General features: G+C 34.4%; 189 protein-coding genes, 4 tRNA genes, 1 other RNA gene and 2 pseudogenes (1 of these 196 cut by a window edge). 115 read left to right on the plus strand and 81 right to left on the minus strand.

What is annotated here, in order from left to right; translation table 11 throughout:
- Both BUA03_RS03695 and BUA03_RS03700 read right to left on the minus strand, forming a co-directional pair.
- Window positions 1–580: pseudogene (locus tag BUA03_RS03695) on the minus strand (IS91 family transposase); the annotation flags it as partial.
- The gene (locus tag BUA03_RS03700) at window positions 531–965 is read right to left on the minus strand and encodes a transposase (protein WP_072675707.1); all 435 of its coding nucleotides are present in this window, start codon (window positions 963–965) and stop codon (window positions 531–533) included. The gene BUA03_RS03700 and the pseudogene BUA03_RS03695, both read right to left, overlap by 50 nt.
- A gap of 170 nt (window positions 966–1,135) precedes the next feature.
- Here BUA03_RS03700 and BUA03_RS03705 point away from each other — a divergent pair, with 170 nt between their 5' ends.
- Both BUA03_RS03705 and BUA03_RS03710 read left to right on the plus strand, forming a co-directional pair.
- Entirely contained in the window at window positions 1,136–1,366 is a 231-nt protein-coding gene (locus tag BUA03_RS03705) for a hypothetical protein (RefSeq protein ID WP_066082045.1), read from the plus strand.
- The gene (locus tag BUA03_RS03710) at window positions 1,356–1,703 is read left to right on the plus strand and encodes a type II toxin-antitoxin system PemK/MazF family toxin (RefSeq protein ID WP_066082043.1); all 348 of its coding nucleotides are present in this window, start codon (window positions 1,356–1,358) and stop codon (window positions 1,701–1,703) included. Before BUA03_RS03705 ends, BUA03_RS03710 begins: the two co-directional genes overlap by 11 nt.
- A 162-nt stretch (window positions 1,704–1,865) precedes the next feature.
- Here BUA03_RS03710 and BUA03_RS16840 read toward each other — a convergent pair whose 3' ends face one another.
- Window positions 1,866–2,201, minus strand: coding sequence for a transposase (locus BUA03_RS16840; RefSeq protein ID WP_317041091.1), 336 nt, complete (start codon window positions 2,199–2,201; stop codon window positions 1,866–1,868).
- 32 nt (window positions 2,202–2,233) lie between these two features.
- Window positions 2,234–2,617 carry a transposase gene (locus BUA03_RS16845; RefSeq protein WP_072675709.1) on the minus strand — a complete coding sequence of 128 codons (384 nt, stop codon included), beginning with the start codon at window positions 2,615–2,617 and terminating at the stop codon, window positions 2,234–2,236.
- A gap of 126 nt (window positions 2,618–2,743) precedes the next feature.
- Here BUA03_RS16845 and BUA03_RS03725 point away from each other — a divergent pair, with 126 nt between their 5' ends.
- Window positions 2,744–3,409: a tetratricopeptide repeat protein gene (locus tag BUA03_RS03725; RefSeq protein ID WP_066078842.1), complete on the plus strand. Its 666-nt coding sequence runs from the start codon at window positions 2,744–2,746 to the stop codon at window positions 3,407–3,409.
- Window positions 3,410–3,590: 181 nt separating this feature from the next.
- A complete protein-coding gene (locus BUA03_RS03730) occupies window positions 3,591–4,100 on the plus strand; it encodes an Imm63 family immunity protein (protein WP_066078838.1) in 510 nt (169 codons plus the stop codon).
- 191 nt (window positions 4,101–4,291) lie between these two features.
- Here BUA03_RS03730 and BUA03_RS16850 read toward each other — a convergent pair whose 3' ends face one another.
- Entirely contained in the window at window positions 4,292–4,603 is a 312-nt protein-coding gene (locus BUA03_RS16850; protein WP_082854304.1) for a transposase, read from the minus strand.
- A gap of 32 nt (window positions 4,604–4,635) precedes the next feature.
- Window positions 4,636–5,019 carry a transposase gene (locus tag BUA03_RS16855; protein ID WP_072675712.1) on the minus strand — a complete coding sequence of 128 codons (384 nt, stop codon included), beginning with the start codon at window positions 5,017–5,019 and terminating at the stop codon, window positions 4,636–4,638.
- A 136-nt stretch (window positions 5,020–5,155) separates the two neighbouring features.
- On the opposite strand from BUA03_RS16855, the gene BUA03_RS03750 reads away from it, so the two are divergent.
- From BUA03_RS03750 to BUA03_RS03775, 6 genes are all read left to right on the plus strand, one after another.
- Window positions 5,156–6,673, plus strand: coding sequence for an ArnT family glycosyltransferase (locus tag BUA03_RS03750; protein WP_082854303.1), 1,518 nt, complete (start codon window positions 5,156–5,158; stop codon window positions 6,671–6,673).
- Between the two features lie 368 nt (window positions 6,674–7,041).
- On the plus strand, window positions 7,042–7,890 hold the full coding sequence (locus tag BUA03_RS03755) for a helix-turn-helix transcriptional regulator (RefSeq protein WP_066078830.1): 849 nt from the start codon (window positions 7,042–7,044) through the stop codon (window positions 7,888–7,890).
- A gap of 59 nt (window positions 7,891–7,949) precedes the next feature.
- Window positions 7,950–9,527, plus strand: a complete 1,578-nt coding sequence (locus BUA03_RS03760) for a S41 family peptidase (protein ID WP_066078827.1) — start codon at window positions 7,950–7,952, stop codon at window positions 9,525–9,527.
- 164 nt (window positions 9,528–9,691) lie between these two features.
- On the plus strand, window positions 9,692–10,615 hold the full coding sequence (locus tag BUA03_RS03765) for a pepsin/retropepsin-like aspartic protease family protein (protein ID WP_066078826.1): 924 nt from the start codon (window positions 9,692–9,694) through the stop codon (window positions 10,613–10,615).
- 230 nt (window positions 10,616–10,845) lie between these two features.
- Window positions 10,846–11,430: a fasciclin domain-containing protein gene (locus BUA03_RS03770; protein WP_066078823.1), complete on the plus strand. Its 585-nt coding sequence runs from the start codon at window positions 10,846–10,848 to the stop codon at window positions 11,428–11,430.
- Between the two features lie 353 nt (window positions 11,431–11,783).
- Complete coding sequence (locus BUA03_RS03775) at window positions 11,784–12,455, plus strand: hypothetical protein (RefSeq protein ID WP_066078820.1); 672 nt, start codon at window positions 11,784–11,786, stop codon at window positions 12,453–12,455.
- 652 nt (window positions 12,456–13,107) lie between these two features.
- Here the strand turns inward: BUA03_RS03775 and BUA03_RS03780 are convergent.
- The 4 genes from BUA03_RS03780 to BUA03_RS03795 all read right to left on the minus strand — a co-directional run bounded on the left by BUA03_RS03780 (window position 13,108) and on the right by BUA03_RS03795 (window position 18,097).
- Window positions 13,108–14,691 (minus strand): MFS transporter, encoded by a 1,584-nt coding sequence (locus BUA03_RS03780; RefSeq protein WP_066078817.1) that lies wholly within the window; start codon window positions 14,689–14,691, stop codon window positions 13,108–13,110.
- Between the two features lie 3 nt (window positions 14,692–14,694).
- Window positions 14,695–15,747 (minus strand): HlyD family secretion protein, encoded by a 1,053-nt coding sequence (locus BUA03_RS03785; RefSeq protein WP_066078814.1) that lies wholly within the window; start codon window positions 15,745–15,747, stop codon window positions 14,695–14,697.
- A 35-nt stretch (window positions 15,748–15,782) separates the two neighbouring features.
- Entirely contained in the window at window positions 15,783–17,153 is a 1,371-nt protein-coding gene (locus BUA03_RS03790) for a TolC family protein (protein ID WP_082854302.1), read from the minus strand.
- A 122-nt stretch (window positions 17,154–17,275) separates the two neighbouring features.
- Complete coding sequence (locus BUA03_RS03795) at window positions 17,276–18,097, minus strand: helix-turn-helix domain-containing protein (RefSeq protein WP_066078811.1); 822 nt, start codon at window positions 18,095–18,097, stop codon at window positions 17,276–17,278.
- Window positions 18,098–18,253: 156 nt separating this feature from the next.
- Between BUA03_RS03795 and BUA03_RS03800 the strand changes: the two genes are divergently transcribed.
- The 7 genes from BUA03_RS03800 to tamL all read left to right on the plus strand — a co-directional run bounded on the left by BUA03_RS03800 (window position 18,254) and on the right by tamL (window position 31,714).
- On the plus strand, window positions 18,254–19,753 hold the full coding sequence (locus BUA03_RS03800) for a succinate CoA transferase (protein ID WP_066078809.1): 1,500 nt from the start codon (window positions 18,254–18,256) through the stop codon (window positions 19,751–19,753).
- Between the two features lie 350 nt (window positions 19,754–20,103).
- Window positions 20,104–20,541 (plus strand): acyl-CoA thioesterase, encoded by a 438-nt coding sequence (locus BUA03_RS03805; RefSeq protein WP_066078806.1) that lies wholly within the window; start codon window positions 20,104–20,106, stop codon window positions 20,539–20,541.
- A gap of 86 nt (window positions 20,542–20,627) precedes the next feature.
- The gene (locus BUA03_RS03810; RefSeq protein ID WP_066078801.1) at window positions 20,628–21,206 is read left to right on the plus strand and encodes a cytochrome b/b6 domain-containing protein; all 579 of its coding nucleotides are present in this window, start codon (window positions 20,628–20,630) and stop codon (window positions 21,204–21,206) included.
- Between the two features lie 103 nt (window positions 21,207–21,309).
- Entirely contained in the window at window positions 21,310–22,119 is an 810-nt protein-coding gene (locus BUA03_RS03815; protein ID WP_066078798.1) for an NIPSNAP family protein, read from the plus strand.
- Window positions 22,120–22,574: 455 nt separating this feature from the next.
- Window positions 22,575–24,257: a Na/Pi cotransporter family protein gene (locus BUA03_RS03820; RefSeq protein WP_066078795.1), complete on the plus strand. Its 1,683-nt coding sequence runs from the start codon at window positions 22,575–22,577 to the stop codon at window positions 24,255–24,257.
- A gap of 166 nt (window positions 24,258–24,423) precedes the next feature.
- Window positions 24,424–29,427 carry a translocation/assembly module TamB domain-containing protein gene (locus BUA03_RS03825; protein ID WP_066078938.1) on the plus strand — a complete coding sequence of 1,668 codons (5,004 nt, stop codon included), beginning with the start codon at window positions 24,424–24,426 and terminating at the stop codon, window positions 29,425–29,427.
- Window positions 29,420–31,714 carry a translocation and assembly module lipoprotein TamL gene (tamL, locus tag BUA03_RS03830; RefSeq protein ID WP_066078792.1) on the plus strand — a complete coding sequence of 765 codons (2,295 nt, stop codon included), beginning with the start codon at window positions 29,420–29,422 and terminating at the stop codon, window positions 31,712–31,714. The genes BUA03_RS03825 and tamL overlap by 8 nt, the downstream gene beginning before the upstream one ends.
- Before the next feature lie 177 nt (window positions 31,715–31,891).
- Here the strand turns inward: tamL and BUA03_RS03835 are convergent, their stop codons facing one another.
- The 3 genes from BUA03_RS03835 to nagB form a co-directional block, all read right to left on the minus strand.
- On the minus strand, window positions 31,892–33,511 hold the full coding sequence (locus BUA03_RS03835) for an ABC-F family ATP-binding cassette domain-containing protein (RefSeq protein WP_066078789.1): 1,620 nt from the start codon (window positions 33,509–33,511) through the stop codon (window positions 31,892–31,894).
- 177 nt (window positions 33,512–33,688) lie between these two features.
- Window positions 33,689–35,725: a beta-N-acetylhexosaminidase gene (locus BUA03_RS03840; protein WP_066078786.1), complete on the minus strand. Its 2,037-nt coding sequence runs from the start codon at window positions 35,723–35,725 to the stop codon at window positions 33,689–33,691.
- A gap of 24 nt (window positions 35,726–35,749) precedes the next feature.
- A complete protein-coding gene (gene nagB, locus BUA03_RS03845) occupies window positions 35,750–37,687 on the minus strand; it encodes a glucosamine-6-phosphate deaminase (RefSeq protein ID WP_066078783.1) in 1,938 nt (645 codons plus the stop codon).
- A gap of 355 nt (window positions 37,688–38,042) precedes the next feature.
- Between nagB and BUA03_RS03855 the strand changes: the two genes are divergently transcribed.
- Window positions 38,043–39,704: an MFS transporter gene (locus BUA03_RS03855; protein WP_066078776.1), complete on the plus strand. Its 1,662-nt coding sequence runs from the start codon at window positions 38,043–38,045 to the stop codon at window positions 39,702–39,704.
- Window positions 39,705–39,855: 151 nt separating this feature from the next.
- Here the strand turns inward: BUA03_RS03855 and fsa are convergent, their stop codons facing one another.
- The 3 genes from fsa to ffs form a co-directional block, all read right to left on the minus strand.
- Window positions 39,856–40,512 (minus strand): fructose-6-phosphate aldolase, encoded by a 657-nt coding sequence (gene fsa, locus BUA03_RS03860; protein WP_066078774.1) that lies wholly within the window; start codon window positions 40,510–40,512, stop codon window positions 39,856–39,858.
- A gap of 139 nt (window positions 40,513–40,651) precedes the next feature.
- Window positions 40,652–41,455: an SDR family oxidoreductase gene (locus tag BUA03_RS03865; protein WP_066078771.1), complete on the minus strand. Its 804-nt coding sequence runs from the start codon at window positions 41,453–41,455 to the stop codon at window positions 40,652–40,654.
- Window positions 41,456–41,567: 112 nt separating this feature from the next.
- An RNA gene (gene ffs, locus BUA03_RS03870) (signal recognition particle sRNA small type) lies at window positions 41,568–41,665 on the minus strand.
- Window positions 41,666–41,752: 87 nt separating this feature from the next.
- On the opposite strand from ffs, the gene BUA03_RS03875 reads away from it, so the two are divergent.
- Together BUA03_RS03875 and hutI are read left to right on the plus strand one after the other, a co-directional pair.
- Window positions 41,753–42,826 (plus strand): glutaminyl-peptide cyclotransferase, encoded by a 1,074-nt coding sequence (locus BUA03_RS03875; protein ID WP_066078769.1) that lies wholly within the window; start codon window positions 41,753–41,755, stop codon window positions 42,824–42,826.
- A gap of 11 nt (window positions 42,827–42,837) precedes the next feature.
- Window positions 42,838–44,076, plus strand: a complete 1,239-nt coding sequence (hutI, locus tag BUA03_RS03880) for an imidazolonepropionase (RefSeq protein ID WP_066078767.1) — start codon at window positions 42,838–42,840, stop codon at window positions 44,074–44,076.
- Window positions 44,077–44,125: 49 nt separating this feature from the next.
- Here hutI and BUA03_RS03885 read toward each other — a convergent pair whose 3' ends face one another.
- Window positions 44,126–45,010 carry a hypothetical protein gene (locus BUA03_RS03885; RefSeq protein WP_066078764.1) on the minus strand — a complete coding sequence of 295 codons (885 nt, stop codon included), beginning with the start codon at window positions 45,008–45,010 and terminating at the stop codon, window positions 44,126–44,128.
- Window positions 45,011–45,114: 104 nt separating this feature from the next.
- On the opposite strand from BUA03_RS03885, the gene BUA03_RS03890 reads away from it, so the two are divergent.
- On the plus strand, window positions 45,115–46,185 hold the full coding sequence (locus tag BUA03_RS03890) for a formimidoylglutamase (protein WP_066078761.1): 1,071 nt from the start codon (window positions 45,115–45,117) through the stop codon (window positions 46,183–46,185).
- A 99-nt stretch (window positions 46,186–46,284) separates the two neighbouring features.
- The gene (locus BUA03_RS03895; RefSeq protein WP_066078758.1) at window positions 46,285–47,538 is read left to right on the plus strand and encodes a DEAD/DEAH box helicase; all 1,254 of its coding nucleotides are present in this window, start codon (window positions 46,285–46,287) and stop codon (window positions 47,536–47,538) included.
- Between the two features lie 360 nt (window positions 47,539–47,898).
- Here BUA03_RS03895 and BUA03_RS03900 read toward each other — a convergent pair whose 3' ends face one another.
- Window positions 47,899–49,182, minus strand: a complete 1,284-nt coding sequence (locus BUA03_RS03900) for a dicarboxylate/amino acid:cation symporter (protein WP_066078755.1) — start codon at window positions 49,180–49,182, stop codon at window positions 47,899–47,901.
- Window positions 49,183–49,289: 107 nt separating this feature from the next.
- Complete coding sequence (gene aroC / locus BUA03_RS03905; protein WP_066078753.1) at window positions 49,290–50,348, minus strand: chorismate synthase; 1,059 nt, start codon at window positions 50,346–50,348, stop codon at window positions 49,290–49,292.
- Window positions 50,349–50,531: 183 nt separating this feature from the next.
- Here aroC and BUA03_RS03910 point away from each other — a divergent pair, with 183 nt between their 5' ends.
- Complete coding sequence (locus BUA03_RS03910; protein ID WP_082854301.1) at window positions 50,532–51,419, plus strand: UDP-2,3-diacylglucosamine diphosphatase; 888 nt, start codon at window positions 50,532–50,534, stop codon at window positions 51,417–51,419.
- Window positions 51,420–51,489: 70 nt separating this feature from the next.
- Complete coding sequence (locus tag BUA03_RS03915; protein ID WP_066078750.1) at window positions 51,490–52,002, plus strand: hypothetical protein; 513 nt, start codon at window positions 51,490–51,492, stop codon at window positions 52,000–52,002.
- 54 nt (window positions 52,003–52,056) lie between these two features.
- Here the strand turns inward: BUA03_RS03915 and BUA03_RS03920 are convergent, their stop codons facing one another.
- The 12 genes and pseudogenes from BUA03_RS03920 to BUA03_RS03975 all read right to left on the minus strand — a co-directional run bounded on the left by BUA03_RS03920 (window position 52,057) and on the right by BUA03_RS03975 (window position 66,427).
- Window positions 52,057–52,485 (minus strand): protease complex subunit PrcB family protein, encoded by a 429-nt coding sequence (locus BUA03_RS03920; protein ID WP_066078747.1) that lies wholly within the window; start codon window positions 52,483–52,485, stop codon window positions 52,057–52,059.
- 74 nt (window positions 52,486–52,559) lie between these two features.
- Window positions 52,560–53,693: an N-acetyl-alpha-D-glucosaminyl L-malate synthase BshA gene (gene bshA, locus BUA03_RS03925; RefSeq protein ID WP_066078745.1), complete on the minus strand. Its 1,134-nt coding sequence runs from the start codon at window positions 53,691–53,693 to the stop codon at window positions 52,560–52,562.
- A gap of 77 nt (window positions 53,694–53,770) precedes the next feature.
- Window positions 53,771–55,063, minus strand: a pseudogene (locus BUA03_RS03930) (HAD-IC family P-type ATPase); the annotation flags it as partial.
- 244 nt (window positions 55,064–55,307) lie between these two features.
- The gene (locus BUA03_RS03935; RefSeq protein ID WP_245792557.1) at window positions 55,308–56,507 is read right to left on the minus strand and encodes an MFS transporter; all 1,200 of its coding nucleotides are present in this window, start codon (window positions 56,505–56,507) and stop codon (window positions 55,308–55,310) included.
- A 207-nt stretch (window positions 56,508–56,714) separates the two neighbouring features.
- A complete protein-coding gene (locus BUA03_RS03940) occupies window positions 56,715–59,711 on the minus strand; it encodes a serine hydrolase domain-containing protein (protein ID WP_066078742.1) in 2,997 nt (998 codons plus the stop codon).
- Between the two features lie 13 nt (window positions 59,712–59,724).
- Entirely contained in the window at window positions 59,725–60,207 is a 483-nt protein-coding gene (locus tag BUA03_RS03945; protein WP_066078738.1) for an ABC transporter ATPase, read from the minus strand.
- Window positions 60,208–60,246: 39 nt separating this feature from the next.
- A complete protein-coding gene (locus tag BUA03_RS03950; RefSeq protein WP_066078735.1) occupies window positions 60,247–60,855 on the minus strand; it encodes a hypothetical protein in 609 nt (202 codons plus the stop codon).
- 2 nt (window positions 60,856–60,857) lie between these two features.
- Window positions 60,858–61,649, minus strand: coding sequence for a (Fe-S)-binding protein (locus tag BUA03_RS03955; protein ID WP_066078732.1), 792 nt, complete (start codon window positions 61,647–61,649; stop codon window positions 60,858–60,860).
- Window positions 61,650–61,721: 72 nt separating this feature from the next.
- Window positions 61,722–63,056 (minus strand): 4Fe-4S dicluster domain-containing protein, encoded by a 1,335-nt coding sequence (locus tag BUA03_RS03960; protein WP_066078729.1) that lies wholly within the window; start codon window positions 63,054–63,056, stop codon window positions 61,722–61,724.
- 5 nt (window positions 63,057–63,061) lie between these two features.
- Window positions 63,062–64,027 (minus strand): MlaD family protein, encoded by a 966-nt coding sequence (locus tag BUA03_RS03965; RefSeq protein ID WP_066078725.1) that lies wholly within the window; start codon window positions 64,025–64,027, stop codon window positions 63,062–63,064.
- 50 nt (window positions 64,028–64,077) lie between these two features.
- The gene (locus tag BUA03_RS03970) at window positions 64,078–65,208 is read right to left on the minus strand and encodes an N-acetylmuramoyl-L-alanine amidase family protein (protein ID WP_066078722.1); all 1,131 of its coding nucleotides are present in this window, start codon (window positions 65,206–65,208) and stop codon (window positions 64,078–64,080) included.
- A gap of 52 nt (window positions 65,209–65,260) precedes the next feature.
- Entirely contained in the window at window positions 65,261–66,427 is a 1,167-nt protein-coding gene (locus BUA03_RS03975; RefSeq protein ID WP_066078719.1) for an N-acetylmuramoyl-L-alanine amidase family protein, read from the minus strand.
- 83 nt (window positions 66,428–66,510) lie between these two features.
- Between BUA03_RS03975 and BUA03_RS03980 the strand changes: the two genes are divergently transcribed.
- Together BUA03_RS03980 and BUA03_RS03985 are read left to right on the plus strand one after the other, a co-directional pair.
- Window positions 66,511–69,261, plus strand: coding sequence for a putative LPS assembly protein LptD (locus BUA03_RS03980; protein ID WP_066078716.1), 2,751 nt, complete (start codon window positions 66,511–66,513; stop codon window positions 69,259–69,261).
- A 55-nt stretch (window positions 69,262–69,316) separates the two neighbouring features.
- Complete coding sequence (locus tag BUA03_RS03985) at window positions 69,317–69,697, plus strand: RidA family protein (protein ID WP_066078713.1); 381 nt, start codon at window positions 69,317–69,319, stop codon at window positions 69,695–69,697.
- A 131-nt stretch (window positions 69,698–69,828) separates the two neighbouring features.
- Here the strand turns inward: BUA03_RS03985 and BUA03_RS03990 are convergent, their stop codons facing one another.
- The 6 genes from BUA03_RS03990 to BUA03_RS04015 all read right to left on the minus strand — a co-directional run bounded on the left by BUA03_RS03990 (window position 69,829) and on the right by BUA03_RS04015 (window position 81,373).
- Window positions 69,829–70,680 carry an N-acetylglucosamine kinase gene (locus tag BUA03_RS03990; protein WP_066078709.1) on the minus strand — a complete coding sequence of 284 codons (852 nt, stop codon included), beginning with the start codon at window positions 70,678–70,680 and terminating at the stop codon, window positions 69,829–69,831.
- 133 nt (window positions 70,681–70,813) lie between these two features.
- Complete coding sequence (gene gap, locus BUA03_RS03995) at window positions 70,814–71,818, minus strand: type I glyceraldehyde-3-phosphate dehydrogenase (RefSeq protein ID WP_066078704.1); 1,005 nt, start codon at window positions 71,816–71,818, stop codon at window positions 70,814–70,816.
- Between the two features lie 74 nt (window positions 71,819–71,892).
- Window positions 71,893–72,879, minus strand: a complete 987-nt coding sequence (pfkA, locus tag BUA03_RS04000) for a 6-phosphofructokinase (RefSeq protein ID WP_066078701.1) — start codon at window positions 72,877–72,879, stop codon at window positions 71,893–71,895.
- 500 nt (window positions 72,880–73,379) lie between these two features.
- Window positions 73,380–74,795: an MBL fold metallo-hydrolase gene (locus BUA03_RS04005; RefSeq protein ID WP_066078699.1), complete on the minus strand. Its 1,416-nt coding sequence runs from the start codon at window positions 74,793–74,795 to the stop codon at window positions 73,380–73,382.
- Window positions 74,796–75,080: 285 nt separating this feature from the next.
- Entirely contained in the window at window positions 75,081–76,361 is a 1,281-nt protein-coding gene (locus tag BUA03_RS04010; RefSeq protein WP_066078697.1) for an NAD(P)/FAD-dependent oxidoreductase, read from the minus strand.
- Between the two features lie 578 nt (window positions 76,362–76,939).
- Window positions 76,940–81,373, minus strand: a complete 4,434-nt coding sequence (locus BUA03_RS04015) for a translocation/assembly module TamB domain-containing protein (RefSeq protein ID WP_066078694.1) — start codon at window positions 81,371–81,373, stop codon at window positions 76,940–76,942.
- 199 nt (window positions 81,374–81,572) lie between these two features.
- On the opposite strand from BUA03_RS04015, the gene tsaD reads away from it, so the two are divergent.
- From tsaD to BUA03_RS04055, 8 genes are all read left to right on the plus strand, one after another.
- On the plus strand, window positions 81,573–82,595 hold the full coding sequence (tsaD, locus tag BUA03_RS04020; protein WP_066078692.1) for a tRNA (adenosine(37)-N6)-threonylcarbamoyltransferase complex transferase subunit TsaD: 1,023 nt from the start codon (window positions 81,573–81,575) through the stop codon (window positions 82,593–82,595).
- A gap of 2 nt (window positions 82,596–82,597) precedes the next feature.
- A complete protein-coding gene (locus BUA03_RS04025) occupies window positions 82,598–83,305 on the plus strand; it encodes a 16S rRNA (uracil(1498)-N(3))-methyltransferase (protein ID WP_066078690.1) in 708 nt (235 codons plus the stop codon).
- 14 nt (window positions 83,306–83,319) lie between these two features.
- Complete coding sequence (locus BUA03_RS04030; protein WP_066078687.1) at window positions 83,320–83,958, plus strand: DUF4159 domain-containing protein; 639 nt, start codon at window positions 83,320–83,322, stop codon at window positions 83,956–83,958.
- A gap of 536 nt (window positions 83,959–84,494) precedes the next feature.
- The gene (locus BUA03_RS04035) at window positions 84,495–85,439 is read left to right on the plus strand and encodes a zinc metalloprotease (protein WP_066078685.1); all 945 of its coding nucleotides are present in this window, start codon (window positions 84,495–84,497) and stop codon (window positions 85,437–85,439) included.
- 253 nt (window positions 85,440–85,692) lie between these two features.
- Complete coding sequence (locus tag BUA03_RS04040; RefSeq protein WP_066078682.1) at window positions 85,693–86,640, plus strand: zinc metalloprotease; 948 nt, start codon at window positions 85,693–85,695, stop codon at window positions 86,638–86,640.
- A gap of 79 nt (window positions 86,641–86,719) precedes the next feature.
- On the plus strand, window positions 86,720–87,811 hold the full coding sequence (locus BUA03_RS04045; protein ID WP_066078679.1) for an AI-2E family transporter: 1,092 nt from the start codon (window positions 86,720–86,722) through the stop codon (window positions 87,809–87,811).
- Between the two features lie 2 nt (window positions 87,812–87,813).
- The gene (locus BUA03_RS04050) at window positions 87,814–88,995 is read left to right on the plus strand and encodes a class I SAM-dependent methyltransferase (protein ID WP_066078677.1); all 1,182 of its coding nucleotides are present in this window, start codon (window positions 87,814–87,816) and stop codon (window positions 88,993–88,995) included.
- Between the two features lies 1 nt (window position 88,996).
- Entirely contained in the window at window positions 88,997–89,563 is a 567-nt protein-coding gene (locus tag BUA03_RS04055) for a hypothetical protein (protein ID WP_066078675.1), read from the plus strand.
- A gap of 4 nt (window positions 89,564–89,567) precedes the next feature.
- Here the strand turns inward: BUA03_RS04055 and BUA03_RS04060 are convergent, their stop codons facing one another.
- From BUA03_RS04060 to BUA03_RS04090, 7 genes are all read right to left on the minus strand, one after another.
- On the minus strand, window positions 89,568–90,227 hold the full coding sequence (locus tag BUA03_RS04060; protein WP_066078672.1) for a M15 family metallopeptidase: 660 nt from the start codon (window positions 90,225–90,227) through the stop codon (window positions 89,568–89,570).
- A gap of 158 nt (window positions 90,228–90,385) precedes the next feature.
- On the minus strand, window positions 90,386–90,640 hold the full coding sequence (locus BUA03_RS04065) for a GIY-YIG nuclease family protein (RefSeq protein ID WP_066078664.1): 255 nt from the start codon (window positions 90,638–90,640) through the stop codon (window positions 90,386–90,388).
- Window positions 90,641–90,899: 259 nt separating this feature from the next.
- Window positions 90,900–91,154: a GIY-YIG nuclease family protein gene (locus tag BUA03_RS04070; protein ID WP_066078661.1), complete on the minus strand. Its 255-nt coding sequence runs from the start codon at window positions 91,152–91,154 to the stop codon at window positions 90,900–90,902.
- A gap of 121 nt (window positions 91,155–91,275) precedes the next feature.
- Window positions 91,276–91,530 (minus strand): GIY-YIG nuclease family protein, encoded by a 255-nt coding sequence (locus tag BUA03_RS04075; protein WP_066078658.1) that lies wholly within the window; start codon window positions 91,528–91,530, stop codon window positions 91,276–91,278.
- Window positions 91,531–91,584: 54 nt separating this feature from the next.
- Window positions 91,585–91,658 (minus strand) — tRNA-Arg (locus BUA03_RS04080).
- A gap of 19 nt (window positions 91,659–91,677) precedes the next feature.
- Window positions 91,678–91,752: transfer RNA gene (locus BUA03_RS04085), tRNA-Pro, on the minus strand.
- 16 nt (window positions 91,753–91,768) lie between these two features.
- Window positions 91,769–91,852 (minus strand) — tRNA-Ser (locus tag BUA03_RS04090).
- A gap of 228 nt (window positions 91,853–92,080) precedes the next feature.
- Here BUA03_RS04090 and BUA03_RS04095 point away from each other — a divergent pair.
- Window positions 92,081–93,259, plus strand: a complete 1,179-nt coding sequence (locus BUA03_RS04095; RefSeq protein WP_066078931.1) for an acetyl-CoA C-acyltransferase — start codon at window positions 92,081–92,083, stop codon at window positions 93,257–93,259.
- A gap of 71 nt (window positions 93,260–93,330) precedes the next feature.
- Window positions 93,331–94,092 carry a C40 family peptidase gene (locus tag BUA03_RS04100; RefSeq protein ID WP_066078655.1) on the plus strand — a complete coding sequence of 254 codons (762 nt, stop codon included), beginning with the start codon at window positions 93,331–93,333 and terminating at the stop codon, window positions 94,090–94,092.
- A 52-nt stretch (window positions 94,093–94,144) separates the two neighbouring features.
- Here the strand turns inward: BUA03_RS04100 and BUA03_RS04105 are convergent, their stop codons facing one another.
- Both BUA03_RS04105 and gyrA read right to left on the minus strand, forming a co-directional pair.
- On the minus strand, window positions 94,145–95,416 hold the full coding sequence (locus BUA03_RS04105; RefSeq protein ID WP_066078652.1) for a tetratricopeptide repeat protein: 1,272 nt from the start codon (window positions 95,414–95,416) through the stop codon (window positions 94,145–94,147).
- A 46-nt stretch (window positions 95,417–95,462) separates the two neighbouring features.
- Complete coding sequence (gyrA, locus tag BUA03_RS04110) at window positions 95,463–98,087, minus strand: DNA gyrase subunit A (RefSeq protein WP_066078649.1); 2,625 nt, start codon at window positions 98,085–98,087, stop codon at window positions 95,463–95,465.
- Between the two features lie 256 nt (window positions 98,088–98,343).
- Between gyrA and BUA03_RS04115 the strand changes: the two genes are divergently transcribed.
- The 4 genes from BUA03_RS04115 (at window position 98,344) to BUA03_RS04130 (ending at window position 103,688) form a co-directional block, all read left to right on the plus strand.
- Window positions 98,344–100,890 carry an ATP-dependent Clp protease ATP-binding subunit gene (locus BUA03_RS04115; RefSeq protein ID WP_066078646.1) on the plus strand — a complete coding sequence of 849 codons (2,547 nt, stop codon included), beginning with the start codon at window positions 98,344–98,346 and terminating at the stop codon, window positions 100,888–100,890.
- A gap of 137 nt (window positions 100,891–101,027) precedes the next feature.
- Window positions 101,028–102,410 carry a 30S ribosomal protein S6--L-glutamate ligase gene (rimK, locus tag BUA03_RS04120; protein WP_066078643.1) on the plus strand — a complete coding sequence of 461 codons (1,383 nt, stop codon included), beginning with the start codon at window positions 101,028–101,030 and terminating at the stop codon, window positions 102,408–102,410.
- An 80-nt stretch (window positions 102,411–102,490) separates the two neighbouring features.
- Complete coding sequence (locus BUA03_RS04125) at window positions 102,491–102,997, plus strand: DUF421 domain-containing protein (RefSeq protein ID WP_066078639.1); 507 nt, start codon at window positions 102,491–102,493, stop codon at window positions 102,995–102,997.
- A gap of 298 nt (window positions 102,998–103,295) precedes the next feature.
- Window positions 103,296–103,688 (plus strand): OsmC family protein, encoded by a 393-nt coding sequence (locus BUA03_RS04130; protein WP_066078636.1) that lies wholly within the window; start codon window positions 103,296–103,298, stop codon window positions 103,686–103,688.
- Window positions 103,689–103,795: 107 nt separating this feature from the next.
- Here the strand turns inward: BUA03_RS04130 and BUA03_RS04135 are convergent, their stop codons facing one another.
- The 3 genes from BUA03_RS04135 to hutH are packed head-to-tail and all read right to left on the minus strand — an operon-like array spanning window position 103,796 to window position 107,318.
- The gene (locus BUA03_RS04135; RefSeq protein WP_066078633.1) at window positions 103,796–105,079 is read right to left on the minus strand and encodes an inorganic phosphate transporter; all 1,284 of its coding nucleotides are present in this window, start codon (window positions 105,077–105,079) and stop codon (window positions 103,796–103,798) included.
- Between the two features lie 30 nt (window positions 105,080–105,109).
- A complete protein-coding gene (locus tag BUA03_RS04140; RefSeq protein ID WP_066078630.1) occupies window positions 105,110–105,754 on the minus strand; it encodes a DUF47 domain-containing protein in 645 nt (214 codons plus the stop codon).
- Window positions 105,755–105,803: 49 nt separating this feature from the next.
- Window positions 105,804–107,318, minus strand: a complete 1,515-nt coding sequence (gene hutH, locus BUA03_RS04145; RefSeq protein ID WP_066078627.1) for a histidine ammonia-lyase — start codon at window positions 107,316–107,318, stop codon at window positions 105,804–105,806.
- 726 nt (window positions 107,319–108,044) lie between these two features.
- On the opposite strand from hutH, the gene thrA reads away from it, so the two are divergent.
- The 5 genes from thrA (at window position 108,045) to BUA03_RS04165 (ending at window position 115,116) form a co-directional block, all read left to right on the plus strand.
- Entirely contained in the window at window positions 108,045–110,492 is a 2,448-nt protein-coding gene (gene thrA / locus BUA03_RS04150; protein ID WP_066078624.1) for a bifunctional aspartate kinase/homoserine dehydrogenase I, read from the plus strand.
- A gap of 107 nt (window positions 110,493–110,599) precedes the next feature.
- Window positions 110,600–111,547: a homoserine kinase gene (locus tag BUA03_RS04155; RefSeq protein WP_066078621.1), complete on the plus strand. Its 948-nt coding sequence runs from the start codon at window positions 110,600–110,602 to the stop codon at window positions 111,545–111,547.
- Window positions 111,548–111,630: 83 nt separating this feature from the next.
- Window positions 111,631–112,923 carry a threonine synthase gene (gene thrC, locus BUA03_RS04160; RefSeq protein ID WP_066078928.1) on the plus strand — a complete coding sequence of 431 codons (1,293 nt, stop codon included), beginning with the start codon at window positions 111,631–111,633 and terminating at the stop codon, window positions 112,921–112,923.
- A gap of 275 nt (window positions 112,924–113,198) precedes the next feature.
- Window positions 113,199–113,321, plus strand: a complete 123-nt coding sequence (locus BUA03_RS17040) for a hypothetical protein (RefSeq protein ID WP_262489196.1) — start codon at window positions 113,199–113,201, stop codon at window positions 113,319–113,321.
- Window positions 113,322–113,691: 370 nt separating this feature from the next.
- Complete coding sequence (locus BUA03_RS04165; protein WP_066078618.1) at window positions 113,692–115,116, plus strand: hypothetical protein; 1,425 nt, start codon at window positions 113,692–113,694, stop codon at window positions 115,114–115,116.
- A gap of 93 nt (window positions 115,117–115,209) precedes the next feature.
- Here BUA03_RS04165 and BUA03_RS04170 read toward each other — a convergent pair whose 3' ends face one another.
- The 3 genes from BUA03_RS04170 to BUA03_RS04180 form a co-directional block, all read right to left on the minus strand.
- Window positions 115,210–116,118, minus strand: coding sequence for an SH3 domain-containing protein (locus BUA03_RS04170; protein ID WP_082854300.1), 909 nt, complete (start codon window positions 116,116–116,118; stop codon window positions 115,210–115,212).
- Window positions 116,119–116,616: 498 nt separating this feature from the next.
- Window positions 116,617–117,183, minus strand: coding sequence for a DNA polymerase ligase N-terminal domain-containing protein (locus BUA03_RS04175; RefSeq protein ID WP_066078613.1), 567 nt, complete (start codon window positions 117,181–117,183; stop codon window positions 116,617–116,619).
- Window positions 117,184–117,218: 35 nt separating this feature from the next.
- Window positions 117,219–117,584 (minus strand): hypothetical protein, encoded by a 366-nt coding sequence (locus BUA03_RS04180; RefSeq protein WP_066078611.1) that lies wholly within the window; start codon window positions 117,582–117,584, stop codon window positions 117,219–117,221.
- Between the two features lie 423 nt (window positions 117,585–118,007).
- Between BUA03_RS04180 and BUA03_RS04185 the strand changes: the two genes are divergently transcribed.
- From BUA03_RS04185 to BUA03_RS04210, 6 genes are all read left to right on the plus strand, one after another.
- Complete coding sequence (locus tag BUA03_RS04185; RefSeq protein WP_245792558.1) at window positions 118,008–119,066, plus strand: zinc-dependent alcohol dehydrogenase family protein; 1,059 nt, start codon at window positions 118,008–118,010, stop codon at window positions 119,064–119,066.
- A gap of 265 nt (window positions 119,067–119,331) precedes the next feature.
- Window positions 119,332–119,664: an ArsR/SmtB family transcription factor gene (locus BUA03_RS04190; protein WP_066078608.1), complete on the plus strand. Its 333-nt coding sequence runs from the start codon at window positions 119,332–119,334 to the stop codon at window positions 119,662–119,664.
- An 18-nt stretch (window positions 119,665–119,682) separates the two neighbouring features.
- On the plus strand, window positions 119,683–120,153 hold the full coding sequence (locus tag BUA03_RS04195) for a DUF6428 family protein (protein ID WP_066078604.1): 471 nt from the start codon (window positions 119,683–119,685) through the stop codon (window positions 120,151–120,153).
- A gap of 16 nt (window positions 120,154–120,169) precedes the next feature.
- Window positions 120,170–120,802, plus strand: coding sequence for an arsenate-mycothiol transferase ArsC (locus BUA03_RS04200; RefSeq protein ID WP_175542097.1), 633 nt, complete (start codon window positions 120,170–120,172; stop codon window positions 120,800–120,802).
- Window position 120,803: 1 nt separating this feature from the next.
- The gene (arsB, locus tag BUA03_RS04205) at window positions 120,804–121,877 is read left to right on the plus strand and encodes an ACR3 family arsenite efflux transporter (protein WP_066078599.1); all 1,074 of its coding nucleotides are present in this window, start codon (window positions 120,804–120,806) and stop codon (window positions 121,875–121,877) included.
- A gap of 130 nt (window positions 121,878–122,007) precedes the next feature.
- A complete protein-coding gene (locus tag BUA03_RS04210) occupies window positions 122,008–123,066 on the plus strand; it encodes an ArsO family NAD(P)H-dependent flavin-containing monooxygenase (protein ID WP_066078597.1) in 1,059 nt (352 codons plus the stop codon).
- A 46-nt stretch (window positions 123,067–123,112) separates the two neighbouring features.
- Here BUA03_RS04210 and BUA03_RS04215 read toward each other — a convergent pair whose 3' ends face one another.
- Window positions 123,113–124,408, minus strand: a complete 1,296-nt coding sequence (locus BUA03_RS04215; RefSeq protein ID WP_066078591.1) for a TIGR00341 family protein — start codon at window positions 124,406–124,408, stop codon at window positions 123,113–123,115.
- Between the two features lie 444 nt (window positions 124,409–124,852).
- Between BUA03_RS04215 and BUA03_RS04220 the strand changes: the two genes are divergently transcribed.
- Both BUA03_RS04220 and BUA03_RS04225 read left to right on the plus strand, forming a co-directional pair.
- Window positions 124,853–127,840, plus strand: a complete 2,988-nt coding sequence (locus BUA03_RS04220) for a SusC/RagA family TonB-linked outer membrane protein (protein ID WP_066078587.1) — start codon at window positions 124,853–124,855, stop codon at window positions 127,838–127,840.
- Window positions 127,841–127,850: 10 nt separating this feature from the next.
- The gene (locus tag BUA03_RS04225) at window positions 127,851–129,242 is read left to right on the plus strand and encodes a RagB/SusD family nutrient uptake outer membrane protein (protein WP_066078583.1); all 1,392 of its coding nucleotides are present in this window, start codon (window positions 127,851–127,853) and stop codon (window positions 129,240–129,242) included.
- A gap of 123 nt (window positions 129,243–129,365) precedes the next feature.
- Here the strand turns inward: BUA03_RS04225 and BUA03_RS04230 are convergent, their stop codons facing one another.
- A complete protein-coding gene (locus BUA03_RS04230) occupies window positions 129,366–130,328 on the minus strand; it encodes an arginase (RefSeq protein WP_066078581.1) in 963 nt (320 codons plus the stop codon).
- Window positions 130,329–130,338: 10 nt separating this feature from the next.
- Window positions 130,339–131,622: an ornithine--oxo-acid transaminase gene (gene rocD / locus BUA03_RS04235; RefSeq protein ID WP_066078579.1), complete on the minus strand. Its 1,284-nt coding sequence runs from the start codon at window positions 131,620–131,622 to the stop codon at window positions 130,339–130,341.
- A 233-nt stretch (window positions 131,623–131,855) separates the two neighbouring features.
- Between rocD and BUA03_RS04240 the strand changes: the two genes are divergently transcribed.
- The 6 genes from BUA03_RS04240 to BUA03_RS04265 all read left to right on the plus strand — a co-directional run bounded on the left by BUA03_RS04240 (window position 131,856) and on the right by BUA03_RS04265 (window position 138,441).
- A complete protein-coding gene (locus BUA03_RS04240) occupies window positions 131,856–132,308 on the plus strand; it encodes an Lrp/AsnC family transcriptional regulator (RefSeq protein WP_066078574.1) in 453 nt (150 codons plus the stop codon).
- A gap of 49 nt (window positions 132,309–132,357) precedes the next feature.
- Window positions 132,358–133,221, plus strand: a complete 864-nt coding sequence (locus BUA03_RS04245) for a cyanophycinase (protein ID WP_066078571.1) — start codon at window positions 132,358–132,360, stop codon at window positions 133,219–133,221.
- Window position 133,222: 1 nt separating this feature from the next.
- Window positions 133,223–135,424 carry a penicillin acylase family protein gene (locus tag BUA03_RS04250; RefSeq protein ID WP_066078569.1) on the plus strand — a complete coding sequence of 734 codons (2,202 nt, stop codon included), beginning with the start codon at window positions 133,223–133,225 and terminating at the stop codon, window positions 135,422–135,424.
- A 112-nt stretch (window positions 135,425–135,536) separates the two neighbouring features.
- On the plus strand, window positions 135,537–136,307 hold the full coding sequence (locus BUA03_RS04255) for a dienelactone hydrolase family protein (protein WP_066078566.1): 771 nt from the start codon (window positions 135,537–135,539) through the stop codon (window positions 136,305–136,307).
- 102 nt (window positions 136,308–136,409) lie between these two features.
- Complete coding sequence (locus tag BUA03_RS04260; RefSeq protein WP_066078563.1) at window positions 136,410–137,423, plus strand: DUF3667 domain-containing protein; 1,014 nt, start codon at window positions 136,410–136,412, stop codon at window positions 137,421–137,423.
- A 4-nt stretch (window positions 137,424–137,427) separates the two neighbouring features.
- Entirely contained in the window at window positions 137,428–138,441 is a 1,014-nt protein-coding gene (locus BUA03_RS04265) for a M28 family metallopeptidase (RefSeq protein ID WP_066078561.1), read from the plus strand.
- 187 nt (window positions 138,442–138,628) lie between these two features.
- Here BUA03_RS04265 and BUA03_RS04270 read toward each other — a convergent pair whose 3' ends face one another.
- Window positions 138,629–139,825: a PAS domain-containing sensor histidine kinase gene (locus tag BUA03_RS04270; protein ID WP_066078559.1), complete on the minus strand. Its 1,197-nt coding sequence runs from the start codon at window positions 139,823–139,825 to the stop codon at window positions 138,629–138,631.
- An 882-nt stretch (window positions 139,826–140,707) separates the two neighbouring features.
- Between BUA03_RS04270 and BUA03_RS04275 the strand changes: the two genes are divergently transcribed.
- Complete coding sequence (locus BUA03_RS04275) at window positions 140,708–141,451, plus strand: ferritin-like domain-containing protein (protein WP_066078556.1); 744 nt, start codon at window positions 140,708–140,710, stop codon at window positions 141,449–141,451.
- Window positions 141,452–141,472: 21 nt separating this feature from the next.
- Window positions 141,473–142,303 (plus strand): ferritin-like domain-containing protein, encoded by an 831-nt coding sequence (locus BUA03_RS04280; RefSeq protein WP_066078554.1) that lies wholly within the window; start codon window positions 141,473–141,475, stop codon window positions 142,301–142,303.
- A gap of 104 nt (window positions 142,304–142,407) precedes the next feature.
- Here the strand turns inward: BUA03_RS04280 and BUA03_RS04285 are convergent.
- The 4 genes from BUA03_RS04285 to BUA03_RS04300 form a co-directional block, all read right to left on the minus strand.
- Window positions 142,408–142,483, minus strand: a tRNA-His gene (locus BUA03_RS04285).
- 75 nt (window positions 142,484–142,558) lie between these two features.
- Window positions 142,559–143,275, minus strand: a complete 717-nt coding sequence (gene bshB1, locus BUA03_RS04290; protein WP_066078551.1) for a bacillithiol biosynthesis deacetylase BshB1 — start codon at window positions 143,273–143,275, stop codon at window positions 142,559–142,561.
- Between the two features lie 68 nt (window positions 143,276–143,343).
- Entirely contained in the window at window positions 143,344–144,402 is a 1,059-nt protein-coding gene (locus BUA03_RS04295) for a chorismate-binding protein (protein ID WP_066078549.1), read from the minus strand.
- The gene (locus BUA03_RS04300; protein ID WP_066078546.1) at window positions 144,402–144,839 is read right to left on the minus strand and encodes a PaaI family thioesterase; all 438 of its coding nucleotides are present in this window, start codon (window positions 144,837–144,839) and stop codon (window positions 144,402–144,404) included. Before BUA03_RS04300 ends, BUA03_RS04295 begins: the two co-directional genes overlap by 1 nt.
- A 116-nt stretch (window positions 144,840–144,955) precedes the next feature.
- Between BUA03_RS04300 and BUA03_RS04305 the strand changes: the two genes are divergently transcribed.
- The 4 genes from BUA03_RS04305 (at window position 144,956) to purL (ending at window position 154,343) form a co-directional block, all read left to right on the plus strand.
- Window positions 144,956–146,482, plus strand: a complete 1,527-nt coding sequence (locus BUA03_RS04305) for a right-handed parallel beta-helix repeat-containing protein (RefSeq protein WP_066078543.1) — start codon at window positions 144,956–144,958, stop codon at window positions 146,480–146,482.
- A gap of 143 nt (window positions 146,483–146,625) precedes the next feature.
- Complete coding sequence (locus BUA03_RS04310) at window positions 146,626–148,401, plus strand: endonuclease (protein ID WP_066078540.1); 1,776 nt, start codon at window positions 146,626–146,628, stop codon at window positions 148,399–148,401.
- Window positions 148,402–148,710: 309 nt separating this feature from the next.
- Complete coding sequence (locus tag BUA03_RS04315) at window positions 148,711–150,540, plus strand: endonuclease (protein WP_066078538.1); 1,830 nt, start codon at window positions 148,711–148,713, stop codon at window positions 150,538–150,540.
- Between the two features lie 92 nt (window positions 150,541–150,632).
- A complete protein-coding gene (gene purL, locus BUA03_RS04320) occupies window positions 150,633–154,343 on the plus strand; it encodes a phosphoribosylformylglycinamidine synthase (RefSeq protein ID WP_066078535.1) in 3,711 nt (1,236 codons plus the stop codon).
- A 254-nt stretch (window positions 154,344–154,597) separates the two neighbouring features.
- Here the strand turns inward: purL and BUA03_RS04325 are convergent, their stop codons facing one another.
- Window positions 154,598–155,548 carry an NAD(P)H-dependent flavin oxidoreductase gene (locus tag BUA03_RS04325; protein ID WP_066078532.1) on the minus strand — a complete coding sequence of 317 codons (951 nt, stop codon included), beginning with the start codon at window positions 155,546–155,548 and terminating at the stop codon, window positions 154,598–154,600.
- A 221-nt stretch (window positions 155,549–155,769) separates the two neighbouring features.
- Window positions 155,770–156,693: a LysR family transcriptional regulator gene (locus BUA03_RS04330; RefSeq protein WP_066078528.1), complete on the minus strand. Its 924-nt coding sequence runs from the start codon at window positions 156,691–156,693 to the stop codon at window positions 155,770–155,772.
- 432 nt (window positions 156,694–157,125) lie between these two features.
- Here BUA03_RS04330 and BUA03_RS17045 point away from each other — a divergent pair, with 432 nt between their 5' ends.
- From BUA03_RS17045 to BUA03_RS04365, 8 genes are all read left to right on the plus strand, one after another.
- The gene (locus BUA03_RS17045) at window positions 157,126–157,260 is read left to right on the plus strand and encodes a hypothetical protein (RefSeq protein WP_262489197.1); all 135 of its coding nucleotides are present in this window, start codon (window positions 157,126–157,128) and stop codon (window positions 157,258–157,260) included.
- Window positions 157,261–157,494: 234 nt separating this feature from the next.
- Window positions 157,495–157,770 carry a hypothetical protein gene (locus BUA03_RS04335; RefSeq protein WP_066078525.1) on the plus strand — a complete coding sequence of 92 codons (276 nt, stop codon included), beginning with the start codon at window positions 157,495–157,497 and terminating at the stop codon, window positions 157,768–157,770.
- 3 nt (window positions 157,771–157,773) lie between these two features.
- Window positions 157,774–158,610, plus strand: coding sequence for a DUF6671 family protein (locus tag BUA03_RS04340; protein WP_066078521.1), 837 nt, complete (start codon window positions 157,774–157,776; stop codon window positions 158,608–158,610).
- Window positions 158,611–158,616: 6 nt separating this feature from the next.
- Window positions 158,617–159,573, plus strand: coding sequence for an L-threonylcarbamoyladenylate synthase (locus tag BUA03_RS04345; RefSeq protein ID WP_066078519.1), 957 nt, complete (start codon window positions 158,617–158,619; stop codon window positions 159,571–159,573).
- Window positions 159,574–159,576: 3 nt separating this feature from the next.
- Complete coding sequence (locus tag BUA03_RS04350) at window positions 159,577–160,920, plus strand: dihydroorotase (protein ID WP_066078514.1); 1,344 nt, start codon at window positions 159,577–159,579, stop codon at window positions 160,918–160,920.
- A gap of 74 nt (window positions 160,921–160,994) precedes the next feature.
- A complete protein-coding gene (locus tag BUA03_RS04355) occupies window positions 160,995–161,957 on the plus strand; it encodes a sodium-dependent bicarbonate transport family permease (RefSeq protein WP_066078511.1) in 963 nt (320 codons plus the stop codon).
- A 217-nt stretch (window positions 161,958–162,174) separates the two neighbouring features.
- Entirely contained in the window at window positions 162,175–163,950 is a 1,776-nt protein-coding gene (locus BUA03_RS04360; RefSeq protein ID WP_066078509.1) for an AMP-dependent synthetase/ligase, read from the plus strand.
- A 20-nt stretch (window positions 163,951–163,970) separates the two neighbouring features.
- Window positions 163,971–165,026, plus strand: a complete 1,056-nt coding sequence (locus BUA03_RS04365; RefSeq protein WP_066078507.1) for a proline iminopeptidase-family hydrolase — start codon at window positions 163,971–163,973, stop codon at window positions 165,024–165,026.
- A 14-nt stretch (window positions 165,027–165,040) separates the two neighbouring features.
- Here BUA03_RS04365 and BUA03_RS04370 read toward each other — a convergent pair whose 3' ends face one another.
- Genes BUA03_RS04370 through BUA03_RS16620 form a run of 3 tightly spaced genes read right to left on the minus strand, consistent with a single transcriptional unit; the run spans window position 165,041 to window position 169,348 of the window.
- Window positions 165,041–167,071: a UvrD-helicase domain-containing protein gene (locus BUA03_RS04370; protein ID WP_066078504.1), complete on the minus strand. Its 2,031-nt coding sequence runs from the start codon at window positions 167,069–167,071 to the stop codon at window positions 165,041–165,043.
- Complete coding sequence (locus BUA03_RS04375; RefSeq protein ID WP_066078499.1) at window positions 167,056–169,056, minus strand: ATP-dependent nuclease; 2,001 nt, start codon at window positions 169,054–169,056, stop codon at window positions 167,056–167,058. The genes BUA03_RS04370 and BUA03_RS04375 overlap by 16 nt, the downstream gene beginning before the upstream one ends.
- Before the next feature lie 49 nt (window positions 169,057–169,105).
- Window positions 169,106–169,348, minus strand: a complete 243-nt coding sequence (locus BUA03_RS16620; protein ID WP_157492195.1) for a hypothetical protein — start codon at window positions 169,346–169,348, stop codon at window positions 169,106–169,108.
- A gap of 67 nt (window positions 169,349–169,415) precedes the next feature.
- Here BUA03_RS16620 and BUA03_RS04385 point away from each other — a divergent pair, with 67 nt between their 5' ends.
- The 8 genes from BUA03_RS04385 (at window position 169,416) to BUA03_RS04420 (ending at window position 179,926) form a co-directional block, all read left to right on the plus strand.
- Window positions 169,416–169,925: a MarR family winged helix-turn-helix transcriptional regulator gene (locus BUA03_RS04385; protein WP_066078491.1), complete on the plus strand. Its 510-nt coding sequence runs from the start codon at window positions 169,416–169,418 to the stop codon at window positions 169,923–169,925.
- 46 nt (window positions 169,926–169,971) lie between these two features.
- Window positions 169,972–172,362 (plus strand): 3-hydroxyacyl-CoA dehydrogenase/enoyl-CoA hydratase family protein, encoded by a 2,391-nt coding sequence (locus BUA03_RS04390; protein ID WP_066078489.1) that lies wholly within the window; start codon window positions 169,972–169,974, stop codon window positions 172,360–172,362.
- 63 nt (window positions 172,363–172,425) lie between these two features.
- A complete protein-coding gene (locus BUA03_RS04395; protein ID WP_066078486.1) occupies window positions 172,426–172,782 on the plus strand; it encodes a four helix bundle protein in 357 nt (118 codons plus the stop codon).
- 56 nt (window positions 172,783–172,838) lie between these two features.
- Window positions 172,839–174,020 (plus strand): acetyl-CoA C-acyltransferase, encoded by a 1,182-nt coding sequence (locus BUA03_RS04400; protein ID WP_066078483.1) that lies wholly within the window; start codon window positions 172,839–172,841, stop codon window positions 174,018–174,020.
- Window positions 174,021–174,087: 67 nt separating this feature from the next.
- The gene (locus tag BUA03_RS04405) at window positions 174,088–175,893 is read left to right on the plus strand and encodes an acyl-CoA dehydrogenase family protein (RefSeq protein ID WP_066078481.1); all 1,806 of its coding nucleotides are present in this window, start codon (window positions 174,088–174,090) and stop codon (window positions 175,891–175,893) included.
- Between the two features lie 515 nt (window positions 175,894–176,408).
- Window positions 176,409–178,151, plus strand: a complete 1,743-nt coding sequence (locus BUA03_RS04410) for an APC family permease (protein WP_066078479.1) — start codon at window positions 176,409–176,411, stop codon at window positions 178,149–178,151.
- Between the two features lie 62 nt (window positions 178,152–178,213).
- Window positions 178,214–179,026, plus strand: coding sequence for a mechanosensitive ion channel family protein (locus tag BUA03_RS04415; RefSeq protein ID WP_066078476.1), 813 nt, complete (start codon window positions 178,214–178,216; stop codon window positions 179,024–179,026).
- Window positions 179,027–179,926, plus strand: a complete 900-nt coding sequence (locus BUA03_RS04420) for a mechanosensitive ion channel family protein (protein ID WP_066078473.1) — start codon at window positions 179,027–179,029, stop codon at window positions 179,924–179,926.
- 143 nt (window positions 179,927–180,069) lie between these two features.
- Here BUA03_RS04420 and BUA03_RS04425 read toward each other — a convergent pair whose 3' ends face one another.
- Window positions 180,070–180,984 (minus strand): YihY/virulence factor BrkB family protein, encoded by a 915-nt coding sequence (locus BUA03_RS04425; RefSeq protein WP_066078470.1) that lies wholly within the window; start codon window positions 180,982–180,984, stop codon window positions 180,070–180,072.
- Between the two features lie 241 nt (window positions 180,985–181,225).
- Between BUA03_RS04425 and BUA03_RS04430 the strand changes: the two genes are divergently transcribed.
- From BUA03_RS04430 to BUA03_RS04445, 4 genes are all read left to right on the plus strand, one after another.
- Window positions 181,226–181,753 (plus strand): superoxide dismutase family protein, encoded by a 528-nt coding sequence (locus BUA03_RS04430; protein WP_066078467.1) that lies wholly within the window; start codon window positions 181,226–181,228, stop codon window positions 181,751–181,753.
- A gap of 113 nt (window positions 181,754–181,866) precedes the next feature.
- Window positions 181,867–183,066 carry an LETM1-related biofilm-associated protein gene (locus BUA03_RS04435; protein ID WP_066078464.1) on the plus strand — a complete coding sequence of 400 codons (1,200 nt, stop codon included), beginning with the start codon at window positions 181,867–181,869 and terminating at the stop codon, window positions 183,064–183,066.
- A gap of 695 nt (window positions 183,067–183,761) precedes the next feature.
- The gene (locus BUA03_RS04440; protein ID WP_066078461.1) at window positions 183,762–185,198 is read left to right on the plus strand and encodes an NADP-dependent isocitrate dehydrogenase; all 1,437 of its coding nucleotides are present in this window, start codon (window positions 183,762–183,764) and stop codon (window positions 185,196–185,198) included.
- Window positions 185,199–185,216: 18 nt separating this feature from the next.
- Window positions 185,217–185,459 carry a hypothetical protein gene (locus tag BUA03_RS04445; RefSeq protein ID WP_066078458.1) on the plus strand — a complete coding sequence of 81 codons (243 nt, stop codon included), beginning with the start codon at window positions 185,217–185,219 and terminating at the stop codon, window positions 185,457–185,459.
- A gap of 92 nt (window positions 185,460–185,551) precedes the next feature.
- On the opposite strand, the gene can is transcribed toward BUA03_RS04445, so the two are convergent.
- From can to BUA03_RS04465, 4 genes are all read right to left on the minus strand, one after another.
- Window positions 185,552–186,187 (minus strand): carbonate dehydratase, encoded by a 636-nt coding sequence (gene can / locus BUA03_RS04450; RefSeq protein WP_066078455.1) that lies wholly within the window; start codon window positions 186,185–186,187, stop codon window positions 185,552–185,554.
- A gap of 74 nt (window positions 186,188–186,261) precedes the next feature.
- Window positions 186,262–187,935 (minus strand): SulP family inorganic anion transporter, encoded by a 1,674-nt coding sequence (locus BUA03_RS04455; protein ID WP_066078452.1) that lies wholly within the window; start codon window positions 187,933–187,935, stop codon window positions 186,262–186,264.
- Between the two features lie 83 nt (window positions 187,936–188,018).
- Window positions 188,019–188,300 (minus strand): hypothetical protein, encoded by a 282-nt coding sequence (locus BUA03_RS04460; RefSeq protein ID WP_066078448.1) that lies wholly within the window; start codon window positions 188,298–188,300, stop codon window positions 188,019–188,021.
- Window positions 188,301–188,428: 128 nt separating this feature from the next.
- The gene (locus tag BUA03_RS04465) at window positions 188,429–188,908 is read right to left on the minus strand and encodes a Dps family protein (RefSeq protein ID WP_066078912.1); all 480 of its coding nucleotides are present in this window, start codon (window positions 188,906–188,908) and stop codon (window positions 188,429–188,431) included.
- 115 nt (window positions 188,909–189,023) lie between these two features.
- Here BUA03_RS04465 and BUA03_RS04470 point away from each other — a divergent pair, with 115 nt between their 5' ends.
- Window positions 189,024–189,965: a hydrogen peroxide-inducible genes activator gene (locus tag BUA03_RS04470; protein ID WP_066078914.1), complete on the plus strand. Its 942-nt coding sequence runs from the start codon at window positions 189,024–189,026 to the stop codon at window positions 189,963–189,965.
- Between the two features lie 33 nt (window positions 189,966–189,998).
- Here the strand turns inward: BUA03_RS04470 and BUA03_RS04475 are convergent, their stop codons facing one another.
- Window positions 189,999–190,196: a hypothetical protein gene (locus BUA03_RS04475; RefSeq protein ID WP_066078440.1), complete on the minus strand. Its 198-nt coding sequence runs from the start codon at window positions 190,194–190,196 to the stop codon at window positions 189,999–190,001.
- Between the two features lie 142 nt (window positions 190,197–190,338).
- On the minus strand, window positions 190,339–191,001 hold the full coding sequence (mnmD, locus tag BUA03_RS04480; RefSeq protein ID WP_066078436.1) for a tRNA (5-methylaminomethyl-2-thiouridine)(34)-methyltransferase MnmC2: 663 nt from the start codon (window positions 190,999–191,001) through the stop codon (window positions 190,339–190,341).
- Window positions 191,002–191,303: 302 nt separating this feature from the next.
- On the opposite strand from mnmD, the gene BUA03_RS04485 reads away from it, so the two are divergent.
- Window positions 191,304–192,371 carry a branched-chain amino acid aminotransferase gene (locus BUA03_RS04485; protein WP_066078432.1) on the plus strand — a complete coding sequence of 356 codons (1,068 nt, stop codon included), beginning with the start codon at window positions 191,304–191,306 and terminating at the stop codon, window positions 192,369–192,371.
- Window positions 192,372–192,468: 97 nt separating this feature from the next.
- On the opposite strand, the gene BUA03_RS04490 is transcribed toward BUA03_RS04485, so the two are convergent.
- Window positions 192,469–192,852: a pyrophosphohydrolase domain-containing protein gene (locus BUA03_RS04490; RefSeq protein ID WP_066078429.1), complete on the minus strand. Its 384-nt coding sequence runs from the start codon at window positions 192,850–192,852 to the stop codon at window positions 192,469–192,471.
- Window positions 192,853–193,465: 613 nt separating this feature from the next.
- On the opposite strand from BUA03_RS04490, the gene BUA03_RS04500 reads away from it, so the two are divergent.
- From BUA03_RS04500 to BUA03_RS04515, 4 genes are all read left to right on the plus strand, one after another.
- On the plus strand, window positions 193,466–194,587 hold the full coding sequence (locus tag BUA03_RS04500; protein ID WP_066078424.1) for an SRPBCC family protein: 1,122 nt from the start codon (window positions 193,466–193,468) through the stop codon (window positions 194,585–194,587).
- A gap of 61 nt (window positions 194,588–194,648) precedes the next feature.
- The gene (locus BUA03_RS04505) at window positions 194,649–195,191 is read left to right on the plus strand and encodes an RNA polymerase sigma factor (RefSeq protein ID WP_066078422.1); all 543 of its coding nucleotides are present in this window, start codon (window positions 194,649–194,651) and stop codon (window positions 195,189–195,191) included.
- Window positions 195,192–195,223: 32 nt separating this feature from the next.
- Window positions 195,224–195,640 carry a hypothetical protein gene (locus BUA03_RS04510; RefSeq protein WP_066078419.1) on the plus strand — a complete coding sequence of 139 codons (417 nt, stop codon included), beginning with the start codon at window positions 195,224–195,226 and terminating at the stop codon, window positions 195,638–195,640.
- Window positions 195,641–195,689: 49 nt separating this feature from the next.
- Window positions 195,690–196,148: a sensor of ECF-type sigma factor gene (locus BUA03_RS04515; RefSeq protein WP_066078416.1), complete on the plus strand. Its 459-nt coding sequence runs from the start codon at window positions 195,690–195,692 to the stop codon at window positions 196,146–196,148.
- Window positions 196,149–196,220: 72 nt separating this feature from the next.
- Here BUA03_RS04515 and BUA03_RS04520 read toward each other — a convergent pair whose 3' ends face one another.
- Window positions 196,221–197,282, minus strand: coding sequence for a WD40/YVTN/BNR-like repeat-containing protein (locus BUA03_RS04520; RefSeq protein ID WP_066078413.1), 1,062 nt, complete (start codon window positions 197,280–197,282; stop codon window positions 196,221–196,223).
- A gap of 116 nt (window positions 197,283–197,398) precedes the next feature.
- Here BUA03_RS04520 and BUA03_RS04525 point away from each other — a divergent pair, with 116 nt between their 5' ends.
- The 3 genes from BUA03_RS04525 (at window position 197,399) to BUA03_RS04535 (ending at window position 202,277) form a co-directional block, all read left to right on the plus strand.
- Window positions 197,399–198,808 (plus strand): hypothetical protein, encoded by a 1,410-nt coding sequence (locus BUA03_RS04525; RefSeq protein ID WP_066078908.1) that lies wholly within the window; start codon window positions 197,399–197,401, stop codon window positions 198,806–198,808.
- Between the two features lie 113 nt (window positions 198,809–198,921).
- On the plus strand, window positions 198,922–200,883 hold the full coding sequence (locus BUA03_RS04530) for a KUP/HAK/KT family potassium transporter (RefSeq protein WP_066078410.1): 1,962 nt from the start codon (window positions 198,922–198,924) through the stop codon (window positions 200,881–200,883).
- A gap of 137 nt (window positions 200,884–201,020) precedes the next feature.
- Window positions 201,021–202,277 carry an RsmB/NOP family class I SAM-dependent RNA methyltransferase gene (locus BUA03_RS04535; protein WP_066078406.1) on the plus strand — a complete coding sequence of 419 codons (1,257 nt, stop codon included), beginning with the start codon at window positions 201,021–201,023 and terminating at the stop codon, window positions 202,275–202,277.
- A 103-nt stretch (window positions 202,278–202,380) separates the two neighbouring features.
- Here the strand turns inward: BUA03_RS04535 and rho are convergent, their stop codons facing one another.
- Entirely contained in the window at window positions 202,381–204,132 is a 1,752-nt protein-coding gene (rho, locus tag BUA03_RS04540; protein ID WP_066078404.1) for a transcription termination factor Rho, read from the minus strand.
- Window positions 204,133–204,313: 181 nt separating this feature from the next.
- Here rho and BUA03_RS04545 point away from each other — a divergent pair, with 181 nt between their 5' ends.
- From BUA03_RS04545 to BUA03_RS04555, 3 genes are all read left to right on the plus strand, one after another.
- Complete coding sequence (locus tag BUA03_RS04545; RefSeq protein WP_066078401.1) at window positions 204,314–204,727, plus strand: DUF4293 domain-containing protein; 414 nt, start codon at window positions 204,314–204,316, stop codon at window positions 204,725–204,727.
- Window positions 204,728–204,889: 162 nt separating this feature from the next.
- Window positions 204,890–205,552, plus strand: a complete 663-nt coding sequence (locus tag BUA03_RS04550; protein WP_066078398.1) for a response regulator — start codon at window positions 204,890–204,892, stop codon at window positions 205,550–205,552.
- A 176-nt stretch (window positions 205,553–205,728) separates the two neighbouring features.
- Complete coding sequence (locus BUA03_RS04555; protein ID WP_066078395.1) at window positions 205,729–207,456, plus strand: tetratricopeptide repeat-containing sensor histidine kinase; 1,728 nt, start codon at window positions 205,729–205,731, stop codon at window positions 207,454–207,456.
- Here the strand turns inward: BUA03_RS04555 and BUA03_RS04560 are convergent.
- The gene (locus BUA03_RS04560; protein ID WP_066078393.1) at window positions 207,431–207,928 is read right to left on the minus strand and encodes a metallophosphoesterase family protein; all 498 of its coding nucleotides are present in this window, start codon (window positions 207,926–207,928) and stop codon (window positions 207,431–207,433) included. The genes BUA03_RS04555 and BUA03_RS04560 overlap by 26 nt on opposite strands.
- A gap of 225 nt (window positions 207,929–208,153) precedes the next feature.
- Here BUA03_RS04560 and truA point away from each other — a divergent pair, with 225 nt between their 5' ends.
- The 6 genes from truA to cysK all read left to right on the plus strand — a co-directional run bounded on the left by truA (window position 208,154) and on the right by cysK (window position 215,562).
- Window positions 208,154–208,894, plus strand: a complete 741-nt coding sequence (truA, locus tag BUA03_RS04565; RefSeq protein WP_066078389.1) for a tRNA pseudouridine(38-40) synthase TruA — start codon at window positions 208,154–208,156, stop codon at window positions 208,892–208,894.
- A gap of 86 nt (window positions 208,895–208,980) precedes the next feature.
- A complete protein-coding gene (locus BUA03_RS04570) occupies window positions 208,981–210,735 on the plus strand; it encodes an ABC transporter ATP-binding protein (RefSeq protein WP_066078905.1) in 1,755 nt (584 codons plus the stop codon).
- Between the two features lie 285 nt (window positions 210,736–211,020).
- Window positions 211,021–212,409: a dihydrolipoyl dehydrogenase gene (gene lpdA / locus BUA03_RS04575; RefSeq protein WP_066078386.1), complete on the plus strand. Its 1,389-nt coding sequence runs from the start codon at window positions 211,021–211,023 to the stop codon at window positions 212,407–212,409.
- A 330-nt stretch (window positions 212,410–212,739) separates the two neighbouring features.
- A complete protein-coding gene (locus tag BUA03_RS04580; RefSeq protein ID WP_066078382.1) occupies window positions 212,740–213,525 on the plus strand; it encodes a hypothetical protein in 786 nt (261 codons plus the stop codon).
- A gap of 280 nt (window positions 213,526–213,805) precedes the next feature.
- Entirely contained in the window at window positions 213,806–214,642 is an 837-nt protein-coding gene (locus tag BUA03_RS04585) for a serine O-acetyltransferase (protein ID WP_066078379.1), read from the plus strand.
- Between the two features lie 5 nt (window positions 214,643–214,647).
- Window positions 214,648–215,562, plus strand: coding sequence for a cysteine synthase A (cysK, locus tag BUA03_RS04590; RefSeq protein ID WP_066078374.1), 915 nt, complete (start codon window positions 214,648–214,650; stop codon window positions 215,560–215,562).
- A gap of 140 nt (window positions 215,563–215,702) precedes the next feature.
- On the opposite strand, the gene BUA03_RS04595 is transcribed toward cysK, so the two are convergent.
- Both BUA03_RS04595 and BUA03_RS04600 read right to left on the minus strand, forming a co-directional pair.
- Entirely contained in the window at window positions 215,703–216,743 is a 1,041-nt protein-coding gene (locus BUA03_RS04595) for an RluA family pseudouridine synthase (RefSeq protein WP_066078369.1), read from the minus strand.
- Window positions 216,733–217,356 (minus strand): PASTA domain-containing protein, encoded by a 624-nt coding sequence (locus BUA03_RS04600; RefSeq protein WP_066078364.1) that lies wholly within the window; start codon window positions 217,354–217,356, stop codon window positions 216,733–216,735. Before BUA03_RS04600 ends, BUA03_RS04595 begins: the two co-directional genes overlap by 11 nt.
- 263 nt (window positions 217,357–217,619) lie before the next feature.
- On the opposite strand from BUA03_RS04600, the gene BUA03_RS04605 reads away from it, so the two are divergent.
- The 4 genes from BUA03_RS04605 (at window position 217,620) to BUA03_RS04620 (ending at window position 220,521) form a co-directional block, all read left to right on the plus strand.
- Window positions 217,620–218,594 (plus strand): D-alanine--D-alanine ligase, encoded by a 975-nt coding sequence (locus BUA03_RS04605; protein WP_066078362.1) that lies wholly within the window; start codon window positions 217,620–217,622, stop codon window positions 218,592–218,594.
- Window positions 218,595–218,603: 9 nt separating this feature from the next.
- Window positions 218,604–219,296: a DUF421 domain-containing protein gene (locus BUA03_RS04610; RefSeq protein WP_066078359.1), complete on the plus strand. Its 693-nt coding sequence runs from the start codon at window positions 218,604–218,606 to the stop codon at window positions 219,294–219,296.
- A 40-nt stretch (window positions 219,297–219,336) separates the two neighbouring features.
- Window positions 219,337–219,792 (plus strand): pantetheine-phosphate adenylyltransferase, encoded by a 456-nt coding sequence (coaD, locus tag BUA03_RS04615; protein ID WP_066078356.1) that lies wholly within the window; start codon window positions 219,337–219,339, stop codon window positions 219,790–219,792.
- Window positions 219,793–219,942: 150 nt separating this feature from the next.
- Window positions 219,943–220,521, plus strand: a complete 579-nt coding sequence (locus tag BUA03_RS04620) for a PhnA domain-containing protein (RefSeq protein WP_066078354.1) — start codon at window positions 219,943–219,945, stop codon at window positions 220,519–220,521.
- A gap of 197 nt (window positions 220,522–220,718) precedes the next feature.
- Here the strand turns inward: BUA03_RS04620 and BUA03_RS04625 are convergent, their stop codons facing one another.
- A complete protein-coding gene (locus BUA03_RS04625; protein WP_066078351.1) occupies window positions 220,719–222,068 on the minus strand; it encodes a DEAD/DEAH box helicase in 1,350 nt (449 codons plus the stop codon).
- A gap of 133 nt (window positions 222,069–222,201) precedes the next feature.
- Between BUA03_RS04625 and BUA03_RS04630 the strand changes: the two genes are divergently transcribed.
- Window positions 222,202–223,932, plus strand: coding sequence for a M14 family metallopeptidase (locus BUA03_RS04630; RefSeq protein ID WP_066078348.1), 1,731 nt, complete (start codon window positions 222,202–222,204; stop codon window positions 223,930–223,932).
- A gap of 188 nt (window positions 223,933–224,120) precedes the next feature.
- On the opposite strand, the gene BUA03_RS04635 is transcribed toward BUA03_RS04630, so the two are convergent.
- Window positions 224,121–224,723 carry an NUDIX hydrolase gene (locus BUA03_RS04635; RefSeq protein ID WP_066078345.1) on the minus strand — a complete coding sequence of 201 codons (603 nt, stop codon included), beginning with the start codon at window positions 224,721–224,723 and terminating at the stop codon, window positions 224,121–224,123.
- Window positions 224,724–224,730: 7 nt separating this feature from the next.
- Between BUA03_RS04635 and pyrE the strand changes: the two genes are divergently transcribed.
- From pyrE to BUA03_RS04650, 3 genes are all read left to right on the plus strand, one after another.
- Window positions 224,731–225,378 carry an orotate phosphoribosyltransferase gene (gene pyrE, locus BUA03_RS04640; RefSeq protein WP_066078342.1) on the plus strand — a complete coding sequence of 216 codons (648 nt, stop codon included), beginning with the start codon at window positions 224,731–224,733 and terminating at the stop codon, window positions 225,376–225,378.
- 25 nt (window positions 225,379–225,403) lie between these two features.
- Entirely contained in the window at window positions 225,404–225,796 is a 393-nt protein-coding gene (locus BUA03_RS04645; protein ID WP_066078339.1) for an SRPBCC family protein, read from the plus strand.
- Window positions 225,797–225,976: 180 nt separating this feature from the next.
- Window positions 225,977–226,657: a hypothetical protein gene (locus BUA03_RS04650; protein WP_066078336.1), complete on the plus strand. Its 681-nt coding sequence runs from the start codon at window positions 225,977–225,979 to the stop codon at window positions 226,655–226,657.
- Between the two features lie 30 nt (window positions 226,658–226,687).
- Here the strand turns inward: BUA03_RS04650 and BUA03_RS04655 are convergent, their stop codons facing one another.
- Window positions 226,688–227,416 carry a biotin--[acetyl-CoA-carboxylase] ligase gene (locus BUA03_RS04655; RefSeq protein ID WP_066078333.1) on the minus strand — a complete coding sequence of 243 codons (729 nt, stop codon included), beginning with the start codon at window positions 227,414–227,416 and terminating at the stop codon, window positions 226,688–226,690.
- Window positions 227,417–227,512: 96 nt separating this feature from the next.
- Here BUA03_RS04655 and rsfS point away from each other — a divergent pair, with 96 nt between their 5' ends.
- From rsfS to BUA03_RS04675, 4 genes are all read left to right on the plus strand, one after another.
- Window positions 227,513–227,884, plus strand: coding sequence for a ribosome silencing factor (rsfS, locus tag BUA03_RS04660; RefSeq protein WP_066078331.1), 372 nt, complete (start codon window positions 227,513–227,515; stop codon window positions 227,882–227,884).
- A 19-nt stretch (window positions 227,885–227,903) separates the two neighbouring features.
- A complete protein-coding gene (gene ftsH, locus BUA03_RS04665; protein WP_066078327.1) occupies window positions 227,904–229,829 on the plus strand; it encodes an ATP-dependent zinc metalloprotease FtsH in 1,926 nt (641 codons plus the stop codon).
- A gap of 114 nt (window positions 229,830–229,943) precedes the next feature.
- Window positions 229,944–230,546: an LUD domain-containing protein gene (locus BUA03_RS04670; RefSeq protein WP_066078324.1), complete on the plus strand. Its 603-nt coding sequence runs from the start codon at window positions 229,944–229,946 to the stop codon at window positions 230,544–230,546.
- A gap of 1 nt (window position 230,547) precedes the next feature.
- Window positions 230,548–230,686, plus strand: the 5' portion of a protein-coding gene (locus BUA03_RS04675) for a phosphatidate cytidylyltransferase (RefSeq protein WP_066078321.1). 752 nt of this gene lie beyond the right edge of the window; only the first 139 of its 891 coding nucleotides appear in the window; it begins with the start codon at window positions 230,548–230,550; its stop codon lies beyond the right edge, outside the window.

Consider the following 230,686-nt stretch of genomic DNA (forward strand, 5'->3'; position numbering starts at 1 on the left):
AAGGGCATTTGGGGAGAAAAGGCTTCTTCTCTACTTTTTCTAATACTTTTACTTGTAGCTTTTCTTGTAAAACCTTTAATTTTCCCCTTTTCCAAAGCCTGTCCCGTTTTTGCGGGATGCTACTCAAAAAGCCATAATGGCGTATTTTTACAAAACGTTTGGGCAAAATATGCAACGCAAACCTTCGGATAAATTCCTCGTGCGTGAGCGTCATTTGTTTCTTGAACCCGTTTTGACGGTAATCTTTGTAGGTAAAAGTTACGTTTTGATTGTCGATGCTTTGAATGCGGTTGTTGCTAATGGCTATTTTATGGGTATATCTACCCAAATATTCAAGTACTGATTTCGGACTCCCAAAAGGCTTTTTAGCAAACACTACCCACTGTTTCTCCCACAATTGTTTCTTGACTTTAGTGTAATTGTCAGAACTTCTCTCTTTTAGTTTCTCGCACTATTTTGCCCTGAAAACTTTAGACAACGCCTTGACTGGAAACAAAAATTTGCCATCGCCTCGTATGTTTTGCCAATTGTTATTTTTGTCCACGCCGCCGCCAGGCACAATACAATGCAAGTGTGGATGCCTCTTTTAAAAAAGAAACAAAGAGTTTGAATAGTTTTCTTAGCCCTGCGGGGTTTTGCTTTCTAAAATCAGAAATGCTATGATAATTGGGGCAAATAGCCTCTAAGAGCCATCGTAATTCAATATTGCGAATGCACTCTTTTTCTAACTTTCTTGAGCTTCTAAGGCCATTTAGGTACCCATATAAATAGATTTTAAGAAACAGCTTAGTATCAAAACTGGGACGCCCTTCGGATTTTATAGTTTGTACCGTAAAACCAAGTGCTTCGAGGGAGATGTGCTCTACAAAGGCTTCAATAAAACGCACGGGATTATCTGAGGCGATTTTATCTTCTAAACTGCTTATTTGTAACTGTTGACGCGATATTCCAGATATATGTTGCATCTTTAAATGTACAAATTTTCTCGCTTATATCCAAAATAAAATATTATATTTGATACCAATAAAACGGTAGTTTTTTCACAGACTGGCGTTGTGCGACATGCAAAAAAAAATCATACTAAATAACTTTATATTAAAAAAAGATATACCTTTGTGATATCAAATTAAAACATATGAAAACAGTATCACTTAAAATAGATGATTCAATATTCGGAGAAACTGAAAAAATTCTTTCAAGAATCAGTATTCCTAGAAATAGATATATCAACGAAGCAATTGAATATTATAATAAAGTACAGAAAAGACAAATTTTAGAAAAAAGACTTAAAGCCGAATCCGAATTAGTCAAAAAAGATTCAATGAACATTTTAAAAGAATTTGAAAAAATTGACTATGCAGATTAATCAATACGAAATTTGGATTGCTGACTTGAATCCACAAATAGGAACTGAGGCAGGTAAATCTAGGCCTGTTCTAATTGTTCAAACAAATTTGCTGAATAAAATATCGCATCCCTCAACAATCGTTTGTCCAATAACTACAAACGTTGAAGATGATTCTGATATTTTAAGAGTTCATATTAAAAAGGGAATGGCAAATTTACACGAAGATTGCGACATAATGATTGATCAAATTCGAGCAATCGACAACAAAAGATTATTTAAAAAAGTTGGAAAATTGCCAACCGATTTAATTGAAAAAATAAAAGAAAATATTGCGATTATCATGGACCTAGATTAAGCACGATCGCACAACAGCGGTTTGCAAAAATGGCGAAGTATGTGGTAAATTCACGTTTACGTTTCGCAAGAAATTTTATTTTTTACGGAAAATAATCGGTTACGAAGTTCGCAACCTCGCCAAGCGACAAGACGTCAGGCTGTGAATTTACCCCACTTTCTCTCAAATTAACTCAATAACTTCTTTCCTATTCGCACAAAACTCGCTTGTAAGCGAGTCGGTTTTTAGAGATAGAAATAAATGTCTGATATTTTTGAACTCGCATAAGAGCTTAAAAAAGATCGCTTTGATTACGGCACACCCTCTTGGTGGGTAGTTGTAATTCCATTTCTGGATTTTATCAATTATATCGGGAATTCCCAGAATATTCATTGTGCGTTTGATGTTGTACACTAACATGATCAAACTGTGTTCGCCATTTACTTTTTCGAGTCCCGTTAAATTCGTGTGATTGTAGCCCCGTTGGCGTTTAATAGTTCCAAAGATGTGTTCGTTAATTTATTCAGTCTTTTTTATTGTTTTTTTTGTCTTCATGATTTCCGCTTCGCTCCAATTCTTGTCGTTTTCGGTATAACTGCGGGGTTTTGCTTTCTAAAATCGGAAATGCTATGATAATTTGGGCAAATAGCCTCTAAGAGCCATTGTAATTCAATATTGCGAATGCACTCTTTTTCTAACTTTCTTGAGCTTCTAAGGCCATTTAGGTACCCATATAAATAGATTTTAAGAAACAGCTTAGTGTCAAAACTGGAATGCCCTTCGGATTTTATAGTTTGTACCGTAAAACCAAGTGCTTCGAGGGAGATGTGCTCTACAAAGGCTTCAATAAAACGCACGGGATTATCTGAGGCGATTTTATCTTCTAAACTACTTATTTGTAACTGTTTACGCGATATTCCAGATATATGTTGCATCTTTAAATGTACAAATTTTCTCGCTTATATCCAAAATAAAATATTATATTTGACGCCAATAAAACGGACGTTTTTTCACAGACTGACGTTATAATCCATTTTTGAAAATCGTATAAATAAAAAACAATGATTAAAAATCTAATAAAGAATACAATTTTATTTTCGGCAATTATGTTACTTAATTGTTCATCTAAACAAGATTGTCCCGAAGGTATTAATTTGCTTCCGATGTATGGCGAGGTAGAAAAATGTGCTGAACAAATCAAAAGTGATAATGAATTTATTTCTGATTGCGATAAACAATTTAAAAGCAGAACAGAAGCCGCAGAAAAATACGTTGAAAAGGCTTGGGGATATTTTTATAATAATGAACCTGAAACGTCAATGAAAAGATTTAATCAAGCTTGGTTATTAGATAAAGACAATGCTGAAATTTATTGGGGATTTGGAAATCTTGTGGGAATGAAACACGAATTAAAGCAGTCAATTTCTCTATTTGAAAAATCAATAAAGATAAATCCTAATAATCCAAAAGTTTATGAAAGTGTAGCTACAAGTTATGGACAATTATTTTTCGAAACCAAAAAAATTGAATACCTAGATCTAACAATCAAAAATTTAAAAAAATCACTAAAATTAGATCCGAAGAACGCTAAAAATTATGGTTCATTAACAAGCGCATATGCGTATTTGACTCAAAAAGATAGTCTGAAAAAATATCTCGAAATTACTGACAAATTAGACCCGAATATGATAAGTCCAGAAGTAAGAAAAATTGCAGCACAAAAGTAAAACGGCTTATAACCGTCGTTTGGCAATATGGCGGGATTAGGCTTAATTTGAAGATTGTTTTGTATTTGGAAAATTAGTTATTAACCGAAATATTTCGCTTCCTCAATCCGCCACATCTCCAAGCGACCAAACGTTATAGGGCATTTTAAAGACGAGACAACAAACAAACGAGACAACTGAAATGATAAAATATTCACTTGACGACATAAAGAAAATAGTTGTGGAATTGGCTTTAAAAATTGATGCACCGCCAAATTTACTACCGAGTTACGGACAGCAAACTTGGGACGCACATCCTTACATTGAAGTCGACAACTTGGGATTTATGTTTTATATAATCTCAGAGCGTGGACAAGAATATCAAAGGAAAATAACGGAAAAAATTGACGACTTACTTTATTGGATTTTTGCGAATGTGACTTTTTCAATGGCTTCCGACTTTGAATTAAAAAACAGAATTGAAGACAGGGATTGTAGGAGAATAATGTTTGACAAGCAAGAAGAATTACTTGGACTACTTAGCGACAATTGGAGACAAAAAGAAAATGCCGAACATAAGAGTATTTTAAAGAATCATCCGTTTGACGACTTCGCAGGCATTAGAGCAACCTACTTCGGACAACTTAGACAGCAAGGACTTTCAGAAACTGAAATTAGTAAATTGGCTTATGAAAAATATCCTGAATACTGAAAGAAAAACGCCCTATAACAGCACCTACAAAAAATTGGCAGTTCAGTGGTTAAATGAAGTTTTGTGCTTCGTATCAAGCTTTGTGCTGGTAGACAGTTCAGTGCTTCGAAACCTTCAACTTCTTGTAGCAGCAAAACGTCAGGCTGTGAATTTACCCCACTTTTGCTCAAATTAACTCAATAACTCCTTTCCTATTCGCACAAAACTCGCTTGTAAGCGACTCGGTTTTTTGAAGATAGAAATAATTGTTTGATATTTTTGAACTCGCATGAGAGCTTAAAAAAGGTCGCTTTGATTACGGCACACCCTTTTGGTAGGTAGTTGTAATTCCATTTCTGGATTTTATCAATTACATCGGGAATTCCCAGAATATTCATTGTGCGTTTGATGTTGTACACTAACATGATCAAACTGTGTTCGCCATTTACTTTTTCGAGTCCTGTTAAATTGGTATGATTATAACCCCATTGCCTCTTGATGGTACCAAAAATGTGTTCGTTAATTTATTCAGTCTTTTTTATTGTTTTTTTTGTCTTCATGATTTCCGCTTCGCTCCAGTTCTTGCCGTGCGCGGTATAACTGCAGGGTTTTGCTTTCTAAAATCAGAAATGCTATGATAATTTGGGCAAATAGCCTCTAAGAGCCATTGTAATTCAATATTGTGAATGCACTCTTTTTCTAACTTTCTTGAGCTTCTAAGGCCGTTTAAGTATCCGTATAAATAGATTTTAAGAAACAGCTTAGTGTCAAAACTGGGACGCCCTTCGGATTTTATAGTTTGTACCGTAAAACCATGTGTTTCGAGGGAGATGTGCTCTACAAAGGCTTCAATAAAACGCACAAGATTATCTGAGGCGATTTTATCTTCTAAACTGCTTATTTGTAACTGTTGACGCAATGTTCCGGAGCTATGATGCACATTTAAATGTACAAATTTTCTCGCTTATATCCAAAATAAATATTATATTTGATACCAATAAAACGGTAGTTTTTTCACAGACTGACGTTAGCGATAATGCCCAGGCTGACACAACAGCAGCAGATAAAAAAACAAAATGAGTAAACAGACCAAACTAATAATTCTTTTTTTTTGCATTGTGAAATTGACACTTCACTTAATTGCAGACAGTCATTCGGGTTTTCAGGGAGATGAATTATTACATATAGAAACAGGTAAACATTTGGCATTCGGATATATGGAATTCCCACCGTTAATTGCGCTTTTTGCCTTTATTCAAAACCTTTTTGGGAGTAATTCAGTTTATATTCATCATCTCTTTCCACATATTGCAAGTATTATAATCATAATTTATGTAGCAAAAACAATAATAGAATTAGGCGGAAAAAATAAAGCAATCTTTTTAGCTCTTTTTTGTATCATTATCGCACCAAGTTTTGGTCGTTCTCAACAACTTTTCCAACCCGTAGTATTTAGTCAGTTGTTTTGGGTATTGAGTTTTTATCAACTAACAAAGTTTGTAAAATATCTTGACAAAAGAAGCTTATGGTACTTAACCGCATTTGTTGTTTTAGGCTGTACTGCAAAATATGACGCATTGTTTTTTATATCCGGCTTATTTGCATTACTGCTTTATAAACGAACACGTCAAGCACTACTGCAACAACAGTTTTGGAAAAATATAATCGTTGTTATTCTGCTATTACTTCCGAATTTGATATGGCAATACGCAAACAACTTTCCTGTGTTGCAAATGTTTAACCGTCTTTACGAAACACAATTAGACAAGATTTCACGTATAGAATCTTTAGGTCAATTGTTGATGGGGATAAATCCTCTGGTATCATTACTAATTATTCTACCAGCATTCATCTATCTTTTAAAAAACAATAAATCAATCAACAGACCATTAGCAGTTTCTATACTTTTGTCTGTTCTTTTTCTTTCTTTTAAAAATGGAAAATCGTATTATTTCTACCCAATAGTTTTGACAATTATACCTTTTGGAGCACTATTTTGGGAACAAATTGTCTTAGAAAAAAAAAAGTGGGTAATTTATCCAATTACTACATTATTATTATTGGGTGCGGTTTTAATCCCTTTTGGAATGCCTGTTTATTCTTTCAATCGCTATCTCACAAAAATTTATCCATTTGAAAAGAAAGAAATTGAAGGTGGAAAATATGCCATAAAGTACGATGAATATTATACAAAACAAAAATGGCAAACAACGATGCAGGAATTGAAATTAGTTTACGACAGTTTACCATTAGAGGAGAGAAACATTTGTATGATTTGGGGTAAACATTATGGACAAGCAGGAGCAGTAAATTTGTTAGGTGTTAAATATAATTTACCAAAAGCATTTTCTTATCACGGCAGTTTCTACAGTTGGACACCAAAAGGACAAATGCCGAATACAATTATTGCCTTGAGCTATCGTGTTGGCGACTTTTTTAGTGCTTATTTTGACGAAGTGAAATTAGTAAGAATAATTTACAACCCTTATGCTAACAATGAAGAGGAACTCTACCAAAGAATTTATATTTGCAAAAAGCCAAAACAAGACTTTGATAAAATGAAAGAACTATTTAAGATAAGAATATTTGAGTAAACAATGGCACTACCGCTAACAGATAATGGTTCGTTGGGCTTGAAAAGCCAACAATGAACCCGCGGTTGAACTGCCTGTCCCGCTTTTACGGGAGAACCGGTTGAGACTTCGCTAACACTATGGAGTTTTCGAAAAATTATCAGAAGGATTGTCAAAAGGCAAGAACGCCTCTTTTTTTTGTAATGCAATGAAAGTGGTTTGGGTCGTAATTTCCTTCACTATTACGTATTCGATAAAGCGACTCTATTTACCAAATCCTTACTGCGTTTTGAAAACTTTGGCAGTTTTTAGTCTCATCGCTATTAAATTAACTTTAGTGATCCATAAATTTTGCGCAGGGCGACACATTTAACAACTTAAAGCAACAAATGAAATCCATAATTATCAAGCCTGAAAATGATTTACTAAAAAAATATGTGCAATATTTTCTGTTTTTTAAAAAGATGGATAGTACCCCTTTGAATTACACTACTTTTCCTAACAATAATTTGTGCCTTACCATTTACAAGCAAAACACTATTGATTACGTAAACCATTCAAAAGCAAATAATTGCAGTATCAATCAAGGAGATAAAAACTTTGTCAGTCGACTTTATGCATTCCATAAAATGCCTTTTCAGGTTGATATTAATTCTTGTCTTGACCAGGTTTGCATTGTATTTTATCCCGCTGCTTTACGAACATTCACTAATGAATCGTATAGTGATTTAATGAATTCTGATTCTGTTTTTGAAGCCATTTTTTCCACCAAAAAAGCTTTTCTGTTAGAACAAATTTTTGAGGAAGATAATTTTGTAAAAAGAAGTAAAAAGCTAGAATTATTGCTTTTAAACAATTTAAAAAATCAAATACCCGATAAACTGAAAGAAGGATTGCATTTTATTACAAACCATAACAAAGAAAATTTAAGCGTTGAAACACTTGCTGAAAAGCTTAAAATAAGTGATAGTTCATTATTCCGTTTGTTTAAAAATAATTTAGGGCAAAACCCAAAATCATACCTAAAAACAATCCGATTTAGAACGATTCTGGATGAAATTATGAATGGACAGTATTCTAATACTGAAGTAGATTACCTCAATCAATATTATGACCAAGCACACTTCATTCATGATTTCAAAACACATACAGGCTATTCTCCAAAAAGTTTAATCGACAAAGTTTCTGTGCAACAAAATGATTTGACTTGGATTTATAATAAAATGACTTGTGAATGATTTTTACAATTTTGGTCGCTAACTATTGATTTCATTTGTACTCTAAAAATTAAAGTAAAATGAAACAGTTTTTTGCCATTAGTCTAATTTGTCTATTAATTGCTTGCTCTAGTTCTAAGCAATCTATTTCTCCTTCAGAAAGCTTACCACAACTATCCTACCAACAGATGTTAGAAGATCACGATACGTTAGTCTCTAACATTAAGCAAACAAGCCCCATCATCTATTTCAATAAAGAAGTTAGAGGAATAGACTTTAATGAACATGCAACAAGCCTCAGAAAGCGAATCAACTCCAAGACCACCACACAACAATTCCTTCAAATAGTAAACAAAACACTGTTTGCGGGACAAGATGGACATACCAATATGTTAGATCCTTCTGGACTTGATGCCTTGAAAAAATATGCAATTCCATTAGGAGTTACAAGAGGCATAGATAGTACAGATGTAGAAAACAGTTATAAATATTACGATTATTTAAAAAAAGAAGTGTACACAAAATTAGATTTGAATCTGATTTATACCAATGGGGAGTATTACAACTTATTGCCATTCTCTTATAAAGGAAAAAACTATCCTACCGCTATGAAACTGATCCGTTGTAACGGAGTTGAAATCCATCAATTTGTAAAGAGTCTTACCGAATCAGCTTCTCCGCTGCGTTGGGATCGATTAAACAACAAAACGTATAAAGAAGATTTTTACCGTTATACTGAAATCTATAAAAACAATACACTAAAACTTGTATTTCAAGATAAGGGTTTCGAAAATTACAAATTGAATATCGTAAAGAATGATACCGTACATTTTTTACAAAAAAAGAATTGGAAATACGGTTACAATGGACCAAAGGATACAGTGACAACACACTATTTTGAAAAACTAGGAATTTTTTATGCTAAACTGCCAAGGATGGAAGTACAATTAGGCGATACTATAAATCAACGTTTAGGAGCTGTCATAAACAAACACAAAGTAAATGCAGTTGTACTGGATATTCGAGGAAATGGCGGAGGATATGACCAAACGTATAATAACGCTTTAAAGTCGATCGTTAAGGATACATTGCGACAAAAATTGGTGTTGGGAATAAATTGGAGTCCGTACACGCGGATGTACTATGAATACAATCGTGATTCAATACAGAAAGAACCGCTATTTACCTTCAAAGTGGATGTTCCTATTTTAAGAGAACCTGAAATGTTTTTTATAAAAATAACGCAAGCTGCTATAATTCCTGACAGCACTAAATATCCTTTTGAAGGTAAAGTGTATATTTTACAAGATAAGTATATTTATTCGACCTCTAGTAATCTGTCCAATCTAGCAAAAAATAGTGAACAGCTAATTAGTATAGGAGAAACACCTGACTTAATAAGTGGTATGCAAAGAAGCCCATTTTTTATGATGTTACCCAATAGTAAAGCTATTTTTAGAGTTGAGCCGCAAATTGATTTTACAAACAACAAAACAGTAGAAGACACCTTTAAAAACAATGTAGAATACCCAATTCAATATTCTATTGATAATTTACATTTACGTACTACTACAAAAGAAAATGTATTTGGAAAAGAGTTTCTTTTAAAAAATGACCCCATGTTTAAAAAAGTATTAGAGTTAGAAAATTCAAAGTAAAGAAGTAGGAAATTAACAAATCCTAAAAAAGATTTAGCGAACGTGGATTGATCAATAAATTTCAGAACTAATGAATTACATTTAAAACTGGTACTTTTACTTGGATTTTTCCATTTTTAAAAAGTCATTTTTCCATTAAAATCATTTTATTAAACTCACTCAAAATGAAACAGTTAGTAATACTATTTGCTTGTATACTCTTCTCTATCTCTATTTTTGCTCAAAAATTAGAATTGAGTGACACTATTTCATTGACTATTAACGAGCATAATACCATTTTTATAAAAGCTATTTTCAACGAAAAAGATACTTTAAACTTAAATTTTGACACCGGAACAACCGAATTGATTTTAATAAATGATATTTTAAAGAATAAACTTAAATCTACAACGGAACTTTACAGCACATCCTACAATCTAAAAATTGGAAAAACAAATTACAAAACTAAAGTTTATGACGCCGAATTAGCAGGACACGGAACAGATGGGCGATTTGGCTGGGACTTTTTCAAAGGAAAAGTAGTCGAACTCAATTATGACAAGCATGCTATGATTATTCATTCTGAGTTGCCTAAATATGTACTATTAGATAACAAATTCACTAACCTAAAAATAGAGTTTTTTAAAGACTTGTTTTTAGTTTCTACTGAAATTAAGGAAAATGGAATTGCGAACAAGGCTCTTTTCCTCTTTGATACGGGTTTTGAAAGAACTGCAATGTTAGATACTAATTTATTAAAAGAAGGTAACTTTCCAACGAACAAGATGAAGGTTATAAAAAAGGTAATGATGAGAGGTGCACAAGGAAACGAAATTCCTGTTATTACTTCTAATTTAGAAATCTTAAAAATTGGAAAGTATAAACTTAAAAATATTCCAGTTCAAATAACAACTACCCAAAAGCCATTAAAAGATAAAAACGTCCATATTTTAGGTAACGAAATTTTGAAAAGATTTAATATATTCCTCGATTTTCAAAATAATGTCGTGTACATGAAACCAAATAAATTTTATAAAGACTACTACATCGACCAAAATAAAAAAGGAATTAAAAAATACCTTATTAGTTTTTTTGAATTAAAACAGTAAAGACAGCGCGTAATGTCCGGTTTATATCTCTGTCCAAATCGGTTATTATTCTACAGCAAATTATATCCATCAAGCCAGTTAGCCTCCAATCGCGTGAGCATATTAGAAAAGCGTAGTCAGCAAATCATTATTTTTATAATTCGTTTAAAATATTGTTAAAAATATTAAACAAATCATATTATTGTTTATCTTTGATTATCTTAATTTAATTTAAACTTAAAATATTGACTATGAAATTAGTAAAAACAATTAGTGCATTTGTGTTATTAGGAGTAATCACTACTTCTTGTGGAGAGAAAAAACAAACAGAATCAACAGACATGACTGATTCAACAGCAGTAGCAATGGATAGTACAGTTGTAGTTGAAACTTCAAATATTGTTGAAGTAGCCTCTGGAAATGCAGATTTCTCAACACTTGTAGCAGCAGTAAAGGCAGCAGGATTAGTTGAAACGTTAAGTGGAGAAGGTCCTTTCACTGTTTTTGCACCAAACAACGCTGCATTTGATAAACTTCCTGCGGGAACTGTAGATGGTTTATTGAAACCAGAAAGTGTTGATAAACTGAAAGCAGTTTTGACGTACCACGTAGTTTCAGGTAAATTTGATGCTGCAACAGTAATTGATGCAATAAACAAAAACAACGGAAAATACACTGTTACCACTGTTCAAGGAGGTACCATCGTTTTAAGTTTGAAAGACGGTAATGTAATGTTAACGGATGCAAACGGCGGAACAGCAACAGTTGTTCTAGCTGATGTAGCTGCTTCTAATGGAGTAATTCATGCCATCGATACTGTAGTAATGCCTAAATAAGGTTTTAAACATTTAATTTAGAAACCGTTGTAGCAATACAACGGTTTTTTTTTGCAAAATCACTACCAGCCCCCTTCGCTGTTTCTACAAGAGACGGCTTCTTATACTATCTTTGGCATTCCATCTCCTGACATTTAAAAAAATATATTCAAATGCGAGGGTAATAATCGGCAAAAAGATCATTCTCTATTTGGCGCTAGTACCTGCGCTATTTTTGAAAACATTTCGTTTTTAATTAAAGAAAACTGGGACCTTCTATTTCTAATTAATAAATTGAAAAAAAATAACGTAGATACTCTTCAGTAAAAATATTATTTTGATGACTTAATACATTTGATTTAAAAACACCTGTTATGAAATTCCCTCCTTTTCTACTTCTTATTTCGGTATTGCTTTTGAATTGTGAAAACAAAGACAACCAAGCGCCAAAAAGACCAGTTGCAAAAAAGACGGACACTTTGCACAATATAGAAGAAAGCAATCAAAAGAAAACCGATAGTGTGAACACCATACAAACACAACAGCCGCACCAACTCATTCTTACGTCCAATGCTTTACAAGCAATAAATAAAACGACGGGTTCCACTTCGGAAATACCATTTGGAAAACCCTTTGATGAAATGAATAAAATTGTAACTACTATATTACAATCAAAACCAATGGTTGTTGGCATTAATGCAGAGTGTGGCGCTGGACCGCTAAAAATGGCATCATGGAATAATGGATTGACGCTGGTGTTTCAGAAAAAAGAAGTACAATCAGTGGAAACAGAAAGCCGCTGGGAATTTGCGGGTTGGTACGTAAGCCTCAACTCAGGAAATACAACAAAGATTACTACAATGGCTGGAATCGGTATTGGATCAACAAGAGGCGAAATGGAAAGCGCTTATGTGATCATCGTAAAGAAATCCAGCTTGGGGTATGAATTCTCAACGACATCTGGCTTATTCGGAATTTTTGACGGAATGGGGAAACAGGCAAAAATCACAAATATTTGGAGCGGTGTTAGTTGTAATTTTAGATAAGTTAAAAAAAGTCGTTAAACGTTTTTGCTACAGAAATAAAATTCAGAAAAAATAGCGCAACCAATAGGCTTAAATTGAAAGCTATTCTTTTTTTGTCGATTTATTTTAACGCTTTTAAGAGCGATCACATTGATTGATACAGCAGCTAAAATCGTTTTTTTTTACTAAACTATGAGCAGGCAAAGCCAGAGTTTTGGCATAATTTGGAAAAAAAATGTAGGCAATACATTAAAATCAACTCTTTATTTCGATTGTTAAAATTGAGAATGATGTTTAGAAATGATTAGCAAAATAAATCAATACAAACCGAAAGTCCATTGTTTTGGTTCAGTACATTAAAAATGTAAGTATCTGGAGAGAAAGTTTTTAGCACAGATTAATCAAATTTAATACTTAGGAGCTCCAACCTAAGGGCAAAACTCGAACAAACGATTTAATCTGAGGTAAGACGCAGACCTATGGAACCTACTGCGAAAGATACTGCAGGGCAAAATTCGAAAGCTATTTGAAACCAATGTAGATTTTTTATTGTATCTAGGTCAAATAATTACATTTCAAACCACAGATCGTAGAGAAATACAGCTTTCCTTTTGTTTTTGTTCCGCTTGTTTTTTTTTCTCTTTCCAAAGTAAAAAAAATAAAAAAAATAATTTTAATTTCCCCATATCCTATTTTTGAAAATATCAACTGTTTGTTTAATGTGCTGGTTTGTAACCAATAGGATAACGATAACAAACATGGCATACCCTACGATGGTAAAGATTTCCATATTAGACAATAAAACCGATTGTTTGGCCACGGAACTTGCGATTTTTTTTAGCGCTAATTGAGCAGCATTATCCTCCGTATACCCTTTGGCAATAAAACTTTCAGTTGCTTGTGCAATACGCACTTGAGTTTCCGCACTTTCAGGTGTTACGGATTGTATTAACTTTGAATAATGAGTGTGTTGCAGATAAACACCTGCATTTTGAATAAACGCAAAACCCATCATACTTCCCCAAAAACGTCCCGCTACGCCTACAATTCCAGCAAACGGAGCAAAATGAGTGGGCACCGCCGAGACAGTAAATAAGACTAACGGCACAAAAATAACTCCAACAGCCACTCCTTGTAAAACATAAGGAATTGCGATATCAGACAAGGTAGCATCGGGGACAAAAAGGAACGTAAACCACAAATGGAAAACAGCAAAAAGTAAAAATCCTATTATAAATATAAAACGTATGCTCAGTGCCTTTGCCAAAAACAGTCCCGCTAAAACCATTCCTATTACATTCCCTAATACATTTAAATAGTGCACATGCGCCACTCTCGAAGGTTCCCAATTCCAAATTACAAACATTGTACTGTGACAAATATTCAAAGTCGATCGGGCGATATAAAAAAATACCGAAAGGACTAATCCGGTCCGTAAATTAGCATAGCGAAATACATTCAGATCAAAAGTAGGTCGCTTGAGCATCATTTGTCGAAAAATAAACAAACCTCCCGTGACTAATGAAAAAAGTAATGCTGAAATAATTTGGTGGGAATCAAACCAATATTTCTTTTCTCCATAAACAAAGAAAAATGCTCCTGATAAAATGGCCGTGAGTAAAAGAATAGAACTTGCCCAATCTACTTGATATAAAGGGATTTTTCTATGAAAACGATGTCCTTCAAAAGTTATCATAATTAAAGCCACACACAGCACTTGAAATAAAGCCGAACCATACGCCATATATTTCCAATCATAATTTTCCAGCAACCACACCGCAATATTCATGATGAAAGGTGAGGCAAGCATCAACGCACCATAATTAACGGTAAAGCCAATAATCACTGCATTTTTAGATTTAAACCTTGAAATTAAGAAATGTCGCAGCGGCACAACAGGCAATCCCATCAAAATACCTTCGGCTACTCTTAAGATGATAAACAGTGCGTAATTTTCAATATAAGCTGTCAAAATAAAGGTTAATGCTGCCAAACTGTAAATGGCTATAAAATACTTTTTAGTTGGGAAAAATTGAAATAGTCGGGTTTCAATTAGAATCGTAGTCAAAAAAGTTCCATAAGTCACACACATCGAAAATTGTAAATCTTCAATTTCCACATCTAGAAAACTAGCTGAATACGTCAAATTAGAAGTGTAAACGCCTAGTAAAACCATCGAGTGTGTCAAACAGATAAACAAAATCGCGATACTGGCCCAGTTGGGTACCCAGGATTTAAAAATGCTTTTATTTGACATTGGTTATTGGTGTTCTGCTACAACTATAACATTCATTCCTGCTCGAAGGAAAGCCGTTTGATCGGCTGGTCCTTGTAGTCTGATTCTAACAGGAATCCGTTGTTCAATTTTAATAAAATTTCCAGTGGCATTGTCCGGTGGTAACAGCGAGAAACGAGCGCCACTAGCGGGTGATATTGATTCAATAGTACCGATAAATTTTCGTCCGCTAATCGCGTCAGCTTTTAGCGTTACCTCTTGACCCATAGACAAGTATTGTATTTGGGTTTCCTTAAAATTAGCTGTAATCCATTTTTCCTTACTCACAATGGAGACTAAAACTTGTCCTTCTTTTAATAGTTGTCCGGGCTGAATCATTTTCTTTCCCACCCAGCCATCATAAGGAGCCGTAATCACCGTATAAGAAAGAAACAATGCAGCGTTATCCGCAGTGGCTTGTTTGGCTGTAATTACAGTTTGGGCCGTTGGGATTTTAGCAGATGCTTCGGTAGTATTTAACGTTGCCGATTGAATGGTATTGCTAATTTCTTGGTACTGGGCTTGAGCCGATTGATAGTCGGCTTTAACTTTTTCGACTTGTTGATTCGTAGTTGCTTCCTGTTTTAATAAAGATTGATAGCGGTTGTATTCTAGTTTTGTTTGCCACACTTTACTTTTTGCAGCCTCGAGCTGCGATCGTCTTACTAGAATAGCATTAGAAGTGGTCGCTACATTTTTTTCTATCACATTGACATTGGCTTTAGCATTTTCGACCTCAGCCAAAGCACTATTTAAATGCGATTTATATTCCCTATTATCTAGTACAATTAGCGTGTCTCCCTGGTATACAAACTGATTTTCATTGTACCGAACTTCCTGAACATAACCCGTTATTCGAGTCAAAATAGGTGTCACATATTGATCTACCTGAGCATCATTCGTTTCTTCGTGATTTCGATTAAAAAAATAAAACCAAATCCCTAAAACAATTCCCATGACCACTAAAACAGTTGCAATCACTGTTATCAATTTACTAAATGATTTATGGGCTCTTGATGAATTTTCTATTTTTATCATATTCGCTTAGAACTAAAAATTATATTAATCTTAAATTAATTTTTGGAAAGAATTCCCGCAGTATGAAGCAATTCGTATTGTTTCATGAGCGCATCGATTCTGGTAGCTATTCTATTAAACTTGGCATGAAGTAAAGCGTTATCAGCATCCACCATTTCAGTAATTAAAACAAGTTGGTTGAGGTATTTTACTTTTACAATGCGATAATTCTCTTGGGCTAAATCCAATGCTTTCTTGGTCACCAGCAATTGCTCGCTTATTTCCTGATATTGGGTGTGCTGCTTAAATACTTTATCAGTCATCTCATTTTTAACCATTTCCGATTCATTTTGCTGCAATTCTAATTTTAGGTTAGCCACTTGAACGTGCACCTTATTTTTGTACAAACCTGACAAATCATACGTAGCTTCCACCCCTATTTGGCCTATGGTATATAAAAAAGGCATATCCAATCGAAACGCCATGTAATTAGGGTACCGTAAATTGTAATTTCCAAAAAATCCAATTTTAGGCAGATACTTTGCCTTGACCATTTTTAGCTCCGTCTTTTTGACCGCTACTTCCCCGCTCGCCATTTTCATTTCCTCATTTTGCATGGTCTTCTTAAAATAGAAATCATAATCCTTCATCGCATCTCTATCAAATAGGCCTGTTGTATCTATTGTAATATTGGATTCCTCCGGCAATTGCAATACGGTTTTCAGCTCTTGAAGTGCAATCGTGCTATTTTTTTTGTTCGTCAAAGCACTCAGTTCCCGATCTGAAAGTTGTAATTCCGCACGCAAGACTTCATTTTTAGTCACTGTTCCAAACGCCTTAAATGCTTTTACCTCTTTTAATCGCTCTACTTCTTCTTTAATGCTTTCTTCAATAATTTTTTGAAGTTCCATCATTTTGTAAATACCCAAAAAAGTAGCCGCAACCTCTAGACGCACATCATTCTCCGCCTTCTCTACGTTGATTTCTGCAATTTCACTTTGTTGTCTTGATTTTTTTATCGCATTGTTGATGCCATTTGCCTCGTAAATAGGCATGCGGAAGTTTGAAACGGCATCGTAGATCAAATTACCTGGCAGTGGCGCAATCGTTTCTTTTTGGCTAAAAAAACCACCACGATACTGTGTTAAATCTGATAATTGCGAATACATGGCATTAAAATGAACTTCGGGTAAACGAAGATTTTTAGCAGTTCTAATTTCTGTCTCCGTAATCTTTCTTTGGATTTGGGCTTTTCGAATGGTCCTGTTATTTTCGTTGGCAATTCGCATCGCTTCAGGTAAAGTGAGTGAAACGGACTGTTGGGCTTGTACTGCCATTGCGTATGGAAACAAGAGTAAGGTTAACCATACACTTTTTAAAAAATTAATCTTAGGTTGTTCTGGTAAAACCTGTTTTTTAAGAAACATAATAAAGATAAAATAATAGTACACAAAGGTCTTTAATTTTATTCATGTTGTAAAAACATCAAAAGTCAAATATGTATTCATATCGGACAAAATTAAAAATGAATGTGATTCGGATTATGGGCTTATCCTTTTTTCAGTATTTCGACACCATTTAGATAATCAGAAGGGCGCTGTCCTAATATTTTGAAAAAGGTATTACTGAACGTGGGAACACTGTTGTATCCAACAGTCCGCGCCACCTCGCTGATGGAAAGTTTTTTTTCAAGTAACAATTCTATTGCTTTCAAAATTCTTCGAATCGTAAAATATTGAATAAAAGACATGCCTAAATCTTTTTGAAATAAACGGTACAGCGATCGCTCACTAAAACCAAAGCGACTGGCCAGGTCCGAAAACAAAATCGTATCTCCCCAGTTTTTTTCTAAATAGTCAATAATCTTAAGCAACCGCCTGTCTTTAGGAGATGGTACGGACAAAGGCAATTTAGTCAGGCAAATTTCTGGTAAAATGGCTTTTATAGCATTGGCAATAATAAAATTTCGACTCCCTTTTTTCAGGTTTCCGTTCCATCGATTCGTGAAAAGCATCATTTGCAACAAAAGATCGTTAATAGGATAAATCCCTTCTGTTTCATAAAAAGATTCTTCATCCTTTTCAATAGGAAAATACAAATTTCGCATCATCACTTTTTCAGAACTAGGATGAATGCTGTGTGCTACACCGCCAGGAATCCATATAAAATGCCGAGCTGGGAGGAAATATGTCCTTGTTTCGGTGGTGACATAAACAATACCACCTTCGGAATAAAGCATTTGAGCTTTATCATGCTTGTGAGTTGGAATCAATAATTCCCCCATTAAATCATGATGACAATAAATACTTTTTTTATCGGCATCTACTTCTTTAATGTAATATTTCTCTCTGGAAACTGCTACTAAATCCATTGTGGCTTATCTGAATATATTTATGGCGTATTAGGATACAAAACCAATGCGTAATTGTATTAAAATTGTATAGCAAATAAATCAAATTAAAAATAATTGATTTAATCTTTATTAAAACATCAAATTTCCGTTAATTTTATTAGTAAAAAACCAATTATGCAATCGGATAGAATCAAATTTCAAAGTTACAAAGACAAAGTTATTACAGCGCAGGAAGCAGCTTTTTTTTTCAAGGACAAAATGACCGTTGGGACCAGTGGTTTTACAAAAGCTGGCGATAGTAAAGCAGTTTTACCTGCTTTTGCAGAAAGAGCAAAATTTGAAAATATTGCAATTACTTTGATTACCGGTGCCTCTTTAGGACAAACCACCGACACTGATTTAGCTAATAATAATGCTTTGTATAAAAGAATGCCTTTCCAGTCCGATGCTGCACTGAGAAAAAAAATAAACGATGGCGAAATACTTTATATTGACCAACATTTAAGTGAAACGGCTGAAATGTTAGAAAATAAGCACCTGCCAAAAATTGATATTGCGGTAATTGAAGCCACCTATATTGATGAAAATGGAAATATTATTCCCACGACTTCTGTAGGGAACTCGCCTACATTTGCTCATTTAGCGGATAAAATTATAATTGAAATAAACACTTCTATTCCACTGGAATTCAAAGGCATTCATGATGTTTATATTTCTGAAAATTATCCAAACCGACAAATTCTCAATGTGACGGCTTCAAACGATAGAATTGGTCAGGATTATATTACCATTGATTCTAAAAAAGTGGTGGGAATTGTTTTTACAGAAATTCTAGACAGTCCAGCTCAGCCTACAGAAATAGATGTAAAAACTGCCGCTATTGCCGAGCATCTTTTAGGCTTTTTAGAAAATGAAATTACAGCAGGGCGCTTAACAAATTCGTTGATGCCACTTCAAGCTGGAATTGGAAAAGTTGCCAATGCAGTTATGTCTGGATTTGTGAAAAGTAGTTTTGAGAATTTAGTGATGTATTCCGAAGTTTTGCAAGACAGCACATTTGAACTTGTAGATAGCGGAAAAATGAATTTCGCTTCGGCTTCTTCCATTACAGTATCAGAAAATTGTTATAAAAAAATACTAGCTAATTTCGATTTTTATAAAGATAAGATGCTGCTTCGTCCGCAAACCATAAGTAATTCGGCTGAGGTCATCAGAAGATTAGGCGTTATTGCAATCAATACGGCGATAGAATTTGACATTTACGGCAATGTAAATTCAACGCATATTGCCGGAACCAAGATGATGAACGGAATTGGCGGGTCAGGTGATTTTGCTCGAAATGCCTATCTGAGTATTTTTGTAACGCAATCCTCCTCTAAAGAAGGAAATGCTGTCTCTCATGTTTTGCCTATGGTTTCCCATGTAGATCATACGGAACACGATGTCGATGTTTTGATCACGGAGCAAGGAGTCGCTGATTTAAGAGGACTGGCGCCAAGAGAACGCGCCAAAGTAATTATCGAAAATTGTGTTCATCCCGAGTACAAAGAAGAACTATCCGATTATTTTAATCGCTCCAAACTTCGCGGTGGTCACACACCACATCTTCTGGAAGAAGCTTTTAAATTTCATTTGCGTTTCTTGCAAACCAGTTCCATGAAAAAAATGCTTTAAACGATTTATCCTTAATCCAATCGAACCTTTCAGGATAATACTGGATGCAGTTCAGAAAAGTACCCATCGTTTTCCCTTATCGAAATTTCTTAAAAAAGACAAAGTTCACTATTCGCTATCTAACCTTGCTGATTGCAATCCAAAAGACAGTCCATAATTATAATTAATTTAGAAAAAAGAACAGTTTTCTAGACTCCGTTTGGTTTTAACTTACTACTAAAGGGTAAAGAATTGATTTAGTTGGTTTTCGTTTCACTAATATTGCGTAGTTTTGACCGTAGCACTTTGTCTTTCTGCTGCTCTATTTCAATGGAAAACAGACATTATAAAAAAATTTAAAAAAAACAATAATGACATCTTTTAGCAAAGAATTATCCTTTCGTTGGTCTGACTTAGACCCTAATTTTCATGTACGCCACAGTGCTTATTATGACTTTGGTGCGCAGCATCGTATTGAAATTTTAGAAGGTTTAGGCCTAACAATGAAAGTTTTACAGGCGCAGCATTTTGGTCCAATTCTTTTTAGAGAAGAATGTATTTTTAGAAAAGAAATAAAACTTTCTGATAAAATCATAATGCGTACAAAAATTTCTAAAATGAAACCCGATGCTTCACGATGGTCTATTGTGCATGAGTTTTTGAATGAAGAAGATAAACTTTGCGCCATAATAACTGTTGATGGGGCATGGATGGATACAAAATTGCGCAAAATTGCTCACCCTACACCTGAAATCGCTGTTGAAGCCATCAGTCTTTTTCCTAAAAGTGAAGATTTTGTAAGTCTTTAATAAATTAAAGAATCCAATCCTATTTGCTGTATCATTTCTACTTAATTAAGGTTTAAAAAAGAGTAATCAACTAATTCTAAAAAATCATGAGAACAAGAAGCTACTCCGTCACTTATAGAATTATGCATTGGTCCATTGCAATTTGTTTCATGGCAATGCTTTTTACTATATTTTTAAGACTTACGTGGATGAACAAAAACAATGTCGCTCAAATCATTCAAGATTATTTAGCGACTACAAATCAAACGTTATCACAAGACCAGCTCCTTACACTTGCCAAAAAAATAAGAAAACCCATGTGGGATTGGCATATTTATATTGGATATGCTTTGGTAGGTTTGTACAGCATCCGCATTTTGCTTCCGTTTTTTGGACAGATGAAGTTCTCTAGTCCTTTTAGTCGTGGCCTCACGGTCCAGGAAAAATTCCAATATTACATTTATGCTATTTTTTACGTCTGTGTAGCCATTTCTCTAACGACAGGTTTAATTATCGTTTTAGGTCCAAAAAATTTAAAAGAAGCCATGGAGCAAATACACGTACTTTCTATTTACTATTTGTTGGCCTTTATCGTTCTTCACTTAGGAGGTGTTTTTTTATCAGAATTTACGAATCAGAATGGTTTGATTTCGAGAATTATCAGTGGGTCAAAAAAGGAAAAGTAAATCAGGATGGAGTAAAAATATTTGCTTCCCGCATGTAACCCTGTCTATTTATACTTTTATAATTATGTTTTAATTTAGCTACTAATCCATAAAAACATCAATAATGAAATTATCAAAACTAGTCCTGGTATTGCTATTAATTTTGACATTTAGCAGTTTTAAATCATTCTATAAGGATTATAAAAGAGTACCGTCTAAAGCGTCAACTGAGGAATATTACCAAATTAAAACGTATATTCTTAAAACCGTACAACAAGAACAAACTACTGATCTGTATTTAAAAGAGGCTTATTTACCCGGTTTAAAAAAACTGGGAATCAAAAATATAGGTGTTTTTAAACCTTTAACTAACAATAAGGATACGCTCAAAAAAATCATCGTGATCATCCCTTTTTCTTCTTTAGAAGAATTTCTTAAACTAGACAAAAAACTAGCAAAAGACAAAAGTTACATGATTGCAGGTGCTCCCTACTTAAATGCAACGCAAAAGCAGCCACCTTACCTGAGAATAGAATCCGTTTTACTAAAAGCTTTTTCAGATCATCCGTTACTAAAAAAACCAGTATTGAATAGCATAAGAAAGAATCGTGTTTATGAGTTAAGAAGCTATGAATCAGCAACTGAAACAATTTATGCCAACAAAGTAGATATGTTTAATGATGGAGGAGAAATAAAACTGTTTGATAAACTCGGATTTAACGCCGTCTTTTATGGTGAAGTCATCTCCGGTGGAAAAATGCCAAACCTAATGTACCTGACCACTTTTGCTGATAAGGCCAGTCGAGAAGCACATTGGAACTCTTTTTCAGAAGCTCCAGAATGGAAAGAAATGTCATCCCTGCCAAAATATCAAAATAATGTATCACACATGGATATCACTTTTATGTTTCCTACTGACTATTCTGATTATTAATTTTAAAATATAAGTACAACCTTTACTACCGATTGTAAGTTCATTGTAATCTGACGAACACCTCTAGGAGACTCTACTTCTAGTACAGCAGCATAGTATCAGATCACAGGAAACGAACCCATAAATTCGTTTGGTAAATTGAACAACCATTGAACAACACCGTTGTACTTTTTTATATCAACACCATCATAAAAGTCATCTTAAGTGCCAATTTACAGAGAATAGTAGTTGTTGCATAACACTATTTGAATACCTATTTACCCTAACCGTTGTCTGTTGCCAAGTATTCCTTTATAGCACTCATTAGTGAAAATTAATACTATCATTTACATTCCGTTTTTTACAAATTCAAAGTTAAAACGTTTTCATTACCCTTCTTAATTGTTAAAAATAAGGATTAGGTTGGTTCGTGTACCATCTTATAAATTTCAGTATCTTTAGTACCAAATTAAGCTATGGAAACTTTCAATACAATACTAAAACTAGGTGCTGGCGTGGGTTTATTCCTTTTCGCTATTTACCTAGTTGAGGAATCCCTAAAAAATCTCTCTGGAAGAAGTTTCAAACTATTTCTGCAACGGATTACAAAAAACAACATTGGCGCTGTAGTGGGTGGTACCATTGTTACTGGTATTCTCCAGAGCAGTTCTATGGTGTCTTTAATGGTTTTAGCATTTGTTGGCGCTGGTGTTTTTACAATGAAAAATGCAATGGCCATTATCCTTGGTGCAAATTTGGGAACAACAATTGCCAGTTGGTTAGTGGCTACACTCGGATTTAAAACGAATATTGAAGCAATTGCTTATCCAGCCGTTTGCTTAGGCGGTTTTCTGCTGATCCTATTTGGAAACCGAAAAAACATAAAATACGTTTCTTATTTTCTTTTGGGATTTGGTTTGATGTTCATCGGGCTTTCCTTTATGAAATCAGCGATGGAATCACAAGTTCAGCACTTTGACTTTGCGCATTATGCTTCAATGCCATTACTTGTTTTTCTGATTATTGGTTTTTTAATCACGCTAATTGTACAGTCCAGCTCCGTAACCATGGCATTAACACTAAGCGCATTAAACGCTGGAGCAATTGGATTTCCTATGGCAGCTGCTATAGTTCTAGGCGGAGAAACCGGGACTATTATTAAAATTTTAGTAAGTGCCATAGGTGGTAATGCCTCAAAAAAAAGAGTAGCCCTGGGCAATTTATTTTTCAATGTTTTCATTACTGCCATTGCCTTTGTATTGTTAAAGCCCATTCTATTCCTAATTACTGATGTCATCAAAATTAAAGATCCATTGATTGGTTTGGTTACTTTTTCTAGTCTAATCAATTTATTAGCCATCGTGCTATTTCTTCCAGTATTAGATTCATTTACTAAATTTTTAGAGCGTTTTTTCAAAAATACGGATAGCAATACTGCGGCTTTTATAGGCCATGCTTCCATCGAAGAACCGGAATCGGCATTGGATTTATTTCGTATAGAGGCCAACTACTTTATACACAACTCGATACTTTTCAATCTGGAATTGTTTAAAATCAACAACTTCGATTTTCACAAACAAAGTGATTTTACAGCAATTAATGAAAAACGGAACTATAATTCGAAAACAAGTGAAGAAAAATATGAGTTTCTGAAACAGCTCCAAGGCGAGTTACAGGCGTTCCATCTAAAATTACGAGCAAAGTTGAACAGTAAACAAAGTTCAGAACTCAACCAATTAATATCTGCCGTCCGAAGTTCTATGCATGCTGTAAAAAGTGTAAAAGACATTGGTAGTAATATTACAAATCTGAGCCACTCTTCAAAAGATATCAAATACCAATTTTTTATGCACCATAAAAAAGAAACTGAAAGCCTCTATTTAAAATTAAATGAACTGTTAATCAGCGAAAAACAGTCTAGTTTTGAAGAACTTGTGTCTCTATTTGACAGCATTCAAAAAAACTATACCTCGGCGCTTAATACCTTTTACACAGAAGTGCAACTTACTACAATTGAAAGTATCGATATAACGACGGTCATCAATTTTAATAGGGAACTTTTTACCGCCAACAAAGCGATTTTAATGGCTGTGAAAGACCTATTATTAGAGGAGAAAGTAGCGGGACATTTTAATGAAATTCCCATTTATAAGACCTAAAGGACACTTGTTTCAATCGTAATAGACTCGAAAATTTTACAACTTTATTCTTAAATTATATAAGCTTTTTAACAATCAATTTTTAACCTTTACAGGCTATTGTGTTTGGGATTGAAATTGCAATTCTGATTTAAATTTGCTATTTTTAGCCAAAAATTTACCTCGTTTGAAAAAATATTTAAAGAAAAGTTTAAAAATTTTCCTTTGGATCATAGGATCTGTAATTCTATTATTCTTAGCAGTGGTTATTGCCATTCAAATTCCCTCTGTTCAAAATTATGCTAAAAACAAAGCGGTAGCCTATCTGGAAGGAAAAATCAAAACCAAAGTAACCATTAACCGCCTAGAAATAGGACTTCCTAAAAAAGTGATTTTGGAAGGCGTTTATTTTCAAGATCAAAAAAAAGACACTCTTTTTGCTGGAGAAAAACTGGCTGTTGACATTAGTTTATTTCAATTAATGAACAATAAAGTCGAAATTAATTCTGTCCACCTAGTAGGTATTTCCGCTAATTTAAACAGAGATTCGAAGGCCATTTTTAATTTTGCATATATCATAAAAGCATTTGCTTCACCAGAGAAACAAAAAAGCGATTCGCCACCAATGCAATTTTCTGTCGAAGAAATCAAGCTGGATCGTGTTCAGTTTAAGTACAAAGATGTGGTCACAAACAATACGATTTATGCTAATCTAAATCATTTTGAAACAAGGATCAAAACCTTCGATCTTAACAAAATGAGCTTTGAAATTCCAAAAGCAAAAATCAATGGTTTGAAATTTAAACTAAAACAAGGCATAGCGCAACCATCTATTTCCACCCTAGAAGCTGCGATAAAAAATGAGCCAGAATCCATTTTAAATTTAAAACTTGGAGAAATTGATTTAGCCAAAATAGATTTTGATTATGAAAATGAAGTCACAAAAGTAGCAACTACTTTTTATTTGAAAAAACTGCTTGCTAAAATTGACAAAATGGATCTCAATAATAAATTCGCCATTATTGAAAGTCTCAATCTAACCGGTGTGGAAGGTGCACTAACTCTTGGAAAATCAGATAAAGTAAATACTACTCAAGAATCTAATGACACACAATCTACGAATTGGCAAGTCAAAGTAAATACAACGGAGTTCAAACGTGTTAATTTTCGCTACGATAATAATAATGTCGCAGCAGCACAAAAAGGGATCGATTACAACCATTTAAATCTTACCAATTTAAACTTGCAAGTAGATGCGTTGAATTACAATCCAGAAAACATTTCTGGAACGGCTAATTCCCTTTCCATTAAGGACAAAAGTGGCTTAAACATTCAATCTTTTAATGCTGATTTTTTCTACGGAAAAAAGAATGCTTTTCTTAAAAAGTTATATCTGAAAACCCCGCAAACAGAATTGAAAGATGAAATCCGAATTGGGTATCCCTCTCTTGCATCTTTAGCCAAAAATCCAGGGGAATTAGGATTAATTGCTAATTTTAAGAAAAGTAAAGTTAGTGTAAAAGACATTTTACTTTTTGCCCCTACTTTAAACAATACGAATCCATTTAGGAGTAATCCCAATGCTATTTTGCTAATCAATGGAACCGTAAAAGGGAAACTCAAAAACATGCAATTTCCATCCATTGTTATTAGTGGCATTGGAACTACAAAAGTAGCAGCAAGCGGAAGCATTATAGGTTTGCCAGATGTGAATAAGGCGTATTTTGATCTGAACATAAAAGATTTACAATCAGGTGCAAAAGATGTTGTTGGCTTTCTGCCTGTAGGAACGATTCCAAATTCGATTCAGCTCCCATCACAATTCAGCGCCAAAGGAACTTTTAAAGGAACGATTGCCGATTTTAATACCAACATGAATTTGATGAGTAGCTTCGGGAATGCAAAAATCAACGGAACATTCGATCAAACTAGGAAAAATTATGAGAAATATAATGTCCAAGCTGAACTGACTAATTTTGATTTAGGTAAATTTATCAAAAATGATTCCATTGGAAAAGTAACTTTAAAGACCAACATTAAGGGAACCGGTTTTGATCCCAAAACAGCAGTAGCTTCCTTGAACGGAAGTATTCAAAAAGCATACTACAATAAATATACCTATAAAAATTTAAATATAAAAGGCGCTATTGCCAAAGGAAACTTTAATGCAATTGCTTCCGCTAAAGATCCTAATCTGACTTTTGATTTAGTGGGTAGCGGTAGTTTTAGAGACAAATATCCTTCGGGAAAATTAAAATTAAATGTGGATATTGCGGATTTAGAAAAACTGAATTTACACGCAGGACCATTAAAAATACGAGGTGTTGTTGATGCTGACATTCAATCGGCAAACTTAGACTACTTAAATGGAACCGTGAATGCACACAGCATAATGGTTACCAATGCCAAAGATCAATTTGTAATAGATTCTGTTACCGTAGTAGCCACATCAACAACTCAAAAAAATACGTTATCCATCAAAGCTCCTTTTTTAGATGCAGAAGTTAATGGAAAATATAAGGGTTCTAAAATTGTTGATGCCGTATCCAATTCTGTCGCTAAATATTATGACAGCAATCCTAATTCAAAAAAAATAGCAGTTGAAAACCAACAATTTGCTTTTGTAATTAATATAAAAGACAGCCCGATTATACTAAAAATGATTCCTGATTTAAAAAGTCTAGAACCTATTACTGTAACCGGAAAATACAATTCTGTAAATGATTCTATTGTTTTGAATGGTAGTATACCAAAACTAATTTATGCAGAAAATACCATTACAAATGCCGTTTTCAAAATCGACACACAAGACAAAGCACTGGTTTACAATTTTGTAATAGACGACATTCAAAACAAACAAATTCAGTTGCCACACACCAGTATTACCGGTAAAGTGGAAAACAATCGCGTGGATTACACCTTGCAATTAAAAGATGCTAAAGACGTGGAACGGTATTTAATTTCGGGAACATTAAAGAGCATAAATGGTAATAACGAGATAAATCTGGATCCAACTAATTTGTTGCTGAACTATGAATCATGGAATATAGCGCAAGACAATCTGGTGCGTTTTGGCAAAAAAGGAATTTATGTGGGTGAATTTGAGTTGAGTAAAGAGGAAAGTAAGCTTCGGATTCAATCCGAATCGACTACTCAAAATGCTCCAATAGCAATTGCTTTTGAGGATTTTGACATTAAAACCATCACGAGTTTTGTTGAGAAAAAAGATTTACAACTTAGCGGTAAGATCAATGGAAACGCATTGGTGAAAAATATAAATACTACACCACTTTTTACCTCAGACTTAAATATTGATAATTTTACTATCAAAAAAGATACTGTTGGTAATATTAGCATCAAAGTCAATAATAGCATTGCAAACCAATATGATGCCCTAATCGCGATTACAGGCCAAGGAAATCAAGTTACGTTAAAAGGATTTTACAAAACGAATCAGAGCAGTTTTGATATGAATCTGGATATTGATAAATTAAATTTGAAAAGTATTCAAGGCTTCACCTTGGATAACATAACCGAAAGCACGGGATTTTTGAACGGAAATTTCAAAATAACGGGGAATACCTCCCAACCAAAAGTTATTGGGGAGTTACAATTTAATGCTATTGGTTTCAAAGCGACGCAACTTAATGCGAAATTCAAATCTATAAATGATAAAATTAACTTTACCAACGATGCTGTTATTTTTGATAATTTTATTATTAAAGATGAGCTAGAGAATGACTTAGCCATCAACGGTAAAATTAATAGCAGCAATTTTAGAAATTTTGGTTTTGATTTAACCGTTGATGCAAATAATTTCAAAGCCGTTAATTCGCAAGCTAAGGACAATGATTTGTACTATGGTGAATTGTATTTGGACAATCACTTAGAAATAACAGGAAATTTTGACAATCCAATTGTAGAAGGAAATATCAAAATCAATAAAGACACTAAATTTACTGTTGTTCTGCCGCAATCAGATCCATCAATAGCCGATAGAGAAGGTATTGTAGAATTTATAGACCAGGATAAACCTCAACTAGTTGAAACCATTGCTTTAGATGAACTGAACAGTGAAATGGATATAAAGGGAATCAACGCCTCAGTGAACATTGAAATAGATAAAGATGCTGAATTATCGCTGGTTATCGACAAAGCCAATGGGGATTTCCTTAAATTAAAAGGAGAAGCACAGTTGAACGGTGGAATTGATCCCTCTGGAAAAACAACATTAACCGGCAGATACGAATTATCTGAGGGAAGTTACGAAATGAATTTTAACGCGATCAAAAGAAAATTCGACATAAAAAAAGGAAGCTATATCCTTTGGACTGGAGAACCAACGATGGCCGATATAAATATCACGGCCATTTATAAAACAGAAGCGGCTCCAATTGATTTAGTAAATGACCAACTAGGAACGGTTACTGCCGAGATAAGAAATACGTATAAGCAAAAAATTCCTTTTGAAACTAATCTAAAAATGACAGGGGAATTAATGAAACCAACTATTTCCTTTGACATTATTCTGCCGGAAGGGAATAACAGCGTTTCAACAGAAATTATTAATACGACACAGGCTAAATTGACGCAATTACGTCAGCAACCTGATGAAATGAACAAACAGGTCTTTGCCTTGCTCCTGCTGAATCGCTTTATAGGTGAAAATCCATTTGCAAGTGAAACTGGAGGAACCAATGTTTCAACCATAGCCAGAGAAAGTGCCAGTAAAATTTTGTCACAGCAACTCAATAACTTGGCGAGTAATCTAATTGAAGGCGTCGAACTTAATTTTGATTTAAATACTTCGAATGATTATACCACTGGGCAGCAGCAAAACAAGACTGATTTGAATGTTGGAATATCTAAGAAATTATTAAATGACCGTTTAAAAGTAACTGTTGGAAGCAGTTTTGGCATTGAAGGACCGCAACAAGTCAACCAGAATGCAAATAATATTGCAGGAGATGTTTCGCTAGATTATCAACTCTCAAAAGATGGAAGGTATAAAATAAGAGTGTACCGTGTGAACAAGTATCAAGTAGCACTTCAAGGTGAAGTAGTTGAAACTGGCATCGCCTTTGTTATCACTTTGGACTATAATAAATTTAAAGAGTTATTTGCAAAAAGTGAAGCAAAAAAAGCGACTATAAAAGCAAAACAAGAATCAAAAAATAAGTCAGATGAATAAGAGCTCTTTAGTATATTTTCTATTATTAGCTGTACTCACTTCATCGTGCAGCAACACTCGGTTTTTACCTAAAGGAGAATTGTTGTACACCGGCGCAAAAGTAAAAGTGGAAGGAAAGCAAACTACTAAAAAGGAAAACAAAGCATTAAAAAGCCAGTTAAAAGCTATTGTTAGGCCCAAACCCAACAGTGTTTTTTTAGGATTGCGACCTAAATTGTACCTGTACAATTTGGCTGGAAAGCCAAAGAAAGAAAAAGGATGGCGCTATTGGTTGAGGAACAAAGTGGGTGAAGCTCCTGTTTTATACAGCCAAGTAGATTTAGAATACAACAAAAGTGTTTTGCAAAATTTCTCGGAAAACAGTGGGTATTTCAATGCTAAAACAGTTGCAGATTCCACACGAAAAGGCAAAAAAGTAAGTGCAGAATATCTTGTAAACCCTGCAAAACAATACAAAATCAAAGAAGTAAAATTTCCGCTAGATTCTTCAGTAATCGCAAAAGAAATAAGAAATACCAAACGCAGAAGCCTATTAAAAAAAGAGGAAGGATACAGCCTTGAGCGTATAAAAGAAGAAAGAGTTCGCATTGACGCCCGACTAAAAGAAAAAGGTTATTTTTACTTCAATCCCGATTATCTCAAAGTTCAAGTTGATAGCACTGTTGCAGACCATCAGGTTGATCTTATTGTAAAAATCAAGGACGAAGCACCTAAACTGGCAGAAACTCCATACAGAATTAATAGAATCATAGTTTATCCAAACTACACGATTGGTGCTGATAGTATAAAAACAACTATAGATTCCATCAAAAAATACAATGATCTAACCATAATAGATGCTGAAAATTTATTCAAACCCCGAATTTTTGATCGGGCTTTGTATTTCAAAAAAAATGATTTGTACAACCGAACCGATCATAATTTATCGTTGAATCGCTTAGTAAATTTGGGTACATTCAAATTTGTAAAGAACCAGTTCAGAGTTTCAGACACAGTAGGTAATTACTTAGATGCATACTATTATCTCACTCCATTACCCAAGAAATCCTTACGATTAGAGTTATTGGCCAAAACCAATTCAGCAAATTACACGGGAACGGAACTAAATTTAAACTGGAGCAACAGAAACACCTTTAGAGGTGCTGAATTGTTGACTATTTCTGCTTTTGGCGGGGTTGAAGTACAAGTTTCCGGACAAAATAATGGGTTTAATGTTTACCGTTTTGGAACGGAGGCGAATTTGGTTTGGCCAAGATTAGTGGCTCCTTTTAAGCTAAATTCTCCCAGTGGTTTTGTCCCAAAAACGAAAGCAACATTAGGGTATGAATTCCAAAATCGAACCAAACTGTATTCTTTACAAACCTTCAAAGGATCTTTCGGCTATTTATGGAAAGAAAATGAACGAAAAGAACATTTATTTAATGTTACGGAGATTACGTACGCCAGTCCGCAAAACGTTACTCCGTTGTACCAAGAGCAAATTTTGGCAAATGAATCGTTAGGAAAAGTGATTGAAAAACAATTAATCTTTGGACCAACCTACTCGTATACGTACACCAACACCTTGCAAAAAAGGAAGAAAAGCACCTTCTACTACAAGGGCACAATCGATTTAGCTGGAAATGTAGCTGGATTAGTTACAGGAGCAAATAGTAAAAAAGGCGATACAATTAAAATTTTTGATGTTCCATTTAGCCAGTTTGTAAAAATAGAAAATGATTTTAGACATTATTATAAACTAGGACCTGATTCCCAATTGGCCAGCCGAATCATTGCAGGTGCCGGATTTGCCTATGGAAATTCAGGCGAAATGCCCTTTATAAAACAATTTTTTATAGGAGGAACTAATAGTTTGCGCGCTTTTAGAGCCCGTTCCATAGGACCTGGAAGTTTTGATGGTGCCTCGGCAAACACCAGTACTTTTTTACCCGATCAATCCGGTGATTTAAAATTGGAATTTAATACAGAATACCGAGCCAAAATATACGGATTAGTAAAAGGAGCTTTATTTTTAGATGCGGGAAACATTTGGTTATTGAATGAAAATTCAGAGAAACCAGGAGCGAAATTTTCAAAAAAATTCATGAATGAAATAGCCGTTGGAGCTGGAGCTGGTTTGCGTTTTGATTTTTCATTTCTAATTCTAAGAACAGATCTTGCCTTCCCATTACGAAAACCATATTTAGCTGACGGTGACCGTTGGGTTTTGGATAAAATTGATTTTGGAAGTGGTCCATGGCGCAGAGAAAATTTAGTTTTTAATTTGGCTATTGGATATCCATTTTAGTATTAATACAAAGGAATTAGTTGGTACTATTTATTAGAATTAATAGTTTTTTTTCCCCTTTTAAACGGTAGCAACTGCAAAATTTAGCACACATCACTAAGAGTATATAGCTTTAGTATTAAAAAAAAATCTCCCATAATTGTGGGAGATTTTGATTTTTCATAAATTTAACTGCTTTTAAACTGTATACATCTTAACTCTTAATTCCTGTACTTTTTCATCATCTAAGTAATCATCAAAAGTCATATAACGATCAATTGCTCCATTAGGCGTTAATTCAATCACTCTATTCGCGACCGTTTGAGAAAATTCATGATCATGAGTGGTGAAGATAACGGATCCTTTAAAGTTTTTTAATGAATTATTAAAAGCCGTAATCGATTCTAGATCCAGGTGATTCGTAGGCTCATCCAGCATCAATACGTTAGCACGTTCCATCATCATTCGAGACAACATACAACGTACTTTTTCTCCTCCAGATAAAACACGACACGTTTTCAAAGCTTCTTCTCCTGAGAAAATCATTTTCCCAAGGAAACTGCGAATGTTTACTTCATCGCGTTCTTCTTCTGTTTTTACCCATTGACGCAACCAATCTACAAGAGAATAATCACTTTCAAAAAAGGAATGGTTTTCCACTGGTAAATACGCCTGGTTTGTCGTAACTCCCCAATCATACGTTCCCGAATCTGCTTTTTGGTTTCCATTTAAAATTTCATAGAAAGCGGTTGTAGCGCGAGAATCTTTAGAGAAAAGAACGATTTTATCGCCTTTTGCCATATTCAAATCTACTCCTTTGAACAAAATATCTCCTTCGATAGAAGCGCTCAAATTTTGTACATTTAAGATTTGATCTCCTGCCTCACGCTCCTGATCAAAAATAATTGCGGGATAACGGCGACTTGATGGCTTTATCTCAGAAATATTTAACTTACTGATCATTTTTTTACGAGAGGTAGCTTGTTTGGATTTGGCTACATTCGCACTAAAACGACGAATAAATTCTTCTAACTCTTGTTTCTTTTCTTCGGCTTTCTTGTTTTGCTGAGCGCGTTGTTTAGCGGCTAATTGACTGGATTCATACCAAAACGTATAATTTCCTGAATAATGATTTATTTTACTGAAATCAATATCCGAAATATGCGTACAAACAGAATCTAAAAAGTGCCTGTCGTGCGAAACGACGATAACTGTATTCTCATAGTTTGCTAAGAAATTCTCTAACCAAGCAATGGTTTCAAAATCCAAATCATTGGTAGGCTCATCCATAATAAGCAAATCTGGATTTCCAAATAAGGCTTGCGCCAAAAGGACACGAACTTTTATTTTACCTTCTAGATCTCCCATTAAAGTATAATGATGCTCCTCAGTGATTCCAAGATTCGACAACATGGACGCAGCGTCAGAATCAGCATTCCAACCATTCATTTCTTCAAATTGTACTTGCAACTCGCCTATTCTGTCTGCATTTGAATCGTTGTAATCTAAATACAAAGCATCCATTTCTTTTTTAATCGCATATAGGGTTTTATTCCCCATCATAACGGTCTCCAGAACGGTGCTCTCGTCAAACATATTGTGGTTTTGATTTAAAACCGACATTCGTTTTCCGGGTTCCAAATGAATATGGCCCGAAGTTGGATCCATTTCACCTGCAATTATTTTAAGAAAAGTAGATTTTCCAGCGCCATTGGCTCCGATAACTCCATAAATATTGCCGTGTGTGAAGGTCGTATTTACTTCGTCAAACAAAATTCGTTTGCCAAACTGAACTGATAAATTATTTACTGTTAACATGAATATTTATTTTATAAAATTTTTGCAAAAATACGAAAAAAATACCGATATACTGAATTCCAAAAATACATTTTGAGCAGTGAAATTTACTCTTTATCACAGTGATTGAAAAAAGATTTCTGTTCGCCGCGACGAAAAGGAATTCAAAGGTCTTACTTAGGAAAGCCTGCGTTGTCTTTAATTTATTTCTACTAATTTTTTAAGACTGGTATAAACAGCCAATTCTACATCCGCAGGACTTCTGGTATTGCATTTTTCTAATAAATCCTCCATTAAAGTGGAATTTACTGTCTGTTTTTTATTCATTACAAGTAAAAGCTGCTCTGATAAATCACTCAAACTTTGAGACAAAGGCAAAAGTGGTTGTATCAGAGGAGCATTGGCACTTAAAGCAATTAAATCATTATTCATTACAACCCATTTCTTAAAAAAATTAGTCACAGCTCTTTTATTATCAACGGTTTTGTTGTCTAAATAGGTACTGACTGCTTCACTAAAATCCAAAGCCTGAGCCGCATCAGCATTGCAAGCATCAGCAAATAGCGTTAATGGGGAATGCATGCGGTATTTTTTTCCGCCACCGTTGCGTTTGTAGTTTTTCAATGGTTCACAAAGGTTTGAGAAATTATTCAAGGACTGTGTATCTTGATTGTTGCTGATGTTTCTCAAAATTACTTCTTTGTTTCTAAGGTGAGTAATTCCAAGTTCCTCTAATCGAAACGAAATTGTTTTCAACCTTTTGCGTAAGCTTTTCATATCCGTTACCTCTTGACTGGACCATAATCGCTCCGCAATAGCCGCCGTTCTTGGCCAAATTCTGGAATCTATATTTAATGGCGTTACCAGCTCACTCCACATGGCAGCTTCCCCTCCTAAAACTCTGGCTTTTTCTTCGGGACTAAGTATAATTTTTTTGGGAATAGGATCATTTAGGTAATGAGTTTCTAATCCTAACAGTAAGTCAATATAATAGCCATTAGATAAAACGGTATTGTATCCACTTTTTGCGGCTTTGACTAATGCGCCTCCGGCTTCTTGCCCTTCATTTGTCCCTCTCCAAGCATGTATTATCGCATCTTTAGACATGTTTTCAGTCATTATTTCTTCCCAGCCCATTAATTTCTTGTTGTGTTTCTTCAACATTGGAATCAGCTTCATGTTGAAATACGTTTGCAAATCGTGGTTGTTCATTAAATTATTATCCTGCTTGAATTTTTGAATAGTGGGGTTGGCGTTCCATTCTTTTCCATTGTTTTCATCGCCTCCAATATGAAAATAACTACCCGAAAACAGGAGGCTTACTTCATCAAAAATCGAGCTTAAAATTTCATACGTTTTTGGATTGGTAGGATCTAAAGTAGCATTAAATATACCCGAATTCCTTTGTACTTCATAAGTGACTTTCCCATTGGCTATTGCACTCCCAATTTCTGGATATGCCGTCAACAAGGCCGAGGCATGTCCTGGAACATCAATTTCAGGAATAACCAAAATTCCTCTATCATCAGCATATTTTACTATATTTTTAATCTCTTCTTGACTATAAAAATATCCGTCAGAAGCTAATTCAGTGAGTTTTGGATGATTTTTTAGTTCAATTCTCCACCCTTGATCATCTGCTAAATGCCAGTGAAAAACATTCATTTTCATGGAAGCCATCGCATCTAAATTTCTTTTAATAACAGCTACTGGCTGAAAATGCCGTGCTGCATCAATCATCAATCCTCTCCAAGTAAATCTTGGAAAATCAGAAACAGTACTTACAGGAAAATAGTAGGAAGTACTGCTATTTTGCAACAATTGTAATAGCGTTTCTAAACCATGCAGCGCTCCTAAATCAGTTGTCGCATTAATGGTTATTTTATTGGAGGTAACGACCAACTGATAACTTTCATCTTCGTTAATTTCAATTTTTCCATTTCGAACACAATTGATTTGCAATTCGGCTTCCGGTTTTTCGTTGATTTTAGTTAAAAAGGCTTGCTCTAAAAACAATCCCGTTCTGCCATCCAATCTTCGCAGGAAATTAGTTGCGCCAATGAAAATCCGTGGATTAGGATTTCCCGTAATATTTACCTTAAAATTTTTGCTTAAAGCAAAAGTACCAGCGCCCAAATTTATTTTTTGAGGCCAAGGCATCAGATCCAATTGTCCTTCTTTTATCTGAGCATTCGAGATAAAATGTGCCAATAACACGATTAAAAAGTACTTCATAATTAATAGGTATTCAAAATATTTTTAATAGTCAAAACGTTTAAAAGCTTCGATAGCTTCATATTCAGCCAAGCCTAAATCATCGTAAAGCTTTGCTGTCTGCTTGTTGCGTTCTTCGGCACGCACCCAAAATTCTCTGGAATCATTGCCTTGAAACATCACCCGGTCTTTTTGTGATTGATGGTACAAAATGGCATGTCTTTTTAGCATTACCTCCTTTGGACTTAAAGGCACGGCCATGTCTATTTCATGAATTTCCCATTCATGCCAAGCGCCCCGATACAACCAAAGCCAGCAATCATTCAGGAACGGTTGTGGTTTTAAAGCGGCCATTGCTGCAAAAATAGCATTCAAACAAACCTCATGTGTTCCATGCGGATCGGCAAGATCACCAGCAGCAAAAAACTGATGAGGCTTAATTTTTTCAATAATTGCTTTCACAATTGTGATATCTTCAATGCTTATTGGACTCTTTTTAATTAATCCTGTCTCATAAAAAGGCATATCTAGAAAATGAATATTTGACTCTTTTAATCCAATGTATCGAACTGCCGCATGCGATTCTCGGCGTCTAATTAATCCTTTTAATTTGCGAACTTCAAGAGAATCCATTTGGTTTTCAGACTTGTTATTTAAAAATTCAATTACTGATTCAAAATTAATTTTAGAATTATTAGTACCCGCAAAATCATTACCTACTTCCGCATACTTTAATGCTTCTTCATCTGTAACTGCAATATTCCCTGAAGTTTGATAGACTACATGAATATCATGTCCTTGCTTTATGAGTTTTGAAAAAGTACCTCCCATGGAAATCACATCATCGTCAGGATGTGGACTGAATAGGATGATTCGTTTCTTGGTTGGATTGGCTCTTTCGGGTCTGTTTGCATCATCCGTATTGGGCTTTCCTCCAGGCCATCCGGTTATGGTATGCTGCAATACATTGAACATGTTTATATTTAGATCATAGGCGGACCCTTCTAAAGCAAGCAAATCAGACATGCCGTTATTGTTGTAATCTCTATCAGTCAATTTTAATATGGATCGATTGGTTTTTATACACAACCAAACAATCGCTTTACATTTAAGTTCTAAGGTCCAATTGCAATCTTGAACGAGCCACGGCGTTTTAAAACGGGTTAGCTCTGAAGCCGCAAATTGATCCAAAACAAAAGTAGTATTGGTATGGTTTTGCAAAAAAGTCGCTGGAATTTCTGAACTTATCTCCCCTTGCGTTGTTCTTTTTATAATATCGGCTTTATTTTGGCCCCAAGCCATCAACACAATTCTTTTAGATTTAAGAATAGTTGAAACACCCATGGTAATGGCTCTTTTTGGGACGTTTTCGATTCCATTAAAATCAGATGAAGCATCCACTTTTGTAATATGATCCAAAGTTATTATTCGGGTTCCCGAATTTATATGAGAACCAGGTTCGTTAAAGCCCACATGTCCTGTGCGACCAATTCCTAACAATTGAAAATCAAGTCCACCAGTATTTTTTATTTTATTTTCGTAGGCGATACAATAGTCTTTGAGTTGATCAATAGGCACTGTACCATCTGGAATATTTATATTTTCAGGTTTAATGTCGATGTGATTGAACAAATGCTCGTGCATAAAATAATGATAACTATGATGATTCTCCTTCTTCATTGCATAGTATTCATCCAAATTAAAAGTAACTACATTGCTAAAACTAAGGTTCTCTTCGCGATGCATACGAACCAATTCTTCGTACACCTTAACTGGAGAAGAACCTGTAGCCAAGCCAAGAACACAAATTTTATTCTGAGACCGTTTAGATACAATCAATTGAGCGATTTCCTGAGCGACTAGTAGCGATGCTTCTGAAGCAGTATTGAAAATTTCATTATGAATTTTTTCAAATCGTGTTTCCTCAAATTTTCCGGCACTTTCATAACTAATATCTCTTTTTTTTACTGGAGCACTTTTCATATCCTGTTATTTTAAAAACTGATTTATAAAGATAGCTTTTTTTAAAATAGCCAGTAAAAATCAATTCAATACAAATGAATAACGAACTTGTAGGCCCTACAATTTATCAAATAACAAAAATCATACTCTTTTTTTACCGATTAAAAATAGATCGAACTTCTTATCCAAATCCTCCTTGTTTCAGAATTAGCAAAATGTTTGAAAAAAAAGCAAGTATACCCAATATAAATTGGTTATTCAATAATTATAATAATATTTAGCCTAAATTATTTTTTTTTAATTTACTTAACAAATATATTTACGGTGTTACAGCCATAAAAGCATTTTTAAAATAATAATTAACCACTTTATACTTATGAATTCAGAACAAACAAAGTCTAATAATTCTGCGCTTTATACGCTCATAACCGTATTTTTCTTTTGGGGTTTTATTGGAGCATCAAATGGGATTTTCATTCCCTTTTGCAAAGCTAAATTTGGGTTAGACCAATTTCAAAGTCAACTCATCGATTTTGCTTTCTATGGTGCTTACTATATTGGTGCTTTATTCCTTTTCATTTTTAGTAGTATTGCTAAAAAGGACATTCTAAACGGGTGGGGATTCAAAAAAGGAATTATTTATGGATTGTTGGTCAGTACCTTTGGGGCTGTTTTAATGATAGCAGCGGTAACACAAGGAAGTTATTTATTTATTCTTGGGGCTTTATTTATTGTTGCACTTGGTTTTTCACTACAACAAACATCGGCACAGCCATTTGCAGCGTCACTGGGTGAACCACATTCTGCTTCTAGCCGACTAAATCTTGCTGGAGGTATCAACTCGTTAGGAACCACAATAGGCCCGATAGTAGTTTCCATCGCTTTATTTGGTGTTATTGCGGGTGTAAATATTGAAGAATATGCTCGAAAACCAGATTCATTGGATTCTATGAGAATTCTTTATGTTTTTGTAGGAGGACTATTTTTATTGGCGGCTGCCTTATTTCAATTTTCTAAAAAATTACCGTCAGGGAAAAGCGATCCTACTTTTGAAACGGCAAATAAAGCAATGAAAACTTTGATTGCAATTACTGTAATTTTAGTAGCCATTTTTGCGTACATCTTTTCTCGCTACGAAGAACCAGAATTCATCACTCGTTTTATAGAAAATAAAGAAAAAGATTACTTAGGATTAGCATTAACGGTTTCTACACTTTTAGTCGTAGTGATTGGTTTGTTGTTTGCCAATACAACTGCTCAAAAAAATCCTGAAGGTTGGGGAGCTATGAAATACCCACAATTAGTTTTGGGAATGCTAGCCCTTTTTGCTTATGTTGGTGTCGAAGTTACGATAGGAAGTAATCTAGGGGAATTGCTAGTTACTGCTGATTTTGGTTCGATTTCAGGCCCAGCGTTAGCACCGTATATGTCTATGTATTGGGGAAGTTTAATGATTGGGCGTTGGGCAGGAGCAATTACTGTTTTCAACCCATCATCACAAGTAAAGAAAATTTTACTTATTGTAGTCCCTTATGTCGCTTTTGGAGTTGTTTTAGCGGCTAATGCAATTTCAGGACAAGATGTAACCCCTTTATATGCTTACGCATTTGTGATTTTGTTCCAAATCACCGGTTTCTTTTTAGGGAAAGACCAGCCGTCAAGAACCTTAATGATTTTTGGTATAATGGGAATGACAGCCATGCTTATTGGTTTATTTACTACTGGAACGATCGCAATTTTTGCTTTTATGAGCGGTGGATTATTCTTAAGTATCATGTGGCCGTCTATTTTCTCCTTAGCCATTGCAGGTTTAGGAAAATACACTTCTCAAGGTTCTGCCTTCTTGGTGATGATGATTTTAGGTGGTGGAATTATCCCGCCATTACAAGGAAAATTAGCGGATATCATCGGGATTCATACGTCTTATTTCATTCCTGTTTTATGTTTCGCTTTCATCGCATTCTACGGATGGAAAGTAATTGGAATTTTAGAAAAACAAGGAATCGGAAAAGAAATAGAAGTTGGTGGAGGACACTAATTTCAACACAAATTAACCAAAACCAAACCAACAAAAAAACTCCCATTTTACTAAGTAAAATGGGAGTTTTTGTTTATAACGAAATCTCAAAATCAAAAATCGTTGCCCGAGCCTGAAAGGCGAACTGGCGAAGCAATCTGCAATCTTAAATCTATTTATTTCCTTTTTCGAAATCAGCGACAAACTGCGCCAATCCAATATCAGTCAAAGGGTGTTTCAACAAGCCGTAAATAGCTGAAAGTGGTCCAGTCATCACATCAGCACCAATTTTTGCACAGTTTACAATATGCATCGTGTGGCGCACTGAAGCCGCAAGAATTTGAGTTTCGTATCCGTAATTATCATATATCAATCTGATTTCTTCAATCAAAGCCAAACCATCTGTAGATACATCATCCAAACGACCGATGAACGGAGAAACATAAGTAGCTCCAGCTTTTGCAGCCAATAAAGCCTGCCCAGCAGAGAACACTAGTGTCACATTGGTCTTGATTCCTTTGTCCGAAAAGTATTTAGCCGCCATAACCCCTTCTTTAGTCATAGGCAATTTAACCACAATTTGCTCATGTAAATCGGCTAATTCTTCGCCTTCTTTAACCATTCCGTCGTAATCCAAAGCATTAACTTCGGCACTTACATCACCATCAACCAGGTTACAAATGTCAACATAATGCTTCAAAATGCTGTTTTTACCCGTAATTCCCTCTTTTGCCATCAACGAAGGATTGGTTGTAACACCATCCAAAACGCCTAATGCCTGCGCTTCCTTAATCTGAGCTAAATTAGCCGTGTCAATAAAAAATTTCATATTATATAATTTAATTGTGTGTTTCTAATTCTTTGGGCGTGACCCAAGGGTCGGGCTTTCCGCTTCAATCTTTTATTTTTAAAGAAAAAATAAAAGGATTTTCACTGCAATCCCTCACGCTCACAAATTTTGTGCAAAATTACAACTTATAATGGTTCATCAGCATTTTTTCATATACTTTATCCGGCAAAATTCTCTTCAAAACAATGGAGATTTTTTGCATAAAAGCACCCACTTTATAATGAATTTTAGGTTCCTCAGTTTGGATAATTTGGTAGACCGCTTCGGCCATTTCATTGGGATTACTGCCGCTATCCACATGTTCGTCCATTGCTTTTAAGGTATTTCCGTACGGAGTTTCGTAAGCTGAACCTTGTAGCACCGGAGCATGAAAACGTCCTGCAGCAATATTTGTTGCAAAATCACCTGGCGCTACGTTTGTAATGTGAATACCAAACGATTTCACTTCCATTCGCAAGGCTTCGGTTATGAGTTCAAGTGCGCCTTTTGAAGCGGAATAAACACTTCGATAGGGCAAACCCATATACCCCGCAATGGAAGTCACATTAATAATTAATCCTGATTTTTGAGCACGCATTTGTGGCAACACGGATTTCATTACTTCGATTGGACCAAAAAGATTGGTCTCAAAATTGTTTTTAATTTCTTGCATTGGAATTTCTTCCAAAGGCCCTGTTATCCCTACACCCGCATTATTGATCACTACATCCAATCTTCCGGCAGTCGCAATCACTTTGGCAACAGCCGCATAAATCGAGTCGGCATCCCGAACATCCAAAGCCACTAAAGGAAAAACCGAATGCAAAATTCGCTCCGGATTCCTGCTGGTTCCATAGACAATGAAACCTTTATGATGTAAAAACTCTCCAATAGATTTCCCTATTCCTGAGGAACCACCCGTTATTAAGACTACTTTATCCATAATTGTTACTGTTAATGATACGAAAGGTCCAAAAATAAAAAAATCCTCCCGAAGGAAGACTACTATTTTGTGGATTTAGAAAAAAAACCTGAAATAAATACAGACTAAAAAAAAATGGCAAGCGACCTACATCGCATCGCTCAACCGCTTACCCTTGCTATGTTCCCATCCTGGGGGAGTCTGCAGGAGCTGATCGTGTAGGACTTGCCGGTGCAAATATACAATCTTTTTATATTTTTGCAAGAGCTTTATACATTAAAAATAACGTTGTATATTCGGGTATTCAAAATCCAAACTATGAGAAATTATAACTTCCTATCTATCATTTTATTAGGAATCACTTTAGCCAATTGCAACCAGACAAAAAAAGGCGAAAACACTTCATTCAGCTTTGATAATTCAAAATTTAAGGAACAATACAAGCCACAAGAAGCACTTTCTATGGAAATTTTGAACTTAAAAGAACAAACAGTAGACAGTGTTATCTATTTTGTAAATGATAAAAAAATAGCTTCTAAAAAGGGTTTGGAGAAACTAACTTTTGAATTAAAAAACCAAAAACTAGGCTACCAAAACCTTAAAGCATTGGTATATTTTGGAGAAGAAAATTCAGAAGCTACCGCTAGAGTAGAATTAGTTTCTGACATCCAACCCAAATTATTAAACTATACAATTGTAAATACCTATCCCCACGACATTGAAGCTTACACGCAAGGATTAGAATTTTATCGAGATACCCTTTACGAAGGAACAGGAAACGGCTCCGGTCCATCTGGAAAAAGAGGAGTCTCTAGCTTGCGAAAAACCAATTACAAAACGGGCGAAGTTTATAAAAAAGTACTATTGGCGGATCAATATTTTGGCGAGGGAATTACAATTCTGAATAATAAAATATACCAATTGACATGGCAAAACAATGAAGGGTATGTGTATAACGCAGATACTTTCAAAAAAGAAAAGACTTTTACCTATTTTAAGCCAATGGAAGGTTGGGGATTAACAAACGATGGAGAAAACTTGTATCAATCTGATGGTTCTGAAAAAATTTGGATTATCGATCCAACTACTTTTAAAGAAAGAGACTTTATCAATATTTACTCCTTTGAATCAAAAATAAAATCTATTAACGAACTCGAATGGATTGACGGTAAAATTTATGGGAATGTGTATCAAAAAGATGCGATTGCGATTATAAATCCAAAAAATGGTGCCGTAGAAGCAATTATCAATCTTGCGGATTTGAAGAAAAAAATTACCCAGTTAACAGACACGGATGTACTGAACGGCATCGCATACAATCCAAAAACAAAAACCATTTTTGTAACCGGGAAAAACTGGGATAAAATGTTTGAAATCAAAGTTTCTGAATAATTTTATATAAAATGACAACATTAATCATCAATATCAAAGAATTACTGCAGGTTCGGGATGCTGCAATTTTGAAGGTTTCAGGTGCCGAAATGGCGGTTCTTCCAACAATCAACAACGCCTATTTAGTAATTCAAAATGAGCTTATTTCTGATTTTGGTTCAATGGAAGACTTGCCTAACATAAATCCAGAAAAGTGTATTGATGCAGACGGAAAAATAGTTTTACCGGCTTGGTGTGACAGCCATACGCACATTGTGTATGCAGGTAATCGCGAACAGGAATTCGTGGATCGCATTAATGGATTGACTTACGAGGAAATTGCCAGTCTTGGCGGTGGAATCTTAAATTCTGCTAAAAAATTGAACGAAACCTCCGAAAAAGAACTGTACGACCAGTCTAAAATTCGTCTGGAAGAAGTGATGCGTCTAGGAACCGGAGCCGTAGAAATCAAATCGGGATACGGATTGACGGTTGAAGGGGAGTTAAAAATGCTACGCGTAATTCATCGCTTGGCACAAAACTATCCAATCACTATTAAAGCGACATTTTTAGGTGCCCATGCATTTCCCTCAGAATTTAAAGAAAACCATCAAGGCTATATCGATCTTATCATCAACGAAATGCTGCCTGCAATTGCTAAAGAAAAGCTAGCAGAATTCATCGATGTTTTTTGTGAAATCGGTTATTTTACTGTTGCCGAAACACAACAAATCTTGAAAGCTGGAATTGCATTTGGCTTAAAGCCAAAAATTCATGTCAATCAGTTCAACTCCATTGGCGGAATTCAAGTTGGAGTACAACAGGAAGCACTTTCTGTCGATCACCTAGAAGTGATGACTACCAACGATATCGAATCTTTGAAAAATACCGCTACAATGCCTGTTGCATTACCTTCGTGTTCTTATTTTTTGAGTATTCCGTATGCTCCAGCACGAGAAATGATTGAAGCTGGACTTCCTATAGCGATAGCAACGGATTATAATCCGGGTTCTACTCCATCGGGAAATATGAATTTTGTGGTGGCAACCGCCTGTATCAAAATGAAAATGACGCCCGAAGAAGCAATTAATGCGGCTACAATTAACGGAGCGTATGCGATGGGAATTTCAGACACGCACGGAAGTATCACTATTGGTAAAAAAGCAAATCTTATTCTGACCCAACCTATTCCCTCCTATTATCAATTGCCTTATGCTTTTGGCAGTAATTTAATTGACACTGTATTTATAGAGGGAGAAATAGTTGCATAAAAAAAAGAGGAACAGTACGTTCCTCTTTTAAATAGTCTTCTTCGCGTGATTATCTTAAGACAAAACTTGTTTTAGAAACTAATACATCTCTATCAAAAATATTGATAAAATACGTTCCTTTAGCAAAATCTTTCCCTCTTAAATCCTCAGAAACTTGAATTGTTTTATTTTCATATTTAACATTAGTTAAAAAACTATAGGTTAACGTGTTTTCTCCAAAATTCTCTGTTTTCTTATCCCCTAAAACATTGTTTTTACTGTCAATTACTTGAACATAATATGTTTTTTCACCAGATTTAGCAATAGCATTTTCAGCAATTGTAAAATTAACTCTCAAAACATCAGCTCTACTTGCTTTGTCCGTTTCAATTTGTTTACCAGAGCTACGCAGTTTAAAAGCCGATCCTCTTGTATTCAAAACAGTTAATTTAGAACCAATTTCTACCGCTTTAGTCAATTCTTCGTTTTGCCCCACCAATGCTTCATTGTATTTTTTAGACTCTCCTAATACAACCCTAGTACTATCACGTTGCACTGTAAGTGTCGTGTTAGCCTTTTTTAGATTGTCGTTCTCCGCCATTAGAACTTTCATATTCCCTTGCAAAGCATTGAATTGACTTCTATATCTTGACAATGAAGCTACATCCCCTTTCGATTTACTTAAGTCAGACATTAAGTTAACCACTTTATCTCTTTCCAAAATTAACTCATCAGACATTGAAGTGTTTTCTGAAATAGCAGCATCATAAGTCGATTTTAGTTCCTGTAGATCTTTCATTACCGTTTCTTTTTCGGTCAATGTAGTTTTCAATTCTGTTTTAACTGTATCTGCATCAGAGGTCATTTTAAATATATAGATTAAACTTCCTACTAATAAAATAGCCAATACTGCTACTACCGCTTTAAGACTTGAACTGCTTTTTTGATTTTCCATCCCAATTTAATTTTTTAATTTATTTACAAATTTAACATTATATAACCACCTGATAACGTAAGTTAACACAATTATATTATTTTTGAATAAAAATTATTTTTTTAATGGACAAAATTATCCCGTTTACCATAAAAGATCTTGCAAAAATAACCAACCACAGAAGTGGCGAAATAAAATTTGGAGAGAAAATGTTAACCATTCCAAAGGACGCAGACCCCACTGATTTTCTAAAAAAATGTGAAGCTAAATATGTGCTCTTTGGAATTCCAGAAGATATAGGCATAAGAGCCAATTATGGCAGACCAGGAGCAGCATCCGCATGGGATAGTGCGATAAAAAGCATTGCAAACATACAGCACAATCGTTTTTGTAAAGGCAGTCAACTTGTTGTTCTAGGACAGCTCGATGTAAGTGAACTAATGAAAAATGTAGAATCACTAGACTTTAATGATATTGATGACCGCTCTAAATTGAGTCAGCTCGTCGATAAAATTGACAAAGATGTTTCACACATTATATTTAATTTAGTAAAATTAGGCAAAACACCAATTGTTATTGGCGGCGGACACAATAATTCTTATGGAAACATAAAAGGAACGGCACTCGCCAAAGGCAAACCTATAAATGCAATTAATTTTGATGCCCATTCTGATTTTAGAATTTTAGAAGGACGTCACAGCGGCAATGGATTTTCGTATGCGTATGAAGAAGGTTTTTTAAAAAAATATTTTATTTTTGGGTTGCATGAAAACTATACGTCTAAAAGTGTTTTGGACATTATCAAAAAAATCGAAGATCGGGTACGCTATACCACGTACGATAGTATCAGCATTAGAAGAGAAAAAGAATTTGATCAAGAAATGGCACACGCGCTAGAGTTTGTAAATGATGATTTCTTTGGAATTGAAATTGATCTCGATGCCATTCCAAATATTGCCTGTAGTGCAATGACAATGAGTGGTTTTTCGGTGGAACAACTTCGACAGTTTATTTCCTTTTTTGGAAAAAATAAAAATGCATCCTACTTGCATATTTGCGAAGGAGCTCCGGATTTAGGAGAAGAAAATAACAATCACCTGATAGGCAAACTGATAGGATATCTAATCACTGATTTTATCAAATCCAACACGATCCCTCCGATTCAAATTCCGAATTCAGTAATTAAAATGCTCTAAAGTAGTGCCTGACGGACCTACGAGTACCCATCAAAAATATTAATACTATCTTTGCAAGACTGTCTTTGTACCTAATACAAGATAATTAATATCAAAAATATGTTATTCGAAGATTTATCACTCTCAAAAAGTATACAAAAAGCCGTATTTGAACAAGGCTATTTAGAAGCAACTCCAATACAAGAACAAGCAATTCCAATCGTTTTATCTGGAAGAGATATGATTGGTTGTGCCCAAACAGGAACTGGGAAAACTGCTGCTTTTGCTATTCCTATTATTCATCAACTCCATAGAATAGTAGGTTCGTCTAAAAAAGCAAGCCCAATCCGTGCCTTAGTTATTACCCCAACTAGAGAATTAGCTGTTCAGATTGGACAAAATTTTGACCAATATGGCAAATACACAAACTTAGTCCAACTGACCATTTTTGGAGGAGTTTCCCAAGTACCTCAAGTAGAAATGCTTAAAAAAGGAATAGATATCCTGATTGCGACGCCGGGACGTTTACTAGATTTGGTAAAGCAAGGGTTTATAGATTTAGACCATTTGCACACACTAGTTCTCGATGAAGCGGATCAAATGCTGGATATGGGATTTGTAAATGATGTCAAAAAAATTGTAAAGTTAACTCCTAACAACAGACAAACACTTTTATTCTCTGCAACAATGCCAATTGCAATTAGAGAGTTGGCGGAGATGTTTTTAAAAGACCCAGCAACAGTTACCGTTTCGCCCGTTTCATCAACTGCGGAAAATGTAGAACAACGTGTCTATTTTGTTGAAAAAGGAGAAAAAAGAAATTTATTATATCATTTAATAAAAAACGAAAATTTATCTAATGTTTTAGTTTTTTCAAGAACAAAACATGGAGCTGATAATGTTGTAAAAGCCTTGCGAAAACATGACATTGCAGCTGAAGCTATTCATGGAGATAAGTCTCAAAATGCAAGACAACGCGTTCTTGATGGTTTCAAAAATAAAGAAATTAAAGTTTTAGTCGCTACTGACATTGCCGCTAGAGGAATTGATATTGACCAATTGCCATTTGTCATCAATTTTGATTTACCAAATATTCCTGAAACGTATGTGCATAGAATTGGTAGAACTGGCCGCGCTGGGAATGAAGGTGTTGCCATTTCTTTTTGTGGTAAGGATGAACATCAATATTGGAAAGACATTCAAAAATTAATCAAAGTAGATGTTAAAACGGTAAGTGACCATCCTTTTGGCTGGCATTCTGGAAGTCCAGAAACTGCCCCAGCATCAAAACAAAACAATTCTAATCGAAGCGGTGGAGCCCATAAATCGAGAAAATCAGACGCTAGCAAGCAAAACAAAAAAAGATGGTATTAACAAGGATACCTATTATGTAAAGTCATTTTAAAAGCACTTTTTAGCACAAACTAAAAGGTGCTTTTTTATGATAACTTAATTATGCCAACCACTTATAAATAAAATATTTATAGCGATCAAATACTAAATTAAAGACTTACTAATTACTCGATTCCACTTTTTAAAAACTATTATGTTTGGTTTGACAACCAATATCAAGCAAGATTAATCATTCGATAGCTGATGTTTTATATTAAATTATTGAGCTTGACTAAAAAGAGTTTTTAAGCTCTCAGAAAAAAATGTTTCTGTTTCAATAAAGCCAGATAAAACTGCTCAATTATTCGAATAATTTAAAAAATTGTCAATTAGGAACTCATTTTATGCTTGAGAAAGATCAGTTTCATTTTGATTTTCACCTTCCCATTGTCCTACGACTGACGTTGCTAAAGCGTTTCCTAAAACATTGGTTGCACTACGAAACATATCGCAAAAATGATCAATTGGTAAAATCAAAGCGATTCCTTCAATTGGAATATCAAACATGCCACATGTTGCGGCAACGACTACTAAGCTAGCTCTTGGAACTCCCGCAATACCTTTGCTGGTCAGCATCAAAACTAAAAGCATTGTCATTTGTGTTCCTAAATCTAAATCAATACCGTACGCTTGAGCAATAAAAATACTAGCAAAAGTCATGTACATCATACTTCCATCTAAATTAAAGGAATAACCCAGTGGCAACATGAAAGAGACAATTCTGTCTTTGACGCCAAAGCGTTCTAATTCTTCCGTTAACTTTGGAAAAACAGCTTCGCTGCTAGTAGTTCCAAAAGCAATGATTAGTGGACTAACTATTCTTTTCAGTAAAACGGTCATTCTACTTTTTAGAAAAATATAACCTACTAGTATTAATACGACCCAAAGAGAGGAAATTCCAATTAAAAAGGAACCGAAAAACTTGAAATAAGTAATTGCTAATTCCTGAAAATCACGTACCGCAAAAACTCCTGCTATAGCTCCAAATACTCCAATTGGTGCAAACTTCATCACATAATTAACCATTTTCAGGACAATATGAGATGTTTTCTCTAAAGCATTTGTAACTGGTTTTACATAATCTCCTAATGAAGCGGCCGCTAGACCAAAGAAAATGGAGAAAATTACAATTTGTAAAATTTCATTAGTAGCCAATGCCTCAAAGATACTTTTGGGTACAATATGCTCAATAAAATTTTCAAAAGATATATTTTGCGTTTTAGCAGTTACTTCTGAAGCAGAGGCTAAATCGATACTTGGTAAATTAAGTCCAACTCCTGGTTTAAGCATGTTGACAAAAAACATACCTAACAACAAGGAAACAAACGAGGCGGTAAAAAACCAACCCATCGCTTTGCCACCAATCCTTCCTACTGCTTTAATGTCTCCGAGCTTAGCAATTCCCACCACTAAAGTAGTAAAAACTAAAGGAGAAATAATCATTTGAACTAAACGAATAAAGATGGTTGCTAAGATGTTTATTTTTTTACTAAAGGCTTTTGCATCTTCTGGTGAAATCCAATTGTGTATGACAATACCCAAAATAGCACCTAAGACCATAGCTATTAATATTTGTCCTGTTAATCCTGAAAAAAATGAGGGCTTCTTCGTTGTAATTGTATTCATTAAAAGTAGGTATTAGTTTTAAATTAGCCTTTGTCACAGTACTCTTCCTTACTTAAATCTTAGTAATAAAGATTATTTCAAAATAGGGAAAAAGCTAAAAATTAGTATTAATATGTTTTGTTTATCAAATAAAAATCAGCCAGCACAATGGCAGCCATTGCCTCAACAATTGGAACAGCTCTAGGAACAACACAAGGGTCATGACGTCCCTTTCCTGTCATCTCAGTAATGTTCCCTTTATTGTCTAGCGATTCCTGTTTTTGCATGATTGTTGCCACAGGCTTAAAAGCTACACGAAAGTAAATATCCATCCCATTGCTTATACCGCCTTGAATCCCTCCCGAAAGATTAGTCTTAGTGGATCCATCAGGATTGTATAAATCGTTGTGCTCACTGCCCTTCATTTTAGCACCACAGAAGCCACTTCCAAATTCGAATCCCTTTACAGCATTTATAGAGAGCATGGCTTTACCGAGTTCAGCATGGAGTTTGTCAAATACCGGTTCTCCGAGTCCGATGGGTACATTTTGAATAACACACGTTACGGTTCCACCCACTGTATCTCCTTGTTTCCTAATATCACGTATATACTCTTCCATCACTACTGCCATTTCTGGATCAGGACACCGAACAGGATTATTCTCTGTCATTGAAAAGTCTAAATCTTGGTAAGGTTTTTCTAAAAAAATAGGACCTACAGAAGAAACGTAAGCATTAATTTTAAGTTGCGGTAGCATTTGCTTTGCAACAGCACCAGCAACTACTCTACTAGCAGTTTCACGCGCTGAACTGCGTCCTCCACCCCGATAATCACGTACTCCATACTTTTGATCGTACACATAGTCAGCATGACTGGGCCTGTAATTATCTTTAATATGGGAATAATCATCGGATTTCTGATTGGTGTTGGGAATGATAAAACCTATTGGAGTTCCAGTAGTTTTACCTTCAAAAATTCCAGAAAGGAATTGAACATCGTCTGGTTCTTTACGTTGGGTAACTATTGCCGATTGACCTGGCTTTCTTCTAGACATTTCGAATTGAATGGCTTCCAAATCTAGTGCTATTCCCGGAGGACAACCGTCAATTATTCCGCCTAAAGCTTCACCATGAGATTCTCCAAAAGTTGTTATTCTAAATAGTGTTCCGTAGCTATTTCCTGCCATTATAATTAATTTTGAACAAAAGTACCATTTTACTTTAAGGTTCAAAAGTTTAAAGTTTAAAGTTTTAAGAAACAATTCACATTTATTATTATAAATTTAATATTGTATTAGATTTCTTAACCTTTAATTCTATTTCATTTGCTAATAATTCGATTATTTTGGGAAACATAAAATCCACATACCTTGAAAAAAAGAAAAGTAGAACTAGTGGTCCTTTCCGATGTGCATTTGGGAACTTTTTGCAGCCATGCTGTTGCACTTTACAATTATTTAGCAAGCATTAAACCTAAAGTTTTAGTATTAAATGGCGATATTATTGATATTTGGCAATTTAGAAAATCTTATTTTCCTAAGGCACATTTAAAAGTCATTCAAAAAATAATCAGTTTTGCTTCTAAAGGAACTAAAGTCTACTACATAACTGGTAATCATGACGAAATGCTTCGGAAATTTAGTGACATAAGTATGGGCAATTTTGAATTACGTGACAAATTGGTACTGGATCTCGATGGCAAAAAAGCTTGGATCTTTCACGGTGATGTTTTTGATGCTTCGGTTCAACATTCCAAATGGATTGCTAAATTGGGAGGCTTGGGCTACGACTATCTCATTCTTATCAATCGATTTGTGAATTGGTGTTTGTTAAAAATAGGCAAAGAACCCTACTCTTTTTCCAAGAAAATAAAGGCTAGCGTAAAAAAAGCGGTCAAACACATCTCTGATTTTGAGGAAACAGCCACCGATTTAGCAATCGAAAATAAATATGACTATGTAGTTTGCGGCCATATTCACGAACCTAAAATGATCAAGAAAGAAAATAAGAATGGCGCTACACTTTACTTAAATTCAGGAGATTGGGTTGAAAACTTAACAGCATTAGAGTATAATAAAAAACGCTGGAAATTATTTCATTATTCAGAAATGAATTATGTAGCGGAAGAAAATCTTTTTGAAACGGAAGATCGTTTAAGCAATCAAACATTTGCGAAAGTCCTATTTTCAAAGCAGAATAACGCAATGTATCGTTCTTTTTTAATCACTTTTATTTTTTTTAATGTGGTAATTATATAACTTTTTTCTATAATTTTATAATCAATATCCAAAACTTAAGAGCTACATTTGTACCTATAAAAATTTACTTATGAAAAAAATTATTTTATCAGCAATAATGTTAATGGGATTAGCATTTACCGCACAAGCGCAGGATATTTCAAAAAATGCTATAGGTTTACGTTTTGGAAGCAACGGTGGATTTGGAACTGAAATTTCATACCAAAGAGGTTTATCTGATAACAACAGACTTGAATTAGATTTAGGTTGGAGAAGCAGAAAAGATTACAACAATGATAACTATGATGACAATGCTATCAAATTAACAGGTTTATACCAATGGGTATGGAATATTGAAGGTGGTTTCAACTGGTACGCAGGTATTGGTGGAGGTGTAGGAAGCTACAACAGAGACTATTATGATAACAGAGACTATAACAATGACGTTTTCGCATTTGCTGCTGGAGATATCGGTCTTGAATACAACTTTGATTTCCCATTATTAGTGTCTATCGATTTCAGACCTGAATTTGGTGGAAATGGAGGATACTACAAAAATAATTATGGTTCTGATGTAGCTTTAGCGCTTAGATATCAGTTCTAATATTAGTAGTTTTTTAATAAAAAAGGGGCTGTTCAAATTGAACAGCCCCTTTTTTTATTTAAACACAATCTCTTTTTTAGAATTTATTTTAACTACACAAAAAGGAGTAGTCACTGATTGTGTTACTATACTTCCTGTTTTGGGATTCGTTTCTTTAACAGTTACCACTACATTTTTATCGGTTTCAATTACAGTCTCAATTCCTATAGCGTATCCGCCCGTGGCCTTCTCCCCCATATTCAAAATAATAAAATTAGAGTTCTGAGCATCATTAGCACTAATCTTGTTTTTTAAACTTTCATCATTTTGTAGCATTTTAATTTCATTTGGTTCCGTAAGTACCTCAAAGAAACGAATACTTGCTCCACCATTAGTTTGTTGACTCAACACTTCGTACAATTTAGTTGCATCAGTGCTTTTAACAGCTGTTGTACCGCAAGCAGCGAGTGTTAAGACAAAAAGTGACAAAATTGTTTTTTTCATTATTATTTTTTTTGGTGGAATTCAATCTGTTTGTAAGAGCCTATGACCTACTACAATCCCTAAATCAGTTTATTTTATAAATATTTATTGATTGCTTTTTGATATAGTGCTTCATAAAGTGGTAAAATATTTTTAATGTCAAATTGTTTTGCAACAGACAAAGCATTTTCTTTAAATTTTTGAAGAGTACTGTCCTCTTTTAAAATTTTTAAGGCATTTTGAGCCATCTCTTCTATATTTCCTACGTCACTTAAATAACCAGAAACACCCTCAAAATTAACCTCCGGCAAACCACCTGAATTACTGGAGATAACCGGAACCCTGCATGCCATGGCTTCAAGAGCGGCTAAACCAAAACTTTCTGTTTCTGAGGGAAGTAAGAATAGATCCGTCAAGCATAAAATTTTATCAATTTCATTACTGTTTCCAAAGAAAATAACCTTGTCTACTATCCCCAATTCCTGACATAAATATTCTGCTTTTTCCTTTTCAGGACCATCCCCTACCATCATTAATTTAGCTGGAATCTCTTTTTGAATATTATAAAAAATCTTAATCACATCAGGAATTCGTTTTACTTTTCTAAAATTACTAATATGGGTTATAATACGCTCGTTTTCCTTAGCCATAACGGAACGTTGACAAGGAATACTAAGATCGTTTGAATTTTTGTCCAATTCTATAAAATTTGGAATGACCTCAATTTCATTTTTAATATTGAATAACTTGAGCGTATCATCTTTTAAACTTTGGGACACCGAAGTAACAAAATCTGATTTATTGATACTGAAAGTAACCGCTGGTTTATAAAACGGATGATTTCCTACTAAAGTAATATCAGTTCCATGCAAAGTCGTTACCATTGGTATATTTATTCCCTCATCTTTCAACATCTGCTTGGCCATATAACCGGCATAAGCATGCGGAATGGCGTAATGCACATGAAGCAATTCGATTTTATAAAGTTTAACCATGTCAACTAATTTGCTTGAAAGAGCCAATTCATACGGTTGATAATGGAATAATGGATATTCAGGAACATTTACTTCATGGTAATAAACATTTGGGCTCAACAGTGCTAAGCGTACCGGTTGACTGTACGTTATAAAATGAATTTCGTGGCCGCGACGAGCCAATTCTAGTCCTAATTCTGTAGCGACGACACCACTACCTCCAAAGGTAGGATAACAAACTATTGCAATTTTCATGTATTTAATTTAATGAAACGAATTTAATAAAAATAGCAATGTGTTTGATGGAAATTTAAGTTAAAAACTATGGGCATTTAAAACTTCATGCGTTGAATACGTGTGGCATTCAAAATTGCCAACATGGCCACACCTACAGCTGCAAAAACAGCCTCCCACATGGAGGCTAATCCACCTGCTCCCAGAGTTAACACGATCAATTTAACACAAAAAGCCAACGTAATATTTTGCCAAACGATTTGTTTGGTTTTCCTTCCAATGTTGATTGCTGTGGCAATTTTCATAGGTTGGTCATTTTAAATCACTATATCGGCCGTTTCAATAGTTGCATCACTTCCCAGACCACCCAAAGCAATTCCTACATCTGCAATGGCAATAACTGGAGCATCATTTACGCCATCACCAACAAAAGCGACTTTAACCTGCTGCTTCAACAGTGCTTCTACTTTCTTTACTTTGTCTTCTGGCAATAAACCTCCAAAAGCATCTTTAATATTCAATTCTTTGGCCACAGCAGTAACTACTGCTTGATTATCGCCAGAGAGTAGCATGGTTTTAATCTTTATTTTGTGTAAACCTGCAATAGCTGTTTTTGCATCTTCTTTAATCTCATCGGCTATGAGAAAATAACCGGCATATTTTTGGTTGATGGCTACAGCAATTGTCGTAAAAGGAATTCTATCCAGTTCCTTATCATAATCAATTTTTAATTTTTTCATCAATTTAGAACTGCCAACAGCTATTTCATTTCCATCAACGATTCCTTTTAATCCGAGACCTGGAATTTCAATTACTTCAATAACATTAGTAGTACTGCTATTTTTATTATTGTTGGCAAATTCAATTAGTGCGGAACCAACGGGGTGTGTGCTTTTGGCCTCAATAGCTGCAGTAATCATTCCAGCGAGAATGACATCCCCTTTCGACTTAAAATCGGGTTTGATTTCTCCAAATAATGCGGCAGTATTAAAAGTAGCATGAGGGGAAAGTAATTTTCCATCTAGGGCCAATTTCTCTCCTGCTTTTAGTTCTATTATTTTACCAAGTGCAACTTCAGATGCTTTTTTTAAAATCACTTTCTGTCCTTCTATAACACTAGCAAAATCGGGCCTTTGATCCAATAATGATTTGATATTAGATTTAGCTTTTTTTACCGCCAGCATTTGAAACAGTTCCCCTCTTGGATAGAACAACATTACGGTAACTCCTTCTGCATATTGGCCAATTCTAAAAGCACCAACTGTAGCAATGCTCATTAGAAAAAATTCTGAAAAAACAGCTCCTTTTCTACTACTATGAAAAGCCTTTTTCAAAACAGGAAAACCGACAGGGAGGTATGCAACGACATACCAAATAATCCGAATCCATCCCAAAAACCAGGATTGAGAAAAAAAGTGATCCAGCAATAAAGCTAACACTAATAGTACAAAACTGATCATTGCAGGCAAAAAAAGCGCAAATAAACTTCCAGTTGAGCTACCATGATCGTGATCCTGCTCGGAATTAATACCCAAATCACTATCTAACGTGCAACATTCCACATCTTCGGTTGCGTTTTTAGTAGTCAATTTTTGCTTGGAGATAGCGCAGACCTCTTTGTCGTGCACTGTCTCTTTATTTGATTATTTCATTTTTAATAATTTTGTCTTTCAGAAAAAAAGAAAAGTAAATAACAACTAAAACGGTAGCAATCCCTGTAGTTAAAAATGTAGCTTGGGCTCCAAACCGATACCAAATTAATCCGGCAAGCGAACTTGCTATCAAAGCACCTATACTTTGAAATCCAGAGTATGTTCCAATGGCCGTAGCAGTATCTTTAGGATCACAAATTGTACTAATCCATGCTTTTGATATTCCTTCGGTTGCAGCAGCATAAATACCATAGATAAAAAAGAACAGCGCAATCAAATAAATGTTAGTACTAAAGGCCATTCCAAAATAAACGATGGCAAATAAAGAAAGTCCAACTATGAACATCTTCTTTAAACCTACTTTGTCTGCTAAAATCCCAATAGGTAAAGCTACAATTGCATATACTAAATTATAAAAAATATAAATTCCAATTACGTAAGAATCATTTAATCCTGCTTGTTTTGCTTTCAATAACAGAAAAATATCGGAACTATTAAAAACAGCAAAAGCCAATAAGCCCAGCACTACTTTTCTATATTCGTGTGGACTTAAATGCCAATAACTCAGAAAGGAGAAAAACGAGGTTGTTGTTTTTTCAGTGGAGATTTTTTTTGATTTATCTTTTAATAATAAAGAAACTAAAACCGCAATTACACCAGGAAGAAATGCAATATAAAACAGTGTTTGATACTGTTCCGGATAATAATAAAGATACGTTAAGGCAATCAATGGTCCTAAAACAGCACCAAAAGTATCCATTGCCCTATGAAAACCAAAAACTTTTCCTTTGGTATACGGTGTTGCCTGCTCCGATAAAATAGCATCTCTTGCCCCGGTACGAACTCCTTTTCCAAAGCGATCAATCGATCTTGCAAAAAATATCCAAAGTGGAAAAACAAACACTGCCATCATTGGTTTTGAAATTGCACTCAAGGCATAACCAACCTGCACAAAGGGAACTCTTTTACCTGAGCTATCTGACAACTTACCAAAATAACCTTTGCTTAATCCTGCCAAAGCCTCCGCAAATCCCTCCAAAACACCAATTAATACAATGGAGAAACCTATTGTTTTAAGATAAATGGGCATTATAGGATAGAGCATTTCACTAGCAGCGTCTGTAAACAAACTGACTAAAGAAAGTATCCAAACGGATTTTGAAATGTTTTTTACTATTTTCACTTTGAAAAATTTTGCTTTTGATAGTGCAGTCAACGATACAAATAAAAAGTGTCTTTGGGATTACTATCAAATATACAATAAATCAGTGCTCCACCCTAAACTAGAAATTTCAGTGCAACCGGCAACATCGATTTTTATCAAGGTAGCGCGATTAATCCTATTTTAAAGAATACGATTTGGGCAAAGGAATGGTATCACAAAATCGAATTAGTTCTTGACAGCTTCATAAATTATTTTCTGGATGTCTTCTCTTATGTTTGCTTTAGATAACCTATTCTCATTGGCAATTGGATAGGTTCTATTCGATAAAAACACATAAACAATTTGTGTTTCAGGATCTGCCCAAGCCATCGTTCCAGTGTAACCAGTATGTCCAAAACTTGTCATCGAAGCGCACCCACAAGTTGGACCTTCAATTCCCAGCTGAGGCTTATCAAAACCTACTCCTCTTCTATTCCCCACAGCACAAAAATAACAAGTATTGAAATCTTCAAATGTCTTTTCGGAAAAATAGCGTTGATTGCCATAACTTCCTTTTTGCAGATACAGTTCCATTATTTTAGCTACATCCATGGCATTCGAAAAAATTCCAGCATGCCCTGAAACACCACCTTCTAGTGCAGCGGACAAATCATTTACATAGCCTTGTAACAGTTGACGACGAAAATAAGTATCTGTCTCTGTTGGCGGAATTCTATTTTTATCAAATTTTGTTAAAGGATTAAAACTTGAATTGTTCATGCCTAGGGAGCGATAAAAATTCTCTTGAATCAAAGCATCTAATGTTTTTCCTGTTGTTTTCTCCAAATAATCTTTTAGAATCATAAAAGTCAGATCACTGTATTTGTATTCTTTTTTTAATGAAATTTTACTTTTAACAATCATTTTCATTATTGTATCGCTAAAATCATTTCGTATAAAAAGACTGTCCCCCAATTGCTTCGAAAACTGATCTTGGGGCATTCTTCTAAAATAGATCTCCGAAGGCAATTTTGATTTATCCATTGTAGCCTTGTAAAATGGAATTCCAGCGGGTAAACCTGCATAATGAGATAATAAATCCTTGAAATTAATATTTTGTTTGTTGGAGTCTTTAAAAATAGAAGACATATCTCCTAGTGTTGTTTCTAAATTTATTTTTTGCTGATCGTATTGTTGCATCACATTAGGCAATGTAGCTAAAATTTTTGTCAAAGAAGCGACGTCATAAATATCAGAATTTTGAACTTTAATTGTTTTATCATACGTATGATACCCAAATGATTTTTGGTAAATTACTTTTCCATTTCTAGCCACTAGCACCTGAATTCCAGGAGTCATCTTAGCATTGATTGCTTTAAGAGCAATACCATCAATTTTTGATAAAATTTTAGAGTCCATCCCGACATTTTCAGCCGAAGTAAATCCCAATCGATTTAATTTTTCAGTAGATAGGCCATCATTTACTTTAAAACTGGCGTTTATAGAAACAGGCAACTTCCCTTTTGCTTCAATCGCACCAAAAATTAGTTCTGCCGAAACTACCTGAGCAATGGCACTATTTTGATAAGATACCACCAAACCTTCCAAAGTTTGATAATTGGTAATCGGCAAGAGTGCGTAGGGTTTAGCAAAAACATCTAGGATTACATTATTATTCTGGGCTAAAAATGCAATCTTTGCAATCTCATCTGCTCTCATATCATCATTTCTAAAAGCTATATCTGATTTATGATAACCAACGATAACGGTGGTAAACGGAGCTAATTTCGCTTGCAAACTATCCAAATTAGCATCGGCTATAACAGTAACTTCTGCATATTTTTTAAGGGTAGTTACAAACGCATCGTTGTTGTCGTCTCCCATTTTTACGTAAGCAATTTTTTGCAGGTCCAAATTCTTGATAGGTAAAACAGCTGCGGTATTTTTTAGTACAGTGATAGCATTCTCATATAATTGATAATGCAAGGCCTCATTTTCAACTGAATTTAATTCCTTGTACAAATTATCCGTTTCAATTGCTTTGTACGAGTTCAGTCCTGCTTTGTATTTGAATTTTAGTATTTTCTTTACAGAAAAAGCCAATCGCTCCGCTGTAAATAAATTGAGTGAATAAGCAAGTGTAAATTTTTCGATTGCAGCAGGAACATTTTCTGGAAATAGCAACACGTCATTCCCGGCCATAAAAGCTTCGAAATTGATTTCACTTGGCAATTTAAAATCACTTACACTTTTCATATTTAAAGCATCGGTAAAAATAAGTCCTTTGAAACCCAATTCATTTTGTAGAATATTAGTAACTACATTGTAAGAAATAGAAGAAGGAAAATTAGTTCTACTCTCTAAACTGGGAACGTTTAAATGTGCCACCATAACCGAAGAAAGTCCTTCATGGAACATTTTTTTATAGGGATAAAATTCTACTTCTTGTAGCCTTTCTTTTGAGGAACTTATGGTGGGCAATCCTTTGTGAGAATCCATTGCAGTATCGCCATGTCCTGGAAAATGTTTTCCCGTAGAAAAAACGCCCTGACTTTGGACGCCTTTCATTAAAGCAATGGCATGTTCCGTCACTTTGAACTTATCTTCACCAAAAGAACGAAAACCAATAATAGGATTTTTGGGATTTGAATTAATATCTAAAACAGGAGCAAAATTGAAATGCAGTCCCATTCGCTTGCTTTGCTGTCCTAATTGGACCCCAAGCTTTTCTATCAATTTCATGTCTTGAATGGCTCCAAGTGTCATGTTCCAAGGATAAGTATAGGTTGAATCCAGTCGCATTCCCAAACCCCATTCGGCATCGCTACCTATAAATAAAGGAAGCTTTGATTTTGATTGAAACCGATTGGACAATTTTGCTTGGCGAACTGGCCCACCTTGAAAGAACAGTAAACCTCCTATTTTATAATCTATAATTAGTTTATCAATACTTTTAATGTGGGCTGAATCTTTATTAGAATAAGCAGCAACCATAAATAGTTGACCAAATTTTTCCTCTAAAGTCATGGAATTGTAGACACTATCTACCCATTTATTCCCTTCTGGCTGTAACTCGAATAATAATGGAGTATTTGTTATAGCCAAACTATCAAGATTTTGAACTTTGACAGGAACGTTGGTTAAAATTACTTTATTCTTATTAATTTTTGTACCAACACAACTTGCAGCAACAAAAATAAATAAGACATAAGTAAAAACAATTTTGATGCCTATTTTTTTCATTGGACTGTTTTGTTTAAAAAAAGCGACTATGCCAGCTATCAATGGCAGGAACTTCCCACGATTCATTAAATTCTTCTATATTGTTAACCAAATTATTGAAAACAATAGTATTCTCAGTAACGGCTTTATCTTTGACCATTTTCTTGAAGTCAATTAGAGGCTTATGGGCAATATGTTCTCCTAATTTAAAAGTGACATTCATTTTATCTAATAAATCAACTGAATATTTTTGTTCTAAACTTTGGATAAATTCTACAGAGGAATCGATAGAACAACCTGTTGCAGCCTGAACGTCCTGATTTACAGCAATAATAATGAATCGATTGTATTTTAATTGGTAAGAAGATTCTAAACTGGTGCCATGTGCAGCCCAACCTTCAAGAAAGGATTGTAAGGCTGTTTCTATTTCAGAAAATTCCGCATCTGAAAATTTTCTATTCGACTGGTAGATCCAGATTTTAGATTCTTCGGGTAAATTTTCAAATGGAATGTACATAATGCTATTTATTTGCTAGATTTTTAAAAAATCAAAACGTTATATTTTTTCTAGATTAGTTATAATTTTAAAATATCTAAATTCTTTATTTTGTGGATCAAAGAGTTCAATTTCAGTATAACTCACCTTTATTTTGTCTTTTTTATTGATCTCCTTATTAGTTAATAAAGAGGCTGTTTCAAAGTAATCTAATAAAAGAAAATTAAAATTTCTTCCATTTTTATCTTTTAACTGAATAGACAGGAACTGTTCCGATTTTATTTCTATCACTTCTCCTTCAACAAAAGAGCTTTCTTTTTCTACAGCATTGGAATCATCATCTTCAATGGATCTTCTGCCCATTTCCATTATAATTTCAGGACAACTCACCATCATTTTCATTGCTACTTTCTCTCCTAAGCCTCGCATTCCCTCTTCATCATCAAAACTGATTTTATCTTTCGGTTCGAATTCTGAAGCATGAGTAGAATAACTTTGTATCATGCATAATCCAACTTGGGTTTGCATCTCTTTTTTATTCATCGCTGAATAATTTATTTTTTTAGCTTCTAAACAACCGCACGTTTCTTTTCCAATCACATCATAGACGTCCTGAGCGTACGAAAAAGAAGAACAAAGAGCCACCGTTATAAAAAATACTTTTCTCATTATTACAAATCCTGCGCATTAGCAATCAGTTCTGCAATATCCATCACTTTTACTTCGCCTTCCTTTTCTTTATTTTTAATTCCATCAGTCATCATGGTATTACAAAAAGGACAGCCAGCAGCAATAATTTCAGGTTTTGTTTCTAAAGCATCTTCTGTTCTTTCAATGTTAACTTCTTTATTTCCGGGTTCAGCGTCTTTGAACATTTGAGCACCACCGGCGCCACAACACAGTCCGTTAGCTTTAGAACGCTTCATTTCCACTAATTCAGCATCCAATTTAAGGATCAACTCCCTTGGTGCTTCATAAACATTATTGGCTCTGCCTAAATAGCACGGATCATGAAATGTAATGCGTTTCCCTTTGAATTGTCCTCCCTCAATTGTTAGTCTTCCATCATCTAATAATGATTTTAAAAATTCAGTGTGGTGCACTACTTCATATTTCCCACCTAATTCAGGGTATTCGTTTTTAAGAGTATTAAAACAATGAGGACAAGCGGTAACAATTTTTTTTGCTTCATAAGCGTTTAAAACCTCGATATTCATCATGGCTTGCATTTGAAATAAAAATTCATTTCCAGCTCTTTTAGCAGGATCTCCAGTACAGCTTTCTTCGGTACCCAAGACTGCAAAAGGAACATTAGCCCGATTCAAAATACGAACAAATGCCTTTGTTATTTTTTTTGCTCTATCATCAAAACTTCCTGCACATCCTACCCAAAATAAAACTTCTGGTTGTTTTCCTTGAGCTAACATTTCGGCCATTGTTGGCACTATTAAATTCTCTGACATAACTTTTATTTTTTTTCAAATGGTCAAAAAAAACCTATTTGTAAGTATTGTAAAATCCTCCTTAATACAAAATTAATTTTCGTTTTTCCAATTCAATCTATCTTGCTGATTGTATTGCCATGGTGCGCCATTATTCTCAATATTGGTCATCATTGCATTTACAGGCATTGGAGCTGCGCTTTGTTCCATTACTAAATAGCGCCTCATATCCATAATAATAGAAAGTGGACTAATATTTACGGGACATTCTTCAACGCAGGCATTACATGATGTGCATGCCCATAGCTCTTCTGCTGTGATATAGTCGTTTAATAAGGTTTTGTTATCAGGAATAAAAATACCCTTATTGGCATCTATATTTCTTCCTACTTCTTCCATTCTATCTCTTGTGTCCATCATGATTTTGCGAGGAGACAATTTTTTCCCTGTTATATTGGCGGGACAGGAAGAGGTGCATCGACCACATTCTGTACACGTATAAGCATTCAACAATTGAACCCAATTTAAATCCTGAATATCACTAGCGCCAAATTTACTTGGTATTGCATTTTCATCAACTGGCGCTGCTGCAAATGGATCTGCGGTAGGGTCCATCATTAGTTTTACTTCTTTGGTAACGGATTCTAAATTATCAAATTGTCCTTGTGGATTTAAATCAGCAAAATAGGTGTTAGGAAACGCCAATAGGATATGTAAATGCTTAGAAAAATACAAGTAATTCATAAAAATTAAAATACCCGTAATATGCAACCACCAAAATATTTCTGAAAGAATCATGACTAATTCATTAGACATTCCATTAAAAATTGGTTCAATAAATTGACTTATAGGAAACGAACCCGCTTTTATAAAATGAGAAAAACCTCCAGGTACATTCTGTAAATGCAAATCAGAAGCATTCATTAATAAGAACAATGTCATTAATACTACCTCAAAATACAAGATGTAATTTCCATCATTTTTAGGCCAACCTTTTAAGTCTGAACTTACAAATCGTTTTAGTTTGATTGCGTTTCTACGACTCCAAAAAGCAAAAACAGCCACTAAAACTAAAAATGCCAAAATTTCAAAAGAAGCAATTAGTACATCATACGTAGTTCCTATAAAGGCAAAAACGCGGTGCGTACCAAAAAGTCCATCGATTATGATTTCTAGCAACTCTATATTAATAACCACAAATCCCACATAAACAATAATATGCAGAATTCCTGCAACAGGGCGTTTGACCATTTTTGATTGACCAAGGGCAATCATAGCCATGTTAGTCCACCGTGCTTTTGGATTATCAGAACGATTTACATTCGTTCCTAGATTAATATTTCTTCTGATTTTTTTGACGCTTGTAAAAAAATATCCGAAACCAATTACCAATAGTATGGCAAATAAAATGTTGTCTAAGTAGCTCATATTTACTATTTTTTTTCTACAGAAATAGAATCATTTTCAGGACCGACGTATGGTTTATTTTTTTTACCAAAGACAGAGATGTTGACATATCGTGTTGGATAAAGTCTTATATCTTGTAATAATAATTCTAATTCTTTGGTGGACGTTTTAACATTTTGATAGAACGCATCATCATTTAATAATTTGCCCATCGAACCTTTACCTGACTCTAATCCAGTCACAATTCCATCTACTCTTGCTAAAGTTGCATTCAAATTTTTAACTGTTTTCCCCAAATCAGCTTTATCAAGTGAGTCTGAAATTTTAGAGAAATTTCCAGATATTTTATTGAAATTGGTTACCACACCATTTATTTGAGTTTTATTAGTGTTTAATAGGTCATTAACACTCCTGGAAACTTTATGGAATTGTTCTACCGTTTTACTCAATTCAGCTAACGTCAGTTTTAAATCCTGCTGCCCTTTTGGATCTAACACGTTATTTAAACCTGAAATTAATACTTCCGTACTTCCCAATAACTTTTCTAATTTTTCCTGAAGCGGCGCTAATTGATCTCCTACTTTATCGGTAAGTCCCATTTTGACTCCCGCTTGCAGTTTTTGACCATCGACAGCTAAGGTTTTATCTTTAAAATTTGGAATAATTGCAATTTGTTTTCCTCCTATAAATCCAGGCTCATATATGGAAGCGATACTTGTTTTTGAAATTGGAAAATCCGTTTTCAATTGCAATTCTACTAATAATTGACCGGTACCTTCAATTATTGATATTTTACTCACTTTACCTATAACTAAACCGTTTAGCGTCACTGGTGCTGATGTAGCCAGACCTTCAACGCTTTTATACTCTACGTAAAATGTCTTGTAATTAATAAAAAGGTCTCTGCCTTTCAAAAAACTGTAGCCCCAGATAAATAATAATATAGAAGCAATTACTAAAATAGCAGTTTTAATTTCTCGTGTTATTTTCAAAATTTAAGTATTTTTTACAAATTTAATATAAAATATTTGACTTGTTGTTATTATTTAAGCGCTTCTTCTACACTTATACTTTTTCCGTCTCTAAACGCAATAATATACGCAGTAGTATACCCTTTGGATTTAACCGTCTTCAAATCTTTTTTTGCAACCTCATAATCAGTTGTATCACCATAAGTATATTTGTAAAGAGAGCTATTTTTACTTCTTACAGATACATTTTTTAGTCCTTTAAAATTAGAAGGATTTAATTTAATATTTTTATTTCCAGCTGCGAATTGAACTTTAAAAATAACATTGGAACTTGTTGCCTTTGATACTTTACTATCTGCAATTCGTTTTAAATTTTTGCTCTCCACCACGTTATTGGAGGGCATTTTATCATAATTGACGTCTGCTAGTGATCCAAAATATTCTTTTTTATAAGAAATGATAGCGGATGCAATTGCCTCGGCCATATTATTTTGCCCTACATCAGAGTTTAAATAAAGCCCTTCTTTACTATTCGATAAAAAACCAAGTTCAATTAACACACTAGGCATGTACGATGCATCTAAAACCCATAAAGGAGTTTGCTTTATCCCTCTTGATTTTCGATGCAGTTTATTTCTAAAATTACTTTCAATTTTTGAGGCTAAACGTATGCTGCGATCCAAATAATCTTCTTGTAATATTTTTAATCCAATCAAAGTTTCTGGATTTTTAGGATCAAATCCTTTATAGCTGCGCTTATAATCCTTCTCTAATAAAATAACTGAATTTTCTTGTTTTGCAATTTCTAAATTCCCTTTACTTCTAGTTAAACCCATTACAAAAGTTTCGGTACCAAAGGGAATTGGATTTTTAACAGAATTACAATGTATCGAGACGAATAAATTGGCGTCTATACTGTTTGCTTTTTTAGGCCTGTCCTTTAATTCAATAAAAACATCTGATTTTCTGGTATGAACGACTTCAATATCCCTTTCTTTTTCAAGGTATTTTTCTAATTTCAAAGCAGTTTTTAAGGCGATTTCTTTTTCCACAAAACCATGATAGGAATTACCTGGATCTTTCCCTCCATGACCTGCGTCTAAAATAACGACAAACTTAGTAGTAGACTGAGAAATAAGATTGGGAGAGAAAAATAAAATTAAAATTACAATTAGAGCTTTAATTTCTTTAGGTAAATTCAAAGTAGTATTATTTTTTTTGTACAAATTTAATAGAAAAGAATAACAGCAGTTTCTATTTAAGAGCGTCTTGAACAGTAATTTTTTCACCGTTTTTGAATGCAATTAAAAATGCCGAATCATATCCTTTTTCTTTGGCTTCCTGTAACTGTTTTTTAGCTTCATCAAAATCAGAAGTTTCTCCGAACATATATTTGTAGACTCTATTTTCATAGGTTACCGATATATTTTTTAATCCTTTAAAATTTCTAGGAACTAATTCCAATCTTCTGCTACTTGCTGAAAGTTGTACTTTGAAAACTGCTTTGGAATTGTCAACGGATTTATTGGATGAAACTGATCCAGAAGGTTGTGCTGTCATTTTTGCTTTTGCAGAAGTAACAGTATCTCGTATTGGTTTCTCTTTAATTTTTTGAGAAGGACGCTCTTCAAAGATTTCCACTTCTCCATTCCCAAAATATTCTTTTTTATAGCTTACGACTGCGTCAGCGATAGCTTTGGCAATTTCATTTTGACCTTCCTCAGAATTTAATATATTTCCTTCGATAGAATTTGAAATAAAACCCATTTCAATCAACACTCTGGGCATGTAGGCTTTATGAAGCACCATAAAAGGCGCTTGTTTCACTCCACCACCTCTTATTTTTTTTCCTAAATCACCAAAAGCGTCTTCAACCTTGCTAGCTAAGGAAATACTGTTGTCTAAATACTCTTCCTGCATTAGCGTCATTCCAATCATGGTTTCAGGAGAATTTGGATCAAATCCTTCATATTTTTGTTTGTAATCTTTTTCTAATGTAATAACGGAGTTCTCTTTTTTAGCCGCTTCTAAATTAGAAGCTACCTTACTCAAACCCATTACATACGTTTCTGTTCCATCTGCTGCAGTATTTCTATTGGCGTTGCAATGAATAGAAACAAATATGTTTGCATTAAATCTATTGGCAATATTGGCTCTTTCAATTAAATCTATAAAAACATCCGTTTTTCTGGTGTAATTGACTTGCATTTGAGGCGTTGCCTCCAATATTTTACCCACTTTTAAAACGACTGCCAAAGCAATGTTTTTTTCTATACGACCTTCATAAACAGCCCCAAAATCATGTGCGCCGTGACCCGCATCTAAAGTTACTTTAAAAGTAGTAGATTGACTGTAACCTCCTAACGAAATTAGTGTCAAAATAAAAGTTACAATTATTCTAATTTTACTTGTATTGTGCATAAAGCTATAAGTTAATTTAATTAAAAGACTACCACTATAAATTTATTTATTTGACTATTTTTGACAAAAAATAATATGTAAGTTTGACATGTCAAAAAACAGGCCATACTTTTACAAAAATAGCATTTAAACCTTTGCATACAAACTTATTTAATATCGTTTTAATATCAATTTTCCTGTCAATAGGTTCTGGTACGTCATATTCTCAAGATATAACAAAAAAAAAGACTGTTATACCTGCTAACAAACAGGCAGATAGCGAAAAACCAACTGTTAATACTATTAAAACTCCCGTTTTAGCCGTTCAAAAGCAAAGTGATACAATAAAAATTGACAGTATAAAACCTAAAAAAGCTTTTTTGGATGGCAAGGTAAAATACAAAGCAGATAAGTATGCTAAAATTGATCAGAAGAAAAAAACCATTACGCTGTACGATCAAGCAGAATTATACTATCAGGATATCGAGTTAAAGTCCGGTATTATTGTCATGGATTATGAGAAAAATGAAGTATATGCTGGCCGAATAAAGGATTCTACCGGTACTTATACCCAATTTCCAAATTTTAAGCAAGGCGCTAACGTTATTGAACCAGATTCTATTCGTTTTAATTTTAAAACAAAAAAAGCATTAATTTGGAATTCAAGATCCGAACAAGGAGAATTCAAAATAAAAGCTGCCGTCACCAAAAAAGAAAATGATTCTGTTTATTTTTTAAAAGGAGCCCGATTCACCACTTCAAAAGATGTGGACAATCCTGAATATTATTTTCAAACGAATAAAGTAAAGTTTATTCCTGGCAAAAAGGTTGTTACCGGATTAACTAACATGGTTATTGCAAACGTTCCTACACCTATAGCGCTACCATTTGCTTTTTTTCCAATGAGTAAAGAAACCAGTATTTCAGGACTCATTTTACCCAGTTATAATGATTCTAACAACAGGGGATTTTCACTCCAAAACTTAGGGTATTATTTTGCTTTAAGCGATAATTATGACTTAACCGTTTTAGGTGATTATTACACCAATGGAAGTTATGGCTTGCGGTTTGAATCTTCCTACGCCAAAAGATATAATTTTGTGGGCAATTTAAATATTCGATTCGAAAATTTAATCACTAGTGAAAGAGGCTACCCCGATTATTTGAAACAAAATATCTACAATATCCAGTGGTCCCATTCCAAGGATTCCAAGTCGAATCCTAATTCAAGTTTTTCAGCGTCTGTGAATTTGGGAAGTAGTAAATACTTCAAGCAATCCATTAATCAGGTTAATATTGGTTCAAACCTAAATAATACGTTAAGTTCCTCCGTATCCTATTCTAAAACTTTTACTACGGTACCGCAAGTACGAATGTCTTTGACTGCAACTCACTCCCAAAATACGCAAACCGAAGAAATCAATATGACTTTGCCAACACTGCAATTGAGTGTGGATCGAATTTATCCATTTGTAGGAAAAGATGGAGTGAGAAAAGGTTTTATCAAAAACATCAATTTACAATACAATTTGAACGGAAGAAACAGCATTGTTACCACCGATTCTTTATTCTTTAAACCACAAATGTTCCGAGATGCAAAAATTGGTTTTCAACATAGTATTCCGTTAAGCACCAATTTCAAGTTGTTTAAATATTTCAGCGCATCAACGGCTGTGAATTATGAGGAAATCTGGTATACTAAAACAATTGAAAGAAGCTATGATACGGACCAAAGCAAAGTAGTTGATAAAACAATCAATGGATTTGACGCTTTTAGAACTTATTCCTTCTCCTCTAGTGTGGGAACTACTATTTATGGAACATTTAATTTTGGCAAAGACAAAAAAATAAAATCAATACGACATGTCATGAGACCTTCCGCTTCGTACGGATATACTCCTAGTTTTGAAAAATATTATGACACGTACGCTTCAGATGCTAGTGGCACCATGATACAGCAGTATTCCCGATTTGAAAATGGAATTTATGGGGCTCCCGGTTTGAGTAACGCCAATACTTTAGGATTTGATTTGAGCAACACGTTTGAAGCCAAAGTTACTGATCGAGACAGCACTAAAGTTGAACCAAAAAAAATCATGTTGCTAAACAATTTAAATCTCTCCACAAGTTATAATCTGGATGCTGATGGTGTAACCTCCCTCGCTTTTTCACCAGTAAGAGTTAGTGGCGGTACCACCTTATTGGACAATAAAATGAATGTCAATTTTGGAGCAACACTAGACCCTTACGCGATTGACAATTCTGGCAGACGAATTAATGTATTCAATATAAACAACGGAGGAAGTCTTTTTAGAATGACGAGTTCTAATATGACGCTTAATTATTCGATCGCTAGTACGGGGAAAGATAAAATAAAAAAAGACAAAAATTCGCTGAGTCAGCGAAATGGTGGTCGTGAAGATGATTTATTTGGAACAAATACAGATTTAGGAGACAGTCGCAGAAGCCAGTTTGATGATCAGGAAGAAGATGAAGGTGAAGATAAAATTTCACAATTTTTTAACTCTAAATTACCTTGGGACATGACCTTTGCCTATTCCTTGACCTACGGAAACAACAACAGGGAAAACAAAATTATTGGTAATTCTATTATGATATCTGCTAATGCAGACATAACTCCAAAATGGAAAGCAGGTGTCTCTACGGGCTATGATTTTGTACAAAATGGAGTTACTTTTACACAACTGCGCTTTGAAAGAGATTTGTTAAGCTGGAGAATGGATTTTAACTGGTCTCCTTTTGGCACCAATGCCAACTGGGGATTCTTCATTGGAATAAAATCTGGTGTACTTAGCGACATCAAATGGGACAAACGAAGCGTCATCAACAGATAAAGTTTTTAAAACATGCACTACCAATAAATTTAGAAATTATAACGATATTCCTTTTATGAAAAAGATAATTTTTACAGAAAAAGCACCGGCACCCATCGGTCCTTACAACCAAGCAGTTCTTAAGGGAGACACCCTTTATACCTCTGGACAAATTGCGATCAACCCTACAACAGGAGAATTAGTTACTGCTACTATTGAAATCGAGACAGAACAAGTAATGCAAAATATGAAAGCCGTTTTAGAAGCTGCCGGAATGACATTTGAGAACGTGGTCAAAACGACCATCTTTATAATGGATATGAATGATTTTACAAAAATAAATACAGTCTATGGTTCTTATTTTGATGAAAAAACAGCTCCTGCACGCGAAACAGTTCAAGTGGCCTGTTTGCCAAAAAATGTAAATGTAGAAATTTCAATGATTGCGATTCTTTAATCAATTAAATTGCCTAGTAGTATTAGCAGCTTTAAGATAACTATGCTAAATTTAAATAAAAAAATCACTACTATTTTACTTGAATCGAGTAAACTAGTAGTGATTTTGAGTTTAAAGCAACTTTTAAAAAATCAATTATTCTTAATATGATAAGCAATCAATCCATCGATTGGTCTTCTTAGGACATTGCCTAATTGCAATTCGTATTTATCAAATGTTTCTTGTAGTTCTTCTTTCAAGTAAAAGGCAATTGAACCAACAAAATGCACCGGAACCTCTTTGCAATTATCATATTGTTTAATATAATTTTTCACAAAAGATTTCATGCCTTTAAAGATAATTTTTCTACAAAACTCTGTTTCTTTATGTTGAATTAAAAACTTGGCAAAAGTCGCTAAGTACGCATTTGGATTCGGCTCTTTGTACAATTTGCTTTTTATAGCATCTGGATCTAAATCGTATTCTTTTTCAAATTCGACTGCCAGTTCTTTTGGCATTTTATTGAAATAATATTTTCTAATTAATTCTTTACCAAAAACGTTTCCACTGCAATCATCCATGGCAATATAACCTAATGATTGTACTTTTTGATGCAATTCTTTTCCATCAAAATAGCTGCAGTTAGATCCTGTTCCTAAGATAGATACAATCGCTTTTTCTCCTTTTGGAGTAGTTGCATAAACAGCGGCATACGTATCTTCCTTAACATCAATAATGGCATTAGGAAAATAAGTTTGAAAAACCTGAGAAAGAGTAATTTTCATTCTTTCAGTACCACAACCGGCTCCATAAAAGAACAGATGGCTTGCATTTTTCTTATTCTGTAAAATATCAAAACGATCATTGAGACGGTCTATAATCTCATTTGCTTCAAGAACTTCAGGATTCAAGCCTAAAGTTTGCGTAGTAAACACTATTTTTCCCTCATCATCTATTGCAATCCAATCGGCTTTTGTAGAACCACTATCAACTATTAATCTCATTTTTTTTTTGGTTTTTTGGTTTTGGAGCTATCTAATTTAAAAAATGAGTTTAACTGAAAACGCTTCTTCAAAAAAGTAACAAAAAATAAAATCCCGTCAAACTTAATTTAACGGGATTTGTAAATATAAAGAATTATTTTAAACCTGCAATGTGCACAGATAAATCAATCAATTTGCTAGAATAACCATATTCGTTATCATACCAAGATATGATTTTGAAGAAAGTAGAGTTCAACCCAATTCCGGCATGTACATCTACAATTGATGTTCTAGGATCCGATACAAAATCTTGAGAAACTACTAAATCTTCAGTATAGCCTAGAATCCCTTTCATTGTAGTTTCAGAAGCAGTTTTTAATACCGCCATGATTTCTTCGTAAGATGTCTCTTTAGCCACTTTTACAGTTAAATCTACTGCAGAAACATCTGTTGTAGGAACGCGGAAAGCCATACCCGTTAGTTTTCCATTTAATTCAGGAATCACTTTTCCTACTGCTTTTGCAGCACCAGTTGAAGAAGGAATAATGTTTACTGAAGCAGCACGTCCACCTCTCCAGTCTTTTTTTGAAGGACCGTCCGTTGTCATTTGAGTAGAGGTAGTAGCGTGAACGGTAGTCATCAACGCTTCCACAATTCCAAAATTATCATTAATAACTTTAGCTAACGGAGCTAAACAGTTCGTAGTACAAGAAGCATTAGAAACGATTACATCAGAAGCTTTAGCATTTTCATGGTTTACGCCCATTACAAACATTGGAGCATCAGCTGAAGGTGCAGAAATAATTACTTTTTTAGCACCACCTTTGATATGCTCATTTGCTGTTTCAATTGTGGTAAAAAAACCAGTACATTCAGCAACTACATCAACATCAACTTCGTTCCATTTCAAATCAGCAGGATTTCTTTCAGCAGTAATGCGGATATTTTTTCCGTTTACGTATAATTTTCCTTCTTTAACTTCAACGGTTCCATTAAAACGACCGTGTACTGAATCATATTTTAATAAGTAAGCTAAATGATCAACATCTAACAAGTCATTTATTGCTACTATCTCCACATTATCTCTATTGTAAGACTCTCTGAATACAATTCTTCCAATTCTTCCAAATCCGTTTATTCCTAATTTTACTTTTGACATTTTACTTTAATTTTTTTGTTTATTTCTATTAACTCAACCTAAAGTCTAATTTCCTCACAATAAACTTTAACCACTTATGTAGACATAATGTCTGAAACTCTTAATAATTCTCTATCAATCATTGTTTTTCCTTTAATTGCTTGTTCTAAAGGTGTCAATGAAACTGTATCATTTTGCAAGCCAACCATATAATTAGATTTCCCCTCTAACAAGGATTCTACCGCTTTCACTCCTAATCGACTCGCTAGAACTCTATCGAAACAAGAAGGTGATCCGCCACGTTGCATGTGTCCTAATACCGAAACTCTAACATCATATTCGGGCAAATTGGCTTCTACGTAATCTTTTAATTCAAATACATTTTTACCAATTTTATCTCCCTCAGCAATAACGACTATACTTGACGATTTTCCTGATGCTTTACTTTTTTGTAAAGATTCTAATAATCGGTCTAAACCTAAGTCTTCTTCAGGTATAAGAATTTCTTCAGCACCAGCACCAATTCCCGCATTCAAAGCAATATGACCGGCATCCCTACCCATAACCTCAACAAAAAATAGGCGATTATGAGAACTTGCAGTATCTCTAATTTTATCAATAACATCCACTACGGTATTCAAAGCGGTATCATATCCTAAGGTATGACTAGTTCCAAAAATATCATTATCAATTGTACCTGGAATCCCCATTACTGGAAAATTAAACTCCGTATTGAAAAGCAAACCTCCGGTAAAAGTTCCGTCACCACCAATCACTACCAAAGCGTCAATTCCTGATTTAACCAGATTTTCGTGAGCTTTTTTTCTGCCTTCTGGAGTTTTAAATTCTAAAGATCGAGCTGATTTTAAAATCGTCCCGCCTTTATTTACAATGTTATTTACACTTCGAGGTCCCATTTCTTTGAAGTCACCTTCAATCATTCCTTGATACCCTCTATAAATTCCGATACATTCTATATTATGATAAGCACAAGTTCGAACAACTGACCGAATAGCTGCATTCATACCCGGTGAGTCTCCTCCCGAAGTTAGAACGCCAACTTTTTTTATTGTTTTTGGCATTATTTAAAGTATTAAAGTGTAAAATTAGCAAACATTACCCACTTTCAAGGCCGCTTTTTTAATAAATTAGGAAAGTATTCTAAATTCAAACGTTTTCGTTGATAAGTTTTTGTAATTCCTAATTAAATTGAATTTTATTTAACAAAAACGAAAAATAGTGAACTTTTATTTAACAATTAACAATTAGCCTGTTTTTTAATTAAAAAAAAGTCAGTCCTCTACATTATTTATGAATCAGAATTTACAAAAAATTTCATTTTTTAAGTTCAAAAAAGAATTAAAAATTATAAGAAGTACTTTTCAATAATAGTATAATGCAGACTTTTTTAAGAATTGTAAATTTGAATATAATCGATCATAAAGCACTTGAAGATAAAACATTTTTTCGTGAAAAGCTGGTGAAATTTAGAGTACGGAATAGACTGACGAAAAAAAATCAAGAGCAAAAAAAAACGCTACTCTATAGGTAGCGTTTGGATAAAAATAGATCGGCAGTATTTTTATAATAAGGTAGTTGGACAAACATAATCTGTCTTGGAGAGATTGGTGTTTTTAATTGTTTCAAATCCACCAATTACATCAACAAAATTATCCCAACCCCGCTGTTTTAAAATGGATGCTGCGATCATGCTGCGATACCCTCCAGCACAATGCAAAATAAATTTTTTGTCTTTTGGAAATTCAGCAAGATGACTGTTTATTTCGTTTAGCGGAACATTGGTTGCCCCTACTAAATGTTCTGATAAAAATTCGCTTTTTTTCCTTACATCAAATATGGGAGTTTCCTCAAAATTACTGCTTTTTTCGAGTTCTTCGGCAGTAATTCGATCTATAGTATCGGTTTCAAAACCTTTGTTCATCCATGAAGCAAATCCCCCGTCTAAGTAACCAATGGTATGATCGTATCCTATACGAGATAAGCGTACCATACTTTCCTCTTCGCTTCCCAAAGTGGTAACTAATAAAATTTCTTGTTTTATGTCAGAAATCATTTCGCCAACCCACATTGCAAAATTTCCATCTAAACCAATGTTAATACTGTTTGGAATAAAACCTTTTGCAAATTCCTCAGCAGTTCTTGTATCCAGAATTAATGCTCTTGTTTCATTTGCAGCAGCCTCAAATTCAATTGGGTTTAGCGGCGTTTTTGCTTTCTTCATCACAGCGTCTAAACTTTCATATCCTTTAATATTCATTAAAACATTGGCAGGAAAATAGGCAGGAGGAGCAGTTAAACCCGTCAAAACAGCCGTAACAAATTCATTTTCGCTCATTTTTGGATTCAGAGCATAATTGGTTTTCTTTTGGTTTCCTAAAGTATCGGTGGTTTCCTTGCTCATCATTTTACCACAAGCTGAACCCGCACCATGATTTGGATATACAATTAAGTCATCTGATAAAGGCATTATTTTTTCTCTCAACGAATGGAATAGATGACGCGCTAGTTTATCTTGCGTTAACTCTGCAATAACGTGTTGGGCTAAATCCGGTCGTCCAACATCACCAATAAATAAAGTATCACCAGTGATAATGCCATGTTCTTTTCCCTTTTCGTCAATCAACAAATAGGTTGTGCTTTCCATGGTATGTCCTGGGGTATGAATAACTTTAACTTTATAATTTCCTACATCAAAGACTTGTCCATCAGTAGCTGAAATAATCTCATAAGCGGGTTTCGCTGTTGGACCATAAATAATTTTAGCATTCGTTTTACTAGCTAAATCCAAATGTCCAGAGACGAAATCAGCATGGAAATGAGTTAGAAAAACGTATTTTATTTTAGCATTATCCTTAACTGCTCTGTCAATGTAAGGTTGAACCTCGCGTAAGGGATCAAAAATTGCTGCCTCACCATTATTCTCAATATAATACGCTGCATGAGCAATACATCCTGTGTAAATTTGTTCTATTTTCATAATCAAGAGTTTTTAAATAAATACTATTTTTTTTTAATTTTATTATAGCAAAAGTATGTGCAACCTATTTTAACTAGTCTGATAATTATCATGAAAAAATAATTATTTTATGAGTAAATATAGTATGTGACAAATGTCACAGAGAAAAATTAAAGAGGATGAAATACAAAAAACCATCCTGTCAAAGAATGGTTTTTATCATTGTTAATTTGGTTTAATTAAATAGGTTTTTTCGCTAGTAGTCTGTAATCGATTATATAGCACTAGACAATGTTTTATTTAATATTAAGCTGTTCCCTTGAGAATTTTATTCCAATACAACCACGGCAGAATTTTGGTTTTCAGAATCCACATCGTCCATCTTGGTTTGGCCTGATCAAAAGGAAATGTCATTTGGGGTTTGTTAGTATAATCAAATTCTGCTAACATTAACTTTCCGTATTGGGTAGGAATAGGACAGGCACTATAGCCATCATAATAAGCCGTTGGAATCTTTTTATCCATTACTTCTAATAAATTAGTAACGACAACGGGTGCTTGTTTTCGAATTGCCGCTCCAGTTTTACTGCAGGGTGCATTGGTACAATCACCTAGAGCAAAAACATTTGAAAACCGAATATGTTGCATCGTGTTTTTGTCAATTTCAACATAGCCTAGAGGATTTGTAGCATCACGCAAGGGACTATTTTTGATAAAATCCGGTGCTGATTGTGGTGGTACAGCGTGGCACAAATCAAAGTTTAACGTAACAGTATTACTCTTATTTACGTTAGCGTCTGTTGTTTCATTGATGCTATAACAAGCAGCATTTGATTTTGATAGCGATTCTTTAATAGCACTCGGAGTGGCTGTAGTTTCAAATTCAATTGTTTTGTTCTGCCCATTAATCGCAACTGTATTGGCGTTATAATGTACTTTGATATTACCCTTTTCTATAACCTTTTCTAATGTAGCTTTGTATTCAGGAACTCCAAAAATAGCATTTGATCCCGAAACATAATGGACATCGCATTGCTCTAAAACACCTTTTTTACGCCAATAATCTACAGCCAAATACATGATTTTATGTGGAGCGCCTCCACATTTTATAGGTGTGGATGGATTCGTAAAAACGGCCATACCACCTTTAAAATTTTTTATCATTTCCCAAGTATATGGAGCCGAATTGAAATCGTAATTACTGCTTACATTATTCTTTCCTAAAGTTTCTTTCAACCCTTTTATTTTATTCCAATCCAATTGAATTCCAGGACATACAATCAGATACTCATAGGTAATTTCTTTTCCAGAGTTACAAATAACTTTATTTCCTGTGGGATGAAAGGTAGCAACCGCCTCTTTTATCCAAGTCGTATTTTTAGGAATAACCTCTTTTTCATTGCGAACTGTTTTTTTAATATCAAAAATACCAGCTCCCACTAAGGTCCACGCCGGCTGATAATAATGTTTGTCAGAAGGATCAACAATTCCAATATTTAAATTACTTCTTTTATGAAGTAGTTGAGATGCTACGGATATTCCAGCATTTCCACCACCAATTATGAGTATTTGATAATGATTAGACATAGGTTCTTAGTTTTTAGAATTTTATAATTACCAATATTAATTTTTTTAAAACTAACATCTTGTGACTTTTATCACAAATCAAATTTATTTCAAAACGCATTTTACACATTAAAAACTACCGTTGAACACGCCCACCATAAGATCAAGTAAATCCAAAGTTGGTAATGATATTGTTCCCTCTGACTTTTTTTTGATACTGCTTTCTTTATAGATTCTGATCATTATAAAGTCACAAAATGGTATGTAGAAGTTATCACTTGATAAAAGCACGAATCTATTTTCCAAAAAAGTACAGTCCTATTTTCACCGTAATGACAACTAAAAATATACCTCACGCCTAACGCCTTGCACGTACACCCAAATAGTTCAAATAGTGAAAAACACCATCCACCAATCACTTTCAAACCTCAGGACAAGTTAACAATAGTGCACCAAAGACCAGATCTAGGAAATTAATTTTTTGTATACACACTCTTCCATTCTGCCTGGTATCACAATTAATGGCTTTATAGGATAGTAAAAGTAGTCAAGAATGAAAGCACATTGTTTTAAATCGAGCAAGAAGCGGCTTTTGAAGGTTAATTTTCCTCAGGAATTAAGCCTTCTTGATTTTTTTTAATTTTTGTAGTAGTGGTTCTCTTAGATTTAGCAAAATTAATGTAGTCTGGCGATAAGTTGGAATCTTGATCTTCGGACGCAGGAGTTGTTACTTTATCAAATTTAAGGTTCTTAAAAATCTTATTTACAAATTCTTTGAACGTATCAAAATCTACCTCATAAGAAACCCCTAAGCCTTGCGTATATCCAATTCCTTGACCAACATAATTAATATCGTTCTCTTTATTAAAAAGTCTTAGATTGAGCGTTCCATCCTGGTTAACTCGAAATAGAACTTCCACATCTCCTACAATAGCAGACTCATTTATTCCTCCAAAAGGAACTCCCAGTTTACCATTAATAGTCACTCTTTCATTGATTTTAGATGAAATTGTGGCAACAAATCTTCCATCAGTTTCTTTTCCAATTCTTCGATCTGCACCAATAAAATTAAGCCCAACCTTAAACTTTTCATCATCTGATTGTATGATTCCGCCTAAAATACTTGAAGCAGTCTCAAATAAACTACCGGAAAAATCAGATTGGTTAACTCCTTCAGGACTTAAGAAACCACCAGAGGATAGCAAATACAAAGCTTGTGTTTGTCTGACATCTTTATCGTTTAGTTTGTATTGAATTTCTGATTTCAATACAGTACTAACTGTTGGAAATTCGATGTTAAAATCGGGCTCCGGACTGGTTAAATCTCCACGGACTCCTATGACAACTTCCACTGGAACTTTTGTATTGAAGGAGGCATTATCTAATAAAACTGCTGGATTTGCTGATGTTTTATAAATGGCCTCTAGGTTTAACTGTGCTTTCATGGGATTACCTTCCCAAGTAATAGACCCTCCCTTTTTTACTTCGAATTTCTTATCAATAAGTCCACCGTATTTAAAATTATAGGTCCCCTCATAAGCCTGAAAATCTCCCCACATATTAAATTTTCCAAGCGTATTAATTTTAAACAGTAACGACCCAAATCCCTTCCCTTTCATTCCGTGACCAGTATTACGATCCAGAATCACTTCTACTTCGGCATCTGGGGTAATATCAAAGTCAAATTCAAGTTCGAGTCCGTTATAATTCCTGGTATTATCAACAATACCATTCTTTAAATTGTATTTTTCTTTAGCGGTAACAAAATGGATAAAGATATTATCACTTACACTCTCCGCATTATTAATGGGGATTTTGACAGCAGTTCCTTTCTCTGATTTAGCCTCTACTTTTATAAACAGAGAATTCGTAGGGCCTTTAATCGTAGCAGTACCATCTATAAAGGCGGTTCCATAATACGCTGCGTCTTCACTATCCTTAGTGTCTAAGGCTAATAATCGCTTGGAATTAATTGTTAAATCTAATTTCCAATCTGAAAAATTATTATGCTCAATATTTCCATTTAAGCTTCCGTTAGTTCCGTATTTAGTATCCGTTAAGGTATTATTTCTAAACAAAAATCGCTCATCTGTTAAATCTATAATTGTATTATCACTTAATCCGTAATCTACATTCAAATAGGGAATGGTTATACCTGCCTTATCTAAGTAAAGGCGACCATTGATATTCGGTTTTTTGAGATTGCCTTCGATGGTAGAATTACCGGAAATTGAACCTCTAATATTAGACAATACTTCTCCGCCAAGCGAGTTTAAAGTGGCAATATTAAATTTTTCGAATTTTAGGTTTAAATCAAGGATTGTCTCTTTATTTACGATTTCAAAACTCCCATTTGCATTAAATGCTTCAAGATTTTCATTTTCTAAATTCGAATTTATAGTAAACTTTTTCAGATTTTCATCTCCTTCTATATCAAAATTTAAAGTTCCCAGAGGGGTTTTATTTACATCTAAATTATCTATAACTATCGAAGCAGTAGGTTGATAAACATCCTTATTCTGCTTAAAATCAACCTCTCCATTTATATTCCCCTGTAAAACAAACTTATTATTCGTAGGAGTAATCTGATTTAGATTGACATCTTTAAAACTCAACTTCAAGTCCTTTATGGTCGTATCCTTAAAAACACCCGCTAATGAAATTGACTGATCTTCATGGGACAGAATTATATTATCGATATTGAAATTTTTAAATGACTTATCAAAAACAATTTGATTATTTGGCGTTTCATTTTCATTTAAAAACCAAAGATAATCCTTGAATTTTACTTCTGATTTGCTAATCCCCACAACATTATTATTATCCTTATTTATCGTATGGTATAAATTCAGATTGTAGTAGTCTTCCGCATTTGGACCGCCTTTAAATTCGGAACGAAAGAATAATGTATCTTTCATCGTAACATTTATCAAACTAAAATCACGTATTTTATAATATTTTGTTTTGATGCTATCCAGCTCAATAAAGGCATTATAAAGAGGGTTTTTGTTGTCAACTGAAACTCTAATATTGTCAAATGTTGTATTTGATGCTTTAATTTGAGGCGAATCAAAGTTGAGTTTGAATTCCTGATTATCTGAATTGATATTTCCTTTGACAATAGTATTAGCCCCGATAGAAATTTCAGGATAAAATATTTCTATTATTTTATTATAGATCGAAAAATTAAACTTGAGAAACTGTCCTTTTTTAACCTTGTTTGGCTTAAAATTAGTGTATAGACTTCCCAAAGAATTTTTTACTAAATTTTCAAGTTGATTGAATTCATATTTACCCACAATTTCTCCTTGTACAATATCTGGAGAATTTACAGTTATTGTTCGTATCCTATTTTGATCAAAAACAGAATTTATGGTAAAATCATCAAAATTATAGGTGTCTTTCGCATTTTGATAAGAGGTTTTGTTGATATACACATTTCCTTGAAAATTCTCTATGTTATTTCCTGAAGCCTGAACCACAACATCACCCCTAAATACAGAAACCGAGTCTTGTATTAACTTCAGCTTGTTCAAATCTGCATTTTCAACAATGATATGAAAATCATAGCGACTGTCTTTTTTGCTTAAATCCAATAAACCATCAAATGTCATAGTCAAATTGGGGTCATTAATTTCTATTTGACCTTTATAATTCGGACTTTCTAACGTTCCATTAACCACGATATTAGTATAATTATACGTATTGTACTCAATTTGACTAATATCCCCTTTTATGGCAGTTTTTAAATATTTTTGTTTAAAACCCTTTCCGTCTACATCAATATTTAAACTTACCCGACCAACTTCTTTTTGATCCAATAAGGTTCCAATGTCAAAATTTTCTAAAATTACATTTCCTAAATAGGAAGCTTTATCAATTACGTCGATATTTTGAATGGCTAATTTTGAAGTTACTTTTCCTAATGCAGTGCTCATAGAAAAATCTGCTTCTACTGCGGTAGTGGAGACATTGGAAGTACCTGAAGCTGAAAATCTTCCTAGTTTTTTTAGGGACGTTGGCAATTTATTGCCCAAAATATTAGGCAGAATTACAATCAAATCCTCGTAGCTGGAGGTTAATTTATCAAATTTGGCATACATGGAAAATTTTTGCCCCTTTTTAGCAAAAAGATTTTTAAAATTAATATCTCCAATTATTTGGGTCTTTCGATCATCTACTAATTCCAGATCTTTAAATTTCAAGTCGTTAAGTGTACCTTTAATACTTGCCTTAACGTAAAAATGTTGGTTTTTACCAACTTCTTTATAAAAATAACGAATATCGTTTGAAGCTATAGAGGCCGAATTCAATTTGATATCAAAAAGAACTTTATCAGTAAAATTAGAGAAATCTTCTATTTTATAATTCAATAAAACCGTTCCTACTAAGGTGGATTCTTTTGTTAATAAGTCTAAATTTTCGAGCTTTATATTTTTTTTTGAGTAGGTAAATTCTGATTTTAAATTTTTAACATACAAACCTCTAAAATCAAGAAAAGACATCTTATTGATATTGGTTGTAACATCGGGACCAAATATTTTAAAATCGGTTACAGAAGCATTTAGTTTTGTAAAATCCAATTCTTTTGGAATCTCTCGATTTTCATCGGTTAACATGAAATGTCCAGAAAAAATTTGAAGTTTATTTGCTTTAAGCAAAAATTTTCTACTCGACGGCTTTCCAGTTTCAAATGCTTTAATGAATTTATCAAGATTTGACTCTTTTTCGTTTTTATAGGTTTTTAAATTAAAAAGTAACCCATTCAAATCCAATCCATCAAAAATTAAATCACCATCCAATAATTTTTTTCCTTCTAGAATAGTTGTTGCTATTCTTTTTGAATAAATTAAAGTGTCTTTACGATGATCGCGAATCAATACATTTTTAAATTTTATTCCTCCAAAAACCGAAATTGCAACCCCATCAATAGCAATATTTGTCCCAAAGTCTTTATTAATACTATTTGTAAAATAACGAGCAATTCTAGTTTGAACGGTGGGCAAAGTGAGTGCGATAGCAAGAACTAACAAAAGTAGGATTAGCCCAAGCAGGGAACGAAGTACTATTTTTACAACTTTTTTGATACCTATTTACTATTTAAATTTTTCACTATTGTATTTTGCCTTTAGAATCGGGGCCCTTTGATAAAAATTCTTTAATTTTGTCCTTTGACAAAATATTTTTTCTATTATTGACCCGTCAAATGTAATTCAAAATTTGTGCCTTTTTATGCAAAATTCCGAGGTTTTTATTCTTGCCATCGAAAGTTCCTGTGACGATACTGCCGCTGCCGTTTTACACAACGATAAAGTACTGTCAAATGTTGTGGCCAATCAGCTCATCCATACTCAATATGGCGGAGTAGTTCCTGAATTAGCCTCCCGTGCACATCAGCAAAATATCGTTCCTGTAGTTGCTGCCGCGCTCCGCAAAGCAAATATACAAAAAGAACAGTTATCAGCAATTGCGTTTACGCAAGGTCCAGGGCTAATGGGATCACTTTTAGTAGGCAGCTCTTTTGCCAAATCAATGGCCTTAGCACTGCAAGTTCCGTTGATTGCCGTTAACCACATGCAAGCTCATGTTTTAGCTCATTTCATAGAGGAAGAAGGCTATCAAAAACCTAGCTTCCCCTTTCTAGCCTTGACGATTAGCGGCGGACATACTCAAATTATTAAAGTGGATCACTTTTTTGATATGACTGTTATAGGCGAGACAACGGATGACGCCGTTGGTGAAGCGTTTGATAAAAGTGCCAAAATTTTAGGTCTGCCCTATCCAGGTGGTCCTTTAATTGATAAATACGCACAAGTAGGAAATCCAAAAGCTTTCGTGTTTACAAAACCTAAAGTTCCAGGTTTAGACTTTAGTTTTTCAGGATTAAAAACCGCTATTTTATATTTTATACAGAAGAAAAAAGTAGAAAATCCAAATTTCATTGCAGAAAACCGAGATGATATTTGCGCCTCTATTCAACATACAATCATTGAAATTTTGATGGATAAATTAAAAATGGCTGTGAGAGAAACAGGAATAACTCAAATCGCAATTGGCGGAGGAGTTTCTGCCAACTCAGGAATCCGAAAAACTTTAAAAGAGGCTGAGACCAAATACGGATGGAAAACCTTCATTCCTAAATTTGAATATACCACCGATAATGCTGCAATGATTGGAATTGTAGGTTATCAAAAATTTTTAACTCACACATTTGAAACTTCAGCTGTTGTTTCTAAAGCAAGAATACAACTATAATTATGCAATTATTTTACAGTCCAACTATTACTGAATCTACTGAAATTTTTTCTTTTGACAAAGAAGAGAGCAAACACATCATTAAAGTACTGCGTAAAAAAGATACTGACATACTTCATGTTACCAATGGTTTAGGTTTTTTATTTAAAACTGAAATCACCTTAGCCTCAGACAGTAAATGCACGGTAAAAATTATTTCATTTGAAAAAACACCTCCATCAAAATTTAGATTACACTTGGCGGTTGCTCCTACTAAAATGAACGATCGTTTCGAATGGTTTTTAGAAAAAGCCACCGAAATTGGTATACATGAAATTACCCCAATCATTTGTGATCATTCCGAACGAAAAGTTATCAATATCGAACGATTTGATAAAATCCTATTGGCAGCAATGAAGCAATCCAATGAAGTATATCTTCCAAAATTGAACAATGCCGTCACTTTCAAGGAATTTATTAGCCTTAAACAAGAAGGTTTAAAAATGATTGCACATTGCGAAGAGACAGACAAAAGAACTTTAAAATCAGTTTTGAAACCCAATCAAGAGCTAACCATGCTTATAGGTCCTGAAGGCGATTTTTCAGAAAAAGAAATCGCATTGGCACTTGATAATGACTTTACTCCTGTTTCATTAGGCAATACAAGATTACGAACGGAAACGGCGGCCATCGTTGCCTGTCACAGCGTAGTCTTTATCAACGAAGAATAACGGATTAAACCTCTATGAAAAAAATATTTTATTTTCTGATACTAGTGTCTATACCCTCTTTTTCACAAGAAATTGCTTTAGTAAAATACAGTGGCGGTGGTGATTGGTATGCCAACCCAACATCACTCCCCAACTTGATAAAATATTGTAATACCAATATTAACACCCGCATAAAATTAAAGCCCGCCACTGTAGAACCCAGTAGTCCTGATTTATTTTCGTATCCTTATGTTCACATGACGGGTCATGGAAATGTTGTTTTTAGCGATGCAGATATAAGTAACCTTAAAAATTATTTGCTAGCGGGTGGATTTCTACATATTGATGATAATTACGGAATGGATCAATTTATTAAAAAAGAAATAAGAAAGATATTCCCAAACAACAACCTAGTAGAAATTCCTGCTAACCATATAATTTTTCAAAAACCATATTCGTTTCCAAATGGATTGCCAAAAATACATGAGCACGATGGTAAACGACCACAGGCTTTTGGTATTTTTATCAAGGAAAAACTCGTTTTACTTTACACCTATGAATGTGACTTAGGAGATGGCTGGGAAGATCCTGAAGTAAATAATGACCCAAAAGATATTCGTGAAAAAGCTTTAAAAATGGGTGCCAATATTATTAGTTATCTCTTTACTAATTAGGCGTTATTTTATTCGCTCCCCAATTCTTCACTTCCTTTACAGTACTGATTTTTCTGGTTGTTACCGCCAAAACATTCAATGCTTTAGGATCACTTTTAATACCTCTATTTTAACATTTATTTTAGAGAAAGATCCTTTTTGATCTAGTTATAATCAAAGAGTTATCAGACAAATCAAGTATCAAGATCCCCTGAAATGCAAGCCCCATGGCTAATTCTGTCTAGCAAAATGTGGAATTAAGTATACAATCTTATTGTTATTTTTTTTGAAAATTAGTATTTTTTAAACTAGTTTAACAAAAAAAGGTATAATTACTTCCATAAAAAACTAAAAAATAGAAGTTTGTTTACATTAAAATCAAAATGAACTATCAGAAAATACTTTGAAACAAAAATATTTAATATTACGGAAACCCGTAAAATGAAAGGATTAGAAATTATTTTTAAAATAAAACAACCATTAATTTTTTTTGTGAAATAATTGTTATAGAATTGTGAAATAATTAACCAAATCTATTAATTTATAACAAATTTAGTATGAAAAAAATTCTTTTATCTGCAGCAGCATTAGTAATGCTTTTCTCTTGTCAAAACGACACGACAGAAACAGCTCCAGAAACCAGCGCTGTAGCAAAACGTGGTTGTGCGTCACAAGAAGTTCTTGCAGCACAAATGAAAGCAGATCCAACCTTAGCTTTAAGAATGAGCAAAATCGAAGCTTTTACTGAAAAAGCAATGCTATCTGGACGTTTAGTAAACGGCAATGTAGAAATTCCAGTTGTAGTAAACGTGTTGTACAGAACAGCCGCAGAAAATATATCTTTAGCTCAAATTCAATCTCAAATAGACGTTTTAAACGAAGATTTTAATGCTACTAATTCCGATTTTAGCGCTACTCCAGCCTTATTCTCTGGTGTTGCTGCCAATGTTGGAATTACATTTGTACTACAAAACGTCGTAAGAAAATCAACAAGAACAACTTCTTTCTCAACAAATGATGCGATGAAAAGCGCTAGTAAAGGAATCGCACCAACGACACCTGCCACAGTATTAAACATGTGGTCTTGTAATTTGGGAGGTGGTATTCTTGGTTATGCTCAATTTCCTGGAGGATCATCTGCAACGGATGGAGTAGTTATGGATAATAATGCATTTGGCCGTACTGGTACAGTTTCTGGGGTTTATAACTTAGGAAGAACAGCTACGCACGAGGTGGGTCACTGGATGAATTTACGTCACATTTGGGGTGATGCAAACTGCGGAAGCGATTTAGTTTCTGATACTCCAACGCACGATACTGCTAACTATGGTGTTCCAGCTTACCCTCATTACAGCACTTGTACAGGTACTCCGGTAGAAATGACAATGAACTATATGGATTACACTGATGATCGAGGAATGTATATGTTTACTAATGGTCAAAAATCAAGGATGGCTGCAATTTTTGTTTCAGGTGGCGCAAGAGCAGGTTTCGGAATATAATTTTCTTTCAAACATTATAAAAAGAGGTGACACTAATAGTCACCTCTTTTTATTGATAAATAAGGTCCTTTCTTATTTACCCAATTATAAAGCATCTCAAATAGTGTAAATCTTAATTCAGTAGCCGTTCCGCATTTATTAATTCCTGAGCTGTCGTATTTACAATTAGCATCCCAAAGCTACAATTTTAACATATTTTCTAAATTCCTTTTTAAATAATTAACCAAATCTATTAATTTATATCAAATTTATTATGAAAAAAATTCTTTTATCTGCTGTAGCATTATTGATGCTTTTTTCTTGTCAAAATGACACAACAGAAAGTACTCCATCAGCAGACGCCATTGCAAAACGTGGATGTGCTTCTCAAGAGGTTCTAGCAGCCCAATTGAAAGCAAATCCTTCTTTAGCGTTAAGAATGAACGAAATTGAAGCATTCACACAAAAATCAATATTGACAGGCCGTTTAGTAAACGGAAAAGTTCAAATTCCGGTTGTAGTGAATGTTCTTTACAGAACAACTGCTGAAAATATTTCCTTGGCACAAATTCAATCCCAAATTGATGTTTTAAATCAAGATTTTAACGCAGCAAATTCGGATTTTAATCAAGTTCCTTCATTATTTGCAGGTGTAAAAGCGAACGTAGGAATCTCTTTTGTACTAGAAGCTGTTTATAGAAAAGCTACTACAAAAACCTCTTGGGGTACTAACGACGCTATGAAAATTGCTTCTCAAGGCGGAATTGCTCCAACTTCTCCAACTACAAAGATGAACCTTTGGGCTTGTACTATTGGTGGTGGAATCTTAGGTTATGCCCAATTTCCAGGTGGATCTTCTTCTACTGATGGTGTTGTAATTGATTCTAAATATTTAGGAAATACTGGTACAGCTGCATATCCTTTCAACTTAGGAAGAACTGCAACTCATGAGGTAGGACACTGGATGAACTTACGCCATATTTGGGGTGATGCGACTTGTGGTAGTGATTTAGTTTCTGATACACCTACTCACAATGCAGCAAATTCTGGAGTTCCAGCTTATCCAAGTTACAGTACTTGTTCTGGCAATCCAGTAGAAATGACAATGAATTACATGGATTATACTGATGATAGAGGAATGTATATGTTCTCTAACGGACAAAAATCAAGAATGGCTGCAGTTTTTGTTTCTGGTGGATCAAGAGCAAGTTTCAGATTATAATTTTTTAGTTTTTTTAAGAATTCAAAACTCGCTATTTGTTAGCGAGTTTTTTTTTATATTTACCAACTAAAAATAAAAAATGATTACATCAAAAACGATTTCCAACGGTATTTTGAGAGCACTATTAACTTTAGCTTTCTGCGGTTTAATTTTATTGTTTTTTTATCAAATTCAATCCGTATTAATTTATTTAGTGGTATCGTTTATAATGACCTTGATTGGAAATCCCATTTTAGACTTTTTTAAAAGACGGCTAAAATTCAATCATATCTTTGCTACAATAGTAGTTTTATTTATTTTTATATTAATAATCTTCGGCTTTATTATGATGTTTGTCCCGCTGGTTTTATCGCAGGGACAAAATCTTTCCTTACTAAACACAGTAGAAATTGAAAAAGACATTGTCCAATTAATTGAGCAAATAAGTGTTTTCCTTGACAGCCATCAGATTGATTCTGCACAACTTTTAAAGGAGGCTAACGTAACCTCTAAAGTTAACTTTAATTTCATACCTAATTTTTTAAACACGATCTTAAATACCATTAGTAGCTTGGGCGTAGCGTTAGGATCCATCTTATTTATCACTTTTTTCTTTTTAAAAGACCGATTGATGTTTATTGTCGGTGCCAAAAAATTAATTCCAAATAGCCATGAAGATCAAATCTTACATTCTTTAGATAAAATAAACCACTTGTTGTCGCGCTATTTTATTGGCTTATTGCTTCAATTATTCATTGTATTCCTTCTATATATGATTGTACTGTTTATTTTTGGAGTACCCAATGCGGTTGTTATTGCCTTTCTATGTGCTGTATTAAACATTATTCCCTATATCGGACCCTTAATCGCTTCGGTGCTAGCAGCAATTTTGACGATGCTAAGTAATTTGGGAAGTGATTTTCAATCTGAAATTTTACCAACAACAATATACGTTTTAATCGGTTTTTGGGTTGTACAAATAATTGACAATAATTTTTCTCAGCCTATCATTTTTTCTAAAAGTGTAAGTTCGCACCCTCTGGAAATTTTCCTCATAATTCTTATTGCCGGTTTCCTTTTCGGAATTCTTGGAATGGTAGTAGCAGTTCCTATTTACACAATAATCAAAGTCATTGGTAAAGAATTCTTCCCAGAAAATAAAATAATCATGTTATTGACCAAAGATATTTAACTGTGGACGCAGCGCTATTAAATCCAGAAATACAAGCATTTATAAAAGATAATATTGGTGCAAACATAGCAAAGTTAGCATTACAAAAAAATCCATTTCCAGAGTCCAATTGGATTGCTGTTTTGAGCCAAATTGAAGCAAAGACAAAAGCAAAAAACAAATTGCCCACTTGGTTTGAAACCAAAAATATAATTTATCCAAGTAAAATTTCGATAGAACAAACTTCATCTGAAACAACCGCTTCCTATAAAGCCTCCATTGTTTCAGGAAAATGTCTAATTGATTTAACTGGAGGTTTTGGAGTAGACGATTTGTATTTTGCAAAAAAGATCGAAAAAGTGTCCCATTGCGAAATTAATCCAGCATTATCTGCCATAGTACAACATAATTTTAAACAATTAAATATTTCCAACATTACTTGCTATTCCGCAGATAGTATGGATATTTTAAAAACTTTAAAAACCACGTGGGATTGGATTTATATTGATCCGTCTAGGAGAAATGATTCAAAAGGAAAAGTATTCATGCTCAAAGATTGTTTGCCAAATGTTCCAGAAAATCTAGCTTTTTATTTTAAAAATTCGAATGCGATTTTAATAAAGACAGCACCACTTCTTGATATTTCAGCTGGATTATCTGAATTGCAACATGTAAAAACGGTCCATATTATTGCTGTTGACAATGAGGTAAAAGAATTATTATGGGAATTACACAACTCATTTTCTGGGAATTTAAGCATCAAAACCCGCAACATTTCAAAGGATAAAACGGAGCTATTTGATTTTGTTCTAAATGAAAGTTACGAAATCACACCCTATAGCCTACCCCAAACGTATTTGTACGAACCCAATAGTGCGATCATGAAATCAGGTGGATTTGATGCACTAGGCACCTTTTACAACTTAAATAAATTACACAAACATTCGCATTTATATACGGCTACCAAATTAATATCCTTTCCAGGGCGTGTTTTCGTAATTGAGAAAATAGTGCCATACAACAAAATGGAAATGAAAAACTATTTAGAAAAGAGTCAAGCGAATATCACAACCCGTAATTTCCCGGATAGCGTAGAAAGCATTCGGAAAAAATGGAAAATCAAAGATGGAGGAAAGAACTACTGTTTTTTTACAACTGATTTAAATAATCATAAAATAGTTTTAATTTGTACCAAAATAATATAAAATGAAACACTTGCTCCTTGTAGCCTTATTTCTTTTCAGCTACAGTCTATTTGCTCAAAAACCTTGTGATTACAGCGCTAACGTCACTGACTCCATTGGAACTTACAAATCAACCAAGGAATACCTGATTAGTGAAAAAAATTTTGCTGGAAAGTCTAGTTATATTTTTTATTCCCTTGCGTTAACAGATGGCCTGCCAACATTAAGCATACAACTCATCCAAAAAAGCAAAGATTTTATGAAAGTGAATTGTTTTGATAAAAATTCTAAATTATTTTTACAATTAAATAATGGAAAAATAATTACATTGCTACATGTTGATCAAGAAAATTGCGGAACGCTATTGCGCGATGATAAAGGTTTTGATAACAGAATTAATTCTGGCGTTTTCATGTTTATGAAAGGCAGTTTCGAAGAATTAAAAAACGCTCCCGTTTCCATGATGCGTATTAAATACTTGACCGACACAGAAGACTACATTTTAAAAAAAGAGTTTAAATCGGAATTGACAAATGAAGTATACAATCCGGAAACCTATTTCATTAATTACCTACACTGTATAGAATAAGATTCTATTTGCAATCCCATTTAGCATTAGATACTTTATCATTCAAACCTGACTTCAAATTGTAATGCCACCATTCGGAATCAAAAGAATCGAAGCCACTAGTGGCCATAAGGGTTTTTAATAGTATTCTATTTTGTTTTACTGCTTTTGAAACATTCGGATAGGGATGACTTGCTTCGATTCCAAAAAAATCGAATGTAGTCCCCATATCGAGCTCTGTACCGCTACTATCTACCAAAGTAATATCTACTGCTCCTCCTCTATTATGAATAGAACCCTTGGCAGGATTTGCTACATATTTTGGATTCGAAACTATAGTCCACATTTTCTTTTGAATATCCAAAGGGCGGTAACAATCAAAAATTTTGATCTTATACCCTTTTTCTATAAATTTTTTATTGGCTTCAATGAGTGCCTTTACCGTTTTTAATCTTAAAAAACATTCCGCACAGTCGTACACTTTTGTCTTTAGAAAATTATCCGCTGTTGCGTACTTCATATCATAAACAAAATCACTGCTGTACTCTTTTAAATTTACAAATGTGGTATCATTACTTCTTGAACTATTTGTTTCCAGTTTATCAGAGAAAATGGCTTGCGACTTACAAGAAGCGAAACAAAAAAAGATACAAAAAGGGACGAAAAGTTTGAAGTACGAAAGCATACGGTCTATTTTTTATAAAAATACCATAAAATAAGGAATTTCAGGAACTATAAAAACAAAAAAACCGATACTAGTAAACGTATCGGTTTAAAATGAAGGCAGAAGGGTTCGAACCTTCGACCGTCCCGATTAAAAATCGGGATGGTATAGGCAACTGGCTAATGGTTTGATTCTTGAATCATTTTTTCAAGCCTTTTTCTGCTTTTCCATTTTTTAACGGCCAATTCTCTTTTATATGCTAATAATTTTGTTTCAAATTCTTCATGATAAACTATTACCCAATCTATTGCTTTAGAAGTAAATCCAGCATGATTAGATACATGTTTACGCAAGCGCTCTTGCAAACTTTCGGAAGAGTGACCAATGTAATACTGATTTAGTGCTGCTGAATATAAAATGTAGAAATAATTCATAGCTTTTTCGATAGGTATTAAACCAAAAAACCTACTCTTTTAAGTGGGTTATTGTGAAGGCAGAAGGAATAAATGCGGACTGTTGATTTGCGTATTTTTTGCACTTTAGAAATAACGATGCTGTTTTGGGACTGTAAATGTGCGCATTAAAAAGTAGTAAAAACAAAAAACCCACTGATATCAGTGGGTTTTTGTGAAGGCAGAAGGATTCGAACCTTCGACCGTCCCGATTAAAAATCGGGATGCTATATGCAACTGGCTAATGGTCTGATTCTTGAATCATTTTTTCAAGCTTTTTTCTGCTTTTCCATTTTTTAACCTCCAATTCTCTTTTATATGCTAAGGATTTTGTTTCAAATTCTTCATGATAAACTATTATACAATCTTTTGACTTTGAAGTAAATCCAGCATGATTAGATAAATGTTTACGCAAGCGCTCTTGTAAACTTTCGGAAGTATGACCAATGTAATATTGATTTAGTGCTGCTGAATATAAAATGTAGAAATAATTCATAGCTTTTTCGATATGTATTAAACCAAAAAACCCACTGATATCAGTGGGTTTTTAAGTGAAGGCAGAAGGATTCGAACCTTCGACCGTCCCGATTAAAAATCGGGATGCTATATGCAACTGGCTATTTGTTTGATTCTTGAATCATTTTTTCAAGCCTTTTTCTGCTTTTCCATTTTTTAACCTCCAATTCTCTTTTATATGCTAATGAATTTGTTTCAAATTCTTCATGATAAACTATTATCCAATCTTTTGACTTTGAAGTAAATCCAGCATGATTAGATAAATGTTTACGCAAGCGCTCTTGCAAACTTTCGGAAGTATGACCAATGTAAAATTGATTTAGTGCTGCTGAATATAAAATGTAGAAATAATTCATAGCTTTTTCGATAGGTATTAAACCAAAAAACCCACTGTGATCAGTGGGTTATTGTGAAGGCAGAAGGATTCGAACCTTCGACCGCCTGCTTAGAAGGCAGGTGCTCTATCCAGCTGAGCTATGCCTCCATTGCTCGTGTAAAAAAAGTCGGGGTGGCAGGATTCGAACCTGCGGCCTCCTGCTCCCAAAGCAGGCGCGATAACCGAGCTACGCTACACCCCGAAAAAAAATTATAAAGCGGAGGGACAGGGACTCGAACCCTGGCACCGATTGCTCGGTGACAGTTTAGCAAACTGCTCCATTACCACTCTGGCACCCCTCCAAGCTCAAGGAAACGTGTCCTGTTTTGCGGTTGCAAATTTAAGACATCTTTAGACTTCTCACAACTATTTGAAGCCTTTTTTTTAATCTTTTTTGCCGTTTTTTCAAAAACACTTCACAATCAAACAAATAGAAGAGAAATAAATATAAAAAAGATAATGTCCTTATCAAAATATGAAATTGTTTAAAAAAGATTAAATTTGCTTCATAAACCAACATTATGAAAGTCATGAACAAAAGAGTTGTTATCGTTTCTGCCGTTAGAACACCTATCGGAAGTTTTATGGGGGGATTATCTACTGTCACTGCTCCTAGATTAGGCGCAATCGCTATTAAAGGCGCTTTGGACAAAATAAATTTAGATCCAAATTTAGTTGATGAAGTATTTATGGGCAACGTAGTTCAAGCGGGCGTAGGTCAAGCTCCTGCTCGTCAAGCCGCTATATTTGCAGGATTACCAAATACTGTGGCCTGCACCACAATAAATAAAGTATGTGCTTCTGGAATGAAAGCAGTCATGTTAGGCGCGCAAGCCATTCAATGTGGTGATGCCGAAATTGTAGTAGCAGGTGGAATGGAAAACATGAGTTTAATTCCACATTACATGCATTTGAGAAATGGGACAAAGTTTGGACCAGCAAGCATGATTGACGGAATGCAGCGAGACGGATTGTCTGATGCCTATGACAACAATGCAATGGGCGTGTGTGCCGACTTATGTGCATCGGAATATAATTATACCAGAGAAGACCAGGATAAGGCCGCAATTCAATCGTATGAGCGTAGCGCTAAAGCATGGAAAGAGGGAAAATTTGATAATGAAGTTGTTCCCGTTGCTGTTCCTCAAAGAAAAGGAGATCCAATTATCGTTTCTGTGGATGAAGAATTTACAAACGTAAAAATTGATAAAATACCCTCTTTAAATCCGGCATTTACAAAAGAAGGAACGGTGACTGCGGCTAATTCATCGACGATTAACGACGGGGCTGCTGCAGTAATTTTGATGAGCGAAGAAAAAGCACTTGCCTTAGGTTTGAAGCCTTTAGCATACATCAAAGGATATGCAGACGCCGCTCAAGAACCGAAGTGGTTCACTACAAGCCCTTCAAAAGCAATTCCAAAAGCTTTAGAAAAAGCAGGAATAACGATTGGAGATGTTGATTATTTCGAATTTAACGAAGCTTTTGCGGTTGTAGGTTTAGCTAACTCTAAAATTTTAGGCTTAAATAGTAGCAAAGTAAATGTAAATGGAGGTGCTGTATCCTTAGGTCATCCTCTAGGTTGTTCCGGAGTGCGAATCATTGTCACATTGCTTAACGTTTTAGAACAAAATAATGGAAGTATCGGCGCTGCTGCAATTTGCAATGGTGGTGGTGGTGCTTCAGCAATTGTTATTGAAAGAATTTAATTAATTATGAGTTATGAGTTATACGTTTTGATACGTATAACTCTTAACTCTTACCTCATACCTCAACATACATGTTTGGAATTTGTAATCTAGCAATGATACCGCTTCGGGTTGAACCAAGTGATAAAAGCGAAATTGTTTCTCAAGTTTTGTTTGGCGAACATTTCGAAATTTTAGAACAACTCAAGCAGTGGTCTTTTATCAAAATGCAATATGATGGTTATGAAGGCTGGGTTGACTCTAAACAATATCAATTAATTTCTGTATCAAGTTTTACTCAATTATCCACAGAAGCTATTATTCTAAATGCTGATTTAATAGAATACATAACGGCGCCATCCAATTTATTGATTCCAATTCCTCTCGGTTCTTCGGTATCGTTTATTAATAATCACGAAATTAATACGTCCAATTTTGATTTTGAGGGAACTAAAACAAGTGGAGAAAAGGCAAAAGAGAACCTTATTAAATCTGCCTTTATGTATTTGAATGCTCCTTACCTATGGGGAGGAAAAACTCCTTTTGGTATTGATTGTTCAGGATTTACTCAAATGGTATATAAATTGAATGGATACAAATTACTTCGTGATGCATCCCAACAATCAACTCAGGGAGAAGCTTTAAGTTTTATTGAAGAAAGTGAAGCAGGAGACTTAGCTTTTTTTGATAACGAGGAAGGCAAAATTATTCACGTAGGCATTATAATGGACGATAATTACATCATTCATGCCAGCGGTAAAGTTCGCGTGGATCGATTGGATCATTTGGGAATTTTTAATGCAGAGACAAATAAACACACTCATAAATTACGAGTTATTAAAAAGATTATATAAAAAAACCTATCTAGACTCTAGATAGGTTTTTTCATTAACACTATAATTTAATTTACTGAATCTTAGCTTTCAGCGCTTTGTATTCTGCTGTCATTTCCAACGCACTATAAACGCCTAAAAGTGTTTTAGAAACATCTGAGTTTTTAGGATCTAATTCTACTGCTTTTTGAAGATAAGGAATAGCACTTTTAAACAAATCTTCTCTCTTCTTTTTCAAATCATCATAACGCTTCATATCCTTAGTAGAAGTTCCAAGTTTATTCATTTCATCAATAATGACTTTTTCATTTTCTAATTTCAAAGCAGATAAATTAATATAGGCGTTGATGTATTGTGGATTGATTTCAATAACTCTCTTGTAATATTTCTCGGCATCAGGAACGTTTTTAGCATTCGCACTTATCACTCCTAAGTTAAAAACTAAATCAGCGTCATTAGGATTTTTTTCTAAAACTGCAGCGATAAGCTTTTTGTACATTTCAAAATCTTTAGTTTCCAAGTAAAGGTTAGCCTCTGTCAAAATCAAAGAAGTATCTTCTGGATTTGCTTTTCTAGCTTCGGAAATAGCTTTTTTAGCTTCTTCTGTTTTGCCTTTTTCTACTAAAATCAAAGCCATATTTTTATAAATCTCTCCTCTTTTGGAAGAAATAGCTTCAGTTCTTGGTTTTTCATGCGTTCCTAACTTCACCATTCTGTCTCTTTCTGCAGCAGTAGCAAAAAAATCTTCTTGGCTTGTTAATTTATTCACCGCAAAGTAACTAGTCCCTTGTCCAGAATAGTTCAAGTTTTTTAAATTATCATATAACTCAAGTGCTTTGTCATATTCATTTGCATTTACATAAGTAGAAGCTGCATAATATAAATTGATCGTGTCTTTTTTATCTAACAGGTAAGCGTCATATAATTTTTTTGCACTGTCTGAATGCTTATCAATTTTTGAATCTGCAATTGCGCCATTGATCAATTTGAATTTAATATCCGTAATTGAAGCTGCTGCTTGCGTTGAGTATTTCACTTTTCCAGAAATTTTCTCCACCCCAATTAAATCTTGATATGCTTTTGCAGCTAGTGAAAGATTGGTATTGGCATCAACATTCTTGTTGGCTAAATCCAATAAAGCATTTCCTTTTACAAAGAAAAACTGAGCCTTTTCAGCATCTGTTGCGGCAGCTATTAAGGACTCTGCTTCCATTAAAATAGTTGCTGCCTCTTGAGATTTACCGCCTTTCATCGCTTTTTCAGCTGCCTTAATTTGGTCTTTCTGAGCAAAAGTAGCTACTGATATCAATAACGCTGATGCTAGTAATACATATTTACTTTTCATAATATTCTGTGTTAATTTAATACTTATTTTACTTTTCTATTTTAATTTATGCTTCATCATCTGAATCGTCCTCGTCACTATCGTCATCAAGTTCTTCTTCATTTTCAGAGTCCTCTTCTTCTTCATCCTCTTCAGAACCTTCCTCTTCAAGAACTTCTAATACAGGCTTAACTCTTTCAATAGCTTCCGTTTCAATAACATTACCTTCCTCGTCTACAACCACTTCGGCCACATCGTCCTTCATGACTTTTGTAACTGCTGCAATTGAATCATTTCCTTTGATGTTAATCAATTTCACTCCTTGCGTAGCACGACCCATCACTCTCAAATCTTCAACAGCCATTCTAATAGTCAATCCAGATTTGTTGATAATCATTAAATCATCTGCATCTGTAACTGAATTTATAGAAATTAGCTTACCTGTTTTCTCGGTAATATTTAAGGTTTTAACCCCTTTACCACCACGATTTGTAATTCTGTATTCATCAAGGCTAGAACGTTTACCGAAACCATTTTCAGCTACAACTAATATTTCACTGCTCATATCGTTTACAGTAACCATGCCAATAACTTCATCAGTATCGTCCTTCAGAGTAATTCCACGAACTCCTGAAGCTGTTCTTCCCATTGGACGGGTTTTAGTTTCTTCAAAGCGAACTAATTTACCTGATTTTACAGCCAGTATAATTTGGCTTTCACCATTTGTTAATTTGGCTTCCAATAATTCATCGCCCTCCTTAATCGTAATTGCAGCAACACCATTTACTCTAGGTTTAGAATATTTCTCTAAAGATGTTTTCTTAACCTGACCTTTCTTGGTCACCATAATTAAATTATGACTATTGATATAATCTTTATCTTTTAAATCTTGGGTACAAATAAAAGCTTTCACTTTATCATCACTTTCGATGTTTACCAAGTTTTGAATTGCTCTACCTTTAGCGGTTTTACTTCCTTCTGGTATTTCATAAACACGCATCCAGAAACATTTTCCTTTTTGAGTAAAAAACATCATATATTGGTGATTTGTAGCTACAAACATGTGCTCTAAGAAATCTTGATCTCTTGTTCCTGCACTTTTTTGCCCTACTCCTCCTCTATTTTGAGTTTTATATTCTGTTAGGTTTGTACGTTTGATATAGCCTGCATGAGAAATAGTAATGACTACGTTCTCATCAGCGATTAAATCTTCGATACTAACATCTCCGCCAGAATATTCAATTTGAGAACGACGAGCGTCTCCATATTTATCTCTAATTTCAGTAAGTTCTTCTTTAATCAAAGCAATTCTCAAATTTACATCTGCTAATAAAGCTTTCAAATGCTCAATTAACTTCATAATTTCATCGTATTCCGTTCTTAACTTATCTTGTTCCAGACCTGTTAATTGACGCAAACGCATTTCAACTATAGCACGAGATTGAATATCCGACAAATTGAATCTTTCGATTAATTTCTCTCTTGCTTCTTCGGTACTTTTCGACGCTTTGATTAACGCAATTACTTCGTCAATATTATCTGACGCGATAATCAAACCTTCTAATATATGCGCTCTTGCTTCCGCCTTTTTCAATTCAAATTGCGTTCTACGAGTCACTACATCATGACGGTGCTCGATAAAATAGTGAATCAAATCTTTCAGATTCAACATTTGTGGACGCCCTTTTACAATTGCAATATTGTTTACACTAAAAGAAGATTGCAATTGAGTAAACTTATAAAGTGTGTTTAAAACCACATTTGGCGTTGCATCACGTTTCAAAATATAAACGATACGCATCCCGTTTCTATCTGATTCATCTCGGATATTTGCAATTCCTTCGATCTTTTTATCATTGACCAAATCAGCGGTACGCTTAATCATATCCGCTTTATTGACTTGATAAGGGATTTCGGTAACAATAATACATTCCCGACCTTCCACTTCTTCAAAACCAACCTTGGCGCGCATTACAATTCTACCTCTACCTGTTTTGAAAGCCTCACGCACACCTTCATATCCGTATATAATTCCACCAGTAGGAAAATCTGGGGCTTTAATATGGGTCATCAACTCGTCAATCTCGATATCATTATTATCCATGAAGGCTAACGTACCGTTAATTACCTCAGTTAAGTTGTGAGGAGGCATATTCGTAGCCATACCTACTGCAATTCCCGTTGCTCCATTTATTAATAAAGTAGGAACACGTGTCGGCATCACTGTTGGCTCTTCAAGCGTATCATCAAAATTTAATTTAAAATCAACCGTTTCTTTGTCAATGTCAGCTAAAATCTCCTCAGAAATCTTTCGCATTCGAGCTTCAGTATAACGCATAGCTGCAGGACTATCTCCATCTACAGATCCAAAATTACCCTGACCATCGATCAACAAATAACGCATACTCCATTCTTGAGCCATACGAACCATGGCATCATAAACAGAGGTATCACCGTGTGGGTGATATTTACCCAAAACTTCTCCAACAATTCTTGCGGACTTTTTATGGGCTGATCTTGAGTTAACACCCAAATCATGCATTCCAAATAGTACTCTTCGATGTACTGGTTTCAAGCCATCTCTAACATCTGGAAGTGCTCTTGATACAATAACCGACATCGAATAATCGATATAGGCTGTTTTCATTTCATCTTCTATGTTAATAGGAATTAACTTTTCTCCTTCAGACATAAGTTGTTATATTAAATAATTATATTAGTTTCAAAACGTGCCAATATACGCTTTTTTGAAATTTTTAAACCACTTTCAAAACACTTATTTTAATGATTTATCAACAAAATAAACTTGCCCTTTAGTTAATAATTTAAGGGAAATTTAACTCTTATATTAGTATAAATTTTGTCTCTTAGCTGACTCGACTACTTATAGGAATGGTTTTTGTTTTTCTATCACTAATTCACTAAATTTACGATATCAAATATATATTATGGATGATAATTTTTCACCAAGAGTAAAAGACGTTATAACCTACAGTAAAGAGGAAGCTTTGCGTCTGGGTCATGATTTCATAGGCACAGAACACTTAATGCTTGGAATTCTAAGAGACGGCAACGGAAAAGCTATTCAAATATTGAATAATCTAGACGTTGATTTAGATCATTTACGTAGAAAAGTAGAGATTCTAAGCCCAGCAAGTCCCGGGGTAGAAGTAAACGTTGAAAAGAAAAACCTGCACTTGACACGTCAAGCTGAACGAGCATTAAAAACTACTTTTCTGGAAGCTAAAGTATTTCAAAGCACCTCTATCAGCACCGCGCATTTATTATTGTGCATATTAAGAAACGAAAACGATCCAACAACCAAGCTATTGAATAAACTCAAAATTGATTATGACATAGCTAAAGAACAATATTTAAACATGACTCCAAGCGAAGAAGAATTTATAGAAAAATTGCCACGAAATGAATCTTACAATGACGATTCAGGACAAGATGACAGTCTAAAAGAAGGTGCTTTTAACAACCCAGCCAACAAATCCAACAAAAAATCTAAAACTCCGGTTTTGGATAATTTTGGCCGAGATTTAACGGAAATGGCCGAAGAGGGGAAATTAGATCCTGTTGTAGGACGGGAGAAAGAAATTGAGCGCGTTTCTCAAATTTTGAGCCGTCGCAAAAAAAATAATCCCTTACTTATAGGAGAACCCGGAGTTGGGAAATCAGCCATTGCCGAAGGTTTAGCCCTGCGAATCATTCAGAAAAAAGTTTCGCGCACCTTGTTTAATAAACGTGTCGTTACTTTAGATCTCGCCAGTCTTGTAGCTGGAACTAAATACCGTGGACAATTTGAAGAACGAATGAAAGCAGTAATGAATGAACTGGAAAAGAATGACGATATCATTCTCTTTATTGATGAAATTCACACTATTGTGGGCGCTGGTGGTGCAACAGGATCTTTGGATGCATCCAATATGTTTAAACCGGCATTAGCTCGTGGAGAAATTCAATGTATCGGTGCAACAACATTAGATGAATACCGTCAATATATAGAAAAAGACGGTGCCTTAGAAAGACGTTTTCAAAAGATAATTGTAGAACCAACATCGGTTGCCGAAACGATTACTATTTTGCATAATATTAAAAACAAATACGAAGATCACCACAATGTTACCTACTCCGAAGAGGCAATAGAAGCGTGTGTAAAATTAACGGACAGGTACATGTCAGATCGTTTCTTGCCAGACAAAGCTATTGATGCCTTAGATGAAGCGGGCTCTAGAGTGCACATTACCAATATTGAAGTTCCTAAACAAATTTTAGATCTGGAACGTCAACTTGAAGAGGTACGAGAATTAAAAAATGTTGTAGTCAAAAAACAAAAATACGAAGAGGCTGCCAAACTTCGTGATGATGAGAAACGCATTGAAAAAGACTTGGCAATTGCTCAGGAACAATGGGAAGAAGATGCCAAAAACAACCGAATTGAAGTTACTGAAGACAATGTTGCCGATGTAGTTTCGATGATGAGTGGTATTCCTGTAAATCGTATTGCTCAAACAGAAAGTAACAAACTTGCCAAATTACCAGAACTTATTGAAGGAAAAGTAATTGGACAAAGAGAAGCTGTAATGAAAATTGCTCGTTCCATCCAAAGAAATCGTGCGGGATTAAAAGATCCGAATCGACCAATTGGTTCTTTTATTTTCTTGGGACAAACCGGTGTTGGTAAAACTCAATTAGCCAAAGTACTCGCCAAAGAATTATTCGATTCTGAAGATGCTTTGATTCGAATTGACATGAGTGAATACATGGAAAAATTTGCAATCTCTCGCTTAGTTGGAGCGCCTCCGGGATACGTAGGATATGAAGAAGGTGGTCAATTAACAGAGAAAGTTCGCAGAAAACCTTATTGTGTAGTATTATTGGATGAGATAGAAAAAGCCCATCCTGATGTGTTTAACATGTTACTACAAGTACTGGATGATGGTTATTTAACAGATAGTTTAGGCCGAAAAATTGATTTCAAAAACACTATAATTATTATGACTTCTAATGTTGGAGCCCGACAATTAAAAGATTTTGGTCAAGGTGTTGGTTTTGGAACTGCTGCTAAAGTAGCTCAGGCTGATGACAACTCAAAAAGCATCATTGAGAACGCATTGAAAAAAACTTTTGCACCGGAATTCTTAAATAGAATTGATGATGTGATTGTATTTAATGCTTTAGAAAAACATGATATTGATTTAATTATTGAAATTGAATTAAAAAAATTATATGCTCGTGTAGCGGAACTAGGATATCAATTAAACCTTTCAGATAAAGCCAAAGCATTCATCGCCGATAAAGGTTTCGATAGACAATTTGGCGCCAGACCATTAAAAAGAGCCATTCAAAAATATGTTGAAGACGCACTTGCTGAAGAAATTATTACTTCTAAAATTGGCTCTGGAGATGAAATTTTTATGGATATTGAAGAAGGAGCTCAAGAACTAACAGTACAAGTTCACAAAGCTGGCGAACCAACTAATCTATAACTTTAGTTAAAAACAATTCCTTTAAACCCGTTACGTTTATATAACCTAACGGGTTTATTCTTTATGGTAAATACCCGTTTTTTGAAAACAAATATTTACATTTGGATTATATAAAATAGGTCAAATAAAATTAATTTATGTCAGATAATAAAGTTATTCTAGGGAGTGAAGAGTGGTGCTCTTTTCCAGAATTAGGAATTCCCACTATAAAAGCTCGGGTAGATTCTGGTGCAAAAACATCAGCATTACATGCTATAAACATCGCTCCGTTTATTAAAAATGAAAGCAATTGGGTGAAATTTGACATCAATCCAATACAAAATAATTTAAAAACAGTCATTCATTGCGAAGCACCATTAATTGACAAACGAATTGTAAAAAGTTCTAGTGGTTTTCGCGAGCAGCGTTATGTGATACAGACTAATCTACAAATTGGAAGCTCACAATGGCCTATCGAAATGACACTAACCAATCGAGATTCCATGGGTTTTAGAATGCTATTAGGTCGGGAGGCCATGAGCGGAAGAGTTCTGGTTGATCCGGAACAAAAATACCTATTGGGGCAACCTACATCTGACATCCTAAAAGAACTTTATAAAAATTCTGAAAAAGCAAGTTCTGGTTTGCGCATCGGACTTTTAGCCAGTAATCCTGAATTGTACAGCAACAAGCGTATTATGGAAGCTGGTGAAATGCGGGGACACGAAATGCACTTTCTGAATATTAAGGAGTGCTATATGAAACTGGATGCAAAAACACCAGAAATTCATTACCGTGGCGGTAAAATATTAAATCAATTTGATGCCATTATACCAAGAATCAGACCTAGTATAACCTTTTATGGTTGCGCACTAACCCGACAATTTGAGGCATTAAAGGTATATTGCTTGAATTCATCGAACGCAATTACACAGTCGCGCGATAAGTTGTATTCGTTACAATTATTGCTAAATCACGGAGTAGAAATCCCAACGACTGGTTTTGCTAATTCTCCTTTGGATACCGATGATTTGATAAAAATGGTAGGAGGTTCTCCTTTAATTGTAAAATTACTAGAAGGAACACAAGGTAAAGGAGTAGTTCTTGCCGAAACAAAAAAAGCTGCAGAAAGTGTTATTAACGCATTCAAAAGCCTTAATGCTAATATATTAGTTCAGGAATTCATCAAAGAAGCGAACGGAAAAGACATTCGTTGTTTTGTAATAGATGGAAAAGTAGTTGCCGCTATTCAACGGGAAGCGATGCCCGGCGAATTCAGAGCGAACATTCATTTAGGAGGAACTGCATCTGTGATAAAAGTAACCGCAGAGGAAAAACGTATTGCTATCAAAGCAACAAAAGCGATGGACTTAAAAGTAGCAGGTGTAGATATTATTCGTTCCGCAAAAGGACCATTATTATTAGAAGTAAATTCATCACCAGGACTAGAAGGAATCGAAGGAGCGACAAACAAGGATATAGCTGGGGAAATGATCAAGGCAATTGAAAAAAATTTCAAACAAAAGATAGATCTTAAATAACAAATAATCCCGCATCAGACTCTTTAAAAACTCTTTCAGTATACTAAAGCAGTCGAATTAAATGTATAAAACCTAAAAAAATGAACGACTATCTTGCTATAATTTTAAGAAGTAGTGCCGTTTATTTTTTTATGGTTATTGCATTGCGACTTTTTGGCAAGAAAAAATTATCACAACTCAATACTGCCGACGTTATATTAATCTTGCTGATCAGCAACTCCGTCCAAAATGCAATGGTTGGAAATGATACTAGTTTATTAGGAGGTTTAGCCGCAGCTTCCATTCTATTTAGCATTAATTTTACTTTAAAAAAATTAATGTATAAATTCCCAAAATTCAGTGACTTTATGCAAGAAAAGCCAGCGATTCTAATTCATGATGGCAATTTGGATTTTAAGTCTGTAAGTAAATTAAACAGTACTTCTGATGAATTAAAAGAAGCAATGCGCGAACATGGAGTCGAATTTTTTAAGGATGTAAAGCTAGCTATGCTTGAAATTGATGGCACTATAAGTATCATTTCTAGCAATCAAAATTTGAATCAAACTTATCACAAGCGGAAACGCATTCACAAAAGTTTAAGCTGAATATAAAACCTACCAATACTATAAAAACCTTCCTGTTGAATTTAATGCTGTACTGGTAAAGTTAAAAATAAGGCCCATGACCAAGCGAAAGTACTTTTCTAAAGCAATATAATAAAAACTATTCTTAATCTTAGAAACTGACCTCCTAAGGATTTAGTTGTTCTATAATGATTTTGTTTCTGTATTCAAACGCTCTTCGAATGGTATTAAAAGAATACTAATTTTTACTAAGTTACAGTCAAAGTTTCCATCGTTCCGCTAATCAATCTAATAAACAATCTAATAAACAATAAAAATCATGGATAAAATAACGGCACACATTGGTGCAGAACTTTACAAAACAGAAATAAATTCGGCTACGCATACGATGATCTCCGATGAACCTGAAAGTGCTGGAGGAATGGATTTAGGCTTTGCGCCAAATGAATTGCTCGCCTCCTCTTTAGCAGCATGCACTTGCATCACTTTACGCATGTATGCTAATCGGAAGGGATGGAACTTAACTGATGTCAAAGTTGAAGTTACTCTTGATAATGACCCAAGAGAAAACAAAACAAAAATAATACGCGATATTCAACTGTTTGGCGATTTAGATAATGACCAAATAGCACGATTGTTAAACATTGCTAATAAATGTCCGATACATAAAATTTTGAGCAATCCCATAGAAATAAGCACCATCTTAAAGTAGAAAGGACGAAAATTAAATCTTTGAACGAAATTAAAAAAAATAATTTTAGCATAAAAAAAACCATTCGGGATCTCCGAATGGTTTTTTTATGTTGATTTGACGCTATATTAGATGAAAATACTGAAAATATAGTAAATGATAGCTGCTAAAACAGCTGAAATAGGAATCGTTAAAACCCAAGCCCACAGTAAACTTACCGTCATACCCCAACGCACCGCAGAGACTCTTTTAGTAAGTCCTACTCCAATGATTGATCCTGTGATTGTGTGCGTTGTACTTACAGGAACTTTAAAATGCTCTGTAAAATACAATGTCAATGCTCCAGCAGTTTCTGCTGCAACACCTTCAAAAGAAGTCACTTTAGTAATTTTAGATCCCATCGTTTTTACAATTTTCCAACCACCGCTTAAAGTTCCTGCTGCAATTGCAGAATAACAAGCTAATGGAATCCATGCGGGCATTCTAAACGCACCTTCATCATTGGGCAAAACCACATCTAGCCAAGCAGGTAAAGATTCTTGCGCAACGCCACTAGTATGAATATAAACAGCAACCGCTGCAGCAATAATACCCATCACTTTTTGTGAATCATTTCCACCATGTCCTAAACTAAACGCTGCAGAGGACAGCAATTGCATTTTTTTCAACCAAGACGTAGCTTGATTTAAATTTAAGCTACTAAATATCAAACAAAAAGAGCTTATTGCAAGTACAATAAATGCCACTAAAAACCATTTTATGTTGTGCGCTTCAAAAGCGACACTCCAAAAATGGGAATCAAAACGAGGCTTTGTAATTTGGTCATAATAAAGCATTTGGCTTTCTACAAACCAAACCGTCAAAATCATTAAAGAAGCGGTAAAAATCTTAGGATAAATACTTTTTTTAGAAGCATTCAGCAACCAGATTGATATTAAATAAGATATTAAAGCCCCTAACAATGGAGCCAATATGATAAAAGCAACGATGATTAAAACACCAGACGGCATTCCTCCATCCTTTCCTACTTTATACCACGAAACAACTCCAAATCCAGCATGAGCAATTGCAGCTCCTGCAAAACCCCCAATTAAAGTATGAGAAGAGCTCGATGGTATTCCTTGCCACCACGTAAACAAATTCCAAATAATTGCCGCAATAACACCGGCTAGGATAACCACTAAATTGATATCCATGGTGTTGGCCGTTTTCGCAACGGTATCAGCTACACCAAAGCCAAAAACCCAATAGGCTAAAAAGTTAAAAAAAGCTGCCCAAACCACCGCTTGAAAAGGGGTTAATACTTTTGTGGCAACAACCGTTGCTATAGCATTGGCTGCATCATGAAAACCATTGATGTAATCAAAGATTAAAGCCAGCACAATAATAACTATAAGTAGAGTAAATTCCATAATTATAATGTCAGAATAAAACCGATTGGATTAAGAATGTTTTACAGAAATTGATTCCAAAACACTCGCTACACTTTTACATTTATCAGCAGCAGTTTCTAAAACTGACAGTACTTCTTTATACTTGATAATGTTTTTGGCATCCGTTTCATTTTCGAACAAATCAAGAACTGCTTTATCATAAACATTATCTGATTTATTTTCTAATTTGTTGATTCTAACGCAAGCGTCCGTGATATTTTTGATTTTTTTCAAATCTCTTAGTTCTCTAACCGCAACATCAATATTTTGACACGCTTCAAGGTTGATTTCTGTTAGTTTTCTAATTGATTTTGTAATTTTATCTACTTGATACAACCTCATTCTACTTGCGGCACCATGAAGATTATCCGCTACGTTGTCAATTGAAGTAATCAACGAATGAATATCTTCTCTGTCAAAAGGAGTAATAAAATTTCTACTTAATTCTAAACTGGTTTGACGCGTTATATCTTCTCCTTTTTGCTCTAAGGCATCAATTTTTTGAAAAAGAACTTCTCTTTCTTTTAAAGGAAGATTAACAGCTTCGTGTAAATTTGTAGCAATTTCTATTAGATTACTAGATGCTTCTTCAAAAAGTGGAAAAAACTTTTTGTCCTTAGGAACCAAAAATTGGAAAAAATTATTTATGTTCATTACGTTAAAATTTAGTTCGGCAAAATTACTTCATTATTGATGGCTAATGTTAAGCTAACATTAACAAATCGTTTTCCATTTGAAAAGTATTTAAAAATGAAACCGTCTTTTCGATATCATAGTGCAAAATTCGGTCTTCTTTTATCAATGGAACTTCTTCACGATACGCTTTTAAAAACATTTCTACAAAATCACTAGATTTTAATGGTCTCCTATATTCAATAGCTTGAGAAGCATTCATTAATTCAATTGCTAAAATCCGCTCCAAATTATCCAAAACGCGTAATGCTTTTGTTGCTGCATTGGCACCCATGCTGACATGATCCTCTTGTCCGTTACTCGAAACAATACTATCGATGCTCGCTGGAGTCGCCAATTGCTTATTTTGACTTGCAATACTGGCTGCTGTATATTGAGGAATCATTAAACCCGAATTTAATCCTGGGTTGTCAACCAAAAATGCAGGAAGATTTCTAGAGCCTGATATCAATTGATACGTTCTACGTTCCGATATACTGCCTAATTCTGCCAAAGCGATTGCCATAAAATCTAAGGCTAAAGCCAAAGGTTGTCCATGAAAATTGCCGCCAGATATGATTTGATCACTTTCAATAAAGATATTAGGATTGTCCGTCACCGAATTGATTTCTGTTTTGAAAACTTTTTTTACGTATTCAAAAGCGTCTTTTGAAGCACCGTGAACTTGTGGCATGCATCTAAAAGAATACGGATCTTGAACGTGCATTTTTTCCTGTTCAATAATTTCACTTCCATCTAGAAAACCTTTTATGCGGTTTGCGGTTACGATTTGTCCTTTATGCGGTCTGATAAAATGGATCAACTCATGAAAAGGTTCTATTCTACCATCAAAAGCTTCAAGGGAAATGGCTCCTATCAAATCGGCCAAATATGAAAATTTACTTACTTTTATCAAAATATGTGCTCCATACGCACTCATAAATTGAGTTCCGTTCAGTAAAGCCAACCCTTCTTTCGATTGTAGCACGATTGGCTCCCAATTAAAATATTTCATAACAACACTGGAATGCAGCCTTTTACCTTTATAATAGACATCACCTTCGCCCAATAAAGGCAATGATAAATGCGCTAAAGGAGCTAAATCTCCAGAGGCCCCAAGCGAACCTTGCGTGTAAATTACTGGTACTATATCATTATTATAAAATTCAATTAAGCGCTCGACGGTTTGCAATTGAATTCCAGAATGACCATAACTCAATGATTGGATTTTAAGTAATAACATTAGCTTTACAATCTGGGGCGGTACTTCCTCGCCCGTTCCGCAAGCATGTGATTTGACTAAGTTTTCCTGTAGTTTTGATAGATTTTCGTTGGATATTTTAACATTACAAAGTGATCCAAAACCCGTATTTATTCCGTAAATAGGTTCCGAATGGGAAGCCATTTTTTTGTCTAAATAGTCCCTGCATTTTTGAATATTAATTTTTGCTTCATCAGACAAGGCCAAAGCTTTATCATGCAAAACAATTTCATTTACTATTTCAAGGCTAAGTAATTCAGTACTAATATAATGTGTATTTTCCATTTTGATCCTGTTTAAATGGTAAAATTGACTAAATCTTTATAAATACACAACATATATTGATGATAATTTAAAAAATATGGATAAACAAAACCAAATACTAAATTTCAACGCTATATCTATAACTAATCTGATAATTACAATTGCTGTTTTCTCGTATCCTATAAAATCTACTCCATATTTTCAAAAAAAATAATCGAGGTTTATGCGTTTACAATCCTAATAAGACAGAATTGAATACTTTATTGGCACGGTAGCAATTTTTCAAACGAAGTATAGGAAGCAGAGAATCAAGCGATTTATACGAATAGCTCTACTAGGTCCTACATAACATAAACAAAAATATAGTATCGGCAAATAGGACTTGAAATTTTCAATTATTCGTAAAAACACAATAAATCGCACCCCTTTTTTATAAAAAATTGTATTTTTGGAATATCAAAATGGCGAACAACAGAACTACATATCACTCTTCGTTAACAACTCAAATTTGGGTTGCAACTGCTGTTACGTTTACAACAACAACTACCCCATTGGGGTAAACAAACTACATATAATCCTATTGTTGTATCTTTTTTTCGGAAGAGGGGAAGGTATTGGTTGTATACTAAACAGTTGGATTTTTCAAAACACAACACAATACACACATTGTATCGTTGGAACTCAATAGTCAGTTAATTGTACAAACGACGGTACCTTTTTACAGTAAAAAACAAATATAAAATTCGTATGAAAGTATTAAAATTTGGCGGAACTTCGGTTGCCAATGCACAAAACATAAAACTAGTTTTAGATATTATTAGCAATAAAGCAAAAGACGAAAAATTAATCGTGGTTGTTTCTGCCTTTAACAAGATAACAGATTTACTGCAGCTTGCTTCACAACAGGCAGCCGTAGGTGACGAAAATTTCAAAGCAATTCTTGCCGATATTGAGAAAAAACATTTAGATGCGTTAAAAGAACTTATTCCAGTGCCCGAACAAAGCAGTCTGTTGAGTCACATCAAAAGGATTGTTAATCATCTTGAAACCTTATTAGATGGATGCTTTCTTTTAGGTGAACTATCGCCACGAACTTCGGATACGATTTTAAGTTTTGGAGAATTGCTTTCCTCCTATATTATCGCAGAAGCTTTAAAACAAGACCTAAAAAATAGCAGTTACAAGGACAGCCGAGAACTAATCAAAACGAACAATCATTTTGGAAAAGCGACCGTAAATTTTGAAGTATCAAATCAATTGATTGCTGAGTTTTTTGCTTCCAATGAAAATCAGGTAGTGGTGATGCCGGGATTTATTGCAGCCTCATTAGACGGAATCAATACTACATTAGGCCGCGGCGGTTCTGATTATACAGCGGCAATAGTAGCCGGAGCAGTACATGCTGCTGAATTAGAAATCTGGACTGATGTAAACGGCATGTTTACAGCAAATCCAAAGATTGTAAAACAAGCACAACCTATAGCTTTTATCTCCTATCAGGAAGCGATGGAATTGTCCCATTTTGGTGCCAAAGTCCTATATCCACCAACGATACAGCCCGTTTTGACAAAGAATATTCCAATTCTCATTAAAAACACCTTTGAACCTCAAGCGGACGGAACTTATATTTCAAATCAAGAAATGGCGCACACAAATCCGGTGAAAGGAATCAGCCATATTGATAATATTACTTTAATTACACTTGAAGGATCCGGAATGATTGGAGTTTCAGGCTCATCTAAAAGACTTTTTGAAGTTTTATCGTATAAAAACATCAGTGTTATTTTTATTACTCAAGCTTCATCAGAGCATTCAATTTGTATAGGAATTCTAAATTCGGATGCAGATATTGCCGAAGAAGCTATCAACAAAGCCTTTGAAGTGGAAATTTTACAAAACAAAATAGAATCGTGTATTGTTGAAAAAAACCTTTGCATCATTGCTCTGGTAGGAGAAAACATGAAAAATCATCAGGGTCTAAGCGGTCGAATGTTTAGCACTTTAGGTAAAAACAATGTTAATATTCGAGCGATTGCGCAAGGGGCATCCGAAAGAAATATTTCGGCTGTAATCAACGAAAAAGATGTAAAAAAAGCACTAAATACGCTTCACGAAAACTTTTTTGAAGAAAACACTAAACAATTAAACTTATTTGTAATGGGTGTTGGAAATGTGGGAGAAAAATTTATCCAGCAAATTCACCAACAAAAGAAATTCCTAAAAGACAATCTAAAAATAAACCTACGTGTTATTGCCGTATCAAATTCCCGAAAAATGTATTTCGATGAGGACGGAATCTCTTTGAAAGAATGGCAATTCTTACTGGAAACTGGTGACACAGCTGACAAAGAAAAGTTTATTTCCAATGTCAAGGAACTCAATTTACGCAATAGTATTTTTGTTGACATTACTGCCAATGAAAGCATCTCCAAAACCTACGAGTACTTTTTAAAACGCAATATTGCAGTAGTCACTTGTAATAAAATTGCTTGTGCTTCAGCGTATGATAATTACAAGAAACTAAAGAAATTATCCCGACAATTCAACGCTCCTTTTCTATTTGAAACCAATGTTGGAGCTGGTTTACCCATCATTGATACTGTAAAAAATCTGGTCGCTTCCGGCGATAAAATCAATAAAATTCAAGCCGTTTTATCGGGAAGTTTAAACTTTATCTTTAATAATTTTGATGAAAACAACGCTTTTCATGATGTCGTTAAAGAAGCTGGTGTACAAGGATTTACGGAACCTGACCCAAAGATTGATTTGAGCGGAATTGATGTTGCCAGAAAGATATTAATTCTGATTCGAGAAAGTGGTTACAAAATGGAAATTGAAGAAATTACAAATGAGCCATTTTTGCCAGCAGCGTGTTTGGACACCAACTCAAATGAGGCATTTTTCGAATCTTTAGAAGCTCACGCCTCTCATTTTGACGCTATTTACAAAGAAGCCACAAGCAAAGATTCAAGACTAAAATACGTAGCGCAATTTGAAAATGGAAAAGCAAATGTGGGTTTGAGATTCATTCCTAAAGACCATCCATTTTATAATTTAGAAGGAAAAGATAATATTGTTTTATTTTTTACAGATCGCTATGTAGACCAACCTTTGTTGATAAAAGGTGCTGGTGCCGGAGCGGCAGTAACCGCTTCTGGAATATTTGCTGATGTGATCAGAATTGGAAACATATAAATAAGTCGTAAAGTCGAAGATCATAAAATCTGAAAGTTATCAACTTGATTTTATATGCATTACTAAAACTTTACCACTTTAAGACTTTAGACTTTAAGACTAGTACTATGAATGAAATAAAAATATTTTGTCCCGCCACTATCGCTAATCTTTCTTGCGGATTTGATGTCCTCGGATTGTGTTTACAAACTGCTGGCGATGAAATGATTATTCGGAAATCACAGATAAAAGGAGTTCGAATCACTAAAATAGTTGGTGCCGACTTGCCTTTTGAAACCGAAAGAAATGTGGCAGGAGTGGCTGCATTGGCAATGCTAGAAACTATTGAAACAGAATTTGGATTTGAAATCGAAATCTATAAACATATTAAAGCCGGCAGTGGCATAGGAAGTAGCGCCGCCAGTGCATCAGGTGCCGTTTTTGGCATTAATGAATTACTAGGAAGACCTTTTACCCGAAAAGAATTAGTTTTATTTGCGATGCAAGGGGAAAAACTAGCCAGCGGAAATGCCCATGCTGATAATGTTGCTCCTGCTCTATTAGGGGGATTTACTTTGGTTCGAAGTTCAAACCCCTTGGATATTATTCGAATCGAAAGCCCATCAGAATTATATGCGACTGTTGTTCATCCGCAAATTGAGTTGAAAACTTCAGACGCACGTTCCGTATTGAAGCAAACGGTTTCTCTTAAAAGCGCTATTACACAATGGGGAAATGTAGGAGCATTAGTTGCCGGATTGTATACGCAAGATTATGATTTGATTGGTCGTTCACTTCATGACGAAATTGTGGAACCATTGCGAAGTGTATTGATTCCTGGGTTTGATTTAATCAAAAAAACGGCATTGGAAAACGGCGCTTTGGGTTCTGGAATATCAGGTTCTGGCCCTTCTATTTTTGCGTTAAGCAAAGGAAAAGAAACTGCAGATAAAATCGCAAAAGCAATGAGTGCTGTTTACGATCAAATGAAATTGCCGTATGAAATTCATGTGTCAAGTATAAATCCGGAGGGAATGAAAATCCTCCCCAACCCAGCCAAAATAGAGGCTTGCTAGGAAAAAAAAACAATAAAACTAATATTCCGATTCTATCTCCCTCCGATTCGGTGAGGGCTGGTATAGGAAAATCATCCATCAAAATGAAATATTACAGCTTAAATCATAATGCAGCAAAAGTTTCTTTTAAAGAAGCCGTGATAAAAGGACTAGCCTCTGATAAGGGATTGTATTTTCCAGAAACAATCACCCCGTTACCTCCAGCTTTTTTTGACAACATCGAGAATGTAAGCAACGAAGAGATTGCTTTTCATGCGATTCAACAATTTGTGGGCGATGAAATCCCGGCAGCAATACTCAAAGAAATTATTGACGAAACCTTGTGTTTTGATTTCCCTCTTGTAGAAGTTGAAAAAGGAATCTATGCTCTCGAACTATTTCACGGACCGACAATGGCTTTTAAAGATGTAGGTGCACGTTTTATGTCTCGTTGTTTAGCCTACTTTAACAAAGATAAAAAAGACAGTAAAAACACGGTTCTGGTAGCGACATCGGGAGATACTGGTGGCGCTGTTGCTAGTGGTTTTTTGGGCGTTGCAGGCGTCGAGGTGGTGATTTTATATCCTTCAGGAAAAGTGAGTGAGATTCAGGAAAAACAATTAACAACTTTAGGACAAAATATAAAAGCGTTAGAAGTCGATGGCGTTTTTGATGATTGTCAGGATATGGTCAAAAAAGCATTTCTAGATCCCGATTTAAAACAACAAAATCTAACATCGGCGAATTCAATTAATGTTGCGCGCTGGTTACCACAGATGTTTTATTTCTTTTTTGCTTATAAAACATTGAAAAAACAAAATAAGGAATTGGTTTTTTCTTGTCCAAGTGGAAATTTTGGGAATATTTGTGCTGGTATCATTGCCAAAAAAATGGGTTTGCCTATTGAACATTTTGTGGCCTCTACCAATGTAAATGATACGGTTCCAAGATTTTTGGAGAATGGCATTTACGATCCAAAACCCTCCAAGGCAACGATCTCAAACGCGATGGACGTTGGAAATCCAAGTAACTTCATTCGGATTCAAGAAATGTATCAAAATGATTTAGAGCAATTTAAAAAAGATTTTTCATCTTACACGTTTACCGATGAAGAAACCAAAATAGCCATGAAAACTATTTTCGAAACCGACGGGTATATAGCTGAACCGCACGGAGCCGTGGGCTATTTAGGACTAAAAAAAGAAATGAAAAACTACTCCAATGCGATTGGGATTTTCTTAGAAACCGCCCATCCAATCAAATTCTTGGATGTAGTAGAACCTATTTTAAATGTAAAACTACCCATTCCTACACAAATCGAAAGTGTCATAAATAAAGAAAAAGTAAGCACAAAAATTAGCACGTATGAGGATTTGAAAGCGTTTTTAAAATCATAATACAGTCGTGATTCCCTAACGTGAAACCAGCTATACATTTCACTATGCCGATTTTTTTTTTGCATAATAGATTGATTTAAGAATTGAGTTTATGGCTCGTAATCAAACAGTAGATTTCTTTTTTAATTTCTCATAACTTGAAATCTGTTTTGAAAACTAAATTTGGCAAATTAAATTTTTAGGCCAGGAATCTGCTGTCCTACAAGAAATGTTATTTAGACCCGACAGTAGCGGCATCCTTTTGTGCCGACTTTTCGGCACAAAAGATATAGCGAATGGCGGGACAACTGGTCTTGAAAAACCGAAAAAATTGTGCTCCTGATGCAACTGCTGAATGGTTGCATATTTCTTTACTGTTCTTCTTTCAAAATAATGATGGTACACCTGCAGAAAATTAATTGAGATAAAACGATTTATGCAAATAACTTCCGCTCCCATTTTGCCTAAAAATGAACGTGCTAAACCGCTACAAATTAAAAAATTAGGACAGATCCGAAATACTAAATTTACACTAAAAATAAATTAAATAGACCTATTGATAAAGCCATTAATTTTATCTACTTTTGCAATCAAATTGAGCATCCAATTTTAGGTTTCAACCTGGTAAGAAAAAGCTTAGTTTTCATAAAGCAAAATTGGCAGCTATTCCATACTGGTTTGCTCTTGTTAGAAACAAAAATCTTCGGATTTATGCATTACCTCAAGCATCACTACCGCACAAATTAGTTACCCTATATTAACAAATTTTTAAAAAACACGAAGAAGTTTATGACAGATCAAAACATGAATGAAGTTAGTTTTGAAATTGAGGTATTAGATAAGCATAAAGAATATAGCAACCGGTATCAATCCAATGATTTTTACTGGGGAGTGGGCATCGAAAATGAATGTTATTTAGAATTTGACAATCAGCGTACGGTAGATAAAAATTTCTTTTTAACAAATGGGATACGTGAAAAATATAGCGTCAACCATTTTAGTAATTACAAAGAAAACGTATTCGAAAATTCGTTGCAAAAAATATTAACGGATAAAGAGTATACTATTCCTGTTTTAATGAACTCCCATTCGTTTACAAAAACAGATGTAAACAATCAACATAAAGTTTTAGATCCCATAGACAATGAACCGAACCCAGAATACAGCGGGGAAAGTATTTTTGAAAAATTGCAAAAACACAATAGCTATTTCATTGACGAACATCAAAAAAAATTCATTTTTGATGGTGACACCATTGAATTTGTGACGCAGGATTTTTATAAAAAAGATGTCGATACTGTCATTGCGGAACTAGCAAACATAAAGCAAGAATTTACAGTAAACTTGCAACAACTATTGCTAAAAGAAAATATATTTTCGCAATTTGGCAACATAAAAATCTGCTCGGAAAATCATCCTTTTGCCATATTTGTTTCCAATAATGAAAATTATTCTGTTTTCAACAACATGACCTATCATTTTAATTTAACGATTCCAACAGAATTAAATAAGGAAGGTGAAATTAAAGATAAAGTAGATTTTATCAAAAAACATCAGCGTACGATTCGGTTATTTCAATGGTTGAGTCCGTTGTTTATGATCAAGTTTGGATCCTCTGACTTTTTATCCCATAATGATAGTAGCGTTAACTTAACCAAGGCATCACAACGTTGCGCTATGTCAAGGTACATAGGGATTGGAACGTATGACACTAATGTTATGAAAACTGGAAAAATAGTCCAAATGGATTTCAATGCACATCCAATGCATGATAATCCGTTATGGTGGGTGAATCGCTATTCTGAGATATCAGATTATGAGAAAATTGATAAAATTGGATTGGATGTAAATTTTCACAAACACAAAAATCACGGTATTGAGTTTCGAATATTTGATTATTTTAATGAAAAACACCTAAAGGAAGTTTTAAATTTTCTGATTTTCATTATGGATCATGCCATATTAAACGAAATCGAAAATCCTATTTGCGATTTAGAATGGAATAATTTCGTGTATGAAGCTATTGTTCATGGAAAAGAAACGACAGTCCCAGCAAACCTTATTTCTCTTTTAGAAAACATATTGTCTATCACAATAGAATCTAATGACCCTATCGCAATCTATAGTCAAATATATGCTAGTTTACATGATAGATATTATGAAAATGGCTTTTGTAGCTCCTTACTAATTACTAAAATTGCCGTAGCAGTATAAACGCAGTTAGGAATTAAATTCTATTAAAAAAAAGACTTCTGTAGCAGCTCACTAGCTTACAGAAGTCTTTTTTATTTATAATGCCTTTACTGTTTAATCATGATAGTAAAAGATCGCAGAGGAGTATCCTTTTTCAGGATCTTTGCTGTCCCACCAATCCTTTCTAACTTCGGAAAAATAATTGTAATTATCCATTCCCGCTTGCGATTGCAACGGATAAATTATTTTGCCATCTAACCTAAATGCTTTTTCAGTTTCAGTTTCTGGAACGACCACCACAACGTGCCCTGACTTATTTAATATAAATCGTTTAGCACAAATGACACCTACACCTCCATTAGCATTTACTTTCTTTTGCAGTGCATCAACATCACAAACTCTTTCCCAACCAAAGGCATTAGACGATTGTACAAACCAGTCATAAATATAATTAGAATAAAAAGGTCTTACTGTCTCTCCAAAAACTAAGGGTACTTCATTTCCGTTTTCAAGTGCATCTATTGCTTTATCCGTCCATCTTAATCTAGGTATATACACTTTGGCAAAAAAGCAATAATCAAAGGCGTAGATATTACAGTAGGTATCGGAATCATCTTTTTCATATCTGTAACTTTTTGAGACATTGAGCGTGTCTATTATTTTTCGAATGGAAGATAGCTTAGACGCAACACTAGTTAAGTCTCTGAAAGGAATGGCTGGATCACCAAGCGGCTTGTAGGTCTCTAATTTATTGTCTAGACTTCCTTCAGAACCTGGTTCAAAATTAGGCACTTCGATATCTGCAATTTCATCCGTTGTCACATCTACATGTTCAATATCTTTTGAAAAGACAAAACCTTCTTTGTCCGTATTCAAAAGCTTTACTTTCCACCAATCTGAAGTCGTTTTCTCAATTAATTTAACAGTATGTCTAAAAGGGATTTTTGTTAAAATTTTAGAATTATCATTCGCCGACGGAAAATCCCTAAGATTTAATGACGAAGTTGCTACTCTATATTTCATATTAATCTAGTTTATTATCTAAAAATAATTAAATCGCAAAATACTAAAAACAACCAAGAAAGCATCATTTGAAACTACTATTTTATCGTATTTTTAATAAAAAATCCAATTTCAAAAATTGCTGGCATATTTACCACACCGCTATCCAACCTGCTATTTTTTTCTTCCAAGCCAAAATCAGTACTTCATTACACTTCCTTTTTTTCATTTTATTTTCTAAAACCTCCCTGTTTTCATTACTAGTACTACGAAATTATTTACTTAAGATCTCGCCTACCTAGTCAAAATTAAAGTTGATATTAATCTTAGCAGTTTTTAGTTTATGCTGGAACTCTCTCTACTGCTGTATTACCAATTTGTGGACTACTTTCAGCTTATTTCTTTTACATCAAAAAAACCAAAAATAGCTTTGATTGCAGTATCAAATTAAGATAGAATTCAATTCTTTGCTAAACAGCCTATTTTTTAAAATGAATAACGAACTTATTACTTTTCTTGCTAAATTACTTTATTCAAACTTTCTACGGTAGCATTAGAAATAACGGATTTATCCTGCAGCAAAACCTCTTCCTCCGTTGCATATTCATCTTTTGCTTTTATAAGAAGCCACGAATTATCTTTTTTGGCTTTCAATTTCACTAATATGAATTCCCCTTTCAGTTTTTTGCCCTTTATGATAAATCGGACCTGGCCTTTTTGCAAATAGGGATTTAGATACCCTGACTTTTCATCGTCAACTAGAATGTAGGTTCCTTTATCCCAAACAATAACAGTTCCTGCTCCATAATTACCTGTTGGAATGGTTCCTTCAAAATCACGATAATTATAAGGATGATCTTCGACCTGTAGCGCTAGTCTTTTATGGGCAGGATTCATTGATGGACCTTTAGGTATCACCCAACTTTTTAGGACTCCTTCACTTTCTAACCTAAAATCATAATACAAGTGAGATGCAGCATGTTTTTGAACAACAAAAATCATTTCCGTCGTTGATTTTCTCATTTTACCTTCTGGCTCAGCGGTGGATGAAAAATTACGCTTTTGATTGTATTCCTGTAAAGCCATTGCAATACGATTCTAGTTCGTTTGAAAATCCAAAATTAACTCCGATCTCCTGTATTCTCTTCTAAATCATTATGATTGTCACCACCAATACTATAATGGTTATTTTCTTCATCCTCACTTCCTATTTTCTCCTGAGCATCATCTAATTCTGAACCAGGTATATCCAAGTCGGCTCCAGACTTATCATCTTCAAAATCTTTTTCATTAAAATCCGTGACATTATTAGTTTCAACAGGTATTTTCTTTTTAGAAATATCCTCCGGATTAATATCGCTTTCCTTGTGCAACTTATTGTAAATATCTTCACTTGGCGGATACAAAAGAGAATCTGGCACTTTGTTTTTATCTAAATTTTCTGACTTAGCTGCATTTGACTTCGATTTATCATTTTGATTTTCCATTAGACTTTGTATTTAATTATTGATTACTAAGTTACTCATTTTTGTTCAAAAATGTATTTTATTTAACTCTAAAAGTGGCAATTCCTCCCAAAAACAAGAGACCAAACCCTCCCTAGATTTATTAAATTAACATTAATTCAAAAAAAACAATGAGGACCGAATCAGTTGTTTATTTGTATGTCATTTCGAAAAAAGAAGAATGAACATCATTTTGAAACATTTACTTTAATATTCATTTAATGACTTATATCATATAATAAATGGTATTAATAAGCGACCTTTGAATATACCAACTATTGATTTACAGATAATTACCCTTAATATCGAGCGACCAGTAAATGAATTTTAATAGTGAACAAATTCAAAATTTAAAACCTTACGATTAATTTAGAAATGATTTGGGACTATAACCTTTAACAAAAAATGAAAATGAAACAAACTAAAACAATGAAAGCACTTGTATATGACGGACCAGGTAAGATTATATTAAAAGATGTACCGTTTCCTAAAATTGAAAAAACCACCGATGTGGTGGTGAAAATACTGAAGACCACTATTTGCGGTACAGACTTAGGTATTTTGCACGGAAAAACCCCAACGGTGAAACCTGGAACTACATTAGGTCATGAGGGAGTTGGCGTAATTGAAGAAATTGGCGCTTCAGTTAGGAATTTTAAAAAAGGAGACCATGTCATAATATCCTGCATCACTTCAGATGGCAGTTGCGAATATTGTAAAAAACAAATGTACGCTCATTGTGAGGACGGCGGTTGGATTTTAGGACATCTTATACATGGTACACAAGCAGAATACGTGCGGATTCCACATGCCGATAACAGTCTCTATCTTATACCAGATGGATCTGATGAAGAAGCGCTGGTAATGTTAAGTGACATTTTACCCACAGGACATGAAATTGGTGTGATTAATGGCGGTGTAAAACCCGGAGACACCATTGCGATTGTAGGAGCCGGTCCTATAGGAATGTCAGCCTTACTCACGGCTCAGTTCTACTCTCCTGCAAAAATCTACATGATCGACATCGACGAAAATCGTTTGAAAATGGCGAAAAAATTTGGAGCTACACATACCATTAATTCTACTAAAGAAGATGTTTTAAAAAGAATTCAATCAGAAACAAAAGATGGTGTAGATGTGGCTATTGAAGCTGCTGGAGTTCCAGCTTCCTTTGATATATGCCAGAAAATTGTTCGTCCCGGTGGACACATTGCCAATATAGGAGTACATGGAAAGCCAGTAGAACTGCAAATTCAGGATCTATGGATTCAAAACATCACGATAACCATGGGATTGGTAAATACAAATACTACTCCAATGCTTTTAAAAACAGTTTCCTCCGGTAAGTTAGAACCTTCTAAACTGATAACGCATCATTTTAAATTGAAAGAAGTTCTACAAGCGTATGAAGTGTTTGGTAATGCAGGGAAAGAGAAAGCAATGAAAGTAATTATTGAACCGTAAAAACGAGTCCGACTTTAAATTGTTTTTTTCTCATTATCATCTTCTGATGGTTAAAAACTAAAAGTTTAATTCACCACCACATTAATAGGTGAAAAGTAATGCAATCGAGAGGAATTCTCCTTACTCCTTCTCCTTTGCGTTACTTTTCATTTTATAATTCCAAAATAATAAAAGCATTACGACTTCAAAATTTAATGCTAATTTAACAACAAAAAAACGTGTTTCGGTACTATTAATCGTAATATTGCAATATAAATATATAGCGATGGGAATAACTAAAACACAACATTTTACGGAGGAGCAAAACGAACTGGCTGTACTTGCCAAAGCATTAGGTCATCCGGCTCGTATTGCCATAATTGAACATCTTATAAAAGTGGACAGTTGTATCTGCGGAGACCTTGTAAACGAATTGCCATTGGCACAACCTACTGTTTCGCAACATTTGAAGGAATTAAAAAATGCCGGGTTAATCAAAGGAAATTTCGAAGGGGCTTCAATCTGTTATTGCTTGAACGAAGAAGGGTTTGAGAAAATAAAAAGCTTTTTTACCCTTATCAATACCTATTTAGAAAACAGAAAAGACCAATGTTGCTAATTTTTAAATTAAAAAAAAATGAAACTATCAGAAATTAAAAAAGAGCTGAACTCGTTAGAAAAAGTAGCTTTTATATTACCAAACGAAACTTATGTTCCAGAACATTTTCACGTAACGGAAGTAGGCTTAATAACCAGAAACTTCATTGATTGCGGTGGAAAAGTTCGTAAAGAGAACGTTGTGAATTTCCAGTTGTGGGATGCCAATGATTTTGATCACCGACTTAAACCAAAAAAATTATTGGATATCATTGAATTATCTGAAAAAATTTTAGGCATTGAAGATCATGAAGTAGAAGTGGAATTTCAAGGTGAAACAATTGGCAAATATGACTTAGGTTTCAACGGAACGGACTTTACCTTAATCAATAAACAAACTGCTTGTTTGGCTGAAGACCAATGCGGTATTCCTGCGGATAAACAAAAAGTAAAATTATCAGCAATCCCAACTCAAGGCAATAGTTGCACGCCAGGTGGAGGCTGTTGCTAATTTTTAAAACTATAATATGAGTCCAATTAAAACCATTCTCTTCTCGGAAATTGAAGAGGTAATCCGTGCTTTTGATTACGAAAATATAGTTTCAGAACGTAAGATTACTTTACAGCCACTTATTGATTTCCTACAAAATAAAGTCTCCAAAGATCAAGAAATAAGGCTGAACTTTATTTGTACGCACAATTCCAGAAGAAGTCATTTGTCCCAAATTTGGGCGCAAACAGCTGCGGGCTATTTCAATATTAAAAATGTTTTTTGTTATTCTGGTGGTACAGAATCCACTGCATTATTCCCTATGGTTGCCAAAACATTAAAGCAATCCGGATTTCAAATCAATACTATTTCTGAGGGAAATAACCCAATTTACACCATAAAATATGGAAAGAACGAACATCCAATTATTGGTTTTTCTAAAACCTATGACGATGATTTTAATCCAAAAAGTGAATTTGCAGCATTATTAACTTGCTCTCAAGCGGATGGCGGATGCCCTTTTATTGCTGGTGCAGAAAAAAGGATTCCTATCACATTTGAAGACCCAAAAGTTTTTGATAACACGCCACAACAACAGCAAAAATACAAAGAGCGCAGTTTACAAATTGCAACACAAATGTGCTATGTATTCTCCCAAATAAAATTATAAAATGGCATTACATAAAAAAAGATTAAACTTTCTCGATAACTACCTTACACTTTGGATTTTCCTAGCCATGATAATTGGCGTTTCCATTGGCTATTTTATTTCCTCAAGCGATGACTATATCAATTCCTTCTCTAGTGGGACCACTAATATTCCTTTGGCAATTGGATTAATAGTAATGATGTATCCCCCATTAACTAAAATTGATTTTTCAAAAATTCCACTACTACTTGAAAAACCAAAATTATTGTCAGTCTCTTTTTTAATTACGTGGATTGTAGGTCCTTTTTTAATGTTTTTATTAGCAACCGTCTTCTTAAAAGAGTATCCTGAATACATGACAGGATTAATTATTATCGGAATTGCGCCGTGCATAGCTATGGTAATTGTCTGGAACGAATTAGCCGAAGGAAACAGAGAATTAACAGCCGGTTTAATTGGAATAAATAGTTTATTGCAAGTATTCTTTTTTAGTTTATATGCCTATTTCTATTTGGAAATCATGTTGCCATTATTTGGAATAAAAGGTTTAGCGTTGAATATTTCTGTTGCTGAAATTGCGATAACGGTTGGAATTTATTTAGGAATTCCATTTGCATTAGCGGTAATTAGTCGTTATACCATAAAGAAATTCATTGGAGACAAATGGTTCAATCAAAAATTCATTCCTTTTGTATCGCCAATTACATTGATAGCTTTACTTTTTACAATTGTTATCATGTTTAGTTTAAAAGGGGAAATGATAGTTGATTTGCCTATGGATGTGTTTCGAATTGCGATTCCACTTGTAATTTTCTTTACCATTATGTTTTTCCTGATGTTCTTTGTTTCAAAAAAAATTGGGGCGAATTATAGAGATGCTGTAGCGCTCTCCTTTACCGCATCTGGAAATAATTTTGAATTAGCAATTGCTGTTTCCATAGGAGTTTTCGGAATCAATAGTGGTCAGGCATTTGCGGGTGTTATTGGACCTTTAGTAGAAGTTCCTGCATTGATAATTTTAGTGAATGTCGCTTTTTGGTTGAAACAAAAATATTATTCAAAACCACCATTAGTCACAAAAACTGAAAATTCATAATTGTTTGGAAAAGTCATAACGTTGACAGTGTGTACGAGATTCCCCCCATTGTAGGATGATGTTAACAGTGAAGCAGCTGTGATAAGAAAAAACCAAAACAAAATACAGTTTAAACGAGATTCAAAACAAAATGAACGAAATTCTAGATGTTATAGTCGTAGGCGGCGGACAAAGCGGATTAGCTTGCGGGTACTATTTACGACGCAATAAAGTCAACTTCCTTCTCTTGGACAAAGAGGAAAAATGTGGTGGCGCTTGGCTTCATGCTTGGGATAGCCTAACACTTTTTTCTTCTGCCGAACACAGTTCCTTACCAGGGTGGCTCATGCCAAAATCTAAAAATCTGTTTCCTCTAAGACAAGAAGTAATTGATTATTTATGCCAATATGAAAAGCGTTATGACTTGCCAATCGAGAGATCCGTAACTGTAGAAAGCGTACTGTTAGAGAATAAAATTTTCAAAATACAAACCAACAAAGGAGTCTACTTTTCCAAAGTCATTATTGCCGCAACAGGTACTTGGAACAATCCTTTTATACCAAAAATAGAAGGAATAGACACCTTCAAAGGAATTCAAATCCATTCGGCACAGTACAAAAATTCAGAATCTTTTAAAAATTTAAAAGTACTTGTTGTGGGTGAAGGTAATTCAGGCGCACAAATTGTAGCCGAAGTTTCTAAAGTTACCAATGTTAAATGGTCTACTAGTAAACCACCTCAATATTTACCAGACGAAGTAGATGGTTTTTATCTTTTTAACGTAGCAACTGCCAAATACAATGCGGAAAAAGAAGGAAAACCATTTAATGCAGCTAATTATGATTTAGGAACTATTGTAATGGTGCCGCCGGTAAAAGAAGCTCGATCCAGAGGTATTCTGCTCTCCAGTGGAAGTATCAATAGTATTTATAAAGAGGGCGTGATTTGGAATGACGGAACAAAAGAAGATTTTGATGCTATAATCTGGTGTACGGGTTTTGGGTATGCCACTTCTTTTCTAAAAAATAGTGTTGCAGCAGATAATCGAGGTATCCTAAAAACGGAACAAAGCAAAGCAACAGAAGTTGATGGATTATGGTTAGCGGGTTATGGAAGCTGGACTGGTTATGCATCGGCAACACTTATAGGCACAAACAGAAATGCAAAACAAACTTGTAGCGAAATTTTAGCCTATTTACACAAGCAATAATTTAGCTGTAAAAATAAACGCTCTATTAGAGCAGCTCTACATCAAATTATTGCCTTTTGAAAATTTCTACCGCATCAGTTTTAAATTTATTTTTTAACCACGCAGTCAATTTTTTCTTTTCGATTGTGTCTAAATCATTTTTACTTTCGTAAAGCACGACAGTAATCACTTTTCTATTCTCTTTATTCTCATTAAAGACATGATTTGCTATAGCAATATTGGCAATTTCAGGAAACAAAATTCTAGTTTCACCTAAAATTGCATTGTTATCAAATTTTAAAGAAACGATTTGGCTCTGCAACTTAGCAATAATCAAATCTTTCTCGCTCATGGTTTTATTATTAAAAGTAATTTCATTTAAAATATCCTGTTTCAAATCAGTTGTGTCTTGAATAATATTTAATACGGTATTATTTAATTCGTACGTTTTTAGTTTTACGTTAAGCTCTTTTATTTCATCCTTATCGAGCCTCCTTCTTAAAAAAGCAATATCTATTTTTTTTGGATTTGACGTAAATTGCGTTTTTTTATACAGCACCGTATATCCTTTATCCAGGAATTCCAATTTTAAAAATAATTCTACTTTTTGCTTGTATTTTTTTTCTTTAAAAAGTTGATACGCAAAAAAGACGCTCGGCACAATCAAAACTAAAGTCAGAAATGAAATCATATATTTTACTCTCTTCTCCGTCTTTACATCCGTTTGCTTAACAATTGGATATTTTAAATATTTGACAATTATAAAGGTTGCAATACAAATAAAAACACAATTAATGGTGTACAAATACATTGCACCAAAAAAGAATTTAAAATTCCCTAGGGCTAATCCATAACCTGCCGTGCATAAAGGTGGCATTAATGCAGTTGCTATGGCCACTCCAGGAATAGGATTGCCCTTCTCTACTCTTGTGATCGCTATCACTCCTACTAGCCCTCCAAAGAAAGCGATGAAAATATCGTAAATATTAGGTGAAGTCCTGGCTAAAAGTTCGGATTGGGTATCTTTGAAGGGGCTTAGGAAAAAGTAAATAGTAGATACTAATAAACTTACAACCGTAGCGATGAGTAAATTTTTAAGTGATCTTTTGAGCAAATTAAAATCATAAATTCCTAGGCCAAAACCGGCTCCGATAATTGGTCCCATCAACGGAGAAATAAGCATTGCACCAATAATAACTGCAGTTGAATTGACATTCAAACCTACTGAAGCAACCACAATGGCACAAGCTAAAATCCATAGGTTCGAACCTCTAAAAGAGATGTTTGATTTTACATTATCCAACACTTTCTTCTTGTTCTCTTCGCCGCTATGTAAGTCAATAAAATTTACTACTTTATTCATTTTACCTCGTTTATTTCTATATTGAATTACATGTCTTTCTCACCATTTTGCCTTTGCAGTTATCCGTCAAGGCAGCAAGATAACCATTTTTGAACTAATTGAAAACTTTCACTTTGAATCTTCTAATTGGTTACACAATACAGCTGCTTCATTCGTAGATTTAAAATAAGTGAAACCAATTCAACCTTAAAATTAGAAAAATACATTCAAGTAAACCAATCTCAATTTAAATATGACAAAAAATAGCAACAAGGAAAAGCCATTCGTAAGGCATTCACAAATTTAATTTGCTAAACGTCTTTTATTACGAAATCTGTTTTTTTCTGTTAAAAAAAATAAATTATTACTAATTAAACGATAAACAAACATTTTTAACACCAATAACATACTTTATTTAACATTTTATTTAGATATTTGAACTAACTAATCTTAAATAATCCGAAAATGAGAATTAAATTAAAACATTTTTTGAGCGTCTTGTTTGTTCTTTTTGTACAATTGATATTTGCTCAAGAAAGTACCCTAACTGGTAAAGTTACCGATATGGGCGGTCTTCCAATTCCTGGAGCTAACATTATTGTTAAAGGAACAACCATTAGCGCGCAAACAAATTTTGATGGTGAGTTTACCATAAATGCGCAAAGAGGGCAAATTTTAGTAGTGAGCTTTGTAGGGATGAAAACTGTAGAAGTTACTGCAACTACCTCAATGCTGATAAAGCTCGGTGATGCTTCAAATCAACTAGAAACAGTTGTTGTAGTTGGGTATGGAACCCAAAGCAAAAAGAAATTGACAGATAATATTGCTCGTGTAACAGCAAAAGACATCCAACAAATTCCAGTATCTAATGTTCAAAATGCCTTAGTTGGTAAATTAGCAGGGGTACAAATTACGCAAACTAATGGTAAAGTAGATGGAGGAATAAACATTCGAGTACGAGGTGCAGCAAGTATTAGTGCAGGTACACAACCCCTTTATGTTTTGGACGGCATTCCTTTGGTGACTACGAATGAATCTAGTAATGGAGCACCAACCAATCCATTGCTCACATTAAGCCCAAACGAAATCGAATCTATTGATGTCCTTAAAGATGCATCATCAGCAGCCATTTATGGCGCTAGAGGAGCAAATGGTGTGGTTTTAATTACTACAAAAAGAGGTAAGGAAGGTAAAGGAACGTTCTCCATCAACCTTTCTCAAGGAGTTAGCCAAGCTACTAATAAAAGAAAATGGCTGAATGCAGATCAGTACATTGAATTGTTTACTGAGGCATCTATCAATGGACTTGGCGATGCTGCTGAGGCTGAAGATACTTTTGAGTTTTTAGCTCAAGGAACAGACTGGAGAAACCGAGAAGTGGATACAGACTGGCAGGATACTGCCTTTCAAGATGGATATAATACCGATGCTGATTTTTCAGTATCTGGAGGAGATGCGAAGACAAGATATTTCTTTTCTGGTGCTTACAACAATACCACTGGTATTATCAATAGTAACGCATTAGAAAGAATAACAGCGAGAAGCAATGTGTCTCACAAAATTTCAGACCGTTTTACAGCTGGTATGAATTTAAGTTTTTCGAGATCCCAAATTGATCGTGTGCAAGATGACAACTCTTTTACAACTCCTTTACAAGCTGTAGCGCAATCTCCGTTATCTCCTGCTCGTTTAGCAGACGGAACTGCTAATCCAAATACCTTATATGCGAATTACTTATTAGCTATTGATAATGCGTTTTGGAAAACACTCATGAGAAGAGTTACTGGTAAAGTATATGGAGAATTTAAAATTCTTCCCTCTTTAAAAGCCAATTCAGATTTCTCTTATGACTTGTTGTCACAAACAGAAGATGCTTGGTCTGGTAGAAATACCCCTTTCATGGCCACTGATGGAGAAGTTTTTGCAACTTCTGTAAATAATGAGACGTATATCTACAGTAACTATTTGACCTTCGATAAAACCTTTGGTGAAAAACACGATATTAATGCGGTAGCTGGTATAGAATTTAATAAATTCAATCGAAGATTTCAAAGTGTTACTAGTATTTACTTTCCAAACGACTCTTTTCAAACCGTTGATGGTGGTGCAGAAGTAAATGCAGGATCTGGAAATGAAACGGATTACACCTTCGTCTCTCAATTCGGCAGACTTACTTACTCATTTGCTGACAAATACATTTTCAAAGCCAGTATCCGTCGTGATGGTTCTTCCCGTTTTGGTAAAAACGAGAGATTTGGTACTTTTCCCGCGTTTTCGGCAGGTTGGATTATTTCGGAAGAGAGCTTCTTAAAAGAAAATGCTACGCTGACTTTCTTAAAACTAAAAGGAAGCTGGGGAAAATTAGGAAATGCTGAATTGGGTAATTTTGCTTCACGCCAATTGTTTGGATCAAATCCTTACAACCTGAAATCAGGACTTTCATTCGCTCAAGCTGGAAATGATAATCTTACTTGGGAAAAATCAACTCAAATTGATTTTGGTGTTGAATTTGGTTTGTTAAACAGAATCAGTGTTGAAGCGGATTATTACAGAAAAAATACAAATGGATTACTTTTTAGTGTTCCCTTATCCATTAGTTCTGGAGCAACTTCAATCAACCAAAACATCGGTGAAGTACAAAGTAGTGGAGTGGAATTTACTTTGAATACAAAGAACATTGACTCTGACAATCTTAAATGGAATACAAGTTTCAATATTACAACTAATGAATCCGAAGTATTGTCTATGCCTAATAACAATAAGGATATCGTAGGAACCTTCACTATTAACCGCGTAGGAGAAAATATTTCATCCTTTTATCTTGTAGAATATGCTGGAGTAGATCCTGCTAATGGAGATGCTTTGTTTGTTAAAAACACACTTAATACAGATGGCTCCCTAGACAAATCAACAACCAACAATTACGCTACAGCTAAAAGAGTGATATCAGGAAATCCTTTTCCTACCTTAATGGCTGGTTTAACCAATACAATCAACTATAAAGGAATTGATTTTTCTTTTACATTCCAGGGAGAATGGGGTGCTAGTATCTATAATTCTGCTGGTATTTATCAATCCGTTGCTGCAGATTATTTTGACAACCAAACAATTGATCAATTGGATCGCTGGCAAAATCCTGGAGATATCACTAATGTTCCCCAAGCCCGATTATATGGTAGTAATGGAACTGGAGCATCTACACGATTTTTAGATAAATCTGATTTTGTTCGTTTAAGAAACTTAACATTAGGCTACTCTTTATCAGGTAATGCTATAAAAGAACTTGGGATGACAAGCGTACGTCTCTATGCAACCGGCGTTAACTTGCTTACTTTTACAAACTATTCTGGTTATGATCCTGAAGCAAGAAGAGATGATACAGGTATTGGAGAGGAATTTTATTCTACACCACCTGCGAGAACAATTGCATTGGGAGTGAACATTAATTTTTAAAAATAAAAAAATGAAATCAAATAAATTAATCTTAATTATTCTTTTCGCTACTTTTTTTGCAAGTTGTGATAGTGAATTAGAAATTGATCCAAGACAAAATGAGGATGCAACAGTAACATTAAGTACTGAATCTGGTATTATGAATATCTTAACAGGTGCCTATGCTATAGCTGCAGATGGTGATGTTTATGGCGGTCGAATTTTGACTTCAGCAGATTTATTAGCGCAGACTGGAATCACCGCAACAACCGACTTTAGATGGAGAGGAACTTTTGCAGAATGCAGACAAATGTATTCCAAAACGATGTTAGTTAACAATGGTTTTGTTCAACAAATTTACACTAGAAATTACCAAATTATTAATGCTGCCAATACCGTTATCGAGAACGTAGATAAAGTACAGGATCCTGCTAAACGAGCCACCATGGTCGCTGAAGCAACTTTTTTGAAATCATTAGCTTATTTTGATCTGGTTCGTTTTTACGCAAAACCTTATGAAGCAGGCCAAGCCAATAGTCAACTAGGTGTTGTCATCAGACCAAATGCCATCTATGATTTTACTATTGATTTAGCAAAAGAAAGAAGCACTGTAAGTGAAGTTTACGCGTTGATCATTACTGGCTTAAACCTTGCTTATAATGATCTTCCAGAAGAAAATAGTTTTTACGCTGACAAGTATGCTGCCAAAGCTTTATTGGCCAGAGTGTATTTACAACAAGGAAATTATCCTGCTGCTAGAGATGCTGCTCATGAGGTAATTGAAAATAGTGGTCGCACGCTATCCACTAAATATGCCAACGCTTTCAATCATGATGTCAATCAAAGTGAGGATATTTTTGCAATCCAAATCACAAAACAAACGGGAGAAAATGAAGTAACTAATTTATATGCTTCTGAAAATAATGGTGGTCGTGGTGGTGATATCGAAATTAGATCTAATTATTTGAATAAATTTACTGATCCTGCTGATGAAAGACGTAATTTCAATTACATCAATCCAGACAACGGAAGACGATTGACTTCAAAGTATACAAACCAGTTTGGCGACGTGCAATTAATGCGTCTCGCAGAGATGTATTTGATTAGAGCTGAGGCAAATTTTAGAGAAGGCACGTTCCTTGGCAACACGCCATTGACGGATATCAATTTACTTAGAACACGTGCAAACGCTGCAAATTTCTTAACCGTGAACTTAGCTTCTATCTTAAGAGAACGCGAGTTGGAATTAGCAATGGAAGGATTTGCAATTCATGATTTAAAAAGAACAAAACGTTCCATTGATGTATTTGCTGATGGTTCAAAATTAATTCCTTACAATGACAATACTTTAGTATTTCCAATTCCTTTAAGAGAAATGGATACTAATAGTAAAATTACTCAAAATCCTGGTTACGGAAGTTAATACAGTTTAGGCCTATTAGGATTAAAACACAATTCTTCTGGCTTAACTTCCAGAAATCATGAAAATTAAAAAGCCCGAAATCATTTTTAGATTTCGGGCTTTTATGTTAAACAGCTCTTAAAATTATTCGATTGGCACACTAAGTTCGGACGTAATAGCCTCTAATACTTCAAAAGCAGTTTCAGCCATTTTATTTCCTTTAGTATCTAACAGCGGATTTATTTCCACAAATTCGATACAAACGACCTTTTTAGTTTGAATAATTTGATTAATCATTGCAATAATTTCGTACTGATCGAATCCTTTAGGAACTGGCGTTCCTGTCCCGTATGAAATCATATCGCAATCCATGGAATCCACATCAAAAGAGATATATAAAACTTCACAATGCGCGACTTTAGTCAATGCCTCCGAAACACATTTTTGTAATCCTCTAAACCGTACTTCGTCGACTTTATAATTTTTGATGCGCAATTTTTCAATTTGCTTATCCTCTTCTTCCTCAGTATCACGAACACCAAAATAGATTAGATTTTCAGCCAAAACTTTAGGTCCTTTGTACCCTATATTTTTCATGTCCTCCCAATGTTGCTGCGTTTCTGGAGCCACATCATTATTCTGACAACTCAAATTATCATCAGCAAGAGCCGCAGACAAAGGCATTCCATGAATATTTCCAGAAGGCGAAGTATAAGGCGAATGCAAATCAGCATGAGCATCAATCCAAAACACACCGATATTTTGCTCTGGATATGCTGCTTTTATTCCGCTTAAAGTTCCTAATGCCGAGGAATGATCTCCTGATAAAACTATTGGAAAGTAATTCCCTTCTAAGTTTTTCTTTACTGCATTGCAAACTCTGGTGCATTGCTCTACAACATGCTCAATTCTTTTAGCGGAGGAGCTCCTATTTTTATCGTAAATCGATTCGTTGTGTGTCCTTACATCTTCAAACTCAAATTGATTAAAATAATCGCTGTCTTGATTGATTGCTGCAATTTCGATAGCATCAATCCCTAAATCGGATCCTCGTGTACCAGCACCTATATCAGATCTATTCTTTATTAATTTTATCGTTTTTCCCATGATCTATAAATTATCTGAAATCGTTTAACGCTTTTTCTATGATAGCCAAACATTCCTGTATTTGAGATTCAGTAATGACTAAGGGTGGCGCGAATCGAATTTTATTGCCATGTGTTGGCTTGGCCAATAGACCATAATCTCTAAATTTCATACAAATATCCCAAGCTAAATCGGATTCCTCACCACTATTGATCACAATAGCATTTAATAATCCTTTACCACGAACCAATGTGATTATAGGATTTCTTGAAGCAATCTCGTTAAGTCCAATTCTTAAAACTTCCCCTAAGTGGGCGGCATTTTGTGCTAAATTTTCTTCTTTTACCACTTCAAGTGCAGCAATGGCAACTGCGGCTGCGACGGGATTTCCTCCAAAGGTGGAACCGTGTTGTCCTGGTTTAATTACATTCATAATGTGATCATTAGCTAAAACTGCTGAAACCGGATACACACCACCTGAAATGGCTTTTCCTAAAATAAGAATATCTGGTTTTACTTCTGGTCTTGCTTCACAACCTTTTTTACAATCACAATTCCCACAAGTTGCTAATAACCTTCCAGTACGAGCAATTCCGGTTTGTACTTCATCGGCAATAAACAAAACATTATGTTGCTCACAAAGCGCTTTAGCTTTAGCTAAGTATCCTTCGGCAGGAACATAAACTCCCGCTTCTCCTTGAATTGGTTCTACTAAAAATCCTGCGATATTTTTGGAAGATTGCAGTACGTTCTCCAAAGCATCAACATCATCATAAGGTATTTTGATAAATCCAGCTGTAAAAGGTCCAAAGTTTTTACGGGCACTTTCATCATTTGAAAAAGAAATAATGGTTGTTGTTCTCCCGTGAAAATTATTTTCACAAACAATGATTTGCGCTTGATTTTCAGGAATTCCTTTTACCTCATACGCCCATTTTCTACATAATTTCAACGCCGTTTCCACTGCTTCTGCACCCGTGTTCATTGGCAATACTTTATCAAAATTAAAATACTTAGTAACATATTCTTCAAAGGGTCCTAATTGATCGTTATGAAAAGCACGGGAAGTCAACGTTAATGTTTGCGCTTGTTTTACCATAGCACCTACAATTTTTGGATGACAATGTCCTTGATTCACAGCGGAATACGCTGATAAAAAATCATAATATTTTTTACCGTCCACATCCCAAACATGAACCCCTTCGCCTCGTTCTAAAACTACAGGTAAGGGATGGTAATTATGAGCTCCATATTGATTCTCTTTTGCTATCAACGCTTCCGATTTTGAAGAAAGGTTTTGTTCTGTATGTGTCATGATGTTTATATTTTAAAATAGTAAAGCACAAAACTACTACTATTTTTTAATTTGGCAATAAAAATAAATGTTTTGACTTTTAAAAAGATATTATTTAAAAATATTTCTTTAATTTACATTAAAATAAGTCATTATTTCAAATATGCATTTCGATAAACAACTATTTTCGAAATAAATAAAATTAAGTACATTTATACCTCTACAAAAACTTCATCATTAATAGTAACAATAACATGGACATATTAGACGAATTCGATATCAAAATAATCAAAGAATTAGAGAAAGATGGAAGAATGGCCTATTCCGCTATTGCGACTCATTTAAAAATATCAAACACAATGGTGCACCAACGCATCAATAGATTAACAGAGCAAGGAATTATTACTGGTATAAAACCAGTAATCAATGAAAAAAAAGTAGGCTATGATTGGGGTTCTTTCACCGGAATCACCTTAAATAAGGATCAAGATTCAAATCGAATTATTGAGGAATTGAAAAAAATTCCAGAAATAACAGAATGTTATTATATCACGGGCTCATTTACTCTTTATGTAAAAATCATTGCCAAAGACCACGAACACATGCGCAGTGTCCTTTATGAAAAAATAGACACTATTCCTGGCATTGCCAAAACCGATTCCATAATAGAATTGGGTTGTGCATTTAAAAGGAATATATCGCTGTAGTAGAGAATCTATTTAACTTTATCAAACCACAAAAACCAATAAAACATTGATGAAAAAATATTTACACTCCGTTCTCGCGCTTAAAGTTCATATTGGTTTATTTGCTTTTTTGTGCTGCGCCACAATTCAGGCGCAAAGTACAAAAGGAAAACTATTCATCATTGGGGGCGGACATCGATCAGATGCGCTTATGACGCAATTAATCAGCATTTCTGAGTTGAAGAAAAAAGATTATGTTGTTGTTTTGCCCATGTCTAGCGAAGAACCGGATAGCGCCTATATTTATTTTAAGGAACAATTTCAAAAACTGACAGCAAATCCCATTATTATGCTGAATTTTGATGCAACATCAACCAATAATAAAGTATTGAATGATTCTTTACAAAACGCAAAATTAATTTTCATTAGTGGAGGAGATCAAACTCGTTTTATGGATGTAGTCAAAAATACCCCCACATACACTGCCATTCACCGAGCTTATGAAAATGGGAGCACCATAGCGGGAACTAGTGCTGGAGCTGCGGTTATGTGCGAGCACATGATTACAGGCAACCAAAAATTAGAAACTAAATATTCTGCTACTTTTGATAACATCAGGCACGGAAATCTAGAAACTTCCTTAGGTTTAGGTCTGATTAAAAACGTAATTATCGACCAGCATTTTCTAAAAAGGAGCCGATACAATCGCTTACTTACTGCTTTAGTTGAATTTCCAGAACACATAGGAATTGGTATTGATGAAAGCACTGCTCTGATTGTTCGTAATAAAGAAATCGAAATTGCTGGCGACAGCGAAGTAATTGTGTTCAAAAAACCGAAAAGAATAACCAAGTCCAAAAAGGCCAATTTGGTCAGCATCAAACGCCTAGAAATGGCTGTTTATATTCAAGGTCAAAAATTTAAAATCCGATAAAATGAAATATTTCAAGAATCATTTACCATTACTTGTTTTAGTTTTTTGTTTTAGTATTCCAATGTTTTCACAAAACGCAAGTACTAAAGAAGTAGCGAGACTTAAAAAACTGTCTCAACAAGTGACCATTATTAGAGATAATTGGGGAATTGCTCATGTGTACGGTAAAACTGATGCCGATGCTGTTTTTGGAATGTTATACGCGCAATGTGAAGATGATTTCAAACGCGTAGAAATGAATTACATCGAAAAACTAGGACGCCTTTCCGAAATTAAAGGACAAGCTGTTCTGTATAATGACTTAGAAATTAAACTTTTAATTGATACCGAAGAAGCCAAAGCAGATTATATAAAAGCCTCTCCTTGGTTGAAAAAATTATTAAATAGTTATGCTGATGGCATTAACTTTTACCTAAACAATCATCCCGAAGTAAAACCCGCTTTATTGACTCATTTTGAACCATGGTTTCCGCTTCTTTGGACGGATGGTAGTATTGGTGCCATTAGTACCGCTAATCTTACAACTGGAGAATTAAAAGCATTTTATTCTGGAAATACGGATAAAGTCGCTTACATCGAACGTGAAAAAGACATACAAACTGGCTCGAACGGATTTGCAATTGCGCCTTCAAAAACAGCTTCGGGAAATGCCATTTTATACATTAATCCACATACTACTTTTTATTTCAGACCGGAAATACAGGTAAGTAGCGAAGAAGGATTAAACGCTTATGGAGCTGTAACGTGGGGACAATTTTTTATTTACCAAGGATTTAATGAAAGTTGTGGCTGGATGCACACCTCATCAAATGTAGATGTAGCCGATATATATGCTGAAAAAATTATAACCAAAAACAACAAGCTGTTTTACGAATACGATAAAAAATTGTTTCCAGTAATCGAAAAATGGATCACTATCAAGTATCTAGAAAACGGAAAACTAATTCCTAAATCATTCAAAACCTATTCTACCAATAACGGTCCAATTATGGCCAAAAGAGATGGAAAATGGATTAGCTTAAAATCAAATAACCGTTCCATGAAAAGTTTAGAGCAAAGCTGGGTGCGGACCAAAGCGAAAAGTTTTGAAGACTACAAAAAGGCAATGGATTTAAAAGCCAATACATCTAACAATACCGTATATGCTGACAAAGAGGGAAACATTGCCTACTGGCATGGTAATTTTATTCCTATTCGAGATAAAAATTTAAATTGGTCAAAAGTAATGGACGGTACGACATCAGCAACACAGTGGAAAGGCTTGCACGACGTTTCAGAAACCGTTCATTCCTATAATCCTACAAACGGTTGGCTGCAAAACTGTAACTCTACCCCTTACACTGTGGCTGGAGACAATAGTCCAAAAGAAGAAAATTATCTCCCTTATATGGCGCCTGATGGGGAAAGTTTTAGAGGAATCAATGCCGTTCGCTTATTAAGCAAAGGCGAAAAATACACTTTAGACAAAGTAATTGCTGACGGATATGATACAAAACTAACGGCTTTTGAAGTTTTAATCCCGTCGTTAATATCCAGTTTTGAAAAAAATATTAATACAGAAGATGCATTATATAACGAATTAATTGAACCGATAACCCAATTAAAAAAATGGGATTATTATGCCAAAGAAAATTCTGTTGCAACCACATTGGCCATCGAATGGGGTTATAAATTGGATAAAATTATTCAAAAAGTATATATTGACGAAGGTGAAATGGACCAAGTAGAAAATACCCGTGCTTTTGCAAAAAATGCACTTCCTGAACAATTGATTCCTCAGCTAAAAATGGTTGTCGACGAACTGAAAATTAAATTTGGAAGCTGGCAGATCCCTTGGGGAGAAATGAATCGTTTCCAGAGATGTTCGGGAGAAATGAATCTGATTTATAATGACGGTTTAGAAAGCTTACCCATTGGTTATGGTCCAGCAATTTGGGGAAGTTTACCGGCTTATAAAAGCTCCTACCAGAACGATACTAAAAAACGCTATGGATCTAACGGGAATAGTTTTGTGTGTGCGGTAGAATTTGGACCAAAAATAAAAGCCAAATCTTTACTAGCAGGCGGAAATAGCGGTGATCCAAAATCAAAACATTTTTACGATCAGGCAGAGATGTATCGAAAAGGACAATTTAAAGAGGTATTATTTTATAAGGAAGAGGTACAAAAAAATGCCGAGCGAAGCTATCATCCTGGCGAATAAATACTTTGTTATCCACTATAAGAATTCAAAATACAGTGATAAGATAAAAAAATTAAAGTTTTATTTTCATGACTGCTTAATTGAGAAATTTGTAAAAATAAAAATAACTAGTATGAAAAACACTCTTTTTATCCTTTTAGGAATATTGTTGTGCTCCAATGGCGTATTTGCCCAGCTGAAAGCAGTAAAATATTCTGATGGAAATCAAAAATTAAATGGGTTGTCAGTTGGCCCAGAGAAAGGAAACAAAACGAACCCTGGTATTCTAATTCTTCCCGCCTGGAAAGGGATCGATACGCATGCAAAAGAATCCGCAGCAAAGCTTTCTAAAATGGGATATTATGCCTTCGTCGCTGATATTTATGGTGAAGGAAATTATCCGACAACTACACAGGAAGCAGGAAAACAAGCTGGTTTTTATAAAAACAATGTAGCTGATTATCACAGACGCATCCAACTTGCTTTAGACCAATTAGTAAAAGCAGGAGCTAATCCTGATACTATTGTTGTAATAGGATATTGCTTTGGAGGAACAGGCGCGCTTGAAGCAGCGAGAGCAGGAATGAAAATCCAAGGAGTAGTGTCTTTTCATGGTGGTTTAGGACGCGATCCTTCTCGCATTAACAATCCAATAACGGCAAAGGTTTTAGTTTTACATGGTGCCGATGATACCTACGTTCCAGCGACAGAAGTAGCTGCTTTTCAGCAAGAAATGCGTGATACAAATGCAGATTGGGAAATGATTTATTATGCTAATTCTGTTCATGCCTTTACAGATCCAGAAGCAGGAAACGATAATTCTAAAGGCGCTGCTTACAATGAAAAAGCCGCTAAAAAATCTTGGGAACGCATGAATTCTTTCTTAAAAGAAGTTTTGAAATAGTTTACTGCATATTTTTTTTTCAAAAACAGTATAAGTTGTAGATTTTTATTAGTTTTATATCTTGAAATTTAACAAAATTATAGAAATTATACTGTTTTTTTTATGTCAAAAAGTAAAATCAGGAACGACAAAACCTGCCTTAATTGTAGGTTTGTAGTTGAAAATAGATTCTGTCCTAATTGCGGACAAGAAAATACCGATACGCGAAAAACGTTTCACCACCTCTTTATCCATTTTTTTGAAGATTTGACACACTACGAGAATGCTTTTTGGAGAACTATTAAAAATCTCCTATTTAAACCTGGCACACTGACTAAAGAATACCTTTCTGGAAAACGACTTTCTTATTTAGCTCCAGTTCGACTTTACATTTTTATCAGCTTTATTACCTTTTTAATAATAGCCCTTTTTCCAAACAATAGTAATACAGCAGAGAAAAATATACAAAAGGAGCCTAGTATTACCACTAGAAATAAATCTTTTCAAAATATTATTTCCAAAAATGATTCAATTAAAAACACCCAAACTGCATCAAAAGATGAAGATCAATTATTTAATGTGGGATATGACTCCGTAGCACAATTAGACTCAATCCAACAAAATGCCAATGAAGAAGAAAAACTTTCTGATTTCAACTATTGGATTATTAAAAAAATTCAAACGGTCAAAGAAGAAAACACTCAAGCAGAAATTATTGAAAAATTCATTAGTTCTTTCACGCACAACTTACCCAAAGTTCTCTTCATTTACATGCCGCTTTTTGCTCTTTTTCTTTTGTTATTCCAAAATAAAAAACAATGGTTTTATTTTGATCACGGCATTTTTACCTTACATTATTTCTCTTTCTTATTATTGATCCTATTACTATTGTTCCTGATTAACGAAGGACTATCCTTTTTTCAGAAATCCAGTTTTGCTTCATTTCTCCAAATAATTATTAATTTTATCGGAATTGGATGGATGGTTTACTATTTTTACCCTGCACATCACCGCTTTTATGGTGAAACAAGATTTATTTCGTTTCTAAAAAGCAGTGTATTATTCTTTATTAATATTGTTCTTATAATTATAATTTTAACACTTTTTGCCCTTTACACCTTTATCAATTTACATTAAAAAAATGAAAAAAATCTCTTTATTAAGTCTGTTCACCATTTTAACCTTAAGTTGTGCCTCTCAAAAAAGCAGTTTTGCTCAGGTGGACCCAACAAAATACATGAATACAATTACTGCTGACGAATTAAAAACACATCTTTATATCGTGGCTTCCGATGAAATGGAAGGCCGTGAAACTGGATCTGCTGGACAGAAAAAAGCAGGTGTTTACCTCATCGATCAATACAAGAAGAACACCATCTCCTTCCCTACTGGCGCCTCAGATTATTATCAAAAAATCCCTGCTGCTTTCCTAAACGCAAAACGAAACGAAAACTTAGCGGACTCCGAAAACGTTTGGGCCTACATTGAAGGATCTGAAAAACCAAATGAAGTGCTTGTAATTTCAGCTCACTACGATCACGTGGGAACAAAAAATGGAGAAATTTACAATGGAGCTGACGATGATGGATCAGGAACCGTTGCTTTACTCGAAATTGCCCAAGCATTCCAGCTTGCTAAAAAAGAAGGACATGGCCCAAAACGCTCGATTCTATTTCTTCATGTGACGGGCGAGGAGCACGGCTTACATGGTTCACGATATTATTCTGAAAATCCATTATTCCCCTTGGCAAATACAATTACCGACATCAATATAGATATGATAGGCCGCCGTGATGAAGCACACGCAGCCAGCAACAATTACGTATATGTTATTGGAGCAAACCGATTGTCATCTGATTTAGATAACATTTGTACCATTGCAAACGCAAAATATACTCAATTGAATTTAGATTACAAATACAACGACCCAAAAGATCCAAACCATTTCTATGAGCGATCTGACCACTACAATTTTGCTAAAAACGGAGTTCCTTCTGTTTTTCTTTTCAATGGCGTACATGCGGACTATCATAAACCAACGGACAGTCCAGACAAAATTGAATATGATGCATTAGCCAAAAGAGCGCAGTTTGCCTTTGTTACCGCTTGGGAACTGGCAAACAGAGAAAACAGACCAGTTGTAGATAAAAAATAGAATGAATATTTGGGCATATCCTCGCTTTCACTAGCGTTACAGCGTGGTCGGGCTATCCATTACAATCTTTATTGTCTCGTTAAAAAACGAGACAATAAAGGATTTCCTTTACTATCCCTTATGCAAACAAAAAACCCATAAAAAAAAGCTTTGAATCACTTCAAAGCTTTTTTTTATCACGTATGGATTAGACTCTTTCGTCAAATTCAATTTTGTCTGCACTGTCTATCTTAAATAAGGATTCCTCCAACGGCAGCGAAAAACAAAAAGAAGAACCAATTCCCTCCACACTTTCAACCCATATTTCACCATCATTTTTTTCTAAAAATCCTTTCACCAATAACAAGCCTATTCCGGCACCTTTGTTATCTTTCCTTGCTTTTGAAAGTGTACTCATTTGTGGCGTAAAAAGTTTGTCTACTACCTCTTTAGACATTCCAACTCCAGAATCTTTTATTTGAATTACTAATTTTTCTGCTACAATTTTTGCCGAAACAGTAATTTCTCCCCCTGACAAACAATGCTTAAAGGCATTATTAATTATGTTTTGAACCACAGAAAACAACATTTTCCCGTCTGCAAAAACACTAATGTCTTTTTCGATTTTATTGTAAAGATTGATAGCATTCAAAGAGGCTTTTTCTCGTAAAGAATCAAAAACTTTTTGTACATAAGTAAAAGGCTTAATTTTTGTTGGAGAAAAAACCTCTGATGCATACTTTATTCTAGCCCATTCAACTAAATTGTCTAGCATATTTAACTCATCGACTGCAGTTTTATGAACTAAATCGAGCATTTCTTTTGCTTTCTTGGATTCTAATCGGTCAAAATTTGTTTTCAAATATTCTGCTGTTCCTATAATTCCGGATAATGGACTTCTTAAGTCGTGAGATACAATTGCGAGGACATTTTCTTTGTGTGCATTAAGCTCTTCCAGTTCTTTAACATATTTCTTGATGGCATCTTCTGATTTCTTTCGTTCCGTCAGATCGCGCAAAATTTTAACGTATCCCAATCTTTCGCCATCCATACCGATAAGCGGAAAAACCAAACCATAAGCATAAAACACTTCCTTGTCCTTACAAATATGCCATCTATTGTCTGTAGCTCTCCCTTCTGATAGCGCAGTTTGAATTTCCGTTTGGGGAACGCCATTTTTTATGTCTTCTTCGGTGAAAATTATATCAAAACTTTCTCCTATAATTTCATCCGATTCATAACCAAAAATTTTTTCAGCTCCAGAACTCCAGCTATTTATTATAAATTCATTATCAAGAGTGAAAATCGAATAATCTTGTAGACTATCAATTATTTGGCTATAAAACTCAGCTGTTGGAATGTATTTACTTTTAAGAATTTTAGCATTTGTTTTCTTGTTTTCCATTAAATTATATAAATAATATTTTAAATTTTGAAAGCTTATGATCAATTGATTTGATTGTCTAGAGCGCTCAAAGATAAACAAAAGAAAATACGATTGCTTTAATACAAAGAATATAAACCCTATCTGGCCAATACACACTAGAAAAGCTATTTTATTTACTCATTAAATAAGAAAATTCTAAATAACTTTACTAACCTCAATTTGATAGTCTCCCATTTTATACTATTTAAGCTACTAAAATACCCAATACAATTTCACTAACCTTTATGGATTGAAAATGCTCGATTTCTTGATTTTCTCAGCTTTCTACTCCTTTTACTATTAAAATTGTACTTATTCTAAAGTGGTCGCCTTCGAATAAATTACAAACTGATGCAAATGCTGAATAGGATCTTCATTGAAACTACAAATATTTTATGAGTTACTTCCTCTCCAGTTACAAATCTGATTTTAACCAATTAGATAATTATTTTTTGATACTAATTCAATTTTATTTCAAACTAAACCTACAAGAAGAAGTTAATTTGCTACTGGATAACACATTACATTAATTTTATAAGTTTTAGATTAAATTGTGTAAGTTTTCAATAAAGCTTTATACCTAAATTTGATTGCATCAAAACACCAGTCATTACAATCTTACTTTGAGTACTTTACTAAGAGCATTGATTGAAAAGTAAGAAAAGAATATTTTTTACATACTCAAAATTATATACCACATTAAGTAACATAGAAAAAAAAACTATGATATAAATCAGAAAAGAGAATCACATAAAAAACAAAAAGCAATAATTAAAAAAATTCCTTGCACCTGAATCAATTACAAGTTCTATAATACGCATTGGTTACCAAGTTTGATTACTAACTTTTAAATGTTTAATTATGAAAAATGAAGTAAAAATTCATGAAGTAAGTTCCTCTACCCTCAAAGGCCGACGGGAATTTCTTAAAATCAGTGGTCTGGTCGTTGCCAGCACAGGACTGATTATGATGGGATGTAACGATGATGATAATCCCACTGCTGATGACAAATTTCCAGGAATTAGAAATGGAAAGTTTGATTTAGGTGGCAACGATTTAGGTGTACTGAGTTATGCCTATGCTTTGGAGCAATTGGAAGCAGACTTTTATACAAAAGTAGTTAATGCAAGCAACTTCACAGCGACTTTTAATGCGACTGAACGACAAGTTCTCACTGATTTGTATTATCATGAGGTAATTCACAGAGAATTTTTCAAAACTGCTTTAACCGGGGCGCTTCCTAATCCAAGCGTTCAGTTACTTCCTAATCTGGCATTCAATTACGGTAGTTTAAATTTCAATAGCCGTAATGAAGTTTTAGCCACAGCAAAAGCTTTAGAGGATACTGGCGTAGCGGCTTACAATGGTGCTGGAAGATTGTTGACAAATCCTGATTACTTAGTATTAGCGGGAAAAATTGTTTCAGTCGAAGCACGGCATGCCTCTGCGATTAGAAGTTTAATTAATCCCAACTCTGCTGATTTTGCTGGTGATGATGTAGTAAACACGACTACCGGACTTGATGTCGTAAAAACTCCTTCTCAAGTTCTACCTATTGCTGGTGGATTTATCACAACTCCTTTTACTGCGCAATTTTTACCCTAATCAAATTTAAAACTTATCATTATGAACATATTAAAATTTTTAGAACCGTTTACCAATGAGAATTTAATGAATGGTAAAGGTTCCAGAAGAGACAGTTTCAATCTGTTTGGACATTTAGGTAAAAATGCTGCATTAGCAGCTGTGCCGTTTGGTCTTGCTGGGTTAACTTCCTCTAACGCATTTGCTGCTGATATTAGCCCTACACCTGCAACTCCAATTGGAGCCTTGCAACTGGCCCTAACGCTGGAATATTTAGAAAAAGAATTCTATATTATGGGGTTAGCATCAGGTGTGATTCCAACAGCCGGTCGAGAAGAAAAAGTATTTATGCAAATTTCTGCACATGAAACGGATCACGTAACCTTCTTGATTGCAGGTTTAGGAGGATCTGGAAGTGCTAATTTTGTTGCCAAACCCACTTTTGACTTTACTGTTGGTGGTACTTTTGATCCTTTTAACGCAACTGGAATTGGAAAAACTGCGGCATACGCTCAATTTCTGGCTTTGGCGCAAGCTTTTGAAGATACGGGAGTTCGTGCTTATAAAGGACAAGCTACTAATTTAATATCCACTCCAGATTTATTAACCGCAGCATTGCAAATTCATTCAGTGGAAGCGCGCCATGCCTCCGAAGTGAGAAGATTGCGAGGGTTAAAAGGGTGGATCACTGGAAATGAAAGAGGAGCTGGAATGCCAGCGGCAACACAACCAGTATATGATGGTGAACAAGTTACCACTCAGGCGGGTTTCAATACCGCAGCACTCTTTGGAGCATCTGCAGGATCTGAATCTTTTGATGAGCCTTTGACAACAGCTGAAACTGTTACTATTGCAAATCTGTTTATCGTGTAATTAGTAATTAAAATTTCAAACAAACTCAGTAAGTTGTAAAATTGAAATTAAGCACGTTATTCCACAAAAAAAGCCTCTCATTTCTGAGAGGCTTTTGCCTTTTTGGGTGGGAGACGGGGCTCGAACCCGCGACCCTCGGTACCACAAACCGATGCTCTAACCAACTGAGCTACAACCACCATACTGCTTAGCGGTGGCAAATATACAACATAAGTTTACTTTTGCAAATAATTTTTTTAAAAATTTACATCTATTTTAGATCAAATCTCCTAAGCTATTGACTGCCAAATATCTTTCTACCGTAAAACCTTCTGCATGTTCTACTCCAGAAAGCCGTCCCAAATCTCTGGAACGGTAATTCAGGCTTTCCAAGAAGTTTTTACTCGTTATTGGGGACTCCGGCTCATTCGAATTAGCATCATAGAACTGAGAACCGTAGGCCAGAATAGCTTCGATCTTTTTATCAGTAAAACCGGTAATGTCAACCACAAAATCAGGGGCTATATTTTTCCATTGAATGTAATGATATACCATTTTAGGTCGCCAAGCAGTTTGCTTCTCTCCCTCCACTGTGGTTTCTATTTTCATCAATCCAGCTAAAAAACAAGCATCTGAAACCAACTTGCTTCCCTTTGCATGATCTATATGACGGTCATCAATCGCATTGCATAAAACTATTTCTGGCTGGTATTTGCGAATCATTTTTATGATTTCCATTTGATGCTTTTCATCATTGACAAAAAAGCCATCTCGCATTTCTAAATTTTCACGTATGGAAACGCCCAAAATAGCAGCAGCAGTACTCGCTTCCTGATCTCTTATTACAGCAGATCCGCGGGTGCCTAATTCGCCACGAGTTAAATCAATTATTCCTACTGATTTACCTAAAGAGATTTCTTTTAGCAAGGTTCCAGCACAACCCAATTCTACATCATCTGGATGCGCACCAAAAGCTAATATATCTAATTTCATTGTTTCTTAATTTATTAATATTTTTTATTGTTCGTGGTTTTATAGCATAAAGTCAAGCAAAAATTCATTTACAAAACTTTTTTCATGGTCATGGATTTATTGACACTTTCCTCCCACTCTTTAGCTGGAATACTATCCTTAGTAATCCCACAACCCATATATAAGTAAGCTTGCAAACCCTTAATTTGCATGCAGCGCAAGTTTACATATAAATCAGAACTATTGGTACTCGTTGTAAAATTGCAATTTAATTCCCCCAGAAAACCAGTATAAAAACTCCGGTCATACTGCTCATTTTTTACAATAAAAGCTTTGGAATTTTCTTTTGGTAAACCACAAACGGCGGGCGTTGGATGCAACAAACCAATCACTTTTTTCAAACTGGAATCGGAATTCAGTTGTCCCGAAACATCCGTTCTTATATGCCAAATACTTCCTGCTTTAATGCTATATGCTTTTGTATATCGAACAGCTGTGGCTACATTTTCCACCTTTGAAACGATATAATCAGTAACAAACTGTTGTTCCTCTTTTTCTTTTTCTCCCCAAATAATCTCAGAAGAACCTGTATCTATTTGCGTTCCTGCTAGAGAAATCGTCTCAAAATACGTGTCTTTAACTTTTAACAATTGCTCTGGTGTGGCGCCTAACCAAGTTCCAATCTTTGGATGGTAAAAGCAATAGACAAAAGTAGAAGGATAGCGCTGTATTAATTTTTTAAACGTTGCTATCAAATCAAATTCGGCTAAGTCCACTTTTTCGCTGCGGGACAAGACTACTTTTTTGAACTCATCATTGTTTATGGCTTCAATTCCCTTGGCAACTAAGGCTTCAAAATTAATTTTAGAGTTAGTATTAACCTCAATCACTTCCTGCTGAGAATTCGTCATTACCTTTTTATCCAAAGAAAAATGCACCACTGCCGATGCGCTTTCAGGAATTAAATAAGTTTTAGCGCCATCAAAAGTGGCTATTACAAACCCCTTTTCGGTATAATCATTAACTTCAAATACAGTATCGTTCTGCTGAAAAAAGCCGATTCCCGCCTCTGAATTTGGCTTACAATACAATACAAAAGGAAGTTTTGCTTGAAGATGATTTTGGGCTAGAGTTACAATTTCTTCCATTATTTGTCCTCACTTTTTCTTTTTGGCAAAATCATATTGGTTAATTTGCAAAGTGAAATTAAAGCGTTCTTTTCATCTGTAATTCGTATTTCCCAAAGGTGAATACTTCTTCCTTTGTGAACGATTCTTGCTGTTGCTGTAACAATTCCGTCACGTTTTGCTTTCAAATGATTTGCGGCTATCTCGATTCCGCGGACTTCACTTACATCAGAGTTTACATAAAGCATAGAAGCGGCACTACCTACACTCTCCGCTAAAGCCACTGATGCGCCACCATGCAATAATCCCATTGGCTGATGTACAGAAGGATTCACGGGCATTGTGGCTACTAAAAAATCTTCTCCTGCATCAGTATATTCAATACCCAGTGTTTGCATTAAAGTATTTTTAGAAACGTGGTTGCAATACTGCAGTATTTTTTCTTTGTCGAATGTCATGTTATTTGCTTTTAAAATGTAAAATTAAATAAAAGATAAGTCACAAAACAGGAAATACAATTGTTATTCTAATTTCGAAAATAGATTTTTCCTATTTTTACAAAAAATATAACGAGATGCGTCCTAAAATAATATTGTTTTTTATTGGAATTGTACTTTCGGTGTGTTCCTGTCGTTCTGATTTTGAGACCGTAGCCAGCACAGGTGATTTAGAGTTTTCCAAAGACACTATTTACCTCGACACTGTGTTCTCAAACATTGGTTCTAGCACGTACCGACTCAAAGTCTACAATAAAAGTAAGAATGACATCACTATCCCTAGTATTAGTTTAGGAAAAGGATTGAATTCTAAATACCGCATGTCCGTAGATGGAATGCAGGGAACAAATGGGAAAATTTTTAACAATGTCGATTTATTGGCGAAAGACAGTTTGTATATTTTTATAGAAACCACCGCTAGTAGTGCTGACGCTAACGCAACCGATTTTTTATATACGGATCAAATTCAATTTGACAGTGGCGAGAAGCTACAAAAAGTAGAATTGGTAACCCTTATTCAAGACGCCGTTTTCCTATACCCCAAACGTTTTGCCGATGGAACGACGGAAACACTTCCTATTGGTAACGAAAAAATAGATGGCTTTTATCTGGACGAAAATGATCCTGTGAATGGAAATGAATTGCAATTTACAAATGAAAAACCGTACGTGATTTATGGTTATGCAGCGATTCCTTCGAATAAAACAGCCACTTTTGAAGCCGGAACCAGAGTGCATTTTCATGCTAATTCTGGACTTATTGTAGCCAATAAAGCTTCGATACAAGTCAATGGAGCGCTTTCTACAACGGACAAGCTCGAAAACGAAGTCATCTTTGAAGGCGACCGTTTAGAACCTAATTTTTCAAACGTACCAGGACAATGGGGAACGATTTGGCTTACTGACGGCAGCACAAATAACACAATAAAAAACCTCACAATAAAAAATGCTACCATAGGGTTGTTGATTCAAAATAATGATGGCACCACGGTATCAATCAAAAATACACAAATTTACAACTCAGCAAACTACGGAATTTTGGCGCAGACCGCTAAAATCAATGCCGAAAACGTAGTCAGCAACAATGCTGGACAAGCGAGTTTAGCGTGTACATATGGAGGAAATTATAAATTCTCTCATTGTACTTTTAATAACAACTGGAATAGTTCGCAACAAGTAGCCGTTTTAATTAGCAACAATAGTACGGGAGCAATTCCCGAAGCGCGAGACCTCACTGCAGCTACTTTCAATAATTGCATCATTTATGGTTCGTATTCAAATGAAATGATTCTAAATAAAAAAAGTGAAGCTACTTTTGAATACCAGTTCAACCATTGCCTCATCAAATTTGACAACGTGTCCAACCCATTTACCACCAATCCCAATTATCAATTCACTACCGACACAGCACATTATAATGGTATAATTTTGAATAAAGACCCTAAATTTTTGAGTGTATCACAGCATAAATTGAACATCGATGCATCTTCATCCGCTTTCGCAAAAGGGAATTCGGTTTATTTGATTCCCTTAGATATTTTAGGGAATACAAGAACGCTACCGCCTGATATGGGAGCGTATCAAAGCAAAGCCTTTCCCAAATAGAAAACATTTATCTACAACAGAATAGAATATTAAAAATCTTCATTTATTTAAACATCTAGTAACATGAATCTGTGATATAAATAGTAGTTTTGATCAAATTCCAATTTAATATAAAAATTCATTTTTAAACCAAAAATTAAACTATGAAACAAATCTACTCGCTACTCTTATTGTTTCTTTTTACAGCCGGCTTTGCACAAGCGCCAACTGGCTATTACACAACTGCCACAGGAAGCGGATACACTTTAAAAACACAGTTGTACAGCATTATTAAAGATCATACAGTTCTTAGCTACGGAGATCTTTATGTGACCTATGAAACGTCAGATATTGATAATTTCTTTGAAAAAGATGGTTCGGTTTTAGACATGTATTCCGAGAATCCAGCGGGAACAGATCCATACACGTACAGCATTGCATCAGCGCAACGATGCGGACCTAGTGGTTACGTAAAAGAAGGAGATTGTTACAATAGAGAACACATCATACCACAATCTATATTTAGCCAAGCATCACCGATGGTTTCTGATGCGCATTTTATTACTCCTACTGACGGAGAAGTAAATGGAATCCGATCCAATTATCCACATTCTACAGTAGCAACTGCAACTCAAACTACTCTTAACGGAAGTAAACTTGGAGCCAGTACAACTGCTGGTTATACCGGTCCTGTTTTTGAACCAATTGATGAATTCAAAGGAGATATTGCCAGAATGTATTTCTATTTTGCAACTCGTTATGAAAATACAGTTGCCGGATACAATTACCCAATGTTCAATAATTCAACTAATAAAGTATTTACCACAGCATTTCTAAATCAATTGTTGGCTTGGCACAATCAAGATCCAGTAAGTGCGAGAGAGATTGCGCGTAACAACGCTATTTATGCGCGTCAAAACAATAGAAATCCCTATATTGACAATCCTGATTATGTAACAGCTATTTGGAAAATTGAAGTAGTTGATACAGAAGCACCGACTGCTGTGGCAAACGTAACAGTAACTGAGACTACCGCTAACACTGCAACCTTGACTTGGACAGCTGCAACGGATAATGTTGCAGTTACGGCTTATGATATATATGTAAACGGCACCTTAAAAACAACTGAAACTGGATTAACAGCCACTGTAAATGGTTTAGCTGCATCTACAACATATACATTCTATGTTATAAGCAGAGATGCTGAAAGAAATTCTTCAATTGCTAGCACTTCGGTAGAGGGTGTCACTAAAGCTCCAGATGCAGGCACTACTTTTTGTGCATCGGAAGATTTTCAAACCATTCCTACAAATTCAGGTTCCTATGTTACACACACCTGGACTAACGCGGGAATTTCATGGACATCTACAGATTCTCGTACCGACCAAACATTGAATTCTAGAGCAATAACAATACGAAATGGTTCTCTTTCCTCTTCGTCTGTTGCTAATGGCATCAAGGATTTGACCGTTACTACCCAACTTGTTTTTTCTGGAACCGCAGGATCATTCAAACTTAATGTCAATGGAGTTGAAGTTGGGACCATACCTTACAGTACAACCGCGACTACAACAACTATTTCAGGAATAAATGTAACCGGAAATGTAATCATAAGCATTTCAGGAAACAGTAGCACATCAAATCGTGTAAAATTTGACGATCTTTCTTGGACATGCTCCGCCTCACTTAGCGTTGATGAATTAGAAACAAAGAGTTTTAATATTTATCCAAATCCATCCAGTGGAAATGTCAAAATAAATTTCGAAAATCCAAATGAGAACTACAATGTTCAAGTATTTTCTGTTTTAGGTCAAAAAGTTTTTGAAAAAGATTTTACAAACAGTTCTTCTGCTGTTATCAACAATCTTCAGAAAGGAGTTTACTTAGTTAAAATAACTACCGATACAAAATCAGTTACTAAAAAACTTATTGTAAACTAGTTTAAAAATTAAACAATTCATTTAAAGCGGCACCTATTGCCGCTTTTTTTGTTTTTAATTTTTCGGAAAAAACTTTTCGATTCTAGTACAAAATAGCTTCCTCGATTTTGTTTCTATTTTTTTTACAAACGAAAGCTACTTTCTTCCTTATGAAAATAATTATGTTAAGAAAATCATAATAAAATTAACAATCCCTTAACATAAAATACAATAAAAGTTATAAATTTGCGCAATTTCAGCAAAATAAAAATTAAAAATAAAGCATTATTGACTGAAAGTAACCCCAAACTAACCAAATAAAAGTACCCTATGAAAAAAATCTACTCTATTTTATTACTTCCTGTTGTAACAGCAGCGATAGCTCAAATACCAAGCGGCTATTACGCCACTTCGACTGGAACCGGCTACACCCTAAAAACGCAATTATACAACATTATCAAAGGACATACTGACCCCGGATATGCAGGATTGTATACGACGTATCAAACATCTGATAGGGATTATTACTATGAAAATGACGGCACCATTTTAGACATGTATTCTGAAAAGCCAGCAGGAACAGATCCTTACTCGTATACTGCAGGGACAACGCAAAGATGCGGTACTTATAGCGTAGAAGGCGATTGTTACAATAGAGAACATATCATTCCGCAATCTACTTTCAATTCCGCTGCCCCAATGGTTTCCGATGCGCATTTCATAACACCAACCGATGGAAAAGTAAACGGACAGCGTTCCAATTACCCTCATGGTCCAGTGACTTCTCCTACTTGGACCTCCTTAAATGGAAGCAAGCTTGGAGCCAGCACGCTATCTGGATATACAGGACCTATTTTTGAACCCATTAACGAATTCAAAGGGGATATTGCACGCATGTACTTTTATTTTGCAACCCGTTATGAAAATACTGTTGCAGGATATTCTTATGCTATGTTTAATAACTCAAGTAACCAAGTATTTACTACAGCATTTTTAAATTTACTGATTACTTGGCACAATCAAGATCCAGTTAGCGCCAGAGAAATAGCGCGCAACAATGCTATATTTGCAATCCAAAAAAATAGAAATCCTTACATTGACCATCCGGAATATGTACAAGCAATATGGAATCCAACGGCTGATTCCCAAGCTCCCACTGCTCCAGCTAACCTAGTATCTACTGCAAAAACAACGAACTCCATTTCATTAAGTTGGTCGGGGTCAATTGACAATACTGCTGTCACTGGATACAACCTATACCAAAATAGTGTTTTAAAAACTACAACAACTGGACTTACAACAACCATTACTGGATTAACAGCTTCTACTGCCTACTCCTTCTCTGTAAAAGCAAAAGATGCAGCTGGCAATCTTTCGCTCGCCAGCAACACATTGAATGTGACTACAAGTTCAAGCTCCACTGCAACCGATTTATTATTCTCTGAATACATAGAAGGTTCTTCCAATAATAAAGCGTTGGAGATTTCAAATGCAACGGGTGCTTCCATCAACTTATCAGTTTACAGCATCAAAAAACAAACCAATGGCGCAGGATCTTGGAGTACAGGATTAGCTCTAACGGGAACTTTAAATAACTTAAGTAAGTTCACCATTGTAAATAGTTTAATGGCATCCAGTTGTTACCCAATAAGCTCCGCTAATCTTTCAACTTCAGCAGGTGAAATGGCTTTTAACGGAAATGATGCTGTCGGCTTATTTAAAAATGGAATTCTTATTGATATTATAGGAACCTTTAACGGCGGAACTGCCAACTTTGCCGCTGATGCAACCATTCGAAGAAAAATTACCATCACCGCTCCATCAACAACTTTCAATAAAGCGGTACAATGGGACTCCTTTGCATCGGATACTTGTACTAATTTAGGAAGCCGTATCGTTGTCAAAGAACCTAAAGCAGCAACTGATGTAGCTATAAACGCAATTGCAATTTATCCCAATCCATCTAATGGAACTTTCTTTGTCAACAACGCAAATAGGATGTACTCCATTGCAGTTTATTCGCTTATTGGTCAAAAGATTTATGCAGAAGAAAATTGCACCAATTCAGAAATAAGGGTACCAAACATTGCAAAAGGCACCTACTTGGTTCGAGTTAGTATGGATTCGGATTCAGTTATAAAGAAATTAATAATCAACTAATTAAGAAAGCGGCAAATTTGCCGCTTTTTTTTTCTTTAAAATTTAATCTTAATTGACTAAATTTGCACCGCAATACAACAAACTACACAACAATGATCCATTTCTTTGAAAACCAAAGCAAAACTGTTTTTGCAGTATACACGAGCGAAAGCGAACTGACGAAGCAAACACAAAACGTCCCGACTGCGATCGGGATTTCGGCTCAAGACATTTCAAAACTAAACTGGCTTTTTGCCGACTCAAATAAAATTGAAAAATCCGTATTGACGGATTTTTTTGTTGGACCTCGTGCCACAATGGTAACCCCTTGGAGTACCAATGCTGTTGAAATAACGCAAAACATGGGTATTACTGGAATCATCCGGATTGAGGAATTTCATAGAGTAGCCGAAGATTTTACGGATTTTGACCCGATGCTTTCCCAAAAATATACGGAATTAAATCAGGAAATTTTCACGATCCGCGTGCAACCGCAACCTATTCTGAATATTGAAGACATTGATGGCTACAACAAGAAAGAAGGCTTGGCATTAAGTTCTGAGGAAGTGGAATACCTAGATAATTTAGCTGTAAAATTAAAAAGAAAATTAACCGATTCTGAGATATTTGGCTTTTCCCAAGCCAATTCAGAACACTGTCGTCATAAAATTTTTAACGGAACATTTGTTATTGATGGCGAAGAAAAAGAAACATCTCTTTTCAAATTAATCAAAAAAACATCTCAAGAAAACCCGAACGACATTGTTTCAGCATACAAAGATAATGTGGCTTTTGTAAAAGGGCCACGAGTGCAACAATTTGCTCCAAAAAGCGCTGATAAAGCTGATTTTTACGAAATCAAGGAATTTGATTCGGTTATTTCGTTAAAAGCAGAAACACATAATTTTCCAACCACCGTTGAGCCGTTCAATGGCGCTGCAACAGGTTCTGGCGGAGAAATTCGCGACCGTTTAGCAGGTGGACAAGGTTCGTTACCATTAGCTGGAACTGCAGTTTATATGACTTCATATTCTCGATTGGAAGATCAAGAATCTGTTCAGAGTAAACCTTGGGAACAAGGAATGGAAGAAAGAAAATGGTTGTATCAAACACCAATGGACATTTTGATCAAAGCCTCAAATGGAGCTTCTGATTTTGGAAACAAATTTGGACAACCGCTTATTACAGGTTCTGTTTTAACTTTCGAACATCAAGAAAACAATCGCAAAATTGGTTACGACAAAGTCATCATGCAAGCGGGAGGAATTGGATACGGAAAATTAGATCAAGCAATTAAGAAAAAACCACAAGAAGGCGATAAAATTGTTATCCTAGGCGGAGAAAATTATAGAATCGGAATGGGTGGTGCTGCGGTTTCCTCTGCAGATACTGGCGCTTTTGGTTCGGGAATTGAGTTGAATGCGATTCAGCGTTCGAACCCAGAAATGCAAAAACGGGCTGCTAATGCCATTCGTGGTTTGGTGGAAAGCGACCATAACCCCATTGTTTCCATTCACGATCACGGCGCTGGTGGACATTTAAACTGTCTTTCAGAATTAGTGGAAGAAACCGGTGGATTAATTGATTTAGATAAATTGCCTGTGGGCGATCCTACCCTTTCGGCAAAAGAAATCATTGGTAACGAATCTCAAGAAAGAATGGGATTAGTTATTGGTCAAAAAGATATTGCTTTGTTACAAAGAGTGGCCGATAGAGAGCGTTCTCCTATGTACCAAGTAGGCGATGTAACAGGCGACCACCGTTTTACTTTCGCTTCAAAATCTACTGCTGCTAAACCGATGGATTATGCTTTGGAAGATTTCTTTGGAAGTTCTCCAAAAACGGTAATGAATGATAAAACAATTACTTACAATTATCCTGCTTTAAAATATGATGTAAAAAATATTTCTACCTATTTAAAGCAAGTTTTACAACTAGAAGCCGTAGCCTGTAAAGACTGGTTGACCAATAAAGTGGATCGTTGTGTGGGCGGAAAAGTAGCCAAACAACAAACAGCTGGACCGTTACAATTGCCTTTGAATAATTGTGGTGTAATGGCTTTGGATTATCAAGGAATTGAAGGCATTGCGACTTCTATAGGTCACGCCCCTATTTCAGCTTTAATTGACCCTGTTGCAGGAAGTAGAAATGCGATTGCCGAATCATTATCGAATATTGTTTGGGCACCAATTAAAGGAGGTTTGGACGGTATTTCCCTTTCGGCTAACTGGATGTGGGCTTGTAAAAATGAAGGTGAAGACGCCCGTCTGTATGCAGCAGTAGAGGGTTGTTCGGATTTTGCAATAGAATTGGGAATCAATATTCCAACAGGAAAAGATTCGCTTTCGATGAAACAAAAATATCCAAATGACGAAGTGATTGCGCCGGGAACGGTAATTATTTCGGCAGGTGGGAACTGCATCGATATTAGAAAAGTAGTAGAGCCAGTTCTTCAAAAAGACGGTGGTTCTATATATTACATCAATTTATCGCAAGACGAATTCAAATTAGGAGGCTCTTCCTTTGCACAAACCTTGAACGCCATTGGAAATGAAACACCAACAATCAAAGATGCGGCTTTCTTTAAAAATGCGTTCAACACCATCCAAGAGTTAATTTTAGACAATCAAATTCTTGCAGGACACGATATAGGAAGCGGTGGTTTGATTACTACGTTATTGGAAATGTGCTTTGCCGATGTGAATTTAGGTGCAAAAATAGATTGCTCTGTTTTTGAAGAAAAAGATAGCGTTAAATATTTATTCTCTGAAAATATCGGAATCGTTTTCCAAGCGAAAGATAATTCTACTATCGAAGCTAAATTAAACGCTACTGGAGTTGCTTTCTATAAATTAGGAAATGCTACGACCGAAGCCACTCTGGATCTTGGATCTTACAAATTAGATATTATAAAATATAGAGATATTTGGTTTAAAACTTCCTTTTTGTTGGACCAAAAACAATCTAAAAATGGAATGGCTCAAGTGCGTTTCGATAACTATAAAAACCAACCATTACAGTTTACATTCCCTAAACACTTCACTGGTAAATTACCTGTCACTTCGGGTGCAGCCGAGAGACCAAAAGCAGCTATCATTCGTGAAAAAGGAAGTAATTCTGAGCGTGAAATGGCAAATGCAATGTACTTAGCTGGTTTTGATGTCAAAGACATTCACATGACTGATTTGATTTCAGGACGTGAAAACTTAGAAGACATTCAGTTCATTGGAGCTGTTGGAGGTTTCTCTAACTCTGATGTTTTAGGTTCAGCTAAAGGTTGGGCTGGAGCTTTCAAATACAATGAAAAAGCGAATACTGCCTTGAAAAACTTTTTCAAAAGAGAAGATACGTTATCTGTGGGGATTTGTAACGGCTGTCAATTGTTTGTTGAATTGGAATTAATACATTCAGAGCACGAGCAAATGCCAAAGATGTTACACAACGATAGTAACAAACACGAAAGTATTTTTACATCCGTAACAGTACAGGAAAATAAATCAGTACTATTGTCTAGTTTAGCTGGAAGCACATTAGGCGTTTGGGTTTCTCACGGTGAAGGTAAATTTGAATTGCCATTAGGTGAAGAGCATTACAATATTGTAGCTAAATATGCTTATGAAGGCTATCCAGCAAATCCGAATGGATCTCACTATGATGTCGCGATGCTTTGTGATGTGACAGGCCGCCATTTAGTAATGATGCCGCACATTGAGCGTTCTACTTTTCAATGGAATTGGGCTCATTATCCAAAGGATAGAAACGACGAAGTTTCACCTTGGCATGAAGCCTTTGTCAATGCTAAGAAATGGATTGATAAGAAATAATTTTTTTTCAAAATACCAAAAGCGTTCTCGAAAGAGAGCGTTTTTTTATAGAAATATATTTGCACATTTAACACTAAACAATCCCAACTTGAAAAAAGGAAACGCAAAAGAGCACAAGGATTTTATTATATAAAGGATTTTTTACATTTTGTAACAATAAGCCTTCAGGATAAATATTGTGTTTCAATATACTTGGGAAAAGGTTGCGAGCAGTCTATCCAGTTTAAAATGGACACCCATCAAATGGTATAAAATCAAACCGTCAGTGTTTCAACAATTGCGGCAACGGGTCGTATTGCAACCGTGTTTTCGATGGTAGGACCAGCCACCCAAACTGTTTTGTAGGTCACTTCGGTAGCTGCTTTGGTAACGGCATTAGATCCTAAGAGATAGCGAATCATTTTTACCCACTTTTTCAGACTTTTATTCTTGCTCAAAGTTCTTTCGATCCAAGATTGCTTCGTTCCCACTTTTTGAACGTAAGGTGTATTGATCACCGTGCAAGGTGTGCCAGATATTTTCTCAGTTAGAACAATATCTTTAGCACCATAATCAACGCAAGCTTGTTTGTACTCTTCAGAAACACCTGATTCGATTGAGGCTATAAATGGACTACCTACAGATACGCCTACTGCACCATACCGTAACATTTGATCTAAATCCGTTTTATTACTCACGCCACCTGCGGAAATAACTGGCAATGTCGTGTTCACATTCAACTCCTTTATTAAATTTTCTGGCGAATGATTTCCTCTATGTCCTCCAGCCAAATTATTAACTGCAATTAAAGCATCGGCACCCAAACTTTCAACTTTTTTGGCGAAAGCCAAATCGGTAACATCACAAAAAACTTTGATTCCTACTTTATGTGCGGCACTAATAGTTTCTGCGGGTGAACCTAAAGAAGTGATTATAAAATCTACTTTCTCGGCGCATAAAACAGCTAATTGGTCTTTGTATTTTATATTGGATTTATTGACAATCAAATTATATCCAAAACTACCACCGGGAACTTTAGCAGCTCTAAGCTCCACAATTGAAGCGCGTAATTCCTCTAATGTTCTGTAATTTAAAGCGGGTATACAACCTGCCACACCTGCTTTCATTCCTTCAATTACCATTTTAGTATTCGAAACCAGAAACATGGGAGCCATTATCAGCGGTCTGTCAATGTTTAAAAGAGAGCTTAGCGTGGGCTTTATCATTACTTTAAATTTTAGTTGAAACAAATATAAGTAAACATACTATGCGTGCCTACTATTTACCGTTATATCATTCCAATGAAGGACTTACTAGTTCACAAAAATAAAACTGGTATCGTTTTAAAAAAGTATTTAAAACTAATTTGTACTTGTAAAACACTTTAACACTAGTACTATGAAACCTGTAAATCATTTATTATATAATTTGAAAAATGGCTTAAACACTAATAATGCTCGTACCAATTGAATTTTTCTTTAACAATATTGTCCTTTTCTTTATTCATATATTCTAAGAGTGCAGCAGCTACTGGACCATGTTTTTTTCCTTTTAGCCATATCAAACTCCAGGTTGTTTTAATGGGTAACCCTTTAAAAGGAATAATTTGCAGTTCCTGATTGGATAACTCATTTTTGATTCCAATCAAAGGCATAATAGAACATCCTAATCCTGCTATCACCGCTTGCTTGACTGCTTCATTAGAAGTAAGTTCCATTTTTTTTTGAATAACAACAGCATTTCGCTCGATAAAACGTTCCATGGTTTGGCGCGTGCCAGACCCTTTTTCCCTATAAATTAGCGGAATATCTTTGAATATCTCATTTAAATTTGTAGCCCGTTTAAATTCTGTTTTAGAATCACCGACCAAATATAATTTATTTTGAAGCAAATCTAATTTTTCAATATTTAAAGTCGTAGGTAAAACAGACACCAAGGCAAAATCTACTTCATTTTTTTCCAAACTAGTAATCACTCCACTTTTATTGGTTACATCCATTTGCAATTCGATGCCGGAATGTTCTTTGATAAAATCTGCTAAGAAGAATGGCATGATATATTTGCCTGTCGAAACAATAGAAATTTTTAACCGGCCAGTTAATTGCCCCTTGTACGCCATCGTTTTAAAATTAATGGCCTCGACTTGATTTATTATTTTTTCTGCAACCTCAGCAATTTCATTTCCAAAATCGGTCACATACAACCTTCTACCTACCACTTCGGTTAAGGGAATGTCAAATTGATCTTGAAAATTTTTGAGCTGAATAGATACCGCAGGTTGTGTTAGGTGCAACTCTTCGGACGCTTTTGTGACGCTCTGCGTTTTTACAACCTTTAAAAATATCTGAAGTTGATGTAAAGTATAATTCATAAATTTATTTAATGATTAGTATTGCAAATATAAATAAAAATTTATGAACAAAAATACTCAAATTTGCTGTTATAAAAGAGGCGACTCTTTTACATAGACAACAAAGTATTTTAGTACGATTATTTTTGAAATGAAAAACAAAAAATTATAAAAAAGGAATTGCCGCACGCAGGCGTGCGCTGGAATTTGCTCTATACCATTTACTTTTCTAATATTTTGAATTAGTAACCAAATAATAGGATTTTAATGATGCATGTAGGTGCTTATGACATTCGCTTAACTTTTTGAAAAATTATAAGTTAAGCGAAGTAATTCCACTTCATAAAGCAAAATAACCTTAAAAATCACAAATCATAAAAAAATTAGTATTGCAAACCATAGCGTTTACGCCACTTGACAATTCTCTTGCGTACTGCTACTTTTCCATAAAAAATGAGACTAACAAAATCAACTTTTAAAATAATGCTCTGGACTGCCGTTTTAATTTCAGCTCTAGTAATCACCATATTAATTGACGAGTTACTAGCTACGCAGCTTTCACAATCAAAAATTATTATTGCCCTGTAACTTTATTATCAATTCTATCAATTAACAACAAATAAATCCCACGATAAAACATGAAACTAACACGATCTTTTTTGATGCTAATGCTCTGGACTACGGTTTTAATTATAGCTATAATGAGCACAATTCAGCTTGATGATTTAATATTGAGCGAACTATCTTATGGCATAATTTTCATAGCGCTATTAAACCTTATTCGTTTACCATCCTGTAACACTATTAAACCAATTTTCACAAATGGAAAAAATCCAAAAAATTCAATTGACTAAAGGGTCATTCACAAATGAAGAAGCCAAAGAAGTTTTATTTAATCTGATCAACACAAAAATTAATTTTCATAACCTCAAAAACTTTAGCTCTGATATACGATCAGGAACAGCTGACGAAGCGGGTTTAAAAAGAGTAATAGAACTCACGGAAGCGAAAGCAACTATAGATCAAATTATAAGTTACGCTACTAAAGAAAATCTAAAAATAAAAATAGATACTGATATTTTGATTACAATTGAATAACACATGTTCGCAGAAAGAAAGTTACTCATTGCCACTAAGCACGAGAAAGAAAAAGTAATAGCTCCCCTATTTGAAAAAGAACTAGGTGTTCACTGTTTTGTTATTTCAGACTTTGATTCGGATTTACTTGGAACATTCACTGGCGAAATAGAACGCAAGGACGATCCTATTACAACAGTTAGAAATAAATGCTTGACGGCCTTGGCGCTCACAGATTGCGACATGGTAATCGCTAGCGAAGGTTCCTTTGGACCTCATCCCTCCCTTTTTTTTGCTCACGCCAATGATGAAATAGTTCTATTCCTTGACAAAAAAAATAAGATAGAAATTATTGCCCGAGAATTGAGTCTCGAAACGAACTTTAATGGAGCTGAGATTAATACTGAATTACAATTAAGGGAATTTGCTGAAAAAGTGAATTTTCCTTCCCATGGTTTAATTGTAAAAAAAACAAAGGATGATTGTACAGAAGTTGAAAAAGGAATCACAGATTGGGAAACCCTAAACATCATTTTTCAAAAATTCATACAGCGATTTGGCATGGCTTACATTGAAACGGATATGCGGGCAATGTACAACCCAACCCGAATGAAAGTAATTGAGAAGGCTACCAAAAAACTCATCGAAAAAATACAATCTTGTTGCCCAGCATGCTTTACACCAGGATTTGGAATTACCGATGCTACACCAGGTTTACCCTGCGATTTGTGCCATTGTGCCACTCGATCAACTTTAAGCTATATTTACACCTGTCAGAAATGCTCTTTTACAAAAGAAGACAAATTTCCAAATAAAAAATTAACTGAAGATCCAATGTATTGTGATTTTTGCAACCCCTAATAAATTATGATTAGTAGTGATATTGAACTCGCTGTCGAACTTTTAAAAAAGGAAGACATCATTGGTTTTCCCACAGAAACGGTTTACGGTTTAGCAGGAAATATCTATAGTGAGAAAGCAATTGATACCATTTACCGCATAAAGCAAAGACCGTCATTTAACCCTTTAATTGTACACATTAAACAAATAGAGGATTTAAATAAAGTAGCCATAGAAATACCTGAATCTGCGAGAATTTTGGCAAAAATATTTTGGCCTGGACCACTAACCCTTTTACTAAAAAAGCATGAATCGGTCCCAAATCGCATAACTGCTGGAAAACCAACAGTTGCCGTTAGAATCCCAAATCATCCTGTTGCATTATCCCTTTTGCACAAGCTAGATTTTCCGGTAGCAGCGCCTAGTGCAAACCCATTTAGTTCTATTAGTCCAACTTCAGCGGAGCATGTTGAGAACTATTTTGGAGACGAACTCCCGATGGTTTTAGATGGCGGTGTATGCAAAGCAGGAATAGAATCAACAATTGTTGGCTTTCATAAGGATGAAATAATTATTTATCGCTTGGGAGCCATATCAAAAGAAGAAATTGAAAAAATTGTAGGACCTGTATCTCTTTTAAACAAAAACGAAAATGCGCCTGAAGCGCCTGGCATGTTGTCAAGACATTATGCGCCTAAATCAACTTTATTTCTAACAACCAACGTTTTAGATCAGATTAAGCTGTTTCCAAATAAAAAAATTGGATTATTACTATTTAAACAACCCGAAAAAGAGCAAGACGTTGCATGCCAAATTATTCTTTCTCCTTCTGGCAATTTTCAAGAAGCAACTTCAAAATTATATGCTTCACTGCATGAATTAGATAGCATGCAAATCGATATTATCCTTGCAGAACGTTTCCCAGATAATGGCCTAGGAAGAACAATTAATGATCGTTTGGAAAGAGCTGCCAAAAACATATAACTAATGAGGATTTTAATTAAAAATGCGACTATAGTCAATGAAGGTAAAATGAAAATTACTGATGTTTTGATTGTTGGAGAACGTATCGAAACCATTTCAAATGATATTACAGATAATGAAGCCCATATCATAGAGGCAGAGGGGTTATACCTTTTGCCAGGTATCATTGATGACCAAGTACATTTTAGAGAACCCGGGCTTACCCATAAAGCAACGATTTATTCAGAATCTAAAGCAGCAGCAGCGGGCGGTATTACCTCATATATGGAAATGCCAAATACGATACCAAATACCTTAACCCAACAATTGCTGGAAGACAAATACACCATTGCTTCTCAGACTTCCTTAGTCAATTATTCCTTTTTTATGGGAATCAACAAAGACAATTTAGAAGAAGCCTTGAAAACGGACACTGAAAATGTCTGCGGTATTACTGATGATGGACTTTATTTTAATAATGACGAAGGCATTCTGGCAAATTACCCCGATTTTTTAGAAAAACTCTTTTCAAGATCAGAAACACTTATTGCCCTGCACAGTGAAGATGACGCTATCATCAAAAGAAATACCGAATTGTACCGTAAACAATATGGTGCCGACATTCCTTTTGATTGTCATCCCAAAATAAGAAACGAGCAAGCTTGTGTGACCGCTACAGAACGAGTATTGAAAATCGCTCGAAAACACAACAACAGGCTGCATTTATTTCATATTTCGACTTTGGCAGAAGCCAATTTATTAGACAATACAACGCTAATTACTGAAAAGCGAATCACAGCAGAGGCCTGTATTCATCATCTTTGGTTTTCAGACCAAGATTATCAAAAATTAGGTTCTAAAATAAAATGGAATCCCGCTATAAAAACAGAACACGATAAAGATGGTCTCTTACAATCCCTTTTAGAAAATAGATTAGACATCATTGCAACCGATCATGCACCACATACCATCAAAGAAAAATCAGGCAACTATTTTGAGGCTATGTCTGGAGGACCATTAGTGCAACACGCTTTGCCTGTAATGCTAGAATTATTCCATCAAGGAAAGATTAGTTTAGAGAAAATCGTAGAAAAAATGTGCCACAATGTTTCCCTGATATATAGAATTAAAGAAAGAGGATACATACGCGAGGGCTATTATGCTGATTTAGTTCTAGTAGACATTAACAACTCTTGGACCGTAACTCCAAATAATATTCTTTACAAATGCAAGTGGTCGCCTTTTGAAAATCAAGTGTTTAAAAGTAAAATTTTAAAAACAATAGTCAATGGAACAATCGTATTTAATAATGGAGATTTTAACGAGTCAAAAACGGGAATGAGATTGAAGTTTTCTAAAATCAGATAGCATTTTAAATATCTTAAATAGAAGTAAACCAATACAACGTAAAAGTAGCAACGAAATCCCACTAATCAAAAAACATGAACCTTAATTTATTAATTGAAAATCTAACAAATCCGGCATTACTATTTTTTGTACTGGGAATCATAGCAGTATATTTAAAAAGCGATTTAGAAATACCACCCAATTCCTCTAAATTTATTTCGCTTTACCTACTTTTCTCCATCGGGTTTAAAGGGGGTCAGGAATTATCACATGAAGTATTCACGAGCGAAATTATTTGGTCCATGCTGTTTGGAATTTTTATCTCCTCCACGATTCCAATCTATACTTTTTTCATTCTTAAACGAAAATTGAGTGTTTTTGATTCTGGTGCTATTGCTGCGGCTTATGGATCCGTTAGTGCAGTTACTTTTGTCACAGCAGTTTCTTTTTTGGAGTCCCAGCAATTAGCACTTCATGGCCACATGGTTGCCATAATGGCCTTAATGGAATCGCCTGCAATTATTATAGGTCTGGTTTTAATATCTTTTTTTAATAAAGACAAAACAACTACTATTGAAAAAAGTACCGTCCTTAAACATTCCTTAACAAACGGAAGTGTGTTGCTTATCCTTGGCAGTTTAGTGATTGGATTCTTAGCCAGTGAAAAACAAGCCCAAGGAATTGAGCCATTTACTAATGATCTATTTAAAGGATTTCTGGCTATATTTTTATTAGATATGGGAATAACGAGTGGTCGAAAACTCAAATCATTCTTTTCATTTGGATGGTTTCCATTTCTTTTCGCAATTTTGATTCCTTTATTTAATGGATGCCTATTTGCAGTTCTAAGCTCGCTGGTAACAACGGACATAACCAATCGTTTTATTTTTGCAGTACTAGCCGCAAGTGCCTCTTATATTGCGGTTCCCGCCGCAATGAAAATCACCGTTCCAAAAGCAAACCCTGGACTGTTTTTACCTATGGCTCTGGCGGTAACTTTTCCAATAAATATTACGATAGGATTGCCACTGTATTTTCTTATTGTCCAAAATTTTTAACCAATTTATAGCACTATTCCTGTTCAAGTTAACATTGCTTTACTAATCATATATATCGGAACGTTTTTACATTTAAAATCAATCTGTTAGGCCGTTACAGACGAAAACGATTTCGCTGCTTTTCAATAATCCATGAAAGTTTTGCGATATAAATTCTGATTTATTAAATTTATCCTTATTTTTTTTTTAATTTGCAAACAAATCCAATATTTTTATAATGACAAATATCACTCGCCTCTTTGATTTCCCTTATTATCAGCAAGAAAAGTACAATTCTATTCCAGATGCTTTAGTAAGCAGGCAGAATGGTGAATGGATAAAAACATCTACGCAAGAATATATTGCCAAAGCCAATGCGATATCGCGAGCACTATTAAGAATGGGAGTGCAAAAGAATGATAAAATTGCAATCATCTCCACTAATAATAGAACGGAATGGAACATTATGGATATTGGTATTTTACAAACGGGAGCCCAAAACGTCCCTATCTATCCAACAATTTCTGAAGAAGATTATGAGTATATCCTAAATCATTCTGAGGCTGTTTATTGCTTTGTATCGGATGCGGAAGTGCTTCGAAAAGTAAATTTGATTAAGGATAAAGTGCCTTCTCTTAAAGATGTATACTCATTTAATGAAATTGAAGGGTGTAAAAACTGGAATGATTTATTGATTCTAGGCGTAGATACGGGAAATCAAGATACCGTTGAAGAACGAAAAAACGATGTAAAAACCGAAGATTTAGCAACAATTATTTATACTTCCGGAACAACAGGTAGACCTAAAGGGGTCATGCTTTCTCATAAGAATATTGTGTCTAATGTTTTGGATAGTGCAACTAGAATTCCATTTGAAGCTGGGAGAAGTCGTGCTTTGAGTTTCCTACCTATTTGTCACATTTTTGAAAGAATGATCTTGTACTTATACCAATATTATGGCGTTTCAGTGTACTTTGGAGAATCAATTGAAAAAATTAGCGATAATTTAAAAGAAGTTAAACCAACAGTTATCACGGCTGTTCCAAGGCTTTTGGAAAAAGTGTACGATAAAATTTATGCAAAAGGAACGGAATTAACTGGCATCAAGAAGAAACTCTTCTTTTGGGCGATTGACTTAGGACTAATCTATGAGCCGTATGGTAAAAATGGATTTTGGTATGAGTTCCAACTTAAAATTGCACGAAAACTAATTTTTAGTAAATGGAAAGAAGGCTTGGGCGGAAACCTTGATTTAATGGTTTCTGGAAGCGCGGCATTGCAACCTAGATTAGCACGGATTTTTGCTGCAGCCGAAATCCCAGTTATGGAAGGATATGGTTTGACCGAAACTTCTCCGGTGATCTCCGTTAATGATCTTAGAAATCATGGTTTTAGAGTGGGAACAGTAGGGAAAGTTATTGATAATGTAGAAGTCTTAATAGCCGAAGATGGTGAAATTCTTTGTAAAGGTCCAAACGTTATGATGGGCTATTTTAAAGACGAAAAATTAACTAATGAAGTCATTACAGACGGTTATTTTCACACAGGAGATATTGGAATATTTGACCAAGACGGTTTTCTAAAAATCACGGACCGCAAAAAAGAAATGTTCAAAACTTCTGGAGGAAAATATATTGCACCACAGCTAATTGAAAATACAATGAAGCAATCTCGCTTTATTGAACAAATCATGGTGATTGGGGATGGACAAAAAATGCCCGCTGCATTTATTCAACCTAGTTTTGAATTTATCAAGGAATGGGGTGTTATTCACGGAATCGATATTGGAAAAAGCAATGAAGAAATAATTGGAAACGAAAAAGTAATCGAGCGCATCCAACTCGAAGTGGATAAGTTGAATGAAAAGTTTGGGAATTGGGAAAAAATAAAACGATTTGAATTGACTCCAGATTTATGGTCGATAGAAGGCGGACAATTGACTCCAACGCTAAAACTGAAACGAAAAATTGTAATGGAGAAATACATCGATTTGTTCCACAAAATCTACAACTAGACCATATAAAATCGTCTGTTATGAAACTAAAAGTCCTGATTTTCGCCGTAATAAGTATGCTGTTCCTTTCTAATTGTCAGCAAAAGCCAAAGGACGATTCTATAAAAGCAAATTATTTAGATTTCTCCAAACGGGACGACCAACTCACAGGCGGAATTAAAATGATCCCGATAAAAACACCGAAAGGGACTTTTGAGGTTTGGACGAAGACTGTGGGCAATAATCCAAAAATAAAAGTACTGCTTTTACACGGCGGTCCTGGATTGACTCATGAATTGTACGAAGCTTTTGACGGCTATTTTCCTAATGAAAGCATCGAATATATTTATTACGACCAACTGGGTTCGTACTACAGCGACCAACCTAATGACAACAGTTTATGGACAAACGCTCGTTTTGTTGAGGAAGTGGAACAAGTACGCATCGCATTAGGTTTAGATAATTCTAATTTTTATCTAATGGGACAATCTTGGGGTGGCATTCTGGCTATGGAATACGCGTTGAAATACCAAAAAAACTTGAAAGGCTTGATTATTTCCAACATGATGGCAAGTGCTCCTGAATATAATGCGTACGCCCAAAATGTTCTAGCTCCACAAATGGATCCTAAAATCCTAAAAGAATTACAGGATATGGAGAAAAATAATGATTTTGATAATCCAAAATACAGCGAATTACTCTTTGAATACTATTACACAGAACATGTTTTGAGAATGCCACAAGCGCAATGGCCTGAATCCATAACCCGATGTTTCAAGCACATTAATCCTAACGTATATGTGTACATGCAAGGCCATAGTGAATTTGGCATTACTGGGAATGCGACTCTTAAAAATTGGGATATAAAAGACAGACTAAAAACGCTGACCGTTCCAACTTTAAGTATTGGTTCCAAATACGATACTATGGATCCAGAGCACATGAAATGGATTGCCAATGAAGTCCAAAACGGACGTTTCTTGTTTTGCCCTAACGGAAGTCATCTTTCGCAATACGATGATCCTAAAACCTATTTTCCAGGAGTTATTAAATTCTTGAAAGAGGTGGATAATGGGGAATTTAGGAAGGGTAATTAATCTTTAAAGATAATCTAAATTTTTTCAATTTCGAATCCCTCAAAAAAGTGTAATAATTGTTTCTCCTCTTCTTCATCAAAAACTAATCGAACACAAATCAAATTTTTAATGGTTCTTGAACAAGCAACATAAAAGAGTTTTTGATTTTTTAATTTTTTATTTAAATCTTCCTCATGAGTATCATAAATTGATCTGAAGTTATACTTATTCCAAAAATATTCATCCATAACAACCATTACATTTTCAATTCCAGAGCCTTTAGTTTTATGCATAGTTATATAATCTGAAACAACATTTTCATCAATATAATTGTAATAACTTAGAACTTCAGAGAATTTTAGTTTTGCAGAAAACAGTTTAATATAAAAAGTTTTCCTTTTACGATTTTTATCAAATTCTTCAAACTCTTCATCTGACACTAATGGATCTTTAACAATCATTTTAGCAGTTGTATTTCCACCATCATTATAAAAAATTTCTAATTGTTCAAACCTTTTGTTTGCTTTTAAGCTTTCAAGGAATGTATCTTTATTAGAAATATATTGTTTGTATGAATCAGATTTTCTTATCAGGTTGTTGTCAAATGCAAACTTTAAAACTCTATTAGCAGATTGAGTAGTATTTAACAATGTATCAAAAAATCTTTTTATTCTTATTTTATCTTTAACTGATTTTAATTCGAAACCACATTTCTTTAATTTTGCAAGTACAAAATTATAGTCTTTGTTTTTGTATGCAGAACAAAGTTCATATAAATCTATTAATTGAATCCTCTCTAATGTTTTTTCAATTTCTTCTTTAACTTCTGTATATCTGCCATTAAATATTTGATAAAGTATACTAAAACGTAACTCGCTTGAAATTGATTTATTGGTTAGCATCAATTTTTTAACTTCAGGATTATTAGTTGAAACTGTAGTTATCAATCCATTAAGAGTATCAAAATATTTATCTTTGTCTTCACTACTACTGAAAGCGTTTGGCTTCTTTCCATAAATAGAATAATACAATTTTACCTCTCCATTTCTATCATTAACAGTTTCTAAATCTTTTAAGGCTAATTCTTGTTTTAAACCATCATTCCTAATTCTGTTTATAAACTCAATAACTTTATCAGAACATCTAAAGTTATCTTCCTTTTCAATTTTAATTATTTTTTTTTCAGCTATTTCATGTTCTACATCTCCAATTCCATCATCATAAATTCCTTGCATAGAATCACCGAAAAAACCAATTGTTGTTTTATTATTCTTAGGTATTGAATTTAAAAAAATATCAACTATTTTTTCATTTGTATCTTGATATTCATCAATTAATATGAAGTCATATTTATCACTAACAATTTTTCCTAATAATTCATGTTTTTTAAAAAGTAAAGAAGTAATATGTAATAATTCATCATGTCCAAAAGATAATTCTTTAAAATTATTATAACGGGTTTCATTATATCTGACTTTGTTACAATCTAATGAATTAATTTCTGCTAAGATTATTTGATTTAATTTATCTACTTCCGTATTCAAATCATTATTGGATTTTATTGGCTCTTTGTCATATTCTCTCTTACCTATAACTTTAGAGGTCTTCTCTCCAGTTGTCGTAAATAGCATACCCGAATACTTTCCATATAATTTCTTAAACTTTTCATGCTCATTTTTATTATACTCTTTTTCATCATCACCAGTAATCAACGCTTCTCTTCTAATCTTTTCGACTTTAAAAATCTCAAAAATCACTTCATGTATATTTTTTTTGTATTCTTTTATTAAATCGTTTAAAAACGAGTGTATAGTCATTACAATGAAATTATTATTTTCTCCAATTCTTGTCTTTATTTCTTCAACTGCAACATTTGTAAGTGTTATACAAACCCCTTTTTTATCGGGATAAGTTTCAGTGATATATTCAAGAATTTGTTTTAAGGATTCAGTTTTTCCACTTCCTGCTCCACCTTGCAAAACAAAATTTTTAAATTCTTTTTCAGTATTTTGATTGTCATCAATAATCTGTTTTATCTGTCCTATTGGTCTTATTTTGCTATCCATTGTAATCCTTCTTTTATATATGATGGTGTTTTCCACTCAACTTTACCAATCAAAGCCAAAAATAGAAGTGATGAAGCAAATTCTGATTTACCATCTGATTTTAAAACCTTTTGGGTTAAATTATAAAAATCTGTAACTGAATCAACAAGTTCAGCTTTATGCTGAATTCCATTAATACCATCATCTTTATATTGTATAATTTCTTTTAAATTCAAACTAATAAATGAATCTTCAAAGCTTCTACCATGATATCCTAATTCTTCAATTTGATAAGCAATTTTTATATAATTAGAATCATCGTGTAGTGAATTCGACTTAAGTTTTTTAAACCATTCGGCAATTTCAGTAGTTTTTGTTTTTTCAGGTATATTTAAAAATTCTTTAATAGAATAATTACTCGTATTATCACCATCAACTACTGGGCAAGCGGGGTTACATAAACTTTCTTTTTTATCAGCCGTGGCAGGAGTTATTACTAATTTGGTAGTATCAATATCCGTAATAATTAAAGTCTTAATTTCTAAAAACTCCAAAAAGTGTTTAAATACTTTTGAATTAGCACCTACTTCAATTATTGAAATGTTTTGTGATGATATTTTGTTTTCTAGATCATTAACTGATTTGTCATATTGACTAATAAAATAAGGTAATAACATTTTTTCTGTAGTTCCTTCAATAAAAATAATTTTTTCAGCAAAGAAAAGTTCCGAAGAATATAAAGTTAAATATTGCTTCAAAAATTTAAAGTATTCTTCTTTTCCTTTATATTTAAGTTCTAAATCGATATAAAAATTTTTAATAGTAATATTTCCATCTTTGAGTTTAAAATAACGTAAATCAGAAAAATTACATTGAGAAACTATATGTGAAGAATGTGTGGAAATAAAAGTTTGTAAATTAACTTTTTCATTAATTTCTCTTATTATCTCTTGAATTTTTTGACTAAACACATATTGCATTTGAGGATGAGTATGTGCTTCAGGCTCCTCAATAAATAATAGATTGATATCCTTTTTATCATCTAAAAAGTATTTTCTCTTGACTTCAATTTGAAGCAATAAATAAAGAATATTTAAATAACCTAAACCGTTTAAATGTTCAGGGAGATTATTAGAACCGTCACCATAAACAATTTTAGAGTGATTTGTAAATAATTGTTTTGACTCTAAATCTGAAACAACTCTTAAATCCTTTATATCAAGAAATTTTTTAGCATTTGCTAAAAATGGTTCAAAGTGAATTTGATACTTATCATCTAAAGTAGAATCCATTGTAGTTATTGCCTCATTAATATCAAAAAAGTCAGCAGATGATTCTTTATGTTCTTTGTTAAAATACTGGGTTGTCATTTCTGATAAAGCTCTTTTCCCATTCCCTGTAGTCTCAGAGCTTGAAACATTTCTTTTCGCATGAATAACTTGAAAATTAATTAAGTTTCTAATTGAAGAAATATCTTTCTTAACCAAATTTTTTCTATTACCTACTTCTAAATCTGTGTCATTTTCAAAAACATATATATTCTTGTTGATTAAATAATCAGGTAAATTCTTTTCAATATATTTCTCTTGATTTTTTGTTACTTGTAACAAATCTTTAATTAGTTTATCTTTATCTATTGAACATTCAAATAGAATTTTTACAATATTTGTAGTAGGATCTAAATCTAAAATAAAATCAGATATATTCTCTAAAGAATCATTTGCGTCATACTTTATTTCAAGAATCATTTGAATAGATAAATCTTCACTAACAGTATTATCATCAATTTTATAAATTTTATTTCTCAAGGATGTGGAAAAATCATAAAAATTGAATTTAAAACTTTCATGTCTATAAAACTTATCAAAAAGCATTATAAATGAAGTTTTTCCACTATTATTTCTTCCAATTAAAAGAGACAATTCTTGTTTTCCATCTTCATTAAGCAAAAGAGTAGTATCCTTTAACAATCTGAAATTTTTTATTTTTATTTTACTAATAAACATAGTCTATACTTTAATTCCCTCAAATATAACTATAATAAACTACTTACAATTACGTAAACCCATAATCCCACCAATTTAACGACAATTCCCATTCAATCTCCTTAGTAGGATTTGCGTAAGGGATGGAAGTGGCATCCTTTTCTAAAATCCCGATTTTTTTTGGGATTTTAGAAAAAATACAACGGACAGCCCGACCCGCAGGGATACGCCCAAATAAAATAAATCTTCTTAAAAAAGAGTATAAACTTCTCTGTTTCAGCAGAGTTTTTTTATATTTAATACTTTTTAACAAAAAAATAGTTGAATATATTATGCATGCATAGTATTTTTTATTATATTTGAAAACGATATAGTTACTTATGAAAGATAAAACAATAGATTATATTTTGCGTGCCACGTGGCAAGCGGTTTCCAGAATGTACAACGAGGAAGCTTCTAAATATGGTGCAACCATGGCTACAGGGTTTGCTTTATTGAGCATGGATAAGGAAAAAGGAACGCCTTCCACGTCATTGGGTCCAAAAATGGGAATGGAGGCCACTAGCCTAACCAGAACCTTGAAATCCATGGAGGAAAAAGGCCTAATCATCAGGAAAAAAAATCCAGAAGATGGTCGTGGTGTATTGATTTACTTAACCGAATTTGGTAAAGAAAAAAGAGAATTATCAAAGAATACAGTGTTGAAATTCAATGATGCGGTCAAACAATCTATTCCAGAAGAGAAACTAATGCATTTTATAGAAGTGGCTGACATCATAAATGAATTAATTCTCGACAAAAATATATTTAACCGCACGAGCGCAAGCGAACTGGTGCACCAATCTGAAAAAATAGAAAATGAAACCCCTAAGATTGTCAGTAATTCTTAAAAATCAGGCTATTTTTTTCTAACAAAAAAACAAATATAAACTAAGTATGAAACGCACAATTAAAAAAGTTGCAGTGATTGGATCCGGAATTATGGGTTCAGGAATTGCGTGCCATTTTGCCAACATTGGAGTTGAAGTTTTACTATTGGACATTGTGCCAAGAGAACTTACCGAAGTGGAAGCCAAGAAAGGACTGACTCTAGAAAGTAAAATTGTAAGAAACCGATTAGTGAACGAGCATTTAGCCAATTCCCTTAAATCGAAGCCCTCTCCTATTTACAGTCAGCAATTTGCAAGCAGAATCACAACAGGAAATACCAGCGATGATATGGCTAAAATTGCCACTGCCGATTGGATTATTGAAGTTGTAGTAGAACGTTTGGACATTAAGAAAATGGTTTTTGAACAGATTGAAAAATTCAGAAAACCGGGAACCTTAGTAACTTCAAATACGTCTGGAATTCCAATTCACTTTATGAGTGAAGGACGAAGCGAAGATTTTCAAAAACACTTCTGTGGGACCCACTTTTTTAATCCTGCGCGTTATTTAAAATTGTTTGAAATCATTCCTGGCCCACAAACAGCAACGGAAGTTTTGGATTTTCTTACTGATTATGGTTCTCGCTTTTTGGGAAAAACTTCGGTCGTTGCCAAAGATACGCCTGCCTTTATTGGAAATAGAATTGGGATTTACGGAATTCAAAGTTTGTTCCATTTAGTAAAAGAAATGGGATTAACGATTGAAGAAGTGGATAAATTAACGGGTCCAGTTATTGGTCGTCCAAAATCGGCTACTTTCAGAACGGTTGACGTAGTTGGATTAGATACATTGGTACATGTTGCCAACGGAATTTACGAAAACTGTCCTACTGACGAGCAACACGATTTGTTTAAATTACCAGATTTTGTTAACAAAATGATGGAGAACAAATGGTTAGGAAGTAAAACAGGTCAAGGTTTTTACAAAAAAGTTGACAAAGACATTCTCTCTTTGGATTTAGATACGTTAGAATACCGTCCGGCGAAAAAAGCGTCTTTTGCAACTTTAGAACTAACAAAAACGATTGACAAACCTATTGATCGTTTCAAGGTTTTGGTAAAAGGAAAAGACAAAGCAGGTGAATTTTACAGAAAAAGTTTTGCTGGAATGTTTGCTTATGTTTCGAATAGAATTCCTGAAATATCAGATGAAGTATACAAAATAGATGATGCAATGAAAGCCGGTTTTGGATGGGAAAATGGTCCTTTCGAAATTTGGGACGCTATCGGTGTTGAAAAAGGAATCGAAATCATGAAAGCAGAAGGTCTCGAACCAGCAGCTTGGGTAACTGAGATGCTAGCTTCTGGAAGTTCTAGTTTTTATTCTGTAAAAGAAGGAGCTACATTTTTCTATAATATCCCTACGAAATCACAAAACAAAGTGCCAGGTCAGGATGCTTTTATTATCCTGAATAACATTCGCGAAAGCAAAAAAATATGGAGTAATAGCGGCGCAATCATACAGGATTTAGGAGATGGAATTTTGAATTTAGAGTTCCAGTCCAAAATGAATACTATAGGTGGTGATGTTCTACAAGCCATTAATAAAGCAATCGATTTATCAGAAAAAGAATATCAGGGATTGGTTATTGGAAATCAAGCAGCGAATTTCTCTGTTGGTGCCAATATCGGGATGATATTCATGATGGCAGTTGAGCAAGAATATGATGAATTGAATATGGCGATCAAAATGTTTCAAGACACGATGATGCGCGTGCGCTACTCTGGAATTCCAGTGGTAGTTGCACCACACGGAATGACTTTTGGTGGTGGTTGCGAAATGAGTTTGCATGCGGACAAAGTAGTTGCTGCCGCAGAAACATATATGGGATTAGTAGAATTTGGTGTAGGTGTAATCCCAGGCGGCGGTGGTTCGAAAGAATTGGCTATGCGTGCTTCCGATTTATTCCATAAAAATGATGTAGAGCTGAATGTATTACAAGAATATTTCTTGACCATTGCCATGGCCAAAGTATCCACCTCAGGTTATGAAGCGTTTGACACCGGACTTTTACAAAAAGGTAAAGATATTATTGTGGTAAACAAAGACCGTCAAATTGCCGAAGCAAAGAAACATGCTTTACTAATGGCCGAAGCTGGTTACACTCAACCTATTCGCAGAACAGATGTAAAAGTACTAGGAAAACAAGCTTTAGGAATGTTCTTAGTAGGGACGGACCAAATGGAAGCTGGTAAATACATCTCTGAACACGATAAGAAAATTGCAAATAAATTAGCTTATGTGATGGCTGGTGGTGATTTATCGGAACCTACATTAGTATCAGAACAATACTTATTAGACCTTGAAAGAGAAGCATTTTTATCACTTTGTACGGAAAGAAAAACATTGGAAAGAATCCAATTTATGTTAACCAAAGGGAAACCACTTCGTAATTAGAATTTAAGTAGTGAGATTTGAGTATTAAGTATCAAGAGTTAAATAATTTAAGTAGCGAAAATTATGCATCAATTTGAAAAACTAAAAATCTGGCAAAAAGCAATGGACATTACTGAAAGCGTATATAGAGTTTGCACTGATCTACCTCAAGAAGAAAAATTCAATCTTACCAGTCAAATGAAAAGATGCTCTGTTTCAATACCATCAAATAGTGCTGAAGGCTCTGGAAGAAATTCTAAAAATGAATTTGCACATTTTTTAGCAATTGCTAATGGTTCGACTTTTGAATTGATAACTCAATTAATGATTTCTAAACGTCTTAAATTAATAGATGACTTAAAAATTACACCAATAATAAATGAATTAGTCGAGGTGAGTAATATGAATTTTGCACTTCAAAAAACATTAAAAAACCAATAAATTTAACGATTGGAAAGTCTTAATACTTAATACTCCAATCTTAATACTTTTTATAAATGAAAACAGCATATATAGTTAAAGCTTATCGTACTGCAGTAGGTAAAGCACCAAAGGGAGTTTTTAGATTTAAAAGACCCGATGAGTTAGCAGCAGAAACGATTCAATTTATGATGAATGAATTGCCAGACTTTGATAAAACGCGTATTGATGATGTAATGGTAGGAAATGCCATGCCAGAAGCAGAACAAGGTCTTAATGTGGGACGTTTGATCTCTTTGATGGGATTAAAAATTGAAGATGTTCCAGGTGTAACGGTTAACCGGTATTGTGCATCAGGATTAGAAACTATTGGAATGGCAACTGCAAAAATCCAATCAGGAATGGCACATTGTATTATTGCTGGTGGTGCTGAAAGCATGAGTTTTATTCCGATGGGAGGGTACAAGCCCACGCCGGATTATGCTGTTGCAAAAGCAGGAAACGAAGACTACTACTGGGGAATGGGTTTAACAGCCGAAGCCGTTGCACAACAGTTTAAGGTATCTAGAGAAGACCAAGATGAATTTGCTTATCATTCTCACATGAAAGCTTTGAAAGCACAAGCCGAAGGTAAATTTGACAAACAAATTGTTCCTATTACCGTTGAACAAACGTTTATCAACGAAAACGGAAAAAAAGAAACTAAATCCTATATTGTCAATAAAGATGAAGGACCTAGAGCAGGAACTTCAAAGGAAGCGCTGGCTGGTTTACGACCGGTTTTTGAAGCTGGCGGAAGTGTAACAGCTGGTAACTCCTCACAAATGAGTGATGGTGCAGCTTTTGTACTTGTTATGAGTGAAGAGATGGTTAAGGAACTTAATCTTGAACCTATTGCACGATTAGTAAACTTTGCCTCAGCTGGTGTTGAACCTAGAATAATGGGAATAGGACCTGTGAAAGCAATACCAAAAGTATTGAAACAAGCAGGACTAACTATAAATGATATTGACTTAATTGAATTAAACGAGGCTTTTGCCTCACAATCGTTAGCAGTCATAAGAGAACTTAATCTAAACCCTGACATTATTAACGTTAATGGTGGTGCAATTGCAATGGGACACCCACTGGGATGTACTGGAGCTAAATTATCAGTTCAATTATTCGACGAAATGAAACGTCGTGGAAACAAATATGGTATTGTTACGATGTGTGTGGGAACAGGACAAGGTAGTGCTGGTGTTTACGAGCTTTTATAGTCCAACATTATCATTCGTTTTTTGAGGATGAAGATCATAAAGAAAAAACATATTAAAAAATAAAAAAATGGCAGATACAATTGAAAAAAACGTAACCCGTGGCGGTCAGTTTTTGGTTAAAGAAACAAAGTGCGAAGACATCTTCACTCCTGAAGATTTTACAGAAGAACAATTAATGATGCGTGACTCCGTAAAAGAGTTCGTAGACAAAGAGTTATGGCCACACAAAGACCGTTTTGAGAAAAAGGACTATGCGTACACAGAAGAATGCATGAAAAAAGCGGGAGACTTAGGTCTTTTGGGAGTTGCTGTTCCTGAAGCTTATGGTGGATTAGGAATGGGATTTGTATCAACGATGTTAGTTTGTGATTATATTTCTGGGGCGACGGGATCATTCTCCACTGCTTTTGGAGCACATACAGGAATTGGAACGATGCCAATTACTTTATACGGAACAGAAGAGCAAAAACAAAAATACGTTCCTAAATTAGCTTCAGGCGAATGGTTTGGTGCCTATTGTTTGACGGAACCTGGCGCTGGTTCAGATGCCAATTCTGGAAAAACGAAAGCGGTTTTATCTGAAGATGGGACACATTACAAAATCACTGGACAAAAAATGTGGATTTCAAACGCTGGTTTTTGCTCGTTATTTATCGTTTTTGCCCGTATTGGTGATGATAAAAACATTACCGGTTTTATCTTAGAAAACTCAAGTGATAACGGAATTTCTATGGGTGAAGAAGAGCATAAATTAGGAATTCGTGCTTCCTCTACACGGCAAGTTTTTTTCAACGAAACGAAAGTTCCCGTTGAAAACATGTTATCTGAAAGAGGAAATGGTTTTAAAATAGCGATGAATGCATTGAACGTAGGGCGTATTAAATTAGCCGCTGCTTGTTTAGATGCTCAGCGAAGAGTGATTTCAGGTTCTGTGCAATATGCTAATGAAAGAATCCAATTCAACACTGCTATTTCTCAATTTGGGGCTATTCGTTCTAAATTAGCCGAAATGGCAACCAGTTGTTATGCCGGTGAAAGTGCTTCTTACCGCGCAGCGAAAGATGTAGAAGATCGAATTACAGCTCGTGAAGCTGAAGGAATTTCACATCAAGAGGCGGAATTAAAAGGAGTTGAAGAATATGCTATTGAATGTTCTATATTAAAAGTAGCGGTTTCAGAAGATGTTCAAAATTGTGCGGATGAAGGAATTCAAATCTTTGGTGGAATGGGATTCTCTGAAGACACTCCAATGGAAAGTGCTTGGAGAGATGCTCGTATCGCTCGTATCTATGAAGGTACTAACGAAATCAACAGAATGTTATCTGTAGGAATGTTGATCAAAAAAGCAATGAAAGGTCACGTCGATTTATTAGGTCCTGCAATGAAAGTAACGGAAGAATTAATGGGAATTCCTTCTTTCGAGACACCTGATTACTCTGAATTGTTTGCAGAAGAAAAAGAAATGATTGCCAAATTGAAAAAAGCATTCTTGATGGTTGCTGGTGGAGCAGTTCAAAAATATGGACCAGATTTAGATGCTCATCAACAACTATTGATGGCAGCTTCTGACATCTTGATCGAAATCTACATGGCAGAAAGTACTATTCTTAGAACTGAAAAATTAGCAAAAAAAGAAGGTGAAGCTAAAGTGCAAGAGCAAATTGCAATGGCCAAATTATACCTATACAAAGCAGTAGACATTGTAACACAAAAAGGAAAAGAAAGCGTAATTTCTTTTGCTGAAGGTGATGAACAACGCATGATGCTAATGGGCTTGAGACGATTTACTAAATACGCCAACATGCCAAATATTGTAGGTTTAAGAGAAGTAATCACAACAAAATTAGTATCTGAAAACGCATATTGTTTCTAAATTGAAGATTGTTTTTAGTGTTTTTTTTTGTCTAAAAAACCGCAACTGTTATACACAGTGCGGTTTTTTTTATTACTCTACTTCTAAATTCCAAAATTAGCAGCAGGGATACTTTATAGGATATTAAAAATATTTCTACCTATTAAAAAAATTGTCGGATACGTACTTTTTAACAGCTCACTTTTAAATCACCTGAAAATGACAAGGCAGTAATGTTATTATGCTATTCTACAACTTGGCTTTCGATTGATTTAAAATATTTAAAAATTAATTGTACTTTAAACACAATTTGAACTGGAAAAAAGTCATTTTATTTTTTTACACTCCATTTTTATCTCTACTTTAGTATTAATTAGTATACTTGTTTTTTTATCCTTTAAACTGGTAGTTTCTTTCCTTTCAGTTTAGTAAAAAAGCTAGTAATTTTAGTTACAATTTATTTAACCAAACGCTATTCGTCTTTTCTGCGTCAAAAACCGGCGCTGTAAAGCAGCAAAAAAAATGTCAAGTTAAAAATGAAAAAAAATTTAAACAAGAAATTAAACGAATTACAAGCAACCGCGATTTGCGGAAATGATATTAGCTCCTCCTGTTTGTATGTTTCTGCATTAACTATTATGTATGCGGGACAATTTGCATGGATTTCACTGTTAATAGTTGCCGTCGTACTTTTTTTATTCAGAAAAATATACGGGGAAGTAGTAGGTGCAATTCCGCTGAACGGCGGTGCTTATAATGTTTTATTAAATACTTCGACAAAGAGAATAGCTTCTGTCGCAGCAACATTAACTGTCTTGTCTTATATGGCTACTGCCGTGATTTCGGCTTCAGAAGGCATGCATTACCTGCATGGTATTTTTTCGGGGTTTGATGTAACGATAGCTACAATTGTTGTCTTAGTGGCTTTCACTGGTTTGGCTATTTTGGGTATTGGCGAATCCGCTTTTGTGGCTGTAATTATTTTTATAATACATTTAATTACATTAAGCACGCTGGTTTTAGCTTCACTATGGTTCATTTCGAATAACGGTTTCCAAACTTTTTATATCAATTGGGAAGTACCAGTGTCCTCTGGCGGTGTCGTTACGGCCTTATTTTTAGGGTTTTCAGCAGCTATGCTGGGTATTTCAGGCTTCGAAAGTTCAGCTAATTTTGTAGAGGAACAAGAACCAGGTGTTTTTCCAAAAACATTGCGAAACATGTGGGCCATTGTTAGTTTTTTTAATCCAGTATTGGCACTATTGCTTATTTGCATTATTCCTCTTGCAGAAGTTGGAGATCACCGGGAGTCACTTCTTGCCTTTTTAGGGCAAACTACAGGAGGTTCCTGGTTAGCTTATCTAATTTCCGTTGATGCGGTTTTAGTTCTATGCGGTGCTGTTTTAACCTCATTCGTTGGAGTTTCAGGATTGTTAAACCGAATGACTTTAGACCGGATTTTGCCTAATTATTTTTTAAAACAAAACAAACGCGGCTCTAACTACAGAATAATTATTAGTTTTTTAGTCTTGTGCGTTTCTGTATTATTTGTTACCAAAGGCGATCTGATATCGCTGGCTGGCGTGTATACTTTTTCTTTTCTGGCGGTAATGGGTCTCTTTGGGATTGGAAATTTACTATTGAAATTCAAACGTAAAAAATTGCCTCGTCCAGAAAGAGCAAGGGGCATTTCAGTTGTTATCGCCATTACTTTTATAGCTATAGCTTTTGCAGGTAATCTATATATGAACATTGAATCTTTCTATACCTTTATAAAATATCTTTTACCCGCTTTACTGTTTATAGCTATCATGCTGAATCGGACTGTTTTAATACAATTATTAATTGATGCATTAGAATATTTCTCTAAACCATTACGAAAAATAGTTTTATTTAGCAATCGTTATTTAGTAAGATTAAATATAAAAATTAATTCGCAGGAATTCGTATTTTTCACAAAAGGAGATGATGTTGCCATTCTTAATAAAGTAATGCAGTACGTTGAAGCCAATGAAACAACAAAAAAATTAAAAATTGTAAATGTCAAAAAAGAGGGCGAGTCGAATGATTCACTTATTAAGGATTTAGAAGTTCTCGATCGAGCTTATCCAGACATCGATATTGAATTCATAGAAATTAAAGGCACGTTTGGTCCTGAAATAATAGACGAATTATCAAACAGATGGGATATTCCAAAAAACTTTATGTTTATCGGTTCTCCAGGAGATCGCTTCTCCTATAGGATTTCAGAACTGGGCGGTGTACGACTAATTATGTAGGGCATAAAAGAAAAAAACAGATAGGAATATGATTTTGTTCGCAAATAAAAAATACACCAATAATGAAAGAAATATTGAACTATACCCTTCTTCAATTTGGAGATTTTAATTTTAAATTAGCTACAATCTTCACTTTTGCTCTTTTTATTTTAGCTGTATTCATTTTGCTCTTCGTAATAAAAAAAACAATTTACAAAGCAACCCATATTGAGCTATCAAAAAAATATTCTATTTACAGCTTAATAAAATACTTTATAATCATTTTCGCTTTTATAATCGGCTTACAAATATTTGGTTTTAATTTATCGGTTTTAATTGCAGGTTCAGCAGCCCTACTTGTAGGTCTTGGTTTGGGATTACAAAATCTATTTAGCGATTTTATATCGGGTATAATAATTCTAATTGACTCAACGGTAAAAGTAAATGACATCATTGAAGTAAACGGCATAGTCTGTCAGGTACAGGAAATTGAAATCAGAACGACCACTGTATTAACTAGAGATGATAAATATATTATTCTGCCAAATTCTGATTTAACAAAAAACCAATTAATAAATTGGACCCATAGTGAAATTACGTCTCGATTCGAGATCAGTGTAGGCGTCGACTATTCGTCTGATATAAAACTGGTGATGACTGTTTTAAAAGAAGCCACTGACAAACAAGAGGGAGTACTTCAAACCCCTAGCCCATTTGTACGTTTTACGGAATTTGGAGATTCTTCGTTGAATTTTTCTGTGATTTTCTGGTCGGATGAAGTTTTTAGGGTAGAAAACATTAAAAGTGAAATAAGAATCAGAATATTTGAAATGTTTACTTCAAATAACATAACCATTCCATTTCCTCAGAGAGTCATTCATCTAAATAAAGAATAAATGGAAGAGCAAATTCAGCGCTATCTTTTTAATCCTACAATAGGAAAAATCACAGTAATTTTAATTGGTGTGCTATTTATTTGGTCCTTAATTAAGGTCTTCCAGCGTAATTTTTTTTCGAAAATAAAAAATGCTGACAATCGATACCGTACTAAAAAATTCAGTAGTTTCATTGGATATTTTTTAACTATTCTGCTTATTACAATTGTTTTCAATGAAAAACTTGGGAATCTTACGGTAGCTTTGGGAGTTGCGGGAGCTGGTATTGCCTTTGCCTTGCAGGAAGTGATTGCATCATTTGCTGGTTGGCTAGCAATTCTATTTGGTAACTTTTATAATACGGGTGATCGCGTTCAATTAGGAGGTATCAAAGGGGATGTTATGGATATTGGAGTTCTAAGAACTACGATAATGGAAATTGGTCAATGGGTTGATGGAGATTTATATAATGGCCGAATTGTGCTAATCGCCAACAGTTTTGTTTTTAAAGAGCCCGTATTCAATTATTCCGGTGATTTCCCCTTTTTGTGGGATGAAATTAAATTGCCCATTCAATATGGTAGTAATTATGAAAAAGCAACAGCAATTTTCCTGAAAGTAGGAACTGAAGTAGCAGGAGATTTGGCTGAAAAATCACATGTAAAATGGAAAGCTCTTCAAAATAAATACCGATTAGAAGATGCACAAACAGAGCCAATGGTTTCCTTAATTACCAATGATAATTGGGTCGAATTTACTTTAAGATATGTTGTGAGTTATAAAAAAAGAAGAGCAACAAAAACCATTTTATTTTCTAAAATTCTGAAAGAAATTGATGCTACAAATGGAGAAATAAAATTTGCTTCAGCAACATTCCAATTAGTTCAAACTCCTGATTTGAATGTAAACATCAAAAAATAGTTTGGCTGATTTACTCTTCAAAAATTAAACTTAAACTATAAAAAACACTGGTATTGGAGAGGCTGCTCAAAGAAATCTACGTTGCTTTTTGAGCATCTAACGCTCTATTTTAGTAGCGATTCTATTTTGAATTATTACATGTTTTATTGTTTAACCTCTATTACTTCCACTTTAATTCCGACAGCATAAGCATTTGGAATTATTTTATTACCATGCGCATTGGCATACACTTTAGTGAATTCAGCTCCAAAATATAAAATTATAGCCGAATAATATACCCAAATTAATATAATTATTACCGATCCCGCAGCACCATAAACAGTAGCTACAGTTGAGCTACCTAGATAAAAGCCTATCGCAAATTTACCTATCATAAAGAAAAAAGAAGTAAAACTGGCACCTATTAAAGCATCCTTCCACACGATATATCCATCTGGTAAAGTTTTGAAAATTATGGAAAACAACATAGTAGTTGTTGCAAATAAGATGACAATATTGAAAACATAAAAGATATACACCGTGGTATCAGGGAAATAAACAAGCAAACGTGTGTTTATAACATCCATCACAGTATTGACCATCAAACTCACGAGCAACAAAAATCCAACTGATGCAATCATTGAAAACGACATTAACCGATTTTTAATGAATTTCATAATGCCTTTATTAGGTTTTGCCTTCAACCCCCAAATAGAATTGATAGAACTTTGTATTTCGGCAAATACGCCAGACGCTCCTATTAATAACATAACTCCTCCAAATATTGTGGCAAAGGTTACATTGTCAGACAACTCTATATTTTTGATCGTTTCCTGAATTTGAATGGCCGCTTCATTGCCAACCATACCATTTATTTGGCCAAAAAACCGCCCCGTAACTGCTTCTCTTCCAAACAAAAAACTAAAAATAGACAATATGATAATCAGTAGTGGAGGCAGTGAAAAAATAGTGTAATAAGACAATGAAGCGCTTAACTTTATCCCATTATCATCATCAAATTCGTTATAAGTTCTTTTCAATAAACTCCAGCTAATAATGGCTATATCTTTGTGCTTCATGTTTTTAACTCTTTTTTACTACTTTCTTAAAATAAAAATTCCAATTTTTAAAGTCTTTATCACTAAATGCAGCCTCAAAACTAGCCCTTTTGTTCGAATGATAAGCATTCCTTGCAAAAGTATAACGATATTATTTAACAATTAGAAGCGTATCTTAAAAAAAATAAGGCTATTCCATTATTAACAAGGGAATCTCCTACTCTGCACTCCAAAATTTCTTATCTTTGAAATAAAACATATTATGAAAAAATTAGTTTTACTATTTGGAATTGGTTTAGCAGTTTTAATTGGTTGTAAAACCAATACTTCCTTAAATAATGATAAGACATTAGTGATTGCTTTCGAACCAAAAAGTAATAGCAATGTAACTGGAACGGCAACATTTGTTGAAAATAAAGGGACAGTAACTATGATTGCTAAATTAACGGGCTTAACTCCAGGCATTCATGCGATACACATTCATGAAAAGTCAGATTGTACAGCTGCTGATGGAAGTTCCGCCGGTGGACATTGGAATCCAACCTTTAAAAAACACGGAAAATTAGGAGAGGGTGAAGCTCATAAAGGAGATATTGGTAATTTTACTGCTGATGAAAAAGGAAATGGAACCATCACTTTTAGGACTAGTGAATGGGGCATTGGATCTGCAGATGAAACTAAAAATATAATAGGTAAAGGGTTAATCGTGCATCAAGGCGCTGATGATTATGTTTCACAACCTGCTGGAAATGCAGGCGCGAGGGTTGCCTGCTCCGCTATTATCAAATAATATTTGAAATAATTCAAGGAAACCGTTTTGTAACTGATATGAGACGGTTTTTTAATTTTAATATAACAAACAGACCATAAAAATACATAGCTTTGTATCTTCAAATTAAAGCAATGATTAACCCTTCGGCATCAGGTTGGATAGATAAATTTTTTATTGAACAAAAATTTTCAAAAGATACTGTTTCAAACACTACTGACACGTTTTATCAAAAAGTTAGAGATACGGGTTTTATCTATGGTCATATCATTTCATTTGAAACCATAACAGCCGTTGATACCAAAGGCTGGTTTAAGGATGAGATTTCCAAAGTAGCCCTTTTGAATACCTTATATGGTGTTTTTTGTTTGACCAATGAGGATATTACTGCTGCTAATTTCATTAAACATGCCGTTATTTTTTACAATCAAATGCATCCTCAAGGATCTAATTTGTTTAAAAAAATACTACCAAAAAACTCCCCTTCTTTAACTTTGGAAAAAATCATTGATGCTCGTGTTCAAACCAATGACAGTATCATCAGTAAGAATTTTTCTCATCTTGTTACTAATGCATTATTGTTCATTGACACACTTGCGTTTCGCCAATATTTAAACCATGGAGAGATCCCCGAAAAATACCTAAAAAAAATTGAAGAGACCATTGTAAATATTGTGACACTGGCTTTAAAAATAAAATCTAAAAAATCACAGTATGATGATTTGTTAATCAAACTCTTCGAAGCTTCGATTCGTTATAGTAAATTCTCAAAAGTGTCAACTCAAAGTTTAGAAACACTTCAATTAGATTACTTTACAAATGATTTGGAAAAATATTATTTAATAGATATTGCCGGAATGGCGTTGTGGAGTGATGGAAAAATAGAAAATGACGAATTGTATTTTTTGCAATCGTTAGCTGAGATCCTGAAAATACCAGATTATTTTGTAAACGAAAGCATCAACAGTACCCAACTATTCATTTCAAAGCACAAAAAAGAAATTCCATATTTTAATTATTCAAATCCAGTTAAGCATTTTTATGATCAAACTACTCAAAGTGTGGTTACTCTTATTAGCCGTAATAAAAACAGATTGATTAAAGAAATTTTACAAAGTAAAGAATTAATGGTACTGCTAGCCTACTCCACTCGTAGGGATTTAGACGAAAAAGAAAAGAAAAAAGTCAAAAAGCAATTATTAGAAATTTGTAAAACCGTTCCATCACTAGCCATTTTTTTACTTCCAGGAGGGAGTTTATTACTACCTATCCTAATCAAATTTATCCCTACTTTATTACCATCTGCCTTTAATGAGAATATGGATAACGAATAGCCCGCATCAAAAAATCTATTGAATTGAATTCATTTTTGTGTACTTCAAATAATCTTGTACTGACGTTTTTTATTTATTAGTTCACATGTGGCTTTTTAGATAAAATAGCCCGTTTTAACACAAAATAGGATTGTATAAGTGGCACTTTATCGTTCGTCTTGAAAGCTAATCATTTATCAACTTGAAAGTCACAACAACGGTAAAAATCGATTATTTTAGCGCTTTATTGGAAGTCAAATGCATTTAGATTTTGGAATTAAATTATTTCTACTTACAAATTGTTCCGCTCAAAAAAGGATCTACCTTCCCAATTTCATATTTATTACGAAAGCTTCAAGACAAATTCACCAAGTCAAATTAGGCTAAAATCACTGCGGTTTTAAAATCTTTTTTAAGCGTATTGACAATCGCATTTAAGTTTCTATTCCAATTTCTCGTAAAAGAAATCTCCTTCAATAATCCCATCAAGTAGAATTTTAAGCTAATTATCTAATAGATTTTAAGGATTGACAAAAAGAGGAGGAATAAAAGGAAGTACTGGTGTTGGTTTTCTGCAGCTTCAATTTAAAAAAACACCTAGCAAACTAGAAATAAAAAATATAAAAATATTTTATGCGTTTCATTACAAATATAAATAAAAATTTATGTATAAATAGTGCGAACTTTGCAGTATCAAAACACTTAAAATAAATCAAATGACTCGAATTACAGTAGCTAAAGGAGATGGAATTGGTCCAGAAATAATGGATGCAACTCTTAAAATCATTATCGCAGCCGGAGCAGAATTAGAAATTGATGAAATAGAAGTAGGAGAAAAAGTTTATTTATCAGGAAATACTTCTGGAATTGCGAGTGAATCTTGGGATATTATTCGTAGAAATAAAGTTTTTTTAAAAGCTCCAATAACCACTCCACAAGGTGGTGGTTACAAAAGTTTAAATGTAACAACTAGAAAGTTTCTTGGACTATATTCAAACGTGAGACCCTGTATGAGTTTACATCCCTTTGTAGAGACCAAACATCCTAAAATGGACATTGTAATTATTCGCGAAAATGAAGAGGATTTATATGCTGGAATTGAGCACCAACAAACCGATGAAGTAGTACAATGTTTAAAACTTATAAGCCGTCCTGGTTGCGAAAAAATAGTTCGTTATGCTTTTGAGTATGCTAAAGTGTACGGTCGAAAAAAGGTAACTTGTTTTACAAAAGACAATATCATGAAACAAACAGACGGACTGTTTCACCAGGTCTTTGATGAAATTGGTTTAGAATATCCCGAAATTGAGAATGAACATTGGATTGTTGATATTGGTGCTGCAAAAATGGCGGATACTCCAGAGATCTTTGATGTCATAGTAACCTTAAATCTTTATGGTGATATTCTGTCTGATATTGCTGCACAAATTGCTGGTTCTGTTGGATTGGCTGGCTCGGCTAATATTGGTGAAGAATGTGCCATGTTTGAAGCAATCCATGGTTCAGCTCCAAGACGTGCTGATCAAAACTTGGCAAATCCATCTGGTCTATTAGAAGGTGCTGTAATGATGCTCAATCACATTGGACAAACAGAAATTGCTGAAAAAGTACAAAATGCATGGTTAAAAACCATAGAAGACGGTATCCACACTTATGATATTTACAAAGAAGGAATTAGCAAAGAAAAAGTAGGAACGAAAGAATTTGCCCAAGCCGTTATTGCCAATTTAGGTAAAAATCCATCACAACTAAAACAAGTTTCGTATGCGAAAGATGCGGTTTTAAACCTACCAAAGTACGCAAAGAAACCTGCTAAAAATAAAGAATTAGTAGGTATTGATCTATTTATACATTGGAATGGAACAGATCCAAATGAATTAGCTGAAAAAATTAAGACTATCGGTACTGAAAATAAACATTTGACTATGATTACCAATCGTGGAATCAAAGTTTGGCCTGACGGATTCAATGAGACATATTGCACGGATCACTGGCGCTGCAGATTTAAACCAACCCATGGAAAATTAATTGAGAAAAGCCAGATCATAACTTTATTATCAAATGCATTAGATGCAAAAATTGATGTTATTAAAACAGAAAATCTATACGACTTTGATGGAAAAGCAGGGTATTCATTAGGTCAAGGACAATAACCTTTAAAGCTGCACGACATGGAAATCCCACTTATTGAAGGTGAATTTAGCACAAATGAAGCCCTAGAGTTAATTGTTAAAATGATTGAAGTAAAAATTAAATTTCATGAAAGTAAAGTTTGTAACTCGCAGTTAGAAGAAGACATCAAAAGTCGAGAGAACAAAATTAAAAATCTTCAAAAATCACTTTATGATAGTAGACTTTTTTTGAATACCAAAAATAGTGGAGTCAAAATTAAATGTTCCATTCATATTGAATAACTACCTCCTTTTAATTCGAGTAATATAAAGGGAAAGTAAGGAAGATGAAATTTTAATACTATCAAAGCCACTTAAAAGTGGCTTTGATAGTATTAGAATTTCAATTGGTACACAGCATCTAAATCTTTATTCGAACTGATATTAACCTGTAAATCAGTTACGAAACCAGAATTAAGTCCATATGCCCAGCCGTGTAATGTCAGTTCTTGACCATTTTTCCATGCCGCTTGAACAATCGATGTCTTGGCTAAATCAAAAACCTGCTCTTTTACATTCAATTCTACAAAAGTGTTAAAACGTTCTGCTTCATCTTGAATAGAATCTAAATACTGGCTGTGTAACCGGTACACGTCTTTAATATGACGAATCCAGTTATCAATAATTCCTATAGAATCATTTCCCATTGCAGCTTTCACACCGCCACATCCATAATGCCCACATACTAATACATGTTTCACCTTCAATACATTTACTGCATAATCTAGAACGCTCAACATATTCATGTCACTATGTACAACCATATTAGCAATATTTCTATGTACAAAAACTTCCCCAGGCTTAGCTCCTATAATTTCATTTGCTGGAACCCTGCTATCAGAGCAACCGATCCATAATAACGGCGGTGTCTGCCCTTTGGCTAAATCCTGGAAATAATTTGGATCGCTCATTAAAGAGGTTTCTACCCATTTTTTATTATTCTCTAGTATTTTTTTATAAAAATCAACCATAACTTTTAGAAATTATTTTATTTATGTAACCGTTTAATCCTTACAAATCTATTGTAAAGAAACTCATTTTTTATTTAATTAGACGTTTTTTCTTCCTTAAGAAAATCATCGTCTGTTACTACTCTTTTGACCATTACTCTTTTCGCAGCGTCATAGTAATGTTCAATAGTCACATGATTTTGACTATCAATCGTGTTTTCCAATTGATATGCTTTTTTAAACCCTTTTAACTTCACTTTTATATTGTTATCCAATGCCCTCGTCGTTTTAAATTCGTGGATTAAATCCAAAATATCATGAGCAATGTAGACCGTATCTGTTGCATCAATGATCACCTTAGAATTTTCTGGAATTTGACTTAATGTTTGTTTGATCGCAGCTTTATTCAAGAAAGAAACTTCTTGCGCCAAATCAATATGAATAACGTCGCCATCAGCATATTCTTCTTTTCTAAACAAGTAAGCTCTCTGCAGATTTCCTTTTAAAACAAAAATAATACTGATTATAATTCCTAGAGTAACTCCTTTCAACAAATCCAAAAATACAACCGCCAATAACGTGGCAATAAATGGTACAAATTGGTATTTTCCTTTTTCCCAAAAGTGTTTAAATGTGGCTGGTTTTGCTAATTTATAGCCAACTAAGATTAAAATAGCTGCCAAGGTCGCCAGCGGAATTTTATTAAGAACCACCGGAATAGCAAGCACACTTACTAATAATAATAAGCCATGAATAATGGTAGACATTTTAGACTTAGCGCCTGAATTACTGTTGGCAGAGGAACGCACAATTACAGAAGTTAAGGGTAATCCGCCTAAAAGTGAACTGACCATGTTTCCAACACCTTGCGCTTTTAATTCTACATTAGTGTCGGTATATCTCTTTTGCACATCCATTCTGTCTGCTGCCTCAATACTTAAAAGCGTTTCAATAGATGCAACAATAGCAATCGTCAAGGCAATCACCCATACCTTAGGATTAGTAATTCCAGAAAAATTAGGAGTTACGATGATCGATTTAAATTCTTCTAAAGAGGATGGAACTGGTAAAGAAACCAAATGTTCTTTTCCAATTGCTAACGTGCTGCCTGTTCCTATAAAAATTTCATTCAGGATAACACCAATAGCTACGGCGATTAAAGCACCTGGCACTAACTTTAATTTTTTCAAAAAAGGTACTTTATCCCATGAAATCAAAATCGTCATAGAAATTAATGTAATAACGATAGAACCAATTTGAATATAATCCACAATACCAGCTAACGAAGAAAATGTATTACTTCCATCCTTTTGCAAAAAGGCCAAATCTCCTTCAAAATCACTGTCATATCCAAAAGCATGAGGCAATTGCTTCAAAACAATGATGATTCCAATACCGGCTAACATTCCTTCAATAACATTTGTTGGAAAATAATTAGAAATACTTCCTGCCTTTAGAAAACCCAATATCAGTTGTATTAAGCCCGCTATAAAAACAGCCGTCAGAAAAATATCAAAAGCACCTAAATCTGTGATTGCAGTAAGCACAATAGCGGTAAGACCCGCTGCAGGTCCAGAAACACTTATGTGTGATTTACTTAAATACCCTACCACTATACCACCAATAACTCCTGCTATAATTCCAGAAAATAAGGGAGCACCAGAAGCCATTGCAATACCTAAACACAATGGTAACGCCACTAAAAAAACCACTAAACCAGACGCAAAATCAGATTTAAGGTTAGCAAAAAGATTATTTTTTTTTGTCATAATACCGAACTAAAAATTGAATACAAAATGAACCACATGCTATATGTGCTAATTGATTTTAAAAAATAAAATCGAGAATTGTATTAAACTTCGTTGGGAGGAGGAATAAATATGGAGGAGGTGATTTTATCGTGTTTTGATAAATTCTCCGAAAGGATAACGCCAGAAGATAGCTTCGATGGAGCGCTAATTTCAGCAGGGTTTTCTAAATAAAAAAAAGTCTTAATTTCTTTATGCACATGCTCTTCTTCAGAAACCGTATAAAAAACAGATATATCCACACTTTTCTCAATCACGATAATAATTGTGGGCGTGATTAAAAAAGCAATAAACAGAATTAAAAATATTTTAGATATTATCTTCATTGGCGCAAAAATAGAATTAGTTTGGTAAAAATGATGCCAGTTGTTCTATTTTTGCTAAAAATTAACAAAAAAAAAGGCAAAATGAAAACGCTAGATTTCATTTTGCCTTTTTTAATCCAATCTTTAACTTACAAGCTTTCTTCTAACCAAGCCTGCATCATCCATATTGTCTTCTCTTGCTCCGAGATAAAATCACTCATCATGGCATTTGTACCTTCATCATTAATTGCTGCAGATTTATTAAGAATCTCTCTTTCAATTTTTAAAAGATGAGCTAACGAGGCTACAATCAAATGAACCGCTTTTTCATCATTAGAAATATTTTTACCAACAACCAATTGATTATTTTTAATATAATCCTCAAAAGTATGCAGTGGAGTTCCTCCAACAGTTAATACTCTTTCTGCGATTAAATCAATTTTCATTTGAGAATCTGTGTATAATTCTTCAAACTTCACATGCAAATCAAAAAAACGCTTCCCTCTTATATTCCAATGAATTCCTCTTAAATTTTGATAGTACACCTGAAAATTGGATAACAAAATATTCAATTCATTAACTATCAATTCTGATTCTTTAACTGGCAATCCTAAAATGTTTGTTTTCATTTCCATAGTTTTTATATTAAATTCTTACAATAGTAAATTTAGCCTAAGATTAATGAAAAACACCATAATAAAAAGTTATAGTTTTACTAAATTTGCATTAGCTATTATTATAATTATGACAATCACTCAACTAAAATATGTTCTTGCCGTAGCTGAACATAAAAATTTTACATTGGCTGCAGAAAAATGTTTTGTAACTCAACCTACATTGAGCATGCAAATTCAAAAAATAGAAGAAGAATTAAGCATTCAGATATTTGACCGAACAAAAAAACCAATTCAACTTACTGATATTGGTCAAAAAATTGTAAACCAAGCCAAAAATATAGTCAACGAAGCAGATCGCATCCAAGATATTGTTGAGCAACAGAAAGGTTTTATCGGTGGAGAATTCCGGTTAGGAATAATTCCCACTATTATGCCCACGCTTCTACCCATGTTTTTGAATAATTTCATCAAAAAATATCCTAAAGTGAAACTCATCATCGAAGAGTTGAATACTGAAGAAATTATAACCAAACTAAATAATGGCCACCTTGACGCGGCTATTGCTGCAACGCCCTTGATGGAAGACAAAATCAAAGAAATTGTACTCTATTTCGAACCTTTTGTTGCTTACATTCCGCAAACCCACCACCATTTTCAAAAAGAAGAAATAGAAGTTAGCGACTTAAACTTGGACGAAATTTTATTATTACAAGATGGACATTGTTTCCGTGATGGAATTCTAAACTTGTGCAAAAATAATCCTAGAAGTGAAACAGGTCATTTTCAAATAGAAAGTGGAAGTTTTGAAACCTTAATAAAACTGGCCGATGAAGGACTAGGAACTACATTACTTCCCTACCTGCATACATTGGACTTAAAAGATAGCGATAAACTCAAGTTGCGCCATTTTAAAGAACCTAAACCGGCACGAGAGGTCAGTTTAATTTTTCCTAAAAGTGAATTAAAAATTCAGATTATTGAAGCGCTTCGCAGCACAATTGCTGGCGTCATAAAAGGAGCAATCGTTTTTCAGAATGTACAAATCATCAGTTCCATTCACAAAAAATAAAAAAAGGAACCGTTTATTAGCGGTTCCTTTTTTTTATGAATTAACTATCAGTAAACATTGTTTTAATTCTGGTTTTCCAATCGTAAAATTTAATAACCATTCACGCAATTGTTCCATTTCATAGGGCAATAACATTTTGATGGCTTTTTCTAACTCTTTGCAAAAAAGCATTGGATCAAAACTTACTCTTTCTAAAACAGATTTTGTATAATCGTACATAATTTTCGACATAAGACAAGGATGAATTTGGTTAGATTAAGATTCTAATATTGTTGTAAAAATACATTTTTTGGTACTACCTAAGAATTATTTAACGTAGTTTTTGGTTTTTTATTTCACGCTATAACATTAACCCGCTCCATTAAAAATTGAATTAGAACTTGCGAGCACGAAACATTTCTCTTTTTCCCGGAGGTCCTTCCAGTTTTTCAACAGTAAAGCCTACTTCGATCATGCTTCTTTTAACAACGCCTCTGGCAGCATAAGTAACCAGTACTCCTTTGCTTTTAAGCGCCTTATACATTTTTCTAAAAATTTCTGTACTCCATAATTCTGGTTGGACTCGATATCCAAAAGCATCAAAGTAGATTAAATCGTATTTACTAACATCATTAATTTCTTCAAAAAATTGATTCCGTTTGGTTAGTGTAAAACCATCATGTATAGCTACTTTTTCTCCCCAGTTACTATCATGAATTGTATCGAAAAGCGTACTTTCCTGATTTGCATTCAACTCAGATACGTAATTCATCTTTAAGACTTCTTCTGATGAAATTGGATAGGCTTCTACACCCACGTAATCTATGATCTGCTGCATTTTTTTGGCTTCTAAGAGCGTGATAAAAGCATTTAAACCAGTACCAAATCCTATTTCAAGAATAGCAACTTTTTGATTTTGAAATAGGGAAAGGCCATTTTTGATAAAAACATGTTGCGCTTCTTGAATTGCGCCATGTTTAGAATGATAACATTCGTCCCATTCGGTTAAGTGAATGGTTGTAGAGCCGTCAAGTGTCTGAATTATTTCTCTTTTCAAAATTATAGGATAGGATTATGCAGCTATATAAAGTATACAACCCGTCAAATTTAATCAAAACTATTGCCTTTACCACTTAAAAACGGCAATTTTTTATATAATCACTGGAATTAAGCTTGTTTTTTTTTGATTTTCAAAAACGTAAACAAATGCTAGTTAAACGCTATAATTAATGTAGTTTTGATAAGTAATTTGCTGATTTTTATTTAATTTTGCAAATATTAAAGTCCAAGAGATGGAAACTCTATCTTTTTAAGCTTTGTCTTATAACTTTATAAAAAAACAAAAAACAATACAATACTATGAGTACAACTCAAACTAACAAAATTGAAATTTTAAAATCTCTTACTTCAAAAATAAAGGAAGTAAATTTTGAAAACTTAAGCTTTGGTTCCGTTTTTACGGATCATTTATTTGAATGTGATTTTACAAATGGGGAATGGCAAAAACCAGTCATTAAGCCATACGCTCCTTTTTTGTTAGACCCATCAACTAGAGTTTTTCATTATGGCCAAGCTATTTTTGAAGGAATGAAAGCGTACAAGGACAGTGAAGATGCCGTTTGGCTTTTTAGACCTGATGAAAACTACAATCGTTTCAATAAATCAGCCGTTAGAATGGCTATGCCAGAGGTTCCTGAAGAAATATTCATGAATGGGCTACATCAATTATTACAGTTGGATGAAGCTTGGATAAAAAAAGGAAAAGGAAATGCGATGTATATCAGACCATTTATGATTGCAACTGGAACTGGCGTAATTGCTAACCCATCTAATGATTATAAATTTATGATCATTTTATCTCCAGTAACATCGTACTATTCTGGTGATGTAAAAGTACTTATTGCAGAACATTTCAGTAGAGCTGCTAATGGCGGAATTGGTGCGGCAAAAGCAGCTGGGAACTATGGAGCTCAATTCTACCCAACTGTATTAGCTAATGCAGCAGGTTTTCAGCAAGTTATTTGGACGGATGATGCCACGCATAACAAACTTGAAGAAGCTGGAACAATGAATGTTTTCTTTAGAATAAACGATACCTTACTTACTGCTCCCGTAAGTGAACGAATATTAGATGGAGTAACTAGAAAAACACTGATTGACCTGGCTAAAAGTGAAGGAATAAATGTAGAGATCCGTCCTGTTTTAGTTTCTGAACTTGTTGAAGCAGCTAAAAATGGAACTTTAAAAGAAATTTTTGGTGCTGGAACAGCTGCCGTAGTAAGTCCAATCTCAGGATTCTCGTATCAGGATGCCTATTTTGAGTTGCCAAAAATTGAAAAATCAGTAGCGATACATCTAAAAGACAAATTGACCAATATTCAAAATAAGTTAGAAAAAGATACTTTTGGATGGACCGTTAAAATATAATTTTAGATTTTATGTTTATAAAAAGGCGATTTTAATTTGTAAAATCGCCTTTTTATTTCCTGCACTACTACCTATCGTACAAGGGGATTAGTAATTCCTATTTAAGAATAATTGAAAAATCCGGCTTAAAGTAATTTGGCCCTTTTAAAACTTTTCCGTCTTCCCGATAAATAGGGTTTCCATTTTCGTCTAATTTACTCATGTTACTGCGCTGAATTTCATCAAATACAGCCTCTATTTTATCTTGTAAGCCATGCTCTATAATAGTTCCACAGAGGATATACATCATATCGCCCAAAGCATCTGCTATTTCTGTTAAATCATTATTTTGTACCGCTTCTAAGTACTCCTCATTTTCTTCTTTCATCAAATTATAACGAAGTTCATGCTTACGCTCTCCTAAATTGGCTGTAGGACTTTTATTAAAATCAATTTTGAACGTACAGTGAAATTCTTTTACCGCGTTAATTTGTTTTTGCATCTTTAGTATTTTTATCAAATGAAAATACAAATTAGCAAACTATTATTAAACAAATAACTAAATTTGTCCAAAAAAATATTTTAATTATGTTTAGTCAGGGACAATTAGTATTTGCAGGCCTTTTTTTCATTGCGTTTGTCATTGCGATGATATACGCCTACCGTAAAGATTTAGCGTTGCATAGAATATTTTATAAAGGAAATTATAAAATATTAATAGGATTTGGAGTTTTTATTGGGATTCTGTTCTTGATAAAAATATTCTTTAAACGTTAGTTTGCGATAAATAAAAAATAATGTCCACTTTAGCGTGGACTTTTTTATTTCTGGATCTTTCGTACATTCAAATTTAATCATGACTGCTATTTCAATATTAAATTATTGACTTTCATTTACTTAAAAATAACGCACTAAACTTTTAACCACCATTATTTTTAAAATAATCGCCGATAAATAAAATAGGATGTAATTTCCCATTCAAATCTAGTTGAAAAAAAAACAATCGACTTATATTGTCCCTTTCGCACAAAAAAAGGTCTATTTATTTATTTAACACTTTCTATGACTTATAAATTATATTTTTAACTTTACAGAAATTAATAAACCTGTGTATTATGAGGATTTTAAAATATTTATTTCTTTTACTACTGCTTAGTTTTGTAGCACTATCCATTTTTGTAGCTACTCAAAAAGGAGATTTTACCGTAGAAAGAAGTAAAATCATAAATTCTCCGAAATCAAACGTCTATAATTTTGTAAATGATTTCAGAAACTGGGAAGATTTTGGTTCTTGGATTACTGAAGATCCCGAAATAAAAATTAGCTATCCTAAAAAAACAATTGGAGCAGGCGCTTCTTATTCTTGGGAAGGAAAAGACGGCTCTGGAAATATGAAAACTATTTTTGTAAAAGAAAACGACAGTATTTCGCAAATAATGGACTACAATGGAACTTCATCATCAGTATTTTGGACTTTCAAGGATACGATAGGCGGCACAAAAGTAACCTGGAAGACCATTGGAAAAATGAGTTTTTCTATGAAAGTGTATACTGCCTTCAATGGTGGTATGGATAAAATTATTGGGGTTATGTATGAAAAAAGTTTGGCCAAGCTAGACAAAACCCTTGATTTTGAAATAAACACGTACAAAGTAAAAGTAGATGGATTAACAAAAATCGCACCTACTTATTACTTAAAACAAACCTTTACAAGCAAACTTTCAAAAGTTACCAAAAATTCAAGGATCGTATTTTTCAAGATAATTGATTTCTGTAATAAAAACGATATCGAGCGCAACGGGAAACCATTTTTACTTTATCACAACTATGATTTAGCCAATGGACTAGCCAGAATCTCTTTTTGTGTACCCATAAAAAGTCAAATTTTGACAAGTTCAGGAAGTGACATTTTAACTGGAAAACTGGAGGGTTTTGAGGCTGTAAAAACAACCTTAACCGGTGATTATTCACACACTAAAAAAGCGATGGATAAAGCAATGGGGTACATTAATTCCAACAAAGTGATAGTTGATCCTACATTTTCACATTTGGAAATCTTTAAAATTAGCAGATCCGAAATTAAGAACCCTTCGAAATGGGTCACTGAAATTTATTACCCGGTAAAACCAAAAATGATTCCTGTCAACACTTATATTCCTGCCCCAATTAAAAAAGTAGAAGCTGCAAAAATACCTGCACCTATTATCAACAAAGAGGAAGAGCAATCTGAATTTTAAAACTAGTAGTAAACGATTAAACCTTTTTAATAAATTCTATTCTAATCTATAAAAAACAATTTTGCAAGAAGAACAGGAATTTATAAATCAACTATTAGACTCTAAAACACAAAACCAAGCGTTTCAGAGATTGATATTGGATTATCAAAGACCTCTTTACAACCACATTCGAAATATTATTTTGAATCACGACGATACAGATGATGTCTTGCAAAATACTTTTATTAAGATATTTCAACATTTAAAAAATTTCAAAGGAGACAGTAAACTCTTTTCGTGGATGTATCGCATTGCAACCAATGAGGCATTAACATTTATAAAACAAAAATCAAAAAGAAGTGGAGTTTCATCAGAAACAATACAAAATAAAGCAATCGATAATCTAGAAGCCGATGTATTTTTTGATGGGAATGAAATGCAAATAAAATTACAAAAAGCGATCGCTCTACTCCCTGAAAAACAACGGCTAATTTTTAAAATGAAATATTTTGAAGAACTTAAGTATGAAGCTATTTCTGAAATACTAGGGACCTCAGTTGGAGGATTAAAAGCATCCTATCACATCGCGGTAAAAAAAATAGAAGCATTTGTAACCACTAATTAAACCTTTTTGTAATAACACTGTCTAAAAAGAATATGAAAACATTTAAATTAGAAAACGAGCCTAAAATTGAACCCGGATTTAAAACACCCGATCACTATTTTGAAAATTTTTCGATCAAAATGATGAAGCAATTGCCAGTAAACGAGCCAAAAATAATTTCTATTTTTCAAAAAAGAAAATTGTTACTTATGTTAACTGCTGCTGCAATTTTAATTCTTGCCTTATTGATCCCAATTTTAAGCCCCACGAAGTCAAGCACAAAAGAATTAGATACCGTTGCATTAGAAAATTACATCACTTATCAGTCTAATGTAAACCAATATGACTTAATAAATGGATTAGAAACAAAAGACATTGAAAAAATTAATACTAGTATCGTTCTAGAAGATGAAGCCATTGAAGATCATTTGTCAACAAACTCAAATTTAGAAAATCTCATTTTAGAGTAAATCAGTTTTTAAAGTTTTCATTAAATGCCCTAAATTAAAAAAATAAAAAATGACAATAAAAAAATTATTACCCCTACTATTATTCTTCGTTTCCTGTAGCTTTTTTGCTCAAGGCGAAAGTATGAAAGATAAAAAAGAGCAAATAAAAGCATTAAAGGCGGCTTTTTTCACAACAGAATTAGACTTGACCACTAATGAAGCAGAAAAATTTTGGCCAATCTACAATACATTTGATGACAAGCAGTTTGAACTGAGACATCAAAAAATGAAAACCTACATGAGAAGAATGAATGATGGCTCATTGGACCAAATAACGGAAAAAGAAGCTAATGCTTTCTTAGCACAAATAGAAGATACGGAGGAAGAGCTTTTCTTATTACGAAAAAAATTCATGCAAAATGTGAAGACAATTTTACCCTCGGTAAAAATAGTTAAACTTAAAAAAGCAGAGGAAGATTTCAATAGAAAATTACTGCAACAATATCGACATAAAGGCTCAAGAAAATAACCTTGTGCCTGTAATTAATTCAATAGAAATACCTTAAACTTCAGGCTAAATTGCTACAGTTTAAGGTTTTTTTTATTTAAAACGGATGCGAATCATTTTATTTTGTCCTGCTGCAATTGCAGTTTTTTCGTCGAGAAAACGTATTGTATTAAGGCTGGAATCCGTTGACAATTGGGTCCAGGAATTCCCGCTATCTGAGGAATAATAAATTCCGGATGTTCCCACAGCGACAAGTGATTTGCCTTTGCTTTTGGGCACATATTGGACGCAGGATGCATATCCAAAACCTTGATTTTCCCCGACAAGCTTCCATGTTTTTCCGCCATTTGTTGTAGTTGCTTTATTAGAAAAATTTTGGTTGCTAACATCATAATCACCTCCAGCAACAATCCCCGTGTTTGAGTCGTAAAAATCAGCCGTAAAAATTCCAGTCATCGTTTTACCTTGTACAATTGGAGTTTCAAACACAGACCAACTTTCGCCTCTGTCAGGAGAATAAAAAACTCGTGCTTTTTTACCGCCTGAAACAATCCATGTATTATTATCTTTAATAACAATATTAGTGTTGCTTGCTGCAAAAGCTGCTTCCCCATCTGCCACTTTTGGTAGTTTTTCGCATGATATTTTATGCCATGAATTCCCTCCATCCCGTGTTGTAATAATATTGAGACAGTTCTCAATTGGATCCCCCATTGCAATTCCTTCTTTATTATTCCAAAATTGCATGCTATCATAAAAAACTTTTTGATGCCTTTCTTGGTAAACTAATTTAGCGCTGAAACCCTCTTTGGAAACCTGATAAAGAAGTGCAGGGTTGGCTACATTTAAAATAAAAATATGTTCTGCTGTTTGAGCGATACTTCTAAATTCAAGAATTAATGAATCCTTGTTGATTCTATTTTCAATCTTTTGGTTAGAATCCAAATTATAAAAACCATATCTTCCTTTATCTGCAGCATACCAAATTTTGTTTTTATCAATTTGAATCGCTCTAATACTTATTTTATCCTGAAATAAAGTGTCAAGTACAACAGACTGAAAATTAGTTTCTTCTAATTTTTCAGACTTATAAATACTTGTTTTACAAGACACAGCAACTAATATAACCAACAAAGCCAGTAAAATATTTTTCATTTTTAATACATTTTACCGCTAATTTACAACTATTAATAGAAATGCAATAAAGTACCTAAATTAATTGGCACAGTAATTGGATATTGAAAAAAAAGGGAAATTTAATCCAATTAATTATGAAAACGAAACTACTATTATTGAGTCTATTGACTACTGTTTTCGCAACGCAAATACAAGCGCAAAATAGAACATCAGTAAATGCCATGAATGCCGAAATCAGTGACAATCTTGACTTGAGAGCTGTTGCTTCTATTTTTGGCGATTCTAGAGACCTACAGGATTTTGAAAGACGACTGAATGATCCTGATTTGCAAATATCTAATTTGGATTTAAACAACGATAACCAAGTTGATTATTTGCGGGTGATTGAAACAGTAGAAAACAGAACACACTTAATCATCGTTCAATCCGTTCTTGATGAAGATGTTTATCAAGATGTTGCTACAATTGATGTAGAAAAAGACAGAAATAATAAAATTCATGTACAAGTAGTGGGTGACGTCTTTATGTATGGAGAAAATTATATTTATGAGCCGGTATATTACAACACTCCTATAATTTACGCTTCTTTTTGGTCCAATAATTACCGCCCTTACTATTCCTCTTGGAATTGGAATTATTATCCCTCTTATTATTACGCATGGAATCCTTTCCCGGTATTCCGATACAGAAACAATATCAATATTAATCTAAATATTAATAATTACTATAATTATGTTAATCATAGAAGAAACGATCGTACTGTAGTTTTATATAATTCAAGACGCTCCAATGGCTATGAAAGACAAAACCCAAACTATTCCTTTTCAAGAAGAAATACAAATGTGGTAAACCGTTACGAATTAGATCAAAGAAGAGGTTCTAGGAACGAAGTTGGCTATGCAAACAGGAGAGGCGGTTCTACAAGAGATTATTCTCAGAACAGCACTAATTCCTCTAGAGAAGCTGGGCCACAACGAGGAGGTTCTACAAGAGATTATTCTCAGAACAGCACTAATTCCTCTAGAGAAGCTGCGCCACAACGAGGAGGTTCCACAAGAGATTATTCTCAAAATAGAACGAGTCAGTCTAGAGAAGCTGCGCCACAACGAGGCGGTTCCACAAGAGATTATTCTCAAAACAGAACGAGTCAGTCCAGACAAGCTGGGCCACAAAGAGCAGAGTCTCCAAGAGATTATTCTCAAAACAGAACGAGTCAGTCCAGACAAGTTGCGCCACAAAGAGCAGAGTCTCCAAGAGATTATTCTCAAAACAGAACGAGTCAATCCAGAGAAGCTGCACCACAAAGAACAGAGTCTCCAAGAGATTATTCTCAAAACAGAACGAGTCAGTCTAGACAAGCTGCACCTCAAAGAGCAGAATCATCAAGAGATTATTCTCAAAATAGAACGAGTCAGTCCAGACAAGCTGCACCACAAAGGGCAGATTCTAAAAACAGAGGAAGCTCATCAAGAGAGTCAGCACCACAAAAAAGTGACGCTCAACGTGGGAATTCCACTTCAAGAAATGATAGCAGAAGATCCTAATAAAATAGAGTAGAAAAGATAAGACACGGCTTTAAAGCCGTGTTTTTTTATTGGATAAAAAGCTCTAATTTATTTTAAAAGTGTATTTTTGACAAGTTTTTTAAAAATAGTACATGAGCGCATCGCACAAAGACCTGCATAGTAGATTAACATTAGGTGGTTTATTAATTTCATTAGGAATAATTTACGGTGATATAGGAACTTCTCCGTTGTATGTAATGAAAGCTATATTAGGTGATCATATTATCAACGCTGACGTTGTTTTGGGTGGCGTATCTGCCGTTTTTTGGACCCTTACTTTACAAACGACCATAAAATATGTCCTAATCACGTTAAGTGCTGACAATCATGGAGAAGGTGGAATTTTTGCTTTGTATGCTTTAGTCAAAAAAACTAAAATTAAATGGCTAATTGTCCCCGCCATAATTGGGGGAAGTGCATTGTTAGCCGATGGAATTATTACACCCCCAATCTCCGTTTCTTCTGCTGTAGAAGGAATTAGAACTTATTATCCCGAGATAAATACGATTCCAATAGTGATTAGTATTTTATTTATGCTATTTGCTATACAGCAATTTGGGACTAAGTTAGTTGGAAAGTTTTTTGCTCCAATAATGCTAGTTTGGTTTGGAATGCTCGCCGTATTGGGATTATCACAGATTGGGCAAAATATCGAGGTTTTAAAAGCAGTTAATCCCTATTATGCGTATCATTTATTGACCATTCATCCCGAAGGATTTTTTGTTTTAGGATTTGTATTCCTTTGTACAACTGGTGCTGAAGCCCTATATTCTGATATGGGTCATTGCGGACGTAAAAATATTAGAATTAGCTGGATCTTTGTAAAAACAGCCCTAGTGCTTAATTATTTTGGACAAGCTGCTTATTTAATCCATCACGAAGGAGAAACACTACAAACTTTGGGTGGAAAAAATGGAAATCCATTTTATCTTATCATGCCGGATTGGTTCCAACCTATAGGAATCATTATAGCAACTCTTGCTGCTGTAATAGCATCACAAGCCTTAATTAGTGGCTCATTTACGCTAATAAATGAAGCTATGAGACTGAATTTTTGGCCTAAAGTAAAAATCAAATACCCAACCGAATTAAAAGGCCAATTGTACATTCCATCGATAAACTGGTTATTGTTTATTGGATGTGTTGGAATTGTACTGCACTTTGAAGAGTCCAGTAATATGGAACATGCTTATGGTCTGGCTATTATCTTGTGTATGATAATGACCACTATTCTGCTTAATTTTTATTTGATAATGAAAAGGGTTAAACTATACTTTATTATACCATTGATTGCGATTTATTTAATAATTGAATTTAGTTTTCTAGCAGCCAATATTACAAAATTTGCTGAAGGGGGTTACGTAACTCTTTTTATAGCTATTACTTTAATCAGCATCATGACCACATGGTATTTAGCCAAGCAAATCAACAAAAGTTATACTAAAATTGTTAAAATTGAAGATTATAAAAAAGTACTTGTTGAATTAAGTGCTGATTTAAGCATCCCAAAATACGCTACACACTTAGTTTACATGACAAATGCTGGTAGAGCAGACGAAATAGAGGAAAAAGTAATGTATTCTATTTTACAAAAAAGACCAAAAAGAGCGGATATATACTGGTTTGTTCACGTAAACATATTGACAGAACCTTACAAAGCAGAATATAAAGTTACCGAAATTGTAAAAGATGACTTGTACCGTGTAGACTTCAATCTTGGTTTTAGAGAGCCCACTAAAATCAACTTGATGTTTAGAGAAGTTATTAAGGATATGGTTAAAAAAGGAGAGGTTGATATAACGAGTAGATACGAATCGCTAAATAAAAATAATATCATTGGAGATTTTAAATTTGTTTTATCCGAAAAATTTCTATCTAACGATAGCGACTTAAGATGGCATGAGAAAATCATCATGAACTCTTACTTCTTAATTAAAAAATTAAGTTTATCCGAAGAAAGAGCTTTCGGTTTAGACAGCAGTTCTGTTAAAATTGAAAAATTCCCACTTGTGCTTCATGCGCCAGAGAACATGGACTTGACAAGAATAAAATAATCATTCTGTTTAAAATCACGAAAAACATTGTATTCATACGATGTTTTTTTTTGATCAAAAAATTTAAAACTAACATTCATTATTTAAAATATAACATTCAATCAATAAATAGTACCTTTGCACCTCAATTATTTAAAATGAGATTACACAGAAATTTAGTTTACACAACAATAGATGCATTAAATGCCATTTTTAACGAAGGTGAATATGCTGACAAAGTAGTGGCAAGATCCTTAAAAAAAGACAAACGTTGGGGAAGTTCTGACAGAAAGTTTGTTGCCGAAACCATCTACGAAATTGTACGTTGGAAAAGATTATACGCAGAAATAGCCGAGGTAAAAGAACCTTTTGATCGAGACAATCTTTGGAGAATGTTTTCTGTTTGGGCCGTTTTAAGAGGCTATCCTATTCCGGATTGGCGTCAGTTAGAAGGAACGCCAGAACGAAAAATTAAAGGCCGTTTTGATGAGCTTTCTAAAGTGAGAGCCTTAAAAGAATCTATTCCAGACTGGATGGATGAATTAGGAGTTAAAGAATTAGGAGAAAAAGTGTGGGCGACAGAAATTACAGCCCAAAACCAACCTGCTAAAGTAATTCTAAGAGTAAATACACTTAAAACTACTAGAGAAGCGCTACGTGCTATTTTGATGGATTTAAATATTGAAACAGAGACCTTAAAAAATCAACCTGACGCTTTAGTTCTTAAAGAAAGAGCTAATGTATTTTTAACTGATGCCTTTAAACAAGGTTTCTTTGAAGTACAGGACGCCAACTCTCAATTAGTAGCTGCTTTCCTTGATGTAAAACCAGGAATGCGCGTAGTGGATACTTGTGCAGGTGCGGGTGGAAAAACACTACATATTGCTGCTTTAATGGAAAACAAAGGACAGCTCATTGCTATGGATTTGTATGAAAGCAAATTGAAGCAACTAAAAATTAGAGCCAAAAGAGATGGTGCTTTCAATATAGAATACCGCATCATTGATTCGACAAAAATCATTAAAAAATTACATGAAAAAGCAGACCGTGTATTAATCGACGCACCCTGCAGCGGTTTAGGGGTTTTGAAAAGAAATCCAGATGCTAAATGGAAATTGAAACCGGAATTCATTGATAATATACGTAAAGTTCAATCGGAAGTTTTAGAAAATTATTCCAAAATTGTAAAACCAGGTGGAAAATTAGTTTATGCCACTTGCTCAATATTACCATCCGAAAATCAAGAACAGGTTGCTCACTTCTTGACCACAGCTATTGGTAAAGAGTTTAACTTTGTTAAAGATCAAAAAATCCTAGCCTCAGAGTCAGGTTTTGACGGATTTTATATGGCTTTATTAGAAAGAAAAGAAAGCTCAGAACAAAAAGAAAAAAGAGTACAAAAAGAAATCGAATAAAATATAGATTTAGACTCCCGAATTCACAAAAAAAGTCCTCGCAATTCGAGGACTTTTTTATATCAGTTTGTCTTGATACTTAATTCTAAATACTTAATACTTGTTAATCATTCATGGAGATTAAAAACTCTTCATTGTTCTTAGTTTTCTTAAAACGATCATTAATGAAATCCATCGCTTCTATTGGATTCATATCCGAAAGGTATTTTCGCATAATCCACATGCGTTGCAATGTTTTTGGATCCAATAGCATATCATCGCGTCTGGTGCTTGAAGATGTTAAATCAACAGCTGGAAAAATACGTTTGTTAGCAATCTTTCTATCCAATTGCAATTCCATATTACCAGTACCTTTAAATTCTTCAAAGATAACCTCGTCCATTTTTGAACCAGTTTCTGTTAATGCAGTGGCAATTATACTTAAAGAACCTCCATTTTCTACATTACGGGCAGCACCAAAGAAACGTTTGGGCTTCTGCAATGCATTTGCATCCACACCACCACTTAACACTTTTCCTGAAGCAGGCTGCACTGTATTATAAGCTCTAGCCAAACGTGTAATAGAATCTAACAGAATTACAACATCATGACCGCATTCAACTAATCGTTTTGCTTTTTCAAGAACGATATTTGCAATTTTAACATGTTCTTGTGGCTCTCTATCAAATGTAGAAGCAATTACTTCGCCACGCACACTGCGTTGCATGTCAGTAACCTCCTCCGGACGTTCATCAATTAGTAAAACGATTAAATATACTTCAGGATGATTTGCCGCAATTGCGTTGGCAATTTCCTTAAGCAACATTGTTTTACCTGTTTTAGGTTGTGCTACAATCATTCCCCGTTGTCCTTTTCCAATTGGAGAAAACAAATCGATAATTCTAGTTGAAATAGTGCTTTGTTTTTCGGCTAATTTGAATTTTTCTGATGGAAAAACGGGTGTCAAATGCTCAAATGAAACACGGTCACGAACTACTTGAGGATCATGTCCATTTATTTTCAAAACGCGCACTAATGGGAAAAATTTCTCCCCTTCTTTTGGTGGACGAACCACACCTTTTACGGTATCGCCAGTTTTAAGACCGAACAATCTAATTTGAGAAGTTGATAAATAAATATCATCTGGCGAAGCCAAATAGTTATAATCTGAAGAACGCAAGAAACCGTATCCATCCGGCATCATTTCTAAAACTCCTTCACTTTCTATAATTCCATCAAATTCAAAATCAGAAGCGGCAAAATTGCTTTTCTTACTTTTAAAATTTGGGTTTTGATTTCCATTACCAGCAGGATTCTGCTTATGCAGTTGGTTGGGATTTATTTTTTTTGCAGGAACCACTACTTCTGCTTTTTCTTCATTAGCTGTTTCTACTGCAGTATCGTCTTCTTTTGTAGTTTCCTTTACTTCTTCTTTATCCTTTTTTAAAGCAATTTTTTTCTCGTAAGCTGATTTATTGAACTTAATCACCTTTCCTACTTTTTTCTCTTCAGCGCCAGACTCAACTAGCACGACTGGTTCTTCTTGTACGGTAAGTACTTCAGTAAGAGAATTATTTTCTACCGCAACAGTATCTTCAACTACAATTTCTTCAGTTTCAAATAAAGGACTTACCTGCGTTTTCTGGATTGTAGCTTTTTTAACAGGAACAATACGAACTCTTTTAGGCTTATCATCTTCCAGATCACTTTCCGCTATTGTATTTACTTTAGTATCAATGTTGGCCATTTGATGCTCTACTATCTGACCAATTAAAGTCTCTTTTTTTACACCGTTAAATTTTATGGTTTTAGCTGATTTAGCTATTTCTTGAAGCTCAGAAAGCTTCATTTCTTTTAATGCAGAAATATCAAACATGAATGTTCTATGAGTTTAATTAATTTTTGGAATAATGTAAAAGATAGGTAGTAAACTTTAAATTGAATCAACCGCAGTATGAAGTGCTTACGGAATTATGATGCAATAATACGAATAAAATTCAATCAGACAATAGTATTTTTAAAAAAGAAAATATATTTTTGTAAAACATATTTAACAAATGATACAAAGAATTCAAACCATTTATTTACTTCTTGCTTTCGTGGTTACTGGCATTTTGCTGTTTTTTATTCCATTGTGGACAATGGCCGAAGGTCAAGAGTACTATTTCATGCAAAGCCAAGTCTATACAATATTATTAGGGTTGAGTACCACGCTAACGGTATTAAGTATCGTTTCCTATAAAAAAAGACAAAATCAATTTGTTATTGGCAGATTGAATATCATATTAAATTTGATTTTATTAGGATTGTTTGTATATCGTTCACTAAACGTATCTGGAGAAACACCTGCTGTTTCGGAGAAAGGTATTGGGATGTTTCTACCTGCAGTTGTTGTCGTATTATTAGTTTTAGCTAATAAAGCCATCAAAAAGGATGAAGATCTTGTAAAATCTGTGGATCGATTGAGGTAAACCTATAAACTTTAGTTTATTAGTGCGAAGGAAACCCGAATGTAACAATTTGGGTTTTTTTGTGAACTGAAAGTTAAACTTTATTATTAAAAACAATAAAAATCTTATAAAAAATTTAAACTGCTATTTATTTTTCATAAATTTGGCAGTAAGAATCCTAATATGTTAAATAAAATACGAATTCATCTTGCTGATGACCATCAAATCCTTATTGATGGAATTAGAACTTTACTGCATACTAATCCTACATTTGAGGTCGTAGGATTTTCTATTAATGGCACTACTTTGTACGATGAAGTGCTAAGCAACAAATCAGACATTCTAATTCTGGATATAAATATGCCAGAAAAAGACGGAATTGAGGTCATCAAAGAGTTTGCCCAAAGAGGATTCCCTTGTAAAATTATTATTCTATCAAGTCACGATGATTTGCGAATAATAAAAGAAGTGATGAAATTAGGCAGTAGTGGTTATTTGACAAAAAAATGTGCTGGTGAAAATATTATCGAAGCAATTTTGGCGGTTACAAACGGTGAGGAATATTTTTGTAAGGCAGTCCGAGAAAAAATATTTAACACTGTTGCAAAGGAAAATCCAAAATTAATTAAACCCGAACTCAAAGGAAACTTAATTTTAACCGAAAGAGAATTAGAAATTATTATCTTAATTTCACTTGAATTGAGTGGCAAAGAAATTAGCGACCAACTATTTATCAGTGTCAACACCGTAGAAACACATCGAAAAAACATAATGAAAAAACTAGATGCCAAAAACTCGATCAGTCTCGTAAAATATGCCATTAAACATAAATTAATCAAATCCTGATTTGGCTTGCTCCGTATGATTATTTATTTTTCACAAATTGAATGTACAGTATTTCTGATATAAAAATTTTTGTAGTAAAATTTTCCAAATTATAAGAACTCAAAAAATTATTTTTAAATGAAGCAAGTAGCCACAATCAAAAACCAATTGGAACCAAAAGATTAATATAAAACTTTATGCCGCTGAAACACATTCTTCTTTTATTGCTATTCATATCGAATATTTCTTCTTTTAATATAGTAGCACAGACGAAACTCCCTTCAAAAAATGATGCGGTCTTAATCGCTAAAGAAGCCAATGAATTACTAAAAAAGGGCAGTTATGAGAAATCATTGATAAAATCAAGAGCTGCTTTAAATATGGCTATCCGTTTGAAAGACAATAACCTTATTGCTGGTTCTTACAATACCATTGCTGCAAATTTTGATCAGTTATCTGAAACAGACAAAGCTTTTTACTATTACAATAAAGGCTTGACTTATGCTAACAAAACCAATAATGACGTTCTAAAAAACTGGCTGAATAACAATTTAGGTAATATTTATTGTTTTGATAAAAAACAGTATGAGAAAGGAATTTATTACTACAAAAAATCAGTACAGTACAGCACTAAAATTAAGGATTCTGCGCAAATAGTTTTAACAAAACTTAATTTGACTTGGGTATATTTTGACATTAATCGCTATGAAGAAGGTCTTCCTTATTTAAAATACATTAACAAACATCACAATAATCACGGTGACAGTTCCACCATTGTAGCATTAAACATGCTTAATGGGATGTATTATAATTACAAAAATGATGTAAAAACAGCCAATTTTTATTTTAAGAATGCAATCAAACTAGGCAATGCAGGAAACGAAAAATCTGATTTATCCTATTCCCATTATGAATATTCCAAGTTTCTATTAAAAAATGGTGATTCCGAAAACGCCTATAAAAACCTCGCCCTTTTCAATAAAATTACAGAACAATTAAACAGCGAAGAAAGGATCAACAAAGCTAATGTCGCTGGCATTAATCTTCAACTTGATGAATACAAACGTGAAATTGATAAAATAGAAAACGAGTTTAAAACAAAAGAATCTGTGTTATTACAAGAACAATCCAAAAACAAAAAGATTGTTATAGTATTAATTGCTATTCTGTTATTGCTATTTTTTCTATTCTATTTCTATTCCCAAAATGCACAATTAAGGCATAAAAATAAACTAAAAGACTTAAGAAGCAAAGTTCAAGAGAATTTGATCAACGCCTCCATAAACGGCCAAGAATTAGAACGAAAAAAAATCGCTTCCTTTTTACACGATAATATTAGTGCCTTACTTTCGTCAGCTGGAATGCATCTTCATGCTTGTATCTCGCAAAATCAATCTTTCTCGAAAGAAATCATTAAAACGAAAGCCATTTTAGAAGAAGCCCATGACCAAGTTCGCGATTTATCTCACGAACTAATGCCTTCCCTTTTAGCCCGATTTGGCTTATTTGATGCCTTGGATGATTTATGCGAAAAAAATTCGAATTCTATTCTTCACTTTGAATATTCCAGTTCCTTAAATCGAAAAACGCGCTATGATGAAGATTTTGAAATAAAAATATATTTCATCATCATGGAGTTACTCAATAACACTATAAAACACAGCGAAGCAACACAGGCTAAATTAAGCATACAGGAAAATAAAGAATCGCTACAAATTGCTATTATAGACAACGGAAAAGGATTTGATTCTAACAAATTCCATATTTTGGAGGGCTTTGGACTCAATCAAATTAAAGCGCGACTTAATTATCTTAGAGGAACGGTTGAAATTAATTCAAAGCCTAATTTAGGCACATCTATTACTATAATTGTTCCTATAACGTATCAGAAAAAAATAATCAAGCCCGTTTTTCAATCTCAATAATCTCCAAATCCTTGATTTTGTCGCCTTCAATTACAAAGCGCAACATGGTTCGTACTTGGTGAAAACCACTTTTTCCGGCTGCTCCCGGATTCATGTGCAAAAGATTGAATTTTTTATCAAACATCACTTTTAAAATGTGGGAATGCCCACAAATAAATAATTTTGGCGGGTTCGATGCCATTTCTGCTTTGATATTCGGATTGTATTTCCCAGGATACCCGCCAATGTGCGTTATCCAAACATCCACCCCTTCGCACTTAAAGCGATTGTGCAAAGGAAACTCTAATCGCGCCGTTGCATCATCAATATTCCCGTAGACACAGCGCAACGGCGTGAGCTTTTTGATGCTATCCGTTACGGCTAGATCACCTATATCACCAGCATGCCAGACTTCATCAGCCTGTGCAACGTATTTCAAAATCGTATCATCAATATGACTGTGCGTATCAGAAAGGAGCAGTATTTTTTTCAAAACTATTTTTTTTGGAGCTTTTTCCAGCTATACGTTTCAATCTTTTAGGACTGCAAAAAAGCAGTCTTAAAAGGATTTCCACTTCTATCTGGGCTAGAATTTAGTGGTAAAAATAATGATTCGAATCCAAATAAAAAATCTAATAGAAACTTAACAAACTTTGACACTTGACCCCTTTCTAGCAAAAAAATTAATAAGTATCTTTGTAGCTTCAAAAAAAATCACTTGAGATATTTCGTCAAATTAGCCTATAACGGAACCCAGTATCATGGATGGCAATACCAACCCAATGCCGCTTCAGTTCAAGAAACGATGAACAAAGCATTTTCGGTGGTATTGAATACCACTTTAAATCTCATGGGAGCTGGACGAACAGATACTGGTGTACATGCTAAAGAAATGTATGCTCACTTTGATTTTGAAAATCCATTTGATATTCCGAGTTTAGTGCATAAACTGAACTCTTTCTTGCCTAAAGACATTGTAGTTTATACCATTATCCCAGTTCATGACGAAGCGCATACTCGTTTTGATGCTTCTAAAAGAATCTATGAATACCATATCAACACATTTAAAGATGTTTTTTCACAAGAACAAAGCTGGTATTTCCATCAAAATTTAGATCTCAATTTGATGAATGAAGCGGCGAAATTGTTATTCAACCATACTGATTTTCAATGTTTTTCAAAAGTAAATACAGATGTGAATACATTTGACTGCACTATTTTTGAAGCGCATTGGAGGCAAGAAAATAATACCTTAATTTTTACAATTTCGGCAAATCGTTTTTTACGAAACATGGTTCGTGCGATTGTGGGAACATTAGTAAACGTAGGATTAAATAAAATTACCTTGGCTGATTTTACGGCCATTATAAAAAGTAAAAACAGAGATAAAGCTGGTTTTTCGGTTCCGGCGCATGGTTTATATTTAACCAAAATAGAATACGAATATATTACGCAATAGCCCTGATAGTAGTGAAAATCCTATTTTGTTTTTGCTGCCAAAAACAAAATAGATTGCAACGAATAGCGGGAATAGCTCCAAAAAAAATGAAAGCAAAAGCATTTGATACTAGATTATTCAAACGAATATTAAAATTTACCAAACCCTATCAATGGCGGTTCAATGGCGTGATTGTATTCGCCATTTCTTTGTCTGTATTTGCGGCATTACGCCCGTATTTATTGAAGCAAACCGTAGATGGTTATATTGCAACCCAAGACCAACAGGGATTATTATTTTATGTAGTATTGATGGGAATCGTACTGTTACTGGAGGTGTTCTCTCAATTTTACTTTGTTTTTTGGGCCAACTGGTTGGGTCAGGACATCGTTAAAGACATTCGGACTAAACTGTTTCAACACATTTTGAGTTTCCGTATGAAATACTTTGATCACGTTCCTGTGGGGCAACTCGTAACACGTTCCGTGTCAGACATTGAATCTATTGCGCGTATTTTCAGTCAGGGATTATTCATGATTATTAGTGACTTAATGAAAATGCTCGTGGTCTTGCTTTTTATGTTCTACATGAATTGGAAACTAACTTGGATTGTAATTGTTGCGATGCCGATTTTAGTTTTTTTCACGAGAATATTTCAAAGAAAAATGCAAGTAGCTTTTGAGGAAGTACGAAATCAAATTGCCAACATGAACTCCTTTGTTCAAGAACGGGTAACAGGAATGAAGATTGTACAGCTCTTTAACCGTGAAAAAATTGAGTATGAAAAATTCAAAGACATCAACTATAAGCATAAAAAAGCATGGATAAAAACCATTCTTTACAACTCTATCTTCTTTCCTATTGCCGATATTATTTCTTCTTTAACACTTGGTTTTATTGTATTGTATGGTGGAATTAAGATATTAAACGGAGATAATTTTACCACCTTTGGAGATTTGTTTTCTTACACGATGTTTATTGGAATGTTGTTTAATCCTTTGCGCCAAATTGCTGATAAATTCAACGAAATGCAGTTAGGGATGATTGCGGCTAATCGTGTTTTTGATATTTTGGATACGGAAGATCAAATTCAAGATACCGGAATTATTGAGGCACCTGTATTTAAAGGAGATATAAAGTTTAAAAAGGTTCGTTTTGGTTATATTCCAGATGAGGAAGTAATAAAAGGAATTGACCTTGAGGTAAACGCAGGTCAAACGGTTGCTATTGTGGGTTCTACAGGAGCTGGAAAGTCTACCATTATTAACTTATTGAATCGTTTTTACGAAATTAACAGCGGCTCTATTTACATTGACAATCACAATATTGAGAATTACACACTGGATTCTTTGAGAAAACAAATTGCCGTTGTTTTACAAGATGTTTTTCTTTTTGCTGACACTATTTTTAATAATATCACCTTGAATAACCCTGAAATAAGTCGGGAACAAGTTTTGGCTGCAGCTAAGAAAATTGGTGTACATGAATTTATTATGAGTTTACCGGATAATTATGACTTTGATGTAAAAGAACGCGGCGTGATGCTTTCTTCTGGCCAACGCCAATTGATTGCTTTCTTGAGAGCGTACGTGAGCAATCCTAGTATTTTGATTTTGGACGAAGCCACATCTTCAATAGATACATACTCCGAAGAGCTGATTCAACGCGCTACAGAAACCATTACTAAAGGCAGAACTTCAATTGTAATTGCACACCGACTTGCTACTATCGTCAATGCGGATAAAATTGTGGTAATGGATAAGGGATTGATTGTCGAACAAGGCACCCACCAAGAATTAATTAATCGTGAAAAAGGATACTATAAAAACTTATATGATTCCCAGTTTTCAGTGGCAATTTAACGCTAGTTCGTACTATGATTAAATCACCTAGAATGGGACATTATATGGTCAAAATTTAAAAAATTTAGAATTTTTAACATGGAATTTTGCATATCGAAATTGCTATGAATCGCTATTTATACTTTTCGTTTTATGAAAAACACCCGCTTTAAACTTTGTCGTTTGAAACTTTCTCAAAACAGAATAAATCCTTAAATTCGCCCAATCAATAAAACAAGAAGAAACATAAAATAAAATGAATTTTTACGAATTCATTTTTATAAAAATTTAAAAAAAAACAAACAAATGAAATACGATATTATAGTTTTAGGAAGTGGCCCAGGTGGTTATGTCACTGCTATTAGAGCATCACAATTAGGATTTAAAGTGGCCGTGATTGAAAAAGAAGACCTAGGCGGCGTTTGCTTGAACTGGGGTTGTATTCCAACCAAAGCGTTATTAAAATCAGCTCAGGTTTTTGATTATCTAAAACATGCTTCTGATTATGGATTGACGGTTTCCTCCTTTGACAAAGACTTCTCAGCGGTGGTACAACGCAGTCGTAATGTTGCTGACGGAATGAGCAAAGGGGTTCAATTCTTGATGAAAAAAAATAAAATTGACGTTCTTGATGGTTTTGGAAAATTAAAACCAGGAAAAAAAGTTGACGTTACTGACAAAGACAATAAAGTCACTGAATATAGTGCTGATCATATCATCATTGCTACTGGAGCACGTTCTCGTGAGTTACCAAATTTACCACAAGACGGTGTAAAAGTGATAGGCTACCGTAAAGCAATGACTCTAGCTACGCAACCAAAATCAATGATTATTGTAGGTTCAGGAGCGATTGGAGTTGAATTTGCGCATTTTTATAACGCTATGGGAACCGAGGTAACGATCGTAGAATTCATGCCAAATGTGGTTCCTGTTGAAGACGAAGACATTTCGAAACAGATGGAACGCTCTTTGAAAAAAGCTGGAATCAAAATCATGACCAGCTCATCAGTAGAAAGAATTGATACGACAGGTGCTGGAGTTAAAGCATTTGTAAAAACAGCGAAGGGAGAAGAAGTTCTGGAAGCAGAAATTTTATTGTCGGCCGTTGGAATCAAAACCAACATTGAAAACATTGGATTAGAGGAAGTAGGAATCGCTACTGATAAAGACAAAATTTTAGTTAACGCCTACAACCAAACTAATATTCCTGGTTATTACGCCATTGGTGATGTAACACCGGGACAAGCGCTAGCGCATGTAGCTTCCGCAGAAGGAATCAATTGTGTGGAAAAAATTGCAGGACTTCACGTAGAGCCTATCGACTACGGAAACGTTCCTGGTTGCACATATGCAACTCCTGAAATTGCTTCAGTAGGTTTGACTGAAAAACAAGCTAAAGAAAAAGGATACGAATTGAAAATTGGTAAATTCCCATTCTCAGCGTCAGGAAAAGCAAAAGCTTCCGGAACTCCAGATGGCTTTGTAAAAGTAATTTTTGATGCTAAATATGGCGAATGGCTAGGTTGTCACATGATTGGAGCCGGAGTTACAGATATGATTGCTGAAGCAGTTGTAGCACGTAAACTGGAAACAACTGGTCACGAAATCCTAAAATCAATTCACCCACACCCAACAATGAGCGAAGCGGTAATGGAAGCCGTAGCTGCTGCCTATGGCGAAGTAATTCATTTGTAAATAAAAAAAATCGTTAAAAGTGCTATAATGCATTTTTACCCAAAAAAAATCCGATTGGTGTAACGCCAATCGGATTTTTTTATAGGTTAAATTCAGGAGCGCATTTAAGCTGCCACTTCTTAACTTTATGAAGTTACGTACACAACAAAATAACATAACCTGCTACTATTCATATTTCTATGTGACGTAAATAACAGTTTAACTTAGAATTATGAAACTTTTCTACAGAATTTCATAACAAAATATTCCGACCTAATTCCGTTCTTTGAATAAATCAAAATTGTCAAACAGACAAAATCAATTTTTTGTAATGGTTTAAATAGAGGTCCTATGAAAAATATTTATTTAAATGCTGGAACCATAAATGAAGTTTTTACTGAAATTAAAACTTCTTTTAATGGCGTTTTAAATAAAAATAACAACGAATTTAAACTAACCTTAAATACCGATTTGGTTAAGGGGGAAATTGATGGGATAACCTTTATAAATGGCATTACTTCTGTTCAGGTTAGCCTTACCTTTTTAGATGATATTACGCTAAGCATAGAATCATTTAGCAATTCTTCTATTGTATTCGCGTACTGCAACGAGGGACATTTTAGACATAGCTATGGTATTTCTGGTCCACAATCAACTTTCTGGGAACAACATGCAGCAATCGCAACCGGTAATCGAAGCGTGAACAGTATTTTATATTTCAAAAAAAATCATCCGGTACAATTTTCAATTATTAAGGTAGAAACCTTAAGTATAGCGCCAAACCTCAATGATTCTTTACTTTCAAATCTGAAAAAAACTTTTATAAATAAACAACCAAATTTCACCTATCACGGCATTCAAAATTTTAGAATTGCAGAAAAATGGAATCAATTGAAAGCGATAACTGAGCAAGGAATGGTGGGGCACATTCTAAAAAAAGACTTAGTGCAATCGATCGTATTACTCGAAATTGACGACAATACAAATACGCTACACAAAATGACATGTGCTATTAAACGTTCGGCTTTACATAAGGTCAAAGAAACGAAAAAGATATATAATTTCATCAAACAGTATTCTTTTGACGTCCTTTACAATAAAGTCATCAATTCAAAAAGCAGACTTTTTATTAAGTAATATTAATAAAAAAATGGAATCCCACTGTCCCCTTTTTTTGAATAATACACCAGATTTAGAATTACGATAATTAGTGGGATATTTCAAGGATACAGATGGGATTTATGGTCACAAACAAGACATGTATACCAAACCATTTGCAACACAATATAGGCATTTTGTGGGAATTTAACATATTAACATTAATTTACAAAGTAGCGTTTTGAACCTATTTAATTCTACTCTATCTTTGTATTTAGAGTGTTTTTGCTCGCTTAATTTAGATTTTATTCCATAATAAATGAATATTGAAAATAATCGCTTTTCGAATATACTGCAGGAGAGCCAAAGTAAAAATTGGGTGAGAGCCATCGATTCTTCTAAAATTATTAATTGGATTGATGATTTGTTCAAAATATTATTTCCTGAGAAAGCATTGGAAACCTTTCAAATCGAATTGCTGTTAGACCAGAGCAAAGCTACCTTTATTTCCATACTTTCGGAGATTGTAAAAGATAAAACAGCAAATCAAATTTTGGATAATGCCGAAGCGTTTTATGCCGCTCTTCCGGATTTGTATGCCTCCATGCAAAAAGATGCACAAGCCATATTAGATACGGATCCCGCTGCTGATTGCATTGAGGAAATCATCAATTCGTATCCAGGCTTTTTTGCCATAGAAGTCTATCGAATTGCAAATGTGATTGCTTCCCTTACCGCTTGCTTACTGCCTCGAATTCTTACCGAATATGCACACAGCAAAACAGGAATTGACATTCACCCTAGCGCCACAATAGGTGTTCCTTTTATGATTGATCATGGTACTGGAATCGTCATTGGCGAGACCACAAACATTGGAAAATATGTAAGTATTTATCAAGGAGTTACTTTGGGAGCGTTGCAGGTCGAGAAGAGCATGCAAGAAAAAAAACGACATCCTACCGTTGAAGATCATGTTATAATATATGCCAATGCTACTATTTTAGGTGGAAGCACTATTATAGGAAATCATAGCATTGTAGGGGGTAATACATTCATTACTAAAAGTATGAATCCATATTCATTTGTTATGCAATCGAATAAAAACACAGTTTTGAACCAACAAGAAATAAAAGACATTAATTTTTTCTCTATTTAAATACCATGAAATACAACAACATACTCGAAACAATAGGCAATACGCCACATGTAAAAATCAATCGCTTGTTTGGCACTGACCATACTGTTTGGATCAAATTAGAACGTGCCAATCCTGGAGCCAGCATCAAGGACAGAATAGCATTGGCTATGATTGAGGACGCCGAAGAAAAGGGATTACTCAAAGAAGGGAGTACCATTATTGAAGCCACATCTGGAAATACAGGAATTGGACTTGCTATGGTAGCAGCGGTTAAAGGCTATAAGTTAGTACTCGTTATGCCAGAATCGATGTCGATAGAAAGACGCCGACTTATGAGCCTCTATGGCGCTGAATTTGTCCTTACGCCTCGCGAAAAAGGAATGAAAGGCGCACTTGAAAAGGCAAACGAATTGGTAACAGAAATACCAAATGCATGGTCACCGCTTCAGTTCGACAATCCAGCTAATATCGCTATTCATAAAACTACAACTGCTCAAGAAATTATAAAAGCGTTTCCTGATGGCTTGGATTATATGATCACTGGCGTAGGTACTGGTGGTCACATCACAGGTTGTGCCGAAATATTGAAACAACATTTCCCTGACCTGAAAGTGTACGCCGTAGAGCCAGAAGCATCACCAGTAATTAGTGGAGGTGCACCCGCTCCTCACCCCATTCAAGGCATTGGAGCTGGCTTTATCCCTACAAACCTACACACAGATTTGTTAGATGGAACCATTCAAGTGAGCAAAGACGAGGCATTTGCATATACCCAAAGGGCAGCAAAAGAAGAAGGAATGTTCGTTGGGATATCCTCAGGAGCATCACTGGCAGCAGTAGCTAAGAAATTAACTGAAATCCCTAAAGGCGCTAAAGTTTTGACTTTTTGTTATGATACCGGTGAACATTATTTAAGCATTGAAGGATTGTTTGTTTAAAGTAAAGTGCTTTTTTAAACGTTTATTTACTGAAGTATTATTGAGTACATAATAATTCATTTGGCAAAAAAACAATAAATAAAAAAACCTTAAAATGAACATGCCCCAAATAGTTAGACACTATTTGGGGCATTTATATTTTACTCTACTTCGTCAGGACCGTGAGATTTAGAATAGCCTCTCCACTTCTCAATACAATCTTGTAAATCCTGTGGTAGTTCGGTATCAAAACGCATCATCTCACCAGTTGTAGGATGCACAAAACCCAGAGTCTTCGCATGTAACGCCTGCCTTGGTAATACTTTGAAACAATTATCAATAAATTGCTTGTATTTTGTAAATGTAGTTCCTTTCAAAATCAAATGACCGCCGTAGCGCTCGTCATTAAAAAGAGGGTGTCCTATGTGTTTTAAATGGGCCCGAATCTGATGTGTTCTCCCCGTTTCTAGTTGGCACGAAATCAAAGTAACGTAACCAAAACGTTCCAGAACTTTGTAATGTGTGACAGCCGGTTTCCCTATTTCTGGGTCGGCAAAAACGGCCATCTGCATGCGATCTTTCAGGTGACGCGCTAAGTTTCCTTCAATAGTCCCGTGCTCTTCTGTTACATTTCCCCAAACCAAAGCTACATATTCCCTTTCAGAAGTTTTTGCTTCAAATTGCTTAGCCAGATGCGTCATGGCAGCTTCGGTTTTGGCAATCACTAACAATCCGGAAGTATCTTTATCGATTCGATGCACTAAGCCGGGGCGCTCGCTACTGTTCATGGGCAAGTTATCAAAATGATAGGCTAATGCATGAACTAACGTTCCAGTATAATTCCCGTGACCAGGGTGTACCACCATTCCTGGCACTTTATTTATCAATAATAAAGTCTCATCTTCATAAACTATATTTAGCGGAATATTCTCTGGAATGATATGATTTTCATACGGAGGATGCGTCAGCATAACCCGAACTACATCATTAGCTTTCACCTTGTAATTTGACTTAACAGTCGCGTCATTTACAAAAATATTTCCTTCTGTTGCGGCAGTTTGTATTTTATTCCGAGTCGCATTTTGGATAAGACCCATTAAATACTTATCAATTCGTAAAGAGGCTTGCCCTTTTGGAACTTCAAATCTAAAATGTTCAAATAACTCCTCTTCTAAATCTATTGTTTCTCTATTATTGTTCATCAACTGGTATTTCTTCTATTGGGGCTGCCAGAGTATCTGCAGCATTTTCTTCTTCTTGGTAACTCATTTTTCCGTCTCCTAAAACCAAATCAATTTTGGATGATTTTAGAACCCTGTCCCCTACTTTTAGGTTTCTTCCTTTAAAACGCATTTCTAACACCATATCTTTTCCAAGATTTGGAACATACGTTACGGTACCTTCTTCAAGTCCTAAGGCTTTCAATGTAGGCACGGCTTCACGATATGTTTTTTCAATTAAATCTGGAATCCGAACAGACGAAAATCCAGACGTATTAATCTTTATATATATTTTTCTACCTACTTTTACTTTTGTTCCAGGAGTAGGATCTTGCTCTACCACACTAAATTGCGGAAAATCACTTCTATAGTCCACACTGTCCAACAGTACGTAATCTAAATCTAATTCATCCAGTTTGGTTTCCACTTGCTCTTCAGTAAGTTTGCGCAAATCTGGCACTGAAATTTCATGACCGTGATCTGTGGTAAAAGTCAACCAATGCATAAACAAATAGCCTAAAGCGGCAATAATGGCAAAAGCAATCAATACTTGTACAAGAAAGACACGGCTAGTAAGATACTTACGTAAATTCATAAATTTATTTTTATTTGTGCCAAAGATAAAGCTATTTCGTTTCAAAAAAAATGATAATTTTGTTTAATGCCTTTAGGAGCTATTTCCCGCTATTCGTTACAAATGAAATTCACTGAACTCCATTTAAAATGAAAGTATAGTGAAGTACTCTTTTTATCCGCCAAAAAGGCTGATAAAAAGGATTTTCACTGCTATCGGGGCTAGAATCTCGTATTAAAAACAGCTTTTATTTATTTGCACAACTAAGAACAAAACGATACTAAATGAAAAACATTGCCATCATCATGGGCGGGTATTCCAGCGAATATAAAATCTCACTCATCAGCGGAAACGTCGTATATCAATTTCTAGATAAAACGAAATACAACCGATTCCGAATTCACATTTTTAAAGAAAAATGGGTTTATGTTGATGCTAACGATGCCGAATTTCCCATCGATAAAAATGATTTTTCAGTAACTGTTGCTGGTAACAAAATTAGTTTCGATTGTGTTTTCAATGCCATTCACGGAACACCTGGCGAAGATGGATTGATGCAGGCCTATTTTGAACTTTTGAATATTCCGCAAACCTCCTGTGATTATTACCAAGCCGCATTAACATTCAACAAACGCGATTTATTATCGGTTTTAAAACCGTACGGAATCAAAACAGCTGTTTCTTATTACCTTAACAAAGGGGACACCATCAACACGGACGAAATTGTCACTAAAGTAGGCTTGCCTTGTTTTGTAAAGCCCAATAAAGCAGGTTCCAGCTTTGGAATATCAAAAGTAAAAACGGCTGCCGAATTGCCACTTGCGATCGAAATGGCCTATAAAGAAGACAATGAAATCATTATAGAAAGTTTCCTTGACGGCACCGAGGTTTCTGTTGGAGTTATCAATTATAAAGGAATTGTAACCGTTTTACCAATAACCGAAATAGTTTCTGACAATGATTTCTTCGATTATGAAGCCAAATATTTAGGTAAATCACAAGAAATAACACCGGCAAGAATCTCCGATGAATTGACCCAAAAAGTGAGCGATATAGCCAAACGTGCTTATGAAATCCTAAAAATGAAAGGTTTCTCCCGTAGCGAATTTATATTGGTAAACGGAGAACCACACATGCTGGAAATGAATACGATTCCTGGATTAACTACTGAAAGTTTGATTCCGCAACAAGCCAAAGCTGCCGGAATTTCACTGGAGGATTTGTTTTCAAACGCCATTGAATTGGCTTTAAATAACTAACTATCCATTATGAAAGAAATCTTTGAATGGAACCGATTATTATACAATGATTTACCAGAATCGTTTCTCATAGAAGTCATTTTCCGTTCCACCATAATGTTTATAGTATTACTATTGACATTAAAAGTGGCTGGAAAACGTGGTGTACGGCAATTATCTGTATTTGAAACAGTCATCATTATAGCTTTAGGATCAGCAGCAGGAGATCCGATGTTTTATGAAGAGGTCGGCATAATTCCTCCCATAACCGTATTTTTAGTCATTATACTTTTGTACCGCTTAGTAACTTGGCTAACCGGAAAAAGCAAGAGATTTGAAGAGTTTATAGAAGGGAAAACTGAATGTATCATCAGCGAAGGAAAATTTTCAATCGCTACATTTAAAAAAGAGAGTTTGGCACAAGATGAATTTTTTTCGGAACTCCGAATGAGATCAATACAGCATTTAGGTCAAGTAGAAAATGCTTTTATGGAAACCAGCGGCGAAATCAGTGTTTTTTATTATGAAGACCATGAAGTGCAACCAGGTTTACCGATTTTGCCTTTTTTATTTAAACACAAAAGTAAAACAATCCTAACAGAAGGAATTTATTCCTGTACCTTTTGCGGCAATACAGAAAATCAAAAACCAGGTAATGCAGAGTGCAGAGTTTGTGAAAAATTCGAATGGGTCGAATCGATAAAAACGCTCCGGAAACCTTAATTGAAATAAAGATTATTTCGATCTAATTATAAATTATAAAATGAGAAAAGCCATATTCCCAGGATCTTTTGACCCAATTACCTTAGGACATGAAGATATTATCAAAAGAAGCCTTCCGCTATTTGATGAAATCGTAATTGCCATTGGAATCAATGCCGAAAAAAAATACATGTTTACCCTTGAGGAAAGAAAACGGTTTATTGAAGAAACCTTCATAAACCAGCCAAAAGTAACGGTGATTACCTATGAAGGGTTGACTATCGATTTATGCAAAAATATAAAAGCCGACTTTATACTGCGTGGATTGCGCAATCCAGCCGATTTTGAGTTTGAAAAAGCGATTGCTCACACCAACAGACGCTTGTCAAAAATTGAAACCGTGTTTCTATTGACCGCTGCCAAAACTTCTTATATCAGTTCCAGTATTGTGAGAGATGTAATTAGAAATCACGGACAATATGAAATGCTAGTTCCTGAAGCAGTACGCGTCAAATAATTTAAATTAATTTATGCATTAAGGCTCTCAAAATTGAAAACCAACGGGTTTTTCAATTTTGAGAGCCTTAAGTATAATAAACAAGTACTCAGACCACTTGTGAAGCCACCAATTTAAGCGTAAATTTGCCAAAAATAAAAGCCTTTAAATATGAGTATAGAGAGAGAATTAAATAAACGCAGTGGATCTAAGTGTGAACTTTGTGGTGCAACCGAAAACCTAAAAGTTTACGACGTCCTTCCAACAAAAAAAGGTGGCATTGACGAAAGTATCTTGGCTTGCAGTACTTGTATTGACCAAATTGAAAATCCAGAGATAGTAGATTTAAATCATTGGAGATGTTTGAATGACAGTATGTGGAATGAGAATGCTGCAGTACAAGTGGTTGCTTGGCGAATGCTCAGCAGATTGCGTGGTGCTGGCTGGCCACAAGAATTATTAGACCAAATGTATTTAGACGAAGATACTTTGACGTGGGCTCAAGCAACCGGAGAAGGAGAAGAAGAGGAAAACAAAGTGATTCATAGAGACAGCAACGGAGTGATTCTTGAAATAGGAGACTCAGTGGTTTTAATCAAAGATCTAAAAGTAAAAGGATCAAGCATGGTTGCTAAACAAGGAACTGCAGTTCGTAACATCCGTTTAGATCACGAAAATGCGGAATACATAGAAGGAAAAGTAGATGGTCAAACTATTGTAATTATTACGCAGTACGTCAAGAAAATATAGTTTTGTATAGTTTCAGTCACAGTCGCAGTTTTCAGAGTTTGAAGTTTATAAAAAGTATTTAGTGGTCAGAAAAAAGAGCAATCAGTGACTTATTTATATTAAAAAAATCGTTTACAGTATATTTGATTTACTGTAAACGATTTTTTTATTGTTAGTCTATTTCATTTTACTGATCACTAAAAGCTAATCACTGAACACTAATTCTCTTCTTCTTTCTTTATCACTTTTCTGGCTACTTCAATTTTAAATTTCTTGCCTTTCATTTTTTCATCCTTAATAGCATGAAGTAAGTCCTTAACTTTATTGAATTTAACAGCTGCAAAAGAGATAAAATCTTTCACTTCGATCAATCCTAAATCTCCTTTTTCAAGTTTTCCTTTTTGAGAAAAGAAACCTACGATATCAATTTTATTCAGTTTATTTTTCTTTCCGCCACTGATGTAAATGGTTTGAAATTCTGGTGGTTTTGGTAAAGAAGTACTGTTTTCTACTTTCAAAACTTCCATTGTATAATCAATATAATCCATTTTTTTTTCACTTTCATGAGCAATGATATAGGCTGTTCCTGAAGCTAACATACGCGCTGTCCGCCCGTTTCTATGGGTAAATTCATCTTCTTTGGATGGCAAATGATAATGAATGACGTGATTCATCTCCGGAATATCAAGTCCACGAGCGGCTAAATCCGTTGTGATCAAATAACTCACACTTCCATTACGAAATTGAATTAGCGCCCGTTCTCTCTCATCCTGATCCATTCCACCATGATAATAGGTCGCATAAATTCCTTTTTCATTTAAAGTGTCGCTAATGCGTTCTGCCGCATCACGATGGTTACAAAAAACAATGGCTGATTGCGATTTCAATGAACAAATCAGGTTGAACAAACTGCCTATTTTATCCTTTTCTTTCGAAACTACCATCTTCATCGAAAGGTTCGTTTCTTCCTCATTTTCTGGAATAAAGTCCAGAATTGTAGGGTTGACTACTCTAGTGTATCTTGGAATCTCAATATCTGAAGTAGCAGAAACCAAAACACGTTTATTCAATTTGGTTAATTTCCCAATGATAAATGACATTTGTTCATGGAAACCCAATTGCAGTGATTTATCAAATTCATCCAGAATCAACGTTTGTATTTTATCCACGCGAAAAGTGCCTCTGTCAATATGATCGGCAATTCTCCCAGGAGTTCCTATTAAAACAGCCGGTGGGTTGCTTAGATTCTTAATTTCAGTATCGATAGAATGTCCACCGTAGCACACATTTACTTTATAATCAGTTCCCATTTTTTTCCAAACCTGCTCAATTTGCAGCCCTAATTCTCGCGACGGAACTAAAATTAAACACTGAACGGATTGGATTTCTGGCTGTAACATTTCTAAAATGGGCAACAAAAAAGCCAAAGTTTTTCCTGAACCTGTTGGCGAAAGCAATAAAATATTACTATCATTCAAAATTGCATCTTGTGCAACTTCTTGCATTTCATTCAGGCTTTCGATACCTAAATTCAAAAGTATATTGTTGGAATGGTGTTTCTTATTCATTTTTATTATTTGTGCAAAGGTAATTTTAAATTTTAAATTATCATTTTTTTAAATCGAGCGCTTCCTTTTCCTTCTATATTTCTGTAGCTTTAGAAAAAAAGCTACATTTGATACTCACTTTAAAAACCGAAAGATGAGATTTTTCACATTCCTTTTTTTATTATTCTCCATTAGTTCATTTTCACAAAAAGCCAATAAATACGATACATTTTTCGAAAAAGGAAATGGAAATCAATCTGCCACTTACCACGAGGCCATCTCGTACTACCAACTCCTAGCCAATGATTTTCCTACAATTAATATGCGAACAATGGGCCTAACAGACAGTGGTGAACCCTTGCACATGGTAATTTTCAATCCTGAAAAGGAATTTAATTTTGGAAAAATCCAAAAAAACAAAGCGGTAATTTTACTTAATAATGGCATTCACGCCGGCGAACCAGACGGAATTGATGCTAGTATGCAATTATTTAGAGATTTGGCTTTAGGTAAAATAAAAGTTCCTAAAAACACGGTTATTGTTTGTATTCCGGTCTATAATATTGGCGGTGCTTTAAACAGAAACTCCACTTCAAGAGCCAATCAAGATGGTCCAGAAATCTATGGCTTTCGCGGCAACGCTAGAAATTATGATTTAAATCGGGATTTCATGAAATCAGACACCCGGAATACAAAAAGTTTTGTTGAAATATTCCATACCATCAACCCTGATGTTTTTATTGACAATCATGTCAGCAATGGCGCAGATTACCAATATAAACTGACGTACATCATGACCCAACACAATAAATTAGGAACTGTTTTAGGTGATTTTTTAAATACTGAAATGATGCCTTTGTTAATCAGCGATTTACAAAAAAAGAATATTGAAACGACACCTTATGTCAATGCGTTTCAGGATACACCAGACAAAGGTTTTGGTCAGTTTTTTGAAAGTCCACGATTTGCAACTGGGTATACTTCCTTGTTTAATTCCATTGGGTTTGTAGTGGAAACACACATGCTAAAAAAATATGGAGATCGCGTAAAAGTGACCTACGAATACATGCGCTCAGCTATTGATTTTACCGATGCTAACTATAAAAAAATCAAACAGCTTCGATTGAAAAATGAAGACCAATACCAACCTAAAAAAGCGTACACTATAAAGTGGGAAATTGATAGCACAAAAACAATTCCTTTTTCCTTTTTAGGGTACGAAGCAAGCTATAAAAAAAGTGATGTCACGTCTGGAAATCGGTTATTTTATGATAAAACAAAGCCATACAAAAAAAACATCACTTATAGCAAAGAATTCAAATCCGTAAAAGATATCATCATTCCAAAAGCATATATAATCCCAAAAGGATTCTGGCCCGTAATTGAATTGTTAAAGAGTAATACTATCACATTCAAACCATTAGAAAAAGACACCCTAATTGAAGTCGAAAGCTATAAAATTGCTGATTTCAAAACAACAAACGCCGCTTACGAAGGACATTATTTACATAGAAATACTTCAGTTACTTCTACAATAGTGAAGGTGGCTTTCGCCAAAGGAGATTATTTTATCCCTACGGAACAAAAGGGAATTAAATATTTACTGGAAAGTTTAGAGCCTGAAGCAACAGATTCTTTTTTCAATTGGAACTTTTTTGACACGATGCTACAACAAAAAGAAGGGTATTCTGATTATGTTTTTGAAGACTCTGCGACTAAGATTCTGAATGAAAATCCAAAATTAAAAGCAGAATTTGATGTAAAAAAACAAAGTGATATTAACTTTATTAATAATCCAGAGGCACAGCTGGACTGGATTTACAAACATTCCGTTTATTACGAAAAAGCTCACTTACAGTATCCTGTGTATCGCGTTTTAAAGTAAGAACCTGCTACAGCAGTGTTTGCTGAAAAAGGAACACGAGAACAATGATTTTGCTGCTTTTTATGAATTTCACACAACAGTATGTAAAAAAGTTACCCCTAAATTTCACTACTTTACAAGAATTATTTCGTGTAAACTAGTCCAATTAAGGGGTAGATAGTGTGATTATGTATCTGTAAAGATGATTGTTATTTCAACAACTTTTCTTCTTCAAATAGTAATTTTATATTTTCATAGGAATTTTTGAGCGCTTCCTTGATTTGTTCTGGATTCATCCAAGCCACTTTATCAATTCCTTCGTCTACTTGTCCTTGAGGCGTCCCTTCAAAATCAGATTGCATTTCGAACCAATGCGTGATTTTTAACTTGTACTTGCCGTTACGTCTAAAAACGTGATAGGTTTTTTGCAGTTTATGAGAGATGGTCAAGCCATTTACCCCTGTCTCCTCCTCTACTTCACGCATCGCAGTATCTTCAATTACTTCTCCTTTTTCAATACCACCTTTGGGCAAATCCCATTTCCCGTTTCGAAAAATGAATAATACCTCGCCTTTTTTGTTGTAAACTAAACCGCCTCCAGCTTTGCAAACAGGAATTTTGGCTTTTAAAGTCTTCATAATCAAGCTTTCATCAGGATGATATAAGTAGGCTTTATTAATTTTATTTTGAAAGATTTTTACTATAAGTTGCTCTATGTCAATACTTTCTAATAAAAATAACTGAAAATCTGTCTCCTTGGAGATGTGATTTGTCAAAAAAAGTGGTTTGTCGTTAACAAAAACTTTATACATTTGTAGTATGATTTTTAATAAAGATACAGCCGAAAAAACAGCCGAATTTCTTTTGCAAATAAATGCAATTAAATTGAATCCAAGAAATCCTTTTACATGGGCTTCTGGATGGAAATCGCCTATTTATTGTGATAACCGATTAATCCTCTCATTTCCAGCCGTAAGGAATTATGTCCGGGATGAATTTTCTAAAAATATTGAGAAACAATTTGGTAAACCAGATGTTATTGCCGGTGTTGCCACTGGAGCAATAGGAATTGGGATGCTGGTAGCGGAAAGTATGGGATTGCCCTTTGTTTACGTTCGTCCCGAGCCAAAAAAACATGGAAGGTTAAATCAAGTAGAAGGTTTTTTACAAAAAGGGCAAAATGTAGTCGTTGTCGAAGATTTGATTAGTACAGGGAACAGCAGTTTACTCGCTGTGGAAGCGCTACGCGCAGCTGGAGCTAATGTAAAGGGCATGGTTGCCATATTCACCTATGGCTTTGCTGTTGCCGAAGAAAATTTTAAAACGGCCCATCTGGATTTGTTTACCTTAAGTAACTATCAAAATTTATTGAATTTGGCTGTTGCCAAAAGATACATTTCGGAGGAAGAAGAATTGACTTTAAGAGAATGGAACGGGAGCCCGTCCACTTGGACTATTGAAGTTTAACAATTAAAATTAATACTATAAAACAATGAACTTAGAAAGTCCAAAAGTTACAGTTCAAAAATCAGCTCAAGAATTATTTGATTTATTGAGTGATGTGAAAAATTTTGAAAAATTAATGCCCGATAATATTGCCAAATTCGAAGTTATCGGTGACGATGCTTTCATTTTTGGACTAAAAGGAATGCCAGAAATAAAACTAAAAATGAAAGAGAAAGTAGCGCCTACAAAAATAGTTTTGGGTGCAGCAAGCGATAAGCTTCCATTTACTTTGATTGCTAACATTACTGATATTTCTGAAAATTCAAGTGCTGTAAAACTCGATTTTGAAGGCGATTTCAACCCTATGATGGCGATGATGATAAAAGGCCCTATTGGTAAATTTATCGAAACATTAGCTACAAACATGACTAAATTATAATTTTAAATTTAATAACATTTAAAAGTCCGATTAGAATTTCTAATCGGACTTTTTTTATTTTATCTCTAAACTAAAACCTTAAACAACAACTCATCGTTGAAAAAATACAGTTCAGTACTAAACTTTATGAAAAAGTAAATTATTATCAGAAGTTTGAGCCATTAAACTAAACATATCAAAATGGAACAAGCGATTAAGGTTTTAATTTACACTCATGCATTCTTTGGCGGAGTTGGCTTAATTACAGGAATTGGAAGTATAATTGTACCAAAAGGACAGCAACTACATAAAAAAATGGGTAAACTATTCTCGATCGGAATGATAACAAGCTCGCTTATTTCATTGCCTATTTGTTCAATACCAAAACATCAAAATGTTTTTTTGTTCTTGATTGGATTGTTTACCATCTATCTTGTTCTATCTGGAAATAGAGCTTTGACATTTAAACGTAAAATGAAATCCGATTTAATAGACCAATTAATTTCAGGAACTATGCTATTCTTTTCCTTAATAATGATTTCTTTGGGAATATATTGCCAGTTTAACAGTACAGAAAATGGTATACTATTTACATTCTTTGGAGGATTTGGGCTTTTTATGACTATTAAAGATTTTGTTTTTTACGCAACCATTTCAGCAACCAATAAAAACTGGCTATCAAAACATATTGGAAAAATGATAGGAGCTTTGATCGCTTCAATAACAGCTTTTATTGTAGCGGGACTAGGATTTGAAAATTTAATCGCTTGGATAACACCTACTATTTTAGGAACTATCTATATCATTTATTGGAATAAAAAAACAGAACGCAAAGTTCCTAAAACAATCAAAATTAGGATAAAAAATCAATCTGACTCTTAAATAGAAAAAAACTTTTGATCCCTTTGCTATTCAATACAGCATTTGAATTTCTTTAATATCAAATGCTGCAACTGAATCATCTTCTAGCATAATTTGCAATTTACCACTATCAGAAACACCTTGAATGATTCCCATAAAATTTGTGCCATTTTGAGCTGAAAAAGCCATTGGAACTCCTATTTTATACAAATTATTTGTGTAGCTATCCCATAGAACAGTGGGAAACTGTTTCCACAATGCGATCTTTTGTTCTATTGCAGTACCAATCAACGTGAGAAGTATTTCTGGGTCTAATGCTGTTCCGGAAATAACCACTAAAGAGGAAGCTTTTGGTAAATTTTCGAAATTAGTTTGATTCACATTGAGTCCCAATCCAACTACAGAAATGATAGTTCCGTCACTTTTGATACTATTTTCTATCAAAATGCCACCTATTTTTTTGTTGTATGACATTATGTCGTTCGGCCATTTAATACTAAGATCAGGAATCTTCATCGTTTCTAAAACTTCAATAACAGCAAGAGAAACGGCTATATTTAGATTGAATATCTGACCAATGTCAGACAAAAAATCCTTGACCAAAATACTCATTATTAAGTTTTTACTCGCCTCAGAAGCCCAAACCGCACCCATTTGACCTTTTCCTTTTGTTTGACTTTCTGCAGTTACAACCGTGAAGTTCTCAAGGTCCTGTTTACTGGATAAGCCTTTGAGGAATGCATTTGTAGAATCTATGGCATCGAGTTTGATAACTTTCATTTTACGTTTTTTTGTGGAACAGAATTTAATATTGTGTTAAGGTTCAAAAATAATCACAAAAAATGGTAACTTTACAAACTTATATAAAAATAATTCATGGCGAAAAAGACTATAAATAATGACGTCCTATTGGCGAATATCATTAAAGGAATAGAAGAAGTAAAAGGTAATGATATTACTATCCTAGATTTAAGAGAAATAGATACGGCAGTTTGCGACTATTTCATTATTTGCAACGGTAATTCAAATACACAAGTTAACGCCATTGTAAACTCTATCCAAAAAACAGTTTCAAAAGAATTGAAAGACAAGCCTTGGCATGTTGAAGGAACGGATAATGCAGAATGGGTATTAATGGACTATGTAAATATTGTTGTCCATGTATTTCAAAAACACATAAGAGAATATTACAACATCGAAAGTTTATGGGGCGATGCTAAAATAACAACCATAGAAAATAAATACTAAAGACACATAATCCGTAGTAATGGCTAAAGAAAATAATCCCAATCCGAATAAGTTTAAAGTAAGCCCTTGGCTAATTTACGCTGCAATATTATTAATTTTCTTATTTATAAGTTTCATAACTGGAGGTTCTAGCTTAAATGAACCTGGGCAGTTGACCTCTTCAAAGTTTAACGACTTTTTAGAAAAAGGACAAATTGAAAAAGTTATTGTTTACAACAAAACAGAAGCGGAAGTATTCTTAAACGCTGCTGCAATGAAAGATGCAGTACACAAGAAAGTTTCTAAAGATGTTTTTGACAGACCCAACAAAGGACCGCACTATACCTTTGACATTGGTAATGATCAAATATTCCAAAACAAACTAGAAAAAGCAGTTGCTGAAGGAAAATTGAAAGATTTTAATTTCTTACCAAAAAACAATTGGTCAGACATTTTAATTAGTCTTTTACCCATAATTATCATCATTGCCGTTTGGATATTTATCATGAGAAAAATGTCTGGTGGCGGCGCTGGTGGTGGCGGACAGATTTTCAATATTGGAAAATCAAAAGCAAAACTCTTTGACGAAAAAACAGATATCAAAACTACTTTTAAGGATGTAGCTGGTTTAGAAGGAGCGAAAGAAGAAATTCAAGAGATTGTTGAATTCCTGAAAAATCCTGAAAAATATACTAATTTGGGTGGCAAAATCCCAAAAGGAGCCTTGTTGGTAGGACCTCCAGGAACTGGTAAAACCTTATTAGCAAAAGCCGTAGCTGGTGAAGCTCAAGTACCATTCTTCTCTTTATCAGGATCTGATTTTGTGGAAATGTTTGTTGGTGTAGGTGCATCTCGTGTTCGTGATTTATTCAAACAAGCCAAGGAAAAATCTCCAGCAATTATCTTCATTGATGAAATTGATGCGGTAGGAAGAGCAAGAGGAAAAAGCAACATGTCAGGCGGAAATGACGAACGTGAGAATACTTTAAACCAGTTATTGACTGAAATGGACGGTTTTGGAACCAATTCTAATGTAATTGTTCTGGCAGCAACTAACAGAGCAGATGTTCTTGACAAAGCGTTAATGCGCGCAGGTCGTTTCGACAGACAAATTTTCGTTGACTTACCAGATATTAGAGAAAGAGCTGAAATATTCAAAGTACATCTTGCGCCTTTGAAAAAAGTAGAAGGACTCGACACTGAATTTTTAGCCAAACAAACTCCAGGTTTTTCTGGTGCTGATATTGCGAACGTATGCAATGAAGCAGCTTTAATAGCGGCTAGACATAACAAAACTGCGGTAGATAAACAAGATTTCCTAGATGCTGTTGATAGAATCGTTGGTGGCCTTGAAAAGAAAAACAAAATTGTTACTCCTGATGAAAAGAAAGCAATTGCTATTCATGAAGCAGGACATGCAACGGTAAGCTGGATGCTAGAACATGCTGCTCCATTAATTAAAGTAACGATTGTTCCTAGAGGACAAAGTTTAGGCGCTGCTTGGTACTTACCAGAAGAGCGTTTAATTGTTCGACCAGATCAAATGCTAGATGAAATGTGTGCTACCATGGGTGGAAGAGCTGCTGAGAAAGTAACTTTCAACAGAATTTCGACTGGTGCATTGAGTGATTTAGAAAAAGTGACGAAACAAGCTCGAGCCATGGTAACTATTTATGGTTTGAATGAAAAAATAGGTAATGTTACCTATTACGATTCAACAGGACAAAGCGAATACAATTTGTCAAAACCATATTCTGAGGAAACAGCAAGAGTAATCGACGAAGAAATTTCATTACTGATTGAAAGTCAGTACCAAAGAGCAATTGCAATTCTAGAAGAGAATAAAGACAAACTAAATCAACTTGCGAATATTCTAATTGAGAAAGAAGTTATTTTCAAAGATGATTTAGAAGCTATTTTCGGAAAAAGAACTTTCGACAAAAATCTCGAAGAAGTCGTGTCCTAAAAACACATCATTATTCATTTATTTTTAAAATCTTAATTCAAAAACTACTTTTGAATTAAGATTTTTTTATCTTTGGACGTTTTCAAATAATAAATTATAGCAGTTTACAGAAATATGAGTCTTTTTAGAAAAATTTTTGGTTCTAGTAATCCTACTTCTGAGGAAGATAAACAAAGTGAATTTAGTAACTCCCTTACTGAAAACACAACCTCAATAGATGAACAATTTATTTTTAATTTTAAAAAAAATGGAGGTAAATTTTTATACTGTGAAAATACTGAAGAAGTTAAAGAGCAATTTGAAAATATATTAGAAGAAAATGATTGGTTCGAAAGTGATGTGTTATGTTATGATCCGGACCTATTCTCAATGCTAGATGACAATAAATTACGATATAATAAACCTGCTAATCCCAAATTTATTCTTGCCAGTTGTGAGAATTTAATAGCGGATGAAGGTTCCATCCTATTTTCATCAAAACAAATCAAACAAAACAAACCAAACGAACTGCCTGTAAACATAATCGTTTTAGCTAAAACAAGTCAAATTCTTGGTACTAAAAGCGACGGATTAAGTGCCATTAAAAAGAAATACGAAAGAGATTACCCTACAAACATTACCACTATAAAATATTTCGAAAAAGCCAAAGAAGAAGACTTCACGCAATACGGAAGTTCTGCCAAAAACCTTTACTTACTGCTTTTAGAAGATCTTTAAGATGAATGAAACTCTAAAACGAGGTATATCAGGAGCTGTTTATATCATATTATTACTCGTCTCTATTCTATATTCAACTGAAACCTTTTTTATTCTATTTGGAATTTTTCTAATAATCGCAATTTATGAATTTTGCAATC

This window comes from Flavobacterium fryxellicola, from assembly GCF_900143245.1.
Classification (GTDB): domain Bacteria; phylum Bacteroidota; class Bacteroidia; order Flavobacteriales; family Flavobacteriaceae; genus Flavobacterium; species Flavobacterium fryxellicola.

Coding starts and splice junctions, on each gene's coding strand:
- BUA03_RS04140 (WP_066078630.1), bottom strand. CDS start 105,754: ATGAACATAAATAATTTTTTCCAATTTTTGGTTCCTAAGGACAAAAAG.
- BUA03_RS04620 (WP_066078354.1), top strand. CDS start 219,943: ATGAGTATAGAGAGAGAATTAAATAAACGCAGTGGATCTAAGTGTGAA.
- pyrE (WP_066078342.1), top strand. CDS start 224,731: ATGATTTTTAATAAAGATACAGCCGAAAAAACAGCCGAATTTCTTTTG.
- BUA03_RS04250 (WP_066078569.1), top strand. CDS start 133,223: ATGAAATATTTCAAGAATCATTTACCATTACTTGTTTTAGTTTTTTGT.
- BUA03_RS04600 (WP_066078364.1), bottom strand. CDS start 217,356: ATGAATTTACGTAAGTATCTTACTAGCCGTGTCTTTCTTGTACAAGTA.
- BUA03_RS04175 (WP_066078613.1), bottom strand. CDS start 117,183: ATGGCTTTACAGGAATACAATCAAAAGCGTAATTTTTCATCCACCGCT.
- BUA03_RS04515 (WP_066078416.1), top strand. CDS start 195,690: ATGACAATAAAAAAATTATTACCCCTACTATTATTCTTCGTTTCCTGT.
- BUA03_RS17045 (WP_262489197.1), top strand. CDS start 157,126: ATGAGACTAACAAAATCAACTTTTAAAATAATGCTCTGGACTGCCGTT.
- BUA03_RS03835 (WP_066078789.1), bottom strand. CDS start 33,511: ATGTTAACAGTAAATAATTTATCAGTTCAGTTTGGCAAACGAATTTTG.
- BUA03_RS03780 (WP_066078817.1), bottom strand. CDS start 14,691: ATGTCAAATAAAAGCATTTTTAAATCCTGGGTACCCAACTGGGCCAGT.
- BUA03_RS04535 (WP_066078406.1), top strand. CDS start 201,021: ATGAGATTACACAGAAATTTAGTTTACACAACAATAGATGCATTAAAT.
- gyrA (WP_066078649.1), bottom strand. CDS start 98,087: ATGTCTGAAGGAGAAAAGTTAATTCCTATTAACATAGAAGATGAAATG.
- BUA03_RS03725 (WP_066078842.1), top strand. CDS start 2,744: ATGATTAAAAATCTAATAAAGAATACAATTTTATTTTCGGCAATTATG.
- BUA03_RS04095 (WP_066078931.1), top strand. CDS start 92,081: ATGAACAAAAGAGTTGTTATCGTTTCTGCCGTTAGAACACCTATCGGA.
- hutI (WP_066078767.1), top strand. CDS start 42,838: ATGACAACATTAATCATCAATATCAAAGAATTACTGCAGGTTCGGGAT.
- rho (WP_066078404.1), bottom strand. CDS start 204,132: ATGTTTGATATTTCTGCATTAAAAGAAATGAAGCTTTCTGAGCTTCAA.
- BUA03_RS03900 (WP_066078755.1), bottom strand. CDS start 49,182: ATGAATACAATTACAACGAAGAAGCCCTCATTTTTTTCAGGATTAACA.
- BUA03_RS03795 (WP_066078811.1), bottom strand. CDS start 18,097: ATGGATTTAGTAGCAGTTTCCAGAGAGAAATATTACATTAAAGAAGTA.
- BUA03_RS03750 (WP_082854303.1), top strand. CDS start 5,156: ATGAGTAAACAGACCAAACTAATAATTCTTTTTTTTTGCATTGTGAAA.
- BUA03_RS04355 (WP_066078511.1), top strand. CDS start 160,995: ATGAACCTTAATTTATTAATTGAAAATCTAACAAATCCGGCATTACTA.
- BUA03_RS03950 (WP_066078735.1), bottom strand. CDS start 60,855: ATGAGAAAAGTATTTTTTATAACGGTGGCTCTTTGTTCTTCTTTTTCG.
- BUA03_RS04115 (WP_066078646.1), top strand. CDS start 98,344: ATGGATGATAATTTTTCACCAAGAGTAAAAGACGTTATAACCTACAGT.
- BUA03_RS03855 (WP_066078776.1), top strand. CDS start 38,043: ATGAATTCAGAACAAACAAAGTCTAATAATTCTGCGCTTTATACGCTC.
- BUA03_RS04185 (WP_245792558.1), top strand. CDS start 118,008: ATGAAAATGAAACAAACTAAAACAATGAAAGCACTTGTATATGACGGA.
- can (WP_066078455.1), bottom strand. CDS start 186,187: ATGGTTGATTTTTATAAAAAAATACTAGAGAATAATAAAAAATGGGTA.
- BUA03_RS04625 (WP_066078351.1), bottom strand. CDS start 222,068: ATGAATAAGAAACACCATTCCAACAATATACTTTTGAATTTAGGTATC.
- BUA03_RS04500 (WP_066078424.1), top strand. CDS start 193,466: ATGAGGATTTTAAAATATTTATTTCTTTTACTACTGCTTAGTTTTGTA.
- BUA03_RS03960 (WP_066078729.1), bottom strand. CDS start 63,056: ATGAGCTACTTAGACAACATTTTATTTGCCATACTATTGGTAATTGGT.
- BUA03_RS04400 (WP_066078483.1), top strand. CDS start 172,839: ATGAAAACAGCATATATAGTTAAAGCTTATCGTACTGCAGTAGGTAAA.
- BUA03_RS03820 (WP_066078795.1), top strand. CDS start 22,575: ATGGAAACTTTCAATACAATACTAAAACTAGGTGCTGGCGTGGGTTTA.
- BUA03_RS04155 (WP_066078621.1), top strand. CDS start 110,600: ATGAATGAAATAAAAATATTTTGTCCCGCCACTATCGCTAATCTTTCT.
- BUA03_RS04135 (WP_066078633.1), bottom strand. CDS start 105,079: ATGGAATTTACTCTACTTATAGTTATTATTGTGCTGGCTTTAATCTTT.
- BUA03_RS04650 (WP_066078336.1), top strand. CDS start 225,977: ATGGAACAAGCGATTAAGGTTTTAATTTACACTCATGCATTCTTTGGC.
- BUA03_RS04595 (WP_066078369.1), bottom strand. CDS start 216,743: ATGAACAATAATAGAGAAACAATAGATTTAGAAGAGGAGTTATTTGAA.
- purL (WP_066078535.1), top strand. CDS start 150,633: ATGATCCATTTCTTTGAAAACCAAAGCAAAACTGTTTTTGCAGTATAC.
- BUA03_RS04005 (WP_066078699.1), bottom strand. CDS start 74,795: ATGAAAATAGAACAAATTTACACAGGATGTATTGCTCATGCAGCGTAT.
- BUA03_RS04220 (WP_066078587.1), top strand. CDS start 124,853: ATGAGAATTAAATTAAAACATTTTTTGAGCGTCTTGTTTGTTCTTTTT.
- BUA03_RS04075 (WP_066078658.1), bottom strand. CDS start 91,530: ATGAATTATTTCTACATTTTATATTCAGCAGCACTAAATCAATTTTAC.
- BUA03_RS04545 (WP_066078401.1), top strand. CDS start 204,314: ATGATACAAAGAATTCAAACCATTTATTTACTTCTTGCTTTCGTGGTT.
- BUA03_RS04645 (WP_066078339.1), top strand. CDS start 225,404: ATGAACTTAGAAAGTCCAAAAGTTACAGTTCAAAAATCAGCTCAAGAA.
- BUA03_RS04315 (WP_066078538.1), top strand. CDS start 148,711: ATGAAAAAAATCTACTCTATTTTATTACTTCCTGTTGTAACAGCAGCG.
- BUA03_RS04190 (WP_066078608.1), top strand. CDS start 119,332: ATGGGAATAACTAAAACACAACATTTTACGGAGGAGCAAAACGAACTG.
- BUA03_RS04445 (WP_066078458.1), top strand. CDS start 185,217: ATGGAAATCCCACTTATTGAAGGTGAATTTAGCACAAATGAAGCCCTA.
- BUA03_RS03700 (WP_072675707.1), bottom strand. CDS start 965: ATGCAACATATATCTGGAATATCGCGTCAACAGTTACAAATAAGCAGT.
- BUA03_RS04635 (WP_066078345.1), bottom strand. CDS start 224,723: ATGTATAAAGTTTTTGTTAACGACAAACCACTTTTTTTGACAAATCAC.
- BUA03_RS03895 (WP_066078758.1), top strand. CDS start 46,285: ATGTTATTCGAAGATTTATCACTCTCAAAAAGTATACAAAAAGCCGTA.
- BUA03_RS04610 (WP_066078359.1), top strand. CDS start 218,604: ATGAAAGAAATCTTTGAATGGAACCGATTATTATACAATGATTTACCA.
- tsaD (WP_066078692.1), top strand. CDS start 81,573: ATGCAAAATTCCGAGGTTTTTATTCTTGCCATCGAAAGTTCCTGTGAC.
- BUA03_RS03955 (WP_066078732.1), bottom strand. CDS start 61,649: ATGTCAGAGAATTTAATAGTGCCAACAATGGCCGAAATGTTAGCTCAA.
- BUA03_RS04460 (WP_066078448.1), bottom strand. CDS start 188,300: ATGAAGATAATATCTAAAATATTTTTAATTCTGTTTATTGCTTTTTTA.
- BUA03_RS04055 (WP_066078675.1), top strand. CDS start 88,997: ATGAAACACTTGCTCCTTGTAGCCTTATTTCTTTTCAGCTACAGTCTA.
- rimK (WP_066078643.1), top strand. CDS start 101,028: ATGTCAGATAATAAAGTTATTCTAGGGAGTGAAGAGTGGTGCTCTTTT.
- BUA03_RS03765 (WP_066078826.1), top strand. CDS start 9,692: ATGAAACAGTTAGTAATACTATTTGCTTGTATACTCTTCTCTATCTCT.
- cysK (WP_066078374.1), top strand. CDS start 214,648: ATGAAATACAACAACATACTCGAAACAATAGGCAATACGCCACATGTA.
- BUA03_RS04335 (WP_066078525.1), top strand. CDS start 157,495: ATGGAAAAAATCCAAAAAATTCAATTGACTAAAGGGTCATTCACAAAT.
- BUA03_RS03755 (WP_066078830.1), top strand. CDS start 7,042: ATGAAATCCATAATTATCAAGCCTGAAAATGATTTACTAAAAAAATAT.
- BUA03_RS03915 (WP_066078750.1), top strand. CDS start 51,490: ATGAAAAAAATTATTTTATCAGCAATAATGTTAATGGGATTAGCATTT.
- BUA03_RS04200 (WP_175542097.1), top strand. CDS start 120,170: ATGAGTCCAATTAAAACCATTCTCTTCTCGGAAATTGAAGAGGTAATC.
- BUA03_RS04570 (WP_066078905.1), top strand. CDS start 208,981: ATGAAAGCAAAAGCATTTGATACTAGATTATTCAAACGAATATTAAAA.
- BUA03_RS04070 (WP_066078661.1), bottom strand. CDS start 91,154: ATGAATTATTTCTACATTTTATATTCAGCAGCACTAAATCAATATTAC.
- tamL (WP_066078792.1), top strand. CDS start 29,420: ATGAATAAGAGCTCTTTAGTATATTTTCTATTATTAGCTGTACTCACT.
- BUA03_RS03730 (WP_066078838.1), top strand. CDS start 3,591: ATGATAAAATATTCACTTGACGACATAAAGAAAATAGTTGTGGAATTG.
- BUA03_RS03790 (WP_082854302.1), bottom strand. CDS start 17,153: ATGTTTCTTAAAAAACAGGTTTTACCAGAACAACCTAAGATTAATTTT.
- BUA03_RS04210 (WP_066078597.1), top strand. CDS start 122,008: ATGAACGAAATTCTAGATGTTATAGTCGTAGGCGGCGGACAAAGCGGA.
- BUA03_RS04525 (WP_066078908.1), top strand. CDS start 197,399: ATGAAAACGAAACTACTATTATTGAGTCTATTGACTACTGTTTTCGCA.
- coaD (WP_066078356.1), top strand. CDS start 219,337: ATGAGAAAAGCCATATTCCCAGGATCTTTTGACCCAATTACCTTAGGA.
- BUA03_RS03920 (WP_066078747.1), bottom strand. CDS start 52,485: ATGAAAAAAACAATTTTGTCACTTTTTGTCTTAACACTCGCTGCTTGC.
- BUA03_RS03840 (WP_066078786.1), bottom strand. CDS start 35,725: ATGAAGTACTTTTTAATCGTGTTATTGGCACATTTTATCTCGAATGCT.
- fsa (WP_066078774.1), bottom strand. CDS start 40,512: ATGAAATTTTTTATTGACACGGCTAATTTAGCTCAGATTAAGGAAGCG.
- BUA03_RS04430 (WP_066078467.1), top strand. CDS start 181,226: ATGAAAAAATTAGTTTTACTATTTGGAATTGGTTTAGCAGTTTTAATT.
- BUA03_RS04490 (WP_066078429.1), bottom strand. CDS start 192,852: ATGCAAAAACAAATTAACGCGGTAAAAGAATTTCACTGTACGTTCAAA.
- BUA03_RS03760 (WP_066078827.1), top strand. CDS start 7,950: ATGAAACAGTTTTTTGCCATTAGTCTAATTTGTCTATTAATTGCTTGC.
- BUA03_RS03885 (WP_066078764.1), bottom strand. CDS start 45,010: ATGGAAAATCAAAAAAGCAGTTCAAGTCTTAAAGCGGTAGTAGCAGTA.
- BUA03_RS04580 (WP_066078382.1), top strand. CDS start 212,740: ATGAAAAATATTTATTTAAATGCTGGAACCATAAATGAAGTTTTTACT.
- BUA03_RS04465 (WP_066078912.1), bottom strand. CDS start 188,908: ATGAAAACAAACATTTTAGGATTGCCAGTTAAAGAATCAGAATTGATA.
- aroC (WP_066078753.1), bottom strand. CDS start 50,348: ATGGCAGGAAATAGCTACGGAACACTATTTAGAATAACAACTTTTGGA.
- BUA03_RS04180 (WP_066078611.1), bottom strand. CDS start 117,584: ATGGAAAATCAAAATGATAAATCGAAGTCAAATGCAGCTAAGTCAGAA.
- BUA03_RS03705 (WP_066082045.1), top strand. CDS start 1,136: ATGAAAACAGTATCACTTAAAATAGATGATTCAATATTCGGAGAAACT.
- BUA03_RS04270 (WP_066078559.1), bottom strand. CDS start 139,825: ATGGAAAACAAGAAAACAAATGCTAAAATTCTTAAAAGTAAATACATT.
- BUA03_RS03990 (WP_066078709.1), bottom strand. CDS start 70,680: ATGAGATTAATAGTTGATAGTGGTTCTACAAAAGCCGATTGGATTGCA.
- BUA03_RS04550 (WP_066078398.1), top strand. CDS start 204,890: ATGTTAAATAAAATACGAATTCATCTTGCTGATGACCATCAAATCCTT.
- BUA03_RS04225 (WP_066078583.1), top strand. CDS start 127,851: ATGAAATCAAATAAATTAATCTTAATTATTCTTTTCGCTACTTTTTTT.
- BUA03_RS04520 (WP_066078413.1), bottom strand. CDS start 197,282: ATGAAAAATATTTTACTGGCTTTGTTGGTTATATTAGTTGCTGTGTCT.
- BUA03_RS04360 (WP_066078509.1), top strand. CDS start 162,175: ATGACAAATATCACTCGCCTCTTTGATTTCCCTTATTATCAGCAAGAA.
- BUA03_RS03815 (WP_066078798.1), top strand. CDS start 21,310: ATGAAATTATCAAAACTAGTCCTGGTATTGCTATTAATTTTGACATTT.
- BUA03_RS04325 (WP_066078532.1), bottom strand. CDS start 155,548: ATGATAAAGCCCACGCTAAGCTCTCTTTTAAACATTGACAGACCGCTG.
- BUA03_RS04370 (WP_066078504.1), bottom strand. CDS start 167,071: ATGGATAGCAAAATAAGACCAATAGGACAGATAAAACAGATTATTGAT.
- BUA03_RS04555 (WP_066078395.1), top strand. CDS start 205,729: ATGCCGCTGAAACACATTCTTCTTTTATTGCTATTCATATCGAATATT.
- BUA03_RS04100 (WP_066078655.1), top strand. CDS start 93,331: ATGTTTGGAATTTGTAATCTAGCAATGATACCGCTTCGGGTTGAACCA.
- BUA03_RS04375 (WP_066078499.1), bottom strand. CDS start 169,056: ATGTTTATTAGTAAAATAAAAATAAAAAATTTCAGATTGTTAAAGGAT.
- BUA03_RS04455 (WP_066078452.1), bottom strand. CDS start 187,935: ATGACAAAAAAAAATAATCTTTTTGCTAACCTTAAATCTGATTTTGCG.
- BUA03_RS04390 (WP_066078489.1), top strand. CDS start 169,972: ATGAAACGCACAATTAAAAAAGTTGCAGTGATTGGATCCGGAATTATG.
- bshA (WP_066078745.1), bottom strand. CDS start 53,693: ATGAAAATTGCAATAGTTTGTTATCCTACCTTTGGAGGTAGTGGTGTC.
- BUA03_RS04630 (WP_066078348.1), top strand. CDS start 222,202: ATGAGATTTTTCACATTCCTTTTTTTATTATTCTCCATTAGTTCATTT.
- BUA03_RS04260 (WP_066078563.1), top strand. CDS start 136,410: ATGTCAAAAAGTAAAATCAGGAACGACAAAACCTGCCTTAATTGTAGG.
- BUA03_RS04345 (WP_066078519.1), top strand. CDS start 158,617: ATGATTAGTAGTGATATTGAACTCGCTGTCGAACTTTTAAAAAAGGAA.
- BUA03_RS03975 (WP_066078719.1), bottom strand. CDS start 66,427: ATGCACAATACAAGTAAAATTAGAATAATTGTAACTTTTATTTTGACA.
- BUA03_RS03800 (WP_066078809.1), top strand. CDS start 18,254: ATGCAATCGGATAGAATCAAATTTCAAAGTTACAAAGACAAAGTTATT.
- BUA03_RS04405 (WP_066078481.1), top strand. CDS start 174,088: ATGGCAGATACAATTGAAAAAAACGTAACCCGTGGCGGTCAGTTTTTG.
- BUA03_RS04280 (WP_066078554.1), top strand. CDS start 141,473: ATGAACATATTAAAATTTTTAGAACCGTTTACCAATGAGAATTTAATG.
- BUA03_RS04230 (WP_066078581.1), bottom strand. CDS start 130,328: ATGGGAAAAACGATAAAATTAATAAAGAATAGATCTGATATAGGTGCT.
- BUA03_RS03865 (WP_066078771.1), bottom strand. CDS start 41,455: ATGGATAAAGTAGTCTTAATAACGGGTGGTTCCTCAGGAATAGGGAAA.
- BUA03_RS04030 (WP_066078687.1), top strand. CDS start 83,320: ATGAAAAAAATATTTTATTTTCTGATACTAGTGTCTATACCCTCTTTT.
- BUA03_RS04300 (WP_066078546.1), bottom strand. CDS start 144,839: ATGACATTCGACAAAGAAAAAATACTGCAGTATTGCAACCACGTTTCT.
- BUA03_RS17040 (WP_262489196.1), top strand. CDS start 113,199: ATGGCGGGACAACTGGTCTTGAAAAACCGAAAAAATTGTGCTCCTGAT.
- BUA03_RS04425 (WP_066078470.1), bottom strand. CDS start 180,984: ATGAAGCACAAAGATATAGCCATTATTAGCTGGAGTTTATTGAAAAGA.
- BUA03_RS03945 (WP_066078738.1), bottom strand. CDS start 60,207: ATGTACATTCCATTTGAAAATTTACCCGAAGAATCTAAAATCTGGATC.
- BUA03_RS04010 (WP_066078697.1), bottom strand. CDS start 76,361: ATGTCTAATCATTATCAAATACTCATAATTGGTGGTGGAAATGCTGGA.
- nagB (WP_066078783.1), bottom strand. CDS start 37,687: ATGAAAAGTGCTCCAGTAAAAAAAAGAGATATTAGTTATGAAAGTGCC.
- BUA03_RS04025 (WP_066078690.1), top strand. CDS start 82,598: ATGCAATTATTTTACAGTCCAACTATTACTGAATCTACTGAAATTTTT.
- BUA03_RS03890 (WP_066078761.1), top strand. CDS start 45,115: ATGGACAAAATTATCCCGTTTACCATAAAAGATCTTGCAAAAATAACC.
- BUA03_RS04130 (WP_066078636.1), top strand. CDS start 103,296: ATGGATAAAATAACGGCACACATTGGTGCAGAACTTTACAAAACAGAA.
- BUA03_RS04435 (WP_066078464.1), top strand. CDS start 181,867: ATGATTAACCCTTCGGCATCAGGTTGGATAGATAAATTTTTTATTGAA.
- BUA03_RS04305 (WP_066078543.1), top strand. CDS start 144,956: ATGCGTCCTAAAATAATATTGTTTTTTATTGGAATTGTACTTTCGGTG.
- BUA03_RS04605 (WP_066078362.1), top strand. CDS start 217,620: ATGAAAAACATTGCCATCATCATGGGCGGGTATTCCAGCGAATATAAA.
- BUA03_RS04410 (WP_066078479.1), top strand. CDS start 176,409: ATGAAAAAAAATTTAAACAAGAAATTAAACGAATTACAAGCAACCGCG.
- arsB (WP_066078599.1), top strand. CDS start 120,804: ATGGCATTACATAAAAAAAGATTAAACTTTCTCGATAACTACCTTACA.
- BUA03_RS04420 (WP_066078473.1), top strand. CDS start 179,027: ATGGAAGAGCAAATTCAGCGCTATCTTTTTAATCCTACAATAGGAAAA.
- BUA03_RS04485 (WP_066078432.1), top strand. CDS start 191,304: ATGAGTACAACTCAAACTAACAAAATTGAAATTTTAAAATCTCTTACT.
- BUA03_RS04395 (WP_066078486.1), top strand. CDS start 172,426: ATGCATCAATTTGAAAAACTAAAAATCTGGCAAAAAGCAATGGACATT.
- BUA03_RS04265 (WP_066078561.1), top strand. CDS start 137,428: ATGAAAAAAATCTCTTTATTAAGTCTGTTCACCATTTTAACCTTAAGT.
- BUA03_RS04065 (WP_066078664.1), bottom strand. CDS start 90,640: ATGAATTATTTCTACATTTTATATTCAGCAGCACTAAATCAGTATTAC.
- BUA03_RS04530 (WP_066078410.1), top strand. CDS start 198,922: ATGAGCGCATCGCACAAAGACCTGCATAGTAGATTAACATTAGGTGGT.
- hutH (WP_066078627.1), bottom strand. CDS start 107,318: ATGGAAAATACACATTATATTAGTACTGAATTACTTAGCCTTGAAATA.
- BUA03_RS03875 (WP_066078769.1), top strand. CDS start 41,753: ATGAGAAATTATAACTTCCTATCTATCATTTTATTAGGAATCACTTTA.
- BUA03_RS04655 (WP_066078333.1), bottom strand. CDS start 227,416: ATGAAAGTTATCAAACTCGATGCCATAGATTCTACAAATGCATTCCTC.
- BUA03_RS04475 (WP_066078440.1), bottom strand. CDS start 190,196: ATGTCGAAAATTATGTACGATTATACAAAATCTGTTTTAGAAAGAGTA.
- BUA03_RS04245 (WP_066078571.1), top strand. CDS start 132,358: ATGAAAAAATATTTACACTCCGTTCTCGCGCTTAAAGTTCATATTGGT.
- BUA03_RS04170 (WP_082854300.1), bottom strand. CDS start 116,118: ATGAAATATAGAGTAGCAACTTCGTCATTAAATCTTAGGGATTTTCCG.
- BUA03_RS04585 (WP_066078379.1), top strand. CDS start 213,806: ATGAATATTGAAAATAATCGCTTTTCGAATATACTGCAGGAGAGCCAA.
- BUA03_RS03770 (WP_066078823.1), top strand. CDS start 10,846: ATGAAATTAGTAAAAACAATTAGTGCATTTGTGTTATTAGGAGTAATC.
- BUA03_RS04340 (WP_066078521.1), top strand. CDS start 157,774: ATGTTCGCAGAAAGAAAGTTACTCATTGCCACTAAGCACGAGAAAGAA.
- BUA03_RS16845 (WP_072675709.1), bottom strand. CDS start 2,617: ATGCAACATATATCTGGAATATCGCGTAAACAGTTACAAATAAGTAGT.
- BUA03_RS04295 (WP_066078549.1), bottom strand. CDS start 144,402: ATGGAAGAAATTGTAACTCTAGCCCAAAATCATCTTCAAGCAAAACTT.
- lpdA (WP_066078386.1), top strand. CDS start 211,021: ATGAAATACGATATTATAGTTTTAGGAAGTGGCCCAGGTGGTTATGTC.
- thrA (WP_066078624.1), top strand. CDS start 108,045: ATGAAAGTATTAAAATTTGGCGGAACTTCGGTTGCCAATGCACAAAAC.
- BUA03_RS04385 (WP_066078491.1), top strand. CDS start 169,416: ATGAAAGATAAAACAATAGATTATATTTTGCGTGCCACGTGGCAAGCG.
- BUA03_RS03785 (WP_066078814.1), bottom strand. CDS start 15,747: ATGATAAAAATAGAAAATTCATCAAGAGCCCATAAATCATTTAGTAAA.
- BUA03_RS04470 (WP_066078914.1), top strand. CDS start 189,024: ATGACAATCACTCAACTAAAATATGTTCTTGCCGTAGCTGAACATAAA.
- thrC (WP_066078928.1), top strand. CDS start 111,631: ATGAAATATTACAGCTTAAATCATAATGCAGCAAAAGTTTCTTTTAAA.
- BUA03_RS03710 (WP_066082043.1), top strand. CDS start 1,356: ATGCAGATTAATCAATACGAAATTTGGATTGCTGACTTGAATCCACAA.
- BUA03_RS04105 (WP_066078652.1), bottom strand. CDS start 95,416: ATGAAAAGTAAATATGTATTACTAGCATCAGCGTTATTGATATCAGTA.
- BUA03_RS04035 (WP_066078685.1), top strand. CDS start 84,495: ATGAAAAAAATTCTTTTATCTGCAGCAGCATTAGTAATGCTTTTCTCT.
- BUA03_RS04310 (WP_066078540.1), top strand. CDS start 146,626: ATGAAACAAATCTACTCGCTACTCTTATTGTTTCTTTTTACAGCCGGC.
- BUA03_RS03805 (WP_066078806.1), top strand. CDS start 20,104: ATGACATCTTTTAGCAAAGAATTATCCTTTCGTTGGTCTGACTTAGAC.
- BUA03_RS04040 (WP_066078682.1), top strand. CDS start 85,693: ATGAAAAAAATTCTTTTATCTGCTGTAGCATTATTGATGCTTTTTTCT.
- BUA03_RS04125 (WP_066078639.1), top strand. CDS start 102,491: ATGAACGACTATCTTGCTATAATTTTAAGAAGTAGTGCCGTTTATTTT.
- BUA03_RS04195 (WP_066078604.1), top strand. CDS start 119,683: ATGAAACTATCAGAAATTAAAAAAGAGCTGAACTCGTTAGAAAAAGTA.
- BUA03_RS04510 (WP_066078419.1), top strand. CDS start 195,224: ATGAAAACATTTAAATTAGAAAACGAGCCTAAAATTGAACCCGGATTT.
- rsfS (WP_066078331.1), top strand. CDS start 227,513: ATGGCGAAAAAGACTATAAATAATGACGTCCTATTGGCGAATATCATT.
- BUA03_RS03775 (WP_066078820.1), top strand. CDS start 11,784: ATGAAATTCCCTCCTTTTCTACTTCTTATTTCGGTATTGCTTTTGAAT.
- BUA03_RS04045 (WP_066078679.1), top strand. CDS start 86,720: ATGATTACATCAAAAACGATTTCCAACGGTATTTTGAGAGCACTATTA.
- BUA03_RS04165 (WP_066078618.1), top strand. CDS start 113,692: ATGACAGATCAAAACATGAATGAAGTTAGTTTTGAAATTGAGGTATTA.
- BUA03_RS04240 (WP_066078574.1), top strand. CDS start 131,856: ATGGACATATTAGACGAATTCGATATCAAAATAATCAAAGAATTAGAG.
- rocD (WP_066078579.1), bottom strand. CDS start 131,622: ATGACACATACAGAACAAAACCTTTCTTCAAAATCGGAAGCGTTGATA.
- BUA03_RS04365 (WP_066078507.1), top strand. CDS start 163,971: ATGAAACTAAAAGTCCTGATTTTCGCCGTAATAAGTATGCTGTTCCTT.
- BUA03_RS04670 (WP_066078324.1), top strand. CDS start 229,944: ATGAGTCTTTTTAGAAAAATTTTTGGTTCTAGTAATCCTACTTCTGAG.
- BUA03_RS03940 (WP_066078742.1), bottom strand. CDS start 59,711: ATGAAAAAAATAGGCATCAAAATTGTTTTTACTTATGTCTTATTTATT.
- pfkA (WP_066078701.1), bottom strand. CDS start 72,879: ATGCCAAAAACAATAAAAAAAGTTGGCGTTCTAACTTCGGGAGGAGAC.
- BUA03_RS04415 (WP_066078476.1), top strand. CDS start 178,214: ATGAAAGAAATATTGAACTATACCCTTCTTCAATTTGGAGATTTTAAT.
- BUA03_RS04060 (WP_066078672.1), bottom strand. CDS start 90,227: ATGCTTTCGTACTTCAAACTTTTCGTCCCTTTTTGTATCTTTTTTTGT.
- BUA03_RS04215 (WP_066078591.1), bottom strand. CDS start 124,408: ATGAATAAAGTAGTAAATTTTATTGACTTACATAGCGGCGAAGAGAAC.
- gap (WP_066078704.1), bottom strand. CDS start 71,818: ATGTCAAAAGTAAAATTAGGAATAAACGGATTTGGAAGAATTGGAAGA.
- BUA03_RS04275 (WP_066078556.1), top strand. CDS start 140,708: ATGAAAAATGAAGTAAAAATTCATGAAGTAAGTTCCTCTACCCTCAAA.
- BUA03_RS04255 (WP_066078566.1), top strand. CDS start 135,537: ATGAAAAACACTCTTTTTATCCTTTTAGGAATATTGTTGTGCTCCAAT.
- ftsH (WP_066078327.1), top strand. CDS start 227,904: ATGGCTAAAGAAAATAATCCCAATCCGAATAAGTTTAAAGTAAGCCCT.
- BUA03_RS04350 (WP_066078514.1), top strand. CDS start 159,577: ATGAGGATTTTAATTAAAAATGCGACTATAGTCAATGAAGGTAAAATG.
- BUA03_RS04440 (WP_066078461.1), top strand. CDS start 183,762: ATGACTCGAATTACAGTAGCTAAAGGAGATGGAATTGGTCCAGAAATA.
- bshB1 (WP_066078551.1), bottom strand. CDS start 143,275: ATGAAATTAGATATATTAGCTTTTGGTGCGCATCCAGATGATGTAGAA.
- BUA03_RS03985 (WP_066078713.1), top strand. CDS start 69,317: ATGAAAAAGATAATTTTTACAGAAAAAGCACCGGCACCCATCGGTCCT.
- BUA03_RS04330 (WP_066078528.1), bottom strand. CDS start 156,693: ATGAATTATACTTTACATCAACTTCAGATATTTTTAAAGGTTGTAAAA.
- BUA03_RS03810 (WP_066078801.1), top strand. CDS start 20,628: ATGAGAACAAGAAGCTACTCCGTCACTTATAGAATTATGCATTGGTCC.